We start from the raw sequence: 169745 nt of genomic DNA, 5'->3' as shown, positions 1-169745 counted from the left end.
ACCACGCGATGAACGGCGTACAGCCGCGGTCACGCGCGAGCGCGGAAAGCGCATTGCTCGCATGCGGGGGAATGCGGAGCCTCACGCTGGCTTCGGGGCCCGGGCCGCCCTCCGAGGCGGGGCGAAGAAACGGCAACTGGAGCCGCGGCACGCCCGCAAGTTTGTCCTTCCAGTACGCTCGCGACGCCCCGAAGCCGCCTTCCGTGAGCCCCTCCTGCTCGGCCTGGGCATAATCGGCGAACTGGTACGAAAGCGGCGGCAAACGCGCAGATTCGCCGCGGCTGCACGCCTCGTACAGGCGCGAGAGCTCGGAGAGCAGCACGCCGCTGGACCATTCGTCCGCGATGATGTGGTGCTGCAGGACGAGCACGACATGGTGCTCGGCCGCCATGCTCACCACGAGCACCCGCGTCAGCGGTCCGGATTCGAGGTCGAAACGAACCCCGATCTCGGCCTCCAGGAGCGCGCGCAGGGCGGCTTCTCGCGACGCTTGGGGCAGCGCCGAGACGTCCTCTATACGCACCGGAATCGATACGCTCTCGGCCACCACCCGCCTGGGCACGCCGTCCACCTCGGGAAATGTCGTGCGCAGAATCTCCTGCCGCTCCGCGAGCAACGTCACGCTCTGGCGCAGCGCCGGCTCCGACAGCGCGCCTCGCAGGACGAACATCTGCGGGACCTGGTACGACAGCGCCTCGGGCGAGAGTTTGTCGACCAACCAGAGTCGCCGCTCGGTCCCCGAGAGGTCGGTATATGCGGAATCGGTCGCGCCGCGCGGGGCGGGAGAAAGGACGGCCATCGGCGCCGGTCGCTGCGCCATTCCCTCCAGCGACGCCGCCAGGGACGCCACCGTCGATTGCTGGAACAGGGTGGCCACGGTCAGCTCGAGGCCGAGTCTCGCCTTCACCGCGGACACGACACGTATTGCCAGAAGCGAATGGCCGCCGAGCAGGAAGAAGTCGTCGTGCGCGCCGATGGGCCGCACCTCGAGCAGCTCTTCCCAGATGGCCACGAGCGCGCGCTCCGTCTCGGTCCGCGGCGCCACGTACGAGGCCTCCGCGCCGCGCGTCGCTTCGGGCGACGGCAGCGCCTTTCGGTCCACTTTGCCGCTTGGATTCAGCGGCAGCGCCGTCAGACGCACGAACGCAGAGGGGACCATGTACTCCGGCAGCGTCGCTCCCAGGTGATCCCGCAATGCGCTCGGCGACCACGCCTGCTCGGCAGCCTCGACGTACGCCACCAGCCGCTTGTCGCCCGACACGTCTTCTCGGGCCACCACCACGCAAGCGCGCACCAACGGGTGCGTAGCGAGCGCCGCCTCGATCTCACCGAGCTCGATCCGGAATCCGCGGACCTTCACCTGGTGGTCGATGCGGCCCAAAAACTCCAGCTCGCCGTCCTCCCTCCAGCGCGAAAGGTCGCCCGTGCGATACATTCGCGCGCCCGCTTCGGGCGAATACGGGTCAGGAACGAACCGATCCGCCGTCAGCTCGGGGCGATTGAGGTAGCCGCGAGCGAGCTGTACGCCCGACAGGTACAGCTCCCCCGCGACGCCCACGGGCACCGGGCGCAAATCGTCATCGAGCACGTAGGTGCGCGTGTTGTCGATCGGACGCCCGATCGGCACCGGCCCCTCCTCCTCCGGCCGGCAGGCGTGGCTCGTCACGTCGATGGCGGCCTCGGTGGGGCCATACAGGTTGTGAAGCTCGCCTTGGCTGCCCGCATACCAGGAATCACGCAAATGCGATGGCAGCGCCTCGCCGCTCGTGAAGACCAGCCGCAGCGACGCGCGCTCCCGGGGCTCGGTCGCCGCCAGGAACACGCCGAACATCGACGGCACGAAATGCGTCACCGTGACCCCACGCTCCTCGATGAGCGCGGCGAGATGACGCGGATCCTTGTGCCCCTCGGGGGCCGCAATCACCATGCGGGCGCCCTCCAGAAGGGGCCACCACAGCTCCCAGCCCGACACGTCGAACGACAGAGGTGTCTTCTGCAAGACCGCGTCGCTCGTGTTCAGACCGTAGGCGCGCTGCATCCAGCGCAGGCGGTTATCGACCCCGCGATGCGTGTTGAGCACGCCTTTCGGCCGACCCGTCGACCCCGACGTGTAGATGACGTAAATCGCGTTGTCCGGTCCTACCCCTACGTCGGGGGGCGTGATCGGCTGCTCCTGCCACGGGGCCGCGCCCGCGTCGAGGTGCACCGTGACAAACTCGTGCGCGGGAAGCCTGCCCTCGAGGCGCTCCTGGGTGAGGAGCACCGCGGGACGCGCGTCCTCCAGCATGAAAGCGAGCCGATCCCGCGGATAACCAGGGTCGAGCGGCACGTAGGCACCGCCCGCCTTGAGAATGCCGAGCAGGCCCACCATCATCTCCAGCGACCGCTCCACGCACAGCCCGACCCGCACCTCCGGGCCCACGCCGAGCGCGCGCAGGTGGTGGGCTAGCTGATTCGCGCGCCGGTCGAGCTCACGGTAGGTGAGCTCTTGCTCGGCAAACACCAATGCCACCGCGTCGGGCGTCCGCGCGGCCTGCTCCTCGAAGAGCTTGTGAATGCACTTTTCGGGGGGGGCCGCCGCCGTGGCATTCCAGGCAGCGAGCTGCCCGTGCTCCGCCTCGGTGAGGAGGTCGAGCTCGGATATGGGTTTGTCCGGGTGCGCGACCATGTCGAGGAGCAGGGTGCGCAGGTGCCCCCAGAGCCGCTCGACGTCTCCCTCGCGAAGCGCGGTGGGGTCCCACATCCATTGCAGGTCGAGCGTTTTGCTCACCACCACCGCAATGGCGAGCGGATAACTCGTTTGTTCGTAGCTCCGAAAGCTCACGATCGGCAGGACATCCGCCCGCTGCGCAGCTTCGTCCACCGGGTAGTTCTCGAAGACGAGGAGCGTGTCGAACAGCGCGCGACCGCCGCCCACCGCGCTCGACCGCTGCACCTCGTACAGCGGAGTCGCCTCGTGGGCGCGCAGGTCGGCCTGCTCGGCTTGCAGACGCTCGAGCCATTCGACCACGCCCTCGGCGCCCGACCAGCGGGCCCGGAGCGGCAGCGTGTTGATGAACAGGCCCACCATCCGCTCGATGCCGGGGACGGGTGCGCTGCGACCGGAGGTCGTCATGCCGAAGACGACATCCGTTCGTCCCACATGACGGCCGAGGATCTGCGCGAGCGCCCCCTGCACCACCGTATTCACGGTGAGGCCATGCCGCCGTGCGAACGCCGTGAGCTCCTCGGTCTCGGCGGCCGTCAGCGAGGTGTCGCGTTTCGCGTGCTCCCGCGTTGCCCCGGCGGGCGTCGCCGCAGGCGGCGGGAAAGGCAGCAGCGTCGGCTCCTCGACTCCGGCCAGGTATGCGGAGAAGAATGCAGACGACGCCTGTTCGTCCCGGGTGGCGAGCCAGGCAATATAACGCTCGTACGGCGCCGGTTCCGGGAGTACGAGCTTGCCCCCGCCTCGGAGCGCGGCATAGGCGGCCTGCAGCTCTCCGAGCACGACCGGCATCGACCAGCCGTCGGACAGGATGTGATGCGTGGTCTTCAGCATCCACGTCCGACCCCCGGGCCCCCGCACGAGCGCGACCCGCGCCAGCGGAGCGCGTGTGAAATCGAAGCCCGCGGCGCGCTCCTCGCGCTGCAGGGCTTCCCAGCGCGCCTCCGCCTCGGCCGCGTCCAGCGAGGACCAGTCGTACGTCGGCATCGAGAAAGAGACGCGTCGACGCACGACCTGGAGCGGCTCCGGAACCTCCTGCCACAGGAATGACGTCCGATACACGGAATGGCGTGCGAACACGGTCTTCCACGCGCTCTCGAGGGCTGCGGCGTCCACCTCGCCGCCCAGCTCGAGCGCGAGCTGGACGGTATAGGTCGGTGATTCCGGCTCACGAAGGGCGTGGAACAGGAGCCCCGCCTGGAGCGGCGAGAGCGGGTAGACGCTCTCCACGTCGCGTACGCGCCCGAAGAGCTGGTCCAAAGTCCCTTGCTCGAGTCGCGCGAGCGAGAAGTCCGACGGCGTGTATCCAAACACCTCGCCCGAGGTGCAGTGCGCGATGAGCTGCCGCAGCGAAGCGACGAACCGCGCCGCGAGCCGCTCCACCGTGGACGCGTCGTGCGCTGCGGGGCTGTACGTCCATTCGAAACGCAGGCGTCCCTGCCAAACCCCGCCGTTCACCGCCAGCGTATGCCACAGCCTCATCCGCGGGCTCGTGGACCTGCCCGTCGACTCGTCCGCCGGCCCCAAGAGCCCTCGGCCCTGCGACGCCATGTCGAGCTGCCCGAGGTAATTGAACACCACGGGCGAATCAATCGACAGCGAGGCGCGCACCCCCTCGTCCGGGTGCGCATACCGCAGCCAGCCGTACCCCACGCCTCTGCTCGGCACCGACCGGAGTTGCTCCTTGATCCCCTTCAGGAGCGCCGCCGGATCGTCGCTTCCCGGCACCGTCAGCCACACCGGGAACATGGCCGTGAACCACCCGACGGTGCGGGACACGTCGACGTCGTTGATGAGCGCTTCGCGCCCGTGCCCCTCCAGAATGACGCAGATTGTATTCGTTTTGCAGAAAGCGCTCAGCGCCGACGCGAGCGCCGAAAGCAGGACGTCGTTGATCTCGGTGCGGTAGGCCGCGCTCACGTCGTGCAGGAGCGCTCGGGTCTCCTCCGCCGACAGCTCCACGTCCACCGTGATGCTCTCGCCCACCGTGCCCGGCGCCGCCTCGCGGTCGAGCGGGAGCGGCGCCACGCCACGCGCACATTGCGCTTGCCAGTAGCCGATCTCCTCCGACAAACCGCCGCCCGCGACGAACGCGGCAAGGCGCTCCGACCACTGCCGAAACGAGGTCGTCTTGGCCACGAGCGTCGGCGGTTGTCTGGCCAGCCGGGCCTCGCAGGCGCGCTCGAGGTCCTCGTGCAGAATGCGCCACGATACGCCGTCCACCACGAGGTGGTGCACGACGAGCAGGAGCCGCGTCCCTTCCTCGCCGAGATCCAGCCACGCCGCGCGGGCTACCGGGCCCGTGAACAGCGACAATCCGCCCTGCAAGGTGTCCGCCACGTCCTGCACGGCGGCCTTACGTGCCGAGGAAGGCACCGCCGAGAGGTCCACCCGCTCGAGCGGCAGCGCCACCTCCTCCGCGTGGCTCTGCACCCACCCGGGCTCCGCGCGGTGATACCGCAATCGCAGCGCGTCGTGCTGCTGCAACACGACATGCAATGCCTCGGCCAGGATCTCGGGCGACAGCGTGGACGATGGCATCCACATCATCGCCTGATTGAAGTGGTGTATCTCTTCGGGGTCCTTGCTCAGGAACCATTGCTGGCTCGGCGTCAATGAAGCCCTGCCGGTCACCGCGCCCTGCTCCGCCAAAGCTGCGCTCGAGCTACGCACCGCCTGCGCCAGCCCCGCGACCGTCTGGTGGATGAACATGTCCCGCACCGTGGAGTGCAGGCCGGCGCGCTTGGCTCGACCCACCACCTGGATCGCGAGGATCGAATCGCCTCCGAGCGCGAAGAAGTTGTCGTGGATTCCCACGGGTGCGGCACGAAGCACCTCTGACCAGATCTCCGCGAGCACTCGCTCCACTTCCGTGCGCGGTGCGGCGTAGGCTGCCTCCATGGCCTGTTGCGTTTCTTCCGGCGCAGGCAGCCGCTTGCGGTCCACCTTGCCGTTCGGCGAGAGTGGCAACGCGTCGAGGGAGACGAAGGCCGACGGGATCATGTAATCGGGGAGCCTGCTTCGCAGGTGCTCGCGCAGCGCGCCCGCCGCCGGCGCGCCGTCCTTCGCAACCACGTAGGCGACGAGGCGCTTGTCCCCCGGCGCGTCTTCGCGGGCCACGACGACACACGACGTCACCGCGGCGTGCGCAGAGAGCGTCGCCTCGATTTCGCCGGTCTCGACACGGAAGCCTCGGATCTTCACCTGGTGGTCGACGCGACCCACGAACTCCAGCTCGCCGTCCTCGTTCCAGCGCGCGAGATCCCCGGTGCAATACATCCGGGCGCCCGGCTCCTTCGAGAAGGGATCCGGAATGAATCGCTCCGCCGTCATGCCTGGACGATTCAAATAACCACGTGCCAGGCCCACCCCCGCGAGGTGGAGCTCGCCTGCCATTCCGATGGGCACCGGCCGCTTGGCCCCATCGAGCACGTGGATGCGCACGCCGTGAACCGGCCGGCCGATCGAAAACCTCTCCGGCCGCTCCGGATCGAAATAGGCTTGCGCCCCGAAGATACTGAACTCGGTTGGGCCGTAGGAATTCAGCACCCTCCGGCCCTTCGCCCACGGCGCCACGAGCGCGGGGGAGATCGTGTCACCCGCCAGGGTGATGTGGCGCAAATGGGGCGCGCGGCAGCTCAGCACCCGCAGCACCGCGGGCGGGATGAACGACACCGTGATCCCACGGTTGTCGAGGCACTCCGCGAGGCCCTCGACCGGGCCGTAGGCATTGCCAGGCAATACACACGTGGCGCCGTTGCACAGCGATATCATCCAGTCGATGATCGCCCCGTCGAAGGCCACGGCCGCGCTCTGCAGCACGCGGTCGCTCGGATGGATCACGAACTCTTCGCGCTGGAGGACCACACGCGCGGCCAGGCCCCGGTGCTCGTTGACCACGGGCTTGGGTTTGCCCGTCGAGCCCGAGGTGAACACCACGTAATTCGCATGCTCGGGCCCGACGCCGCTCTCGGGCGGCGTGGCCGGCTGTGACGCCCATTGCGGCGCGTCCGCGTCGAGCCGCACCACCGTCACGCCGGGCGCCGTGAAACGATCCTCGAGGCTTTCGTGCGTCAGCAGCACCGGCGCATGCGCTTCGGACAGCAGGAGGGAGAGCCTGTCTGCCGGATACGCCGGATCCAGCGGCACGAACGCTCCGCCCGCTTTCAGGATCCCGACCAGGCCCACGACCATGTCGAATGACCGCTCCACGCAGAGCGCCACGCGCACCTCGGGCCCGACGCCGAGGGAGCGAAGGTGGTGCGCCAGGCGGTTTGCCTGCGCCTCGAATTCGCCATAGGTGAGCTGTTGGCCATCCTGCTCGAGCGCCACCGCCCCCGGCGCCTTCGCCGCCTGCTCCGCGATGAGCTCATGAATGCACGTTGCCGCGGGATCCACCTCGGGCGTGTCGTTCCACGCGGCGAGCTTCTCGGTCTCCTCTTTGGTCAGGAGCTCCAGATCCGACAAACGTTTGTCGGGATGCGCCGCGGCATCCGTCACGAGCGTCCTCAAATGCCCGCACAACCGCTCCGCTGCCGTGCGCGAGACACGCCTCGTGTCGTAAAGGACCTCCACGACCGTCCCCTCGGCGCCGTGCCGTAGGGTCACGGCGAGCGCGTTTTTGGCCGTCGTCACGCCTTCGGGCACCGCGCCGAGGAGCGGATACCAGCCGGCCGCGGCTCCGGTGGTCGGCGGCGACACCTCGAAGAAGGTCACATCGAACAGCGGGTTTTCTCCGGCCTGCCGCGAGAGCCCCTGATCCTGCACCACGACGTCGAACGGCAATGCCTGATGCTCGTACGCGTCCAGCGAGGTCCGTCGCGCGCGCGAGATCAACTCGGCAAACGTCGGGTCTCCCGAGAGATCGGTCCGCAGTACGACCGTATTCGTGAAGAACCCGAGCATGGCCTCGGTCCCAGCGACCTGACGATTCGCGAGGACCGCACCGAGGCCAAAGTCCGTCTGCCGGCTGTACCGAGCCAGCACAGCCGAAAGGGCCGCATACCAGGCCATGAAGGGGGTAGCGCCGCTCTCGTGCGAGAGCGCCTGCATCCGGCGGCTCGTCTCCGCCGACAAATGGAGAGTGACGCACCCTTCCGGCCCCGCGCCTGCGCCGGAGGGAGGAGAGACAATCGGCAGGTCGAGCCGCGGTACGCCGGAGAGAGCGTGCCTCCAGTAAACGCGCGACGCCGCGAGGCCGTCGCCGGCGAGCGCCAACCGCTCTGCGCGCGCGTAATCCGAGTAATGGTAGGGGAGGGGGAGCAGAGCCGCCGTCTCCCCGCGGCGCGACGCCTCGTAAAGTGACGTGAGCTCCGCGAGCAATAGCCCCCATGACCACTCATCCGTGATGATGTGATGCTGGTGCACGACGACGACGTGCCTGTCCGCAGCCGTCTTGACGGCGAGGACCCGGGTCAGCGGCCCGCGCTCCAGGTCGAAGCGGGTCTCGACCTCCGCGGCGAGCAGGGCCCGCAGTGCGGCATCGCGCTCCGCCTCGGGCAGGGATGAGACGTCCTCCACACGGATCGGAATGGCCACCTCGTCCGACACCCGCCGCCTTGGCGTGCCGTCCACCTCCGGATACGTCGTGCGAAGGATCTCGTGGCGCAATGCCAGCGCACGCACGCTTTCGTGGAGCGCCGCAGCCGAGAGCGCGGACGCTACCTGGAATACGTGCGGGATCTGGTACGACCTCGCCTCGGGCGACAATTTTTCCAGAAACCAGGTGCGCCGCTCCGTGCCCGACAGGCCCTCATGAGGAGCCTCGCCTTCCGCGCGCAGCGAGAGGCGGATCGGGGGCGCCAATGCCGGTGGCTCCGCCCTCGTGTCCCAGAGCGCCGAGAGCGCCTCGATCGTCGGGTGGCGGAACACCGTCGCCACGCTCAGCGCGCCCCCCAGCCGCGCCTCGACGGCGGACACGAGGCGAAAAGTCAGGAGCGAATGGCCGCCGAGCTGGAAGAAATTATCTCGAACCCCGATGGGCTGCACCTGGAGCAGCTCTTCCCAGATGGCCACGAGCGCGCGCTCCGTCTCGGTCCGCGGCGCCAGGTACGGGGTCTCTGCCGTGCTGCGCGTCATCTCCGGCGCAGGCAGCGCCTTGCGGTCCACCTTGCCGCTGGGATTCAGCGGCAACGCCGTGAGACGCACGAATACAGAGGGGACCATGTACTCCGGCAGCGTCGCCCCCAGGTGCTCCCGCAATACCCTCGGCGCCCACGCCTCCTCGGCCGCAGCCACGTACGCCACCAGCCGTTTGTCGCCCGATGCGTCTTCCCGGGCCACGACCACGCAGTCGCGCACCGACGGATGCATTGCGAGCGCCGCTTCGATCTCCCCGAGCTCGATCCGGAACCCGCGGACCTTCACCTGGTGGTCGATGCGGCCCAGGAATTCCAGCTCGCCGTCCTCCCTCCAGCGCGAAAGGTCGCCCGTGCGATACATCCGCGCCCCCGCCTCGGGCGAGAACGGATCAGGGACGAATCGCTCCGCGGTCAGCTCCGGTCGATTCAGATAGCCGCGAGCGAGCTGCACGCCCGACAGATACAGCTCCCCCTCGACGCCGACGGGCACCGGGCGCAGATCGTCATCGAGCACGTACGTGCGCGTATTGTCGATCGGACGCCCGATCGGCACCGGCCCCTCCTCCTCCGGGCGGCAGGCGTGACTCGTCACATCGATCGCGGCCTCGGTGGGGCCATACAGATTGTGGAGCTCGCCCTTGCTCCCCGCATACCAGGACGCACGCAGGTGCGCCGCCAGCGCCTCGCCGCTCGCGAAGACCAGCCGCAGCGGCGCCCGCTCTCGGGGCTCCGTCGCGGCCAGAAACACGCCGAACATCGACGGCACGAAGTGCGCCACCGTGACCCCACGCTCCTCGATGAGCGCCGCGAGATAACGCGGATCCTTGTGTCCCTCGGGGGCCGCGATCACCATGCGGGCGCCCTCCAAGAGCGGCCACCATAACTCCCAGCCCGACACATCGAACGATAGGGGCGTCTTCTGCAAGACCGCGTCGCTCGCGCGGAGACCGTAGGCGCGCTGCATCCAGCGCAGGCGGTTCTCGAGCCCGCGATGCGTGTTGAGCACACCCTTCGGCCGACCCGTCGAGCCCGAGGTGTAAATCACGTATATCGCATTGTCCGGCCCTACCGGTACGTCGGGGGGCGTGAGCGGCTGCTCCTGCCAAGGGGGCGCGCCCGCATCGAGATGTACCGTGACAACCTCGTGCGCGGGAAGCCTGCCCTCGAGGCGCTCCTGGATCAGCAGCACCGCGGGACGCGCGTCCTCCAGCATGAAAGCGAGCCGATCCCGCGGATAACCAGGGTCGAGCGGCACGTAGGCACCGCCCGCCTTGAGAATGCCGAGCAGGCCCACCATCATCTCCAGCGACCGCTCCACGCACAGCCCGACCCGCACCTCCGGGCCCACGCCGAGCGCGCGCAGGTGGTGGGCTAGCTGATTCGAGCGCTGGTCGAGCTCCCGGTACGTGAGCTCTTGCTCGGCGAACACCAATGCCACGGCGTCGGGCGTCCGCGCAGCCTGCTCCTGGAAGAGCTCGTGAATGGGTAAGGGCAAGCGCCGGCGTGGGCGCACCGGCTCTGCCTTGTCGTTCCGCCGCGTCACGAAGTCGCCCTGGCTGCCTGCGTCCTGCCTCCGGACGCCCCTGCTCTCGTCGTGCATGCTCATCGTGGATTGATTCTCGTGGGATCCATCCGACCCCGAGGATCGACAGGCGGGACTACGGCTCCTGCTGCATCGTGGCGAATGAGCCCGAGAGCCGTGCCGACCTCACGCCTGATGCTTGACCGCGGCCGCAGCCGCGTCCATCTGCTTGCGCAGGCTGAGCGGTCGCATGTCGGTCCAAACCGCCTCGATGTATTGGAGGCAATCCCCGCGTTTCCCGCGCTTCCCTGCCAGGCGCCAGCCCGCAGGCACCTCCCGGCCGGCAGGCCAGATGGAGTACTGCTCCTCGTGATTCACGACCACCTCGAAGGTCGTATCTGCGTCGTCGAAGACACTCATCGTGGATCCTCTCGCTCCCAGGGCGATTCGCGCTGCCGTTGACCAAAACGTATGTCCTGCCGCACAGTTCTGGATGGCCGTTCCGCCCGCGACGTAGCAAGCGAGGTGCCAGGCCATGATACGTGGGTTTTTTGCGGCGAACCGCGCAGCGATTCCGGAGCGCAAGTTGGTGCGTCCGGCCGGGTGCGGCCTCCGGTGAACCGCGCCAACCGAGCCCAGGCGCCCCATCGTTCTCTCGAAAACCAGCCATTCCGCCCCGTCCGCTGTACCTGTACCCGTCACACGGTCCTGTTACAGGTACAGGTACAGGTACAGGTACGCTTTCCACCCCGCGCCGCGACGGCGGCGCTCGGCCGGTTGTCGCCTGCAAACGAGCCGTCGCGTGCGACGCACGTGGCCTGCTCGTTGCAAGGCGCGCGCTCGCAGCAGCCACGACGGATTCTCGGCGTGCTCCGACCCATTGGAAGACTTCATGACGTCCTCGAATAAGCCCTCGTCCGACAAGAATCGTTCACATGTCGCGCTCACGCTCGATCGGCGTGGCTTCTTGATGCTGGGCGCCACGATCGGCGCCGGCGTTTTGCTACCCGATACCGTCGGTTGCAGCTCCGATGACAACCCCCCGGCGCCGAAGCCGGTCCCGAGCAGAGAGCTCTCGAACCCTGCCACGGTCCGATCCAAGGACGGCCTTCTCAATATCGAGATGACCATCACCGAGACCGAGGTGACGGTCGGCCAGTACACGTTCATGACCCGCGCGTACACGGGCCTCAAAGTCAATGCAGGCACGGCGAGCTTCGAGGGAACGTACACGGGCACCATTCCAGGCCCGAGCATCGAGCTTCGCCCGGGGGATCGGTTCGAGCTCGAGCTCATCAACGGCCTGCCGGACGACGGGAGCGCCGTGGACCCCGATTGCGGCACGACGACCAGCGGCGGGCATGGCGGGCACGGCCCCGGCATGCAGAACAACACGACCAATTTCCACACGCACGGGCTGCACGTCGACCCCGGGCCGCCCGGAGACGACGTCTTTCTGGAGATTGGTCCTGGCCAGAGTTACAATTTCGTCATCGACGTCCCCAAAGACCTCGTCATGCCGGACGGGACGATGGCCGATCATCCGGCCGGGACCTACTGGTATCACCCGCACTTCCACGGAGCGACGGCGATCCAGGTGGCAGGCGGCATGGTCGGGGCACTCCTCATCCGCGACGAAACGAAGGACGATCTCGACAAGATGTTTTCACCCGATCCCGGGCCGGGGCAGGGCAAGGAGCAGCTCCTCGTCGTCGGCGAGCTGATGATCCAGACGAAGGATGCTTGCATCGGGAAGGCTCGCCTCGCGACCTACAAGGAGATGGCCGCGGCCGGCCCCTTCCCTCCGGGTGTCGTCGATTTCTTCCACGTCAACGGCCAGATCAATCCGATCCTTCACATGCGCCCGAGCGAGGTGCAGCGCCTTCGGGTTCTTCACACGGGCTTCCGTGCTCCGCTGGATATCGCCTTCCTACGCGTGCCCGACGATCAGGTCGACGCCGCGACGTCATTGCCGAAGCCCGGCTACGATCCTTTTGGTTATTCTTGCGCGAGCAACGGGGGGCCACCCATGCTCGACCGGGACGCGTTGCGGGCGAAGTCGGTCACGTATTACCAGGTCGCGACGGACGGGATCACCTACGCGGCGCCCCTGAAGATGCCGATGACCGACGCCGTCTCGGAGGTCGAATACGTCATCCCGCCGGGGGGCCGCGCGGACCTGCTCACCCGGTTCGAGGCGGGCACCTACCAGATGGTGGCGCTCGGATACCTGGACTTCGTCTGCTGGGCGCCGCAGGTCCTCGCCACCGTGATCGTCGCGGGGGCGTCCGATACGAGCATCGAGGTCCCGCAGACGCTCACGCCGCCCGCGCTTTACCCGTCGTTCGAGGACATGGCGAAGCCTGGCAACCAGGTCGACAACAACCGCCAGCTCGACTTCGCCCTGGCTCCGGGTGATCAGGGATCCGTACACTTCACCATCGACGGCAGGACGTTCTGCGAGACCCGTATCGACCAGTGCATGGCCCTGGGCGCCGTGGAGGAATGGACGATCAACAACAAGTGGGGCGAGGTGTTGGGTGAGACGGTCCATCCCTTCCACATCCACGTCAACTCGTTCCTCGTGACGTCCATCAACGGGAAGAAGCCGGCGCAGCCCATCTGGCGCGATACGGTTCTCATCCCCACGGGCGGCATGAAGGGAGTCGACGGCACCCTCACGTTCCTGTCGCGCTTCCTGCATTACGAGGGCAAGTACGTGCTGCATTGCCACATCCTGGAGCACGAGGATGAAGGCATGATGCAGCTCCTCGAGGTGAAGAAGGACGCGGCCTGCGAGCCGTCGATGCCCGACACGTGCCCGATGCCGTGAGTCGGTCACGATCTCGCGCGATACGCATCGATGTTGATCGAGAACCTCTGCACCCAGCGGTGGATCTGGATCCGTGACTTGCCCATGTCGCGCGCCACCCCGCTCACGCTGCCCCTGTGCTTCTCGAGGAGCGCCACGATACGCCCGCGCAGCTTGCCCCCCTCCTCCTCGGACTCGGGCGGCGCGACGGAGTCGTGGCGCACCTCGAGGAGGTGCGTGCTCTCGAGGTGCGCGCTCTCGATGAGCGGCCCGTCCGCGAGCGCGGCTGCGACCCCGAGGGTCTGCGACAGCTCGCGGATGTTGAGCGGCCACCGCTGCTGCACGAGCAACTTGCCGGCCTCCACGGTGAAGCCGAGCTCAGGCGCGCCCGGCACCTTGGAGCGCCGCAAGAGCTCGCGGACCAGAATGCCCATGTCCTCGATCCGATCCCGGAGCGGCGCGAGCATGTGCCGGTGCCCGGAGAGCCGCGCCTGCAAATCGACCCGGAACTCGCCCCGAATGGCCATCCTGTCGAGCGGTTTGTGTGTCGCCGCGACGACGCGCAGATCCACCTTGATGGGGCTCGTGCCGCCGACCGGCACGACCTCGCTCACCTCGAGCACGCGCAGGAGCGCGGCTTGCGCGGGCATCGGGAGATCGCCCACCTCGTCGAGAAAAAGCGTGCCGCCGTTCGCCCGGCGCACATAGCCCGGCTCGTCCCGGATGGCCCCCGTGAACGCGCCTTTGACGTGCCCGAAGAGCTGGCTCTCGAGCAGCGACGCCGTGAGCGCCCCGCAATTGACGGCGACGAGCGGCCCTGTCCGCCCCGAGAGCGCGTGGACGCCTGCCGCGAGCACCTCCTTGCCCGTGCCCGATTCGCCGAGGAGGAGCACCGGGATGGGCGCTCGCGCGATACGCGTCAGCACGTCGAGATCGTCTGCGAGCGGCGGGACGAGCGTGGAGAGCGCGCCGACCTCCGGGCTCTGGAGGTCCAGATCCGCAGCGGACGCAGGCGACGAGGGCAAGCCCGCGCGGTAGCGCAGAATGACGTTGCCGAGCTCGATGAAATCACCGTCCTCGAGCGCGACCTTCCGGACGCGACTGTCATTGACGAAAGAACCGTTCCTCGAGCCTGCGTCCTCGAAGGCCCAGCCATCGCCGCTCCGGACGAGGCGCGCATGGGCCTTCGAGATGGCCACATCGGGCAAACGCAATTCGAGCCGCCGAGCGCCCCCCTCGCGGACGCGCGACGCGACGCGCTCGGGCCCGCGGCCGATGTGGACGACGTCGATCTGCGAGAGGCAATACCGCGCGCCGCCGAGCGCCGGCTGATCACAATGGAGCACGACGAACAGGAACGGACGCGCGAGGGGCTGCGCCCGCCGCGCTTCGCGCGCGGGATCTTGGGTCGTACCGAGCGAGATCGGCTTCTGCGTCATGGCCGCATCACCCTATCACGAGCCGGCGAATGGTCCGGCTTTCACTCGGCGGCGCGCGCCTCCGCGACGCGGCGCTCGCACGCTCGCTGGTCCCTCTCGGCCTCGGTTTCGGTGACCTGGAGCAGTTCTCTCCGGATCGGCACGGGAATACAATATGAGGTCGCCCTCCAGAGTCGGGCGTCGCCGGGGCCGGTGAAGGGCTCCACGGCGGGCCATACCCGGATGACCTTCTCGTCGGAGAGTTGCGCAATGTACTTGCCGTCGGGGCTCCAGTCGGCGCGCAGGACGGCGAGGGGCGAGCCCCCGAGCACGAAGGGCTGCCCGGACCCGTCGGCATGAAAGACGCGCACGGTCGTGTCCTCCGACGCGGTGACGATGCGTGTCCCGTCGGGGCTCATGCTCGCCCACGAGACCGTACCCCCATGCCCCTGGAGGACCCATGGCTGCCCGGAGCCATCGGCGCTCCACACACGCGCGGTCCGGTCGCTGGACGTCGTGACGATCCGCGCGCCCTCAGGCGACCATGAAGCGGAGGTGACATTCGATTCGTGCCCCCGAAGCAGGAGCGGGGGGGCCGCGGCGTCGCGCACGTTCCAGATGCGCGCGGCGCTGTCCACGAACGACGTGACGATACGCGAGCCGTCCGGGCTCCATAACGCGTCCGGGCTCCAATGCGAGGGGTCGAACCTCGCACCCTGCTGGCCCAGCACGACGAGCTCCCCCTCCTCGTCGACGTGCCAGAGGTAGACGTTCCCGGTCCCGTCCGTCACGACGATCCGCGTGCCCCCGGGATCGAACGACGCCTGGACGACGCTCTTGGGTTTGGACGGGGTCCTGGTCACCGCCAGGAGCGCAGAGCCGTCGCTCGCCCACAAGCGCAGCGTTCCATCGAGGGAAGCGGTGACGATACGGTCGCCCGAAGCGCTCCAATCGACGTTCCAGACCTTATCCGGATGGAAGTCGAGGACGACGGGCGAAGAAGGGTCGTCGAGGCGCCATACCCGCGCGGTCCCGTCCCGCGCCGCCGTGACGAATCGCGTGCCGTCGGGGCTCCACCTCGCGCTCTGGACGTCCTCGGCATGATCACGCAAGACGACCGGGCTCCCCTCCCCATTCGCGCGCCACACCCGCGCGGTCTTGTCCCGCGAGACCGTGAGGATCCGCGCGCCATCGGGGCTCCACGCCATCGCGTTGACGACGTCCGTGTGGCCCTCGAGCACCCTCGGCGCGACGACCTCGTCGAGATCCCAGTACCGAAGCGTCCTGTCGAGCGACGCCGTGAGGAGGTAGCGGCCATCTGGGCTGAAATCCGCCGAGTAGATCCAGTGCTTGTGGCCACGCAAGACGATCGGCTGCCCCACGCCGTCGGCATCCCAGATGCGCGCGGTCTTGTCCTTCGACGCCGAGGCGATACGCTTGCCGTCGCGGCTCCACGCGACGCTCATGACCTTGTCCTCGTGGCCGCGCAGCGTGAGGCGCTCGGCGCCGCCTGCGGCATCCCAGATGCGCAGCGTGGCGTCCTTGCCCGCGGTGGCGATGCGCGCTCCGTCCGGGCTCCAGGCGACCGCGACGACCGCGTCCGTGTGCCCGCGGAGCAGCAGCGGCGCGCCCCCGCCGTCCGCGCTCCACACGCGCACGAGTCCATCGACAGAGGTCGTCGCGATGCGCTCGCCATCCGGGCTGAACCGGGCGTTCGTGACGCTCGCTTCGTGCTCGAGCTGGGCCAATTGCCTCCCGTCCGCCGCGCGGAATACCCTCGCGGTCCCGTCGTCCGAAGCCGTCACGACGCGCTGTCCATCCGGGCTCATCAGCGCCGACTGGACCTCGCCCTCGTGGCCCCGCAGCACGAGCGGCTCCCCGGAGCCATCCGCGTTCCAGATCCGGGCTGTCTTGTCCGCGGACGCCGTGACGACACGCGTGCCATCCGAGCTCCAAGCAGCGAACGAGAGGTACGCGTCGTGGCCGCGCAGCGTGACGAGCGTTCGGTAATCGCCGACCGTCAAAATCTGCGCCGCCTTGTCCCCGTACGCCGCGATGATACGCGCGCCATCCGGGCTGATGGTCGCCCAGTAGATCGGATCGCCGTTGTGGAGGCCCGAGACCTCGTCCCGCGCGACGCCGGAGGAGAGCGCATCACTCACGATTTCGGCCCACTCCTTGGGGATGTCCTCGGGCTCGACCTCCCGCGCGAACGCGAGCGCCAGCGTGGGATCGTCCTTTCGCCTGCGCGCCGCGAGCATCCGCGTGGCGTTGCGGCCACGCAGCGCCTCGCGCGCGAGCTCGGCGTTCTGCTCCTCGACACGCGCAGCCTGGGCCTGGGCGCGTATGGCCAGGAGAAACACGAGGACCGACACGGTCCCGAGAACCACGAACGCCCCGGCAATCGATCGTTGTCGCCTCCGCCGCGCGCGCTGCTGGAGGTCGATCACGGCGAGCAGGTACCGCTCTTCCGCGCGTCCGAGCGGCACACCGCGCGGTGCCTCCGGGCTCGCGTGCCTTCGCTCGTACCACGTCCGCGCCTCTTCGGCGGCGCGGTCCCGCCACAACAAGCCGGACGCCTCTCCGCCCGCCTGCCATTGCGAGGCGGAGGCGCGCAGCCGGGCCACGAACTGGGCGTCCGCCGTGTTCTCGTCGAGCCACCGCGCGAGCCTCGGCCAGCGATCGATGAGCGACTCGTGAACGAGCTCCACCGTGATCGCGCCCGGATCGCCGCTGGCCTCGAGGAGCAGGAGCCTCGCGCCGCAGAGGTGCTGGACGAGCGCCTCCACCGCGACGGGATCGTCGACGAGCGTCGCGAGCTCGGACAGGCTCACGATCGCGCGCGTGCGCTCCGGCGTGACCAGGCGCAAAAAGACGGCCTGACAGAGGTGCTGGTCAGGCAATGCGAGCGCCGCGAAGATCGCGTCGGCGTGCGTCGCGAGCGACCCGACCACCCCGCCGAGCCGCTCGTAGCTCGCTCGCGTCAAGGTCTTCGCTTCCCGATCCCGGGCCTCCCAGAGCGCGGCGGCCGAGAATTGCAGGAGCGGAAGCGGGGTCTTGGCACGCGAGAGCTCGTCCAGGATCTCGGTGATGATCGCCTCGTCCTCGAAGTGATGCCCGGCCACCTCCACGGGGCGCCGCAAGGCCTCTCGTAATGCCTCACGCCCCATCGGCGGCAGGAGGAAGAGCCCCTGCGTGACCTCCGCCAGGAAATGGGGATCCTCGGCGACGCGATCGAGGAAATCCGAACGAATGGTCACGATGGCCCGCAGCGGCGAGGAGGCGTCGTCTGCCACGCCGAGGAGGCATTGCAGGAATGCGGTTCGCTCGTCCGGATCAGAGACCAGCGTATAAAGCTCCTCGAATTGATCGACGAAGACGAGCGCGCGGCTCCCAGGCCCGCGCGCCCGGCAAAACGCCCGCAGGCGGGCGCCGAGCAAGCCCGGCTCGGCGCGGAGATCGTTCGGCCTGCCTTCGGCGAGCACCTCCGCGAGCGCCGCGCCGAGCGCCGACACGGGAGCGCGGCCCGGGCGCAGGACGAGCACGTCCCAGTCCTCGCCGGATTGTTTCAGGGCTGGGATCACGCCGGCGCGCAGAAACGACGATTTGCCCGCGCCAGAGGGGCCCACCACCGTCACGAGCCGCTGACGGCGGAGCCGCCCCACGAGGACCGCGATGTCCCGCTCGCGGCCGAAGAAGCGGCTCGCGTCCCCCTCCTGGAACGCCGATAGCCCCGCGAACGGCTGCTCGCCCTCGGCGAGCGCGAGGGGTCTTCCCCCGTCGCGCAGGGGCGTGAGCGCGGCGAGCAGCTCGTCCGCCGACCCGAAGCGCTCCTCCTTTCGCTTGCGCAAGCAGCGGTCGACGACGTCCGAGAGGGCTGAGAGCTCGGGCAGCACGTCACCGAGCCTCGGCATGGGCGTGTCCAGGTCGGCGACACGCTCGAGAGCCTCCCGCGTGAGCGGCGCGAGCGGATGCTCCCCCGCGAGCAGCTCGTACAGGAGGACGCCGACCGCCCAGAGATCGGCGCGCGCGTCGACGTCCTCGCCGAGCCATTGCTCGGGCGCCATGTACGCGAGTGTGCCTCCGTGACTCTGCTCCAAGTCATCGCCGCGCCTCGCCAGCCCGAAATCCAGCACTTTGACGCCCCCGGCGTCGAGGATCATGACGTTCTCGGGCTTGAGGTCGCGGTGGACGACGTCGCCCTCGTGCGCGGCGACGAGCGCGCGGAGGACCGATATCACGATGTCGAGCGCGAGGCCCTTCGGGAGCACGCGGCTCGATCCCCGGGCGGCGGAGGACAGGACCTCCCGCAACGTGCGGCCCTCGAGATACTCGAGGACCATGTACGGATGCCCCTCGGTCTCGTCGACGTCGTGGATGACGACGATGTTTTCGTGCTTGCAGAGCGCCGTCGCCCGGGCCTCGGCGAGCAAACGCGAGGTCGCCTGTCCGCGGTCGTGGAGGAGCTTGATGGCGACGGGGCGCCAGAGCTTGGTATCCCGCGCGAGCAGCACGACCCCCGTGCCACCTTCGCCGAGCTTGCGGATGATCTCGTAGTGCTTGAGGAAGCCGTCGATCGGAAGGGAAGGAACGCCGCGGGGCCCGCTGTGGGACGGCGCAGCAACCCGCCGCGGGGCCCCGTTCCTCTCGACGCGAACGAAGTCTGCGGTGACACTCACCGCCGTCGAGGTACGGGAGTCGCTTTCGACCTCGACAGGGCTCACGGGACGCATTCGATCTAGATGTAACGCATGAACCCCGGGCAAGTCCTTCCTTCCAAGAGCTCCGGCGGGAGCACGAACTCCAGGTCCGCGTGGCGCCGTCGGGAGAGGAGTTCACCGCGTCGATCGCGCTGCCTACGGAGGCGTTCGCCAAGGGGAACGCAGGGGCTGCCGAGCAGAAGGTGCTGAAGAGTCCAGATGTGGGGGGCGGTCCGCGCGTTTGGCGAAGGTTAACGATGCGTCGGCGACATTCCGCGCCACGCTTTGCACGGCCCACCGCAATTGCCGAGCCAGGTCCCTGTCCTTCCGTTCGATTCGCTCCGCGATCCTCCCTGCGTCCCCCGCCATCACCAGAACGACCTCATCAATCGTCAGCATAACGACTCCTCCGCCGGACGACCCTCTCGCCGGGACCCTCGTCCCGCACCGTCACGCGCAGCGCGCAGCGCGAGCATGGCGAGCACGGCTTGGCCTTGAAGAGGCCGAGCACGACGGTAAGCTCCCCGTCCCCCGAGCGGGATCCCCACCCGCGTCCCATTGCGTCCCCGTTTCCCCGTTTCCCCCGTTTCCCCCGTTTCCATTTCTTATTTTCCTACATGTCCCTCCTCGCCACCTCCCTCACCGTCCGCCTCTCCGGCCGCACCCTCCTTCACCGCGTCACCTTCGAAGCGCGTCCCGGCGAAGTCCTCGCCGTCTTTGGCCCCAGCGGTGCTGGCAAGACCACCCTCTTCCGTGTCCTCGTCGGCGAGCTCGCCCCCATCGAAGGAATCGTCCTCCTCTCCGGCGACGACATCACGCGCCTCCCCCTCTTCGAACGTGCTCGCCGCGGCCTCGGCTACGTCCCGCAGACTCCGAGCGTCCTCCCCGACCTCTCCGTTCGCGATAACCTCGCCGTCTTCGAGCGCCTCACCCGCCGCGCGCGCCCTCCCGGCTCGCCCGACGCTCTCTCCATCGCGCGTGACCTTGGCCTCGAACCCCTCCTCGACACCCAGGCTGCGCGCCTCTCCGGCGGCGAGCGCCGTCGCCTCGAGATCACGCGCGCCCTCTCCGCCGCGCCTCGTGTCCTCGTTTGTGACGAACCGTTCGCGGCGGTGGATCCCCTCGGCGCTCTCCATGTCGCGGATCGACTCCGGGCCCTCGCGGATGCCGGCGCCACCGTCCTCGTCTCCGATCATCACGTCGACGCGGCCTTGCGCCTCTGCGACCGCGCCCTCCTCCTTCTAGATGGAGAGGTCGCCCTCGAGGCCTCCCCCGAGGACTTTCGGGCGCACCCTCTTGTCCGGTCGCGTTACGCCGCTACCTCCCCTTAGCGGGATTGTCCGGGCGGTATCGACGGTTCTCACCAGGACATGCGCAAGCGCTCCGGCGGTTCGGTGGGTTTGACGCGTGGCCCAGGAAACGAGACGGTCATGCGAGCGACCACGGCGCGGGAGGAAACGGCAACGTTGCGACGCTTCCCCCTGATCGTTCCGCGCGCTTTGGCTCGGCCTGCGGTGGTACGATCCCACGTGGTGCGCGCATGAGAGCGCGCCGGGTGCTTCGCCCTCGAGGAAAGGAAGGCAGCCTTCGATGAACATCGCAATCACGTTCCGACACATGGTCGCCACGGAAGCGGTGAAGCAGTACGCGCACGACAAGATCGCCAAGCTGCAAAGGTTCCTTCGTCAAGCCATGGCCGCGCAGGTCACCTTGTCCGTCGAAGGCCTCGAGCACATCGCCGATGTGAAGATCTCCTCGGGCAGCCAGCAGTTCCACGCCACGGTCCGCAGCCAGGACATGTACGCCTCGATCGACAAGGTCATCGACAAGCTCGACCGCCAGATCGAAGCGGACAAGACGGCGAACATGGCGAAGAAACGCGGCGCGCCGAGCGCGGGCGAGTTCGCGACCGAAGTCAGTGAGGCCGCCGAGGGTCGCGCCCGCGACTGAGGCGTTTTCCACGCTGTACGCCCTCGCCAGCCGGCCCTTTCCGTAGTAGGGCTCGCCCGTGCTTCTGCCGAGGCACGGGGGGGACACACGACGGATGAGAACGGCGCCGGCCAGCGCCGCACGGGCGCCCCTCCGGCGGTCCCGTCGCGCGACGGCCGGCGCCTCTTCGCAAAAACCCCCGGGCACGATCATGGGTGTTCTCGAGATCCTGAGCGCGGACCACGTCTCGGTGGCGAACGAGGCCGAGGGCGTCGTCCGCTCCAAGTCCGATGCGCTGCGCCGCCTCGCCGAGCTGCTCGCCCGCGGGATGGCCCCCCCGACGCCCGCGTCGGAGATCGAGCGGGTGCTCGTCGAGCGCGAGAACCTCCAGTCGACCGGCGTCGGCGGCGGCGTCGCCATCCCGCATGGCGCGCTCGAAGGCCTCGATCGGCACGTGGGCGCCGTCCTGCTCTGCCCTCACCCGATCGACTTCGACGCGATCGATCGCGCGCCCGTCGGCATCCTCTTCGCCGTCGTTGGCCCGAAGCGCGCCGCCGGTGAGCACCTGAAGACGCTGGCGCGTGTCTCGCGGCTGCTCCGCGACGACGAGTTCCGCAAGCGCCTGCTCCTCGCGCCGAGCGGCGGCGACGCGTTCGCGATCATCGCCGCCGAGGAGGGCAGGGGTCCGTGAACGAAGAGGCCCCGCGCAGCGTCCCCGTCCCGCGCGCATCGATGACCGTGCGCGCCTTGCTCGGCGATCCCGGGCTCGGCGTGGGGCTCGAGCTCGTCGCCGGCGAGGCGGGCCTCGATCGGATCATCGAGTCGACGCGTATCCAGAAGTCGGGCCTCGCGCTCGTGGGGCACTTCCACGGCATCACCTCCTCGCGGATCCAGATCTTCGGCCAGACCGAGCTCTCGTTCTTGCACACGCTCGACGCAGAGGACCGCGCGAGGAAGCTCCACGACCTCTTCGCGCGTGAGCTCTGCTGCGTGATCGTCACGCGGGACGCGCGCGGCGAAGGCGAGTCGTCGCCCGAGGCCGGCTACCGCGCCGTGCCCGAGCTCGTGGCCGCGGCCGAGGCCTCGGGCACGCCGCTCGTCCGATCGGCGTCGCGATCGAGCGTCACCATCACCGCGCTGCACGCGCTGCTCGACGACAGGCTCGCGCCGCGCGTGCGGCTGCACGGCGTGCTCGTCGACGTCTTCGGCGTGGGCGTGCTCCTCGCGGGCCCGAGCGCGATCGGCAAGAGCGAGTGCGCGCTCGACCTCGTGATGCGAGGTCATCGCTTCGTCGCCGACGACGTCGTCGAGTGCGACTACCGCCCGCCCGGGATGATCTTCGGCACGTCGGCGCTCCTGCTCCGTCACCACCTCGAGGTGCGCGGGCTCGGCATCCTCAACGTGAAGGACCTCTTCGGCGTGACGGCGATCCGCGAGCGCAAGCGCATCGACGTGGTGATCAAGCTCGTCGAGTGGTCGAAGGACGTCGAGTACGACAGGCTCGGCCTCGAGGATCGTCACCGCACGATCCTCGGCGTGAAGGTGCGCGAGCTCGTGATCCCGGTGCGGCCGGGGCGCGACATGTCGACGATCATCGAGGTCGCCGCGCGGAACGAATTGCTCAAGAACGCAGGGCACCACGCCGCGAAGGAGTTCTTCGGCAACCTCGAAGGCGCGTTGCTCGGCGGAGGGAGGCGAGAGCGATGAGCGACAAGAGCCGCGTCGTCGTGGTCACCGGGCTCTCGGGGGCCGGCAAGTCCACCGCGCTCCACGCGCTGGAGGACCTCGGCTACTTCTGCGTCGACAACCTGCCGACGTCCCTCGTGCCGCAGACGATCGAGGTCTGCGAGGCCGGAGGCATCCGCCGCGTCGGCCTCGGCATCGACGTGCGCGCCTTCGCCTTCCTCGACGGCGCCGGGCCCACGCTCTCGCGTATCGCCGAGGGGCGCGACATGGCCGTCGTCTTCCTCGACGCGACCGACGAGGCGCTGCTGCGCCGCTTCAACGAGACGCGCAGGCCGCACCCGCTCTCGGCCGCGGCCTCACGCGCGCCCGGCAGCTCCGGCGGGCTCGCCGTGCTCGACGGCGTGCACCTCGAGCGCGAGCGCCTCGCGCCGCTGCGCGCGCTCGCCACCATCGACCTCGACACGACGCGCCTCAGCGTGCACGAGCTGCGCCGCCAGATCATCGCGCACCTCGGGCCGGGCAAGGCGGAGGCGCCGCGCATGTCCACGCGCTTCGTCTCCTTCGGCTTCAAGTTCGGCGTCCCGGTCGATGCCGATCTGATCTTCGACGTCCGCTTCCTCGACAACCCGCATTTCGTCCCGGAGCTCCGGCGTCTGCCCGGGAGCCACCCCGCGGTGCGCGATTTCGTCCTGCAGAGCCCCGAGGCGTCCGAGCTGCTCGAGAAGATCGGCGCGCTGCTCGAGTTCTCGCTCCCGCGTTACGAGCGTGAGGGGAAGAGCTACCTGACCATCGGGATCGGCTGCACCGGGGGGCGACATCGATCGGTGGCGCTCGCCGAGGTTTTGGCCGACAATCTACGCAGGAAGGTGACGCTACCCATCTCGGTCGTGCATCGTGACGTCGGCAGGGCGGAGCACACCGCGGCGCCCGAGCACGATGCCGATCCACTCTCGCGTGGCGCCGACGAGGGGGCGGAGGGGGCGCCGCGGCCCCCCGACGGTGGCAGGGGGAAGACGTGAGCGGCGGCAGCGCGACGGGTCGGTTCACGATCGTCAACGCGCGCGGCCTGCACGCGCGCGCGGCCACGAAGCTCGTGCAGCTCGCGGGCAAGTATCCGTGCGAGGTCACGGTCGCGGGGCCCGACGGGCAGGAGGCGAACGCGAAGAGCGTGATGGGCGTGCTCCTGCTCTGCGGCGGCGTCGGCACGGTGCTCGAGGTGAAGGCGCGCGGCGAGAGCTCGTCCGAGGCCGTGCGAGCGATCGGGGAGCTCATCGCCGCTCGCTTCGGAGAGCACGAATGAGCGCGGAGCCTCCTTCGAAGACGGCCGAGGTGCTCCGCGGCATCGCGGGCTCGCCAGGCGTCGCCATCGGCAAGGTCGTCGTCTTCGGGTTGAGCCGCGCGCCCTGCCCGAGGCGCACGATCGGCGAGGCGGACGTCGACGCGGAGATCACGCGCTTCGAAGAGGCCGTCGCGCGCGCGCAGCGCGACCTGCGCGAGATGTCGCAGCGCCTCACCGAGCGCAGCGCCGAGGCCTCCATCCTCGAGGCCTACGTGCTCATGACCGGCGACCCCGTGCTCGCCGAGGCCGTGCGCCACCAGATCCGCAAGGAGAAACGCGGCGCGGAGTGGGCCGTCGCCGAGGCCTCCGACGCGATCGCCAAGCGGCTCGCGGCGCTCGATGATCCGTACCTGAGCGAGCGCAGCCACGACGTGATGTTCATCGGCGATCGGATCCTGCGCGCCTTCGGCACGAGCGCGCCCGAGCAGCCGCACCTGCGCCTCGATGGTCCCTCGATCATCGTCGCGCACGACCTCTCGCCTGCGGACACGGCGGCGATGATCAACCAGCCCGTCGTCGGCTTCGTGACCGAGGTCGGCACGCGGACGAGCCACACGGCGATCATGGCGCGCGCGCTGGAGATCCCCGCCGTCGTCGGCGTGACCGACGCGCTCGCGCGGATCCGGAGCGGCGATCTCGTGGTCGTCGACGGCCTGCGTGGCAGCGTGCTCGTGCGCCCGCAGGCGCGCGAGCTCGACGAGGCGCGCGCCCGCGGCGAGCGTCACACCGCGCTCTCGCGTGAGCTCTCGGTCTCGCGTGATCGGGAGGCGACGACCCAGGACGGCTTGCGCGTCACGCTGCGCGCGAACGTCGAGCTCCCGGCCGAGGCCATCCTCGCGCGTGATCACGGCGCCGAGGGCATCGGCCTCTACCGCACCGAGTTCCTCTACATCGATCGCTCCGAGCCGCCGACCGAGGAGCAGCAGTTCGAGATCTTCCGCGCCGTCGTGGAGACGATGCGCCCGATGCCCGTCACGCTGCGGACCTTCGACATCGGCGGCGACAAGTTCATCTCGAGCCTCAAGCTCCCGCCCGAGATGAACCCGATGCTCGGCTTGCGCGCCGTGCGCCTCGCGCTCTCGCAGCCCGAGGTCTTCCTCGAGCACCTGCGCGCGATGGTCCGGGCGAGCGCGTACGGCGAGGTGAAGATCATGATCCCCATGATCGCGAGCCTCTCGGAGCTCCGGCAGGTGCGCGTGTTGCTCGACCAGGCGATCGCGCAGGTGAAGGCGCGAGGCCTTCCGTGCGCGGAGGAGATCCCGCTCGGGGTCATGATCGAGGTGCCTGCGGCCGCGGTGCTCGTGGATCTCTTCGCCCAGGAGGCGAGCTTCATGAGCCTCGGGACGAACGACCTCGTGCAGTACACGCTCGCCGTCGATCGCACGAGCCGCTCGCTCGCCTACCTCGCTTCGTCCTTCGACCCCTCGATCTTGCGGCTCATCCGCAGCGTGGTGCGCGCCGGCGAGGGGTGGAGCTGTCCTGTCTCGATCTGCGGCGCGATGGCGAGTGATCCTCTCGCCGCGGTCCTGCTCGTGGGCCTCGGCATGCGTGACTTCTCCATGGAGGCGGCGGCGATCCCCGAGATCAAGGAAGCGCTGCGTCGCGTCACGCTCGTCGAGGCCGAGGCCGTGGCGCGGGAGGCCTTACGGTTCGGCACCTCCGACGAGGTCGAGCACTGCGTGGCCGAGGCGTTCGCGCCGCGCCTCTACGATCTTCTCACCGGCGAGCGTTGAAGGCATTCTCCTCCTCCGGTCCGAAAAACCCCGAGGAGCTCATGACCGCCATCACCTCGACCCAGATCCAGACGTCTCGCCTTCGCATGCACGTGCTCGTCCGCGGCCCCAAGGACGGCGTGCCGGTGCTCTTCATCCACGGCAACTGCTCCTCCGCTCGTTTCTACGAGGAGACGATGGCCGCGCTCCCCGAGGGCTTCCGCGCCATCGCGGCCGATCTGCGCGGCTACGGCGACACCGAGCCCGCGCCCATCGACGCGACCCGCGGCCTGCGTGATTTTTCGGACGACCTCGCGGCGCTCTTGCGTCACCCCGAGCTCGGCGTCGCGGGCAAGGTGCACGTCGTGGGCTGGTCGGTCGGCGGCGGCGTCGCGATGCAGCTCGCGATCGACCACCCCGAGCTCGTCGGCAAGATCGTCCTCGAGGCGCCGATGTCGCCGTACGGCTTCGGCGGCACGCGCGGCGCGAGCGGCGAGCCTTGCTTCGCGGACTTCGCGGGCTCGGGCGGCGGCACGGCGAACCCCGAGTTCGCGCGGCGGTTGAAGGAGGGCGACGCCTCGGAGGAGAGCGCGTTCTCGCCGCGCAAGGTGATGAACGACTTCTACTTCAAGCCGCCGTTCCGCGTGGAGAAGGCGCGCGAGGAGGTCTTCGTCGCGGAGATCCTGAAGATGCGCACGGGTGACGATCACTACCCCGGCGACACGACCACGTCGACGAACTGGCCCGGCGTCGCGCCCGGCGCGCGCGGCGTGAACAACGCGCTCTCGCCGAAGTACGTGGACCTCTCCGGCTTCGGCAAGCTCGCGCCTGCGCACGACGTCCTTTGGATTCGGGGCGACGCCGATCAGATCGTGAGCGACACGTCGCTCTTCGATTTTGGCTTCCTCGGCAAGCTCGGTGCGATCCCTGGCTGGCCCGGCGAGGACGTCTGCCCGGCGCAGCCGATGGTCGCGCAGACACGCGCCGTGCTCGAGGCCTACAAGGCGAACGGGGGCAGCTACCGCGAGGAAATCCTGCCGAACGTCGGGCACTCGCCGCACATCGAGGCGCGCGACGTGTTCGTCAAAGAGCTCGTTCGTTTCTTCGGCTGAGCGAGCGGCGGGCCCCGGGGGGGGCGGTTCGATCGGCGTCTCCGGATCGTCTGTTAAAAAGAGGTTAGGGCCTGAAAAACCGGTCGACGGACGAACCTCGCTGGCTCGGCTCCCGTTTTTCGATCGCGCGTGCACGTGGCCCCGCAGAACGTGTTAGGTTTGTCGGCGTCAGGATGAAGCGCACGTCGAGCCAAACGCAGGCGCAGGGATCGAAGACGCGGGGGACGGCCGCCCGCGAGCGCGTGGACATCACGAGCGGGCCGCCGGAGCCGTACGCTGGGAAGCTCGGGGCGCGGATGCGTGATCTGCGGCTCGAGCGAGGTCTGTCGCTCGCGAGCTTGCGCGAGGCGGGGGGCCTGACGCCGAGCCAGATGTCGAGCGCGGAGCGGGGCCGGGTGCGGGTGACGATGGGCACGGTGGTCGCGGTGGCGCGAGCGCTCGACGTGCCGCCGTTCGTGCTGATGGCCTTCCCCGACGAGGATCCGCTCTCGGCGGTGCTGGAGGAGATCCGGCAGGCGTACGGCGGCGATATGCGGCGCGTGAGCGCGGTGATCGAGGAGCGCGCGAGCGCGCGGCTCGCGAAGAAGCGCGCGGGGCGCGGCGGCGCGACGAAGCGCTCGGGTCACGAGTAGAGCGGAAAGTCAAGGACATCGTGTCGGGGCCGTACCGAGGCCCCCCTGCTGACGGCGGCGGGGGTGGTGTCGTGTGTGACCGGCCCTTGACGGCATCTGTTGGCGGGACAAACGAGCCGGCGCGCGAGGGGCCCGGGGCGCGGGTTTGTCCCGTGAGCGTGCGGCTTCGAGGTGCGTCGGCCCCACCCTCGTGTGTTGACGCCCGGTTTCATTCGCGAAAAAAGAATGCCCCGTGTCGTTTTTCGCCCTTCGAAAATGCGTTCGAAATGCGTTCGATGATTGGGTGGCGACGGCCGGTCGTGGTAAGAGGGGTTGTCGAGAATGATCATTTCGAACGCCGACCGACGCTCGTGCCCTACGACGAGCGGTCGACGGTATTTATTTGTTTGGCAGGACAATCTTTTTTCTGAGGTGCAACCCGTGCCCACGCGTCGTGTCCCGGATCCGTTTGCCGCTCACATCGGCGCTCGAATAAGAGCGCGCCGGCGGGAGCAGAACATGTCACTCGCTCAATTCGCCAAGGCGAGCGGGCTCTCCAAGGGCCACGCCTCCACGCTGGAGAATGGGCTCGCGGTCATGAGCGTGAACACCGTCTACGCCGCGGCCCGGGCCCTCGGCGTGCCGCCGTTCCTCCTGTGCATGCGCGAGGAGGACGAAGGCGTCGCCTGGGCCCTCGAGCAGATCCTCGGCGAGGAGGACGGCGACGTGTTTCGCGCGGCCGTGACGCTGAGGGCGCTCGTCCTCGGGCCGCGAGGCAAGCGAACGAAGAGACGAACCCGAGCCCCGGGACGACCGAAGCGACGAGCGCGGGTTCGCCCCGGAACCATTCCCTCGGCCTCCCATCTCCCACCCGGGCGAGGCGAGGGGCGCGGGCAGGGGTTGTCGGGACATGCGCGTCCTACGGGGACGTTGTGCCGGGCGAGGACGACATGGTAGAGTTCGTCCCACGCGAACACGGTCACGACGAACCGCCGCGTTTTGTCCTGATCTTCTCCTCGTCTCCGGCGCGCCGGGGACGCACGCTCGAGGTGGAAAAACCATGCCCCGTCGCCCGACTCCCGAGCCCGTCGCCGCCAAGGTGGGGGCCCGAATCCGTGATCTGCGCCAGGAGCGCGGCATGTCGCTCGCGGCCCTCGCCGACGAGAGTGGTCTGTCCAAGGGGCACATGTCGAGCGTGGAGCGCGGCCTCGTCCTGATCACGGTCGGCACCGTGGTCTCCGCGGCAAAGGCGCTCGGCGTCCCGCCGTTCGTGCTCCTCATGTTCCCCGAGGAAGAGCCGCTCGCCGCCGTGGTCGAGCACATGCGCTCGAGCGAAGGCGGCGATACGGACAAAGCCGCCGCCGCCCTGCGCAAGCTGGTCTTCGGGCCCAACGGCCGCGCCCCGAAAACGGCCACGCCCGCGAAAAACGCCGCAACAAAGGCCGCGCCCGCGAAGGCCTCGACGAAGGCCGCCGCCGCGCCCGCCGCGCCCGCCCCGGCGCCGGCCGCGAAAACCCGCCGCAAGCGCTGAGGGGTTCTTCCCGTAACACCCGTTTCGGAGAGGCGCCGCGAAGGCGTCAACTACGCGGCGTCGGAATCGGCGTCTTCCGCGAGGGAGGCGGCACCGTCGTCGGCGTGCGCGACGCGCCCGTCGCCGCGTCCACGATCCGAACGTCGAGCCCGAGCGCGTCCTTCAACATCCCGCACTTCGCGCCGACGGTCCACTCCTCGAGGGACCGATCCTCCGTGCCCGAGAGCTCGAGCACCAGCGTGTCGCCCTCGATGCGCCCGCTGACCCCCGCGACCTTGGCCCGATGCTCCCGATCGAGCGCGTCCGCGACCCGGAGGATCGCCGCCATCGCCTTCACCTTGGCCCGATCCTCGCGCGAGAGCGTGCGGAAATTCTCGTGGTCGAGCTGCGGCGGGCTCTTGCGGTGGTAACGCGCCACGTTCGCCACGATCTCGCGCTCCGAAGGCGAAAGGCCCATCAGGTCGCCGTGCACGATGAGGTAGTAGCTGTGCTTGTGGTGGCCCTCGTACCGCACGAAGTCGCCGACGTCGTGCAGGAGCGCCGCCGCGTGGAGGAGGATGCGGTCGCGCGGGCTCATCCGGTGGCGCGTCGCGAGCTCGTCGAAGAGGCGCGTCGCGAAGCGCGCCACGAGCATGCCGTGCGCCTCGTCGAAGTGGTACCTGCGCCCGAGCCGGAGGCACGCCTCACTCACGGCCGTCGCCTCGATGCCGAAATCACGCGGCACGAAGTGCTGGCGCGCGAGGTCGACGAGCACGCCCTCCTTCAGCCCGACGCCCGGCGCCGTGATCGACGCCCGCCCGAAGGCCTCGGCTACACGGCAGAGCACGGTCGCCGCGGGTACGATCGTGTCCGCTCGATCGGGCCGCAAGCCATACGCGAACACGCGCTCGTCCACGCTCTTCGCGGAGAGGTCGTCGAGCAACTTGCGCATCGCGCGCACCTCGATCGCGCGCCCCTCGGGGAAGGCGATGGGCATCGGGCAGAGGTCGGCGAGGGTCTCGATGTTGCCGCCCGTGCCGATGACGACGTCGACGGGCCCGTCGGAGGCCTCCTCGATCTCGCGGAACGCGTCGGCGCAGACGCGGTCGACGTACTCTTCGAGCAGCTTGCGGTGGCTCGCGTCGATCGGCCCGCGCCCCTCGAGGAAGGCCTCGAGCAGCCGGACGGTCCCGACGGGCAAGGAGCGCGAGAAGACGGGGACCCGGCCTTCGAGCAGCGTGAGCTCGGTCGAGCCGCCGCCGATGTCCACGAGCAAGGAGCGCCGCGGCCCCATGGGGATACGCTCGACGACGGCGAGCTGCACGAGGCGCGCCTCCTCGACGCCCTCGATGATCTCCACGTGCACGCGGCTCTCGCGCTCGGCGCGCTCGACGAAGAGGTCACCGTTCTGCGCCTCGCGCGCGGCGCTCGTGGCGACGGCCCGGTAGCGCTCGACCTTCGCCGCGTCCATCGCCGCGCGGAACCGCTTCAGCGCCTCACACGCCGCGCCGATGACGCCGTTCTCGAGGCGTCCTTTGGTGAAGACGTCGTGCCCGAGCCGCACCGGCGCGCGGTCGACGAGCACGTCTCGGAAGGGGTAAAATCGTGGGCCCTCTTCCGTGAGGAGCGGCGGGTCCACGTCAACCACGCGCAGCCGGATGGCGTTGGAGCCGATGTCGATCGCCGCGAGGCGAGCCATGGCGGGAGAAGTAGCGGAGCGCGGACGGGTTGGCTACTCTCATGGCGCTCATGGCTACCGTCTTGCGAACCATCTTGCCGCTCGTCGCGACCGCCGCCCTCGGCGCCGTCGCCCTCGGATGCGCACCCGAGCCGGTCCGCGCGCCGAACCCCACGAGGAGCCTCGACGAGCGCCGCGCGCTCGAGGTCATCCGCCGCGCCGTCGCCCAGGAAGGCGAGAAGCCCGCGCCTGCCCGCGAGGTCGAGATGCGCAACGGCAAGGCCTTGCGCGTCGACGTGAGCGTCGACGGCCACGAGTTCGGCATCGCGTACATCTCCGACGACGACGCGGACAAGCTCGGCGACGCGATCAAGCCGCCGAACGGGCCCGACGAGAAGCTCCGCCTCGAGCGCGTCGGCCCCGACGGCGAGGTCCGCATCGTGCTGCTCTACCAGACGAACTACCGTTACGACGACCTCGCCGGCGAGTCGCACGAGCTGACGACGATCACCGCCGAGCGCACGCTGACCCGCGACGTGCGCGACTTCATCACGTACGCGAAGACGAAGAAGTTCAAGTGAGCCTCGGCGACAAGATCTCCACCCTGGTGACGGACGAATCCGCGCGCGCCGCCGGTCCTCGCCGCGCGCTCCTCGTGGCGAGCACGGCGCTGCTCGTGGGTCTCGGCCTCGTGGGCCTGCGCCCGAGCGCCCCGAACGATACGAGCCTCATCGACCTGGGCATGGTCCTGACGCTCCTCGCGCTCTTGCTGCTCATCGGCGGCATTCACACCTACGGCCGTCTCGGTCCGGACGATGGGGGCTACGCTCGGACAAGCCGAGCTGCGCCCCCAAACCCCCCGCCGGACGAGGGCGAGAAGGGCAGCCGGGGCGGCTGATCGCGGGCCCCCTCTCGACGGACTTGCGAAGACCGCGCGCTTGGACCAGCATCGCGGCCATGCACCGTCCCAGCCGCCAGCACCAGCACCTGATCGAGAAGATCGCCAGCAAAGAGTCCCGCGCCAAGGCCCACAACCGCAAGCCCGGTAAGCGCCTGAAGCAGTGGAGGAAGTGGGCAGAGGCGTACAAGGGCCTCGCCACGCAGGCCTGATCGAGCGCTCTTCCCGCAAGTATTACGCTCCCTTCTCGTCTTCATCCCCACCACATCGTCGCGAGGCCGTTGCAACGAGGAAGCTCGTCGTTGCACCCTCGCGATCGATGCGCGCCTTGCTTCACGGAGGCCTCCTCGCCCTCGGGCTCACCCTCGCCGGGTGCGCCGCAGGAGAGCAGGTCCCGCGCGCTTCGTCGGGCCTCTCTCCCACCTTCTCCGCGCTCGTCGCGAGCCCGAGCGACTTCGACGTCGAGCCGCGTGAGGTCTCCGCGGCGCTCGCCGAGGAGGATCTCGACTTCGTGCTGCGCGTCTTCGCAGACGCGTACGCCGCGCCCGAAGGCCACGCGCCCCTGCCGCCCGTCGCGCAGATCGACGAGGCGCGCCGTGTGATCCGTAGCCGCGCGCGCCTCTCGCCCCGCGAGCTCGCGACGCTCTTGCGCGACCTGCTCCGCGCCGACGACGGGCACCTCGCCTTTGGTCACGGCGGCGCGCGTCCGCTGCGCCTCGAAGCGCTCCCGGCGCCGCCTTCGTCGCCGAGGAGCGACGCGCCGCCGGTCGAGCTCGTCGAAGGAGACGTCCCCGTCCTCGTCGTCCGCACCTTCGAGACGGCGGCGGCCGCGGCGCTCGCCACCTTGCCTCGCCTCGCCGAACGTCTCCGCGAGGCGCGCGCCTTCGTCGTGGATCTGCGCGGCAACCGCGGCGGCAACTACACCTTCGCCGAGCGTTTCCTGCTCGCGCTCGCGCACGGGCCGATCCGCGCGCTCGAGACGCGGGAGGTCCAGTCCGTGACCGCGGCCCTCGGGCGCGTGAACGCCGCGAGGAAGCGCCTCGCGCGTGGCGACGTTCCGCCCGCCGCGCGGCGGATGTTCCTCGAGCACATCACGCTCCTCGAGCGCCTCGCCGAGGATGTTCTCGCGCGCGGCCCGTCGCGCGTGGAGATCGTCCGCGAGGGCGAGATCCTTCGTGGCGCGGCGCCGAGGCCGCTCGCGGGCCGGGGCGTGGTCCTCGTCGATCGCGGCTGCGCTTCGGCGTGCGAGATGTTCGTCGCGCTGGCGCGGCAAGTGCCGGGGCTGCTCGTCGCCGGCGAGCGCACGCGTGGCAGCATGGCGGTCGGCGAGGTCGCGTCGTTCCTGCTCCCGCGCTCGCGCCTCACCGTCACGCTCGGCACGCGCGCCGTCGTCGATCCGCTCGGCGACTTCGACGAGACGCGTGGCTTCGTCCCCGATCTCGAGCTCGATGTCACGAGGCCCGACGCGCTCGTCGCGGCGGCGCGTGTCGCCTCGTCCGCGCCTGCGTCCGCGTGGGCGGCGGCCCGCGCGCGTGGCCCGTCCCTGAAAAAGCCGCGTTGACCTCCGGGGTACCTCACGTATTCTCCGTTTTTGCGCGTCGGGCAGGACCACGCGCGACAGCGGAGGCACCTCATGCGGAGAGCAACGGACACAACGAAGGGGGCTCCTCGTGCGCTCGCGGCGGCGCTCTTCGTCGCTGTAGGCGTCGTTTCGCAGCTCGCGGCGGCGCAGGCGCCCGCGCCTCCGCCGCCCGCTTCTCCGGACACACAGGCGCCTCCGCCTCCTCCTCCGCCGCCGCCGGGGTACGAGCCTGCGCCTCCGCAGGTCGCGCCGCTGCCTCCGCCCGGGTATCCGCAGGGATATCCGCAAGGGTATCCGCCGCCGGGGTATCCGCCGCCCGGGTACGCCCCGCCGCCCGGATATCCGCAAGGGTATCCGCCGCCGGGGTACCCGCCGCCTGGGTATGGGCCGAATAGCTACGGATATGGCCCGCCCGGCGCCGAGCTCCCCGCGACGCTCCCGTACGAGGAGGGAGATCCCATCCGGCCTGGGTACCGCCTCGAGAGCCGCATCCGCAAGGGCCTCGTCATCGGCGGCGCCGTGACCTTCGGGGTCCCCTGGTTCTTCTCGGCCATGATCGCCTCGATCGGCAGCAGCGTCGACAGGAACGCGGGGACCTGGCCGCTCTACATCCCGGCCCTCGGGCCCTTCATCGCGATGGGCACCCTCGACTCCGAGGGCGCGGGGACCTTCTGGCTCGCGCTCGACGGCCTGGCCCAATCCGGCGGCATCGCGATGCTCATCGCCGGCCTCGTCGCCCAGGAGAAGCGCCTCGTCCGTACGAACGAGTTCGGCTCCGTGACCGTGATGCCGCTCCGATTCGGGCCGCATGGCGGCGGCCTGGGCCTCGTGGGGACGATGTGACGACGCGACGAACGATCCTCTTTTCGAGCGTGACGCTCGTGATCCTTGGTGCTGCAAATATCTCCCTCGCGCAAGGCGCGCCTCCGCCGCCGGGCGCGATGCAGCCGCCGCCGGGTTATCCGCCGCCGGGCGCCTATCCGCCGCCGCCGATCTTCGGGCCCTCGCGTTTGCCGTACAAGGAAGGGGATCCGGTCCCGTTCGGTTACACCATCGAGACCCGCCCCCGTTACAAGATGGCGACCGCGGGTATCGCGACGTTCGCGCCGCTCTACGGGATGTCGGTCCTCTTCGCGGGCAGCTTCGTGGGGGCCGAGGGCGCGAGGGGTGGCTGGTACACGCCGCTCTTCATCCCCGTCATCGGCCCCTTCGTGGCGATCGGCACCTCCGACGCCGAGGAAGCCGGCGCCTTCATGCTCGCGCTCGATGGCCTCGGCCAGCTCACGGGCGCCGCGCTCTTCGTGGCGGGCATGCTCGCCGACGAGAAGTTCGTCACGCGCACCCCGTCGCTCGCCTTCGATCCGCGCCCCGAGGTCCTGGTCGGCCCGCGGACCGCGGCGCTCCGGTGGCAGTTCTGAGCCGTGGATCGACGATGAAAGGGACTCCGCCGATGGACAACCGCAAGCGCACGTCGATCCCGGCCTCCGCGAGGCGCCTCCTGCCGCTCGTCGCGCTCTCGCTCGGCCTCGCCACCACGCTCCCCGCGAGCGCCCAGCCTGCGCCCGCTGCGCCTCCCGCGCCGCCGCCGCCTCCCGCGGCGACGGACGCGACGCCGCCGCCGCCTCCTCCGTCCACGGACGCGTTGCCCCTGCCGCCGCCTCCACCACCGACGACCACGACCGAGGAGCAGCCGAAGCCCCCGAAGCGCAAGCCGAAGCTCAGTGGCGAGACCTGGGGCAGCGACCCGATGTCCCCGCCCCTCTGGGCCCCGGCCGACGACAAGGGCCTGCCCGTCTTGCCTCGCCGTATCGATTACGAAGAAGGCGACATCCTCCTGCCGGGCTACGAGCTCAAGACGCGGCCTTCGCGCAGCCTCCTCATCGGCGGCATCGTCACCTTCGCCGTGCCCTACGGCCTCTCCGCGCTCGTCGGCGGCGCCTTCGCCTTCGACGACAACGACCGCGACTCCGAGACGTTCGGCCCGCTGCTCGTCCCCGTCTTCGGCCCCTTCATCACGCTCGGCGTCGACAACGCGCGCACCCAGGAATTCCCGAACCCGCGCAGCTCCGATGAGGACCTCTTCTCGTTCTTCATGCTCCTCAACGGCTTCACGCAGATGACCGGCGCCGCGATGATCGCCGCGGCCCTCCTCGTGCCCGAGAAGTACCTCGAGCGCGCGCAGGCGCTGCCCGGCAGGCCGGAGCTGCTCGTGGGCGGCAGCTCCGCCGCCGTGCGCCTCCACTTCTGATTCAGGTCGCTCGGGCCATCATCCAGGTCCAGTCGAGCGGCGATCCCGCCTCGTCCCCCTGGTTGCGCACGCGCAGCACGGCGCGACGCGGGTTCGCCGACAGATGCCGCAGGATCCAGAACACCGTCTCCGGATCGTCGTTGCCCGCGGCCTCCGCGACCTCCGCGAGCGACAGCGCCGTACCGGCCTTCGCGCGGAGCGCGCCGAGCACGCGATGCTCGAGCTCGATCACCGCTTGCGCCGCCTTCTTCCCCGCCTCCACGCCCGGCTGGTGGTAGGCGTTGATGTCCACGAGCTCCGCGTAGATCCCCACGGCCCGCTCGTAGAGCGCGATGAGCGCGCCGAGCGACGCCGCGTCGAGCGCCTCCAGCGTGATCGTGATCGACGCGCGCCCTCGCTCGTCGAGCGCGCGCCGCGTGCCTTGCAGGAACCCCGAGAGGTAATCACCCGACGTCGTGTCCGGCTCGACCATCACGTCGCCGCGCCGCGGGGCGCGATCGAGCAGCACCTCGATGAACGTCACGAAGAAGTTGTCGACCCCGTCGCGTAGCTGCTGCACGTACGCGTGTTGATCCGTCGAGCCCTTGTTGCCGTAGACGCTGATCCCCTGCCAGACCTCGCGCCCGCGTCGATCGAGCCGCTTGCCGAGCGACTCCATCACGAGCTGCTGCGCGTAACGGCTGAAGAGCTCGAGCCTGTCCTTGTACGGCAGGAGCACCATGTCCTTCTTGCCCGCGCCTCCCGTCGCCGCGAGCCACGCCGCCGCGAGCAGGGCCGCGGGGTTCTTCTTCGTCACGCGTGATCGCGTCACCTCATCCATCACGCGCGCGCCGCGCAACATGTCCTCCACGTCGAGCCCTTGCAGCGCCGCGGGCAAGAGCCCCACCGCGCTGAGCTCGCTCGTCCGACCGCCGACCCAGTCCCACATCGGGAAACGATCGAGGAAGCCGCGCGTGATGGCGTGCGCGTCGAGCGCGCTGCCCTCGCCCGTCACCACCACCGCGTGTTTCGCGAAATCGAGCCCGAGCCGCGTGTACGCCGCCTCGGCTTCGAGCATCCCGTTGCGCGTCTCCTTCGTGCCGCCCGACTTCGAGATGACGACCACGAGCGTGCTCGGGAGTGCGTCGCCGATCGCGGCGAGGGTGCGATCGAATCCGTCGGGATCGGTGTTGTCGAAGAACCAGACGCGCATGCGATCCGCGGGCGAACCGAGCGCCGCGGACACGAGCTGAGGCCCGAGCGCCGAGCCCCCGATGCCGATCAGGAGCACATCACGAAAGCGGCTCGCTCGCTCGGGGCGGATCCGCGCGGCGTGCACGTCCTCGACGAACGTGAGCGCGCGCCCGAGCGTGCTCGTGATCGCGTCGCGGATCGCGGGATCCGGCGCGAGCTCCGGCGCGCGCAGCCAGTAGTGCCCCACCATGCGGTTCTCGTCGGCGTTCGCGACGGCGCCGCGCTCGAGCGCGGCCATCGCCTCGTACGCCGCCTGGAGGCGCGGCTCGAGCGCGTCGAGGAAACCTTCGGGCCAGAGGATCCGGCTCGTGTCCAGCCAGAAGCCGAGGCCCTCGTCGTGAAACAGGTGCGCGCGAAACCGATCGAGCCCGTCGTTCATCGTCTCGTCCCATCCCCGTCCGTGGCGCCTGGCCGGGCTCTTTCCCGGCCGTCCCCACTTGGTCTTCGCGTGGTTGTAGCAAAGACGTGGGCCCGGGCGCCCGCTCGGCGTCTGGTCTCTCGGCTTTCCATGGCGCCGAGAACCGAAAAAACTGCGCTGGCGGCGGCACCGATCCCGCGTTATTTCCCTGCCGCCCCAATGCCACCCATGCAGCTTGATTTCGGCATCAACGCAGGGTTCGTCGAAGAGCTCTACGCCCAGTACCAGGAGAACCCGGAGAAGGTCGACCCGAGCTGGCGGGCCTTCTTCGACAAACAACGCGGCCCTTCGCAGGCGACCGCGGCGGTGTATCGAGCGCCCGCGCTGGCCGCTCCGCCCGTGACGGCGCCGCTGGCCGAGCCGCCGCGCTTCACGAACGGCGGCCCTGCGCCCGCGCAGGCGAGCCTGTTCACGCAGGAGCCCACGCGCAAGCGCCGCTCGTCGCCGCCGCCGCCGCCGCCGCGCGTGCCGGGCTTCGATTTCATCTCCTCCGAGCAGCAGATGATGTCGACCGCGGCGACCCGCGCGCGTGTCTACCAGCTCGTCAACGCGTACCGCGTGCGTGGCCATCAGTTCGCGCACATCGATCCGCTCGGCCTGCCGCCGCCCGCGCCGCCGGAGCTCGAGCTCGACAACTTCGACCTCAGCGAGGCGGACCTCGACCAGCCCTTCCCCACGGTCGATCTCGCCGGCCTGCCGGCGATCTCCACGTTGCGCGAGGTCTGCAACCGCCTCGAGGAGACCTACTGCCGATCGATCGGCGTCGAGTTCACGCACATCGAGGATCCGGTCCAGCGCATCTGGCTGCAGCGGCGCATGGAGGCGACGAAGAACCGCCTCGAGCTCAGCCGCGACAAGCAGCTCCGCATCCTCACGAAGCTCTCCGACGCCGAGATCTTCGAGCAGTTCATCCATCGCAGCTACGAGGCTGGCACGAAGCGCTTCTCGCTCGAAGGCGGCGAGGCGCTCATCCCGCTGCTCGACCTGCTCATCGAGCGCGCCGGCGCCGAGGGCGTCGAAGAGATCGTCCTCGGCATGGCCCATCGCGGCCGCCTCAACGTGCTCGCCAACATCCTCGAGAAGAGCACGCGCGAGATCTTCGCGCACTTCGAGGACAACGACCCCCAGCGGTACGTCGGCGGGGGCGACGTGAAGTACCACCTCGGTTACTCCAACGATCGCATCACGGAGTCGGGCCACAAGGTCCACCTCACGCTCACGTTCAACCCGAGCCACCTCGAGTTCGTGAACCCCGTGGTCGAGGGCCGCACGCGCGCCAAGCAGGATCGCCTCAGCGTCCGCCTCCCCGACGAAGCGGCGCGCAAGGTCATGCCCTTGCTCATCCACGGCGACGCCGCGTTCATCGGCCAGGGCATCGTCTCCGAGACGCTCAACATGACGGGCCTCGAGGGCTACAAGACCGGCGGCACGATCCACGTGATCGTGAACAACCAGGTCGGCTTCACGACGAACCCGAGCGAGTCGCGCTCCACGCGTTACGCGTCCGACATCACGCGCATGCTCAAGGTCCCCGTCTTCCACGTGAACGGCGAGGATCCCGAGGCCGTCGCGCAGGTCGCGTTGCTCGCGATCGAGTGGCGCCAGCGCTTCGGCATGGATGTCGTGATCGACATGTACTGCTACCGCCGCTACGGCCACAACGAGGGCGACGAGCCGCGCTACACGCAGCCGCGGATGTACGCCGTCATCGACAAGAAGCCGACGGTCCGGCAGATGTACGTCAAGCGCCTGGTCGAGATGGGCCAGGTCAGCGAGGAGAAGGCCGAGGAGATCCTCCTGAAGCGCCGCGAGGCGCTCAACATGGAGCTCCAGGAGGTCAAGCAGAAGGGCTTCGCGCCGGTCACCTATGCGATGGCCGGCGTGTGGAAGAGCTACCGCGGCGGCCGCGACGCCGACACGCCCGAGGTGCCGACGGGCGTCCCCGCCGAGAAGCTCATCGACCTCTCGCGCCGCCTGCTCGAGCTGCCGGGTGATTTCAAGGTGCACCCGAAGGTCATGCCGATCTTGAAGGCGCGCCACGATCGCCTCGTGAAGGGCGAGCCCTTCGACTGGGGCACGGGCGAGATGCTCGCGTACGCCACGCTCCTCTCCGAGAAGACGCCCGTGCGCATCTCGGGCCAGGACGTGCGCCGCGGGACGTTCAGCCATCGCCACGCGGTCGTCGTCGACATCGAGACGGGCGCGAGCTTCGCCCCGCTCTCGCGTGTCGCCGAGCCGCCGGCGCGCCTCGACATCCACAACAGCCCCCTCAGCGAGGCGGGCGTGCTCGGCTTCGAGTTCGGCTACGCGCTCGACTACCCCGACGCGCTCGTCATCTGGGAGGCGCAGTTCGGCGACTTCCTCAACGGCGCGCAGGTCATCGTCGACCAGTTCATCACGTCGAGCGAGGACAAGTGGCACAGGCTCTCGGGCCTCGTCCTCTTCCTGCCGCACGGCTACGAGGGGCAGGGCCCGGAGCACTCGAGCGCGCGTATGGAGCGCTTCCTCCAGAACAGCGCCGAGGACAACATCCAGGTCTGCAACCTGACGACGCCCGCGCAGCTCTTCCACGCGCTGCGCCGCCAGGTCCTTCGCCCGTGGCGCAAGCCGCTCATCATCGCCACGCCGAAGAGCCTCCTGCGTGTCGCCACCACGGCCAAGGGCCCGCGCCCCGTCTCGACGATCGACGACCTCGCGAACGGCAGGTTCCATCGCGTGATCGGCGACGACGTGGTCGATCCGTCGAAGGTCAAAAAGATCCTGCTCTGCTCGGGCAAGATCTACTACGACCTCGCCGTGACCCGGGAGCAGCGCGGGCTCGACGACGTGGCCATCGTGCGCCTCGAGCAGCTCTTCCCGCTGAACCACGAGCTCACCGACGCGCTCGCGAACTACAAGGAAGGCACGAAGCTCGTGTGGGTCCAGGAAGAGCCCGTCAACTACGGCTCCTGGTACTACATCAACGCCGTCCTTCCCCAGTTCTTCGGCGGACGTTTCCCGCTCTCCGTCGTGGGCCGCCAGCCGAGCGCGAGCCCCGCGACCGGCTCGAAGGCGAGCCACAACCTGGAGCAGAAGCGCCTCATGGACGAAGCCTTCGCCTGACGGCTTCGCTCCACGACCCATGGTAACCTCCGTGTGCACCCCACGTGTGCATGGAGGTTGTTCATGGTTCGTGTCCTCTCTGGAATTTCTGCGCTCCTCGTCGTTTCCCTCCTCGGATGCTCGTCGCAGGTGAGCGGAGGAGGATCGCCGTCCGACGGCGCCACCGGCACGAGCACGAGCACGGGCGCGGGCAGCAGCGGCGGTGTCGCCCTCGAGATCACGACGTGCGCCGAGCTCGACGCGGAGCTCGCGAAGGAGCGGCAAGCCATCATGAGCTGCACCTCCGACGCCGAGTGTGGCCAGGACCTGAAGGGCACGAGCTGCGGCTGCACGCGCAACCTCGTCGCGCGCCTCGACGCGGACACCACGCGCTTCTACGAGCTGCTCCAGCGAGGCCAGGATCTCGAATGCGACCCGGGCCTCGTGAGCACCTGCGATTGTCCGAACGCGAATGGGTTTGTCTGCAAGAGCGGCACGTGCGGGTGGAACTACGTCCCCTGACGGCCCGCTGCCTGCGTCAGGCGTCCGCCTTCCCCTCGGCGAACCGCACCGCATACACCGGCGGCAGGTGATTCGAGATCACCTGCCATGAATCCCCGCCGTCCTCGCTGATCCAGAGCGATCCCGTCGTCGTCCCGAACGCCAGCACGTCGCCCGTCCCGTCCACGTCGAGCCCGTGGCGGTACGTCAGATCAAACGCGTTCGCCTGGGGCAAACCTCTCTCGAGCACCGTGAAGCTCTCCCCGCCGTCGCGCGTCCGCGCCACCACCACCTTCCCGTCGACCGGGATCCGCTGCTCGTCCTTCTTCGCCGGCACCACCCACGCCGTCTTCGGATCCTTCGGGTGGACCGCCATCGCGAAGCCGAACTTGCTCGGCTTCACCGACGTCACCTCCTGCCACGTCTTGCCCCTGTCCGTGGAGCGGAAGAGCCCGTTGTGGTGCTGTACCCAGAGCGCGTCCGGCTGCGCCGCGCAGCTCACGAGGCGGTGCGGGTCCTGGATCGACGGATCGTCCCGGCGCTCGGGTGGCATGTATTCGGCGTACATGCCCTTCGTGCGTGTCTCCCACGTCGCGCCCTCGTCCGTCGAGCGCCACACGCCCCCGCTGGAGATGGCCACCATCACCCCGGCCTCATCCACCACGATCGAGTGAATCCCTGGCCAGTCGTAGCCGCCGCCGAACCAGCCCTTGCGGCTCGGGTGATCCCAGAGCCCACGATTGAGCTCCCACGATTGCCCTCCGTCCGTCGACTTGAACAAGCCGCCCGGGATCGTCCCGCACCACAGGTGCCCCGGCTGATCGTCGCGGCCCGCCTCCAGGCTCCACAGGACCTCCACGCGCTGCGGCCATTCCCGACCGTCGGGCGTCTTCTCCGGCTCTGCCCCTTCCGGCAGCGGAGGGTAGGCCGGCGCCGGCATCTCCTCCCATGTCCCGCCGGCGTCCGTCGAGCGCCGGAGCTTCACCCCGAAATGCCCCAGCGCGAGCGCTGCGTAGAGCGCCCCGTCGCGTCGATCCGGCAGCACCATCGAGACGTGGTCGCCGAGGAACGAGACCTCGCCGATCGTCCAGCCTGCTTGCCTTCGATCGAGACGGAACAGCCCTTTTCGCGTCGCCACGTACAACCTGCTCGACATGGTCCCTCTAACCCCCGGAAAGGGCCTGCATCACGTAAATCACCGATCCTGCGCCGACCTCGTCCCCGAGGCCCGTTCGATCGGTCGTCTGATGGCCGTCGACGAAGATCACCACATGCTTTCGGACGACGCCCTGCTCGTCGAGGACATACGCCCGCACGGCGGGCTCCGCGGCGAAGTACACGTCGAGCGCCTCGCGGACGGTGCGCCCTTCGACGTCGCGCGCGGGGCAGGGGACGTGCCTCGCGATATGCTGGGTGAACGTGACGCGCGGCATGCGTGCACCCGAGCCTCGCGGACGAGGAGCGGGTTTGTCAAGGCGAGGTTGCGCCTCTCCAGGGAAAATTCTGCCACCCCGCTCGGGGCACCCCCGACTTGCGGCCCGCAGGTGGCCGCCCGTGTCGTCTACCGAGACCATTCCGTCCCTTGAGATACTACTTACGTGTGATTGCTTTTTGACGCCGAGCCGTTGGAACATCGCAGCATGGGAAACCCCCCGCGAGACCCCGCCGGCGATCGGGAGAGGCGCGAGCCAGGCAAACACGACTCGGGGTTGTACCCGGCCGAACGCGGGGATTGCTCGTGGGGGGAGAGCGGCGAGGCGGTGGCCGTCCTCCGCGAGAGCGAGGAGCGCTTCCGCCTGGCCACCGAGGCCATCCGCGGCGTCGTCTACGACTGGGATTTCGCCACGAACCAGGTCTGGCGCTCGGGCGGCCTCTGCGACGTGCTCGGCTTCTGGCCCGAGGAGATCCCCAGCACCGAGGCCTGGTGGCGCAGCCGCATCCACCCCGAGGACCTCGCCCGCTTCTCCGGCCGCACGACGCTCCGCAACGTGAACCGGCCCGTGCTCGACGCGGAGTACCGCATCCGCCACCGCGACGGCCGCTGGCTCTGGGTCTGGGACCACGCCCGCATGGTCCTCGACGACAGCGGCACGCCCGTCCGCCTCATCGGCTGCGTCATCAGCATCGACGCTCGCAAGCGCGCCGAGCAGGCCCTCTGCGAGAGCGAAGAGCGCTTCCGCGTCATGGCCGACACCGTGCCCGAGATCCTCTTCACGGCGCTGCCCGACGGCCGCGGCGAGTACATGAACCGGCGCATGTACGAGTACACGGGCATGCGCCCCGGCGCGGACGACGCCGCCTGGATGTCGTGGGTCCACCCCGACGACATCCCCGCGGTCAAGGCCCAGTGGGCCGAGGCCGACGGCCCCGAGGGCGAGCCCGTCGCCGTCGAGTACCGCCTGCGCGGCAAGGACGGCGCCTACCGCTGGTTCTGCGGGCGGGCCCGGCCGATCCGCGACGCGCGGGGCGCCATCCTCAAGTGGTTCGGCGCCGCCGCCGACGTGCACGACTTCAAGGCCGCGCAACAAGCCCTGCGCGAGAGCGAAGAGCACCTCCGCCTCGCCACCGAGGCCGGCGGCGTCGGCACCTTCTCCTTCGACCTGCAAGAGCGCCAGGCCTGCTGCTCGCCCACGACCCGCGAGCTGCTCGGCCTGCCGGCCGACGCCGTCTTCCAGCGCCGCCTGCTCCTCTCGTGCGTGCACCCCGACGATCGCCCCGAGGTCAACCGCGTGACGCGCTGCGCCTTCGAATGCGAGGACACCTGCCGCTCGCAGTTCCGCATCCTTCGTGGCGGCACGGAGGTGCGCTGGATCGAGCTCATGGCGCGCGTGCGCCGCGACGGCGACGGCAAACCAGCGGCGCTCTACGGCGCGCTGATCGACGTCACCGAGCGCAAGCGCCTCGAAGAGGAGCGTGACGCCTTGCTCGACGGCGAGCGGGCCGCGCGGCGTGACGCCGAGCGAGCGAACCGCCTCAAGGACGACTTCCTCGCCATCGTCTCGCACGAGCTGCGCGCGCCGCTCAACGCGATCCTCGGCTGGTCCGAGCTCCTGCGCCGCGGCGAGCTCTCGCCCGAGCGCGCGGACAAGGCGCTCGACGTCATCCAGCGCAACGCTGGCCTGCTCGGCCGCCTCATGGGCGACATGCTCGACATGGAGCGCATCCGCGTCGGCAAGATGAAGCTCGACGCGAGCCCCTGCGACCTCTCCCGCCTCGTCGACGTGGCCCTCGAGACCATGCGCCCGCAAGCGGACGAGGGGCACGTGCGCCTCGCGCGCGCGGACGACCTCGACGCGGTGAACGTGCGCGGCGACCCGGCGCGCTTGCAGCAGATCGTGTGCAACCTCCTCAGCAACGCCATCAAGTTCAGCGCCCCCGGCGGCCTCGTCGAAATCTCGCTCGCGCGCGGGCGCGACGGCGGCTGCGTCACGCTCACCGTGCGCGACGGCGGCCTCGGCATCCGCCCCGACATGTTGCCGCACGTCTTCGAGCGGTTCCGCCAGGCCGACACGTCCTCTCCGCGGCGGCAAGGCGGGCTCGGCCTCGGCCTCTCGATCGTCAAGGACCTCGTCGTCCTCCACGGCGGCTCGGTGCGGGCCGAGAGCGAGGGCATCGGCTGCGGCGCGACGTTCACGGTGGAGCTGCCGCTCACCGAGGAGAGCGCGGCGCCGCCCGACGAGCGTGCCGCGCCTCCGTTGCTCGCGGGGCAACACGTGCTCGTGGTCGACGACGAGGCGGACGCGTCCGAGGTCCTCTCGCGCCTGCTCGTCGAGGAGGGCGCCGAGACACGCGTGGCCTCGAGCGCCGCCGAGGCGCTCTGCGTGATCCGGTCCGGCTGGCCGACGATGGTGCTGAGCGAGCTCGGTTTGCCTGGTGAGGACGGGTTTCACCTGGTCCGCGCCCTGCGCGGCGACCCGCGCGCCGCGTCGCTCCCGGTCGTCGCCGTCACGGCCTTCACGCGGGACGCCGACCGAGCGCGTGCGTTACGCGCGGGCTTTGATGGTCACGTCAGCAAGCCTGTCGAGCCGCATCGCCTCTTCGACGAGCTCACGCGGATCCTCCGCACGGTCGCGGCTACCACCGGTGATACGCCGGGTGCCCCTCTTTCACCGCGACGAACGTGCCGCGACACGTCGCCGTGATCTTCCCTTCGGCCTCGAGCGTCGCCTCGATCACGCATCGATCCTCGGCCACGTCGGCCACGCGCGCCACGAGGCGCACGGGCTTTCCGAGCGGCGTCGGGCGCTTCAGCCGCACGTGGAAATCGGCCGTCACCGTGCACGGGGGTCTGTCGAGGCCGCCGCGCTCCATCAGGTGATGCGCCGCGGTCCAGTTCGAATGGCAATCGAGTAGCGCGCCGATGATCCCGCCGTTGAGCATGCCGGGGAAGGCCTGGTGGTGCGGCGCGGGGACGAACGTGGCCACGACCGCGTCTCCTTCGACGTGGCTCTTGATCCGCAGCCCCTTCTCGTTCGCCGGCCCGCAGCCGAAGCATTCGCTGTGCGGCGCGTAGCGGTCCTGCAAGCTCAGCTCGTTCATCGTCTCCTCCTCACGCGATGGTCATGCCGCCATCCACCACGATCGTCTGCCCCGTCAGGAACGACGCCGCGTCGGAGGCCAGGTACAGCGCCGCGCCGGCGATCTCGTCCGGCTGCCCGTAGCGGCCGAGCGGCGTCCGCCCCACGACCCGGTCCACGAGGTCCTTGTTCTGCACGATCGCCGACGCGAACCGCGTGTCCACGAGCCCCGGCGCGATCGCGTTCACGCGGATCCCGCTCCCGCCGAGCTCGACCGCCATCGTCTGCGTCATCGACACGACCGCCGCCTTCGTCATCCCGTAGACGCCTTGCAGCGGCGCCCCCGTGATCCCCGCGACGCTCGTCACGTTCACGATCGCGCCCGGCGCGCCCCGGTCCACGAGGTGCCGGACGAGCTCACGCGACGTGTAGAAATACCCCTTCAGGTTGACCTCGATCGTCTTGTCGAACGCCGCGTCGTCCGCCGTCACGAGTGGCCCGAAATGTGGGTTCGTCGCCGCGTTGTTGACGAGCACGTCCACCTTCCCGAACGCCGCGATCGTCTGCTGGAACAGCCTCGCCACGTCGTCCGGCTTGCCCGTGTGGCAGGGGAACCCCTCCGCGGTCACGCCCTCCTTGCGCAGCCGCAAGGCGGCCGCGTCGAGCCCCTCCTTCTTCCTCGACGCGATCACCACCTTCGCCCCGCTCTGCCCGAGCGCTTTTGCGATCGACTCGCCGATCCCTCGGCTGCCTCCGGTCACGATGGCGACCTTGCCCTCGACATTGATCCAGCTCGTCATCTCGTTGCGCGGCATCCTCGCGAAATGCCGGCGGCTTGCCAAGCGACGTTTTGCCGGGCGGCCTCGACGCGTGTGCACTCGGCGCCTGCTCGCCCGTGACGCGCGGCGGGCCTCGCTCGTTTCGCCGGGAACATGCTGCCCGCAAACGCCTGGCACGTGTGCTGCTCCACCCCTCGCGCGGGCGGCGCTCGATTCCAGCGCCCAAAGCCAGGGGGAATGAATCCATGACACGAACGATGGGAATCGCGGTCGCGACGTTTGCGCTCGCCGCGGCGAGCGCCGGCACGGCCTCGGCGCAAACGGTGGTTCGCGAGGCCGAGATGGAGCCGGAGGGGATCGGCGCACCGCAGAAGGCCTTCGAGATCCAGGTCGACACGGGTTACAACCAGGGCTTCGGCCCGGCCGTGCCCGCGACCGAGGGCACCGACCCGACGCGCCTCGGCCCCGCCGGCCTCGGGGCGGGCCTCGGCCTCCACTACCGCGCCAATCCGTACTCCTCGGTCGGCATCAGCGGCAGTTACAACATGCAAAACCTCACCGGCGGCGCCGAGATCCGCGGCGCGACGGCCGGCATCGACGGCGTCTTCCACACGAACCCTTACGGGCGCCTCGACCCGTGGGTCTCGGTCGGCGCCGGTTACCGCATGATGTGGGACATGCCCTCCGGCCAGGCGAACGACATGTTCATCCACGGCTTCCAGCTCGCCAAGGCCAAGGTCGGCATCGACATCCGCGTGAGCGAGAGTGTCGCGCTCGCGCCGACGATCGGCGGCGACCTCAGCATGTTCCTCTGGCGCAACCCCGAGGGCCGCGTCTCGACGCAGACCGTCGACGCGCCGCGCCTCAACGCCTTCGTCTTCGCGGGCGTCGCGGGGCGCTTCGACGTGGGCGGCGAGCGCGCCCGCCCGGTGGCGATCATCGCCAAGCGGTAAAGCCAGCACGCGTGACCACGCGTGTGAGGGGGCGGGCCGGGCGCCTGCCCCCTCGTTTTCATTCGTGGCTGGCCAGGCGCCTCGCGTGGGGTTATGTGCCCGGCTGCTGATGAAGCTCTTCGTGCTGCTCGTGATCCTGGAGGACTGCCCCCGCGACATCCTCGACAGCCCGGACGCGTTACGCGCCGCGCTCGACGCTGCTGTCGCCGCGGGCCCCTTCACGGGCCTCGGCACGCTCGTCGTGCCCTTCTCGCCGCAGGGCGTCACCGCGTGTGCCGTCGTCGGCGAGAGCCACATCGCGCTGCACACCTGGCCCGAGGAGGGCCGCCTCTTCCTCGACGTCGCCTCGTGCAGCACGCAGGAGAGCGTGCATCGCGCCTTCGACGCGATCCGGAGGCACGTCCCTGGCCGCGTGGTCTTGCTCGACGAACGGCTGCTCGACGCGGGCGTGAATCGCAGCATCGCGCGGTGACGCGGCTCTTGCGGTCGCCTTTCAGGCCGCGTAAAACCGCGCCCCGATGTCGACCAACGTCGTAGAGAAGCCCGCGGAGCCGGGGTTTCAGGGGCCCAAGTCGAAAAAGGAGATCCTCGGCCATCCGGCCGGCCTCTTCGTGCTCTTCACCACGGAGATGTGGGAGCGGTTCTCCTACTACGGCATGCGCGGCCTCTTGAAGCTGTACATGGTGAACTTCCTGTTCGTCACCATCCGGCAGCGTTACCAGGGCCAGGCGTACGACGCGACGGGCAACCCGGGAGACGTGCTTGGCTGGAGCTTCATCCGTGGCCTCTTGCCGCAGGTCGATCCCGCGACGCTCGGCCAGTGCGTGAACGACAAGGTCACGGCCCTCGTCCAGGGGGATCCGACGAAAAACATCGCGCCGATGGCGGCGGACGTGGCGCGCTCCGTCGCCGAGCAGACGTGCGCGATGCAGCCCGTCGCCTCGACGATCTACGGCTGGTACACGGGCCTCGTGTACCTGACGCCGCTCTTCGGCGGCTTCATGGCGGACCGTTACCTCGGGCAGAAGCGCTCGGTCTACCTCGGCGGCACGCTCATGGCGCTCGGGCAGTTCACGCTCTTCGCCAACGAGAACCTCTTCTTCGTCGGCCTGCTGCTGCTCATCATCGGCAACGGCTTCTTCAAGCCGAACATCTCGACCCAGGTCGGCAACCTCTATCCCCCGGGCGACAAGCGCCGCGACGGCGCGTTCACGATCTTCTACATGGGCATCAACCTGGGCGCGTTCCTGACGAACCTCGTCTGCGGCACGCTCGCCCAGAACAACGGCTGGCGGTACGGCTACCTCGCGGCGGGCATCGGCATGTGCCTCGGCCTGCTCATCCAGTTCTTCTTTGGTACGAGCACGCTCGCGCCGGACACGCTGAAGAAGCGTGAGGAGAAGGGCGAGGCCCAGGCCGTGGTGAAGGAAGACAACGAGGGGCAACGGATCGGCGCCCTCGTCTTGCTCTGCGCGCTGAACATCGTCTTCTGGGCGGTCTACGAGCAGCAGGGCAACACGATGCAGACGTGGGCCGACGAGAAGACGGTCTGGCCGGTGATCTTCGGCTTCCAGGTCCCCTCGACCTGGTTCCAGTCGTTCAACCCGTTCTTCATCTTCCTCTTCGCGCCCTTCCTCGACCGCATCTGGGCGAAGCAGGCGGAGCGTGGGACGGAGATGTCCTCGGTCACGAAGATGGCCGTTGGCTGCATCATCCTCGGCCTCTCGTTCATCGTGATGGTGGCGGGCGCGAACGTGATCGGCGTGGGCAAGGGCAGCCTCTTCTGGCCGCTCGTCTGCACGATGCTGCTGACGATCGGCGAGCTCTACCTCTCGCCGATTGGCCTCTCGCTCGTGACGAAGGTCTCGCCGGTGCGCTTCGTGTCCATGATGATGGGCATGTGGTTCCTCTCGAGCTTCTTCGGCAACATCCTGAGCGGCTACATCGGCATCCTCTACACGAAGTGGTCGCCGACGAGCTTCTTCCTCCTGCTCATGGGCCTCGGCGTCGCCGCGGGCCTGGCGATCGCGGCGTTCAACAAGCCGCTGCGCAAGGCGATGGGCAACCACTGAACGAGGCTCTTTCTCCCCCTCTCCACGAAGTGGAGAGGGGGTAGGGGGGTGAGGCCATGTCCCGCCGACACATCCCGCTCCCGCCGCCCCCGCGCTCTGTCCCGCTCGGCGTCACGATCACGCAGCTCTTCGGCGTCAGCACGCAGCTCGGTTTGCTCTTCCTGGGCATCGGGCTGATCTTCTTCTGGGCGTTCGCGTGGAGCTCGGAGGCCGTGACGGCGTTCGAGTTCCTGGGGCCGACCACGGTCACGACGGGCCACGTGACGGCCGTCGAGGCCACGTACTCGAGCGAGAACAAGCGCCGCATCCATCGCGTGCGTTTCATGTACGAGGTCGACGGCGCGACGTTCGACGGCGCGTCGTACACGACGGGCCCGACGATTGGGCCTGGCTCCTCGGTCCCCGTCGAATACGTCACGGAGCGCCCGGAGAGCGCGCGCGTGCAGGGCCTGCGGGCCCGGCCCTTCAGCGCCGCGGCCGCGATCACCACGATATTCCCCCTGGGCGGGCTCCTGGCGGCCCTCTTCGGCCTGCTCTCGGGCGCCCGCAATACGCGCCTCTTGCGCGTGGGGGCCGTGGGATACGCGCGGCTCGTGCGCAAGACGCCGACCAACGCCACGGTGAACAAGCAGCGCGAATACAAGCTCGAATACGAGCTGACGATCGAGCCCGAGATGCCGCTCGGCAGCTACCGTCAGGGCTGGGCGAGCTGGGCGCAGAAGCACCCCTTCACGTACAAGACCCACGAGACACGCGCCGTGACCGACGAGCACGAGGAGCCCGTGCTTTACGACCCGAGCCGCCCCGGCGACGCGCTCTTGATCGACGCGGTGAAGGGCGTCGTGATCGACCCCGCGACCCAGACCTTGCGCCCGACGCGCCCGGCGGTGCTGCACCTGGTGTTGCCGACGCTCGTGCTGCTGGGCAATGCGGTTTATCTGGGGGTGCTCCTGGTCGGGCCGTGACGGGGCGGGGCGTTGTTCGAGGCACTCCGCGTCACGTGGTGGCGTTGTTCTGGGCGCGACGTGACGTGTAGCGCTGGAGGCGCGCCGCGACGCGTGCCCTGTGCCTCGTCACGCGTCGCGACGGGCACGTCAGCGGCGCGGGCGCTCGCGAGGGGCGGGCCCAGCGTTGTGGAGGGGAACAAGGGGTCGGCTCTGCCTTGCGGGGCCTTCGAGCGGAGCGCGCTCGCGTGTGGGGGCGCGCGACGCTCGGCTCAGCCTTCCTTGGGAGGTTCGACGGTGGGGGGCTGCGTGGTCGTGCCGGACGACGGCGCGGGGTATCGCTTCGCGAGCGCGAACAAGGATTCGAGCAGGGCTTGGGTCCGCGGGAGATCGTCGGCGGTGCCGTATTTTTGCGTCCACGCGAGCGCGTCTGCCACGGTGGTGAAGGTCGACGCGCATGCGGCGACCGCGGCGCGCCGCCGCTCGCTCGGCCTGCGCCCCGTGCCCTCGCCGTGCCCGATGGCGTCGGCGAGCGCGTCGGTCGATTGCTGAATTTCGCCGAAGACGCCTTCGAGGTCGAGGAGGGTGATATCGGCGGTGTGCTGCGGCTCCTTGGTGAGCTCGAGCTGCGTGCGACCGAAATCGACCTCCTGCTGATACCGGAGCTTCGTCTGACCGGTGCCCGTTCCGCGCAAGAAAGCCTTCTGCAATCGCGCGGCGGCGGCGCGTTTCTCGGCATTGGGATCATGTGACGCGGCGAGGAGGAGGGCGCCGAGCCGCTTTTGCGTGCCATCCCAGGAGGTATCGGCCTCCTTGGCGACATCCGCGCCCCCACGCGCGGCGCCGAGCTCGGCGAGGGCCCGGGCAATACGCAGCTTCGAGATGACCAGCGCGGGCGCGTCGCAGAGGGATTTGGCCGCCGATTGCCCGGCACCGTCGTAGGACGTCGTATCGATGGTCGCCCAGGGGCCCTCGGAGAGGAGCGGGGCGAAGGCGAGGAAACCTTCCTCGGGGACATGGGCGAAGCTGTGCGCCGGCATGGGATTTCTCCTTGGGCGGGGACGGTACGGGAGGCGGGGGCGGGTTGTAAAGGGGGTTGTGGGGGTGGGCGGGGCGGAAGGTGGGGGCGCTCGGGGCGGAGACGGCAAGCGCGAACTGTTTGTGTACCGTTTTCGGAGCCGGCACGACGCCCGTCACCGGCACGACAGCGGCGCGCGGATTGTGCTCACAACGGGAACGGGGAAGAATGTCGGTGGCGACAGTGGCCACGGCCAGGAGGCGCACGTTGGACGAGCAAACATGGGAGCTCGTGAACAAGGCACGTCGGATCGGAGAGTCGGCGTTCGATCCGGGGTTCGGCTCGGTCGTCGCCTGCGGGGAGCACCTCGTAGCTTGTGACGGCGAACGGCTACGGCGCCTCGACCCCGGGAAGACGCACGGGGTGACGTTGCAAGCCCTGGACGTGCGGTTCGCCCAGCTCGCGGCGGACGGTGCGCATGCCGTGATCGTTGCGTTGAGTCATGAAGAGGTGTGGCGGGTGCCCATCGAGGGCGGAGATGCCGAGGTCGTGGCGCGTGGGCAGGATGAACCGAGGTCGCCCGCGGTGCTGGACGCGCGCGCTGCATGGCTCGACTGCCCGTCGCCCCCTCGATGGAAGGACGGGCATCCAGTCCGGGTACGGCTGGAAGGAAGGGAGGAACCCATTCACGAGCACCACGGCGTAGGGGATTTGATCGCCTGCAGTGGGGCGCTGTTCTGGAGTCAGCGTGAAAGGAGAGGCGCGAAGAGTTTCCGGCCGGACCTCCACCGTTGGGATCCCGCCATGGGGCGCGCCGAGGTCATCGCCGTGCTGGAGGAAGGGGACTCTGCCGAGGCTCCTGGGTTGGTCACCGACGGCAAAGTGATTGCGTGGATCTCCGGGCAACGAATCAGCGTGCTCGACCCGGTGACGGGCGCGCGGCGCTCGGTGGAGGTCGGGGCCGAGAGCGTGTGCGCCCTCCCCGTGGGCGACGATCTCCTGGTTGTCATCGGCAGAGAGGACGTCTGGGAGCTCATTCGCCTGGGCCCGGATGGAGGGCAGCGCAAGCTGGCACGGTGGTACAATCGTTCAAGGCTGTGGACGAGGCTCGTGCTCCGGGGCGACGAGGTCGTTTGGGCCGCGGGAGAGCGTCTTTTGGCGGTCACGTTATCCCCAGGCGCCGGGGCATGAGCGGGTGCGGGTGCGTTGACTCGTGACGGTGTTTCGTGGCTGCTAGGCAGAGTCATGGCTGAAGAGCAACCGGTGGGCGGGGTCGCGCGGGTCGGCGCGGTGGTCGACCGTATGCGACCGGTGGTGCTCCTCCTCGGGCTCCTGGTCCTCGGCGCGGCATTCGGGCTCGCGGCCTGGGCGATCCAGAAGGACTACTTGCTGCGCGTGGCCGGGCTCTGGAATGGCGTGAAGGGCTCGCCGCACGGGTTGGCCGCGCATGCCTCGAACAAGGCGATGGCCGAACTCGCGGTCCTGGGCATGCAAGGCTCGACCGGAGCCGTCGCGCTGGCCCTGCTGATCCCGCGCCGAGAGGAAAGCGCGTTCTTCCGCTGGACGGCATGGCTGGGGCTCCTGCTCGCCGTGGTGTTTTTGGCGGCCACGGCGCTCGGTCTGTTCGGGCTCGCGTTCCACGGAGCCGCGGTCGCGTTCGATCCGACCTGCACCATCGACGGCCCCTGCGACCACGCGCCCAAGGCCATACCGCCCCTCGATTGGCGTCTGCACTATCTCGGGGGATTGGCGGTGGCGGCGACATTCATTGCCGCGATCTTCGCGGCTTGTTTCGGGGTGCGGTGGGTGTCCTGGGGGGTCGCGAGGCTTCTGCGCGGGGGGCGGGCGAAGGGCTGAGGGCGCGAGGTACGTGGCCTGCTCCCGTTTTCGCTGCGGAGGCGGGAGTGGGTGCGGGCGCGGGAGCGGGAGCGGAAGCCGACGCGGGACGCCGACCTGGTATCGCTTCACGGTTCGGTTTTCACCTTCATCAACGGCTGCCACCCACCCCCGAGGGCCCGGTAAAGCCAAATGCCGGCCATACGCTGCTCGAGCAGCGCGTCGATCAACTCGAGCTCGGCCGAGAGCGTGTTTTGCTGCGCGAGGAGCACGTCGAGATAGGTCGCCTTGCCAGCGCGGAAGAGGGCGTCGGCCGTGTCCACCGTCCCGGAGACGGCCGCCTTTTGCCGCTTCTTCTGCGCCACGACCTCCGCCGTGCGCTCCACCGCCAGAAGCGCGTTTTGCACCTCGACGAAGGCCCGAAGGATGACGCCCTGGTAGTTGTACATCGCCTGGACCTGTATCGCCCGCGAGACGTCGAGCTCCGCTTCGAGCCGGCTCCGGTTCAAGAGTGGCGCGGTGAGCCCACCCAGCGCCGAATAGATGAGCGACTCGGGCGTCACGAACAGATACCTCGGCTCGATCGCCTGGAAGCCGACCCCGGCGGAGAGCGTGAGGCTCGGGTAAAACGCCTTGCGCGCGGCCTCGACGTCGAATTTGCTCGCCTGGACCTGCAGCTCGGCCTCGCGAATGTCGGGGCGGTTCCGGAGCAGGTCGGAGGGAATGCCCAGGGAGAGCCCGGTCGCGGCGTCGCGGAGCAGGAGGTCCTTCGCGCGGACGATCGGCCGGGGGAGGCGCCCGAGGAGCAGGTTGATGTGGTTCTCCGTCTCCTTTTGCTGCCGGCGCGTCGCCGCCACCAGCGCCTCGGTGCTCGCGAGCTGGCCCTCGAGCTGCTGGATCGAGAGCTCGTTCGCGCGGCCCGCCTCTTTCTGGAGGCGCATGACCTCGAGCGAGCGCGCCTGGCGCGCCACGGTCTGCGCCAGGATCTCCTGCCGGTGATCGAGCGCGAGCAGCTCGAAGTATGCAATGGCGACGTCCGACACCAGGATCGTGATGACGAGGTTCGTGCCCTCGAGGGTCGCGAGGTACTGGGCCCGCGCCGCGCCGCGTATGCTCCGCAGCCTCCCCCAGACGTCGATCTCCCAGCTCGACTGGAGGCCGAGGAAGAAGTCGCCGTAATGCACGGGGACACGCCGACCGGGGGTGATGTCCGTCTCCGCGTTTCCGGCGCCATCCATCGTGTACAGGCCGAACTTGCGGATCCCCGCGCTGACGCCGAGGGAGACCTGCGGCAACATGGCGCCCGTCGACTGCCGGATGCCCGCGCGCGCAATCTCGATGCGCTGCAATGCAATACGAAGGTCGTAGTTGCTCTCGAGCGCGGTCGCGATCAGCGCGTTGAGGTTCTCGTCGGCGAAGTAGTCCTGCCATTTCATGGCGGCGGCGGACGAGCCCGCGCTCTTCGTGTCGAACGACGCGGGCAGCTCCACCTCCGGCACTTTGGGCTCCGTGTAGGCGCACCCGAGGGGCGCCGTCATCACGAGGGCCAGAAGGACGCTTTTGCACACGCTGTTCATGACCCCACCCCCGCCGCCTGGGCATCTTCGGCACCTTGGGCCTCCGGTCGCGACAGCCTCGCGGCGAGCCCCTTGAACACCAAATAGAGCCCCGGCACGAGCACGACGCCCCATAATGTGCCCATCACCATGCCGCCGACCGTCGCGGTGCCGATCGTGCGGTTCGCGATCGCGCCCGCGCCGGTCGCCGTGGCGAGCGGGAGGAGGCCGACGATGAACGCGAGCGACGTCATCAAAATGGGCCGGAGCCGCTGCCGCGCGGCGTCGACCACCGCGTCGAACGGGGCGAGGCCCTCACGACACCGGAGCTCGGCGAACTCGACGATCAGAATGGCGTTTTTCCCGAGCAGGCCGATGAGCACGACGAGCGCGATGTGCGTGTAGATGTTGTTTTCGAGGCCCGTCAGCTTCAAGAGCGCGAACGCCCCGAAGACCCCCGGCGGCAAGGACAGGACGACCGACGCGGGCAGGAGGAAGCTCTCGTATTGCGCCGCGAGGACGAGGTACACGAAGATGAGCGCGATGAGGCCAACCCAGAGCCCCTGGTTGCCCGCATTCACCTCGTCGCGCGAGATGCCCGCCCAGTCGATGCCGTAGCCGCGCGGCAGCTTGTCGCGCGCCGTCTCCTGGATGGCCTTGATGACCTCGCCGCTGCTCACGCCGGGCTTGCCATCACCATTGAGCTCGGCCGAGGGATACATGTTGTAACGCGTCGTCTGGTCGACGCCGTACGACTTCTCCATCGTCATGAACGCCGAGAGCGGGACGAGCTCGCCGCGGTCGCTCCGCACCTGGAGCCGCAGCAGTTGCTCGGGGGCCGCGCGGTACTCGGGCCGCGCCTGGACCATGACCTTGTACATCTGCCCGAACCGGATGAAGTTCGTCGCGTATTCGCTGCCGAGCAAGGTCTGGAGCGTGCCGAGCGCATCGTCGATCGAGACGCCCTTTTGCGCCGCGCGATCGATGTCGACGTGGAGCGTGTATTGCGGGTAGTTCGCGTTGAAGATCGTGAACGCGCTCGCGATCTCGGGCCGGCTCTTCAGGTCGACGATGAACTGGTCGACCACGCCTTGCATCTCGCGGAAGTCGCCCCGCCCGGTCTTGTCGAGCAGGCGCAGCTCGAAGCCACTCGCGTTGCCATAACCGGGGACGGACGGCGGCGGGAAGAACTCGAGATCCGCGGCATGAATGTGCGAGACGTGCTGCTCGAGGGCCGCGATGATCTCGTGGACCGATCGCGTCCGTTGTTTCCACGGCGCGAGGTTCACGAGGCAGGTTCCATAACCGGCCCCGGTCCCGTCGGAGAGCACGTTCGTCCCCGCCAGCGTCGAGATACTCTCCACGCCTTCGAGGTCACGCGCCGCCGTCGCGATGGCATTGACGACCTCCTTCGTCTGCTCGAGCGTGGCGCCCGGCGGCGACGTGACGCTGACGTAAAAGACGCCCTGGTCTTCCTCGGGGATGAACCCCCGCGGCACCGTCCTCGCGACGAGCCCCGTGCTCATTGCGAAGCCGCCGAGCAACACGAAGGTGACGGCGCGCCGCGCGGCCGTGCGGCGCACGAGCCCCGCATACCCACCCTCGAGCTTCGTGTAGCCCCCATTGAACCACCCGAAGAACCGAGCGAGCGCCGAGCGCGGCCGCGCCTCGTGCGGCCGGAGGAACGACGCGCAGAGGGCGGGCGTCAGCGTCAGCGCGATCAGACCCGAGAGGGCGATGGCGATGGCCATCGTCAGCGCGAACTGTCGATAAAAGATCCCGGCCGGCCCGTCGATGAACCCGAGCGGGACGAAGACGGAGCCCATGACGAGCGTGATGGCGAGGATCGCCGGGCCAATCTCGCCGAGCGACTGTTCGGTCGCCTCGCGAGCGGAGAGGCCGCTGTGCGTCATCTTGTGGTGGACGGCCTCGACGACCACGATCGCGTCGTCGACGACGATGCCAATCGCCAGCACGAGGGCGAACAGGGTGATCAGGTTCAGCGAGAAGCCGAGGAGCTGAATGAAGACGAAGGTGCCGACGAGCGAGACCGGCACGGCGATGACCGGGATGAGCGTCGAGCGGAGGTCCTGGAGGAACAAGAACACCACGAGCGCGACGAGCACGAAGGCCTCGAGGAGCGTCTTCCGGACCTCGTGCACCGACGCGTCGAGGAAGCGGCTCACGTCGAAGCTGAACGCGTAGTCCATGCCGGGGAGGAAGGTCTCTTTTTTGATCACGGCGAGGCGCTGCTTGACGGCCTCGATGACCTCGCTCGCGTTCGAGCCGGGGAGCTGCTTCAGCAGGATGGATGCGGCGGGCCTGCCGTTGAACTTCGCCTCGACGTCGAAATAGGTCGTCCCGAACTCGACGTCGGCGACGTCCTTGATCTTGAGGATTCGACCGTCGGCCATCGCGCGGATGGGGATCGCCTCGTACGCCTCGACCGTGTTGAACTTGCCGGTGTACCTGAGCGTGTACTGGAGGGGCGTCGTCCCCTTGTCGCTGTTTTCGCCAATCTTGCCGGGCGCGGCCTCGACGTTGCTCTCCTCGAGGGCGTCGAGCACGTCGTCGCTCGACACGCCATACGTCGCCATCTTGTCGGGCTTGAGCCATACCCGCATCGCGTACTCCTTGGCGCCGAGGATGTCGGCGTACCCGACGCCATGGATGCGCTTGAGCTCTGCGAGGACGTTGATGTCGGCGAAGTTGTAGAGGAATTTCTCGTCGTGGTCGGGGTTCGTGCTGTGGATGCTCAGGTACATGAGCATCGCGTTTTCTTCCTTGGCGATTTTCACGCCGTTGCGGATGACCTCCGCGGGCAGCTCGCCCATCACGGCGTTCACGCGGTTTTGCACGTTGATCGCCGCGACGTCCGGATCGGTGCCCGTCTCGAAGAGGATCTGCACGACGCCGACGCCGTCGTTGCCGGCGTCGCTGCTCATGTACTTCATCCCGGGCACGCCATTGATCGCGCGCTCGAGCGGGACGATCGCGGCCTTCGTGACGGTCTCGGCGTTCGCGCCCGTGTATTCGACGGTGACGTTGACCTCCGGCGGCGCGACGCTCGGGAACAGCGCCATCGGCATACGCCGGAGCGAGAGCAACCCGAGGAGGACGAGGAGGATCGAGATGACCGCCGACAGGACGGGGCGGCGGACGAATGTCGTCAGCATGTGTGGATCACCGTGCGGCCGAGGCGTCGGCGGGGCGCACGTGGATGCGGGCCCCGTCCTTGACCTTCTGGACCCCTTCGAGGACGAACCGGTCGTCCTTCTGGAGGCCGGATTCGACGACGAACGTGTCGGAGAGCCGCGCCCCGGGGACGAGCCTCCGGGCCCTCGCCGTGTTGTCCGCGTCGAGCGCGTACACGAAGACCTCCCCTTGCATTTCGAAGGTCGACTTTTGTGGCACGAGGAGGGCGCCGCGCAGGTCCGTCGCGAGGACGACCTTGCCGCTGCTGCCGTGCTTGAGCGTGCCGGCCGCATTCGAGAATTTCGCGCGGAACGCGATGGTCCCCGTCTCCCTGTCGAACTCGCTCTCGATGGTGTCGATGACGCCCTTGACCGGGAACGTGCTGCCGTCGGCGAGCTTCAGCGTGACCTCCTTCGGGCGCTCGGCCGACGCGGCCGAATATTCGAGGTACTCCCGCTCCGAGACGCGGAAGTAGGCGTACACGTCGCTCGTGTCGGTGATCGTCGTGAGCAGCTCGTCCTCGGCGACGGCGCTGCCGACCTTGCGCGGGATGCGGTTCACGAAGCCGTCGAAGGGCGCCTTGACCGTCGCGTAGCCGAGCTCGACCGCGGCCCGCCCGGCGCCCGCCCGCGCCTCCTCGACCTTCGCCTTGAGCGTCTGGATCTTCGCGTCGACGAGCGTGATCTCGGCCTTCGAGACGACGTCCTTGTCGATCAGGAGCTGCATGTTCTCCCGCTCGAGCTGGCCGCTCCGGAGCTCGGCCTCCGCGGTCGCGGCGGCCGCCCTCGCCGCGAGGACCTCTTTCTTCAACGCGCGCGCGTCGATCGAGAAGAGCGTGTCGCCCGCCTTCACCGCCTGGCCCTCGTCGACGGCGACGGCTTCGATGACGCCCTTGATGCGTGATCGAATCTCCGCATGACGAGCCGCCCGGATCTCGGCGACGTACTCGCGCTCGATGGATCGATCGGCGACGACGGGTGAAGCGACGGGCAAAGCCAGCCCGGGCTCCGCCGTCGCGCTCGGCTCCGGCTTCACGCCCGGCTTGCAGGCCAGGATGTGAAGGAGCAAGGCGACGAATATCGACAGGGTGCGCAATACCCGGACGCGCGGGGACACCCGGTAGGCATGTGAGGACAACCCTGCGAAGGGCGGCGCTGCGCGGCGGGGGAGATCGGTCGGCACGGGCCCGACCGTAGCCACCGGGGGCCGGCGGGTCGTTACAAGCCAGATTAAAATCTCGTAATGTTTCCCGCTCGGCACGTTCTGCTAGTCCTTCGGGCGGGATGAAGGTGCTGATCGTCGAGGACGACGCGCGGGTCGCGAAGTTCGTCGCCCGGGTCCTCACCGAGGAGGGCTACGTCGCCGACATCTGCGCGAACGGCGCCGACGCCACGTCGCAGGCCCAGACGGGGATGTACGACCTCATCGTCCTCGACTGGATGCTGCCGGACGTCGACGGCCTCTCCGTCTGCCGGACGCTCCGCCGCGCCGGCCTCGTCACGCCGATCCTGATGCTCACCGCCCGCGGCGAGCTGCGCGAGCGCGTGCTCGGGCTCGAGACGGGCGCGGACGACTACGTCGTGAAGCCGTTCGAGGTCGAGGAGCTGCTCGCGCGCATCCGGGCGCTCCTGCGCCGCTCGTCGGCGTTCTCGCGGCTCCTCTGCGGGGATCTGGAGATCGACCGGATGAACCGCCGCGTGCTGCTCCGCGGCGCCGCGCTGGACCTCACGGGCCGCGAGTACACGCTCCTCCTGCACCTCGCGCACCGGGTCGAGCGCGTGGTGCCGAAGTCGGAGCTGCTCGCGCACGTCTGGGAGATCAAGTTCGACCCCGGGACGAACCTCGTCGAGGTCCACGTGAGCCGCCTGCGCGACAAGCTCGGTGATCACGCCTGGATGATCGAGACGGTGCGCGGCGTCGGTTACCGGCTGCGCGTGGAGCGGGCGACATGAGCTTCCGGAGGCGCTTCGTCGGGGCCGTCTCGGTGATGACGGTGGCGACGCTCGGCGGCGCGCTCATGTCGATCTCCATCGCCGTCAACGTGTCGCAAGAGCGCCAGCTCGACGAAGCGTTACGCGCGGAAGCCGCAGAGGAGGCGCGTGAGGCCTCGGCGCTCGGCGGCGACGAGCTCGCCATCAGCGACCGCCCCGGGCCCGCGGCGAACGACGTCGGACCCCTGACGAAGTACGGCGCGATCTTCGGCGCGGACGGCGGCGTGCTCGCCGCGACGCCGACGTTCCAGGGCACGCCTCCGCCGATCGAGACGCTCGGACCCGGCTCGACCGAGTGCTTCGACCTGTGGTTCCGCGGCGAGCACCTGCGCGGCGTGCTCGTGCCCATCCCGGCCCACGCGGGCGCGCGCCTGCTGCTCGCGGCGCCACGCACCGATCTGGATGGGGACGCGTCGTTCCTCGCGCGCGCGATGCTCACGGTGTTTTTTGTCGCCGTGGGGTGGTCCGTGCTCCTGGCGACGTGGATCGTCCGTCGACTGACGCGCGAGCACGAGGCGATCACGCTCGTCGCGCGGCGCGTGGCCGCCGGGGATCTGTCCGCGCGCGTCGCGACGCCCACGGGCGACGCGGAGATCGCGCAGCTCGGCAAGGACATCAACGAGATGATCGAGCGCCTCGACGTGCTCGTCGCCTCGCAGCAGCGCTTCATCGCGCAGGCGGCCCACGAGATGCGCTCGCCGCTGACGACGCTCTACGGCGAGCTCTCGCACGCCCTGCGCAAGCCGCGCGAGGCGGATGCCTACCGGCAGGCGATCGAGGAGGCGCTGGAGGCCGCGCGCCGGATCAAGCTCATGACCGAGGACCTCCTGGCCCTCGCGCGCCTCGGCGCGGACGTGGGCGAGCCCTCGGAGCCGGTCGACGTCCTCGAACGGGCGCGAGCCGCTGCCGAGGCGGTCGCGTGGGAGGCACGCGAGCGCGATACACGCATCGAGATCGGCGGGAAGACTGCGTACGTCCTCGGGCATCCCCGCAATCTGGAGCGGCTCGTACGGAACCTCGTCGAGAATGCGGTGCGACATTCGCCCAGAGGGGGCCGCGTGGAGGTCGTCGTCGAGCGACGCGGCGACGTGATCGAGGCCGCGGTGAGCGACGAGGGGCCGGGGATCCCGGAGGCGGAGCGCGAGCGCGTGTTCGAGCCTTTTTATCGGGGCGTGCGCGAGCGGGCCGATGACATGCCGGGCGCCGGATTGGGCCTCCCGATCGCACGTCAGATTGCGCGCGCACACGGCGGCGATGTCGTCTTCGACGCCACACGAATGGCAGGGAGCCGGTTCGTGGCGCGGTTCCCGGCCGCTCGTGCAGGAGATGTCCGCGCCGATCCGCGTCCGGGGGAGCGGGCGTCGTGAGCCCGGTCCGGCCGCGTCCGTGTCCATTCGCAGATTTGCAAATCCGATTGGCGGAAACGCGGCTCGCGTATGATCGGGGCCTGGTACGGTGTGCGCCCTTCACGGATCCCCACCGAAGGGCACATCCACATGAAATTGCTTGTACGGCTTCTCCCCCTGCTTCTTCTCCTCCCCCTCACCACCGGCTGCGGCTCGACCGAGCCCGAGCCGGATTGTAACGGCGAAGGCGCCGACAAGGCCAACTGCGGCGTCTGCTCCGGCGACGCGGCAAACGCGCCTCCTTGCATCAGCGTCACCGCCGCGCTCGAGGCGGCCGGCTTCCTCGTCAAACCCGCCGGCAAGAGCGACGACGGCGCCGAGCTCTACGACCTCACGCTCCTGCAGCAGAACGACCACCAGGACCCGAGCGCGGGCACCCACGAGCAATACCTCACGCTCATCCACCGCGGCTTCGACCGGCCGATGAACCTGATCTCCACGGGATACAGCAATTATCTCGGGTTCGATCAGGACGAGCTGACGACGCTCCTCGCGGGAAATCAGCTCGTCCTCGACAAGCGCTTCCACAACGGCAACGGCGACGACTTCTCCCTCTTCACGCGCAAGCAGGTCGCCGACGACGCCCACGACGTCGTGGTGCGCCTGCGCGAGCTGTACAAGAGCGCGTGGATCGGCTCGGGCTTCTCCAACGGCGGCGTCGACATGGTGAGCTTCCGCCGCCATTACCCCGACGACGTCGACGCCGCCGTCGCCTTCGGCTCCCCCTTCATGACGGCCGAGGACACGCGTTTCCTCGCGTTCTTCGACACCGTCGACGCCACCTGCCAGGACCGCCTCGAGGCCATCCAGCGCGCCGTGCTCGGGCCGCAACGCACGGCCGTCGAGCCCGCGGTGCAGGCGATGGCCGCCGACGAGCTCGAGGACACCTTCACCCGCGTCGAGCCCGCGCGCGCCTTCGAGGCCGCCGCGCTCTCCTACCCGTGGCTGTTCTGGCAATACTTCGGCACGCCCGACGATTGCACGGGTCTGCCCGATCCCGCGATGGCGACGGCCGAGGAGCTGACGACGGCGTTCTTCGACGTCACCAGCATCTTCGGCACCTACCCGATGTCCGACGGGTACCTCACGTTCTTCGGCGCCTACTTCTACGAGGTGCAGCAGAGCGGCGGCTGGCCCGCCCTGCCGCGCGCCGAGCTCGTCGCGGAGGGCCTCCTGCCCGAAGGCCTCGTCGACATGGAGCGCGGCCTCGTGCCCGAGGGCGTGACGCCGCCGATGTTCGACACCGAGGAGAACAACGCGCTCGCAGAGTTCGCCCGCCTCGGGGACGGCGTCGCCTTCGTCTACTCCGACCAGGACCCGTGGTCGGCCGGCGCCATCACCCCGGCGGCAGGCAGCGGCAACCTCCGCTTCGACGTCACGAACGGGAACCACCTCGCGACGTTCTCGTCGCTCGCGGAGCCCGATCAGGCCGCGCTCTCCGCGTTCATCGAGGAGAAGCTCGGTATCGACCTCCCCTGAGAGCGACCGATCGACCAACGACAAAACGAAGAGGCCCCCTCGGACGAACCGAGGGGGCCTTTTCATTTCGAGCGACGGATCGCTCTCTCGATCAGCCGAACAGCGGCAGCTCTTCCTTCTCCTTGATCGGGAAGCGCGCCGCGATCTCGTTCTGATCGATCCCCGCGAGCCTGCGGAGCGCGCGGTGCACGTGGCCGGGCTTCAGGCGGACGCCGCCGCCCTCGACAGGCTCGAGCGTCTTCGGGTCGAGGTTCATCGGGTTGTGACGCTCGGTCGTCTTGCCGATGACCGTGTTGCCCGGGATGCCCGCGCCCATCAGCAGCATGCTCGTGATCGACCAGTGGTCCTTGCCGTTACCGGAGTTGTACCCCGGCGTGCGGCCGAAGTCGGACCCGACGACGATCACCATCTTCTCCCAGACGCCCGTCGCCTTCGCCTCGGTGACGAGGTAGTCGATGCCGTCCCAGAGCTGGGCGAGCTGGTTGAACTGCTGCTGGTCGTTGTTGCCGTGCGTGTCGAACCCGCCGATGCCGAGGTTCGCGCTGACGCAGATGCCCGCGCGGTACGCCGCGAGGGCGATCTGCGCCTGGCGCCGCAGGTTGCCTTGCTCGAGCTGCGCGGGAAGGAACTCCGTCAGCTTCTTGAGCTCGTTTTGCCCCGAGCGCGCCGTGAACAACATGCCCATCGACTGCTGGATGCGCGGCAGGTTCTGCTTCTCGGCGTACGCCATGTGGCGCGCCGTGCGCGTCTCGGCGAGGCGCGCCGCGGTCTCGTCCGTGAAGTAGCCGGCCTGGTTCTGGTTGCCCGGGTCGATCACGTTCGGGAAGGCGATGCGACGGATCGCATCGACGTTGCCCACGCGCGTGACCGCCACCGTGCCCGCCGTCGTGTCGTAGCCGCCGTACGAGATGTACGCCATCGGCAGCGCTCCGCCGGACGCCGCCGCGACGAGCGCGCCGAACGAGGCCTTGTTCTCGGCCAGCGTGCCCGCCCAGGTCACGCGCGTGCCGACGTCGTGGCTGTTCGTCGACGTGTCGACGGCGTTCAGCACCATGAGGTCGTTCACGTACTTGTCGAAGAACGCCTTGTTCGCGCCGTTCGGATCGGGGGCGTACTGCATCGGCAGCTTGCTCGTGCTGCCGACGGCCGTCCCGATGTCCGTCGCGAGGTAGTTGTTCATCGGATCGGGATCACTCTCGCCCTTCGATCCCTTGGGATCGCAGAAGCTCGTGACGTCCCAGCCGCCGCCGGCGTGGATCAGGATGTAGAACTTGCCCTCGTACGCCGCGGCCTCGGCGTCGTTCGAGAACGGGATGCTGCTGGCGGCAATGCCGAGCCCTGCCGCGGAGGTGATCTTGAGGAAATCTCTTCGGTCCATGGGGGCTCGCCTCATTCGTAAAGGAAGTGGTAGTCGGACAGCATGTACGTCACGACCGTCATCCACGAGCGGATGACGTAGTTCGGATCCTGTTGCAGGCGATCCTCTTCGGGCAGCGGCGTACGCGTCCAGTAGTCGTTCTCCACGCGGCACGGGCCCGGCAGCCACGTCGAGTACTTGCCCTCGGGCTGCGACATGTCGCTCATGCCCTTCACGCCTTCGCGGTACGTCTCGAGGAAGAGCTTGTACGTGCGCTCGATCTCGGGATGACCCTCGGGCAGCGACTCGCCGAGGATGTGCTTGTGGAGGTACTGGATGTTCTTCTTGATGGCCTCGACGGCGGGCTCGACCGGGAAGCCGTTCTTGTCCTCCGGCTCGAAGCTCGTCTCGACGTACGGGAAGAGCGTGCGCTCCTCCGTCGCCTTCCACAGGTCGCGCGGGACCGAGACGCAGGACATCTCGTTCGCCATGCGCTCGCCGATGTTCGCCATGATGCCGTTCGGGCTGGTCACGCGCTTGACCACGTCGGCCGAGTCGATGCCGCCGTAGAGCATGCGGTAGGCGTCGCCGCGGAGCAGGTAGTCGTAGGTGCCGCCGTTGTCCTCGTACGCGCGGGGACGCCACGGATAACCGAGGACCGCCTGGACCTTGCGGTGGAGCTGCTCGGGCGTGATGAGGCGGCCCATGCCGACCTCGCCGAGCCGCGCCTTGCCGGCCGCGTCGAGCGCGCCGCTGTTCTTCGCGCGGAAGTACGGCGAGTGGATGATCTGCTTCACGACGACCTTGAGGTCGTAGTTCGAGGCCTGGAACTCGCGCGCGATCTTGCTGAACTCCGTGTACTCGGCGAGGTACGCGTCGAACTCGGCGGAGAAGTCGGGCGCCTTCGGGTCCTGCGGCGCGACGAGCGGCTTCTGCCCCGTGAGGCCTTCGAAGACGATGTACACGGCCGAGAGGCCGAAGCGCGGGTCGGCGGCGACACGCGGCGCGAGCCACTGCAGGCCTTGCGGGAGCTGCTCGTACGGCGTCTTTTCGCCCTTGAAGCCCGGCGGACGCATGTCGTCGAGCGGAGGCGTCATCGGGTCGAACTCGCCGCGCTGATCCCAGTGGCGGAACTGGGCCGCGACGGGGTCCATCTCCGCGTGGCACTGGATACACGCGGCGGCGTTGAGGGTCGGGTTGACCTCGGTGATGAGCGTCTGATCGAGCGGCTGCTGGCCGGTCTTCAGGATGTCGGTGCCGAGGAAGAACTGGTAGACCATACGCGCGCGGGCGCGGTTGCGGTTCGTCTCCGTCGTCGGGAAGCGGTTCAGGAACATCGGCGACGTGAGCACGCCGGCGTGGGGCAGGCTCGGGATCTGCGCCTCGATGAACTCTGCCGGGTCGGCGTCGTTCTTGAACGGCAGGTCGCTCAGCATGAACGACTTGGCCGAGAACGGGTTCACCATGATGTAGTTGGCCGTCAGGATCTCGCTGAAGGGCCGGTTCTCGCGCACGACGTGGGCCACGAGCTCGAGCGGCTCGCGCGCCACGCCGCGGTTCGTCCAGGTGCGCAGCTTGTTGTAGAGGTCGTCGGCGTTGTACGCGCCGAACTTCCCGATGGCGTCTTCCATCGCCTTCGGGTCGGCGTTCGCGCCCTCGAAGAACTGGTCGTACCAGTAGGGGTTGTAATAGCTGATGTCGTTGAGGAGCTGCACCGCGTCCTCGTTCCCCAGGTACCGATCCGTGAGGAACTGGTCGTTGTAGATCTCCTTCAGGCGCGTGTAGAACGCCTCCTCGGTCATCATCTTGTCGAGGATCGGATCGAGCGCGCGGATGCCGCCCGCCTCGATGGCGTCTTCCTCGGCGTCGGTGGGCAGTCGACCGACCAGGGAGAGCGACGCCTTGCGCAGCGTCTCGGCGGGCGTCGCGAGCTGCACGCCCGTGAACGTGGCCGAGAGGTTCGTCTCGCACGACGAGGGCTCGTTGAAGCGGTTCACGAGCTCCTCGAGGGCCTTGAACTCCTCGCTGCCCGGCTGGATGACCACGCCGCCCGGGTGCTTGCGGGAGGAGGTGCCGCCCGTGGGCATGGCGAGGAGCTGCGAGACGCCGTCCTGCTGGAGCGAGGCGGCGTTCTTCATGATCTCGTAGTTCGTGTCGAGGAAGCCAGCTTCGCTGCTCCCCCGGAGCACGAGGCTCGAGTCCTTCGCGGCGCCGTTCGAGGTATGGCAAGCGATGCAGTTGTTGGAAAGGATCGGAGCCCAGACCTGCTCGGCGAAGAACATCTGGTCCGAAACACACGGACCATCGTCCTCCCCAGCGATGCAGCCGGTGAATCCGAGCGCGCCGATCGCGGCCAGAGACACCAGACCAATCGAGCCAAGATGTTTTCCGAGTCGTCTTCGCGTTCGCGGCATGAGCGGCCTCGTTGGTGGTTCCAGCGCCGTGTCGGAAACGACGCTGGAAAGTCAAACGTAACGGAAGCTCGCTTGTACCAGAGGACCGCGGCCGCTGGAATGGTGGGAATTGGGTCCCCACTTCCCTACCTCGGGGCCATTTCGGAAAAGGAATGGACTTTTCCCCTCGCAACATAACGCGAGCGCGAACGAGCGAGGCTTCACACGTCACGCAAGGCTGCGTGCGTATTCTGTTTTTTTGAAGATCAGCCGCCGCCCGCGCCGCCCGCGCCGCCGGCCCCGCCCGCGCCACCCGCGCCGCCCGCGCCGCCTGCGCCGCCTGCGCCGCCTGCGCCGCCTGCGCCGCCTGCGCCGCCTGCGCCCGTGGAGGCTGCGGTGCTCGACGCCGCGGTGGAGCTCGACGAGCTCGAGCTCGTGCTGCCGCTGCCGCCGCACTTCTCGAGCGACTTGCAGTCGTTGCAGGAGCAACCTTCGAGGTACTGGACGCACGAGCCGTTGTCGGTGCAGTTCATCGTGCACCGGTCGGTATTCGTGCAATCGCCGCAGGTGCAGTCCTCGTTGATGAGGCACTCGCCGTCGTCGTCACAGCCGACGTTGGCGGGGGGGCAGCTCGCGACCTTGAAGTAACAGTCGCTGCACGTGCAATCTTCGGTGCCCATCTCCCCGTTGTCGCAGGCCATGTTGTCCTGACAGGTGCCGAGGCACGCGGCCTGATCGGCGCAGTCGGGGCAGGCGCAGGTCTCGGGGTTCTGGCCGAAGTAGTTGCAGAAGCCGTCCGGCTGGTTGTTGTTGCAGCCGGTGCTCTGGGCGCCGCCGCCGGCGCCCGTGAAGTCGCCCGTCGACGAACTATTGTTATTCGCGCCGCCGCCCGAGCAGCCGACGAAGGGGACCACGACGAGGAGAAACGAGGAAGCAAGGATCGCAGTCAGGATGCGCATGGTCCGGTGAGGATCGCCGCGCGCGCGGGACTGCGTCAACAAGAGAAAGGTGCTAGAGGGCTCGCCATGCCTCGCCTGACGAACTCTTTATCTGCGCTGACGTTGCTCGTTTCCACCCTCGGCCTCGGCTGCGGCGCCGAGCCGCCGCCGTCGCCCGATACCGCCGCCGATTCGGCGAAGCCCGCGTCGACCGCGGCGAACGAGGGCGAGGCGACGGCGAAGGGCCCGGAGCGGAAGCCCTTCGAGAACCCCGGCGGCATGTGGGTGCCCTCGCAGCTCGCCGAGCACGGCGATACGCTGAAGGGCGCCGGCCTCGAGCTCGATCCGAAGGCGCTCACCGATCCGATGCAGCCCCCGCTCGCGGCCGTCGTGAGCCTCGGCGGCTGCTCGGCCTCGTTCGTGTCGCCCGATGGCCTCATCGTCACGAACCACCACTGCGTCACCGGCATCCTGCAGTTCAACGCGACGCCGCAGCAGAACGTGGTGAACGACGGCTACCTCGCCAAGACGCGGGCCGACGAGAAGTGGGCCGGGCCCACGAACCGCGTCTTCGTGACCCGCTCGTTCAAGGACGTGACGAAGGAGGTGCGCGAGGGCCTCGACAAGCTGCCGAACGACCGGGCGCGCAACGACCAGATCGAGGCGCGCGAGAAGTCGCTCGTCGCGGCCTGCGAGAAGGATCGCCCCGAGGTGCGTTGCTCGCTGAAGGCCTACTTCGCCGGCGCGCAGTACCTGCTCATCGAGCAGCTCGAGATCCGCGACGTGCGCCTCGTCTACGCCCCGCCCGAGGGCGTCGGCAACTTCGGCGGCGAGATCGACAACTGGCGCTGGCCCCGCCACGGCGGCGACTTCGCCTTCCTGCGCGCGTACGTGGGCAAGGACCAGAAGCCCGCGGATCACGCGGCGACGAACGTGCCCTACAAGCCCGCGCACTACCTGCGCCTCGCGCAGAAGCCCCTCGCCCCGAACGACTTCGTGATGGTCGCGGGGTACCCGGGCGTGACGAACCGCCTGCGCACGTCGTTCGAGATCAAGGAGCTGCTCGACTGGGGGTATCCGCGTCGCATCGCGGCCTTCGAGGAGGGCGCGAAGGTGCTGGAGTCCGTGAGCAAGCAGAGCGATGCGATCGCGATCAAGGCGACCCCGTTCCTCCGCGGCATCTCCAACGCGCTCACGAAGATCAAGGGTCTGGCCGAGGGCCTCGGCAAGGGCGGCGTGGCCGCGGAGCGCGCCAAGAAGGACGCCGAGCTCGCGGCCTGGATCGGCGGCGACGACGGGCGCAAGGCGGCCTACGGCGACGTGATGGGGAAGATCGAGGCGCTCATCGCGGAGCACAAGAAGACGCGTGAGGGGGACGCGGCGCTCGGCGAGGTGATGATGAGCGCGAACCTGTTCGCGGCGGCCTCGTCGATCGTGCGGATGGCCGAGGAGCGCCCGAAGCCCGACGCCGAGCGCGAGCCGGACTTCCAGGAGCGCAACTGGAAGCGCCTCGAGCAGAGGATGGCGCGCCTGTCGGTCTCGTACGATCGGGCGATCGATCAGGCGATGCTGAAGCTCCTCCTCGAGCGGATGGCGAAGATCCCCGAGAAGGAGCGGCCGGCGTTCGTCGCGACGATCGCGGGCAAGAAGCTCGACGCGGCGTCGATCGAGAAGGCCGTGAAGGGCCTCTACGAGGGGACGAAGCTCGAGGACGAGAAGGCGCGGCTCGAGCTGCTCAAGACGGCGAAGCTCGACGATCTGAAGAAGAGCAAGGACCCGCTCATCAAGCTCGCCGTGGCCCTGCGGCCCGCGTACAAGGCCCGCGAGGAGCGGGAGAAGTCGTTCGACGGGGCGATGGCGCTGCTGCGGCCGAAGTATTTCGAGGCGATGCAGAAGATGCTCGGCAAGCAGATCGCGCCCGACGCGAACGGGACGTTGCGCGTGACGTACGGCAGCGTGCGCGGGTATCGCCCGAAGAAGGAGGCGCCGATCTACACGCCGTTCACGCGTGTCTCGGAGATGGTCGCGAAGCACACGGGCAAGGAGCCGTTCGAGGCGCCGTCGAAGCTGCTGGCCGCGGCGAAGGCGAAGAAGTTCGGGGCCTACGCGGACGCCTCGCTCGGCGAGGTGCCGGTGGATTTCCTGAGCGACCTCGACATCACGGGCGGCAACTCGGGCTCGCCGACGCTGAACGGCAAGGGCGAGCTCGTGGGCCTCGCGTTCGACGGCAACTACGAGGCGATGGCCTCGGACGTGATCTTCCTGCCGGAGATCACGCGGACGATCCACGTGGATCTGCGGTACGTGCTCTGGGTGATGGACGTCGAGGGCGCGGACAACGTCCTGCAAGAGCTCGGCGTGAAGCCTTCGATCGACTGAGTTCTCCCCTCCCATGTAGGATGGAGGCCTTCGGGCCTCCATGCGTTCGCCCTCGTCCTTCCTCGGCCTCGTTTTCCTCCTCGCGACCTCGGGCGCGCGCGCCGAAGACGCGCCCGACCCGCGCCCCACGCCCAAGGCCGAGGCGTTCGTGCACATCGAGGCCGACGCGCCGCTCACCCTGAAGCGGCACGTCGGTCGTTTCGGCGAAGACGTCTGCGCCGCGCCTTGCGACCGGGTGATCCGCTTCGATCCGCCGGACCGCTTCTCCGTCGAGGGCGCGTTCCCCGCGGCGCGCCCGTTCTCGCTCGGGGACGCGGGCCCGCGGGTCGGCTTGCGCGTCGACACGGGCAGCCGCGCGGGGATGGCCGCGGGGGTCGTGTCGGCGGCGCTCGGCGGCGGCGCGGCGGTCCTGTCCAGCCTCGTCTTCATGCTCGCGACGGTCGGCGACGCGCTCGGGAGCGGGGACGGGGTGGAAGACAGCGTGAAATACGGCTGCCTCGGCGCGGCGATTGGCGGCGGCGTCGCGATGGCGGTCGGCATTCCGCTGATCGTCGTGTCGAACACGACGGTCGAGGTCCTCCCCGATCCGCAGCGCGGCGCGGCGCGCGGCATGGTCACGTTCCGGTTCTGAGGCGCGACATGTCCTTTGGTCTGGGAGGAAAAACGATTTCGCTGGGCATGACGCTCCTGGTCGGCCTCTGCGCCTGCGCGCCTTCGCGCCCGCCGCTCCCTGCGGCCCCGATGCCCGCGGCCTCTCCGCCCGAGCAGCGCGTGTTCGTCCGGATCGACGCGGACCACCCCACGGCGAAGCTCGTCGAGGCGCGCGAGGAAAACGACGTCCCTGTCTGCGACGCGCCCTGCAATCGCGTGATCCCGGTGCGCAAGGGGGCGCGGTACCACGTGGAGGCCTTCGCGGCCCGCCCGACGCGGAGCTTCGAGCTCTACTCGCCGCACGATCCCGTGGTCTGGCTCGACGTGAAGACGACCGCGCAATCGAAGTACGACACGATCCACCGGATCTTCATCGCCACCGTCATCACGAGCAGCGCCCTCGTGCTGACGGGCGCGATCGGCACGCCGCTCGCCGAGGCGAAGAGCACGCAGGCGGCGTTCTCGGCGACGGGGTTCGCCGGGCTCGTGTTGCTCCTGCCCGTCTCGGCCGTGCTCGGCGGGATCTCGCTCGCCCATTCGACGAGCAACCTGACGTTCAAGGATCCGCGGACACGGCCTGATTTGCGGGGACGAATTCGTTAGGCCTGGGCGCGGCGCCGCCGGACGAGGCGGGCTCCCGCGGTGAGGAAGAGCGAGAGCAAGGCGAGGGGCGCGGAGAGGCCACCCGCAGGGGACGCGCCGACCACGCGGCAGCCGCAGGACTCGTCGGTGACGGGATCGATGGGGTCGGGGCGGCCGCTGCCGCCGATGCCGCCAGCGCCGCCGCTGCCACCAGCGCCGCCGCTGCCGCCAGAACCGGCGTCGCCGCCGATACCACCAGCGCCGCCGCTACCGCCACCACCGCCAATGCCGCCAGAACCGGCGTCGCCGCCGTTGCCGCCCATCCCGCCGACGCCGCCCATACCGCCGTTGCCGCCCATACCGCCGGCGCCGCCCATACCGCCGCCGCCACCCGCGCCGCCGGTGCCGTCCGTGCATTCGCCGTCGGCGCAAACGCCGTCGTTACACGTCGTCCCGTCGGGGAACACCATGTCGGACGGGCACGTGGTCGCCACGCCCGTGCATTTCTCCGGCACGTCACACACGTCCACGGCAGGCCTGCACGTGACCGTCGTGTCGGCGATCACGTCCGCCGTGCAGCCCTTGCCGACCCCGTCGCATTTCTCGGGCACGTCACACGGCCCAGCCGCCGGGCGGCAGACCGTCATGACGTCGGCCACGGCGTCCACGGCGCAGGCGACATTCACGCCGTCACACCACTCCGCGACGTCACAAGGGCCGGCCGCGGCGCGGCACACGACCATGGGACCCTGGACGACGTCGGTCGGGCACGCGCCGCTCGCGCCCGTGCACGCCTCGGCGATGTCGCAGACCCCCGCCGCCGAGCGGCAAACCGTACCCGCAGGCACGAGGACGTCGCCCGGGCATGCGGCCATATTGCCAGGGCAAACCTCGGCCACGTCGCACGCGCCCACCGCCCCGCGGCAGGTCGTCCCGGCGGCGAGGAACCCGTCGCCAGGGCAAGCGGCTGCATTGCCGGGGCAAACCTCGGCCACGTCGCACGCGCCCGCCGAGGCGCGGCAGGTGGTGCCCGCCGGGAGGTACGTATTGGCAGGGCAGGTGACGCTGCTGCCCGTGCAGCTCTCGGCCACGTCGCAGGCGCCCGCCGCGTCGCGGCAGGTCGTGCCGGCCGGCTCGAGCGCGTCCGCAGGGCAAGCGGCTGCATTGCCGGGGCAAACCTCGGCGACGTCGCAGACGCCCGCCTGCGCGCGGCAGGTCGTGCCGGTCGGCTTGAAGACGTCGTCGGGGCAAGCGACGCCGCTCCCCGTGCAGAACTCGGCCTCGTCACAGGCGCCCTCGGGCGGGCGGCACGACGTGCCCGCCGGGGCGATCCCGTCGGCGGGGCAAGCGGCGCCGTTCCCGGAGCACGTCTCGGTCACGTCACACGGGCCCGCCGCGCCGCGGCAGACCGTGCCGGAGGCCAGGTACTTGTTGCTCGGGCAGGTCGTCGACGAGCCATTACACGTCTCCGCGACGTCGCAGGCGCCCGCCGCCCCGCGGCACACGGTGCCGCTCACGGCAGGGCCACACGCGCCGTTCACCGCCGCGCCCTTGGCGACGCTGCACGCCTGGCAATCGGTCGAGACGCCGGAGCCGCAGGCGCTGTTGCAGCACACGCCGTCGACGCAGAAGCCGCTCGTGCACTCCTGGGCGACATTGCAGGCCGCGCCGTTCGGGAGCTGGTCGAAGATCTCGTACACGTACGCCGCGCCCGCGTCCCCCTTCCCGTCGTAGGACTCCGTGACCGCGCCGACGAGGAAGTGATTGCCGCTCATCGAGACGCGGTAGCCGAAGAGCCCGAGGCCGGTCGGCCCGTCGATCTGCGTGAGCTGCGACCAGGTCGCGCCGCTGCGCTCGAACACGTACGCGGCGCCGACGGCCGAGTTGAGCAGCGGCTGAGAGCGGTAGCCGCCGATGACGGCCCGGTCGCCCAGGATCGCGACGTCGTTGCCGAAGTTCATCCCCGCCGCGCCGGGGCTCGCCAGGAGCTTGGCTTGCTGGGTCCACGTATTCACGTTGCGCGTGAACACGTACGCCGATCCGGAGTCGCCCCCGGCCACCGTATTGTCGTAGGGGCTGCCGACGATCGCCGAGTCGCCGCTCAAGGCGACCGCGCTGCCGAACCGGTCGTCCGACCCGCCGTCCGACGGGCCAATCGAGGCTTGTTGGGTCCACGTGGCGCCGCTCCGGACAAAGACGAAGACCCGGCCCGCCGCGGTCCCGTGTGGCGAGCCGACGAGGACCGTGTCGGCCTCGACCGCGACGGACCGGCCGAACACCCCGGCCGCGACGCCGCTGCTCGGCAGGAGCTTCGCCTGCTCCGTCCACGTGCCGCCACTCCGGACGAAGACGTAGGCCGACCCGGCGTCCACGCCGGCCGCGGTGTCGTCGAGATCGGCGCCCACCACGGCCGTGTCGCCGTCGAGCGCGACCGAGACGCCGAGCCCGTCACCCGCCGCCGCGTCGGACGGGGCGAGCTGCGCCTGGAGCGACCACGACGTGCCATTCCGCACGAAGACGTAGGCCGCGCCCGCGTCCGCGCCCGCCGCGGTGTCGTCGCCACGGGCCCCGACGAGCGCCGTGTCGCCGTGGAGCGCGACGGCCGAGCCGATGAAGTCGTTCGTGGCCGCGCCCGGCACGACGAGCTTGGCCTGCTGGGTCCACGTCAGGCCATTGCGGATGAACACGTACGCCGAGCCGGCGTCGGTGCCGCCCGCATAACTGTCCCCGTCGGCGCCGATGAGCGCGGTGTCGCCGTCGATCGACACGCCGCTGCCGAAGAAGTCCGACGCCTGCGCGTCCGAGGCGACGAGCCGGGTGCGCGGGATCGCCACGAGCGGATCGACGTGCAGCGGATACACGGCGCCCGCGTCGTCGACGTGGATCGTGATATGCCCGTCGCGCACGCCGAGCGAGGCCGGCACGGGTTTGCCCGTGGCGTCGGCGACGTGGAGCTCGCCGTACCGGAGCCGCGCCTGCCCCGCGGCGTCGACGAGCTGGATCACGTCGCCCCTCGGCGCGACCTCCGGCGCGAGCCCGCCCGACACCGCCATTTCGAGGGCGAGCCCGCGTTCGCAGCCCGGCGACGTTCCGACGTCGAAGCCCTGCTCGATCCCGAGCGGACCGTTCACGTACCACTCGGTCACCTCGCCGCGCGCGTATTCCGTGCGATTGCCCGAGGCCACGGGCTCGGCCGGGGCCGGCGCGTGGAGCGCGCCCTCGCAGCCGAAGCCCGTGAACGCCATCGAGACGTGAAAGGCCTCGCCGGCGCTCGCGGCGCTCTCGATCCGGAGGGCCGCGGGGGCCATTTCCGCGACGAACCCTTGCGCCGGGTTCTCCGCGCGGAGCGGCCGCCCCGGCGCCTGTCGGGTGACCCGATACGCCTCGCCCGCCTCCGCTTGCACCGCCGCGATCGCCGCTGCGCGCAGCCCGGCCGGCATCTCGGCCGGCGCGGGGCTCGGCCGCGCCGCCGTGTCGCGCGGGCCTTGCTCGGGTGTGTTGTTCCGCTCCCCGCACGCCGTCGCGCCGAAGAGAAACAAGAGCCCGATGGATGACAAAGAGGCCGCTCGCATGCGCGACGCCTACTCAAACTACGGCTCGAAGTCGAGCGTCTTTTTGTCTCAATTTCGCGAGAGGTGGTCGCGATCTTGCGAGGGCCGCTGGCTCAAAGAGCGGGGAAAAACGCGGACGCGTCGACCTGATAAGCGCTGCAGAGCTGCGCCATCGCGTCGCGGAGGTCCCTGAGCTGCCGCTCGCCGCAGACCTGGGGCTTGATGAAATACCCGTCGAAGTAGGTCGTCTCCACGAAGTGAGGGATCGGGTCCGGGATCCCGGCGAGGTCGAGGTACGAGATCTCCAGGGCGTAACGCGTGAGCTGCGCGAGCGGGCCGAGGTCCTCGTTCATGTGGTGGCGCACGTTCGCATGGAGGTACGCCCGGGCCTCCGCGGGCCGCAGGTATCGCAGGAAAAACAGGTTCGCCGCGAAATCGGGGATCCGCGTCAGCATGACGCGGGTGAGCGCCTCCCAGGGGCGCGCGGGATCGGCCCCGAGCGCGTCGAGCTCCTCTTTCACGTCCTCGGCGAGGCGCGCGGGCATCTGCGCGAGGATCACCTCCCATGTCGAGTGGACCGACGAGAGGGCCGCGTCGTACTGGCGCCTGTTCTCCTCGGGCACGCGGACGAGCCCCGCCTCGTGCACGAGGTGGCCCCATTCGTGGACGACACGCGCGGCGAGCAGCTCGCGGTGGTAGGGCGGCGCCTCCTCGCGCAGCGGGTCGAAGCCGGGCTGGCGGAGCTCGTAGACGATGCGGCGCAGATCCGCCCGCATGTACACGCCGCCGTCGGCGTCGACCTCCGCGCTCGTCCGCGGGAGCACGTCCGGATCCCGCAGCGAGCCGAGCACGGCGCGGCTCTTGTCGCTGACGGTGCGCAGGTCCGCGACCAGGCTCTCGGCGACCCGCGTCGAGACGAGGGGCGCGAGCGCCACGCGGGCGTCGTCGAGTTTGTCGGCGTCCTCCGGCCGATACACGGTGTTCCCCGCCGTATCGACGAGCACGACGTCCGGCCGCTCCTCGGCGAGGAAACGACAAACCAGATCGACCGGCGCAGGGCCCTCGGCAGGGGCTGCGGCTTGTGCCACGAAAAACGCCGCCTCCATCTCCCGCGCGGCCGCGTCGAACGCGCCGAAGAGGGCGAGCAGGTCGGGGCGCGCTTCCCTGGGGATCAAGAGATCCGCGCCGTCGACGTGGCCGAGCCCCTCGGTGCGCTCGGGCGGCGGCTCCCGGAGCGGCAGGTGATAGAGCGTCCGGATCCAGGGCAAGGCGCGGGCGAGCGCCAGAAAGGCCGGCGCGTCGGGCCGCGTGGCGCGCGAGGCGGCCCGGGAGAAATCGTGCAGCTCGTCCTCGGTGCGATCGAGGAAATAACTCAGGTTGAAGCAGACGGCCGCGCGCAGCGCCTTCAGGAAGGCGAGGCGCTCGACGTGGAAGAGCTGATGACAGACGTACTCCTCGTGCGAGCGCGAAGGGTCGAGGTCCGAGGCGTAGAGGAACCACGTCGTGCCGAGGAAGGGCTGGCTGTAGGGGCGCACGCGCGCCGGATCGGTGACGAGCAGCAGATGCGCCTTGCGCGGCGGCAGCCACGAGCCGGGCGCGCGGGCGTGGAGCGAGGCCGCGCGCTCGCGGTAGAGCCGATACCCCCGGTTGAAGAGGGCAATGTGCTCCTCCGACAAACCAACGCGTCCCGTGAGCAGCTCCCGCTCCTCCCGCGCGAGGCCCCCGATGCCCTCCTCGTCGAGGTGCTCGGCCGGGACCAGAAAAGCGCCCGGGTGGGCCATGTAGAATCGTTCGAGGTTCAAGGGCGCCCCTCTCTCACCGCTTCTTCGCCAGGACCGCCGCGAGCCCGGCGCATTTTTTTCCGTCCTTCATCCCGAACGAGCGGGCGAAGTCGCAGAGCTTCTGGCCGAGCTCGAGGTCCTCGGGTTTGCCGCTGAGGATCGCCCTCCCCGCGGCGGGCTCGGCGCGCCGCGCGAGCTCGTCCCGGAAAGGTTTGTCGGTGAGGTCCTTGCCCTTCAGCGCCTCCCGCAGCTCGTCGGAGACCCGCGGCGCCTCGGCCCAGACCTTCGTCGACTCCGCGGCCGCGAGGGCGTACGTCCGGAAAAACCGGTCCTTCGCGGGGCTGTCCTGGCAGGGCATGTCCTTCGGCGCCACCAGCAGATCCTCGGCCCCGAGCTCCCGCTTCGTCGCGCGTTCGAAGCGCGGCGCGGCCTGCCCGGCGAGCGCGAGGTCGTCCGCCGTGAGCTTGCCGGACGCGAAGTCCTTCGCGAGCGCCTCGCAGGCCGCCACGTACCGGGCGCGGGCGCGCCCCGCCGCGCAGGCCTCGAGCCGCGCCTTCTCGCCCGCCACCTGCTCCGGCGTCGCGAGCGCGACGTCCGCGGGCGCGAGCGCCTCGACCACGCACGGATCCTCGGCCCGGAGCGCCGCCTCGACCCGCGCCCGCGCCCCCTCGACCTGCCTCTTCGTGTAGATCGAGCGCCCCACGACCGCGACGGATCCCACGAGCACGACGCCGAGCGACACGCGGACGAGCCACCTCCGGCGCGTGTACCTCGCGGGCAGCGGGCTCGACTCGAGCCTGTCGCCGCACTGCGAGACGAGCGTCTCCCACGTGGAGATCTCGGCCGCGAGCGCCTCGATCGGCCCGCAGAGCTTCGTGTCGCCGGCGAACTGCCTCGCGACCTTCAGCAGCGCCTCGGCCCCCGTCCGTTTTCGCCCGTCGGGGGCCGAGGGCATCCCCGCAGAGCCCGACACCGGCCCGAAGAGGCCACTCGCGTGCTTTTGCACGGCGCGAAGCGCCTCGATCTGCGTGGCCTCGACGCGATCGAGCGCGGGCAGGAGCGCGTCCCAGGGCAGGAGCGCCTCGACCTCCGGCCCGCGCAGACGAAAGACCGCCGCGGCCTTCTCGATGCCCAGCTTCACTCCGCCGAGCAGCTCGGCCTTGGAGAGCGCGGCGATCCCCTCGCCGAGCGCCCCGTCGCGCAGCCGCTCGTTCGCGGCCTGGATCGGCGCGAGCGCGGCCTTCACGAGGGCGTCCCCGAAGTCCTTGCGTTCCGGCATCACGCGAATCCTACCCCTCCCTCCCGCCCGCTTTCCAGTATGATGCCGCGGCGCCGCGGCGTTCGTTGCGGCGAACGAAGGAGGGTATGATGGCGCTCGACGCGCTCGTGGTGGGGGCGGGCCCGGTAGGCCTGGTGATGGCTTCGGAGCTCGCGCGGCACGGCCTCTCGTGCCGGATCATCGACCAGGGCGAAGGCCCTTCGATCTGGTCGAAGGCGCAGATCATCCACGCCCGCACCCTCGAATGTTTTCACGACATGGGCGTCATCGACCCCATCCTCGCGCGCGGCCGGCAGGTCGCCGGGGCGCGTATCATGACGCCCGCGCTCGAGCGGATCGCGCGGGTCGAGATCGGCGGCATCGACTCGCCGTACCCCTTCCTCCTGAGCCTCTCGCAGCGCGAGACCGAGATCGTGCTCGCCGAGCACCTCGGGCGCGCGCACGGCGTCGAGGTCGAGCGCAAGGTGAAGCTCTCGGGTTTTTCGCAGGACGAGGGCGGCGTGACGGCCACGCTCGCCTCCGACGACGGCTGGACCGAGGAGGTGCGCGTGCCGTATCTGCTCGGCTGCGACGGCGCGCACAGCACCGTCCGCAAGACGCTCGACTTGCCGTTCGAGGGCTCGACGTACGACGCGCGTATCATGCAGGCCGACGTGCGCGTGAGCTTCCCGGTGGCGATTCACGATGACGAGATCGCCATCTTCCTCGGCCCGAACGGCATGCTCGCGTTGTTCCCGCTGCCGGGGGAGAGCCGCTACCGGCTGCTCACGTTCCTCGAGCCCGGCGACGACCGCCCCGTCACGCTCGAGAGCTTCGAAGCGATCCTCGAAGAGCGGGGGCCGAAGGGCGCCTCCCTCGGTGATCCGGCGTGGATGGTCGATTTCCGCATTCATTGCCGCATCGTCCCGCAGTATCGTGTCGGCCGCGTGTTTCTGGCCGGCGACGCGGCGCATATCCACAGCCCGGCGGGCGGGCAGGGGATGAACATGGGCATCCAGGACGCGTACAACCTCGCCTGGAAGCTCGCGCTCGTGGCGCGCGGGGCGGCGAGGGACGCGCTGCTCGACTCGTACGAGGCCGAGCGGCGGCCCGTGGCCGAGGAGACGTTGCGCTTCACGGACGTGAGCACGCGCGGCTTCCAGACGGCGATCTCCTTGAAGAGCCCGCTCACGATGGGGATCCGCAACAACCTCATGAGCTTCGTGACGAGCCTCGGCTTCGTGAAGGAGCGCGCGGGGCGGCGCGTCTCGCAGATCGAGATCGCTTATCCAAAGAGCCCGATCGTGGCCCAGGATCAGGCGTCCTTGTGGAGCATCCGCCTCACCGGCTCGGACGAGCGGCCGGGTTTGTCGGACTGGATGCATTTTGGCGACGGACCGGCGCCCGGGGCGCGCGTGCCGGACATGCCGGTCGGCGAGGGCACGCTGCACGAGCTGCTCCGCGGCACGTCGCATACGATGCTCTGCTTCGACGGCGCGGCGGCGACGAGCGAGGGGTACGAGCGGCTCGGGCGCGTCGTGAACGCGGCGCGTGCGCGGCTCGGCGATCGCGTCCGGGCCTACGTGATCGTCCCTGGAAACGAGGTCCCTCGGGCCTTGCCCGCGGACGTGCCCGTCCTGCTCGACCCGGATGGCGAATTGCATCGGCGCTTCGGGGCGCGGTCGGAGTGCGTGTACGTCGCGCGGCCCGACGGGTACGTGGGGTATCGGGCCCAGCCGGCGAACGAGGAGAAACTCGGCGCCTGGCTCGACAGCCTCTTCGTTTGACGCCCGGGGAGGTGGTCAGGGCGTGTAGCGGACGTTGTTGTAGAAGACGAACTCGCCGCGCGGCACGCCCTCGGCGAGCGTCTCGGTGACGTCCTCCTCCCAGCGCGGATCGGTCCACGTCGGGAAGCACCGCCCGTCCTTGGCGAAGTAGTTGGCTCCGCAGCCGCCGGAGGCCTTCGGCAATGCGTCGGGGCTCACCCAGTGGGTCGAGCCGTTCGTGGGGTCGTTTGCCTTCGGATCCTTGTCGCGTAGCCTGCGGCACGCCGCCTCGATCGAGTCCGTCAGGTTCCTCGCGAAGAGCCCGGCGGTGCCGTCGTTCAGGCTCTCGGCGCGTGTGCCGAGCGATTTGTAATGCGAGATCTCGGCGCTGTTCTTGGGCGGACGGGGGGTGCCGCCCGTGCGGTTCATGTACGCGTAGGCCACGGCCGTCTTCGCGTTCATGCTGTGCGAGTTCGCCTCGTTGTACACGACGTTCGCCAGGTTCATGAGGCCGTCGCCGTGGCAGGCGCACTCGTTGATCTTGTCGTTCAGCTCCTGCTTGCGCTTCTTCAGCTCCTCGCCGTGCCTCTTCAGGTTCTCGAGGTTCGGGTCGTTCTCCGTCGACCAGCCCTTCTTCTCGTAGGTGGCGATCTTCGAATCGAGGTTCCTCTGGTTGTTCTCGATCGCCGTATCGAGCTTCTGGTTGACCGCCGCGATGGCCGCCTGCATCTCGGGGCTCATCGTCTTGCTCGGATCGCAGGGGCAAGGCTTGACCGCGCTGCCCTCGTCCGGCGACGAGACCTGCTTGTTGTCTGCGCTCCCGCTCCCCGAGGAGGGGTCTTCCGGTGTACCGGCGCACGGGAATCCCATCGCGCTCACTCCTTGTGCATGAAGCGGAGGACCCGCTCGCAATAAAGGCCCGCCTCGCCCACGAGCGCCCGCATGTCGCCCTCGCGGAGCTTCGTATCTGCCCAGGGAAAGAGCGGATCCTCCGCGAATCCGTGTCCGAGCAGGCACGCGAGCAGGCCGTAGGCCACCACGCTGCCGCCGGACAAACCATGGGCCTCCGCGTGTCTCGCCCACGCGTCGATTGCCCGCTCCTCGCCCTCGGGCCCGAGCCAGGCGAGCCGCTCGGGAGCGAGCGCGCGCGCCTCCCTCGTCAACACCTCGCGGATGCTCTCGCGCGGCAGGTCCATGTCGAGGGCGCGCGTAGCGATCGGTTCGAACCGACGCATTGCGGCGAGCGTATGCTCCTGGCCCGTCCCGGCCGCGGCGCGGAGGTACTCCATCATCACCTCGTACAGGCGAGAGGCCCTCTCGGCCTGCGTCGGGCGCGCCTCGGCGAGCGCGGCCTCGGCCCAGGGGAAAAGCGGGTCGTCGTCGAAGGCCCAGCCGAGCAGGATCATCGTCTCCACGTAGAGCCGCACCGGCCCGAGGCGCGTGAGCCCGCGGCGCGCCGCGCGTGCGACGCCGAGTCGCACCACCGCGGCGATCCCGCGCTCCGGCACGATGGCGAAGCAGCCGGGTGAGCGCTCGCCGAGCCTGCGGATCACGTCCCGCTGGAGCTCCGCGATGCCGACGTCGCGCTCCAGAACCTCGAATTGATCTTGCCGGATCCAGAAAGCCATCGCCTGCGAGCACGTCGACGTTACAGGGATGTCGGTGCGTTGCCAAGGCGGCTCGGGTAGAATCGGCGCTGCCACGATGAGCAACATCGCAAGCCCGACCTCGGCCCCCGCACCCGTCGAGCTCTCCCTCGACGACGCGCGTGTCCTCCTGGAGCAACACGTCCGCGCGACGACGTGGGGGCGGCGCGGGCTCGCGGCGCGGCTCGACGTGACCTCGTTCGAGCGGAGCGGCGCATTCGACGTGGTCTTTCAATCCTTCACGGAGACACGCGGCACCGAGCTGACGCACGAGCCCTACCTCGATGGGCCCGTCGACGGCCCCGAGAACGGGCCCGCGCCGGAGCCCTGGGCGATCCCCATGCAGATGCCGCCGCGCTTCACGCCCGACGAGCGCGTCGCCGTGCGCGTGCCGCACACCGACGAGGTGCGCACCTGCTTCGGCTGCGGCGGCGACGGTCGGGTCACGTGCGACACGTGCGGCGGAGGTGGGCGGGTCTCGTGCTCGTCGTGCGGCGGCGACGGCCGGATCACGGAGACGCGTACGGTCACCGAGACGGACGCGCAGGGCAACACCACGACGCGGACGGAGACGCACACGTCGACCTGCACGTGGTGCTCGGGCAGTGGGCGCGTGACGTGCTCGAAGTGCGGCGGCGGCGGCCAGGTCACGTGCGACACGTGCGTCGGGCAGCGGAGGCTTTGCCATTTCCGGCGCATGCACGTGCGCTGGTCGACGCGGACGAATTCGAAGCAGCTCGAGAAGACGGGTCTGCCCGACGAGCTCGTGGGGCTCGCGGGCGGGGAGGTGATCCTCGCCGAGGAGGACGCGCGTATCGAGCAGGGCCGCGGGATCGAGGGGCCCGGGCCGTACCGCGGGGTCTCCGTCCGGGTGAACGCGGACGTAGAGGCTGCGGCGAACGGGTTGATCACGTCGCACGTGTTCCCGGCCGACGAGAAGCTCCATTGCCAGCGGCTCGTCGTGCGCGCGGTGCCCGTGTACGAGGCGCGTTATCGCTGGGGAAAGGACACGCGGAGCTTCTGGATCTTCGGGACGGACCGGCGGGTGCACGCGCCTCGTTATCCGATTTCACCGTGGCGCGTGGGCGGCGCCGTGCTCGGGGTCGTGGCCGTGCCGGGGGTGATCGTCGGCGCGAACGTCGTGGGCACGAGTTATCCTCCCGCACCGTTTCCCTCGATCGGGGACGCGCCCGCGTATCGCCTCGATGGCTCGGCATGGAGGATGGAGCCGGCCCAGACCCCGTCCATCCCGATCCCGCCGCCCCCGCGCGAGTTCGAAAAGGCGACGGCGCCGAGGCCGAGCGCCGCGCCTGGAAAAGCGGTCGTCGAATTGCGGACGGATCCGCCGGGGATGGACGTCTTCGTCGAGGGCGAGCGTCGCGGCGCCTCGCCGCTCTGGATCACGATTCCGTCGAGGAGCGCGGGTCCGTGCAAGCAGGGAAAATGTGCAATCGGCGGCCGCTGCACGGTGGGGGCTTGCGAGCCGGTCACCAGGGTGGAGCTCCGCGGCGCGGAGGGCGCCCGTATCGTCGAGGTCGCTCCCTCGGATGGCGAGGTCGTCGAGGTGCGGAATGGCCGCGTCACGATCACACCTTTTGACCCCTTCCAATAATTCGACTTCGAAGCGAGGTGCATCTCCAGGCGCGCGAGCTACACATACCTCGCGCGAGAGCGGCCGAGGTCACGCGTGGCGACCTCGCGCCGGGATCACGGGGCGCGGAGCGGGGGGCGATGGAGCTCTTGTTCTGGCTGGCGTTTGCGTTCGTGGCATACACGTTCGTCGGGTATCCCGTCGGGATCTGGGCGCTCTCCCGGCTCCGTCGCGAGGAGCCTGCGGAACCGGCCGCCCTCGCCGAATGGCCCGCCGTCACCGTGGTGATCGCGGTACACGACGAAGCGGCGCGGATCCCGGCCAAGATCGAGAACCTCCGCGGGCTCGATTATCCGCCGGGCCGCCTGCATTTCCTCTTCGTCTCGGATGGCTCGACGGACGCGAGCGAGGCCCTGCTCGCGCGCGAGCCGGACGTGACGCTCGTCCGTTATGCGGAGCGGCGCGGCAAGGCCCACGCGCTCAACCAGGCCCTTCCGTGCGTGACGACCCCGATCGTCGTGTTCGCGGACGTCCGCCAGCAAATCGAGCGGCAGGCCTTGCGTCACCTCGTGGCGCGCTTGATGCAACCCGGCGTCGGGGCGGTGAGCGGCGAGCTCGTGCACGTCGACCCGCGGACCCGGAGCGCGGCGCATATCGGGCTTTACTGGCGTTACGAGAAATGGATCCGCCGATCGGAGAGCCGGTTCGCCTCGACGGTCGGCGTCACGGGCGCGCTGTATGCGATGCGGCGCGAGGACTACACGCCGCTCGCGCCGGACACCCTGCTCGACGATTTCGAGCAGCCGATGCTGCTCGCGCGGAAGGGCCGCCGCGTCGTCTTCGAGCCACGCGCCGTGATGTACGACGAGCTGCAGGAGGACGTGGCCGGCGAGCGCAAGCGCAAGATCCGCACGCTCACCGGCAATTTCCAGTCCTTCGCCCGGCACCGGTGGTTGTTCTCGCCGCGCTCGAACCCGCTCTTCGTCCAGTTCGTCTCGCACAAGTGGTTCCGCCTGCTCGTGCCTTACGCGTTGATGGTGATGTGGACGGCGTCCTTGCTGACCACGGGCCCGCTTTATCGATTGGCCGCCGCGGGGCAGGCCGCGTTTTATGCCCTGGCCGTCCTGGGCGCGTCCATTCCGCGCCTCCGTCGGAGCCGGCTCGTGAGCTTCGCGGAGGTCTTCGTCGAGCTCAACCGTGCTTCGGTGCTCGCGCTGCGTAACTATCTGGGGGGCCGCGTCGAGGCCCGGTGGGAGAAGACATGAGCCGGCTCGTCGTGCTGATGTATCACGCGCTCTACGAAGGCGAAGACGAGCTCCGCTCGATCGACGCGGCCGATCGCCCGTATGCCGTCTCGGTCGCGGCCTTCGAGGAGCAACTCGACATCCTGGACCGGCGGGGCCTCACGGTGGCCGATCCGGCCGCGCTCCCCGGGGGCCTCGAGCGGGACGATCGTATCGTCTTGACGTTCGACGACGGCCACGCGAGCCATCACCGGCACGCCTTGCCGCGCCTGCTCGAGCGAGGCTTGCGCGCGGCGTTTTTCGTGACGAGCGACTTCATCGGAAATCGTCCGGGCTTCTGCAACTGGTCCGAGGTCCGCGAGATGGCCGAGCAGGGAATGGTGATCGGTTCACACGGGCGGACGCACCGTTTCCTCGACGACCTGACCGAGGAGGAGGCGCGCGCCGAGCTCCGCGACACGAAGGCGACGATCGAGGACCACGTGGGCCGGGCCGTGGAGCAGCTCTCGTTCCCGGGCGGGCGATTCCGGCCCTCGGACGTCGAGGCGGGCTTCGACCTCGGATACCGCGTCTTCCATTCCTCGCGTGTCGGTGTGCACAGGCCGCGGCGTTTGCCCGAGGGCGCCGTGCTTTGCCGCATCGCCGTTCGTCAGAGCACGACGCCGCGCCAGTTCCGGGTGATCGCGAGCGCATCCCCGACGTGGTTCTTGCGGGCTCGCGCGATCGGCGGGGCGAAGACGGTGGCGCGGCGGGCGCTGGGCAATGGGCTGTATCACGCGCTGTACGAGCGCGTCTCCGGCGGGGCGCGCGCTTCGGGGTAGGATCCGCCGCGTTAACCGTGCTCGCACGTGCAATCGACGCAGCCATCCTCCGCGCACGTGCCACACGACGCCGCGACCTGCTTCCGCAGCGCCTCCCGCGCCCGGAACACGCGTACCGCCGCGTTCGACGGCGAGATCCCTTGCTCCGCCGCGAAATCCTTCACCGCGACCCCTGCCACCTCGATCCGCTCGAGCGCGTCGCGGTATTCTGGCTTCAGCGTCTTCGCCAGGCGCGTCACGCATTGGCAGATCGCGCCGCGCACCTCCTGCTCCGGCTCGGCGTGCCCCTCGATTTCGGTGGCGAACGACTCGAGCGCGCGCTCGGCGGCGCCGCGGCGGCGGCGGTGGTCGACGATCGCGTTGCGCAGGATGCGGTAAAACCAGGCGACCGCCGACTCGTCTTGCCGCAACGTATCGAGCCGATCGAGCCCACGCGCGAACGCCTCCTGCAGGATGTCCTCGGAGAGGGCGCGGTCGCCGAGGCGCCGCTCGAGGAACGCCAGAAACTCCTGGTGGTTCTCCGTGAGGACCCGCGCCACGTCGCCCTCCACCGGCAGCGCCCCCGTGGCCTCCGGAGCAGGCGCCCCGCCATGACAACATCCCATACCCATGGTTTTCGCCTCCCCTTGCGTCCTTGTCAACCCGGCGCGTGGGCTCACGCCTTCTCCCCATAACCACGCAGGCGCAGCGAGCTCAGCAGCACCGACACGCTCGACAGGCTCATGGCCGCGCTGGCGAGGACGGGTGAGAGCAACCATCCCGTCAGCGGGTAAAGCGCGCCCGCCGCGATCGGGATGCCGACGACGTTGTAGATGAACGCCCAGAAGAGGTTTTGCCGGATGGTGCCGAGCGTCGCCCGCGAGAGGCCGAGCGCCGTGGGCAAGGTGGCGATCCCGCCGCGGAGCAGCGCGATGTCGGCCGCGGCGACCGCGACGTCCGTGCCATTCGCGACCGCGATCCCCACGTGCGCGCCCGCGAGCGCCGGGGCGTCGTTCATGCCGTCGCCGACCATGGCCACGACATGCCCCTTCGCGCGCTCCTCGGCGACGATACGCGCCTTGTCCTCGGGTCGGACCTCCGCGAAGACCTCGTCGATGCCAATCTCCCGCGCCACCGCGCGCGCCGCCGCCGCGCGATCCCCCGTCGCCATGACCACCCGCACGCCGAGCCGGTGCAATGCCGCGACGGTGTCCTTGGCTTCGGCGGTCGGCAGATCCGCGACCGCGACGAGGCCGGCGAGCGCGCCGTCCACCGCGACGAACGAAGGGGTATTGCCCTTTTCGGCGAGCGCCTCGGCGGCGCCTTCGAGCGGCGCGGAGTCGACGCCGTGCTCCGCGAGGTACCGGGCCGTCCCGATACGCACCTCGCGCCCCAGGATCTGCGCGACCGCGCCCCGCCCCGCGTCCGCGTGGAATCGCGTCGGCGCCGTGAGCGAGAGGCCTCGCGCGCGTGCGCCCTCGACGAGCGCCTTCGCCACGGGGTGCTCGCTCCCGAGCTCGGCCGAGCCGACGAGCTGCAAGAACGTCTCCTCCTCGAACGCCGCCGTGGGCTTCACCGCGGAGAGCGTGGGTTTGCCCGCGGTCACCGTGCCCGTCTTGTCGACGATGACCGTATCGACGCGGCTCGTGGCCTCGAGCGCCGAGCCGCCCTTCACGAGCACGCCGAGCTCGGCGCCGCGGCCCGTGCCGACGGCGACCGCCGCCGGCGTCGCGAGCCCGAGCGCGCAAGGGCACGCAATCACCAGGACCGCGACGAACCTCTCCACCGCGGCGGCGAGCCCGGTCGCCGTCGGATCGGCCACGAGCCACGCGGCGAACGCGAGCGTCGCGATGCCGAGCACCACCGGGACGAACACCCCGCTCACGGTATCGGCGAGCCGCGCGATCGGCGCCTTCGAACCTTGCGCCTCCTCGACGGCCGCGGCGATCCGGGCGAGCGCCGTCCCGGCGCCGGTCCTCGTGATACGCACGGTGAGCTGTCCGCTCTGGTTCAGCGTGCCGCCGAAGACCTGCGCGCCCGCATTTTTGTCGACGGGCAGGCTCTCGCCCGTCAGCATCGACTCGTCGACCGCCGAAGCCCCGGAGACGACCTCGCCGTCGCTCGGCAATCGTTCGCCGGGCAGCACCCGCACGACGTCGCCGGGGGTGAGGTCCGCGGCCGGGATCTCCTCCTCCGCCTCCCCGCGCAGGCGCCGCGCGGTCTTTGGTTGTAATGCGACGAGCCCGCGCACGGCGTCCGTGAGCCGCTTGCGGGCGCGCGTCTCGAGCAGCTTGCCCAGCAAGACGAAGCTCACGATGGCCCCGACCGCCTCGAAATACACGTGTGGCCGCATTCCGTGCGCGGCGTGCGGGAAGAGGCCGGGCGCGATCACGGCGATCGCCGAATACACCCACGCGGCGCCCGTCCCGAGGCTGACCAGCGTATTCATGTCCGCCGCGTGGTGCCGCAGGGCCGATGACGCGAGCCGGAAGAACCTGCGCCCGGGCCCGACGATCACCGCCGTCGCGAGGGCGAGCTGCACGAGACGCCCATACGTGCCGTCCGCGCCCGGGATCCGGCCGTGCGACATGCCGAGGACGAGCAGCGGGACCGAGAGGACGAGCGCGAGCACGAAATCCCGCCGCAGGACACGCCGCTCGCCGTCGAGGCTCTCCTCGGCCGCGCGGCTGCGATCGGCCGGCGAGAGGGGCGCTGCGTCCTCGGCGACGTGGGCCCGAGGGACGCTGTAGCCGGCGCGCTCGACGGCGGCGACGAGGGCGGAGGCGGGCGCCGTGGCCGGCGCGAACGTGACCTTCGCGCTCCGGGTCACGAGGTTCACCTTCGCCTCGTGCACGCCCGCCGTCGCGAGCAAAGCGCGCTCGATGCGGCGCACGCAGGCGGCGCAGGTCATCCCCTCGACGGGCAGGTCGATGTGGCGGACGTCCCCGGCGGCGGCGGAGGGCGTGAGGGCGGGGGCGGTTGTGGTCGACATGTTCACCTCGCTGTCGACCGCGCAGACGCAAGCAGGGCCCGAGGATTACACGCGGCCACGATCCGCAGGCACGCCCTGTGAAAGCGAGGCGTCATGACCGCATGGTTTCGCAGAGCAGGCGGGTCGCTCCTGCTCCTCGCGTGTGTCCTCCTCGCGCCGTCCGCGGGCGGGCAGGCGCGGCCACCGGCCGAGACGACCTGCCCGCCGAACGAGGGCGCCGCGTGCGCCCCGCCTTCGAGCGCGCCCCCCGCCCCCGCGGCCTCCGCGGAGCCGCAGCGCCCCGCGGCCCCACGCCTGCTCTTTTTCTGGGGTGTCGGTTGTCCCCATTGTGAAGACGCCAAGCCCTTCGTCGCCGAGCTCGAAGCGCGTGAGCCCGGGATCGTCGTCGAGCGGATCGAGGTGCGCAGGAGCGACGAGGGGCGGCGTCGATTCGTGGAGACCGTGGAGCGGCTCGGCGTCGAGGGCGCGGGGATCCCCATGTTCGTTGTCGACGATCGGGCATTTGTTGGTTTTCATCGCGGCGTGACCGAGGGCGACGTGCTCGCCGCCCTCGACCGTGCGCCTGGCGGGCATGCGCCCGGGACCGTGACGTTGCCGCTCGTGGGTTCGCTCGATCCTCGCGCCGTCCCGCTGCCCGTCTTGACCCTGCTCATCGGCCTCGTCGACGGCATCAACCCCTGCGCGATGTACGTGCTCATCGTCCTTCTGGGCATCCTGACGCAGACCCGCTCGCGCGCGCGTATCCTGCTCTTCGGGGCCACGTTCGTGTTGATGTCGGGGCTCGTTTATTTCCTCTTCATGACGGCGTGGCTCAATGCCTTCCTGTTCGCCGGCGTCTCCCGCTGGGTGACGCTCGCCCTCGGCGTGTTGCTCGTCGGAATGGGGCTCGTCAACCTGAAGGAGCTCGTCTGGTTCCACAAGGGCGTCTCGCTCATGATCCCGGCCAAAGCGAAGCCCGGGCTCTTCCGGCGCATGCGCGCCGTCGCGGCGGCGGCGAGCCTGCCCGCGGCCTTTCTGGGGATCCTCGCCCTCTCCTTCCTCGTGAACCTGGTCGAGCTCGGGTGCACGCTCGGCCTGCCGGCCGTCTACACGCGGATCCTCTCCCTGCACGACGGTCTCGGCGCCGCGGCGCGGTATGGATACCTGGCCCTCTACAACGTGGCGTATATCGTCCCGCTCGCGTTGATCGTGATCCTGTACGCGAAGACGATGCGTCGCTTCTTCATGAGCGAGCAGAGGGCCAAGGTCCTCAAGGCCGTCAGCGGGGCGCTCCTCCTGCTCTTCGGGATCCTCTTCCTCGTGGCGCCCGACATGCTCTCGCGTTAACGCCTGCGCGCAGCCTCCAGCAACAGGCGGCGCTCGGCCGCAGCGATCCCCCGCCGCGCGGCCGGCACGGCGTCCGGGTTCACCGAGATGGACGTGATCCCGAACCGCACGAGGTGCTCGGCGAACTCGGGCCGGTTCGACGGGGCCTGGCCGCAGAGCGACGAGGTGATCCCGGCCGCCCGGCAGGCGCGGACGATCCGCTCGATCGCGTCGAGCACCGCCGGGTCGGATTCGTCGAAGAGCTCGGCGCACGACGCCGAATCGCGATCCACCCCGAGCACGAGCTGCGTCAAATCATTCGAGCCGATGGAGACGCCGTCGATCCCCATCCGCGCATAAAAGGGGATCCAGTACGCGACCGACGGCACCTCCGCCATGACCCACCGCAAGAGGCCCCGCTGCCGGCCGAGCGTGCTCCTCTCGACCCGCTCGAGGCAGGCCTCGAGCTCCCAGCGCGTCCGCACGAACGGGATCATCACGTGCAGGTTCGGCGTCTCCTCCCGCACGCGGGCGAGCACCTCGAGCTCCAGGTCGAACAGCTCGGGATCTCGCACGTACCGGTAGCAGCCGCGATACCCGATCATCGGGTTCTCCTCGACGGCCTCGAAGCGCTCGCCCCCCTTCAGCCCGCGGAACTCATTCGTGCGGAAATCGTAGGTCCGGTACACGACCGGTCGGGGTAAAAAGGCGCGGCTGATGCGGAGCAACGTCGCCGACATGCGCCGGACGAACTCGTCGCGCCCGCCCTGGGCGACGAACTCCTTCGGGTGCACGCCGCCGAGCGCGTCGAGCAGCATGAACTCGGCCCGCAAGAGCCCCACGCCGTCCACGGGCAGCGCGGCGACCTCCTCGGCGCGGTCCGCGATCGCGAGGTTCACGTAAAGGCGCGTGCCGAGCGTGACCTCCGGCGCGGCGCTCGGCGGCGCGGCGGGCGCTTTGGGCATCTCGGCCCGCGGCGCCTCCCCCGCTTTGACCTGCCCGCGCGCGCCGTCGACGGTCACGAGCTCGCCGTCCCGGAGCTTCTGCGTGGCGTTCCGCGCGCCGACCACACACGGGATGCGCAACTCGCGGCTGACGATCGCGGCGTGGCAGGTCATCCCGCCGCTGTCGGTCACGAGCGCGGCCGCGCGGCGAATGGCGGGCACCCAATCGGGCGACGTCATGGGCGCGACGAGCACCTCGCCGGCCTTCAGCGTGGGCCCCTCGTCGGGCGAGCGCAGCACGCGCACCTTTCCCGAGGCCATGCCCGGCGACGCGCCGAGCCCGGTGACGAGCACGCTCCCCGTCTCGCTCGGCGCGGCGAGCGTCGTGATTGGCCTGCTCTGCACCAGATAAAAGACGCCGCCCTCCTCGGCCCATTCCATGTCCTGGGGCGCGCCGTAATGGGCCTCGACCTCGAGCGCGAGGCGCGCGAGCGTGAGGATCTCCTCGTCGCGGAGCACGCGCGCTCCCGCCTCCTCGGCCGAGAGATCCACGCGCACCGTCGCCCCTCCCTCGGGGGCGCGGACGAGCTTGAACGCCTTGTGCCCCACGCGCGCCGCGACGAGCCTCGGGCCTCGTTTCGACACCGTGTACGTGTCCGGCTCGACCTGCCCGCCGACCACGACCTCGCCGAGGCCAAAGGCCGCCTCGAGGACGATATGGGATTCGTCCCCGGTGGCGGGGTCCACGCTGAAGATCACGCCCGAGCGGGCGGAGTCCACCATTTTTTGCACGACGACCGCGATGGCGGGCTCCTCCACGATCCCCTGCGCCTTCCGATAAGAGACCACACGCTCGCCATACGCGGAGGCCCAGCAGTCGCGCAGGCGATCGAGCAGCGCCTCTCGCCCGACGACGTGCGTGTACGTCTCGTGCATGCCGGCGAACGAGGTCGTGGCCGTATCCTCCGCGGTGGCGGACGACCGCACCGCGACCGCCGTGGCGCCGAGCTCCTCGTGCGCCGCGACGATCTCCGCCTCGATATCACCGGGGACCGCCGCCGCGCGCACGATACGTTGCATCTCGGCGCTCGCGGCGCGGAGCCCGGCCGGGTCGTCCGGCGAGGCTTTGGCGAAGAGCTCGGCGAGCTGCTCCCTCACGCCGGCGGCTTCCATGGCCGCGCGAAAAGCGTCTGCGGTGACGACGAAGCCGGGGGGCACGGTCAGGCCCGCGTGGACGAGCTCGCCGAGGTTGGCCCCTTTTCCACCGGCGGACGGGATGTCCGCGCGGGACAAGTCCTCGAACCAGACGACGTGCGCGACCATGAGCGCCTCCTGCCTGCCCGCGGCAAGATCCGGACCCCGGCCCTGGGCTCCCGCGCGAGCGCATGCTCGATTTCGCTTGCTTTGCGTCGTCGGGGTTCTCTACCGTACGCGCTCGTACGAACCGGAGGCACCATGCTCGCAGGACCGACTGTACCGCTCCCCGTGATGTGCCGGGCCGTCGCCCGCACCTGCAATACGCTCACGGTCGCGTCGATCGTGGATATCGATCGTTCCGCCGAGGACCGCGAGTTCTTCGCGGCGGAGGCGGCGAAGCTCTTGCCGTTGCGGCACGCGCTCCTGGCGAAGCTGCGTGAGATCGAGGATCACGAGCTTGGCCCTGGGGACCAGAACCAATCGGCCGTGGTGCTCGGTGATCAGGTCCTCGACCGCGGCGTACGCGCTGGCAATACGCGGACGAAGCTCGGGCTGAAGGGCAAGAGTGGCCTCGGCGCGGAGCACGCGTTCGGCAATCGCGTCGACGACCTGACGGACGCGCCGCACCGCAACGAGCCCGCCCTCGTGCGCGAGGCCATCACGAAGATCGGCGACCTGCCCGATTACGACGACAAGGCGAAGGTGCAGAACGACCTGCTCGCCCGGGTGGAGCTGCAAGAGGGGCTCCTGAAGGCGCGGGACCAGGGGGACGCGGCGCTGTCGAAGCTCGAGAGCGAAGCCGTGAAGCTCGTGGTGGAGGCGGCCGACAAGCTGGTGCAGGCGAAGGCGGCGCTCGACGGTCGATTCCCGCGGCAGCGGGGGTACGTGGCGTCCTTTTTCCTGGACGTGTCGCGCAAGCGGCGGAGCCGGCGCGATGACGACGACGGCGAAGGGAGCGGAGGCGGGTCGGAGGGCTGACGGCGCAAACGCGCAGGGCGCAAGGTGGCGCCGGGGGGGCGGCGGCGCAGGTGTGCCGGGCGCAAGGTGGCGCCGGTCGTCAGGCGGCGGGTCGCGCTCGGGCGCGAGGTGGCGCCGGGAGGGCGGCGGCGCAGGTGTGCAGGGAGCGAGGGGGCGCCGGGAGGCCGGCGGCGGGTTGCGCTCGGGTGCGAGGGGGCGCCGGGCGGGCGGCGGCGGGTTGCGACGGGGTACGAGGGGGCGCCGGGCGGGCGGGGGCGGGTTGCGCTCGTGTCTCCGGCGCCTTTCTTGGACCTGCGCTGCGCGGCGCCATGATAGAACCCGCGCCAGCCGCGCAGGGTTTCTCATGTTCAAGCGCCTTTACATCCACAACTTTCGATGTTTGCAGAACCTCGAGGTGCCCATCGGCGACAAGCCCTCGGTCCTCCTCATCGGGAAGAATGGAACGGGCAAATCGACGATCAGCCACGCCCTCGCGCTGCTGGCCGACCTGGCTCGGGGGACCAACCGCGTCGGGCAGCTCGTCAAGCCGGGGGATTTTGCGCATGGGAGGACGGACGAGCTCATGCGCTTCGAGGTGGATGTCGAGCTCTCCGGCCGCATTCACCAGTATCGACTGACCCTGGAGTTACCGCCCGGGTTCAAGGAGCTCCGGGTGCAGTCCGAAGAGCTGCTCGTGGCCGGGCAGCCCATCTTCACCCGGGAGCACGCCCAGGTCACCCTGCACAAGGCCTCACGCGCGGCGGCGTTCCTGGTCGACTGGCACCTGATCGCATTGCCCATCATCCAGGAGCAGTCCGAGAGCGATCCGCTCTTCCTCTTCAAGCGATGGCTCGCGCATTCGGTGATCGTGGCGCCGATCCCGAGCCTGATCACGGAAGAGTCCTCGGGGGAGGCGCTCTGGCCGGAGCGCGACGCCCGGAACCTCGGGGCGTGGTTCGCCGGGCTCATCAGCCATTCCCCCCGCGTCTACACGACCATCGATGGTTATCTCAAGGCTCTGTGGGCCGATTTCTGGGACATCCAGAACCCCCTCCTCGGGGCGGAGACGCGGAGCTTGAAGGTCCAGTTCCGCGACGGGCAGCGGAGCCTGTCTCTGCCGTTCGGGGCGCTGTCGGACGGCGAGAAGTGCTTCTTCCTGTGCGCGCTCGTCCTGGCGGCGAACGAGGCCTACGGCCCGATCTTTTGCTTCTGGGACGAGCCGGACAGCCACCTCGCGATCGACGAGGTGGGGCACTTCGTCATGGCGCTTCGGCGCTCCTTCGAGTCCGGCGGGCAGGTGCTGATGACCTCCCACAACCCGGAGACCATCCGCCGCTTCTCGGATGAAAACACGCTCCTCTTGTCGCGGCGAAATCACCTGGAGCCGACGCGCATCAGGTCGCTCGAAGAGATCGGCGTGGAGGGGGATCTCATCGAGGCGCTCCTGCGGGGTGACGTCGAGGCATGAGCGTCAACAAGCACAAGCCGCACTGGCTGATCCTCCCCGAGGACGACGCCAATCGGCAGCTCGCCACCGGCTTCGAGCTTTCGTTCCCGAACAAGAACATCCAGGTCCTTCCGCCCGCGAGAGGATGGGGCCACGCGCGGGACAGCTTCGAGCGGGAGCACAACCGCGAAATGCAGAAGTACCCCGAGCGCTTGATGGTCTTGCTCGTGGACTTCGACAACCAGGCGGATCGGCGGGCAGCGGTCACGTCGGAGGTGCTGGATTCCCTTCGCGACCGGGTCTTCGTCCTCGGCTCCTATGTCCATCCGGAGGAGCTGAAAAGAGCGCTCGGGATGAGCTACGAGAAGATCGGCAAGGCCCTGGCCCGGGAGTGCGTGGAGGAAAAAGGCGAGACCTGGGAGCACCCGCTGCTCCGGCACAACCTCCGGGACCTCCTGCGCATCCGCAAGCGCATTTCGGCTGGCTGAGGCTACCTCGTCTTCGATGTTGGCTTCCGCCGCGGCTGCGGCCCTGTCCCCGTCCCCCGCGCTCGCTCCACGTTTGGCAGAATATAACTCGTGTGCGAACATCGCCGCCATGGTCTCCATGCGCCACGAGTGCCTCGTGGATCTCTTCAAGAATCGCCCTTCGCTCGCGGCGGAGATGCTCGCCGAAGTGCTCCGCGTCGCGCTCCCGTCGTACAGCGAGGCCCGTGTGGTCTCGGTTGATCTGACGGAGACACAACCCGCCGAGTACCGAGCGGACATCGTCGTTCTCCTCCTCGACCATGCGAAGCCGGTTCGCGTGATCATCGTCGAGGTCCAGCTCCAGAAGGACGAGGACAAACGTTACACGTGGCCCGCCTACCTGACGGTCTCGCGTGACCAGCACCGCTGCCCAGCGGATCTGCTCGTCGTCGCCCCCGACCCCGTCGTGGCGTCGTGGTGCGCGGCGCCGATCGAGCTCGGCGTGCCCGGCTTCGTCTTGCGCCCGCCCGTCCTGCGCCGCGACGCGATCCCTGTCGTGACGGATCCGGCCGAAGCGGCCCGCCGGCCCGAGCTCGCGGTGCTCTCCGCGATGGCGTACGGGGCAACCGAGGATGGGGCGACCATCGCCGGCGCGGTGCTGCCCGCGATCCAGGCGCTCGATGACGAACGGGCCAGACTTTATTATGATCTCGTGTACAATTCCCTCAACGAGGCGGCCCGCCGGGCGCTGGAGGCGATGATGAAGGGCTACGAGTACCAGAGCGATTTCGCGAAGAAGTACTACGGCCAGGGGCGCGTGGACGAGGCGGCGCGCGCCGTGCTGACCGCGCTCCGCGTGCGCGGCATCGTCGTGCCGGACGCCACGCGCGAGCGCATCCTCGCCGAGAAGTCGCCGGAGTGCCTGGAGCGCTGGCATGAGCGAGCCATCGTCGCCGCGTCGCTCGCCGAGGTGCTCGGCGAACCGAGCTGATACCCCGGCCCCCGCCTACCTCGTCTTCGACGTCCGCTTCCTCCGCGGCTGCGGAACCGGCCCTGTCCCCCGCGCCCTCCGCTCGCTGCCCGGCGGCACCACGAACCCCGCCGCTTCCAGCTCCCGCAACGTCAAAGCCCGCGCGTCCGCCGGCGCCAAGAGCGCCGCGCGGAGCAGGATCCCCTCGAGCTCGGCGTCATTGCCCGGGAAATCGTGGTCCACCAGCGCGGCCAGCGCGCGCGGCTCGATCCCCAGCGGCGCTTGCCGCAGCCGTTTTCCAATACGCGTCAGCGCCTCCAGCACGAGGAGCGAGAGATCCTCCCCGCGCGACGCGAGCGCCGGCAGCGCCACCGAGCGATCGCCGAGCCGGTCCGCCAGGGCCTCCGTGAGCTTGCCGCTCGCCGCCAGCGAGTCCACCGTGCCCGGAAGCGCCACCACGAGCCCCACGTCCGATGGCAGGCCCGACGCGATCCGCATCTGCACGAGCTCCGGCAAGACGTGCGCGTCGAGCAAGACGAGCGTCCCACCCGCCGCCTGCACCAGCGGCGACGCCGCGCGGTCTTGCCACTTCGCCACGTCGTGCTCCGCCGGGTCCACCCCGTCCACGATCACCATCACCCCCCGCCGCCGCGACGACGCGAGGTGCACGAGCGCCGCCCACGCCACCACGTCGATGCCCGGCGAGGTCGAGAGCGTGACCGGCACGTCCAGCGCCGCGAGCTGCTCCAGCCGCTGCACCGCCGCCTGCGCCGCAGGGCTGTAGATCGCCACCCGCGCCTTGCGCTCGAGCCCCCGCGCGATCGCCTCGAACTGCCCCTCCACCCGGCCGAGCTCCGTCGACACCCGCGCGCGCTCCTCCTCGACGCGGTCCCGCTCCCCACGCGCCACGAGCTCACGCTCCCGCGAGCGCGAGAGCATCGACGAGACCCCGAGCACCGCCGCAAGACGATCCGAGAGCTGCCGCAGCGCCCGCACGTCCGCGAGCGTCGACGGCGCCACGCGCGCCCCCGCAGGCACCGTCAGCGCCCCGATCGGGCCGTCTGCGTCGCGCACCACGCTCACCGCCGAGAGGTGGTTGTCCTCCATCCACGCGATGAGCGGTCGCACCTCGGGCTTGCGCACCGAGACCGCGTGCATGACCTCGATGCGCAAGATCCGCTCGGGCTCCGCGTCCGCGAGCGCCACGAGCCGCGGCGGCATCTCGGCCTTCTTCGTGTGCATGAAGCCCGCGCGATCCACGCTCACCTGCTCGGCCGGGAAGAAGCGGTAAAGAAGCGGCGGCTCGCCGCCCTGGCCAAGCGCGCCGCGTAACTCGAAGAGCGCCGCGCGGAGCGCCTCCTCCGGGTCGGGCGTCATCGCCGCGCGGGTCGCCGCCTCGAGCGCCGGCAAGAGACGCCCGCTGCCCGGACCCATGCGGTGCGCGATCCGCCGCGCCACGAGCGCCGCGATCGCGCTCGCCACCGCCGCCCCGAACGCCACCGGGCCCGCCAGGCCCGGCCGCACGTGCGCCACGTAGACCACGCCGAGCGCGATCGGCGCGACGAGCGCCGTCGTGGCCAGCGTGAGCCGGAGGGCCGAGAGCACCGTTTCGGGCTCGCGGCTCGCCGCCGCGAACGTCGCCCCGAGCGACGCCAGCACCACCACGATCGGCAAGATCCGCTCGGGCGGGAGCACCCGCGCCGCCGCCGCCAGGAGCCCCACGGCGAGCGCGATCGAGCCGAGCCAGAGCGCCGCCTGCGCCCGCTCCGCCACGCCGATCTCCGCCCGCCGCGCCGCCGCGAGCCGCGCGGCCGCGAAGAGCTGCACGCCGATCGAGCCGATCGACGCCGCGACGGTCGCGTAATCGAGGAGCAGCGGATCGAGCCCCTCGGTGCGCTCGGGGAAAAGCGCGGCGGCGCCGGGCAAGGTCGCCGCGACCACCCAGAAGAGCGCGGCAAACGCGGCGGCGTCGAGCCTACGCGCCGAGGGGCTCGGCTCGGCCAGGCCCCCGAGCGGCTTGATCCGCGCGAGGGCCCAGAGCGAGCCGAGCGCCGCGAGCGCCGCGCCGAGGTTCTCGCCCGCCACGAAGCCCGGCGTGCCCGCCCCGCACCACGAGGCGGCGAAGAGGGAAGCGCCGGCGATGGTGAGCCGCGTGGCCGAACGCGCGCCCGGGTCGAGGGTGTCGTCGCCGCGCCGGTCCTCCGCGGTGAGCCTCCAGCCGACCACACACGCGAGCGGCAGGAGCAGCGCGACCCAGGCGCCGCCGTGCCCGCCCGTCGCCCAGAGCCCCGCGACCGCGGCATACGCCACGGCGAGGGCCGCGATCCAGAACGAGCGGGTGTGCCAGGGCATCCGCCGGCAGCGTAGCGGAAGGGGCGCGGGTGGGCCAAAGGCCGGCGAGGCGACGGGCGCGGCCGTTCACTTCAGGTTGAGCCGTATCGAGAAGGGCCCCGCGGGGCTGTCTGCGTTGGTGTCGACGACGAGGATGGTGGGCGTCACCCCGCCGGGGACGAAGAGGACCTCGTTGCCCTTGTCCGGCGCGTCGACGCACCCGTCCTGCGCGAGCTGGGTCAGCTTGTTTTCGCAGGTGGTGCGCGCGTAGAGCACGGCGTCGAAGGTGGCCTGGAGCCGCACCTCGACCTCCTTGGCGAGCGGCGCCTTGATCGAATAGATGGTCTGTCGCCCGAGCCCGGCGCATTCACTCGTGGTGCACTTCCCGCACATCGCGTGGTTGTCCATCCCGGGCTCGTTCGCGCCGAGCAAGGTGGCGAAGCTGCCGACCCCCGTGCCGAGCACGATGGGCACGGGGCCCGCGCAGCTCGCGCCCGGGGAGAAGCTCACGGTCAGGTGGTACGCGCCCCGATCCTCGGGCGCGACGCCGTCCACGAAGAGGTAGATGCGCTCGCCCGCCGTCACCGGGAAGGAGATGAGCTCGCCGCCGAGGGTGCCAGGGACCTGGTCGTGGCAGAGCACGATGCCATCCGGGTTCGAGCAGCTCGTCCGGCGCGCGTAGAGCACGCTGTCGAAGCTCGTCGCCGCGGCCGGCAGGCTCGCCGTGAGAAAGCCGGGCCCCGGGGCGTCGAAGACGTAGACGTGCTCCGGGCCGCTCGACGTGGTGCAGCCCGTGAACGGGCCGCCCTCGATCGTGCCGCTCTCGGGGGTCTCGGCGTCGAACTCCAGCGCGCCGAACCCCGCAAAGACGAGCGGGATGGCGTCGTCGCAGCCGAGCCCCCGCGGAGGCGGAACGTCGGGGCCCGCGTCCACGTCGCCGCCGCTGCCTCCGCCGCTACCTCCGTCGCCCGCGTCTCCGCCGCCGCCGCCCGCGCCGGTCGTGACGTCGATGTCCTGGATGCCGACCACGAGCCCACAAGCGGAGAGGCTCGCGCTCGTGGCCACGAGCGCCCCGAGCGCCCCGACGACACGGAGACAGCCTGGCCATGCCGTGCTTCTCATCAGAACGCTCCCCGCACGAGGCCGCCGACGCCCGAAGGCCCCGCGACCGGCAGGATCTCGATCCGCCCGACCGCGGGCCGCTCGTCCCAGGCGCTCGTGAACCACACGAACGCCCCCGCGGCGAGCGCGGCGCCTCCCAGGACGAACCCCGCCGTCGACGCCGCGGCGAACCGCGACGCCTCGGCCCCCTTGTCCGCGACGGCCTGCGTGCAGCCCGAAAAACCCGAGGGCGAACGGCACTGCGTGGGCGCCATGGCCTCGGCCTCGGCCCAGGTCCGGAAGGCCATCGCGCCACACGCGCCGCCGACCACGAGCCCCGCGAGGGCCACGCCCCCGAGCGCCAGGGACAGGGCAGGCGGAGGGCCGAGGGTGGATCGTCCGTCGCGCCCACGTACCACGTCGCGCGGCGCGGGCGCCCACGCCGAGGACGCAGGGATGGCCACGGTGACCGTCTCGCGGGCCTTCGACACGTGCACCGTGCCCTCCCACGCCCGGTGGTCCGACGTGCTCGCGCGGATCGTGTGCGCGCCGAGGTCCACGGGCATCGGCGTACCCCAGAGCGCCTCGCCGACCGGCACGCCGTCACGCGTGATCAGGAGGTCCTCCCGGTCCGAGGCCGACGCGGGCGCCACCACGACGAGCCTCGGCAACTCGGCTTCGAGGGCCCTCGCGCGGGCCCGCGCCTCGGTCTGGCGGGCCCGGTTCTGCCCGCTCGCCTCGTCGGCCTGCGCGACCGCCACGTAGAGGGCCCACGCGCTCGCGGGGCGCCCCGTGTCCTCGTAACACCTGGCGAGCTCGAGCTTCGTCCCGTTTGCAGGATCCAGCCGATTGCTCTCCTCGTACAACCGGCAAGCCCGCGCGGTTTCGCCCTTTTGGGCGAGCAGGTAGGCGTCCTGATAGAGCTTCTCCGCGGTCGCGCGGACGTCGGGCGGCCGCTCGGCCCTCGCGTCGCCCGCGAGCGAGGCGGCGAGCGCGGCGCCGAGCAGGAGGGGAGGCGCGCGGAGCACGAGCCCGCGCCGCCCGCCGAGAGGGCGCCCTACATCGAGGATCACGCGGGTCGATAGGACCATTGAGGAGGGTCAATAACGCGGAGGAGGTTTTGGTGTCGCAGAAACCCTTGGCGAAAGCACCCGCGTCGTGGCCGCGGGGCGCGTCGATGGTGTTGATCGGGGAGCGACCTCGGCGGACGCGGACGCGGTCGCGAGTTTGGGCGGCTCTTTCGGGGGTTCGTCCGGGGCAGGCACGCCCGCGACGTTCCCGGCCGGGGGAGGGGGCGTCCAGGGCGACGCGGTGGGGACGGGCGACGCCGCTGCATTGGCTCCGGGCGCGAGCCTGTAAAGGATCCCCCCGAGCGGCATGCAGAGCGCGAGCAGGAGCGCGCCCGCGGCGAAATTGCGCGCCGCATTGCGCCGGGGAATGGCCGTGGTTGTCTCGGTCGCGTCGCGCGGGGGCGGCGGGGGCATCGCGCTCCCGGTCCGCAACGTCGTCTCGATCCCCGCGCGGGTCCACGGCGGGGGCGTGACGGCGAGGTCGAGATCGAGATCGGCCCCCTGCATACGAGCCTCCGCCTCGGTGCGCGCGAAGGCTTGCCCCGGATCGGTCGTGGCCCCGGGGTCGACGCCGAGCGAGGTGGCGGTCGACATCGCGGCCGTTCGCGCGGCCGTCGCTTGAATGCGCTCGATCCGAGCGACCGTCTCCGCCACCGCTCCGGGCGCGGAGACCGCGAGCGGCGCGAGGTCCCGCGCGAGCGCGACCACGTCCTGGTACCGCTCGTCGCGGTCTTTTTGCAGGCAACGCAGGATCACCGCGTCGAGGGCGGGCGGCAGGTCTCTTCGCAGCGCCGAGGGTGGGGTCGGGTTCTTGTTGGCGAGCTGCGCCAGGATTTGCAGCACGTTGTTGCCCCGGAAAGGGCACTCCCCCGTGACGAGCTGGAAGAGGATGATCCCCATCGCCCAGATGTCGGAGCGCGCGTCGACGTCGCGCGCGGCGTTGACCTGCTCGGGCGACATGTAGAGGGGCGAGCCCACGATCGCGCCGGTGCTCGTCCTCGTGGGGCCCTCCTCGTGGAGGAGCTTGGACACCCCGAAATCGAGCACCTTCACGCAGGGAGAGCCGTCGCTCGCCTCCGTCAGGAAGAGGTTCTCGGGCTTGAGGTCGCGGTGCACGATGCCGCGCGCGTGCGCCTCGGCGAGCGCCTCGCACGCGTGCAGCGCATGGGTCGCCGCCTCCTCGACGGGCAGCGGGCCGTACCGGGAGAGCCGCGCCATGAGGGTATGCCCCTCGAGGTATTCCATGACCATGAAGGGCGCGTCGTTCGGCAGGCGCCCGACGTCGTAGACGCGCGCGACGTGCGCGCTGCGGAGCTCGGAGAGGGTCCGCGCCTCGCGCAGGAAGCGCTCGACGCAGAGGGGCGAGGCGACCACGTGGGACAACATCACCTTGATCGCGCGGCGCGTGCGCAGCTCGAGGTGCGTGGCCGCCACGACGACGCCCATTCCGCCGGAGCCGAGGAGGCGATCGACGCGGTATTTGTCCGCGATCACGTCCCCGATTGCGATCGGCATGCTCATGGCGCGCCCCCTCGCGTCGACCCACCGCCCTGGGCCGATTTCGCCCCGTCCGGCCCCTCCGTCGACGCAAAACCCGAGGGCCAGTATGGCACGAACTCCACGATATTCAAAAACGTGCTTCCCCGGATCCGCCCGGCTTTCGCGCCGGACGGGCGCGCCAGGGCGACCGGGACGTTTTTCCTTCGAATCGTGCCGTCGTGGACGCGAAAATGCCCCGGGCGCGGGCCTCAGCGCCGGGGCGAGCCGCGCCCGGCGGCCACGAGCGCGTCCCGGAGCGAGCGCATCATCGCGACGCCCGCGATCTCCGCGCCGCTCCGTACGAGCTCGGTCGCCATCGCCGGCCGCACGCCCGTCACCGTCGCCCGCGCGCCGAGGAGCCGCACCGCGCTGATCAAGCGCAGGAGCTGCGAGAGCCCGGCGCCGTCCGCGGCGGTCGCGCCCGTCAAATCGAACACCACCACCCGCGCGCCCCGCGCCGCCACTCCGGCGAGCAGCCTCCGCTCGAGCTCCGCGCAACGCGCCTCGGTCAAGGCCGCGACGATCGGCACCGCGACCACCCCGTCGGCCACGTCGAGCAGCGGCGCCGACAGCTCCAGGATCTCGCGCCGCTGCGCCTCGATCAGCGCCTCGCGCTCCCGCCGCTCCGTCACGTCGACCTGGTGCACGACGACCGCGTGTTTCCCGGTCGCCGGATCACTCGTCCGCCGCGCCTCCACGGCGTGCCACCGCGGCCCCTCGCTCGTCCGCGCCGCGAGCTCCTCGTCGAAGACCTCGTTCGTCTCCGCCACCTCGAGGATCCGCGCCGCCGCGCTCGTGTCGTCGAACCAGTCCGCGGGCGCGCTCGACTCGCCGAACGCGCGCAGCGCCGCCGGGTTCATCACGAGCACCGCGCCTGCCGTGTCGAGGAGCGCGACCATCGCCGAGACGTGCCGCATGGCCTCGTGGCTTCGTAACATCCGCGGGTCCTGCGGCTCGGTCCGCACGTGGCCCTCGATGAGCAGGGCCAGCCGGCCGTCGTCGAGGTCCATGCCCGACATGACGCAGGTGAGGTGCAGGGGCTCTCCTCGTGGATAAAACGTGAAGCCGTGCTCGACGTGCGCGCTCCGGTCCTCGCCGAGGGCGCGGAGGAACCCCTCGTTGCGGGTGCGGGTCGCCGGGGACATGTCCGAGTAGTCGCGCGAGAGGAACTCCTCGAGGCTCGGCGACCGCCAGAGCTCGAGCGCCGCGCGGTTGCCCCAGGCCATGCGGCCCCGCTCCACGTCGAAGACCCACACCGGGAAGCTGAGCCGCTCCACGCCACGCAGGCGATCCGTGAGGGATGTCGAGGACATAGATCCTGGTCGTATACCTCTGATCGGCCGCCCGGCCTACGGGGTCTGCGCCGAGATCCAGTCCCGCACACAGGCGAGCTCCTCGGCCGTCAGCGTCGGCTTTCCGATCGGCATCGGCGATCCGCAGCTCGGCAAGGGCAAGAGCTTCTCGTAGAGCAAGCTCGACTCCGGCACCACCGGGTCGACGAGGATGCCCGGACAGTCGCGCCCCATCTTGTCGACGAGCCGCTCGACGACGCCCTCCGCGACCAGATCGAGCCCCGCCGCCGGCTCCGCGCCTTCGTGACAGATCGAGCCGCCGCAGCGCTGCGGGAAGAGCTCCGTCACGACGTCCGGGCAGGTGAACCCGCCGCCGTCGAGGAAGCGGTCCGGGTCTTCCAGCCGGCCGGGGCAGCCGGAGGCGAGGAGCGTGATCACGAGCAGCACGAGCGCGGAGCCGAGCGCGCGCCTTCGGGCACGGACGTCACGGGGCATAGTCGATCCCAAGCTTCACGCTGACGAATTGATCGAGCGCCCCGCCGGCCACGTAGGCGTCGCCGGGCACAGGCACGAACGTCGAGAAGAAGCGCGTGTAGGCGACCGAGAGCGAGACCTCCGCCCCCTTCGTGACGGCGAGCGCGAGGCCGAGGCTCGTGTCGATCCCCCCGATCGTCGCGTCGCGGAACCGCTCGTAGAGCGCGCCGCCGGAGACGGGCTCCAGGTACTCGAACGCGCCCAGGAGCGTCACCGGCCCCTTCAGCCGCAGGCGCCCGTCGACGCCCACGCGCAGCATCCGGTAGCCCACGGTCGGGATCTCCGCCGCGAGGGGCCCGGTCTCCTGGAACGAAAAGTCGAGCCAGCCGTACCCGACGACCGGCGCGACCACCGCCGCGTGCTCGCCGCGCCCGAGCCGGATCGGCACCCGCAGCCCGACGCTCCCACGATCCCAGCTCGTCCGGATGTCGGCGCCCGCCGTCACGGAGGACGAGAGGTACGGCGCGAACGTGTACTCGCCCGTGATCCCCACGTCTTCGAGCACGGACACGCGCGTCCACTGCAGGGGCCTGAGCTCGCCGCCGAGGCGGAGCAGCGGCACGCCGGCGACGTCGTAGGGCCTGAGGTTCGTGGCGACCTTCAGCGGGTCGGAGTAGGCGAAGGAGCGCCCCGCGACCTCGACCCCGAAGCGCAACGTGCCCCCGACCGGCGAGGCGGGATCGGCGGCGGCTGCGGAGGCGCTGGCCGCGGCGACCGCGGCTGCGGTCGCGAGCGCCACGGCGACGCGGTGTTTTCCCCGGGAGGGCACGGGCCGCAGGGTAGCGATCTCTCCTTCTTCGTCGAGGCGAAGCACGCGATCGGCATCAGGAAAATATCGACGCGAAGCCCACCTTCTTCTACTCTCCGGAGGCCGCGGCCAAGCCCCCGCGGATCCTTCGCCCATGACCTACGCTGCGCGCTTGCCATGGCTCCTCGGTGGCGCCCTCGCCCTCGGCGGGGCGGCGTCGCTCGCGGCCTGCTCGGGCCACATCGGCGACCCGCCGGGCGAGCACACCGCGGAGGCGCCCGCCTTCCAGTGCATCGGCACGATCCCGGGCAAATCGCCCATCCGGCGCATGACCCGGTTCGAGTACAACAACACCGTCCGCGACCTCGTCGGCGACGACACCCAGCCCGCTTCGAGCTTCGTGCCCGAAGAGGAGGCCATGGGCTTCGACAACCAGGCCACGGCCCTCGGCGTCACGCAGATCCTCGCCGAGCAGTACATGGTCGCGGCCGAACAGATCGCCGCCCGCGCCGTGCAAGACCTCGGCGCCCTGGTGCCCTGTGACCCCGGGACGATGGGGGACCAGGCGTGCGCCACCACGTTCATCCAGACCTTCGGCCGCCGCGCCTACCGCAGGCCCCTCACCGACGACGAGGTCACGCGCCTTCAGGGCGTGTTCTCGTGGGGGCTCGGCGAGGGCGGGTTCGTGAAGGGGATCGAGCTCGTCCTCCAGGTGTTGCTCCAGTCGCCGCACTTCCTCTACCGCGTCGAGTTCGGAATGCCCGACCCTGTCGAGGCCGACGTCGTGCCCCTCACGCACCACGAGGTCGCCTCGCGCCTCTCGTACATGCTCTGGGGCACGATGCCGGACGAGGCCCTCTTCGCCGCCGCGGACGAGGGGCGCCTCGGCACGAAGGAGGAGGTCGAGGCGGAGGCGCGCCGCATGCTTGACGATCCGCGGGCGCGCGAGGCCGTGGCGAATTTCAATGCCCAGTGGCTCGGCCTCAATCACATCGACAACATCAAGAAGGACGCCTCCGCGTACCCCAAGTACTACGAGGGCCTGCGCCCGCTCTGGCGGGCCGAGACCTTGGCCTTCCTCGAGGACGTCATCTTCGAGGGCGAGGGCGACATCGGCAGCGTCTTCACCGCCAGCTACTCGATGCTGAACGCGGAGCTCGCCTCGTTTTACGGCGTCGAGGATGCCCCGGCGACGCAGAGCTTCGAGCGCGTGGAGCTCGATCCCACGAGGGCCTCGGGCATCCTCACGCACGCGAGCGTGCTCGCCGCCACGGGCAAGCCGAACCAGACCTCGCCCGTGCACCGCGGCAAGTTCGTCCGCGAGCGCCTGCTCTGCCAGATCCTGCCGCCGCCGCCGAACAACGCCGCCTTCAACGCGCCCGAGGTCCGGCCCGACGCCACGACGCGCGAGCGCTTCGCCGAGCACTCGGAGAACGACGCCTGCGCGGGTTGCCACGTCAAGATGGACCCCGTCGGCTTCGGCTTCGAGCACTACGACGGCATCGGCCTCTACCGCGACACCGACCAGGGCTTGCCCGTCGACGACTCGGGCGAGCTCGTCGACACCCGCAACATCGACGGGCCCTTCCACGGGGTCGTCGAGCTCGGGCAGCGCCTCGCGCAGAGCGAGGAGGCCCGCCAGTGTGTCGCCACCCAGTGGTTCCGCTTCGCCTACGGCCGCGTCGAAGGCGAGGACGATCGTTGCTCGATGAACGAGCTCCAGAAGGCCTTCGAGGCGAGCGGCTTCAACGTGAAGGAGCTGCTCGTCGCCCTCACCCAGACCGACGCGTTCCGGTACCGCCGGGCCGTCGTGACGCAGGCGCCATGAAAAAGCTCACCCTGAGCCGTCGCACGCTCCTCCGCGGCCTCGGCGGCGTGGCCGTCGGCCTGCCGTTCCTCGGGGCCATGGCCGATTCGGCCCGCGGGGCCGCCTTCCCGAAGCGTTTTGTCGTGTTTTTTACGGGCCTCGGCACGGTCAAACCCGCGTGGACCCCCACGGGCAGCGGGACCGACTTCAGCTTCGGCCCCATCCTCGCGCCGCTCGAGCCCTTCAAGAAGAAGGCGATCCTGCTCGAAGGCGTCGACTACGAGTCGGCCTACCACGGCCCCGGCGACCCGCACCAGCAGGGCATCGGCCACGCGCTGACGGGCACCGAGCTCCAGGAGGGCTCGCTCTTTCCGTACGCCTGCAACCCGGGCAAGATGGTCGGCTGGGGCGGGGGCATCTCGCTCGATCAGTTCCTCGCGGACCAGATCGGCCAGACCACACGTTTCCCCTCGCTCGAGTTCGGCGTGCAGGTCCAGTACGCCAACGTCTCGGCCCGCATCTCCTACCGCGGCCCCGGGCAACCCGTGCCGCCCGAGGACGACCCGTACGAGGCCTACAAGCGTATCTTCTCGGACCTCGGCACCGATCCCGAGGCCCTCGCCAAGCTCCGGGCGCAGAGGAGGACCGTGCTCGACGCCGTGACCGGCGACTACCAGCGCCTCTCGACGCGGCTCGGCGCGAGCGACCGCATGAAGGTCGACGCGCACCTCGAGGCCGTTCGCGAGATCGAGAAGCGCCTCGACGCGCCCGGGGTCATCGGCGGCGCCTGCAACCCGCCCGTCCTCGGCGCCCCCGTCGAGCCCCTGGAGAACGACAACTACCCGGCCATCGCCAAGGTCCAGCTCGACCTGCTCGCGATGTCGCTCATCTGCGACCTCACGCGCGTGGCGAGCATCCAGTGGACCACGGTGCAGACGGGCAAGGTCTTCACGTGGCTCGGCCAGGACGAGCCGCACCACACGCTCTCGCATTCGAGCGACGGGGACACGAAGCGCCAGCAGATGCTCATCGACATCGGCCACTGGCATGCCCAGCAGCTCGCGTACCTCTGCGCGAAGCTCGACAGCGTGCCCGAGGGCGACGGCACGGTCCTCGACAACACCGTCATCCTCTGGTGCACCGACATCGCCCAGGGCAACACCCACGCGCGCCGCGACGTCCCGCTCCTGCTCGTCGGCGGCGCGGGCGGCGCGCTGAACACAGGCCGATGGCGCAAGTTCGAAGGCGCCTACCACAACGATCTCTTGATCACCCTCGCCCACGCGATGGGCGTGCCCGTCGCGACGTTCGGCAACCCTGCCTATTGTAATGGCCCATTACCGGGTCTGCTCGTCTGAAGGATGCGCTGTTATTCCCTCTTCACCATGGCCGGCCTCGCCTGCCTCGCGGCCCTCGGCTGCAAGCGCCCCGGCGCGGCTGGCTCGACCGACGGCGGCGTCGCTGACGACGCGGCCGTCACGCCGCAGGCCACGCAAGGCCAGAACTCGGTCCCGGAGCCGCCGGCGCCCCCGGACAAGCCGCTGCTCGGCATCACCGCGTTCGTCACGACCGTCTACGCCGAGCCGCGCGACACCTCGAAGAAGCTCGGCTACCTGCGCGTCGGCGCCAAGGTCGCCCGCTCGGAGGAGCCCGTCGGCAAGGCCGGTTGTCCCGGCGGCTGGTACGAGATTCACCCGAAGGGCTTCGTGTGCGCCGGGGAAGACGCCACGACCGACCTCGAGAGCCCGATCCTGAAGGCCGCCGCGAGGCGCCCGGACCTCAAGGCGGCCCTGCCGTATCGTTATGGGTTCGTCCGGGCCGTGCTCCCGCTCTACCTCCGTGTCCCCACGGCGGAGCAGCAGTTCAAGTCCGAGTTCAAGCTCAAGGAGCACCTCGAGTGGTACCAGCAGAACGAGGCCACGATCAACAAGGTCGTCCTCGGCGCGCCGGACATCCCGATCGACGAGCGGGGCGTACCCATTCCGGGGAAACGTATCGGCGAGATGGGGCTCGGCAAGAACTCGCAGGAGCTCGCCCTCGGCCAGCTCCTCGGCGGCGAGACGGACGCGGATCCCATTCCGTTCTGGCTCGAGGGCGGCAAGCGCCTCATCCCCAACATCAGCGATTTCAAGGTCCCGGAATTCGCGATCTTCGCCGACCGGGCGCGCCGCTTCACGGGCCTCTCGCTCATCGGCTCGTTCCCCACGGGCGAGGAGGGCCTGAATCGGCGCTTCGTGATCACCACGGATCTGCGCCTCGCGCCCCACACCAAGGTCAAGCCCGACCTCGGCTCGCCCTGGCACGGGGTCGAGCTCACGGACGAGTTCTCGCTCCCGCTCGCGTTCATCCGCACGCAGGGCGCCAAGACGTACCGCATTTCCAAGGGCAAGGCCATTGCCGCGGACGACGTCGAATGGCGCAGCATCCACCCGCTCGTCGGCACGATGAAGATCGTCGAGGGCGTCAAGTATTACCGGACGAAGGACAAACGCTGGCTCAGCCAGCTCGACGTCGGCCTCGCCGTCCCGCCCGCCTCGTTCCCCGACGACGCCGAGAAGGGCAAGAAATGGATCGAGATCTCCATCACGAACCAGACCTTCGTGATGTGGGAGGGCAAGCGCCCCATTTATGCGACGCTCGTCTCCACGGGCAAGGCCGGGCTCGACGATCCGAAGAAGACCACGGCCACGGTGCGCGGCATGTTCAAGATCCGCAACAAGCACATCACGGCCACCATGGATTCCAATGAGGGATCGAGCGTCGGCGGCGCCAAGGTCTCGACCGTCGCGGCGTCGCATTCGCCCGCCGGCGGCGGCAAGTCCACGACGCCGAAGGCCGGCGGCAAAGGGAAAGGCGGCAAGGCCGATCCCAAGGCCCCGAAGGGCGGAAAACCCGCGGCGAAGTCGGCGGCCCCGAAGGGCAAGCCCGCGGCCGGGGGCGACGAGAAGATCCCGCGCAAGGGCGACGGCGAATACGGCGTCACGCGGCGCCGCGGCGAGGGTACGTTCCAGCTCCGGGACGTCCCGTACATCCAGTATTTCGAGAGCGGGTACGCATTACACGCGGCGTACTGGCACGACGTCTTCGGCACGCCGCGCAGCCACGGCTGCATCAACCTCTCCCCCGTGGACGCGCACCGCGTGTTCCTCTGGACCGACCCGCCCGTCCCCGAGGGGTGGCACGCGGTGAACGCGGGCGAGGATTTCGGGGAGGGGACGACGGTGATCATCCATGAATGAGCCAGCCGAATCCGCGCCCTACATCTTTTACGGCGACCTCAATTGCCCTTTTTGCCACGCGCAGAACGAGCGCCTGATCGAGCTCGGCGCGGAGCGCAGGGTCGAATGGCGCGGCGTCCGGCACATGCCGAACCTGCCCGTCCCCGCGAAGAACACGACCCCCGAGCGCGAGGAGCTGCAACGCGAGGTCCAATCCGTGCGGCAACGCGAGCCGGTCATGAGCATCAGCACCCCGCCGGCCCGGCCCAACACCGAGCGGGCGACGCTGCTCATCGCGGCGGCGCGCAGGCACGACCCGGCGCGCGCGGAGGGGCTGAAGACGCTCCTTTATCGCGCCCTGTGGGTGCACGCCCGTGACATCTCCGAAAAAGACGTGCTCGACGAGCTGTGCCGCGTCGCGGGTTTGCCCGAGCTCGTCGTGGGGGAGGCCGACAAACGGACCCTGGAGAGCTGGCAAAAAGAATGGGAGCAGGGGGCCTTCGACCGGCGAATCCCGGTCATCGTCTCCCCGCGCGGGGCTCGTCTGCTCGGTATGGGCGAGCGGGGCCGCCTGGAAGTGTTCTTGCGTGCTGGTATTCTGAACGCAGACGGCGCCGGACACTGCGATTGAGCCTCCCTCGCCGGGCGTCCTGAGCGCGCTTTACAGGAGCGCGGCTTTCTGGCATGGATAGGACGCCCCCCCACGTCCCTCCCGATGCTGACAGCCATGCCCACCGCCGAAGCGGCCGCGCGCGAGAAGGTGCGCGACCGCGTCCTGTTCGTCGTCATCGTGACCGTGTTCCTCGACCTCGTCGGGTTCGGGATCACGATTCCGCTGCTCCCGTTTTACGTGAAGCCGCTGGTGTCCGAGGCCTGGTCGGGCACCGTCACGGGATTGCTCATAAGCAGTTATTCATTCGCGCAGGCGCTCGCGACGCCCCACCTCGGGCGTTTGTCCGATCGGTTCGGCCGCCGGCGGGTGATCGTGCTGAGCCTCTTCGGCAATGCCCTGAGCATGGTGCTCTTCGCGGCGGCGGTGCACTTCCAGGTGCTCTGGCTCCTCTTCGTGTCGCGGCTGCTCGCGGGGGCGACGGCGGGCAACCTCGCCGCGTGTCAGGCGGCCATCGCGGACGTGACCGAAAAACACGAGCGGGCGGCGGCCATGGGGCGGCTCGGGGCGGGGATCGGGCTCGGGATGATCATGGGCCCGGTGATCGGCGGCATGACGGAGAAGATCGCGCTCTGGGCGCCGCCGATCGCGGCGGCGTTGATGGCCTTCGTCGACCTCCTCCTCGCCGCCGCGCTCATGCCGGAGACGCGGCCCGTCCGTGAGCCCGAGCGCGCGGGGGGCGCCGCCTATCGCGGCCCCACGCGGGACGAGCCGCGAAAGGAGGCGACCTTCTCGGAGATCGTCGCCGACAAACGGATCGCGGCGGTCCTCCAGATGTATTTCTACACGTTCATGGCGATGACGGTCCTGAACGTCGCGTTCCCGCTGCTCTCGCACGATCGATTCGGATGGACGGGGGTGGAGGTCGGGTACATGTTCGCGATCTTCGGCGTGTCCGCGGTCGTGATTCAGGGTTTTCTGATCAAGCGCCTCTCGGCCCGCTTCAGCGAGCTCACGCTGATCGAGGCCGCCGGCGCGCTCATGCTCGCCGGGATGCTCTGCGCTGCGTTCTCGATGCAGCCGTGGATGATGGTCCTCGCGAACGTCCTCATCGGGGTGGGGGTGGCGATCAACAACCCCTCCATTTCGTCCCTGGCGTCGCTGTATGCGCGTGAGGATCAGCGGGGCACGGTGCTCGGTTATGCGCAATCGACCGGGAGCTGGGCGCGGACGGTGTGGCCTGCCACGTGGGGCTTCATGTACAACCGCGTGGGGCCGGTCTCCCCGTTCCTCGGCGCGGCCGCCGGGGCGGCGATGTTGCTCGGCGTCGCGCTCCTGTTGCAAAGGCAGGCGGCGCCGGCTTCGGAGCGGGGGTAGGGGAGGCGGGGCATCAAAACCCGTTCAGCTCGTCCACCACCTGGAAGAGCGAACCCAGATCGTAAAAGTCCACCGCGACGAAATTCGGGATCTGCCCGCCCTCCATCTGGCATTTTTTCGCGCGCGTCGACAGCACCTCGTACGCATTCGCCGCCTCGCCTCGCTCGGGCGTCGGGATCGGGCCGATCCAGTGGTTCAGGAGGAACAGATCGTTCCCTTGGGTCCCCCGGTTCGGCGCGCAGCTCATGTCCTCCACGCTCTCGAACGAATACGGCGTGTCCCAGGCGAGGTCCCAGAAGTGGTGATACCACGCGGGCGGCGGGCCCTCGGATTCGGCGCCCACGACGAGCTGTTTTCCGTCGAGCAAGAGCTCCCGCAGCGTCGGCCACGGCGCGGCCTCCTCGTGCGTGTAGACGCGCCCCGAGAGGCCGCTCGCCTCGAACACGCCGGCCGTCTCCTCGGGCGTGATCCCGTCCTGGATGATGAGCGTCACGACCTCGTGCGGGTGCTCGTCGAGGAAGGCGCGCATTTCGGCGAGGGCGGTCGCGAGCGGGGTACTCCCGAGCTGGCAGATCGAGTGGCAGAGGTAGAGATCGTCGTTCCAGCGGTGGGTATCGATCAGCATCGCGCGGATGCCGTCCTCGAGCTGCCGTTTCATGCCGAAGTTCTGGTTCGGCGCGGCCCAGCCGAGCTCGAACGACGACATGGCGTTGTGCGTCGCGGGGAACGACACCGTGTCGAAGGGCCGGTCGCAGAGCTCTCTGCGGCCATTACATTCGGAGGGCGGCGGGGGCTCGCCGGGCCCCGGGTCCGGGTTCGCCGGATCCGCGGGACCGCAGGCCAAGAGCCCGAAGGAAGTGGTGAAAAGCAAAGCTCGAAGCAAAAAGCGCGTCCCGTGCACGCCTTCGAGCGTACACGGGATCGTCACCTTGTTTCAACGCCTGGGGGCGCTCGCTCAGCGCGCCTTCTTGAGGCCGAGATCCACCTGGAGCTGCCGGCGGATCTTTTTCACCTCGGCGTTCGAGAGGTCGCGGAGCAGCTCCGTCGCGTGGGCGCGCTCGTCCTCGGCCGCGAAGGTCAGGATGTAGAGCGGCGGCAGATCGAAGCCGATCGCGAGTCGCTCGATCGTCTGGATCGTGATGGCGGCGAGCCCGTGCTCCACGCTCGAGAGGTGGCCTTTCGACAGCCCGCTCGCGTCGGCGAGCGCGGCGAGGGACAGGTTTCGCTCGAGGCGCAGCTCACGGATACGGGCGCCCACCTGCATCGCGAACGGATCGGGAACGGATCGTCGGGGCATGGTCCTCGTCTTTCTCGGGCCAAAAAAAGGCGGCCCGACCGGCGAAATGGGCCGGTAAGTCGTAAGGTTCGTCGTAATCGTCGCCCGTGTCTCTCGACCGGATCACACGGGCCAGCTACTATGCACGTCCTCGGACGCACGGAGAACTGAAAAAGGCTCCTCGATCGGACGTAATTCGTCCTAGCCTGCCCGGCGCGCCGTGACGCGCCGTGGCAGGACGCGCCGGGCAAGATAGGACGATTTCGGTCCTACCCGCGCTTGACGCGGGCGCCGGTCTCCTCCTGGATCCGGCGGCGGATCTTGCGCACCTCGGCGTTCGACATCCCGCGGAGCAGCTCCGCCGTCTTGGCGCGCTCGTCGTCCGCGGCGAACGTGAGCAGGTAGAGCGGGGGCACGCCGAAGCCGAAGGCGAGGCGCTCGATCGTCTGGATCGTGATGGCGGCGAGCCCGTGCTCGACGCTCGAGAGGTGCCCCTTCGACAGATAACAGGCGTCGGCGAGCTTTCCGAGCGACAATCCGCGCTCCTTGCGCAGCTCGCGGATACGGGTGCCCACCTTGAGTGCAAACGGCTCGGGAACGGTTCGTCGCGGCATGATGATGTGGTTCTCGGGCGATCCGGACAAAGGATCCCCGACCGGCCCTCCTGTGCCGGGATCTCTCAGGGTTCGGGCGCCCGGCGACGCTCCCCGTCGCGCCGCGCCCAACCAACGAGTCCATCTTGCATCCATTGGACGAACTCGTCACGCGCGAATTGCAGGTGGTAGGACATTGTTCGTCATGGGTTCGCGCCTCCTTCCATGACCACGCGCGAGCGTGTATCCTCGTTCCACGTGTCGACCATGGATGCCGGCTTCGCGAGGATGGGGGCGCACTGGGCCAAGCGCGAGGGGTCGATCCTCGTCGTGCGCTGGAGCGGCGACGTCTCGCTCGACGACATGAAGGCGCTCTACGATCGCATCGACGAGATGGGGCGCGAGGTGCCCGGGGTCTATTGCCTCTTCGACAGCGCGCACTCCGTCTCCGTCGCCCGCGACGCGCGCGTCTGGGCCGTCCGCGAGGCCCAGGGCGCCAGGGCGATCCGCGGCATCGCCGTCGTCGGCGCCTCGTTCGCGGTGCGTGTCCTCGGCACGATGCTGAACCGCGCCACGGACGCGCTCCTGCGGCACGGCATTCCGCTTCGTTTCTTCGACACGCCAGAGGAAGGGCGCGACTACCTGGAATCCGAGCGGGCGAGGCACGAAGCCCCCCGCTGAATTCATGTTCTCCGCGCCCCGCGCGCGCGGCTCTGCCCGCTCCGCCGCCCCATTGACGACCGGGGGGGCTCGACCGGAGGTTTCCCGTGAGGGCGCCGTAGCGGCCTGGAGAGCATGGCTCCTCCAGGCCTCGCGTCGCGCCCCGGGAGGCCATCGTGGGGGAGCCGAGCGGCGCGCCGCCGCGCGGAGGGGATACGTCCGCGCCGAGGCCGGAGAGCACCATTCGAATCGAGTCGATCCGCGTCGACTCCGATCACGGCGCGCTGCGCGGCTGCGACGAGCCGAGCGGCTGGCGGTGGTCCGACAGGCCCTGCGCCGAGCCCGAGTGGACCCCCGAGGCCCGCGTCCCCGTGAGCCATACCCTCGGCGAAAAGGTTCGCCTCGAGGTGACCCTCGACGCCGGCGCGGCGCCGCCGGGCCCCTTCACGCTCGAAGGCGAGGGCCCGGGCGAGATCCTGTTTCGACAAACCATGCCCGTCTCTCCCGGGAGGTCCTCGGTCTCCCTCGTCTCCGAGCGTCCGCTCGCGCGCAGGATCGAGGATCTCTCGTTCGACGTGCGCTGGTCCGCGCCTCCCGCGATGGCCGTCGCGCCCGCCGTCACCTCCATTCCCATGCTCGTCACGATGGGGCCGCCGAGGTCCGAGCCCACGGCGCCCTACAAGGAGGACGGAGCCACCCCGCGGCGCGTGGCGAAGGCCGTGGAATGGGCGAAGAGAGCGAACAGCCTGGATCCACACGCCATCGTCGAGGGCTTCCTGCGCCGATTCCCGCATTACGCCCTCCTCCCGAACCCCGACGTGCCGGCGGAGTACGACCACCCGCGGTATTTCAACGACGTCGGCGGCGCCTGGCCGATGGTCGACCACGTCGCGGCCTCCGGCGAATGCCAGGCCATCGTGCGCCTCGTGCGGGGCATGCTGGCGCAGATCGGCGCGCCGGGCGAGGCGCGTATCCTCGTCGTCTGGGCCGATCCGGACGAGGGCGGCGGCGCCAAACCCCTCGTCGCCGACTGGGAGAAGAACCCCCGCGCGGGTTTGTCAAAGACGATCCATGTCGGCGGCAAGCGCCTCAGCGCCGCGCTCGTGGACGGGCCGGTCGTGGAAGGAAAAACCTATCCGCCCTCCCATACCCGCCTGCCTGACGGGCGGTCGAGCCCCGGCCTCAATCGGTACGAGGCGTGCCTCGAGTTCTCCCACGGCGGCTTGACCCGCTATTATTGTGGCGGCGTCGGCGTGCTCTCCTCCAGGCACGACATCCTCAAGGTCTTCTGGGGCCTCGTCTGGGTCGAATTCCTCCCGGACGAGGGGTTTCGGGTCGAGAAGATCGTGCAGCGCTACCGGGGCGGCGAGCCTCCCCGGAGGCAGGAGCCCGGGCGCGATCGTGTCCGCTCATTTTTCCGTCGTTTCGCGAGGCGATTTCAATGAAATGGCTCGACGACATCGAACAGGCGAAATCCGAGGGGTTCGACGATCTCGAAGGGCGGGCCGACGTGCCCGGCCAGGCCCTCGCCGAGTCGAGGCACTGGGCCCGCACCCTGTTTGCCCAGGGAATGAGCCCCTACGACGCCGGCCGCCCCGTCCGGCGCGCCGTCCACCGCGCCACGAAGGCCGCGCCGGACCTCTTGCGTCACGAATACGACGTGGACGATCTGCACCTCTCGATCGTCGAGGGCCGCTCGTTCGCGCTCGTCGTCGTGGCGCGCGCGAGCCTCGACGTCCTCGCGCTCCCCGAAGAGGAGCGCGCCCCCGCCATCGCGCGCATCGCAAAGGCGCTCTTCCACCCCGTCTGCGTCTCGGGCGGCGCGTGTTTCCGTTTCCCGGAGCGAATCGAGGAGGGGACGTTTTTCTCCACGAACCCCGAGCTCGATCCGCGGCTCCTCGGCGCCTGGCAGGATCGCCTCGACGCGGGCATCCGCGGCGGCGAGCTCGTCTTCCTCGCCTACAAGCGTTTGCCCTGGATGGCCGGCTTCGCCGATCCCTCCTCGTGGCTCCGCGAGGGAGAACGGATCGATCAAAAACCGCGATTTCGTTTTCCCTTCCGGAGCTCACGCTCGAGGCGGAAGAAACGCTGAATCGATGGGACGCGGGTCGCCGAGCGGAGGTGGCGCCCGCAAGATCTCCTCCAGGGTCGCGTCCGCCTCGCGCGCCACGCCGTCGAGCGCCTGCCCGAGCCGCGCGTGATCGGGCGCGTCGAGCGGGGGCAGCCCGAGCCGCGCCCGCACCCCGGAGACGCGGAGCGCGATCCCCTCGCCCCATTGATAACCCTCGATCCACGGGCCCCGCTCGAGCTCCGCGCGGATCCTCTTCATGCGCGCCTCGAAGGCGGCGCGCTCCTCCGGCGTCCGCTCGATCGCGCCCCAATGGTGGATCGACGCCGCGCGCTCGAGCTCGCCTTCGATCGCCGAGAACCCTTCGGCGAGGGCCGCGCGTGTCACCTCGAAGCCCGCCTTGCGCAGGAGCGCGCCGTCGAGGCACATCTCCCAGGTGACGTGCGCGAGGAGCCCCATTCGTTTCGCCTCGAGCTCGGCCTCGCGCATTCGCGCCGCGACGAGCTTCTCTCCTTCGAGGAAGACCCGGTGGTGATGGAACCAATGGTCGACCGCGACGTGGTGGCGGATCCCCGCGAGCACCTCCGGGAGCCGCCCTTCGAGCGAGGCTCCGACCTCGACGGAATCACGCGGCCGGACGCGCCTGTCCGCCATTCGCCACAGGTCCGGCAGCATCGCGCCCGCGCCGGCCGCGCGGGATCCCGTATGCGCCTCCGCGAGGTGCCTGTGCAGGAGAAAGTTCACCTCTGGAGCTTAGCACGCCCGGGTTCTTGCTCCGCCTTTCCATCTCGCCTCGCGCGTGCTAGCCCGATACGACCGCGCGCCTGCTCCGAAGGACGAGGCGCCCGGGCAGGAGACGAACCATGAACCGAATCGTGACTTCCTTGTTTGCGCTGGCCCTCGTCGGGGCTGCTTCTCTCGTCGGTTGCGGCGACGACACGAACAATACGACTGGCGGCAATAACACGCCCCCCGTCGCCCTCGACGACCTCGGCACCAGGACGGCCGAGGCATTCTGCGAGCAGGTCTACTCCTGCTGCACCATGGCCGAGATGGATACCGTGTTCGCGAACCTCATGCCCAAGCCCACGAACGAGGCCGAGTGCGTGCAGAGCTTCAAGGCCTTCTACGACATGAGCGTGCTCGCGGACCTCAAGGCGGCCGTGGCGGCTGGCCGGCTCGAATACGACGGGGCGCTGGCGGCGTCCTGCTTCGCCAAGGTGGATTGTGGCACGCTCGGCGCCGCGCCCGACCCCGAATGCGAGAACGTCTTCGCGGGCAAGGTGGCCGACGGCGGCGATTGCGCCAATGACACCGAGTGTGCGGGCGCGACCTCCGTGTGCCTGGGCGATTCCAGCATGCAGGACGGTAAATGCGGGGCGCCCGGCGCTGTCGGCGCGGCGTGCTCGTTCGACGACGAATGCGCCACGGGTTACTGCAGCTTCTCGTCCAACATGTGCGAGGAGAAGAAGGCCCTCGGCGAGGCGTGCAGCGGGGGCGGCTGCAAGGACTCGTATTGCGACTTCATGGCCAGCGTCTGCACGGCCCGCAAGGCCGACGGCGAGGCCTGCACGTTCTTCGACGAGTGCCAGAGCGGCAACTGCGACGCGATGGCGAAGACCTGCGCCCCCGAGCCCGCCCCGATCTGCGACGGGATGTGACGTCGCAACGGCGCTCCGTGTCCTTCTCCGTCGAAGACACCTCCCGGGCGAGCTGCTAGAGTAGCGCCGCCCGGGAGGGACCTGGGGAACCGGAGGAGGACATGGAAGCGGCTCGAGCGAAGATCGGCCTCGTCGGCCTCGGGGTGATGGGAGAGAACCTCGCCCTCAACATCGAGCGGCATGGTTTTCCCATCGCCGTCTACAACCGCGAACCCGAAAAGGTCGACCACCTGCTCGCCACGCGCGCGAAGGGGCTGCGTTTCTTCGGGGCGCACAGCCCCGCCGAGCTCGCGCGGCTCCTCGAACGTCCGCGCAAGATCATCCTGCTCGTGAAAGCAGGCCAGCCCGTCGATTGGACGATCGAGCAGATCCGCCCGCACCTCGAGCCCGGCGATATCATCGTCGACGGCGGCAATTCCTGGTACGAGGACACCGAGCGCCGCCAGAAGGAGCTCGCCGCGTCTGGCATTCGATTCGTCGGCTCCGGCGTCTCGGGCGGCGAGGAGGGCGCGCTCTGGGGCCCCTCGCTCATGCCCGGCGGCGAGCGTGACGCGTACGAGGAGATCCGCCCCGTCTGGGAGGCCATTGCCGCGAAGGTCGACGACGGCCCCTGCGTCACGTACATCGGCCCCGGCGGGTCGGGCCATTTCGTGAAAATGGTCCATAACGGCATCGAGTACGGCGACATGCAGCTCATCGCCGAGGCCTACGACATCCTCCACCGCGGCCTCGGCTTCTCCGCCGATCGCCTCGCCGAGGTCTTCGCGCGCTGGAACGAGGGCGTCCTCTCCTCGTTCCTCATCGAGATCACGGCCAAGATCTTCCGCGCGAAGGACGCCGAGACGGGCGCGCCGCTCGTCGATCTCATCCTCGACAAGGCGGGTCAGAAGGGCACGGGCCTCTGGACGTCGAAGGTCGCGCTCGACCTCGGCGTCGCCATTCCCACGATCGACGCCGCCATCATGGCGCGCCTCCTCTCGGGCCGGAAAAACGAGCGTATCGAGGCCGCGCGGGTCCTCGAAGGGCCGAAGGCGGGGGGCTTTCAGGGCGACGAGGCCGAGATCGTCGCGGCCGTGCACGACGCCCTGTATGCCGCCAAGATCTGCTCCTACACCCAGGGCATGGCCCTCCTCCGCGCCGCCTCGGACACGTTCCGCTGGGATCTGCCGCTCGGCGAGATCGCGGGCATCTGGAGGGGCGGGTGCATCATCCGCGCCGAGCTCCTCGGCGGCATCCGGGAGGCGTATTCGAAGCGCGCCGATCTCCCGAGCCTGCTCCTCGACGATCGTTTTCGCGAGGCGATGGCCCGATCGCAGCCCGGCTTCCGCAAGGCCGTCGCGTTCGCGCAGGGACTCGGCATTCCGTGCCTCGCGTTCTCGTCGAGCCTCGCCTATTACGACAGCCATCGCTCGGCGCGCCTGCCGCAGAACCTGACCCAGGCCCAGCGCGATTACTTCGGCGCCCACACCTACGAGCGCGTGGACAAACCGGAGCTCGGCGCCGTGCACACCGACTGGCCCTCGCTCGTCGGCTGAGTGCATTAGGGCTTTTCCCTCGGGGGCTCCGTTCGCCCCACCCGCCCGCATCTCCGCTCATCTCCGCTCGCCTGCTTTCCGGCTCCCTGGCGGCCGGCTGTTTGCCCGGGCCAGCAACGCTGCCACGCGGCTTGCATCGAATGCTGCTGGATGGGCCCGCGGCGCACACGCCGTGCGGACGTCCGAGAAGGCACGAGATGGCGGCACTCTTTCGTCCCTGGACCAATACGGCCTTCCGGATCGCGCTCCTCGGCCTCGTCGGCGGCGTGGGCGCGCTCGTCGCCGCGCCCATGATCTGGGTGCGCACGCCGAACTGGAGGCGGCAGCTCGATCAGATCGATCAGCCCGTCGAGTTCGACCACCGGCACCACGTACAGGACGACGGTATCGATTGCCTCTACTGCCATAAAGAGGCGACCGTATCCGCCACGGCCGGCATCCCCTCGACCGACCTCTGCATGGGTTGTCACAACCAGGTCTGGAACCAGAGCCCCATGCTCGAGCCCGTCCGGCGGAGCTACTTCTCCGGCATGCCCATCCCGTGGAACCGTGTCCACGACGTCCCCGACTACGTCTATTTCAATCACGCGATCCACGTGAACAAGGGCGTCGGGTGCGTCACTTGCCATGGCCGCGTCGACGAGATGGGCCGCGTCTACCAGGTCGCCGATCTGAGCATGCAGTGGTGCCTCGAATGCCACAGGCAGCCGGAGAGGTTCGTCCGGCCGCTCGACCGCATCACCGACATGACCTGGGTGTCCGCCGATCAATCTGCCCTCGGGCCGTACCTGGTACGCGAATACGGCGTTCGAAGCATCACCACCTGCACCGCCTGCCATCGATAGGAGAGCACCTTTGGGCAACGACGTACGCGCGCTCTGGGAGAAGATCCTCGCAGGCAAGACGGGCCGCGATTACTGGCGCAGCCTCGCCGAGCTCGTCTCCGAGGGGGCGCCTCCCGAGGACAGGCAAAGGGAGTTTCCCGAGGGGGTGGACGAGCGTCCGGACGAACCCTCGCGCCGCAGCTTCCTGAAGCTCCTCGGCGCGAGCATGGCGCTCGCGGGCGTCACGGGCTGCGTCAAGGACCCCGTCGAGAAGATCCTCCCGTACACCTACCGTACGCCCGAGGTCACGCCGGGTCTGTCCCGGTATTACGCGACGAGCATGACGCTCGACGGGCTCGCGACGGGCCTGCTCGTCGAGAGCCGCGAGGGGCGGCCCATCAAGATCGAGGGCAACCCCGAGCATCCGGCCAGCCTCGGCGCGGCGGGCGCGCTCGAGCAGGCGTCCATCCTCGGCCTCTACGACCCGCACCGTGCGCGGGCCATCACGCAAAATGGCGCGCTGCGCCCGTGGGAAGCGCTCGCGGCGGAGCTCGCGCGCCCGCGCGCCGATCGTGGCGCCGGGCTGCGTATCCTGATCGAGCCCACGGCCTCGCCGCTCCTCACGAGCCTGCTCGATCGGCTGCTCACGGCTTATCCGGCCGCGCGCGTCACCGTGCATTCGTCCCTGGACACGAGCGAGCCGAGCCGGGGAGGCCTGCTCGCTTTCGGTCGGCCGCTCACGCCCCAGCTCGATCTCCGGAATGCCTCCGTCATCGTCTCGCTCGATTCCGACTTCCTCGACGGGCAGGGCATGCATTTGCGGTACTCGCGCCATTTCGCGGAGCGCCGCCGCCCGGGCTGGCCGGACCCCACGATGAACCGGCTCTACGTCGTCGAGAGCTTGCCGAGCTGCACGGGCACCGTCGCGGATCACAAGCTCCGCCGGCGTTCGAGCGAGATCGGGACGTTCGCCGCGGCCCTCGCGGCCGAGATCCTCCTCGGAGGAAAGCCGCCCTCGGCCGTATCGCCCGAAATCGTCACGGCGCTACGCCCCTTCCTTGGCCGCGAGGAGCGGGCCCTCGTCGGCGCCATTGCGCGAGACCTCGTCCGCGCGGGCAGGGGCGGCCTCGTCGTCGTCGGCGACAGACAACCTTCGCACGTGCACGCCCTCGGCGCTCTCTTGAACTCCGTCCTCGGCGCCATGGGCTCCACGGTCACCATGACCGATCCCATTCTCTGGGATCCCGGGACGGCCGGGCAGGGCCTCGCCGCGCTCGTCACGGAAATGCACGCCGGCGCGGTCGACACGCTCGTCATCCTGGGTGGCAACCCCGTGTACGCCGCGCCGGGCGATCTCGATTTCAAAGCGGCGCTCGGCAAGGTCCGCCAGAGCGTCTACCTCGGCCTCTACATGGACGAGACCGGCGCGCGGACCACATGGTTCGTCCCGGGCACACATTACCTAGAATCCTGGGCCGACGGCCGCGCGGGGGACGGCACCGCGTCCGTCGTGCAGCCCCTCATTCGCCCGCTCTTCGGCGGGCGGACCGAGTCCGAGCTCCTCGCCGTGATGCTCGGCGATACGTACGCGAATGCGCACGGGCTCGTGCGGGAGCGCTGGCGGGCGCTGCTCGGCGAGGCCAATTTCGAGGCCAAGTGGGAGGCGACCTTGCAACGCGGCTTCTTGCCGGGCTCCGAGGCGCCGCCCGCCCGGGCCGATCTATCCCCGCAAGGGATCACCGCCGCCCTCGCGGCCCTCGCCGCCGCGCCGCCGCCGCTCCCCGATCGGTACGAGCTCGGGTTTTACCGGGATTACCGCGTCCACGACGGCCAGTTCGCGAACAACCCGTGGCTCCAGGAGCTCCCCGATCCCACGACGAAGATCACCTGGGACAATGCGGCGCTCATGAGCGTCCGCACGGCGAGCGAGCTCGGCGTCGCGAATGAAGACCTCGTGGAGATCACGCTGCCCTTCGTCGATCCGACGCAGGCGGTGATCACGACGAACCCGCCGCCGCACGCGACCGTCGTGTTGCCGGTCTTCGTCATGGCGGGCCACGCCGACCGGGCCATTTCCTTGCGCCTCGGGTATGGCCGGTCGGGCCTGCCCGTCGCCGAGGGTGTCGGGAAAAACGTCCAGCCGCTCCGCCGGTACGGCCGAACCTTCGTCCACGGCGCGACCGTGCGGCCCACGGGCGAGAGATACCCTCTCGCGCAGACCCAGAAACACTGGGATTTGCACGACCGGCCGATCGCCCTCTCCGCGACGCTCGACGCGTACCGCGCGCATCCGCATTTCGCCCACGAGCACAAGGGCCCCGTGCTCTCGATTTTGCCCACGGTCCATCATGAGGGCGATCAGTGGGCGATGAGCATCGACACGTCGATCTGCACGGGCTGCAGCGCGTGCGTCGTCGCTTGCCAGGCCGAGAACAACATCCCCGTCGTGGGCAAGGAGGGCGTCCTCCGCAGCCGCGAGATGCACTGGCTCCGCATCGACACGTATCACACGGGCGAGGTCGACGCGCCGGAGGTCGTCCATCAGCCCATGTTGTGCCAGCACTGCGAAAAGGCGCCCTGCGAGTACGTCTGTCCGGTGAACGCCACCGTCCACAGCCCCGACGGGCTCAACGAGATGGTGTACAACCGCTGCATCGGCACGCGGTTCTGCTCGAACAACTGCCCCTACAAGGTGCGGCGGTTCAACTGGTTCGACTGGATCGAGGAGAAGCCGGAGTACAATAGCGAGATTCGTACGCTCCAGAAAAACCCCGACGTCACCGTCCGCGAGCGCGGCGTGATGGAGAAGTGCACGTTCTGCGTGCAGCGCATCCGGCGCGCCGAGATCGACGCCAGCATCGAGCGCAGGAGCATCCGACCGGGCGAGGTCAAGACGGCCTGCGAGGAGGCCTGCCCGACGCGCGCCATTCGTTTCGGCTCGCTCGCGCACGGGGAGACCGACATGGTCCGCTGGCGCGAGGAGCCGCGCAGCTTTGGCGTCCTGCACGAGCTCGGCACCCAGCCGCGTATTCGGTACCTCGCCATGATCAAGAACCCGAACCCGGAGGTGGGTTGAAATGGCCACGGAGCCGGTCCTCATCGGGCGCCCCACGGACGCCGAGCTCTCCGACCAGCTCCTCTCGACCGCCTGGCGGCCGTGGAGAAAGCTCGGGAAAATCGGCTTCCTCGTCGCCATCCTCGGCACGTTGTCGTTGTTCGCCGGGATCACGCTCACCGTGATGTACGGCATCGGGATGTGGGGGAACAACATCCCGGTCGGCTGGGGGTTCGGCATCATCAATTTCGTCTGGTGGGTCGGTATCGGCCACGCGGGCACCTTCATCTCGGCCGTGCTCCTGCTCTTCGAGCAGAAATGGCGCACCAGCATCAACCGGTTCGCCGAGGCGATGACGCTCTTCGCCGTCCTCCAGGCCGCCCTGTTCCCGGTCCTGCACCTCGGGCGGCCCTGGCTCGCCTACTGGATTTTCCCGTATCCCTCCACGATGGACGTGTGGCCGCAATTCAAGAGCGCGCTCCCCTGGGACGCTGCGGCCATCTCGACCTATTTCACGGTCTCGCTCGTCTTCTGGTACACGGGCCTCATCCCCGACCTCGCGGCCATGCGGGATCGCGCTCCGACCCGGGCGAAGCGGATGATCTATGGCATCTTCGCGCTCGGCTTCACCGGCGCGTCGAGCTCCTACCGCCATTACCGTGTGGTTTATGGCCTGCTCGCGGGTTTATCGACGCCGCTCGTGCTCTCCGTGCACTCGATCGTGAGCTCGGACTTCGCGATCACGCTCGTGCCCGGCTGGCACTCCACCATTTTCCCGCCGTTCTTCGTCGCGGGCGCGATCTTCTCCGGGTTCGCCATGGTGCTCACCCTGGTGATCCCCGTCAGGAGCCTGTTCCGCCTGGAGAACGTCATCACGAAGAGGCACCTCGACAACCTCGCCAAGATGGTCCTCGTGACGAGCTGGGTCGTCACGTACTCGTACATCCTCGAGTTCTTCATGGCGTGGTACAGCGGCGACGAATACGAGATCTACCAGTTCTTCGAGGCGCGCCCCTTCGGGCCCTGGGCCTGGATCTTCTGGACGATGATGATCTGCAATTCGGTCATCCCGCAGGTCTTCTGGTCCAGCAAGGCGCGGAGCAGCCTCGCCGTCCTCTGGTTCGTCTCGCTCCTCGTCAACGTCGGCATGTGGGCCGAGCGCTTCGTGATCATCGTCATGGGCCTGCAGCGCGATTACCTGCCCTCGGCCTGGGACGTGTTCGTCCCGAGCCCGGTCGACTGGGCCATTTTCCTCGGCACCATGGGGTTCTTCCTGCTGCTCTTCCTGCTCTTCTTGCGGTTCGTCCCCTTCATTCCGCTCGCCGAGGTGAAGGAGCTCAAGCACGAGCTCTCGCACGAGGAGGGACATTGAAATGAGGAGGACGCTACAGGGCGGGATCGTGGGCGCGTTCGACACGCCCGAAGAGGTCATCCGGGCGGCCCACGAGCTCCGCAAGGCGGGGTACCGCAGGCTCGAAGGGTATACGCCGTACCCGCTGCTCGAGCTCGAGAGGGCGATCGGACAGGGCCGCTCCCGCATCGCATTCGTGGTCTTCCCCTTCGCCATCGCGGGGGCGGCGGCGGCCTACCTCGTGCAATGGTGGACGAACGCCGTCGATTACCCCCTGAATTCGGGCGGCAGGCCTGCGCACGCGGCGCCCGCGTTCGTCCCCGCGACCTTCGAGATGGCCGTGCTCCTCTCGGCGCTCTCGGCGTGCGTCATCCTCGCCGTCTGGTCGGGCCTGCCGGCCCTCTGGCAGCCCATCTTCGAGGTGCACGGCTTCGAGCGCGCCAGCATCGACAAGTTTTTCCTGGCCATATCGGACCTCGATCCCGCCTTCGACCGCGAGGCGACCGCGCGCAAGCTCACGGAGCTCGGCGCGAGCCACGTCGACGCATTCGGGGCGCGTCCGGCGACCGAGGCCGAGATGTACGGGCGAGAGCATCGCATGGAGGGAGAGGAGCCGTGAAATCCATTCCCGTCCTCGCTCCCTTGTCCGTCCTCGCGGCGTTGCCGGCCCTCGCGAGCTGCAACAACTCGGGCACCGAGCGCGATTTCGAGCGCATGGTGAACCAGGCGCATTACGAGTACTACGAGGAGGCTCCGTTCTTCGAGGATCGACGCGTCATGCGTGAGCCTCCCCCGGGGACCGTCCCGCGCGAGCGCGTGCTCGGCCCGCCCGAGCTCAGGACCGGAATGGTGGACGGCAAGTATGTCGAGGCCATCCCCGTCCCGCTTTCGAAGCCCATGCTGGAGGTCGGCCGAAAGCGCTTCGAGGTCTTCTGCGCGCCCTGCCACGGCGTGGGCGGGGACGGCGTGAGCGTCGTCGCGCACAACATGGAGCTCCGCAAGCCGCCGAGCCTGGTCGCGGCGCCCGTCCTCGATTTCCCCGTGGGTCGAATCTACCAGGCGATCGCCCAGGGCTATGGGCTCATGCCCACCTATTCGCAGGAGCTCGGGGTCGAGGACCGCTGGTCCGTCGTCGCCTACGTGCGCGCGCTCCAACTCCAGGCGAACGGCGTCGCCGTCGACACCTTGCCCGAGCCCGTCCGCGCGCGGATGCAAAAGGAGCTTCGATGAATTCCGAACCCAGCGTGTTCACCGGCGGAGGTCGGCTCATCGTGGGGGGCGCCATCGCCTTCGCCGTGGGCGCCATTGCGCTGCTCGTGGGCGGCGCCGCCCATGGGCGGGACGCATTCTACGCGTACCTCTCGGCCTATGCGTGGCTCGTCTCCCTCGTGATCGGCGCGCTTATCTTCCTGATGATCGTCCACGCGATGGACGCGAAATGGCCCGTCGCCCTCCGCCGCGTCATCGAGGGCATCACTGGCGTCCTGCCGCTCGCCGTCATCGGGTTCATCCCCATCGCCGTCGGCGTCGGCGCGATTTACCCCTGGACGTCCCCCGACACCCTCGCCGAGCACGAGGCCCAGAGGCTCGTCCAGCACAAGCTGCCCTACCTCAATACGCCGTCGTTTTTCGTACGCGCGTTCGTGTATTTCGGCATCTGGCTGGGCGTCTCGTATTTCCTCCGGCGCTGGTCGCTGCGCGGGGACGTGGCCCCCGCGGCCACGGACAAGACCCGGTTCCGCGCCCTCTCGGCGCTCGGGCTCCCGCCGGTCGCGCTCGCGTTCACGTTCGCGAGCTTCGACTGGCTCATGTCCCTGACCCCCACCTGGTATTCGACCATGTTCGGGGTGTACTGGTTCGCCGGCGGCTTCGTGGGGGCGATCTCGCTCGTCGTGCTCCTCACGTATGGACTGCAGCGCTCGGGCATGCTCACCCGGATCGGCAGCTCGCATTATTACGCGCTCGGGCGGCTCATGCTCGCGTTCACCATCTTCTGGGCCTACATCGCGTTCTTCCAGTTCTTTTTGATCTGGATCACGGACAAGCCCCACGAGGCGAGCTTCTATGCGCCGCGCATGGCGGGCGAGTTCGCCCCCATGAGCATCTTCCTCGCGGCCGGCCGCTTCGTGATCCCGTTCTTCGCGCTCTTGCCCTATCGCTTGAAGCAGCAGCCGAGCACCCTCGCGCCGATCGCGGCGTGGATCCTGATCACGCACTGGGTCGACATGGAATGGCTCGTCATGCCCTCCGTGCGCGCCGAGGGGCCCGTCGTGCATTGGCTCGACGTGGCTGCGCTCGTCTGCGTCGGCGGGGCGGCGCTCGCCTTCGGCACGTTCCGCCTGCGCGGCCGATCGATCGTCCCGAAAAACGACCCGTCCCTCGATGCGGCATTCCGGTACGGGAGCATTTGACATGAGCCACCCCGACAAGACCGAGCGCCATGGATCCGTCAAGCAGGAGGAGGACGTCCTCCCGCCGCGCCTGATCATGTTCGCCCTCGTCGGCTCCATCGTGTTCTCCCTCGTGCTCTCGGGGGTCTCCTATGGCATTCAGCGCTCGCGCGAGGCCGCCCTCCGGCCGTCCGGGGTTTATCCCGAGAAAAACCTCGGTCCCATCCAGGAGCGCTCGAACGTGCACGAGGAGCTCTTCACGAACCTCGGCCGTGGGCAGATCGTCCACCTCGAGAAACGTCAATCCATGGAGCAGTTTGGATGGGTGGGCGAGGACCGCGCGAAGGTGCGGGTCCCGATCGACGTGGCCATGGATCTCGTCGTGAATGGCGCGGCAGGGGGTGGCCGGTGAGGCGATTGGCCTGGGCCCTCGCCCTCTCCATGACGCTCTCGCTCGCGCCGGCTGTCGCCGCGGAGGAGACGCGCGCTCTCCCCATGGCCGCGCGCGAGGCGGACGTCGACGAGCGCCTCGGAGGCTTCGTCCCGCGTGATATCGTCCTGCGCGGCGAGCGCGGGGAATCGGTGACGACGGGCGAGCTCCTCGCGGGGGACGTGCCCGTGATCCTCGTGCTCGCGTATTACCGTTGCCCGATGTTGTGCCCGCTCCTGCTCACGGGCGTGGCGAAGGGCCTCGAGGAGGCGGGGTATACGCCCGGGCAGGATTATCGGCTCGTCACGGTCAGCATCGACCCCGAGGACACCGAGACCGACGCCGCGAAGCGCAGGGACGCGCTCGCCCATAAGCTCGGCGCGAGCCCGGGGAGCCTCCGGTTCCTCGTCGGGACGGCCGAAGCGACGCGCGCCGTGGCGGACGCCGTGGGCTTCCGTTATGGGTACGATTCTTCGACCGACCAGTATGCGCATCCGGCGGTTGTCACGGTGCTCGCGCCGGACGGGCGCATTTCGCGGTACCTCTACGGGCTCGAGCCCTCCTCGAGGGATCTCCGGCTCGCCATCGTCGAGGCCGCGGCGGGCAAGGTCGGCACGATCGTCGATCGCGTGCTCGTCACCTGTTATCGCTACGACCCGGCCACCCGTCGGTACGGGCCGTACATCAGCGGGTTTCTCCGCATTGGATCGCTCCTGATTCTCTGCACGGTCGGAACGACCCTGGGCATGTTGTGGCGCCGCGATCGGCGCCGGGGACGAGGGGGTGGGCCCCGATGAACGAGCTGCTCCGTACCATCCTGTTCTTGCCGCGGCAGGCCTCCACCATCGCCGACGACATCGACAAGCTCCACTATTTCGTCATCATCGCGACGATGGGGGGCGCCTTGCTGGTGACCCTCGTCGGCGGGTTTTTCCTGTTCCGCTATCGTCGCACGGCCGTCCAGAAGGATCCCTCGCGGCGTGTCCTCGGGGCGACGCACGCGATATGGCTCGAGGCCGTGGTCGTGGTCGCCCTCTTCGGCATGTTCATCAGCTGGTGGGTGATCGGCTTCTGGCAATTCATGGCCATCCGCGTCCCGCCGGAGAACGCGCTCGAGATCTACGTCACGGGCAAACAATGGATGTGGAAATTCGCCTATCCGCAGGGCGCGAGCACCATCTCGACGCTCTACGTTCCCGCGGGGCGGCCCGTGAAGCTGATCCTGACCTCGCGTGACGTCATTCACAGCTTCTACGTCCCGGATTTCCGGCTGAAGCAGGACGCCCTCCCGGGACGCCTGAGCACGCTCTGGTTCGAGGTCAAGGAGCCGGGCCGGTACGACATCCTGTGCACGGAGTATTGCGGCGTCAGCCATTCGACCATGTGGGGCGAGGTCATCGCGCTGCCCCCGGAGGAGTACGAGCGGTGGCTGCAAGGCGAGGCGCCGGGGCCGGACGTGGCGGGCCCCGTCGACCTGCGCCCGTCCGCCGTCCTCGACTACGCGCCCGCGGAGCCTGTGAGTATGGTTCGTCAGGGCGAACTCGCCGCGGCGCAGCACGGCTGCCTGCGGTGCCATACCCTCGACGGCACGCCGCACCTCGGGCCCACCTGGGCGGGCCTCTATGGCACCACGATCCCGCTCGAGGGCGGGGGCAACACGAGGGTCGACGAGGCGTACATCACCGAGTCGATGATGGATCCGCTCGCCCGGATTCACGCGGGGTATCAGCGCATCATGCCGAGTTACCTCGGCCAGATTCGACCGGCCGAGACGAGCGCCATCATCGAGCTCATGAAGAGCCTGCGTGACGTGCGCCCGAAGCCCGGCGCCGAGGCGCCCTGGGGCACGGTCGACGTTCCGGAGACGCGGGAGGGAAGGCAATGAGCCAAGCGACCATCGACGCCGATGCCAGGCCGGATCCGCTCGGCGTCGGCGCGGAGCATCCGGATTATCTGCGCGCCGACAGCGGCCTGCGCTCGTGGCTCCTCACGAAGGACCACAAGCGCATCGCCCTGATGTACTACGTGAGCGTGGTCCTCTTCCTGGGGCTCGGCGGCATCTTCGCCCTCGTGCTCCGCACGGAGCTGCTCACGCCCGAGCAGACGTTCATCGACGCGAATACGTACAACCAGATGTTCACGCTCCATGGCGTCACCATGGTCTGGTTGTTCCTGATCCCGAGCATCCCGACCATATTCGGCAATTTCGTGTTGCCGATCATGCTCGGGGCCAAGGACCTCGCGTTCCCACGCATCAACCTCGCGAGTTATTACGTCTTCCTCCTCAGCGCGATCATCCTGCTCGGGGCCATGCTCGCGGGCGGGGCGGACACCGGCTGGACGTTTTACGTGCCGTACAGCACGACGTCCCCGACGGCCGTCACCTGGATGGGGATCGGCATCTTCGTCAATGGCATCTCGTCGATCATGACGGCGGTGAACTTCATCGTCTCGACGCACACGCTCCGGGCGAAGGGCCTGAACTGGCACCGCATGCCGCTCTTCGTGTGGGCGCTCTACGGGACGAGCATCATCATCCTCTTCGCCACGCCCGTGCTCGGGATGTCGCTCATCCTCGTCGCGCTCGATCATTCGTTCGGGCTCGGGCTCTTCGATCCGCGGTACGGCGGCGACCCGGTGCTCTACCAGCACCTCTTCTGGTTCTACTCGCACCCGGCCGTGTACATCATGGTCCTCCCCACGTTCGGGGTGATCAGCGAGATCGTCTGCTCATTCTCGCACAACCCGCCGGCGAGTTATCGCGCCATTGCGTACTCGTCGCTCGGGATCGCGTTCGTCGGGTTCTTCACCTGGGGCCACCACATGTTCGTGGCCGGCCTCAGCGAGTTCGACGCGGGCGTCTTCGGCGCGCTCTCGATGTTCGTCGCGATCTTCTCGGCGATCAAGGTCTTCACCTGGGTCGCGACGCTCCGCGGCGGCTCGATCAGCTTCGCCACGCCGATGCTGTATTTCCTGTGGTTCCTCTTCCTGTTCGTCTTCGGCGGAATGACGGGCGTGGCCGTGGCGACGCAATCGCTCGACGTGCACTGGCACGACACGTATTTCGTCGTCGCCCACTTCCACTTCATCATGGTCGGAGGGACGCTGACCGGGTTTCTCGCAGCCGCACATTACTGGTTTCCCAAGATGTTCGGCAGGCTCTACGACGAGCGCGTCGGGCTCTTGACCTCGGTCGCCGTGTTCATCGGCTTCGTGTTCACGTTCCTGCCCCAGTTCCTCCTGGGGAATGCGGGCATGCCGAGGCGTTATTTCACGTATCCGGAGCGTTACCAGTGGCTCAACGTGCTCTCGACCGGCGGGGCCTGGCTGCTCGGGGTGGGCCTCCTCCTCGCGCTCCTGAACCTCATCGTCGCGCTGAAATGGGGCAAGCGCGCCGGGCCGAACCCCTGGGGCTCGCGGAGCTTCGAGTGGATCACCGCGTCCCCGCCGTCGAAGCACAACTTCGAGGAGACGCCCGACATCGCGCGGTCTGCCTACGAATACTCGCTCTCCGAGGAGGTCGCCCATGAGCGCGCAAAGGCTCGCTGAGCAATTCGAGACCCTCGAGAAGCAGGACCACGCCGCGCGGCTCGGGATGTGGATGTTCCTGGGCAGCGAGACGCTGCTCTTCGGGGCCCTCTTCGCGGCGTACGCGTATTACCGCGGGATCTACCCGGAGGAGTTTGTCCAGGCGCTCCACCACAACAGCGTGGCGCTCGGGACGACGAACACGGTCGTGCTCATCACCTCGAGCTTCACGGTGGCCCTCGCGGTCCATTTCGTCCGCGAAGGCAAATCCCGCCTCGCCGCCGGGCTGCTCGCCGTGTCGACCCTGTTCGGCGCCGTCTTCCTCGTGGTCAAGGGGATCGAGTACACCCATCACATCCACGAGAACGCGCTCCCCGCCGGGGCATATTCGTTCCTCGATCAGCCGCCGGGCGGCGTGGTCATGGGTTACACGCTCTACTGGTTCATGACCGGCTTGCACGGCCTGCACGTGATCGCCGGCATGATCATGCTCGCCGCGGTGGGCGTGCTCTGCTGGAAGGGCAGATACGGCGCCCATCGCAACGTCGCCGTCGAGAATGTCGGCCTTTACTGGCACCTCGTCGACGTCGTCTGGATTTTCCTCTGGCCCCTCTTTTACCTCACGGATTGAGGCGACATGATCCGCGCGCACGTCACCACACCCAAGCTCGTCGTCTCGTGGGTCGCCCTGCTCGTGCTCACGTTCCTGTCCTTCGGGATCTCGCGCGTGGGCCTCGGCGAAGCCGAGCTCGTCATCGCGCTCGGGATCTCGGTCGTGAAGACGTTCGTCGTGCTGTTCATCTTCATGCACCTCGTCGAGCAGCGCTTCGCGAACAGGCTCATCGTCATTCTGACGTTCCTGTTCATCGTCCTGCTCGTCACGCTCACGGTGGCCGATCCCATGACGCGCAAGACGTTCCCGATGCGGCCCGATCCCGCCGCGCGCCCCTATCCCTGATCGTCCACCCGGACCCAGCGCGGCGGCTCTCCATCCTCGGGCAATCGGGGCAGGATCTCCTGCGGATGGAAGGTCGACTTGTAACGCAAGGACGGGCAAGCCGCGACGCGATACCCGAGGTAGACGTACGGTTTGCCCTGCGCGCGGGCGATGTCCACGACCGTGAGCACGTTGCCCACGCCGGGCGAGCGCCAGGCATACGCGGGATCGTAAAAACAATACACCGCGCTCCAGGCGCGCGGCGTCTCGTCGCAGATGCCGATCGCCACGAGCCTCCCGCCCGCCTCGTCGTCGTAATACGCGACCTCGCGCGCGGACGGGTGCGGGAAGGCGAATTGATAGAAATAGTCGCGCGAGTTCAGCTTGCCCGGCGTCCATTCCCGCGCGCGCTCCCGATCGCCGTGCCAGGCGTGATAAAGCGCGAGCCTGTCCTCGTCCACGCGCGGCGGCCCCACGACGACGCGCAGCTCGGCGCCGCGGTTGCGGGCGCGGCGCTGGCTGCGGCTCGGCTTGAACTCGCTCGTGAGGATACGCGTGGGCACGCACGCCGTGCAGGACGGGCAGACGGGTCGGAAGTAATCGGGGCCGAAGCGGCGGAAGCCACGCTCGAGCAGCGCCTCGAGCTCGTCGGCGTCGACGTCGAGCAGGATGTGGTGTTCGAGCGATGCGCGCTCCGGCGGGATGTACGAGCAAGCGCGCGGCGGTTCGACGATGTGCTGGATGAGGCGAGCCATGGACGCAGTCGGGTTCCGCGGCAGTCTCGCACGGATGGCGAGCGCTTCACCAGAGGCGCGGCACACGAGCCCGCCCGCCCAGCGATCTCGCCTCGGCGGGGCTCCACCGCACCACGAGCCTCGTCGACCCCGCTCCGCCCGGCCGCGGCGACGACCTCGACGAGCTTTCCCGGCGCGTGTTCGAGGCTTTTGCCCGGGGAGAAAAAGTGCGATAGTCGCGAAGAGCATGAGCCAGACGAAAACGGACGCACTCCCTCTCGGCGCGGCTGTCGTGCTGCTCCTCCTGCCGCAGCGCCCGCCGCTCCTCCTCGTGGATCGGATCGAAGCGTATTCGCGCGCACCGCGCCCGACCCTCCACGCGGCGCGCGCGGTGAGCGTGAACGAGCCGTTTTTCTCGGCAGAGCTGCCGACGCCGCCCGTCCTTCCGCGGGCGCTCGTGCTCGAAGGCATCGTGCAAGCGGCGAACCTCCTGCAGATCTTCGTGGCCGTGCAGCGCGATCTCGAGGCAATCGGTCGAAACCCGGCCGATCTCGTGACGGCGCTGCGCAACGCCGACGTGGGATACCGCCTCGAACCGGGCTTTGCGGCGGGCCTCGGCGAGGACATCCTGGCCGCGATCACGATGGCCGGTCACACGCGCGCGGGCGCGCTCGGCGCGAGCCAGCTCCGCTTCCTGCGCCACGTTTTCCCGGGGGACGTGCTCAGCTATGAGGTGCGGCTCATCCGCGAGGGCGCGGACGTGCAGCATTTCGAGGCAGAGGTCGAGGTGCGCGGGCAGACGGTGGCGCAGGGGATGCTCTCGTTATCGAAGGTGGAGGGGATCCTGCGCTGAAACGGCCCGAACGGCGCGACGCCCTTCAGGCCACGCGGCTCCGCTCCGCCCCGGCCCTTCCCGCGTCCGCGCGCGCGAGCGGCTTCGGCCGGCTCTCCGCGCAATCGACGATCTCCCAGTCGATCGTCCCGCCAAACGCGCGGCCCATCCGCTCCTCCACGACGCGCTTCGACTCGGGGCTCCGATCGATCCCCAGGAAGCGGCGCCCGAGCCGCGCGGCCACGCTGAGCGTCGTGCCCGAGCCGCAGAAGGGGTCGAGCACGACGTCACCCTCGTTGCTCGCGGAGAGGATGACCCGCTCGAGCAGCGCCTCGGGCTTCTGCGTCGGATAACCGAGCCGCTCCTTGCCCTTCGCCGCGATCACGCCGATCTCCCAGACGTCGGAGAGCGGCGGTCCCTTCGTCTCCTCGTCCGAGATGCCCGGCCTCCGGTGTCCCGCGGAGAAGTCCGCCCGCTGCTTTTTCGTGCCAAACGTCTTTTTCGTGGACGCGGCGAGCTCCTCGTAGCCGTAGAGCGCGTGGAAGGTGTGCTCGTTTCCCGGCTCGCGGGTGTAGAAGAGGAGCACGTCGTGCATGCGCTGGAAGCGCCGCGCGCGGGCGGGCCAGCGGCGGTAACGCCAGACGATCTCGTTGCGGAAGCAGTCCGGCCCGAAGACCGCGTCCATCAGGATCTTGAGGTAATGGCTCGCCGTGGGGTCGCAATGCAAAAAGACGCTGCCCGTGCGGCGGAGGACGCGCCGGATCTCGACGAGGCGCGGCGCCATCATGGCGAGGTAGGCCATCGTGTCGCAGGGGCCGAGGAAGCCGGAGAGGCCCGCGAGCGCGCGCCCGACGGGCTCGCCCCGCGCGACCAGGGCCGCGAGCGAGCCGGCAGCGGCCTCGCCCCAGGCCCAGGTGTCGTCGAACGCGACCGCGCCGGGTTCGTCCGCCGTGACGCCCGTGTGGAGGTGGTACGTCCTTCCGCTCTGAAACGGGGGATCGAGGTAGACCAGATCGATCGAGCCGTCCGGGACACGGTCCCGCAACACGTCGAGGTTGTCGCCGACGAGATAGGCGCCGCGGCGCGAGGGCGGGAGGGCTGAAGAATGGCTCGACATGAAGGGGCGTCCCGGCTCCTAGCAGGGAGCCGGGGCGCGGGCCAAGATGTCGGCAGGGACGTTCAGAAGTCGACGCGCGCGCCCGCCTGCAGCCAGCGCGGAGCGCCGGGGCGGGCGCCATAAGGACGGCGCGAGGCGATGTAGGCGTTATCGAGCAGGTTTCGCCCGAGCGCGTAGATCGTCAGCCATTTCAGCGGACGGACGTTCACGGAGGCGTCGAGGAGGAAATAGTCGTCCGTCGCCGTCCCGGGCGCGGGTTCGCCTTGCGAGGCGAGCTCGCGCATGCGGCTCGTGTACGTGCAGCCCACGTTCACGCCCCACCGCGGCGTCTCGACGCCGATCGACGCCGCGACCTGATGTCGCGGGACGTACGGCAGCTCGTCGCCCTCCTCCACGTCGCCGAAGATCGGATCGGACGATTGAAACGTGTTCGTGAAGCGCGCGTCCGTGTACGTCCAGCTCAATCGCCCGGGGAGCGCGAGGTCGTCCCGTAGCTTGATCTCGCTCTCGGCGTACGCCTCGAAGCCGAGCACGCGCGCCCTGCCGCCGTCCGTCTGCTGGTCGAGGTTCTCCTCCACGCAACCCGAGGAGAACGTGCACAGATTCGTGAGGTTCTTGTAATCGCTGTAGAAGCCGATGATCTCGGCCCGCATTCGCTTCGGTGCCCAGCGCACGCCGGCCTCGTAGTTCCAGCTCTTCTCGGGGCGCACGAGGTCGTTTTGCCCCGGCGGGATGGGGGAGAAGCCCTGGTGCACGCCGGCGAGCAGGCCGAAGTCGCGCGGCAATGCGAGGAAGACGCCCGCGCCCGGGAGGACGACCTGCTGGATCGTGAGGTTGTACTCGCCCGAGAGGTGGTTCTCGAGCTCGCTGCGGATCGACTCGAGGCGCGCGCCCGCCGTGACCGTGACCGGGCCCCACGTCGCGGCGTCGGTCGCATACATCGAGAGCGCCGTGGTCCACGCGTCGTTGTCGGCCGTCGTCTCCGTGGCGCGGCCCTCCGGCGTGAGGTTGTCTTCCTCGACCAGGAAGCCGTCCTGGGTGTGCAGGCGGCGGATCGAGTCGTAATGGAGCCGGAAGCCATACTCGATCCGGTGCGAGATCGGGCCCGTTTTCGGGCGGAACGAGACCGTCGACTGGAGGCCCTGCGAGACGAAGGACCGGTCGTTCGGGCCGATCATGAGCGTCTCGCCGGCCGAGCTCGGGGCGATGGCCCCGGTGAGGACGCCGTAATAGAGGGCATTACGCGGATCTTCGGGGTTCGCCAGCACGTCGGCGACGGACGTGCCGCGGAACGCGTTCACCTTGCGCCAGGCCCTGCGCATGTCGTGGCGATAGGCGATGGTCGTGAGCTCCAGGTTCGGGCGGAAACGCACGCGGTGCGTGAGCTGGAACTGCGTGCGGTTCCAGTCCATCCGGTCGAGGCGGCTCGCTCCGTAACGACGATAAGGCGTCGCCCGGAAATCCGCGTCGCTGAGGCCGAGGTACGTCTCGTTGGAGCCCTCGTTCTGATACCCCACCTTGAGCTCGAGCTCGTTGATCACCGAGTCGACCGGGTCGAAGGTGTATCGTCCCTTCATCATGACGTCGGTCCGGGCAAACCCGGTGTCGCCGCCGCCGTCGAGCTCCTTGAACCCGTCGTTGGCGACGTGCACGGCCTCGAGGAGGACGCCGTATTTGTCGTCGGCGAGCCCTTGCCGGGCGTGCACCTTGCGGAACATGTACTGGCCGAACGAGACGTCGAGCATGCCGCGGCGCTCGGAGGGGATGGCGGCCGTGGTCATATCGATGGCGCCGCCGATGGTATGGGGGCCATAACTGATCGCCGCGGGGCCCTTCACCACGCGCACCGCATCCATGCGGCCGATGAGCGGGAAATAATACGCGGCGGGCGCCGAGTAGGGCGCCGGCCCGAGGAGGACGCCGTCCTCCATCAGCGTGACCTTCTTGCTGCGATCGGAGACGGCGCCACGAATGCCGATGTTCGGGCGCAAGCCGAAGCCGTCCTCCTCGCGAATGTAGACGCCGGGCACGCCGAGCAGCACCTTGTGGGGGTCGTCGTACTTGAAGCGCGCGAGCTGCTTCGTGCTCACGACGTGCGCCGATCCGCTCGTCTGCTGGAGCCGCGTGCCGACGACCGAGATTTCAATGGGCGGCGGCGGCTCCGCGGGTTTCGCGTTCGGATCCTCGGCGCTCGTCGCCTCCGCGGCGGGCGGCGGCGCGTCGCTCGCGGGCGCGGCGGATTCCTCCGGCGGCGGGGCAGGCTCGGCGCCCTGGGCGAGCGCCGCCGCGGGCGAAAATGAGAACACGAGGAGCGCGGGGAGCGCCGAGCGTCGAATCAAGGGCGATGCCATGCGAGGGACTCGAGGTGAATGGGAGGGGTCTCGGGGACGGGCCGGATCCAGGTGGCCTTCGCGAGCCCGTCGGACATGGAGGCGAGATCGACCGTCGGATCGATGAGGAGCTCGGCCGGGCGGCCATTGAGCGACACGGGCGCGTGCGCGCGCACGACCGGGCGCACGTCCTCGCGGGCCTCGAAATCGCGAGCGATCTCGTGCGCGAGCCGCAGGATGAGGTCGGGCTGCGTGGAGAAATCGCGCTCCTGGCGGCCATTCAGGTATTTGCGCGGGGTGACCTCCTGCTTGCGCCCCGTCCGGGGGTTCGTCACGAGATACGTGACGCTCCCGTTCTTTTCACGGAGCATGACGCGCCAGGAAAAACGCATTCCCTGCTCGTGCCAGAGGACGTTTCCCCCGTAGAGGTGCGTCCGGAGGGGCCAGAGGAGGTGGAACGCGCAATAACACGCGGCGATCACGACGCGCGCGCCGAAGAGCGCGGGGAGGGGCGCGTCGGCGGGCCGGGGCAGGGCAGGCGCGGCGGGCGCAGGGGCGCGCCGGCGGAAGAATGCGACGAGGTTCCGGGGCCAGCTCGGCGAGAAAAAGACGAGCGCGGCGACGACCATGATCGCCGGGAACATGCCGATCGGGAAGAGGAGCTTCGTGACCGCGTGGAAGAAGAGGACGACGGCGTACGCGGCGACGCGCGTGCGCGGCATCAAGAGGAAGGCCACGATCGTGAGGTCGAAGAGGCACCCCGCCCAGCTCATGGCGTAGGCGACCCAGCGCTCGCCGAGCAGCGGGCCGACGACGGGCAGGTAGGATCGCGACGAGAGCCAGATGTTGAGCGGCTGGGCGTGGAGGAGCCAATCGCTGTTCACCTTCGCGAGGCCCGCGAAGAAATACACGGCGCCGACCTGGAAGCGGAGCAGATGGGTGCACCACGCGGGCAAGGTCGCGCTCCGGAGCCTCGGGAAGAGCCACGCGTCCACCGAATACGCGCGGTGGAGGGGCATGAGCGAGAGGAGGAGCGCGATCAGGCTGACGAGGTAGTAATGGTTGAGGTAGTTCGTGACGTCGATGAGCTGGACGTAAGTGAAGCCGAGGAAAAAGAGGACGATCGCGGCGCGATAGAGGAATCCCACCGCGACACACGCGCTCACGACGGCGAGCGCCACGAAGAGCGCGTGCATCCCGCGGGCGGAGAGGGGCGTGAGCCAGTCGAAGCCCCAATACGACAGGAAAAACCGGGGCGTGACGAAGAACTCGTCCACCCAGCCATAAGCGAGGAACCGGATCGCGCTGACGCACCCGAGGAGCCCGAAGCAGAATCGGAAGGCGGCGAGCGCCGCGGCGTCCTCCTCCCGAAGGAGCAAGGAGGCGAGCCGCGCGAGGCGGCCCGACGGGACCGCTCCGGCGCGTTCAGTCATTGTCGCCTTCCAAAAGCTTCGGGAGCTCGAGATCGAGCACCGTGACGAACTCGGTCTTGAGGCTGTCGGTGATTCGTTTCACCGCGGCGTGGAGCTGCTCGACGCTCTCCGGGTTCTGCGCGATGGCCTGAGCGAGATCCTCGACCGGTATCGCGTCCGCCGCGGTGATGGCCCCGTTCACGTCGGCGCTCATCTTCTCGGCGAGCGCCGTGGCGCCGAGCGAGACGAGCACGTCGTCGAAGCCCACGCCTTCGCCGTCGTTGCACCCGCTCATCAGCATGCGGAAGCCGACGAGGTTGTTGCGCACGTGTGTCCTCGACCGGCCGGCGAAGCGTGATTCGACGGCCTCGGGGCAGGTCGCGGCCTCGCAATTCATGATGCCGAGCGGGCGCGCGAGCTTCTGGTCCTTCACGTGGACCTCCATGTGGAACATCGCGTCGCTCACCGCATTGAGGGCCATCTGCTCGGTCGTGTACGCCGAGCCGCTCTTGCCCGGGTTCCTGAATTGCGCGTCGAAATTCCCCTCGTCCGGGCGCCAGGCGGCGAGGAGCTTTCCGGCCATCGCCGCGACGCCGGTCGAGACGGACGAGGCATACGCGGCCTTCCGTGCGGCGAGCTCGTCCGCGCTCAGGGCGGCCCACGAGCCGGAGCTATTGATGGCGCTGGCGGGGCTGCAGGCGTTGTCGGTGCCCGTGTAGAAGAGGAGGTATTCGGCGGCGGCGAGGCCGCGCATGTTGATGAGCGCGGTCGTGCCGAACGTGGGGGCCTCGTAGGCCTTCGAGACGATGTTTTGCTCGACGAGGCAGCGGCTCACGAGCGGCCAGGAGTAAATGGTGTCGCGCAGCCCCTGGCTGCCGGGCGTGTTCGTGGGGCCGGCGGGGCCGAACGCGAAGGGCTCGGCGCGTTGCCAGATATCGATGGCCTTCGTCCAGGCGGCCTGGGCCTTCGGGCGGGCGGCGGGGTCCTGCTTGGCCTCGGCCGCGGCGGCGTCGAGCTCCTGGGCCGCCTTCTGAAATTCGTCGAGGAGGTCGAGGTTACACGTGGCAATCGCGTCGAGCAGCATCGCCCGGGTCACGGCCGTCGCCCCGCTGTCCTGATCGCCGGTGCTGCCGCCGGTCGTGGTCGAGGAGGAGCTCGCGTTCGAGTCCGGCGCTTTCTGGCTCGTCGAATAAAACGCGATTCGCTCGCAGCCCGCGACGAGGCCGATGGCGAAGAGTCCCCCGAGGAGCGTCCGCGCGACGCTCCCGCCTCGCAGCCACCTCCTGGGCGGCCGAGCGCTCACCTGCGAATGGTTCTGCATGGACATGCTCTCTTCTCGAAGGTTGGTCCCGAGCAGGGACGCGGATGCTAGCACGCTTGTCGAAGATGAAAACTACTTTCAAGTAGGTTCATGGTTCGTAGTTTACTTCGGACGGAGCCGGCGCCCGCGCTGTGAATGATGTGTGACAATTCACTTCGCGCCGGGTTGCTTCTGTGCTGTGGATCTCGTTATGGGGGAGGTAACGGTGATCCAGGAGCGGATCCTGGTTGACACCATCATGGAGATGGAGTATGGAGCGCTCGCTGTTGAAAATGTCTTTCATTTTCCTTTTCATTTCGGGCGCGGCTCGCTGCGCCACAGCCGGACTCGATCGAACGTAACGTAAGGAGGATCCTAGAATGAACGCGAATACTGGTGCCAATCGACGCGCTCTCGCGCGCCGCACGTTCCTCGCCCCCCTCTCGGGCTGCCTTTTGCTCGGCGCGCTCGTGGTCGGGTGCGGCGACGACGCGCCGACGAACCCGACCGGCTCGGGGACGGGCGGTCAGGGCGCGACCGGCGGGACCGGCGGCACCGGCGGCACGGGAGGCACCGGCGGCGCGGGCGGAATGGGCGGCGCGGGCGGCGCGGGCGGAATGGGCGGCGCGGGCGGAATGGGCGGCGCCGGCGGCGGCGGCGGGGCCGAAGCCAAGCCCATGACCGTGCCCCTCTCGGAGATGGGTCACGATCGCCTGTACGGCGTGGCGTTCGATTCGAATGGCAACATCTACGTGACGGGGAACTCGGCGCCGAGCACGGTCGCGGACGCCGATTTCGCGACGGTCGTCGCGAAATACCTCCCGACGGGCGAGCTCGATACGACGTTCGGGCAAAACGGCATCGCGACCCACAACGTGGGCGTGGGGACGAACGGCGAGGTCACGCGCGGCATCGTCGTGCAATCGACGGGCAAGATCGTCGTCGCCGGCACGGTGGAGCACGCGGGCGCGGCGGACCCGCGGGACCGTGATATCGCGGTGACGCGGTTCAACGCCGACGGTTCGCTCGATACGACCTTCGGGACGAACGGCGTCGCGCTGCTCGACCTGAGCGAGGGCGAGCTCGTGGGCAATACGTTCGTCGCGGATACGCAGTGGGGCCTCAACCTTTACAGCGACGGTCGCCTGCTCGTGAGCGGCGCGCAGAAGGCGCCCGGCCGCACGGACACCGATTTCGCGGCCGTGCGCCTGAGCGCGGACGGGGTGATCGACGACGCGTTCGGCATGAACGGCGTCGCGCTTCTCGACATCGCGCAGCAGAACGCGACCCCGAAAGGGGGCCGGATCCTGGCCAACGGGAGCGTCATCCTCTCCGGGTACAACCGGGATGGCGACAACATCGTGAGCCCGGTCGTTTACAAGCTCGACAGCGCCGGCCAGCTCGATCCGAGCTTCGGCACGAACGGCGTCTTCAATCAGGTCGTGCTCGCCTCGGTTGCCGAGGCCTACGACATCGTGCCGCAAGGAGAGAACTTCGTCACCGCGGGTTACGGGTCGAACGGCGGCGGCGACAACATCGACTGGCTCTCGCTCCGGATCACGGCGGCGGGTCAGCTCGACACGACGTACGGCCAGAATGGGTACGTTCGCGTCGACATGTTCGGCAACAACGACAACAGCCGCGCCCTCGTGGCGCTCGCCGACAACCGCTTGCTCCTCGTGGGCGGCGGCCGGCCCGCGACCGACAACATCGACGCGATGGTCGCCGTGCTGCAGGAGAATGGCGCGGTCGACGAGGCGTTTGCGCCGAAGGGCACGAAGCAATACGATCTCGGCGGCGCCGCCGACATGTTCTGGGGCGTCGCGCTCTCGCCCGATCAGAAGACCGCCGCGATCGTCGGGACGAAGGCCGTGGGCATGGGCCCCGGGGACGACGACGGCGTGCTCCTGATCCTGCCCGTCGGGAACTGAGCGTTCACGTCCGCAAGACGGCCCCACCTCCGACCGCGTCCACCACCCGCACGCCACCCGGCGGAAAACCGATCGCAACGAGCCGCGGCGCGCCCTTGGGCTGCGTATGATATCGCTTCCACACGGGCGCGACGCCGCCGCCGTGCCGCCGAAACACCTCGCGTTCGGTGACGAGCCAAGGCGCGCCCTCGTCGTCGAGGCCCATGGCCACGGGGATTCCCTCGGCGCCTTCGGAGGGCTCGACCGCGGAGCCCCCACGATCGAAGCGCATCACGATTCCCACGCCCGCCGCCCACGCCTCGCCCTCGGCGCCGGCCACGCAGAGGAGCAAGGCGGGTTTGTCGTTCAAGCTCGCCGCCGAGGAGCGGACCTCCTGATCGTATCCAATCCACAAGGCGCGCGCTTTTTTGCCGCGAAGGCTGCCCGCGACGAAGAAGCCGAGCGGGCCCGAGGTGATCGACGAGACCTCCCCGCCGAGCGGCAAGAGCAATGGCTCGGCCCAGCGCACGCCGTCATTCGATAACCAGAGTTCCGGCCCACCCTCGCCCGCGTCGGCCGTCACCACCCCGAACGCGCGGCCATCCCCGAGCGCGGCCACGATTTCACCGACCGGAGCCTCGTCCACGCGCCGGGGCAACACACCTTGCACGAACGATTCGCCCCGCTGCAAGAGGACGTGGGCCGGGCCGACGAGGGCAATGCCGCCGCCGGGGCCTCGCACGAGCCACCGCGACGCGGCGATCTGCGCGCGATAAGGCCGGGGGACGTCGATCGAGAAGGTGCGGGGCTCCTTTTTGGACAAACCATGGAGCTCGCTGCCCGAGCGCGCGAACCCCCAGGGCCCCGGGAGGAAGACCACCCCGCCCGGCTCCAGGAGGAGCGGCTTTTCATGGACCGTGCGAGGCGGAGCGAGCGCGTCCATCGCGGCGAAGACCTCGTCCTCGGACGGCAAAATGCGGGTCTTGCGGAACGAGGTCATCGGCTGGTGCTCGCGCGCCGCGATCTCGATCCACCGCGCCGCGGCCGCCTCGAGGGGCGGCAGGAGGGCCTCGGCGAAGGCAGAGGCCGAGGCAAACCGGGGCGGCGAGCCCTCGAACATCGAGGCGCCGAGGAGCTTTCGCGCGTGTGGCTCGTAAAACTCGGCGCCCTCGAGGTCCCAGGTCCCCTCGGGCAAGACGGGCGACGCGCCCTGCCGGAGCGCGAGATCGATGGCCCCGAGGAGCTCCTCCGCGGCCAGGAAGCCGCGGTGCATTTTCCTGGCCGTGCGCAGGCTGCGCCGCTCGCCCACGTACCAGGAGGGCATCGAGCGGCACCACTCCTCGCCCGTGAGCATGAACCATATCGTCGAGGCGAGCGCGTGCACGTCGGTCCAGGGTCCGACGAGCGGGTTGCGCCGCGAGGGCGCGACGGACGAGAGCGCCTGCTCGGGTCCACCATAACCGAGCGTGATCCCTTGCACCGTGGCGAGCGGGAGGCCGTCGACCCGCGCGATGCCGCAATCGGCGATCTTCGGCGTTTCGTCGTCGAGGGGGCCGGAGACGAATACGTTGTCGGGCTTGAGGTCGCGGTGGAGGATGCCGAGGTGGTGGAGGACCCGGACGCCCTCGATCATGCCGCGCACGAGCCTGTGCGCGCGGACCGGATCGACGCCGGTCTCCCGCGCCTTGCCGACGCGGTCGGTGAGCGTCGCGCCCTCGCTCGAGGCCTCGATCCATTCGAGCGCGATCCAGGGCAATACGAGGGGCGATTCACCCTCGAGGGCGACGAGGGCGCTGCCGTGCCCGTAATAACCGATCACGAATTCGCTGGGCGGGACGAGGTTCTTCACCCGTTCGAGCGCCTCGATCTCGCGACGCGCGAGGTCCCGGCTCGTCATGCCCATCTGCGCGAGGCCCTGCTCGGTCCCGGGCTTGACGAGCTTCACGGCGAGGCGCGAGGGGGCGAGCTCCGAGAGCCCGGGCGCCGCCGTCTCCGCCGCACGCTCGGCGAGGAATACGGCGGACATCCCGCCCGAGCCGAGCCACTGCACGAGCGAGAGGCCCGAGGGCTCGCCCGTCTCGGGATCGACGAGCGCGGGTTTGTCGTCGGCGAGGTCGGTGAGCTCGAGGTCGGTGCACCGGAGAGCGGGAATCATGGGCGCAGCACGATACCTTGACGCGCGGCGGCAGGGAAGCCGGTTCAGAAGCGCATCCGGCCCTCGATCACGAGCACCGCGCCGCCCGCGAGGAGGACACGATCGCCGGCGAGCGTGCAGTCGAGCTCGCCCCCGCGCGCGCTCACCTGGCGCGCCCGGAGCCGCGCGCGGCCGAGCCGCGAGGCCCAGAGGGGCACGAGCGTCGAATGCAGCGAGCCCGTCACGGGATCCTCGGGGACGCCCTTCGCCGGGGCGAAGAATCGCGATACGAAATCGAAGTCCGCGTCGATCCCCGTGCCCCTCGCCGTGACGCCCACCGCGAAGGTATCGAGCGCCGCGACCCTGGCCATGTCGGGCCGGAGCGCGCGCACGTCCTCGGCGCTCTCGTACAGGGCCACGAGGTCCCGCGCGGCAAAAGCCGCGATCGGCCGCTTGCCGAGCGCCTCGGCGAGCGCGTCCGTGACCTCGCGCGGCGCAGGCGGGCGCGCGGGCAGGTCGATCGAGAGCAGGCCGCCCTCGGCGCGCCGCACGACGAGCTCGCCGCTCCGGGTGTGGAACGAGACGGAGCCGAGGTGCGGCGCGAGCCGCTCGAGGACCACGAATCCAGCGGCGAGCGTGGCGTGGCCGCAGAGATCGACCTCGACCGCGGGCGTGAACCAGCGCAGCTCGTACCGATCGCCCTGCGCCACGAAAAACGCGGTCTCCGAGAGGTTGTTCTCGGCGGCGATCGCCTGGAGCGTCTCGTCCGGGAGCCACGCGTCGAGGGGGCAAACGGCGGCGGGGTTGCCGGCGAAGGCGCGGCGCGTGAAGGCGTCGATCTGGTAGAGCGGGATTTCGGGCACGGTCTCCTCCGCGACGAGCTTTACCACGGCCCATCGCGCGAGACACCGGATCAGCGATTCGCGACGAAGCCGAAGCTCGTGGCCTGGCCTGGCGCGAGGACGGCGTTGTGCTCCGCGCCCACGAAATGGGTCGTGCCGTCCGTGACCGTGTAGGAGGCATTCCAGATGTTCGCGATCGTGCCGTCGACGTTCATCGGGATGGACCAGGTGAGCGGCTCTTTGCCGATGTTCGTCACCTGCACGGTGAGCTGATATCCGCCGCCCCAATCGCTGTCGACGGTGGTGGCCACGGCGTAAGGGAGCGTGGGGCCGGGATCGCCGCCGCCCGCGCCCGCGCCGCCCGATCCGGTGGGGTCTCCGCCCGCGCCGCCCGCGCCCGCGCCGGGATCGACGCCGGGCTCGGGGGGATCGGCGACGCGCTCGGTGAAATGGGACGTGCGGGTGAGCGCGACGAGGAGGTCGAGGACGCGGAGGTTGCCATTCTGGAAGTCGTCCGCGACCTGGCTCGAGAGGCAAGCGAGGCGCCCCTCGTCGAGCTGGCCGTACGCATACCGGAGCCACGAGCGCGCATAACAACCCTGGACGTCGGCGCTCCCTGCGAGCACGGAGGCGAGCGCGGGGGCACCCTCGAACGTGCCCGTGGTGGACGGGGCCGAGAGGATCTCGCCGGAGGCGTCGATCGGCAAACCTCCCTCGTCGGCGCGATACCGGCCGATGCCGTCGAAATGCTCGAAGGCGAAGCCGATGGGGTCGACGAGGTCGTGGCAGCTCTTGCAGAGCGGGACGGTGGTGTGCGCCGCATATCGCTCGCGCGTGCTCTTCGTGGGATCGATCGGGGGCGGCTCGGCGACGACGCCGGGGGGCGGCGGCGGCAAGGGCTGGCAGAGCAGGCGCTCGCGCACGAGCTTGCCGCGGTGCACGGGCGAGGAGCCGGCGGGTTTACCGTGTGTGGCGAGCACGCTGCCGTGCGTGAGGATGCCGGCGCGGCCGGAGCCGGCGAGATCGACGAGGCCAAAATCGTTCTCGTCCTGCGCATCCGCGGGCGCGGGCAGACCATAATAGGCCGCGAGCTTGGGGCTCGTGAAGGTGTAGGGCGCGTCGAGGAGCTCGGCGATCGTGCCCTCGCCATTGCGGATCACGTGCCGCACGAAGAGGCGGGTCTCCTCGATCATGGAGGCGCGGAGCTCGGCGTTCCATTGCGGGTATGTCGCCGCGTCCTTCGGCGCGGCCTCGATCCGGTCGAGCTCGAGCCAGGCGACGGCGAAACGCTCGAGGATCTCGTCGCTCCTGGGATCCTGGAGCAGGCGCTTGGCCTGGGCCTCGATCTGCTCCGGCGTCGCGAGCGTATTCGCGTCGGCGGCGGCGAAGAGCTCGGCGTCGGGCATCGTGCCCCAGAGCATGTAGGAGAGCTCGGTGGCGATCTCGTGCGGGGTCAAACGGACGCGCCCGTCTTCGGCCGCGAGGGACGCGTCGCCGAGCTCGGTGCGATAGAGGAAATGCGGCGATTGCAGCATGGCCGCGATCACGGCCTCGATCCCCTCGGAGAAACCCTCCTTGGTGGCGATGGTCTGGTAGAGGGCGAGGTAACGCGTGGTGTCGTCCGCGCCGAGCGGGCGGCGGAAGGCGCGCTTGCCGAAGGTCTCGATGAACGTCTCCGCGCAGGCCTCGGGGCCGTCGGCGACCGGGTCGCAGGGCAGCACGCTCGACGGGTTTGTCAGGGCGAGCGTCGCGATCTCCTCGGCCGCGCGGCGGACCTGGTCGGCGAAGAGGGGGCTCACGCGGAGCGCGTCCTCGTTGTTGTCGAAGCCGCCGATGACGATGTCGGGCACGAAGGAGGCGCCCCATTCGGAGGGGATGCCGACGAGGTCGCGGATCGTGGCGTCGTATTCGCTCCGGGTGAGGCGGCGCAGGACGCGGGGGCCTGGCTGCACGGTGGTGCAGGCGGCGGAGGGCGCGGCGCAGCCCTCGCCGCGGGTGGTTCGCGTGACGAAGAGCGAGAGGGTCGCGTATTCGGGGGTGCCCGGCTCGAAGATCGTGCCGCCGGGGTGGCCATTCGGGTGCTGGCCCGAGGGGCGCGAGAGCAGGGCGGAGAGGCCGCCCTTTTGATCGACGGCGAGGGCGCGCGCGACCTCGAGGTTCTTTTCGAGGGCGCCGGGCTCGCCGCGCGGCGCGAGGACGAGCCGGCTCCCGCCGGCCATGCCCGTCTCGCTGTGGCAGACGAAGCACTTTTTCTCGAGCAGGGGCTCGTAGACGTTGTTCTGGAAGAAGGCGAGGTCGTCTGGACAACCGACGACGCCGGGGACGCCTCCCTTCCCGTCTTCCTCGCCCAGGCAGCCGGCGAAGGCGGCCGTGAGGGCGAGGGCGCCCGTGATCCGGAGCGAATTCGAGCGAAATACTTTGCGCAGCATGGCCATGGCTCCCACGTTCTTGGATTGGGGTTTCACGCGAAGAGCTCCGGCAGGACGCCCTTGCCTTTTTGCGGGTCGCCGAAGGTCTGGTTGTCGAGGCCGAGGGCGTGGCAGACGGAGACGAGGAGGCGGTTGTGCGGCGCGCCGCCGAATTTCAGGTACTGGCCCGTGGCGAGGCCGCCGCCGCCCGCGAGGACGAACGGCACGGATTTGCAATCGTGGAGGCGGCTGTCGCCGAGCTCCTTGCACCAGAGGACGACGGTGGAGTCGAGGAGCATGCCGCCCTGCGGATCGGGCGTCTCGGCGAGGCGCCCGAGGAGGTAGGCGAACTGCTCGGCGTACCAGCGCTCGGTGGCGACGAACTCGGCGACGCCTTTGGCATTGCCGTCGTCGCTGTGGGAGAGGCCGTGGTGGCCCTCGGCGACGCCGAGCCAGCTCATGACGACGGGGCCGACGGTGTGGTTCCATTGCACGGAGGCGACGCGGGTCATGTCGCAGGCGAGCGCGAGGACGAGCAGATCCATCTGGGATTTGCCGATCGTGGGGAACGCGTCGTTGTCGTAGGTGCCGACCTGGGGCGGGGCCGCGGGCGGCGCGCAGAGCGGGCCCTGGAGGCCGGATTCGAGCTTCTTCAACGATTCGAGGTGCTCGTCGAGCTTCTCGCGCTCGTGGGAGCCGACCTGGCCGCGCAGGGCGCCGATCTCGCCGCGGAGGAGGTCGAGGATGCCCTTCTTGCGGGCGAGGGCCGCGTCGAGCTCGGCCGGGCCGCCGACGGCGTCGCCGAACATGCGGGTGAAGACGCTCTTGGGGCTGTCGTCGGGCGGGACGTATTGCCCGGGGCCGGCATACGAGATGCGGGTCTGGATGCCGCCGCCCCAGGCGCTCGTCTGCACGCCCAGCTCGAGGGAGGGGAATCGATCGTCCTTTCCGATGCGGCTCGCGACGTATTGATCGAGGCTCTTTCCGGCCGTCTCCGTGCCGAGCGTGCCGCCGCCCGTGAGCATGGCGGCCATGCCCGCCTCGTGGTTGTCGACGCCGTGGAAATCGAGGCCGTCGCACACGATGAGGCGGCTCTTGTGTGGCGTGAGGGGCTCGAGGATGCTGCCCGCGGGGAACGAGAAATTCGTCCCGCTGCCGCTCGGGCGCCAGTGTTTGTGGATGGTGCCATTGGGCGAAAAAAACACGACGAGGCGGCGGGCCGGCGTCGCGTTTTCGGCGCGGAGGTCACGCGCGAGGAGGCCGAGGACGGGGGCGGCGACGAGGGCCGCGCCGAGGCCCGAGAGGAAGCGGCGTCGGGGGAGGTGCTTCATGGCCCGGCCTCATCGCAACGAGCGTGCCGGCGCCGGCAATCACGAAAATGCCTTCAAACGAAGGGTTGTGGCGGGGGGTGATCCGCGTGGGATGATCGGATCGTTCATGGGGGTGATCGCGCAGATCACCCCCGGCCGGGTCGATCACGGCAGCGGGCCGCCGAAAAACGCGGCGGCGCCGCCGGGCAGGGGCGCGACGGCGAAGGCGGTCGTCCGGGGTTTGGCGCGTGGATCGGCCGGCCGATCGAACCACAAAAACGTGGCCACGCCGAGGGAGACGACGGACACGCCGAGCGAGACGTTGGCGAGGATCAGCTTGGTGCGGACGGGCTCGATGACGTCGGAGGTGCAGCGCGGCGCGCAGGTCGCGTCGAGGTCGTCGTAATCGGCTTTTGCGCTCGCGGCGAGGCCCGCGAACGCCGCGCCCCCCGCGAGGGCCACGCCGCCGAGGACGAGGGGCGCGAGGGGCAGGGGGCGAGGCGGAGGGGCGAGAGGCGCGGGAATTTCGGGCGCGGGAGGCGCGGGGGCGGCGAAGCGCACGGTGAGGCGCCTGCGTCGCTCGCCCTCGCGGAGGACGACGTGCTCCTCGATCGCGGGGGCGCCGCTCCATTCGTAGCGGAGGTGGTGCTCGCCGGGATCGAGCGCGATCGCCTTGCCGTCGAGGGAGGCGGCGAGCACGCGCCCGCCCTCGAGGACGCGGACGTCGGTGAGGTCCTTGCCCGCGGGATCACGGGCATCGAGGACGATCGAGGGGGTGCGCTCGTCGAGGTCGTCGAGCCAACCGGCGCAGTCCTTGCGGACGATGGGCGGGCAGGCCTCGGCGGCGCAAGCGAGGAAGCGCTCTCGTGCGGCGAGCAGCTTGCCCTGATCGCGCAGCTCCTGGCCTTGCTCGGAGGCGTCGGCGCAGGCCTGTTTTTGCGCGGCGAGGTCCTCCGGAGGCGCGGCCGCCGCGGCGCCGGGCGAGGCCACGAAGGCAAATGCAAGGAGGCAAAGGGGCGCTTGGAGAAGACGCATGGCGCGGGCGTTTCGACCTCGGGAGTCTCCTCTCCTACCGCTCGCGCCGCGCGGCGTCGAGGGCTCCCGGTCGGCGGGGCCGGTCGCGCACGAAACTGCGGCCGCAAAAGCTTGCAGGCGGCGCGCCTCCGGCACATGGAGAGCGACCAGCTCGACGAGACGAGGAGGCGTGATGGCGATCGAAGGCGAAGAGGCGAAAGAACCGGCGGCGCCCCCGGACGCAAGCGTTTTTCAGCATGCCTACGCGGAGGGCGTCCACGCGCCCTGGGACATCGGCCGGCCCCAGGCGGACATCGTGGCGCTGGCGGAGGCAGGCGGGTTCCGGGGCGATATTCTCGACGTGGGCTGCGGGCCCGGCGACAACGCGATTTTCCTCGCGGCGCGGGGGCACGTGGTGACGGCGCTCGACATGGTGGAGAACGCGCTCGTGAAGGCCCGGGCGCGCGCCGCGGAAAAGGCCGTATCGGTGCAATTCGTGCAGGGAAACGCGCTCGAGCTCGTCATGCTCGGGCGGACGTTCGACACGGTGCTCGATTCGGGGCTGCTCCACGTGTTCGGCAGCGAGATGCGGGCGCGATACGTGGAGAGCCTGGCGCACGTGGTTCGTCCGGGCAGCATGTATCACGCGCTCGTCTGGAGTGATCGCGAGCCCGGGAACGAAGGGCCGCGGCGGCTCGCGGAGGCGGACCTCCGAAAGGCCTTCGCGGCCGGCTGGAAGGTGCACGAGCTCCGGCCGGCGCGGTACGAGCACATGCTCGGCGGCAAGGGATACGCGGAGGCGTGGCTCGTGTCGATCGAGCGGACGGGGTGATCGGATGAACCCTTTCACCCAGGTATCGAGCAATCGCTCTTTCGGCGGCCACCAGAAGGTGCTGCGGCACGCGTCGCGCGCGCTCGGCTGCGACATGAACGTGGGCGTGTACCTGCCCCCGCAGGCCGAGTCCGGGCGCTGCCCGGTCCTCTACTGGCTCTCGGGTCTCACGTGCACGGAGCAGAACTTCGTGACGAAGGCGGGCGCGCAGGAGCACGCGGCGCGGCACGGGATCATCGTGGTCGCGCCGGACACGAGCCCGCGCGGCGAGGGGGTGGCGGACGATCCGGCCTACGACCTCGGGCAAGGGGCCGGGTTTTACGTGGACGCGACGACGGAGCCGTGGGCGCGGCATTACCGCATGCACGAATACGTGGCGCTGGAGCTGCCCGCGCTCGTGGAGGCGCACCTGCCGGCCTCGCCGGATCGGCGCGGGATCTTCGGGCATTCGATGGGCGGTCACGGGGCGCTCACGCTCGCGCTCCGGCACCCGGGTCGATATCGCTCGGTGTCGGCATTTTCGCCGATCGTGGCGCCGAGCCGGGTGCCCTGGGGCGAAAAAGCGTTCTCCGCGTACCTCGGGTCGAATCGAGAGGCGTGGAAGGCGTGGGACGCGACGGAGCTCGTGCGGGAGGCGAAGGAGCGGCTGCCGATCTTGATCGATCAGGGCGACGCGGATCAATTCCTCACGCGTGAATTGCAGCCGGAGCTCCTCCGCGCGGCGTGTGAGGCCGCGGGGCACCCGCTGACGCTCCGGATGCAGCCGGGGTACGACCACAGCTATTATTTCATCGCGACGTTCATGCGCGACCACGTGGAGCACCACGCGGCCGCATTACGTTAGCGCCTCGGATCGACGCTCTTCCCCTTCGCGCGACGCAGCACCTCTTCCGCCACGAACGCGGCGACCGTCGACGGCTTCGTGCCCGGGCCGAATCCGCCTTCATACCCGAGCTCCAGCGCGAGCTTGTTGTCGATACGCGGGCCGCCGAGCAGGAGCAAGAATTTGTCCCGCACGCCCTCCTTCTGCAGGAGATCGATGAGCGCCGCCGCGTTCTCCTTGTGGCAATTGCGCTGCGTGATCACCTGCGAGACGAGGATCGCGTCCGCCCCGAGCGCCTTGGCGCGCTCGGCGAGCTCGACGTTCTCGACCTGCGCGCCGAGGTTGTGCGCGTCGAAGCACTTGTAACTCTCGAGCCCCTTCTCCCCGGCGAAGCCCTTGTAGTTGAGGATCGCGTCGATCCCGACCGTGTGCGCGTCCGAGCCCGTGCAGGCGCCGACGACCACGATCTTGCGGCCGAGCTCCTTGCCCATGGCCTCGATCTGCTCGCGCGCGAGTGGCTTCGCGGCGAGCTCGGCGACGTCGATCGAATCGACGTCGACCTGGTGCGCCGAATGCCCGTACACCACGAAATACGTGTGCGCCTGGGAGCATTGCTCCATCGTGGTGACGAGCGGCTCCTTCAGGCCGTGGGCCTCGGCGAAGCGCTTCGCCCCTTCCCGCGCGCGGTCCCCGGGCAGGATCGCGAGCGTGAAGGTCATCTGCACCATCCCGTCGCCTTCACGGTCGCCGTAAGCGCGTAGCCATTTCGCCATGGTCAGCGGCCTCCTTCGAGCTCGTCGAGGATCGGGTTCAGATACTCGGGGTCACGCGCCACCACGCCGGCGTGCCCCTTGCCGCCCGTGCGCTTGCGCTTCACGTCGCCGAACGCGCCCCAGCCGATCGCGTCCCAGATGCTGTCGCCCTTCACCTGCACCAAAAGCTCGTGCGCCTTCAGCAGCACCTCCTTGGCGCGCTGCTCCACGACGCCGCCGGGCTTCCACTGGATCTCGTCGCCGAGGTGCCGCGCCGTGCCGAAGACGTATTTCGCGCTCTTCAGCGAGAGGTAGCGGTCCATCAAGAGCGGCGTGTGGATCGCCTCGCTGAACATGCCGAGCAGCGCGATCGATTGGTGCGTCATGACGCCCGCGAGGTTGAACATGGCGTCGTGCACGTGGCTGTGGAAGACGTCGCCCGTCTTGAATTTCGTGGGCGGCATCCATTTGATGGGGTGCTTGTCGAAGATCTGCCGGATGAGCTGCGCCTGCGCGAGCTCGAAGAGGAACGAGTCCTCGAGCCAGGGGTCGATCTCGAAGGCGTGGCCGAGGCCCATCTGCTCGTCCGAGAGCCCCGCGCGCCGCGCGAACGCCTCGTTGATGAACTGCGAGGCGAGCACGGTGTGCGCCTTCTCCACCGCGTCGGCCGTCGTGAGGTAGTTGTCCTCGCCCGTGTTGATGACGAGCCCGCTGCGCGCCACGATGCGGCGCGAGAAGTATTGATCGACGAACGTCCGCTCCATGTTGATGTCGCGGAAGAGGATGCCGTACATCGCGTCGTTGAGCAGCATGTCGAGCCGCTCGACCGCCCCCATCCACGCGATCTCGCTCATGCACAGGCCCGACGAATAGTTCGTCTGGGCGAGGTACCTTCCGGTCTCTTCACTCGCCTCGTCGGCGGCCTTGCGGATGATGCGGAAGTTCTCCTGCGTGGCGTACGTCCCGCCATACCCCTCGGTCGTCGGGCCCTCGGGCACGTAATCGAGCAGCGATTGCGCCGTCGCGCGGATGACGGCGACGATGTCCGCCCCCGCGAAGCGCGCCGCCTTGGCCTGCACCGCGTCGTCGTAGATGTTGCCCGTCGCGACGATCACGTATTTGAGCGGCATCTCGGCGGCGGGGAAGCGCGCCTTGAACCGCTCGCGCGCGCCACGCGCCTCGTCGATGCGGGTGATGGCCTTGCGGGTCTCCGCTTCGAGCGCGCCGCGGCATTCGTTCGTCGTCGGGCCTCCCTCCACCTCGAGCGAGGCGCCGCCGTAGGCGATCTGCTCGGCGGCCTCCTGCGCGGAGCTCGCCCCGTCGAGCAGCGCGCGGCCGAGGAAGTAGGCGACGCCGCGGCCCGCGAGGCCCGCCTTGTGGATGCGGTCGACGAGCGCGTTCGCGAGCGGCGTGCCCTCGGGATCCGCGCCCGTGACGCCGTAGGCGCGCGCGACGGTGCGCTCGATGCCCACGGTCGTGTGGCGATCGATGAAGCGCTGGACGTCGTCGGCGATCGCAGCCGCCGCGGCGCGGCACGCGTCGACCGTGGCGTGATCGAGGGGGACCTTGGCCATGGGGCTCGGAATGCCGCGGATGGGCCCGATTGTCAATGTGCCGCGCCCCGCGCCGGAGGCGCGTGATCCGAGGCTCTTCGAGCGAGCGGCGCGATGGTAAGCTCGGCGCGTGCACGTCTCCGCGACCTCCCCGCTCGTCGTGGCGAAGCTCGTCTGGCAGCCACGCCCCGATGCCTTCGTGATGACGGTCGTCTGCAAGGCGACCTACGCGCTGCGGAACGGCCCGTGCGAGCTCGTGGGCACGCCGGACGCACCCCAGGCGGCGGACATGTACTGGCAAGACGGCGCGCCGCGCAGCGTCCGCTTGCCGACGGACCTCGCGCCCTTCAAGCGGCGCGTGGACGTGATGGTCGTGGGGCACGCGTGGGCGCCGCACGGGCAAGCCGTGGCGTCGCTCGTCGCGCGCCTCGTGGTGGGGCCACTCGACAAGGCGATCGCCGTACACGGCGACCGGTTCTGGATGCCCGACGGCAGGCTCTCGGAGCCGGCGCCGTTCACGCGGATGCCGCTGCGCTGGATGCGCGCGGCCGGGGGCCCGCGGTCGTGGAACCCGGTGGGGATCGCGCCGAGCGTGGACGTGACGACGCCGGCGCCTCCGCCGAACTTCGAGCCGCTCGGCTTCGTGCTGCGGAGCCCGACGCAGGAGATCCCGCCCGTCGGGTTCGGCCCGATCGCGCCGCGCTGGCCCTCGCGCGTGGAGCACCTGCTCGCGCATCGGAGCGCGTGGTCGCACGAGGCGTGGCACGAGCAGCCGCTGCCCGCGGGCGTGGACGCGTCGTACTTCAACGCGGCCCCGACGGACCAGCAGATCACCGAGCTCCCGGCCCAGGCGCAGCTCCTCCTCGAGCACCTGCACCCCGAGCTGCCGCGGATGATCGCGGTGATCGAGGACGTGCGGCCCCGCGCGATGGTGACGAGGAGCGGGGGCAACCCGCAGGAGGTCTGGCTGCGCGCCGATACGTTGCTCGTCGACGCGGATCGAGGGGTCTGCAGCGTGACGTGGCGCGCGGCCGTGCCGCTCCGGCACCCGAAGGAGGAGGGGATCGTGGTCGTCGCGCCGACACGGGGGATCCCGGCGCCGATGCCCGAACGGCCCCCGCCCGCACGCACGGTGCCGATCCCGCCGTCGATCGAGGCGTCGACCCCAAAGCCCGCCGCCGCGCTCCCGTTCGCGCCGACGCCGTTTCAGCGCACGCCGACGCGTCAGATCCCGGTGAGCAGCCTGCAACCGGCGGCCGCGCCGGTGCTGCCCTTCGTCGCGGCGGGCGCGATCGCTCCGGACGATGACGGGACGGAGACGCTCGTCCCGCGGGCAGAAGCCAGAGCGCCGTCGGTGTTGCCTTTCCGTCCGCCGTCGGCGTTGCCCTTCCGGGCGCCGGAGCCGGTCGTCGAGGAGGAGCCGGAGCCGGAGACGGAACGGAAGCCGGTGATCCAGCCCGACGCGGCCCTGCCGTTCGCGAAGCCGAGCGCCGCGGCGTCGCCGCTGTTCGTGCTGTCGGCGCCGGGAAGCGTGGTGCCCTCGACGGGAGCCGTGGTGCCGTTGGCGGGAGCCGTGGTGCCGTTGGCGGGAGCCGTGGTGCCGTTGGCGGGAGACGTCGTGCCCTCGGAGGGAGCCGTGGTGCCGTTGGCGGGAGCCATGGTGCCCTCGGCGGGAGCCGTGGTGCCGTTGTCGGGAGACGTGGTGCCGTTGGCGGGAGCCATGGTGCCCTCGGCGGGAGCCATGGTGCCCTCGGCGGGAGCCATGGTGCCGTTGGCGGGAGACACGGTGCCGTTGGCGGGAGACACGGTGCCGTTGGCGGGAGACGTCGTGCCCTCGCCCGGCGAGCTCTCGATCGAGCGATACGCGCGCATCAAGGTCGATCTCTGGGGCGCACGCGCCGCGCTGCACGAGGTGCTCGCGAGGTACGGGGTCGACGAGGTCGCCTGGCGCGTGCACGAGCGGCAGCAAGCGGAGGCGCTCGCGGGGGAGGCGCGCGAGGGGCGGTGTGATCTCGCCCTCGCGCTCTGCGCCGCGTTCGAGGCCGCGAAGGCCCCGGGCGTCGCGCCGCCGCCCCTCGGCGGGCTCGCTTGAACCCGTGAACTCGAGGAAGGGCTCCGATCGCCCCGCCCGTTCGTATAGAATCCGCAATCTCTGGAGGAGCCATGAAGCGTGCCACCATCGTGCGTGGGATCGAAGCAGCGGCGGAGAAACGTAGGGTGCGGCTCCAGCCCGTGCCGAAGCCGGCCCCGCGGCCCGCGCTGTTCACGGCCGAGATCCACGAGATCCACGACGACGGCGTGACGCTCGGGATCGGCCTCACGCTCGAGCGGGCGAAGTTGCATCCGTCGGTTCACAAGGCCGTCGTGGAAGGCGCCCGCGCGAGGCACGAACGCGTGCTCGTCGAGGAAGGCGAGGGCGGCGCGCTGGTCGTCCTCGGCGCGCTGCGCACGCAGCCCACGCCCGGCGTGGACGCGGCCGAGACGTACACCATCCAGGCCAAGCGCATCACGCTCGAGGCCGGCGAGGAGCTCTCGCTCTCGGCGCAGACGGCCGCCGTGGTGCTGCGTGCGATCGGCGAGGTCGAGACGTACGCCGAGCGGATCCTGTCGCGCGCGGAGGGCGTGCACAAGATCGTCGGGCGGATGTTGCGGCTGAACTGATCAGGTCTGTCGGGGCAAGAGCTCACGCGCCGCGGCGAGCGCGCGCTCCTGCACGGCGACCCAGCCCGCGACGTCGAGGTGAACGGCCCGGCGCGTCACGAGCGCGAGCTCACGCGCGAGCATCGGCCGCTCGCCCTGCCGCGTGGTCCGCGCCGAGAGCTCGCTGAGGATCTGGCCCGGCGAGAAGACCTGGCCGAAGCGCAGACGAGGGTTGCCCGTGGGCCTGCGCTCCTCGAACACGCGTAACCACGCCGCGAGCCGCTGCTCGAAGTCGCCGCCCTCCATCGCGCCCGGTCGCGGCGCCGTGCCGCCGCCGATCCGCTCGAGGGCCCGCGCGATCCGATCGGCCTCTTCGAACATGCCGTCCGCCGCCGCGCGGCGGATGCCCTCGATCAGCACGGGCACGTGATCGGGGTGCCCGTGCCAGCCGAGCAGGGGCAAACCCCCACGATCGAGGCTCGCCTCCGTGCCGACGAGGTTCCGATCGAAGGGGCTGCCGAGCAGGCAGAGCGCCTCGAGGGCGACGCGGCGCGCGCGCAGGGAGGCGGCGTCGTCCACGCGGGGCCGCTGGAGCACGGCGCGCAGGTGCTTCGGGCCGCTCGCGTCGCCGAGCGTCGTGAGGGCCGCGGCGGCGCTCGCGGCGGCGTCGGGGTCGGCGCCGGAGACGAGGCGCGAGAGCAGCGGCGTGGCTGCCTGCGCGGGAAGGCGCGCCGCGAGGTCGATCGCCTTCTCGAGGACCGCAGGCGAAGAGGGCCGCATGAGCAGGAGCACCGCGCTCGCCATGTCCACGCGGCCGCGCCGGGCCATCGCCTCGAGCGCGACCTCGACGAGCGCCGGATCGTCCTCGCGGCAGAGCTCGACGAGCGTGCGATCGATCGCCTCGTTCGAGCCGAGCGCGAACGCGTCGACGAAGGCCGGATACGTCCGCGGATGCGAGCGGCGCAGCGCCAGGACGACCCAGCGCATCGCCGTCTCCGCGTCGAGGCAGCAGAGCGTGAAGGCGAGCGCGAAGGTCCGCCCGAAATCGGGCACGACCCACTCGATCGCGTACGCGAAGAGTGACTCGACGAGCCCGAGCGAGGGCGCGGCCGGGTCGAGCGGCCGTTCGAGCGCGACGAGCGCGTCGAGGCTGTCGAGCAGGCGCTGCTCGAAGGGGCCGGCGTCGACCCAGGGCTCGTGATCGTAGAGCCTGCGCAGGCTGCCGAGGCTCGCGATGTCCTCGAAACAATCACGGGCGATGGCGCGGATCTGCGCGAGATCCCCCGCGGCGCTGCGCGACGATTCGAGCAGGGCCCGGCCGCGCGCGCCCTCCGCGTTCATCGCCTCTTCCCGCGTGAGCACCCGCGGTGGCGGCACGAAGACCACATGCGCGCGTGGCACGCCGATACTCGCGACGAGCTCGTCCGTCTTCGCGTCCGCGGCCGCCCCCAGGGCCCTGACGGGCAAACGCCCACGCAGGCGCTCGCTCGCGTCCGAGAGCCAGCGCGCCGCGCCCTCGACGCGTTTTCGGACCACCTCGTCGTTCGTGAGCTTGTCGCAAGCCGCCTGGAGCGCGGCCGAGGTGCGCGAGAGGGCTTCGAGGGCGTCGCCGTCCTGCGCGTCGGCCTCGACGAGGCGGCTCAGGAGGGCGATGCCCTCGCGGAGGGTGCCTGCGACCTCGACCGTATCGGCCCGATCGGCGATCGCGAGCAGGCTCTCTTCCAGCGCGGAGCGGACGCCTTCGAGCAGCGGCCGCGTCGACGTCGTGAGAGACGCGCTCGAGAGCATCATGCGGCCCCCAGGGCAAACGCGCCGCGCGCGGGGCCTTCCGAGGCGAGCGTGACGAGCACCTCCGGCGCGGGGGCGAACCCGAGCCGGAAGGCCAAACAGGCGTACGCGGCGTGCACCGCGCCGCTCGCCGCGCCCACGTCGCCGAGCTCGTCGTAGAGGCGCGTCTCGACGGTCCTGGCCTCGTCGAAGGCCTCCCGGTTCCGGATACGCACGAAGCTCCACTCCTTCACGCGGTGCCGCTCCCCGTTCACGTCCGGCAAGACCCAGGGCACGGGCGCGCGCATCACCCCCGCCACGTTTCGCGCGACCTCCGTCGCGGCCTCGCCGATCTCGGTCCCGTCCTCGCGCTCCATCCCCGTCGCGACCGCGAGCAGCCGCGCGAGCGGCGGCGCCGCGCCCTGCCGCGCGAGCACCACGAACGCCGCCGCCTCCGACGGGATGAACCCGTTCCACGCCCCCTCGGCGTGCAAGCGCCGCTCCTCGTCCAGCGCCGCGAGCACCGCCGGATCGTGATGGCTGTCCACGCCGCCCACGACCACGCACGGGCCCGCCCCGGGCGCGGCGAGCGCCGCGAGGCCCTTCGCGAGCGCCGCCGCGAACCCCGCGTGCCCCAGCACCACGGCCTCCGACGCCGCGAGCGCGACGTCGACGCCCGCGCGTTTGCCGAGCACGTCGAGGAAATCCGGGCCGAGTGGCTCTTCCGCCTCCGCGCGCCGCGGCGGCAGCGACACGAAGAGCGGGATCGGACCCTTCGCCGCGCCGAGCCCGCGCACGGCCTCCGCGAGCGCCGGCCTGGCCAGCTCGATCAGCCGCTCGCGGCCCGTGAGCGCGTCGTCGAGGCGCAGCGAGCGCACGTCCCCCGCGAAGCCGCCGCGCCGATCCTTGTGCCCGGTCCTGCCCGGCGACATCTTTCGCGCGCGCAAGACGAGCGCCGATTGCCGCGCGTCGAGCCCGAGCGGCGACGACATCCCCACGCCCGCGACGAACCCCATCGTCATCCGCGGCCCTCCTCGCTCGTCTCGCCGCCCTTCGGCCCTTCGTACCGCGTCTCTTCGCCTTCCACGAGGCGCGCGAGCTCCGCGGCGAACGCCTTGTCCTCGGCAGCCTTCTCCCGGAACCGCCGCTCGATTCGCCCGAACGCCGCGATCCCGAGCCCCGCCTTCGCGAGCACCTTCGTCGGATCCTCGCGCCTCATCTTCGCCGCGATCTCCACGAACTCCTCCGGCGTGATCTCGGCCTCCCGCGGCGTCGCGAGCTCCTGCGAGGCGCGCTGGAAGGCCCGGACGTACTCCGCGCTCGGCCCGCCGTCGGGCTCCTCGCGCACGCTCGCGAGCCTCTGCGCCCACGCGCGCTCCTCGATCCCCCACGTGTACTCGTCGATCCCGTGGCGCGCGAGCACCTCGGCGCGTGTCCACCGGCCCTCGGAGAGCTCCGCCGCGACCTGGGCCGCCTCGTGCGGCGGCATCTCCGGCTCGGCTGCGTTCGGGTGTCCCCACGTCTCGTACCGCGCCATCAAGAGCTCTTCTTCCCGCAGCGCGGGCGGGTCCTCGCCCTTGCGCGCGTCCTCGCGCGTGACCGCGTAACGAAACCTCCCGCGCGGCAGCTCGCGCAGGTTGTCGTCCCACGCGCCTTGTGGATCCTCGGTCCAGCGCGCGGGCGGCGCCCAGCCGAGGACGATCCGATCCACGTCGAGGTGTGGTTTGTCCGTGGTCTCCACGAGCCCGCGCCAGGTCACGTCGACCGTAGACTGGTCGAGGTCGATCGCGACGCCGTCGAGGAAGAGCCGCACGTCCCCGCGGCGCACGCGGGGCTGCATGTAATCGACGAGCGCGCGCGGCGCGTATGCCGGCAAGGCGATCTCCATCGCGCCGGCCGGATCCGGCCCGAGCCCCGCGATGTAAATCGATTTCACCTCGTCGGGCTCGTAGGCGATCTCGAACGTCCCCGCCTGGTAGGCCCGGAGATCGAAGTCCTCCGGGTGCTGGAAATGGTGCCTCGATCCGTCGTGGCACGGCGCGGGGCCGAGGTCGATCGCGCGGCCGTGCAGCGCCCGCGTGTACGGCGGCCGGAGCGGGATTCGACCGGGTTCGTCCGCCTGCACCTCGAACCGGAGCCGCCGATCCCCGAGGCCCACCTCGGCGTGCCGCGCCGGCAGGCGAGGCCCGAGCGTCCCCGAGGGCATGGGGAGGATCTCCACGTGCCCGGTCAGCGTGAGATCGACGGCCAGGCGCATGGGGACGAAATCGTCGAAACGCGCGGGCTCGCCGGGCTCGCTCGGGCCCGCGTGGAGGCGCCGCGGCGGCGCGGGCTCGAGCGGGATCGGCGAGAGCGAGGAGCTCGGGTCGAAGCGAAACGTCGCGAGGACGCAGATCGTGAGCCAGTTCCGATCGACGACCCAGGGCAGGAGGCCGACCTGGCAAGGTAAAGGTTTGGCGTGACGCTCGCCGGGCGGGCGCACGGGCGACTCCGCGACGAGGATGCGGCGGAAGGGTATTTTTTCCGGATACATCAATTCGAGATGAGGGTGCAGAGATCGGTCTCCTGAACCTCGGTTTTCCAGATCTCCCACGAGCCCGTCTGTTCGTACGAATAGAACCAGACGTCGACACGTATCAGGCCGTTGAGGCTGACCTTGATGTCGAACTTCGCGGATTTGAGCATGAGGCCCGCGTCACCGGGGGAGATTTCCGCCGCGGGGTTGGCCTCGACCTGGGCGCGGCCCTCGCAGTGCAGCGAGTCGCGCACCTGGACGCGGAGGAAGAAGTAGAACTTGAACTCGATCGGGAGCCGGATCCCCGCCGAGTCCCAGTGCCAGCCCTTGGCCTTCGTCCATTTGAACGACACGAACGCCTGCGCGGAGAGCTTCACCTCGACGGTGAAGCCGACGCTCGCCTCGATGCCCATGCGCTGGATGAGCCAGCCGATGGCCTCGGCCAGGAGGCGGCCGCCCCAGGGGATGATCGAGAGGAAATTCGTGAGCGGGCAGCTCACCTCGAACTTCCATTCGAGCAGCGTCCCGGTGAGCGTGAGCTCCGCCTCCCGGATCGCGCGGTAAATCTCCTCCTCTTCGCCGATCTTCCAGGCGAACTTGACGGAGATCTTCACGTCCGAGCCAGGGGCCACGAGGCTGTTCTCGACCTGGACGTTCGCGAGCTGGCCGACCTGCCGCACGACCGTGAGCGCGCGGCTGAGCCATTGCACCGCGTTGACGAGGCCGTCGAGCGGGAGATCGAAGCTGTACTCCCCCTCGGGATAACAATGCACCTCGTAGCTGACCGAGCCGCTGCACGCGCGGCCGGTGATCAGGATCCGCAGGGGATCCTGATAGGCGCGCCACGCCCACAAGAACTCGGCGAACGTGCGCAGCGTGTTCGCGATGCGCGCGATCTGCTTCGCGTCGTCCCGATCCTGGTTGACCTGCTGATACGCCTGGCGCCCGTCCTGATTCTCGACCCGCGACGAGCCACGCGCCGCCGCGTTCTCTTGCGCGTAGGTGTTCTTTTGCTGGATGGCCGACCGCTTGGCCACGTCGGATTCGTTGGCCTTGAACTCGCCCGAGAAATCGATCGGCCCGCCATAAGGCACGTTCCAGCCATCGTCGAGGGTGATCGTGTCGCCCGAGAGCTCCTCCGACCGCTCCGGGACCGCGGCGCCGAGCTTCGTCAGGCCGCCCGATCGGCTCACCAGCCATTTCATGTGCGTCGGCTGGACACACTCCGGCGGCGCGTTCTGCACCTTCGCGTTCTTGCGCGTCGCCTCGATCGTGATCGTCTCGCCGCGCTTCGTGTCGATCTGCGGCATGTTGTCGACGAACGGGGCCTTGTCGTCGCCGGCCTTGATCTTCGACGTGTCGTAGGAGCAGCGCTTGAAGAACTCCTCGGGGTTGTCGTCGAGCAGCCCCGGCGGCACGACCTGGAAGATCTTGCCCGTCGTATTCGAATGGTTCTGCGTCGTGGGGTCGTCGGTCCGCGCGGGCGGCTTGCCCTCGACGCGGACGTTCGGCGAGCCGCTCGTCGCCCGCGCCTCCTCGCGGTACGTGCCGCTCACCACGCCGCCGCCCGTGTCCGCGTGCGCCGGGTCGCTCGGCGTGATCGCCTCGCCGACGCGCACGACGTTGCCATTCTGAAAGAGCGTCTTGCCGCTCGTATGCTCGACCGCCTTGTCCGTCGTGACGTGATTCGGGTGCGGGACGGGCACTTGCTTCGGCGGGTCGTAGCAGACGTCCGTCGGCCCCACGGTCGCCGCCGTGTGGTCGCTGGTCTTCGTGGTGATCCCGAGGTCCTCGTTCGTTACGGTCGCGCCCATCGCTCGTCCCTCCGTCGCCTCACCGCGGGTTCTTCACACGAAAATGCGCCAGCGCCCGTCGAGCCGGGTCATGTAGAAATCGGAGCCCCAGCCGAAATACGGTTGGTCCCGATGAACCGCGCGCACGGCGGGTTTGCCGGACTCGCGGCGCACGTAGGCCACGCGGCCGTCCGCGTGGCGGTCGAAGCGCAGGTCGTGCGCGTCGAAGGGCTCCATCACCCAGGGCTGGTTGATCTTCTGCAAGGCCTCGACGCGCGAGAGCGGCTGCGGCCCGTAATATCGCTCGAACGTCGTGACCTTGAGCTCCATCGCGGCCTCGAAGCGCGCCGCGTCGCGCGTGGCGAACGCGTCGTAGAGCTCGCGCACGGCGTCGATCTGCTCGCGCGTGCCCTCCACCGGAAAATCCTCGCGCGAGCCGCGCCGATAGACGGGCTCGGGCAACTCGCCCGGGATGTGGAGCGCGCCGCCGCCCACGAGCGGCAGCTCGATCGGCAGGCCGAGGCTCGCGACGCTCGTGGGGTATTCCCACGAGAAGAGGGGCGTGTCCTGGTCCTCCGCGTCGAGCACGAAGATCGCGAAATGCGGCCCGAGGTAGGGTGTGAGCGGCGAGGGCGGGGCCGGGAAGAGCTCGACCGTGATCGTGTTCTCGCCCGAGACGAGCCAGTGCGTCAGCGGTCCGACCGGCGTGACGTTCGCCGTCGGCGTGCGCTGGTAGATCGGAATGCCGTTCACGAGGGCGCGGGCGCGCGACGCTGGCCGGTGGAGGATTCGATAGATGTAGTTCGCGTGGGCCATCGTCCTGCCTCAGTTCTGCGACGACGTCGACGATCCGAGGTTGTTCGCCTGCTGCGTGTCGACCGTGATCTCGCTCGGCGCCTTCATGTCGATCGTGCCGCCCTTCAGGTGGATCTCGGTCTCGCCGACCTTCAGCGTGATCTCGGGGGCCGAGAGGGCCGTGTCGGTCGACTCGATCCGGAGCTCGTCGAGCCCCGCGAGCAGCAGCTCCTTCAGCGAGGAGACCACGTAGCTGCCCGCGACGGTCGTCGTGCGTGACTCCTCGGCGCGCGACGCGTGTCTCTCGTCGGCCATCTGGAAGACGAGGCCGCTCACGGTCTCGGTGCGGTTCTTCTCCGTGGTCTCGCTCTTGTTGCGCTTGGCGACCTCCACGATCGAGCCGCCCACGACGAGCACCGAGGAGTTGCCGCCCGTGACCGCGTTCGTCTGGCCGGACTGCTCGAAGACGTGGCCCGCGATGAGCTCCGTCATGTTCTGCTCGACCGCGACGTTGTCGTCGGTGTGCATGTCGCGCAGGTGCGAGCCGCCGATCCCGATCCTGTGATCCTTCTCGACCGAGTCGGTCTGGTGGCCCGTGATCTTCGCCGTGCGATTCCCGCCGATCGTCACGCGCTGGTTGCTGTCCACCTTCGACGAGCTGTCGACGGTCACGTCGATGGTCTCGTTCGCGCCGACGCGGATCTGCTCGTGCCCCTTGACGAGCTTCGCCTCGGCGGCGCCGACCTTCTCGTCCTGGTCGTTCGCGACGACGATGTTCTGGTCCTTCTGGGCGTGGAGGTGGATCTCCTGCGCGCCCGCGAGGTCGTCGAAGCGGATCATGTTGTAGCCCGAAGGTCCGTCCTTCCGGCGGGGCGAGGTCAGCGACTGGAGCGAGGTGCGCATCTTGCGGATCGGCAGCTCCTCCATGAAGGGATCGGCCGCGTTGAAGACACGACCGAGCACGACGGGCCTGTCCGGATCCCCCTCGAGGAACTGGCAGAGCACCTCCCAGCCGATACGCGGCATCGCCGACGAGCGGCCCGTGTTGTCCTGCAGGATCGGGATCCAGTGCGAGCAGGTGTCGTCCTTCGGCTGCAGCCGATCCCAGGGGAAATGCACCTTCACGCGGCCCCACGGGTCCGTGTGGATGTCGGCGCCCTCGGGCCCCGTCACGAAGCCCGTGAGCGGGTTCGGCAGGGTCGGGACGTAGGTCTCGACCGGCGGCCGGTACACCGTGCTCCCGGGCAGCGCCTCGAAGCCGAGCGAAAACGCGCTCGTGGCGCGATCCCAGGCGTGCACGATCTTCGTCACGACGTACTCGCCGTCCTCCACGCCCGGCGGCGCGTCGACGAGCGTGAAGAGCCCGCCCGTGATCGTGCGCGGCGCCGTGGTCCGTCCGGCCAGACGTTTTTTCGCGCAGGCGAGCGCCTGGGCGCGCAGGTTCGCCTTGGCCTGGCCCTGCGCGGGCAGCTCGTATTCGCCCGGATAGTCGTACCACTCGGGCCCCCACGCCGTCGGGCCCTTCGCGGAGACGTCCATGTCGAGGCGCGGGCGCTCGGGGTTGAAATCACGCAGCGAGACCTTGCCCGCCGTCGCGCGCCCGGCCCAGCCGACCTCGTAGACGGCGTCGCGTTGCCCGTGCAAACCCGAGTCGTGGTGGAAGGCGAGCGCGCCCGGGCCGTCGACGTAGGCGCTCGTGAAGTCGCCGAGCACCATGCGGCCCTCGTCGTCGACGACGTAGAAGATCCCCTCGTCCTCGCAGAGGCGCGCCGCGAAATCGAGGTCCGACTCGCGCATCTGCACGCAGTAGGGGCGCTTGACGTACGAGCCGACGAGGCGCTGTTCGACCGCGACGCCGTGCGCCCCGATCACCTCGGCCACGATCTCGGGGGCCGATTTGTCGCGGAAGATGCGGATGTCCATGCGGTGCCGGGCCGTCGCGAGGCGCGGCTCGAGGACGAGCGTGACTTGGCCCGTGCCCGCGTTGCCCTTGCGCGTGGCGGCGCGCTTGATCCGGGTCACGACGCCCTGGATGCGCCGGAGCGTGCCCTCGCGCGCGAGCTCGAGCGTCGCGTCGGAGAAGACGAGCGCGTCGGGGTCGAGCGGATCGGTGGGCTCGACGTGCAGCGTGATCTCGAAGCGGTACGTCCGCGAGAGCGCCTCTTCGCCCGAGACCGTCGTCACCCGGTAGGTCGTGCCGCCGAGCTCGATGAAATAAAGGACCGGATCCTCGGTTGCCACGGCGTCCTCCTCAGTTGTGCTCGACAAGCTCGCTGTCGGCGTCGAGCGTCGCGCCGGACAGATCGAGGTTCTGGGTCGTGATCGTGATCGCCTCCGGCGTCAGCGTGAGCACGCTGCTCCCGCAGGTGAGCCGGATCGAGTCGATCGCCTCGATGTGCACGACGGGCGCGCTGCCGAGGACCGAGTCGGCGACGATCCACGTCGCGGTGGTGTCGGCGTTGTCGAGGTACTTCTCGTTCGACACGCAGACGATGGAGCTCGCCACCTCCTCGGTCCACTCGGTGTCCACGTCGAGCGCCCGATCCTTCTTCGCGACCTCGATCTTCGAGCCCGAGATCACCTGCGTCGAGTCCTTGCGCGCCGCCTCCGAGACGTCCTCGCCCGCGATCTTCACGACGCTGCCGCCCACGACCGTCACCACGTCGCGCGCCGTCTGGTTGATGCTGTTCGGCGTGATCTCGATCATCGATCCGCCCACCGAGAGCGTGCGATCTCCCCGCACGGAGGTGCGGTGCGCGTCGCCGATGCGGATGTTCCGCGAGCCGCCCACCGTCTCCGTCTCGTTGCCCGACACGGTCTTGATGCGCTGGCCGGAGACGGTGAGGGTCTCGTTCCCGCCGATCGAGATCGTCTGATCGCCGATCACGCGCTCGTCGAGCGAGGCGTGGATCGTGAGGTCGTGGTTCACGCCGACGGTGCGCCACGAGTCGTTGTGCACGTTCTCGTATTTCGCGTCGAGGATGATGTAGTTCATGTCGCGCGAGGCGTTGATGAACATCTCCTCGGCGTTCTCTCTGTCCTCGAAGTAGATCTCGTTCGCCGTGCCGTCCGCCGGGACCGTCGCCGTCTTCCACACGACGCGGGTCATGTTCATCGGCAGCTTGTACTCGGGCAGGCGCTCGCCGTCGTGGATGCGCCAGATCACGCTCGGCGCGTCGACGCCGCCCTCCTCGTTGAAGGTCGCGACGTTCCAGCCCATGCGCGGAAACAGCATCGATCCGGGCGCCGCGCGCTGGGCCACGCGCATCCACGTGCCGCCCTTCTCGCTCCGCGGCCCGAGCCGATCCCAGTGCAAGATCGTCCGCACCCGCGCGAGCTCGTCCGGATGAACCTCCTGCCCGTCGGGCCCGACGATCTGGCCGAGCTGCAGGCCCGCCTGCTTCGCCTCGGGCGTCTTCTGCAGCGGCCGGAACGGGACCTCCGCGCGGATCGCCTGGAAGCGCGTCGAGCACGGCTCGTGTTCGTCGCCGCGGACCTCGACGCGGGTCACGAGGTAACGCGTGTTCATCTTGCCGACCGGGTGCCCGTCGATCTCGAGCACGACGCCCGGGAAGGGGCGGACGCTCGTCGAGAGCCCAGCCACGCCCGCGCGTGACGCCACGTTCGCGTCCCGCTGATCGCTCACCCGCGCCTCGAGGATGGTCTCCATCCCCGTGCCGCCGCCCGGCGCGTCGTAAAACTCGTGCTTGCCCGCGCCCGCCTTCGCCTGGATCGGCACGGTCGGCCGTTTGAGGTCGAACGACTTCATCGCGAACCGGCCCGTCGACGCGGCGCTGGTCGAGCCGAGCTCCGTCACGGCGTCCTGCTTCGGCTGGAGCGCGCTCTCGCGCACCCAGGGCAAGAGCGCGCCGCCGGGCATGTCGGGCGCGACGGTCGAGTCGTCCGCGAACACGGTCATCGACCCGGCCTCGTGATCGAACCAGTAGTGGATGCCCTCCTCCTCGAGGACGCGGCTCACGTAGGTCCAGTCGTCCTCGCGATACTGCACGCGGTAGGGATACTCGGGGTAGCCGCGCGTGAGGGCCCAGCGGTACTTGCCCGTGTAGTCGGCGAGCACGTCGTCGACGATCTTCTGCACGTCGACGTCCTGCAGGGCGTAGCAGTCGCGGCCGAGCGACTGCCGCCACATCATCGGCCGCAGGACGATCGTGACGCGGCCGCGCTCGTTGTCGAAGGCCCGCGCGCTCGCCTCGGCGACCACGCCCGTGACGACGCGCTCCTTGTAGGCCTGATCCCGCATCGTGAGGACCGCCTCGGCGCCGATCACCACGTCGACGTCGGGCAAGGGCAGCTCGATCTCGGCCTCGACGTCGTACCGGAAGAGCGTCGAGAGCGCCTCCTCCCCGCGCATCGAGAGCACGCGGCGCACCTCGATCCCCTGAACAGACAGCTCGGCGAATGCAAGCTCCATCGCGCGTTCTCCTTCAGGGCGTCAGCTTCTCGGGGTTGCCGCGGTAGGTGATCTTCGTGCCGCTCTCCTGCTTGAGCGGCCCGGTGATGCTCACGCCCGAGGGCGTCATCTCGATCGTGAGCCCCTCGCCGCGCAGGGCGATCGAGGCCGACGCGACGAGCTCGATCGCCTTGCTGCGGAGCTCCATGCGCTCGGCCGAGCGGAAGATCGCGGAGGCGCCCACGTTCACGGTGGTCTTCTTCGCGGACACGCTCATGTCGCCCTTCGACTTGCGCAGGACGTACCCGCTCACGAACGTGCCGTGTTTGTCGGCGACCGCCTGCTTGATGCTCTCGTCGATCGCGACCGTGACCTTCGACCCGGAGGCGATCTCGACGAGCACCTTGCCGCCCTCGTGCGCCACCGAGCCGCCCGCCATCGAGATCTGCGAGCCGCCCACGATCCGCGTCAGCGTCTTCTGGATGTTGCGATCGATCGAGCCGGCCTCGTCGTTGCCCGCCCGCGTGTACCGCGTGCCGCCCACGGTCTCGACCTCGCTGCCGGTCACGGCCGTGTCGGCCCCGACCTCGACGTGGATCGACTCGTCGCCGCCGATCGCGTGGGTGCGATCGAGCTCGACCTTGTTGATGACGCTGCCGCCCACGGTCCGCGTCTGGTCGGCGCCGATGGTGTACTGCTGGGTCTTCTCGACCACGCGCGTGGAGTTCGACTCCACGAGCACCGTGAGGTTGTTCCCGATCGTCTCGGTGCGGTCGTGCTCGATCAGGTTCTTCCAGTCCTTCTGCGCGTGCCAGTCCATGTGCATGGAGCCGGCCGAGTCCTCCAAACGAAGCTCGTTGAACCCCGCCTTGCCGGGGTACGTCTCCGTGCGGATCGTCATCCGGTTCCGGAACGCGGGCTGGTTGTACATGGGGACCATCTGCCCGTTGATCTGCCGCGCCAGGCCCATCGGCCGCGTCGGGTCGCCGTCGATGTAACCGACGCTGATCTCCCAGCCGACACGCGAGAGCGCGATCGAGGTCGAGATCTCCTGCAGCATGCGGATCCAGCGCGAGTCCTCGTCGCTGCCCTTCGCCTCGCGATCCCAGTGGAACTGCACCTTCGCGCGGCCATAAGCGTCCGTGTGGATCTCCTCGCCCGCGGGGCCACGCACCATCGCCGTGTGGTTGCCCTGGATCTCGGGGCGCTCCGTCTTCAGCGCCGGCCGGTACGGCACGTCCGCGGGGATCGCCCGGAAGCGGTTCTCGTAGTGCGCGACGCCGCCCTCCTCGCGGTAGTCGTGCTCGACGTGAACGAGCAGGTAACGACCGCTGAAGCTCGTGGCCTCCTCGTGCGTGAACGAAAAGATGCGCGCCGGCGCGAAGGAAAACACCGTGCTCGTGCCCTCGACGAACCGCTTCTCCGCGCAGAGCGCCTCGACCCGGAGCCTCGCGAGGACCTCACCCTGGGCCGGGCTCCTGTACCCGACGGGGTAATCGTAGATCTCGAGGTGCGTGTCCTTCGCCCCCGTGGCCGACGCGAGCAACGAGAGCGCCGGCGTCTTCCAGTTGTAGTCGTTGACCGTGGCCTTTCCCGATCCCACGGCCGCGCCGCGCTCGAACGAGGTCACGCCGAAATCGCCGTGCGCGAGCGCCCCCGCGGCGTCGATGAGCTCGAACTCCGCGCCGCCCTCGACCTCGGGCGAGGCGGAGGACGTGTCGCCGAGGATCATCGTGCCGTCGGGGTCGAAGGTATAATAAAACCCCTCGAACTCCAGCATCCGCGACACGAAGGCGAGGTTCGTCTCACGATACTGCATGCAATAAGGCTGCAGGTCCGATTGCCGCGTCGTGCGCCACGCGTGCGCGACCGAGCCCTCGCCGAGGACCTTCGAGACGATCGGCTCGGCGCGCTGATCACGCCATTTGCGGGTGTTCTTGTCGAGGCCGAGGAACCACAACGTGGGCCGGAGCTCGAGCTCGTAGTGCAGGTGGCCGTCCTCCTCGTCGAGGAAGCGGCCCCGCGCGAGCTGCATCGTGAAGCGGCGCTTCTCCTGCCCGTCCCAGAGAATGACGAGCGTGGCCGTCTCTTCGAGCATCGCCTCGACGTCGAGGTCCGTGCCCACGGCGACCTCGACCCAGGCCCCGCCGAGCTCGCTGATCCCCTCCTCGACGCGCGCCCGCAGCGCCGGCCACGAGGCGTCGCCGATGCTCAAGAATACCTCGATGCGCAACGCTTGTTTGCTCATGGCCTACACACTCCTCGCGCGCGCCGGCTCCGCGGCCCTCGCCGTCCCTACGCGCTGGCCCGGGTCGCGGATCACGTCCTCGGGCAACGCGCCCACGCCGACCACATAGATCCGCTCGAGCCGCTCCCATTTTCGCGGCAAGACGATCGACGCCCGCCACGTGAGCTCCACGACGCGGGTCTCGGTGTCGATGAGGAGACCGTCGAGGTGCGCCTCGATCGCCTCTCGTTTGCCGTCGATCAGGCTGCCGAACGTGATCGTGTACCGGGGCAAACGGAAGCGCCAGGCGCCCTCCGGCAAGATACCGCCCACCTCGATCTGCTCGTCGCCGACGAGCGGCGCCTCGCTGTGCAGGCCCGGGACGCTCCAGGCGTGGTGCATCGGATCAAAATCACGCGGGCGCACGGGCGCGCGGCCCTTCGCCCAGGCGGCGTCGTGCGTGCCGATCCGCGAGCGCCGCGGCTCCCAGTGCGCAGGGATCGGGGCGAAGCAGCCGTGTGAGGGGTGCGACGGCGCGCCGCCCTCCTCGATCGAAGCGGGTTCGAGCTGCGGGCAAGGCTCGCCGAGCAGCCGCGTGGGCTGGCTGGAAAAACCCACGCCGATCGGGTTCGAAGGCTCGAACGCGCCCGAGATCGGGTCGAGGCCGCCCTGGCATTTGTCGTAGCGGAGCGGCACGGGCTCGACGAGCGGCGCAGGATCCGAGGGCGCGACGCCGCCGCGCCAGCTCTTCACGTAGACGCGTGGCCCGTGCACCACGACGACCTTGCGAATCGATCCCACCTGGAGCCACGCATACACGCGCCCCTTGTTCCCGGCCGAACGAGGCGGCGGATACGCGACGCCGACGAGGCCGACGTCGGTGCCGGGTTTCTCGTCGGCCACGAGGTCCGCGGGAAAACGCACGCCCGCGGCGCCGTCGCCCTCGTCCACGCGGCGCACCGGCGCGAGCGCGAGCCGCGGCGCGCCCTCGCGGCTCACCTTGTAGGCCATCTTGGCGACGACGACGGCGACGTCACGGCCGTGGCGGTCCATCATCACGTCGGCGCCGACGCTCGCCCAGCTGATGTTCTCGACGAGCGCCTCGAAATTCATTACGCGGGGATGGTACGCGCACTCGCCACCCGGCTACAAGCCTCCCTCACCCACCCCAACCCTCCCTCTCCACGCGGTGGAGAGGGAGGGAGGCCGAACGTGTGCGAATCACCCCCTCTCCGCGGCGCGGAGAGGGGGTTGGGGGGTGAGGCAACGCATCTTCAGGCGTCGAGCGTGAGATCCGTCCGCGTCTCCCGCTCGCGCGGCGCGATCCTCGCCGCGGCCTTGCGCGCACGCAGGTGATCCCCGAGATCCACGAAGAGGTGCGCCAGGCTCGTGTAGATCTGCGCCGCCTTCCGCGACCCCGGCTCGAACCCACGATCGGCCTCCTCCAGCGCGCGACACGCATTCATGTACGCCGCGTCGCGATCACTCTTGCCCACGGCGAGCCGCGCGAGGCTGTAATGAATTCGCGCCATTCGACGGTGCGGGGTCGCGCCGGTCGAGGTCATTGCCATTTCATTGTAAAAATTCAATGCGCGCTCGAGGCGCTCCTGCGAGCGCTGCGTG

The 169745-nt window shown here is 69.6% G+C and carries 129 protein-coding genes (1 of these 129 running past the window's edge); 71 read left to right on the top strand and 58 right to left on the bottom strand.

What is annotated here, in order from left to right; genetic code table 11:
* Together GF068_RS10110 and GF068_RS10105 are read right to left on the bottom strand one after the other, a co-directional pair.
* The coding region (locus GF068_RS10110) for a non-ribosomal peptide synthetase (protein WP_153819098.1) at positions 1-10390 on the bottom strand (10390 nt) is incomplete at its 3' end.
* Between the two features lie 102 nt (positions 10391-10492).
* Positions 10493-10726, bottom strand: coding sequence for an MbtH family protein (locus tag GF068_RS10105; RefSeq protein WP_153819097.1), 234 nt, complete (start codon positions 10724-10726; stop codon positions 10493-10495).
* 472 nt (positions 10727-11198) lie between these two features.
* Between GF068_RS10105 and GF068_RS10100 the strand changes: the two genes are divergently transcribed.
* Complete coding sequence (locus GF068_RS10100) at positions 11199-13139, top strand: multicopper oxidase family protein (protein WP_153819096.1); 1941 nt, start codon at positions 11199-11201, stop codon at positions 13137-13139.
* A gap of 5 nt (positions 13140-13144) precedes the next feature.
* Here GF068_RS10100 and GF068_RS10095 read toward each other — a convergent pair whose 3' ends face one another.
* Positions 13145-14557 (bottom strand): sigma 54-interacting transcriptional regulator, encoded by a 1413-nt coding sequence (locus tag GF068_RS10095; RefSeq protein ID WP_153819095.1) that lies wholly within the window; start codon positions 14555-14557, stop codon positions 13145-13147.
* Positions 14558-14598: 41 nt separating this feature from the next.
* Positions 14599-19215 (bottom strand): nSTAND1 domain-containing NTPase, encoded by a 4617-nt coding sequence (locus GF068_RS10090; protein ID WP_170319388.1) that lies wholly within the window; start codon positions 19213-19215, stop codon positions 14599-14601.
* 638 nt (positions 19216-19853) lie between these two features.
* On the opposite strand from GF068_RS10090, the gene GF068_RS47330 reads away from it, so the two are divergent.
* From GF068_RS47330 to GF068_RS10035, 11 genes are all read left to right on the top strand, one after another.
* On the top strand, positions 19854-20567 hold the full coding sequence (locus GF068_RS47330; RefSeq protein WP_153819093.1) for an ATP-binding cassette domain-containing protein: 714 nt from the start codon (positions 19854-19856) through the stop codon (positions 20565-20567).
* Positions 20568-20826: 259 nt separating this feature from the next.
* Complete coding sequence (gene hpf / locus GF068_RS10080; RefSeq protein WP_153819092.1) at positions 20827-21186, top strand: ribosome hibernation-promoting factor, HPF/YfiA family; 360 nt, start codon at positions 20827-20829, stop codon at positions 21184-21186.
* 190 nt (positions 21187-21376) lie between these two features.
* Complete coding sequence (locus GF068_RS10075) at positions 21377-21856, top strand: PTS sugar transporter subunit IIA (RefSeq protein WP_153819091.1); 480 nt, start codon at positions 21377-21379, stop codon at positions 21854-21856.
* Positions 21853-22872, top strand: coding sequence for an HPr(Ser) kinase/phosphatase (hprK, locus tag GF068_RS10070; protein WP_338046313.1), 1020 nt, complete (start codon positions 21853-21855; stop codon positions 22870-22872). Before GF068_RS10075 ends, hprK begins: the two co-directional genes overlap by 4 nt.
* Positions 22869-23870, top strand: coding sequence for an RNase adapter RapZ (rapZ, locus tag GF068_RS10065; protein ID WP_153819090.1), 1002 nt, complete (start codon positions 22869-22871; stop codon positions 23868-23870). The genes hprK and rapZ overlap by 4 nt, the downstream gene beginning before the upstream one ends.
* Entirely contained in the window at positions 23867-24151 is a 285-nt protein-coding gene (locus GF068_RS10060; RefSeq protein ID WP_338046312.1) for an HPr family phosphocarrier protein, read from the top strand. The genes rapZ and GF068_RS10060 overlap by 4 nt, the downstream gene beginning before the upstream one ends.
* Positions 24148-25923 (top strand): phosphoenolpyruvate--protein phosphotransferase, encoded by a 1776-nt coding sequence (gene ptsP / locus GF068_RS10055; protein WP_153819089.1) that lies wholly within the window; start codon positions 24148-24150, stop codon positions 25921-25923. The genes GF068_RS10060 and ptsP overlap by 4 nt, the downstream gene beginning before the upstream one ends.
* A 41-nt stretch (positions 25924-25964) precedes the next feature.
* Entirely contained in the window at positions 25965-27014 is a 1050-nt protein-coding gene (locus GF068_RS10050) for an alpha/beta fold hydrolase (RefSeq protein ID WP_153819088.1), read from the top strand.
* A gap of 173 nt (positions 27015-27187) precedes the next feature.
* Complete coding sequence (locus GF068_RS10045) at positions 27188-27646, top strand: helix-turn-helix domain-containing protein (protein WP_153819087.1); 459 nt, start codon at positions 27188-27190, stop codon at positions 27644-27646.
* Between the two features lie 321 nt (positions 27647-27967).
* The gene (locus tag GF068_RS10040) at positions 27968-28582 is read left to right on the top strand and encodes a helix-turn-helix domain-containing protein (protein WP_153819086.1); all 615 of its coding nucleotides are present in this window, start codon (positions 27968-27970) and stop codon (positions 28580-28582) included.
* Between the two features lie 103 nt (positions 28583-28685).
* Entirely contained in the window at positions 28686-29156 is a 471-nt protein-coding gene (locus GF068_RS10035) for a helix-turn-helix domain-containing protein (RefSeq protein WP_170319386.1), read from the top strand.
* A 46-nt stretch (positions 29157-29202) separates the two neighbouring features.
* Here GF068_RS10035 and GF068_RS10030 read toward each other — a convergent pair whose 3' ends face one another.
* Positions 29203-30834, bottom strand: a complete 1632-nt coding sequence (locus tag GF068_RS10030; RefSeq protein ID WP_153819084.1) for a Ppx/GppA phosphatase family protein — start codon at positions 30832-30834, stop codon at positions 29203-29205.
* A 50-nt stretch (positions 30835-30884) separates the two neighbouring features.
* Between GF068_RS10030 and GF068_RS10025 the strand changes: the two genes are divergently transcribed.
* The 7 genes from GF068_RS10025 to GF068_RS10000 all read left to right on the top strand — a co-directional run bounded on the left by GF068_RS10025 (position 30885) and on the right by GF068_RS10000 (position 35541).
* Positions 30885-31394, top strand: a complete 510-nt coding sequence (locus GF068_RS10025; RefSeq protein WP_153819083.1) for a hypothetical protein — start codon at positions 30885-30887, stop codon at positions 31392-31394.
* Positions 31391-31711, top strand: a complete 321-nt coding sequence (locus tag GF068_RS10020; protein ID WP_206079430.1) for a hypothetical protein — start codon at positions 31391-31393, stop codon at positions 31709-31711. Before GF068_RS10025 ends, GF068_RS10020 begins: the two co-directional genes overlap by 4 nt.
* Positions 31712-31770: 59 nt before the next feature.
* A complete protein-coding gene (locus GF068_RS43440; RefSeq protein WP_170319385.1) occupies positions 31771-31923 on the top strand; it encodes a hypothetical protein in 153 nt (50 codons plus the stop codon).
* Between the two features lie 107 nt (positions 31924-32030).
* The gene (locus GF068_RS10015; protein WP_153819082.1) at positions 32031-33272 is read left to right on the top strand and encodes a S41 family peptidase; all 1242 of its coding nucleotides are present in this window, start codon (positions 32031-32033) and stop codon (positions 33270-33272) included.
* 72 nt (positions 33273-33344) lie between these two features.
* Positions 33345-34136: a hypothetical protein gene (locus GF068_RS10010; protein WP_153819081.1), complete on the top strand. Its 792-nt coding sequence runs from the start codon at positions 33345-33347 to the stop codon at positions 34134-34136.
* Positions 34133-34711, top strand: a complete 579-nt coding sequence (locus GF068_RS44195; protein ID WP_206079429.1) for a hypothetical protein — start codon at positions 34133-34135, stop codon at positions 34709-34711. Before GF068_RS10010 ends, GF068_RS44195 begins: the two co-directional genes overlap by 4 nt.
* A 32-nt stretch (positions 34712-34743) precedes the next feature.
* On the top strand, positions 34744-35541 hold the full coding sequence (locus tag GF068_RS10000; RefSeq protein ID WP_153819080.1) for a hypothetical protein: 798 nt from the start codon (positions 34744-34746) through the stop codon (positions 35539-35541).
* Position 35542: 1 nt separating this feature from the next.
* Here the strand turns inward: GF068_RS10000 and GF068_RS09995 are convergent, their stop codons facing one another.
* Positions 35543-37153, bottom strand: coding sequence for a glucose-6-phosphate isomerase (locus GF068_RS09995; protein ID WP_153819079.1), 1611 nt, complete (start codon positions 37151-37153; stop codon positions 35543-35545).
* A 207-nt stretch (positions 37154-37360) separates the two neighbouring features.
* Between GF068_RS09995 and GF068_RS09990 the strand changes: the two genes are divergently transcribed.
* On the top strand, positions 37361-40294 hold the full coding sequence (locus tag GF068_RS09990) for a 2-oxoglutarate dehydrogenase E1 component (protein ID WP_153819078.1): 2934 nt from the start codon (positions 37361-37363) through the stop codon (positions 40292-40294).
* Between the two features lie 63 nt (positions 40295-40357).
* A complete protein-coding gene (locus GF068_RS09985) occupies positions 40358-40795 on the top strand; it encodes a hypothetical protein (RefSeq protein ID WP_153819077.1) in 438 nt (145 codons plus the stop codon).
* A gap of 16 nt (positions 40796-40811) precedes the next feature.
* On the opposite strand, the gene GF068_RS46965 is transcribed toward GF068_RS09985, so the two are convergent.
* Together GF068_RS46965 and GF068_RS09975 are read right to left on the bottom strand one after the other, a co-directional pair.
* Positions 40812-41930: a WD40/YVTN/BNR-like repeat-containing protein gene (locus GF068_RS46965; RefSeq protein ID WP_153819076.1), complete on the bottom strand. Its 1119-nt coding sequence runs from the start codon at positions 41928-41930 to the stop codon at positions 40812-40814.
* Between the two features lie 7 nt (positions 41931-41937).
* Entirely contained in the window at positions 41938-42207 is a 270-nt protein-coding gene (locus tag GF068_RS09975) for a MoaD/ThiS family protein (protein ID WP_153819075.1), read from the bottom strand.
* 207 nt (positions 42208-42414) lie between these two features.
* On the opposite strand from GF068_RS09975, the gene GF068_RS09970 reads away from it, so the two are divergent.
* The gene (locus GF068_RS09970) at positions 42415-44916 is read left to right on the top strand and encodes a hybrid sensor histidine kinase/response regulator (RefSeq protein ID WP_153819074.1); all 2502 of its coding nucleotides are present in this window, start codon (positions 42415-42417) and stop codon (positions 44914-44916) included.
* On the opposite strand, the gene GF068_RS09965 is transcribed toward GF068_RS09970, so the two are convergent.
* Positions 44849-45313 carry a PaaI family thioesterase gene (locus GF068_RS09965; RefSeq protein WP_153819073.1) on the bottom strand — a complete coding sequence of 155 codons (465 nt, stop codon included), beginning with the start codon at positions 45311-45313 and terminating at the stop codon, positions 44849-44851. The two genes, GF068_RS09970 and GF068_RS09965, sit on opposite strands and share 68 nt — an antisense overlap.
* A gap of 10 nt (positions 45314-45323) precedes the next feature.
* Positions 45324-46091: a glucose 1-dehydrogenase gene (locus GF068_RS09960; RefSeq protein WP_153819072.1), complete on the bottom strand. Its 768-nt coding sequence runs from the start codon at positions 46089-46091 to the stop codon at positions 45324-45326.
* A gap of 224 nt (positions 46092-46315) precedes the next feature.
* On the opposite strand from GF068_RS09960, the gene GF068_RS09955 reads away from it, so the two are divergent.
* From GF068_RS09955 to GF068_RS09940, 4 genes are all read left to right on the top strand, one after another.
* The gene (locus tag GF068_RS09955; protein ID WP_153819071.1) at positions 46316-47023 is read left to right on the top strand and encodes a hypothetical protein; all 708 of its coding nucleotides are present in this window, start codon (positions 46316-46318) and stop codon (positions 47021-47023) included.
* 109 nt (positions 47024-47132) lie between these two features.
* Positions 47133-47495, top strand: coding sequence for an S-adenosylmethionine decarboxylase (gene speD, locus GF068_RS09950; RefSeq protein WP_153819070.1), 363 nt, complete (start codon positions 47133-47135; stop codon positions 47493-47495).
* 46 nt (positions 47496-47541) lie between these two features.
* Positions 47542-49095 (top strand): peptide MFS transporter, encoded by a 1554-nt coding sequence (locus GF068_RS09945; protein WP_153819069.1) that lies wholly within the window; start codon positions 47542-47544, stop codon positions 49093-49095.
* A gap of 56 nt (positions 49096-49151) precedes the next feature.
* A complete protein-coding gene (locus tag GF068_RS09940; RefSeq protein WP_153819068.1) occupies positions 49152-50060 on the top strand; it encodes a DUF3592 domain-containing protein in 909 nt (302 codons plus the stop codon).
* 251 nt (positions 50061-50311) lie between these two features.
* On the opposite strand, the gene GF068_RS09935 is transcribed toward GF068_RS09940, so the two are convergent.
* Complete coding sequence (locus GF068_RS09935; protein WP_153819067.1) at positions 50312-51079, bottom strand: hypothetical protein; 768 nt, start codon at positions 51077-51079, stop codon at positions 50312-50314.
* A 245-nt stretch (positions 51080-51324) separates the two neighbouring features.
* Between GF068_RS09935 and GF068_RS09930 the strand changes: the two genes are divergently transcribed.
* Both GF068_RS09930 and GF068_RS09925 read left to right on the top strand, forming a co-directional pair.
* The gene (locus GF068_RS09930) at positions 51325-52248 is read left to right on the top strand and encodes a hypothetical protein (protein WP_170319384.1); all 924 of its coding nucleotides are present in this window, start codon (positions 51325-51327) and stop codon (positions 52246-52248) included.
* A gap of 54 nt (positions 52249-52302) precedes the next feature.
* Positions 52303-52914, top strand: coding sequence for a hypothetical protein (locus GF068_RS09925; protein ID WP_153819065.1), 612 nt, complete (start codon positions 52303-52305; stop codon positions 52912-52914).
* A gap of 107 nt (positions 52915-53021) precedes the next feature.
* Here GF068_RS09925 and GF068_RS09920 read toward each other — a convergent pair whose 3' ends face one another.
* The 3 genes from GF068_RS09920 to GF068_RS09910 are packed head-to-tail and all read right to left on the bottom strand — an operon-like array spanning position 53022 to position 58826.
* Complete coding sequence (locus GF068_RS09920) at positions 53022-54470, bottom strand: TolC family protein (RefSeq protein WP_206079427.1); 1449 nt, start codon at positions 54468-54470, stop codon at positions 53022-53024.
* Entirely contained in the window at positions 54467-57625 is a 3159-nt protein-coding gene (locus tag GF068_RS09915; protein WP_153819064.1) for an efflux RND transporter permease subunit, read from the bottom strand. Before GF068_RS09915 ends, GF068_RS09920 begins: the two co-directional genes overlap by 4 nt.
* A gap of 7 nt (positions 57626-57632) precedes the next feature.
* Positions 57633-58826, bottom strand: a complete 1194-nt coding sequence (locus GF068_RS09910; RefSeq protein ID WP_153819063.1) for an efflux RND transporter periplasmic adaptor subunit — start codon at positions 58824-58826, stop codon at positions 57633-57635.
* Between the two features lie 101 nt (positions 58827-58927).
* Between GF068_RS09910 and GF068_RS09905 the strand changes: the two genes are divergently transcribed.
* The 3 genes from GF068_RS09905 to GF068_RS09895 all read left to right on the top strand — a co-directional run bounded on the left by GF068_RS09905 (position 58928) and on the right by GF068_RS09895 (position 62520).
* Entirely contained in the window at positions 58928-59596 is a 669-nt protein-coding gene (locus tag GF068_RS09905) for a response regulator transcription factor (protein ID WP_153819062.1), read from the top strand.
* Positions 59593-61002, top strand: a complete 1410-nt coding sequence (locus tag GF068_RS09900) for a sensor histidine kinase (protein ID WP_153819061.1) — start codon at positions 59593-59595, stop codon at positions 61000-61002. The genes GF068_RS09905 and GF068_RS09900 overlap by 4 nt, the downstream gene beginning before the upstream one ends.
* Before the next feature lie 129 nt (positions 61003-61131).
* Positions 61132-62520: an alpha/beta hydrolase family protein gene (locus GF068_RS09895; protein WP_170319383.1), complete on the top strand. Its 1389-nt coding sequence runs from the start codon at positions 61132-61134 to the stop codon at positions 62518-62520.
* Positions 62521-62611: 91 nt separating this feature from the next.
* On the opposite strand, the gene GF068_RS09890 is transcribed toward GF068_RS09895, so the two are convergent.
* The 3 genes from GF068_RS09890 to GF068_RS09880 all read right to left on the bottom strand — a co-directional run bounded on the left by GF068_RS09890 (position 62612) and on the right by GF068_RS09880 (position 67229).
* Complete coding sequence (locus tag GF068_RS09890) at positions 62612-63898, bottom strand: DUF1501 domain-containing protein (RefSeq protein ID WP_153819059.1); 1287 nt, start codon at positions 63896-63898, stop codon at positions 62612-62614.
* Positions 63899-63909: 11 nt separating this feature from the next.
* Entirely contained in the window at positions 63910-66240 is a 2331-nt protein-coding gene (locus GF068_RS09885) for a DUF1588 domain-containing protein (RefSeq protein ID WP_170319382.1), read from the bottom strand.
* A 296-nt stretch (positions 66241-66536) separates the two neighbouring features.
* Positions 66537-67229 (bottom strand): hypothetical protein, encoded by a 693-nt coding sequence (locus GF068_RS09880; RefSeq protein WP_153819057.1) that lies wholly within the window; start codon positions 67227-67229, stop codon positions 66537-66539.
* Between the two features lie 66 nt (positions 67230-67295).
* Here GF068_RS09880 and GF068_RS09875 point away from each other — a divergent pair, with 66 nt between their 5' ends.
* Genes GF068_RS09875 through GF068_RS09865 form a run of 3 tightly spaced genes read left to right on the top strand, consistent with a single transcriptional unit; the run spans position 67296 to position 70841 of the window.
* Positions 67296-69587 carry a S46 family peptidase gene (locus tag GF068_RS09875; protein WP_153819056.1) on the top strand — a complete coding sequence of 764 codons (2292 nt, stop codon included), beginning with the start codon at positions 67296-67298 and terminating at the stop codon, positions 69585-69587.
* Positions 69588-69627: 40 nt separating this feature from the next.
* Complete coding sequence (locus GF068_RS09870; RefSeq protein WP_153819055.1) at positions 69628-70218, top strand: hypothetical protein; 591 nt, start codon at positions 69628-69630, stop codon at positions 70216-70218.
* 47 nt (positions 70219-70265) lie between these two features.
* Complete coding sequence (locus tag GF068_RS09865; RefSeq protein WP_153819054.1) at positions 70266-70841, top strand: hypothetical protein; 576 nt, start codon at positions 70266-70268, stop codon at positions 70839-70841.
* On the opposite strand, the gene GF068_RS09860 is transcribed toward GF068_RS09865, so the two are convergent.
* The 3 genes from GF068_RS09860 to GF068_RS09850 all read right to left on the bottom strand — a co-directional run bounded on the left by GF068_RS09860 (position 70838) and on the right by GF068_RS09850 (position 77431).
* A complete protein-coding gene (locus GF068_RS09860; protein ID WP_420814114.1) occupies positions 70838-73873 on the bottom strand; it encodes a hypothetical protein in 3036 nt (1011 codons plus the stop codon). The genes GF068_RS09865 and GF068_RS09860 overlap by 4 nt on opposite strands.
* A gap of 611 nt (positions 73874-74484) precedes the next feature.
* The gene (locus GF068_RS09855; protein ID WP_153819052.1) at positions 74485-76173 is read right to left on the bottom strand and encodes a hypothetical protein; all 1689 of its coding nucleotides are present in this window, start codon (positions 76171-76173) and stop codon (positions 74485-74487) included.
* A 13-nt stretch (positions 76174-76186) separates the two neighbouring features.
* Positions 76187-77431 (bottom strand): hypothetical protein, encoded by a 1245-nt coding sequence (locus GF068_RS09850; protein ID WP_153819051.1) that lies wholly within the window; start codon positions 77429-77431, stop codon positions 76187-76189.
* Positions 77432-77517: 86 nt separating this feature from the next.
* Between GF068_RS09850 and GF068_RS09845 the strand changes: the two genes are divergently transcribed.
* Positions 77518-79197: an FAD-dependent monooxygenase gene (locus tag GF068_RS09845; protein WP_153819050.1), complete on the top strand. Its 1680-nt coding sequence runs from the start codon at positions 77518-77520 to the stop codon at positions 79195-79197.
* A 15-nt stretch (positions 79198-79212) separates the two neighbouring features.
* Here GF068_RS09845 and GF068_RS09840 read toward each other — a convergent pair whose 3' ends face one another.
* Both GF068_RS09840 and GF068_RS09835 read right to left on the bottom strand, forming a co-directional pair.
* Positions 79213-80046, bottom strand: coding sequence for a hypothetical protein (locus GF068_RS09840; protein WP_153819049.1), 834 nt, complete (start codon positions 80044-80046; stop codon positions 79213-79215).
* Between the two features lie 5 nt (positions 80047-80051).
* Complete coding sequence (locus tag GF068_RS09835) at positions 80052-80804, bottom strand: hypothetical protein (protein WP_153819048.1); 753 nt, start codon at positions 80802-80804, stop codon at positions 80052-80054.
* A gap of 76 nt (positions 80805-80880) precedes the next feature.
* Between GF068_RS09835 and GF068_RS09830 the strand changes: the two genes are divergently transcribed.
* The 3 genes from GF068_RS09830 (at position 80881) to GF068_RS09820 (ending at position 84478) form a co-directional block, all read left to right on the top strand.
* Positions 80881-82434, top strand: a complete 1554-nt coding sequence (locus GF068_RS09830; RefSeq protein ID WP_153819047.1) for a hypothetical protein — start codon at positions 80881-80883, stop codon at positions 82432-82434.
* Positions 82435-82553: 119 nt separating this feature from the next.
* Positions 82554-83678, top strand: coding sequence for a glycosyltransferase family 2 protein (locus GF068_RS09825; protein ID WP_153819046.1), 1125 nt, complete (start codon positions 82554-82556; stop codon positions 83676-83678).
* The gene (locus GF068_RS09820) at positions 83675-84478 is read left to right on the top strand and encodes a polysaccharide deacetylase family protein (protein WP_153819045.1); all 804 of its coding nucleotides are present in this window, start codon (positions 83675-83677) and stop codon (positions 84476-84478) included. Before GF068_RS09825 ends, GF068_RS09820 begins: the two co-directional genes overlap by 4 nt.
* 11 nt (positions 84479-84489) lie before the next feature.
* Here the strand turns inward: GF068_RS09820 and GF068_RS09815 are convergent, their stop codons facing one another.
* Entirely contained in the window at positions 84490-85089 is a 600-nt protein-coding gene (locus tag GF068_RS09815; protein WP_240806753.1) for an RNA polymerase sigma factor, read from the bottom strand.
* Positions 85090-85133: 44 nt separating this feature from the next.
* A complete protein-coding gene (locus tag GF068_RS09810; protein ID WP_153819044.1) occupies positions 85134-87449 on the bottom strand; it encodes a heavy metal translocating P-type ATPase in 2316 nt (771 codons plus the stop codon).
* Positions 87450-87542: 93 nt separating this feature from the next.
* On the opposite strand from GF068_RS09810, the gene GF068_RS09805 reads away from it, so the two are divergent.
* Entirely contained in the window at positions 87543-88775 is a 1233-nt protein-coding gene (locus GF068_RS09805) for a hypothetical protein (RefSeq protein WP_153819043.1), read from the top strand.
* Here GF068_RS09805 and ppsA read toward each other — a convergent pair.
* A complete protein-coding gene (gene ppsA / locus GF068_RS09800; protein WP_153819042.1) occupies positions 88772-91021 on the bottom strand; it encodes a phosphoenolpyruvate synthase in 2250 nt (749 codons plus the stop codon). The two genes, GF068_RS09805 and ppsA, sit on opposite strands and share 4 nt — an antisense overlap.
* A 132-nt stretch (positions 91022-91153) precedes the next feature.
* On the opposite strand from ppsA, the gene GF068_RS09795 reads away from it, so the two are divergent.
* The 4 genes from GF068_RS09795 (at position 91154) to GF068_RS09780 (ending at position 94757) form a co-directional block, all read left to right on the top strand.
* Entirely contained in the window at positions 91154-91873 is a 720-nt protein-coding gene (locus GF068_RS09795) for a hypothetical protein (RefSeq protein ID WP_153819041.1), read from the top strand.
* A 343-nt stretch (positions 91874-92216) separates the two neighbouring features.
* Positions 92217-93320 (top strand): AAA family ATPase, encoded by a 1104-nt coding sequence (locus tag GF068_RS09790; protein ID WP_153819040.1) that lies wholly within the window; start codon positions 92217-92219, stop codon positions 93318-93320.
* Positions 93317-93787, top strand: a complete 471-nt coding sequence (locus tag GF068_RS09785) for a hypothetical protein (RefSeq protein WP_153819039.1) — start codon at positions 93317-93319, stop codon at positions 93785-93787. The genes GF068_RS09790 and GF068_RS09785 overlap by 4 nt, the downstream gene beginning before the upstream one ends.
* 109 nt (positions 93788-93896) lie before the next feature.
* Positions 93897-94757: an RpnC/YadD family protein gene (locus tag GF068_RS09780; protein WP_153819038.1), complete on the top strand. Its 861-nt coding sequence runs from the start codon at positions 93897-93899 to the stop codon at positions 94755-94757.
* Positions 94758-94772: 15 nt separating this feature from the next.
* On the opposite strand, the gene GF068_RS09775 is transcribed toward GF068_RS09780, so the two are convergent.
* From GF068_RS09775 to GF068_RS09745, 7 genes are all read right to left on the bottom strand, one after another.
* Positions 94773-97088 carry an AAA-type ATPase lid domain-containing protein gene (locus GF068_RS09775; protein WP_153819037.1) on the bottom strand — a complete coding sequence of 772 codons (2316 nt, stop codon included), beginning with the start codon at positions 97086-97088 and terminating at the stop codon, positions 94773-94775.
* A gap of 66 nt (positions 97089-97154) precedes the next feature.
* Complete coding sequence (locus GF068_RS09770) at positions 97155-98189, bottom strand: hypothetical protein (RefSeq protein WP_153819036.1); 1035 nt, start codon at positions 98187-98189, stop codon at positions 97155-97157.
* Positions 98189-99259 (bottom strand): tetratricopeptide repeat protein, encoded by a 1071-nt coding sequence (locus GF068_RS09765; protein ID WP_153819035.1) that lies wholly within the window; start codon positions 99257-99259, stop codon positions 98189-98191. The genes GF068_RS09770 and GF068_RS09765 overlap by 1 nt, the downstream gene beginning before the upstream one ends.
* Positions 99260-99268: 9 nt before the next feature.
* The gene (locus GF068_RS09760) at positions 99269-100759 is read right to left on the bottom strand and encodes a serine/threonine-protein kinase (RefSeq protein ID WP_153819034.1); all 1491 of its coding nucleotides are present in this window, start codon (positions 100757-100759) and stop codon (positions 99269-99271) included.
* 227 nt (positions 100760-100986) lie between these two features.
* Positions 100987-102090 (bottom strand): STAS domain-containing protein, encoded by a 1104-nt coding sequence (locus GF068_RS09755; RefSeq protein WP_153819033.1) that lies wholly within the window; start codon positions 102088-102090, stop codon positions 100987-100989.
* Between the two features lie 36 nt (positions 102091-102126).
* Positions 102127-102564, bottom strand: a complete 438-nt coding sequence (locus GF068_RS09750) for a hypothetical protein (RefSeq protein ID WP_153819032.1) — start codon at positions 102562-102564, stop codon at positions 102127-102129.
* Positions 102554-103372, bottom strand: coding sequence for a hypothetical protein (locus GF068_RS09745; RefSeq protein WP_153819031.1), 819 nt, complete (start codon positions 103370-103372; stop codon positions 102554-102556). Before GF068_RS09745 ends, GF068_RS09750 begins: the two co-directional genes overlap by 11 nt.
* Before the next feature lie 133 nt (positions 103373-103505).
* Between GF068_RS09745 and GF068_RS09740 the strand changes: the two genes are divergently transcribed.
* The 5 genes from GF068_RS09740 to GF068_RS09720 all read left to right on the top strand — a co-directional run bounded on the left by GF068_RS09740 (position 103506) and on the right by GF068_RS09720 (position 110363).
* A complete protein-coding gene (locus GF068_RS09740) occupies positions 103506-105179 on the top strand; it encodes a DUF1592 domain-containing protein (RefSeq protein ID WP_153819030.1) in 1674 nt (557 codons plus the stop codon).
* A complete protein-coding gene (locus tag GF068_RS09735; protein WP_153819029.1) occupies positions 105176-106516 on the top strand; it encodes a DUF1552 domain-containing protein in 1341 nt (446 codons plus the stop codon). The genes GF068_RS09740 and GF068_RS09735 overlap by 4 nt, the downstream gene beginning before the upstream one ends.
* A 27-nt stretch (positions 106517-106543) precedes the next feature.
* A complete protein-coding gene (locus GF068_RS09730; RefSeq protein ID WP_153819028.1) occupies positions 106544-108397 on the top strand; it encodes a L,D-transpeptidase in 1854 nt (617 codons plus the stop codon).
* Positions 108390-109007 carry a DsbA family oxidoreductase gene (locus GF068_RS09725; RefSeq protein ID WP_153819027.1) on the top strand — a complete coding sequence of 206 codons (618 nt, stop codon included), beginning with the start codon at positions 108390-108392 and terminating at the stop codon, positions 109005-109007. The genes GF068_RS09730 and GF068_RS09725 overlap by 8 nt, the downstream gene beginning before the upstream one ends.
* A 96-nt stretch (positions 109008-109103) precedes the next feature.
* On the top strand, positions 109104-110363 hold the full coding sequence (locus GF068_RS09720) for an MFS transporter (RefSeq protein WP_153819026.1): 1260 nt from the start codon (positions 109104-109106) through the stop codon (positions 110361-110363).
* Positions 110364-110376: 13 nt separating this feature from the next.
* On the opposite strand, the gene GF068_RS09715 is transcribed toward GF068_RS09720, so the two are convergent.
* The 3 genes from GF068_RS09715 to GF068_RS09705 form a co-directional block, all read right to left on the bottom strand.
* Positions 110377-111207: a phosphoinositide-specific phospholipase C-related protein gene (locus GF068_RS09715; RefSeq protein WP_153819025.1), complete on the bottom strand. Its 831-nt coding sequence runs from the start codon at positions 111205-111207 to the stop codon at positions 110377-110379.
* 111 nt (positions 111208-111318) lie between these two features.
* Positions 111319-111660, bottom strand: coding sequence for a helix-turn-helix domain-containing protein (locus GF068_RS09710; protein ID WP_153819024.1), 342 nt, complete (start codon positions 111658-111660; stop codon positions 111319-111321).
* A 248-nt stretch (positions 111661-111908) separates the two neighbouring features.
* Complete coding sequence (locus GF068_RS09705; protein WP_170319381.1) at positions 111909-112253, bottom strand: helix-turn-helix domain-containing protein; 345 nt, start codon at positions 112251-112253, stop codon at positions 111909-111911.
* A gap of 246 nt (positions 112254-112499) precedes the next feature.
* On the opposite strand from GF068_RS09705, the gene GF068_RS09700 reads away from it, so the two are divergent.
* The 3 genes from GF068_RS09700 (at position 112500) to GF068_RS09690 (ending at position 114984) form a co-directional block, all read left to right on the top strand.
* Positions 112500-112913 (top strand): SpoIIAA family protein, encoded by a 414-nt coding sequence (locus GF068_RS09700; protein WP_240806821.1) that lies wholly within the window; start codon positions 112500-112502, stop codon positions 112911-112913.
* Positions 112914-113068: 155 nt separating this feature from the next.
* Positions 113069-114337, top strand: coding sequence for a hypothetical protein (locus tag GF068_RS09695; protein ID WP_206079426.1), 1269 nt, complete (start codon positions 113069-113071; stop codon positions 114335-114337).
* Positions 114334-114984, top strand: coding sequence for a hypothetical protein (locus GF068_RS09690; RefSeq protein ID WP_153819021.1), 651 nt, complete (start codon positions 114334-114336; stop codon positions 114982-114984). The genes GF068_RS09695 and GF068_RS09690 overlap by 4 nt, the downstream gene beginning before the upstream one ends.
* On the opposite strand, the gene GF068_RS09685 is transcribed toward GF068_RS09690, so the two are convergent.
* Positions 114958-115704, bottom strand: coding sequence for a hypothetical protein (locus GF068_RS09685; protein WP_338046308.1), 747 nt, complete (start codon positions 115702-115704; stop codon positions 114958-114960). The genes GF068_RS09690 and GF068_RS09685 overlap by 27 nt on opposite strands.
* 131 nt (positions 115705-115835) lie before the next feature.
* Here GF068_RS09685 and GF068_RS09680 point away from each other — a divergent pair, with 131 nt between their 5' ends.
* The 14 genes from GF068_RS09680 (at position 115836) to GF068_RS09615 (ending at position 130692) form a co-directional block, all read left to right on the top strand.
* Entirely contained in the window at positions 115836-116621 is a 786-nt protein-coding gene (locus GF068_RS09680; RefSeq protein WP_153819020.1) for a hypothetical protein, read from the top strand.
* A 101-nt stretch (positions 116622-116722) separates the two neighbouring features.
* On the top strand, positions 116723-118156 hold the full coding sequence (gene gndA, locus GF068_RS09675) for an NADP-dependent phosphogluconate dehydrogenase (RefSeq protein WP_153819019.1): 1434 nt from the start codon (positions 116723-116725) through the stop codon (positions 118154-118156).
* Between the two features lie 197 nt (positions 118157-118353).
* Positions 118354-119001, top strand: a complete 648-nt coding sequence (locus GF068_RS09670; RefSeq protein ID WP_153819018.1) for a cytochrome c3 family protein — start codon at positions 118354-118356, stop codon at positions 118999-119001.
* Positions 119002-119011: 10 nt separating this feature from the next.
* Entirely contained in the window at positions 119012-122056 is a 3045-nt protein-coding gene (locus GF068_RS09665; protein ID WP_153819017.1) for a TAT-variant-translocated molybdopterin oxidoreductase, read from the top strand.
* 1 nt (position 122057) lies between these two features.
* Positions 122058-123407, top strand: a complete 1350-nt coding sequence (nrfD, locus tag GF068_RS09660) for an NrfD/PsrC family molybdoenzyme membrane anchor subunit (protein ID WP_153819016.1) — start codon at positions 122058-122060, stop codon at positions 123405-123407.
* A 1-nt stretch (position 123408) separates the two neighbouring features.
* The gene (locus GF068_RS09655; protein WP_153819015.1) at positions 123409-124005 is read left to right on the top strand and encodes a DUF3341 domain-containing protein; all 597 of its coding nucleotides are present in this window, start codon (positions 123409-123411) and stop codon (positions 124003-124005) included.
* The gene (locus tag GF068_RS46960) at positions 124002-124616 is read left to right on the top strand and encodes a c-type cytochrome (RefSeq protein WP_338046307.1); all 615 of its coding nucleotides are present in this window, start codon (positions 124002-124004) and stop codon (positions 124614-124616) included. Before GF068_RS09655 ends, GF068_RS46960 begins: the two co-directional genes overlap by 4 nt.
* Entirely contained in the window at positions 124613-125797 is a 1185-nt protein-coding gene (locus GF068_RS09645) for a hypothetical protein (RefSeq protein WP_153819014.1), read from the top strand. The genes GF068_RS46960 and GF068_RS09645 overlap by 4 nt, the downstream gene beginning before the upstream one ends.
* Position 125798: 1 nt before the next feature.
* Positions 125799-126188: a hypothetical protein gene (locus GF068_RS09640; protein ID WP_153819013.1), complete on the top strand. Its 390-nt coding sequence runs from the start codon at positions 125799-125801 to the stop codon at positions 126186-126188.
* Positions 126185-127003 carry an SCO family protein gene (locus GF068_RS09635; RefSeq protein ID WP_153819012.1) on the top strand — a complete coding sequence of 273 codons (819 nt, stop codon included), beginning with the start codon at positions 126185-126187 and terminating at the stop codon, positions 127001-127003. Before GF068_RS09640 ends, GF068_RS09635 begins: the two co-directional genes overlap by 4 nt.
* A complete protein-coding gene (gene coxB, locus GF068_RS09630; protein ID WP_153819011.1) occupies positions 127000-128091 on the top strand; it encodes a cytochrome c oxidase subunit II in 1092 nt (363 codons plus the stop codon). Before GF068_RS09635 ends, coxB begins: the two co-directional genes overlap by 4 nt.
* Entirely contained in the window at positions 128088-129755 is a 1668-nt protein-coding gene (locus GF068_RS09625; protein WP_153819010.1) for a cytochrome c oxidase subunit I, read from the top strand. The genes coxB and GF068_RS09625 overlap by 4 nt, the downstream gene beginning before the upstream one ends.
* Entirely contained in the window at positions 129733-130365 is a 633-nt protein-coding gene (locus tag GF068_RS09620) for a cytochrome c oxidase subunit 3 family protein (protein WP_153819009.1), read from the top strand. Before GF068_RS09625 ends, GF068_RS09620 begins: the two co-directional genes overlap by 23 nt.
* A gap of 6 nt (positions 130366-130371) precedes the next feature.
* Positions 130372-130692 carry a cytochrome C oxidase subunit IV family protein gene (locus GF068_RS09615; protein WP_153819008.1) on the top strand — a complete coding sequence of 107 codons (321 nt, stop codon included), beginning with the start codon at positions 130372-130374 and terminating at the stop codon, positions 130690-130692.
* On the opposite strand, the gene GF068_RS09610 is transcribed toward GF068_RS09615, so the two are convergent.
* Complete coding sequence (locus GF068_RS09610; RefSeq protein ID WP_153819007.1) at positions 130683-131426, bottom strand: arginyltransferase; 744 nt, start codon at positions 131424-131426, stop codon at positions 130683-130685. The two genes, GF068_RS09615 and GF068_RS09610, sit on opposite strands and share 10 nt — an antisense overlap.
* Before the next feature lie 226 nt (positions 131427-131652).
* On the opposite strand from GF068_RS09610, the gene GF068_RS09605 reads away from it, so the two are divergent.
* Complete coding sequence (locus GF068_RS09605) at positions 131653-132258, top strand: 3-hydroxyacyl-ACP dehydratase FabZ family protein (protein ID WP_170319379.1); 606 nt, start codon at positions 131653-131655, stop codon at positions 132256-132258.
* Positions 132259-132283: 25 nt separating this feature from the next.
* Here GF068_RS09605 and GF068_RS09600 read toward each other — a convergent pair whose 3' ends face one another.
* From GF068_RS09600 to GF068_RS09585, 4 genes are all read right to left on the bottom strand, one after another.
* The gene (locus GF068_RS09600) at positions 132284-133354 is read right to left on the bottom strand and encodes a DNA-methyltransferase (protein WP_153819005.1); all 1071 of its coding nucleotides are present in this window, start codon (positions 133352-133354) and stop codon (positions 132284-132286) included.
* Between the two features lie 62 nt (positions 133355-133416).
* A complete protein-coding gene (locus GF068_RS09595) occupies positions 133417-135705 on the bottom strand; it encodes a TonB-dependent receptor family protein (RefSeq protein ID WP_153819004.1) in 2289 nt (762 codons plus the stop codon).
* Positions 135690-137117 carry an HTTM domain-containing protein gene (locus tag GF068_RS09590; protein WP_153819003.1) on the bottom strand — a complete coding sequence of 476 codons (1428 nt, stop codon included), beginning with the start codon at positions 137115-137117 and terminating at the stop codon, positions 135690-135692. The genes GF068_RS09595 and GF068_RS09590 overlap by 16 nt, the downstream gene beginning before the upstream one ends.
* The gene (locus GF068_RS09585) at positions 137110-138417 is read right to left on the bottom strand and encodes an imelysin family protein (protein ID WP_170319378.1); all 1308 of its coding nucleotides are present in this window, start codon (positions 138415-138417) and stop codon (positions 137110-137112) included. The genes GF068_RS09590 and GF068_RS09585 overlap by 8 nt, the downstream gene beginning before the upstream one ends.
* A gap of 359 nt (positions 138418-138776) precedes the next feature.
* Here GF068_RS09585 and GF068_RS09580 point away from each other — a divergent pair, with 359 nt between their 5' ends.
* Positions 138777-140327 carry an SBBP repeat-containing protein gene (locus tag GF068_RS09580; RefSeq protein ID WP_170319377.1) on the top strand — a complete coding sequence of 517 codons (1551 nt, stop codon included), beginning with the start codon at positions 138777-138779 and terminating at the stop codon, positions 140325-140327.
* A 4-nt stretch (positions 140328-140331) separates the two neighbouring features.
* Here GF068_RS09580 and GF068_RS09575 read toward each other — a convergent pair whose 3' ends face one another.
* The 5 genes from GF068_RS09575 to GF068_RS09555 all read right to left on the bottom strand — a co-directional run bounded on the left by GF068_RS09575 (position 140332) and on the right by GF068_RS09555 (position 148035).
* A complete protein-coding gene (locus GF068_RS09575; protein ID WP_153819000.1) occupies positions 140332-142461 on the bottom strand; it encodes a serine/threonine-protein kinase in 2130 nt (709 codons plus the stop codon).
* A gap of 44 nt (positions 142462-142505) precedes the next feature.
* A complete protein-coding gene (locus tag GF068_RS09570; RefSeq protein ID WP_338046306.1) occupies positions 142506-143330 on the bottom strand; it encodes a PhzF family phenazine biosynthesis protein in 825 nt (274 codons plus the stop codon).
* A 23-nt stretch (positions 143331-143353) separates the two neighbouring features.
* Positions 143354-145747, bottom strand: a complete 2394-nt coding sequence (locus GF068_RS09565; protein ID WP_153818999.1) for a DUF1592 domain-containing protein — start codon at positions 145745-145747, stop codon at positions 143354-143356.
* A complete protein-coding gene (locus GF068_RS09560; protein ID WP_153818998.1) occupies positions 145744-147021 on the bottom strand; it encodes a DUF1552 domain-containing protein in 1278 nt (425 codons plus the stop codon). The genes GF068_RS09565 and GF068_RS09560 overlap by 4 nt, the downstream gene beginning before the upstream one ends.
* A 144-nt stretch (positions 147022-147165) precedes the next feature.
* A complete protein-coding gene (locus GF068_RS09555; RefSeq protein WP_153818997.1) occupies positions 147166-148035 on the bottom strand; it encodes a hypothetical protein in 870 nt (289 codons plus the stop codon).
* Between the two features lie 172 nt (positions 148036-148207).
* Between GF068_RS09555 and GF068_RS09550 the strand changes: the two genes are divergently transcribed.
* Both GF068_RS09550 and fghA read left to right on the top strand, forming a co-directional pair.
* Entirely contained in the window at positions 148208-148846 is a 639-nt protein-coding gene (locus GF068_RS09550) for a class I SAM-dependent methyltransferase (protein ID WP_153818996.1), read from the top strand.
* 4 nt (positions 148847-148850) lie between these two features.
* Positions 148851-149690 (top strand): S-formylglutathione hydrolase, encoded by an 840-nt coding sequence (fghA, locus tag GF068_RS09545; protein ID WP_153818995.1) that lies wholly within the window; start codon positions 148851-148853, stop codon positions 149688-149690.
* Here fghA and kamE read toward each other — a convergent pair.
* Both kamE and kamD read right to left on the bottom strand, forming a co-directional pair.
* Positions 149687-150442: a lysine 5,6-aminomutase subunit beta gene (gene kamE / locus GF068_RS09540; RefSeq protein WP_153818994.1), complete on the bottom strand. Its 756-nt coding sequence runs from the start codon at positions 150440-150442 to the stop codon at positions 149687-149689. The two genes, fghA and kamE, sit on opposite strands and share 4 nt — an antisense overlap.
* A gap of 2 nt (positions 150443-150444) precedes the next feature.
* Positions 150445-151995: a lysine 5,6-aminomutase subunit alpha gene (kamD, locus tag GF068_RS09535; protein ID WP_153818993.1), complete on the bottom strand. Its 1551-nt coding sequence runs from the start codon at positions 151993-151995 to the stop codon at positions 150445-150447.
* Between the two features lie 109 nt (positions 151996-152104).
* On the opposite strand from kamD, the gene GF068_RS09530 reads away from it, so the two are divergent.
* The gene (locus GF068_RS09530) at positions 152105-154066 is read left to right on the top strand and encodes a DUF2169 domain-containing protein (protein ID WP_153818992.1); all 1962 of its coding nucleotides are present in this window, start codon (positions 152105-152107) and stop codon (positions 154064-154066) included.
* A 71-nt stretch (positions 154067-154137) separates the two neighbouring features.
* Positions 154138-154635 (top strand): hypothetical protein, encoded by a 498-nt coding sequence (locus tag GF068_RS09525; protein ID WP_153818991.1) that lies wholly within the window; start codon positions 154138-154140, stop codon positions 154633-154635.
* Here the strand turns inward: GF068_RS09525 and GF068_RS09520 are convergent, their stop codons facing one another.
* The 10 genes from GF068_RS09520 to GF068_RS09475 all read right to left on the bottom strand — a co-directional run.
* Positions 154636-156405 carry a hypothetical protein gene (locus GF068_RS09520; RefSeq protein WP_153818990.1) on the bottom strand — a complete coding sequence of 590 codons (1770 nt, stop codon included), beginning with the start codon at positions 156403-156405 and terminating at the stop codon, positions 154636-154638.
* A complete protein-coding gene (locus GF068_RS09515; RefSeq protein WP_153818989.1) occupies positions 156402-157403 on the bottom strand; it encodes a hypothetical protein in 1002 nt (333 codons plus the stop codon). Before GF068_RS09515 ends, GF068_RS09520 begins: the two co-directional genes overlap by 4 nt.
* On the bottom strand, positions 157400-158917 hold the full coding sequence (locus tag GF068_RS09510) for a hypothetical protein (RefSeq protein ID WP_153818988.1): 1518 nt from the start codon (positions 158915-158917) through the stop codon (positions 157400-157402). The genes GF068_RS09515 and GF068_RS09510 overlap by 4 nt, the downstream gene beginning before the upstream one ends.
* The gene (locus GF068_RS09505; protein ID WP_153818987.1) at positions 158914-160710 is read right to left on the bottom strand and encodes a PAAR-like domain-containing protein; all 1797 of its coding nucleotides are present in this window, start codon (positions 160708-160710) and stop codon (positions 158914-158916) included. Before GF068_RS09505 ends, GF068_RS09510 begins: the two co-directional genes overlap by 4 nt.
* Before the next feature lie 33 nt (positions 160711-160743).
* Positions 160744-161505, bottom strand: coding sequence for a hypothetical protein (locus tag GF068_RS09500; RefSeq protein ID WP_153818986.1), 762 nt, complete (start codon positions 161503-161505; stop codon positions 160744-160746).
* Positions 161506-161514: 9 nt separating this feature from the next.
* Positions 161515-163725, bottom strand: coding sequence for a type VI secretion system tip protein TssI/VgrG (locus GF068_RS09495; protein WP_170319376.1), 2211 nt, complete (start codon positions 163723-163725; stop codon positions 161515-161517).
* A 10-nt stretch (positions 163726-163735) separates the two neighbouring features.
* Positions 163736-165916, bottom strand: coding sequence for a type VI secretion system Vgr family protein (locus tag GF068_RS09490; RefSeq protein WP_153818984.1), 2181 nt, complete (start codon positions 165914-165916; stop codon positions 163736-163738).
* 13 nt (positions 165917-165929) lie between these two features.
* Positions 165930-168143 carry a type VI secretion system Vgr family protein gene (locus GF068_RS09485; protein WP_153818983.1) on the bottom strand — a complete coding sequence of 738 codons (2214 nt, stop codon included), beginning with the start codon at positions 168141-168143 and terminating at the stop codon, positions 165930-165932.
* Positions 168144-168146: 3 nt separating this feature from the next.
* Positions 168147-169235: a DUF2169 family type VI secretion system accessory protein gene (locus GF068_RS09480; RefSeq protein ID WP_153818982.1), complete on the bottom strand. Its 1089-nt coding sequence runs from the start codon at positions 169233-169235 to the stop codon at positions 168147-168149.
* 161 nt (positions 169236-169396) lie between these two features.
* Positions 169397-169745: the 3' end of a hypothetical protein gene (locus GF068_RS09475; RefSeq protein WP_153818981.1), read on the bottom strand. The gene runs 2273 nt beyond the window's last position; the window shows 349 of its 2622 coding nt (coding positions 2274-2622); the start codon falls outside the window, past its right edge — the gene reads right to left on this strand; it ends in the stop codon at positions 169397-169399.

The sequence above is a fragment of the Polyangium spumosum genome, assembly GCF_009649845.1.
Taxonomy (GTDB): Bacteria; Myxococcota_A; Polyangia; order Polyangiales; family Polyangiaceae; genus Polyangium; species Polyangium spumosum.
This window is presented reverse-complemented; position numbering and strand designations above follow the sequence as displayed.

Excerpts from the sequence above, each read along its gene's own strand:
- GF068_RS10105 (WP_153819097.1), bottom strand. The coding sequence starts at position 10,726 with ATGAGTGTCTTCGACGACGCAGATACGACCTTCGAGGTGGTCGTGAAT.
- GF068_RS10100 (WP_153819096.1), top strand. The coding sequence starts at position 11,199 with ATGACGTCCTCGAATAAGCCCTCGTCCGACAAGAATCGTTCACATGTC.
- GF068_RS10095 (WP_153819095.1), bottom strand. The coding sequence starts at position 14,557 with ATGACGCAGAAGCCGATCTCGCTCGGTACGACCCAAGATCCCGCGCGC.
- GF068_RS47330 (WP_153819093.1), top strand. The coding sequence starts at position 19,854 with ATGTCCCTCCTCGCCACCTCCCTCACCGTCCGCCTCTCCGGCCGCACC.
- hpf (WP_153819092.1), top strand. The coding sequence starts at position 20,827 with ATGAACATCGCAATCACGTTCCGACACATGGTCGCCACGGAAGCGGTG.
- GF068_RS10075 (WP_153819091.1), top strand. The coding sequence starts at position 21,377 with ATGGGTGTTCTCGAGATCCTGAGCGCGGACCACGTCTCGGTGGCGAAC.
- rapZ (WP_153819090.1), top strand. The coding sequence starts at position 22,869 with ATGAGCGACAAGAGCCGCGTCGTCGTGGTCACCGGGCTCTCGGGGGCC.
- ptsP (WP_153819089.1), top strand. The coding sequence starts at position 24,148 with ATGAGCGCGGAGCCTCCTTCGAAGACGGCCGAGGTGCTCCGCGGCATC.
- GF068_RS10050 (WP_153819088.1), top strand. The coding sequence starts at position 25,965 with ATGACCGCCATCACCTCGACCCAGATCCAGACGTCTCGCCTTCGCATG.
- GF068_RS10045 (WP_153819087.1), top strand. The coding sequence starts at position 27,188 with ATGAAGCGCACGTCGAGCCAAACGCAGGCGCAGGGATCGAAGACGCGG.
- GF068_RS10040 (WP_153819086.1), top strand. The coding sequence starts at position 27,968 with ATGATCATTTCGAACGCCGACCGACGCTCGTGCCCTACGACGAGCGGT.
- GF068_RS10035 (WP_170319386.1), top strand. The coding sequence starts at position 28,686 with ATGCCCCGTCGCCCGACTCCCGAGCCCGTCGCCGCCAAGGTGGGGGCC.
- GF068_RS10030 (WP_153819084.1), bottom strand. The coding sequence starts at position 30,834 with ATGGCTCGCCTCGCGGCGATCGACATCGGCTCCAACGCCATCCGGCTG.
- GF068_RS10025 (WP_153819083.1), top strand. The coding sequence starts at position 30,885 with ATGGCTACCGTCTTGCGAACCATCTTGCCGCTCGTCGCGACCGCCGCC.
- GF068_RS43440 (WP_170319385.1), top strand. The coding sequence starts at position 31,771 with ATGCACCGTCCCAGCCGCCAGCACCAGCACCTGATCGAGAAGATCGCC.
- GF068_RS10015 (WP_153819082.1), top strand. The coding sequence starts at position 32,031 with ATGCGCGCCTTGCTTCACGGAGGCCTCCTCGCCCTCGGGCTCACCCTC.
- GF068_RS10010 (WP_153819081.1), top strand. The coding sequence starts at position 33,345 with ATGCGGAGAGCAACGGACACAACGAAGGGGGCTCCTCGTGCGCTCGCG.
- GF068_RS10000 (WP_153819080.1), top strand. The coding sequence starts at position 34,744 with ATGGACAACCGCAAGCGCACGTCGATCCCGGCCTCCGCGAGGCGCCTC.
- GF068_RS09995 (WP_153819079.1), bottom strand. The coding sequence starts at position 37,153 with ATGAACGACGGGCTCGATCGGTTTCGCGCGCACCTGTTTCACGACGAG.
- GF068_RS09990 (WP_153819078.1), top strand. The coding sequence starts at position 37,361 with ATGCAGCTTGATTTCGGCATCAACGCAGGGTTCGTCGAAGAGCTCTAC.
- GF068_RS09985 (WP_153819077.1), top strand. The coding sequence starts at position 40,358 with ATGGTTCGTGTCCTCTCTGGAATTTCTGCGCTCCTCGTCGTTTCCCTC.
- GF068_RS46965 (WP_153819076.1), bottom strand. The coding sequence starts at position 41,930 with ATGTCGAGCAGGTTGTACGTGGCGACGCGAAAAGGGCTGTTCCGTCTC.
- GF068_RS09975 (WP_153819075.1), bottom strand. The coding sequence starts at position 42,207 with ATGCCGCGCGTCACGTTCACCCAGCATATCGCGAGGCACGTCCCCTGC.
- GF068_RS09970 (WP_153819074.1), top strand. The coding sequence starts at position 42,415 with ATGGGAAACCCCCCGCGAGACCCCGCCGGCGATCGGGAGAGGCGCGAG.
- GF068_RS09965 (WP_153819073.1), bottom strand. The coding sequence starts at position 45,313 with ATGAACGAGCTGAGCTTGCAGGACCGCTACGCGCCGCACAGCGAATGC.
- GF068_RS09960 (WP_153819072.1), bottom strand. The coding sequence starts at position 46,091 with ATGACGAGCTGGATCAATGTCGAGGGCAAGGTCGCCATCGTGACCGGA.
- GF068_RS09955 (WP_153819071.1), top strand. The coding sequence starts at position 46,316 with ATGACACGAACGATGGGAATCGCGGTCGCGACGTTTGCGCTCGCCGCG.
- speD (WP_153819070.1), top strand. The coding sequence starts at position 47,133 with ATGAAGCTCTTCGTGCTGCTCGTGATCCTGGAGGACTGCCCCCGCGAC.
- GF068_RS09945 (WP_153819069.1), top strand. The coding sequence starts at position 47,542 with ATGTCGACCAACGTCGTAGAGAAGCCCGCGGAGCCGGGGTTTCAGGGG.
- GF068_RS09940 (WP_153819068.1), top strand. The coding sequence starts at position 49,152 with ATGTCCCGCCGACACATCCCGCTCCCGCCGCCCCCGCGCTCTGTCCCG.
- GF068_RS09935 (WP_153819067.1), bottom strand. The coding sequence starts at position 51,079 with ATGCCGGCGCACAGCTTCGCCCATGTCCCCGAGGAAGGTTTCCTCGCC.
- GF068_RS09925 (WP_153819065.1), top strand. The coding sequence starts at position 52,303 with ATGGCTGAAGAGCAACCGGTGGGCGGGGTCGCGCGGGTCGGCGCGGTG.
- GF068_RS09920 (WP_206079427.1), bottom strand. The coding sequence starts at position 54,470 with ATGAACAGCGTGTGCAAAAGCGTCCTTCTGGCCCTCGTGATGACGGCG.
- GF068_RS09915 (WP_153819064.1), bottom strand. The coding sequence starts at position 57,625 with ATGCTGACGACATTCGTCCGCCGCCCCGTCCTGTCGGCGGTCATCTCG.
- GF068_RS09905 (WP_153819062.1), top strand. The coding sequence starts at position 58,928 with ATGAAGGTGCTGATCGTCGAGGACGACGCGCGGGTCGCGAAGTTCGTC.
- GF068_RS09900 (WP_153819061.1), top strand. The coding sequence starts at position 59,593 with ATGAGCTTCCGGAGGCGCTTCGTCGGGGCCGTCTCGGTGATGACGGTG.
- GF068_RS09895 (WP_170319383.1), top strand. The coding sequence starts at position 61,132 with ATGAAATTGCTTGTACGGCTTCTCCCCCTGCTTCTTCTCCTCCCCCTC.
- GF068_RS09890 (WP_153819059.1), bottom strand. The coding sequence starts at position 63,898 with ATGGACCGAAGAGATTTCCTCAAGATCACCTCCGCGGCAGGGCTCGGC.
- GF068_RS09880 (WP_153819057.1), bottom strand. The coding sequence starts at position 67,229 with ATGCGCATCCTGACTGCGATCCTTGCTTCCTCGTTTCTCCTCGTCGTG.
- GF068_RS09875 (WP_153819056.1), top strand. The coding sequence starts at position 67,296 with ATGCCTCGCCTGACGAACTCTTTATCTGCGCTGACGTTGCTCGTTTCC.
- GF068_RS09870 (WP_153819055.1), top strand. The coding sequence starts at position 69,628 with ATGCGTTCGCCCTCGTCCTTCCTCGGCCTCGTTTTCCTCCTCGCGACC.
- GF068_RS09865 (WP_153819054.1), top strand. The coding sequence starts at position 70,266 with ATGACGCTCCTGGTCGGCCTCTGCGCCTGCGCGCCTTCGCGCCCGCCG.
- GF068_RS09860 (WP_420814114.1), bottom strand. The coding sequence starts at position 73,873 with ATGGCGGTGTCGGGCGGGCTCGCGCCGGAGGTCGCGCCGAGGGGCGAC.
- GF068_RS09850 (WP_153819051.1), bottom strand. The coding sequence starts at position 77,431 with ATGCCGGAACGCAAGGACTTCGGGGACGCCCTCGTGAAGGCCGCGCTC.
- GF068_RS09845 (WP_153819050.1), top strand. The coding sequence starts at position 77,518 with ATGATGGCGCTCGACGCGCTCGTGGTGGGGGCGGGCCCGGTAGGCCTG.
- GF068_RS09840 (WP_153819049.1), bottom strand. The coding sequence starts at position 80,046 with ATGGGATTCCCGTGCGCCGGTACACCGGAAGACCCCTCCTCGGGGAGC.
- GF068_RS09835 (WP_153819048.1), bottom strand. The coding sequence starts at position 80,804 with ATGGCTTTCTGGATCCGGCAAGATCAATTCGAGGTTCTGGAGCGCGAC.
- GF068_RS09830 (WP_153819047.1), top strand. The coding sequence starts at position 80,881 with ATGAGCAACATCGCAAGCCCGACCTCGGCCCCCGCACCCGTCGAGCTC.
- GF068_RS09825 (WP_153819046.1), top strand. The coding sequence starts at position 82,554 with ATGGAGCTCTTGTTCTGGCTGGCGTTTGCGTTCGTGGCATACACGTTC.
- GF068_RS09820 (WP_153819045.1), top strand. The coding sequence starts at position 83,675 with ATGAGCCGGCTCGTCGTGCTGATGTATCACGCGCTCTACGAAGGCGAA.
- GF068_RS09815 (WP_240806753.1), bottom strand. The coding sequence starts at position 85,089 with ATGGGTATGGGATGTTGTCATGGCGGGGCGCCTGCTCCGGAGGCCACG.
- GF068_RS09810 (WP_153819044.1), bottom strand. The coding sequence starts at position 87,449 with ATGTCGACCACAACCGCCCCCGCCCTCACGCCCTCCGCCGCCGCCGGG.
- GF068_RS09805 (WP_153819043.1), top strand. The coding sequence starts at position 87,543 with ATGACCGCATGGTTTCGCAGAGCAGGCGGGTCGCTCCTGCTCCTCGCG.
- ppsA (WP_153819042.1), bottom strand. The coding sequence starts at position 91,021 with ATGGTCGCGCACGTCGTCTGGTTCGAGGACTTGTCCCGCGCGGACATC.
- GF068_RS09795 (WP_153819041.1), top strand. The coding sequence starts at position 91,154 with ATGCTCGCAGGACCGACTGTACCGCTCCCCGTGATGTGCCGGGCCGTC.
- GF068_RS09790 (WP_153819040.1), top strand. The coding sequence starts at position 92,217 with ATGTTCAAGCGCCTTTACATCCACAACTTTCGATGTTTGCAGAACCTC.
- GF068_RS09785 (WP_153819039.1), top strand. The coding sequence starts at position 93,317 with ATGAGCGTCAACAAGCACAAGCCGCACTGGCTGATCCTCCCCGAGGAC.
- GF068_RS09780 (WP_153819038.1), top strand. The coding sequence starts at position 93,897 with ATGGTCTCCATGCGCCACGAGTGCCTCGTGGATCTCTTCAAGAATCGC.
- GF068_RS09775 (WP_153819037.1), bottom strand. The coding sequence starts at position 97,088 with ATGCCCTGGCACACCCGCTCGTTCTGGATCGCGGCCCTCGCCGTGGCG.
- GF068_RS09770 (WP_153819036.1), bottom strand. The coding sequence starts at position 98,189 with ATGAGAAGCACGGCATGGCCAGGCTGTCTCCGTGTCGTCGGGGCGCTC.
- GF068_RS09765 (WP_153819035.1), bottom strand. The coding sequence starts at position 99,259 with ATGGTCCTATCGACCCGCGTGATCCTCGATGTAGGGCGCCCTCTCGGC.
- GF068_RS09760 (WP_153819034.1), bottom strand. The coding sequence starts at position 100,759 with ATGAGCATGCCGATCGCAATCGGGGACGTGATCGCGGACAAATACCGC.
- GF068_RS09755 (WP_153819033.1), bottom strand. The coding sequence starts at position 102,090 with ATGTCCTCGACATCCCTCACGGATCGCCTGCGTGGCGTGGAGCGGCTC.
- GF068_RS09750 (WP_153819032.1), bottom strand. The coding sequence starts at position 102,564 with ATGCCCCGTGACGTCCGTGCCCGAAGGCGCGCGCTCGGCTCCGCGCTC.
- GF068_RS09740 (WP_153819030.1), top strand. The coding sequence starts at position 103,506 with ATGACCTACGCTGCGCGCTTGCCATGGCTCCTCGGTGGCGCCCTCGCC.
- GF068_RS09735 (WP_153819029.1), top strand. The coding sequence starts at position 105,176 with ATGAAAAAGCTCACCCTGAGCCGTCGCACGCTCCTCCGCGGCCTCGGC.
- GF068_RS09730 (WP_153819028.1), top strand. The coding sequence starts at position 106,544 with ATGGCCGGCCTCGCCTGCCTCGCGGCCCTCGGCTGCAAGCGCCCCGGC.
- GF068_RS09725 (WP_153819027.1), top strand. The coding sequence starts at position 108,390 with ATGAATGAGCCAGCCGAATCCGCGCCCTACATCTTTTACGGCGACCTC.
- GF068_RS09720 (WP_153819026.1), top strand. The coding sequence starts at position 109,104 with ATGCCCACCGCCGAAGCGGCCGCGCGCGAGAAGGTGCGCGACCGCGTC.
- GF068_RS09710 (WP_153819024.1), bottom strand. The coding sequence starts at position 111,660 with ATGCCCCGACGATCCGTTCCCGATCCGTTCGCGATGCAGGTGGGCGCC.
- GF068_RS09705 (WP_170319381.1), bottom strand. The coding sequence starts at position 112,253 with ATGCCGCGACGAACCGTTCCCGAGCCGTTTGCACTCAAGGTGGGCACC.
- GF068_RS09700 (WP_240806821.1), top strand. The coding sequence starts at position 112,500 with ATGGATGCCGGCTTCGCGAGGATGGGGGCGCACTGGGCCAAGCGCGAG.
- GF068_RS09690 (WP_153819021.1), top strand. The coding sequence starts at position 114,334 with ATGAAATGGCTCGACGACATCGAACAGGCGAAATCCGAGGGGTTCGAC.
- gndA (WP_153819019.1), top strand. The coding sequence starts at position 116,723 with ATGGAAGCGGCTCGAGCGAAGATCGGCCTCGTCGGCCTCGGGGTGATG.
- GF068_RS09670 (WP_153819018.1), top strand. The coding sequence starts at position 118,354 with ATGGCGGCACTCTTTCGTCCCTGGACCAATACGGCCTTCCGGATCGCG.
- nrfD (WP_153819016.1), top strand. The coding sequence starts at position 122,058 with ATGGCCACGGAGCCGGTCCTCATCGGGCGCCCCACGGACGCCGAGCTC.
- GF068_RS09655 (WP_153819015.1), top strand. The coding sequence starts at position 123,409 with ATGAGGAGGACGCTACAGGGCGGGATCGTGGGCGCGTTCGACACGCCC.
- GF068_RS09645 (WP_153819014.1), top strand. The coding sequence starts at position 124,613 with ATGAATTCCGAACCCAGCGTGTTCACCGGCGGAGGTCGGCTCATCGTG.
- GF068_RS09640 (WP_153819013.1), top strand. The coding sequence starts at position 125,799 with ATGAGCCACCCCGACAAGACCGAGCGCCATGGATCCGTCAAGCAGGAG.
- coxB (WP_153819011.1), top strand. The coding sequence starts at position 127,000 with ATGAACGAGCTGCTCCGTACCATCCTGTTCTTGCCGCGGCAGGCCTCC.
- GF068_RS09625 (WP_153819010.1), top strand. The coding sequence starts at position 128,088 with ATGAGCCAAGCGACCATCGACGCCGATGCCAGGCCGGATCCGCTCGGC.
- GF068_RS09620 (WP_153819009.1), top strand. The coding sequence starts at position 129,733 with ATGAGCGCGCAAAGGCTCGCTGAGCAATTCGAGACCCTCGAGAAGCAG.
- GF068_RS09615 (WP_153819008.1), top strand. The coding sequence starts at position 130,372 with ATGATCCGCGCGCACGTCACCACACCCAAGCTCGTCGTCTCGTGGGTC.
- GF068_RS09610 (WP_153819007.1), bottom strand. The coding sequence starts at position 131,426 with ATGGCTCGCCTCATCCAGCACATCGTCGAACCGCCGCGCGCTTGCTCG.
- GF068_RS09605 (WP_170319379.1), top strand. The coding sequence starts at position 131,653 with ATGAGCCAGACGAAAACGGACGCACTCCCTCTCGGCGCGGCTGTCGTG.
- GF068_RS09600 (WP_153819005.1), bottom strand. The coding sequence starts at position 133,354 with ATGTCGAGCCATTCTTCAGCCCTCCCGCCCTCGCGCCGCGGCGCCTAT.
- GF068_RS09595 (WP_153819004.1), bottom strand. The coding sequence starts at position 135,705 with ATGGCATCGCCCTTGATTCGACGCTCGGCGCTCCCCGCGCTCCTCGTG.
- GF068_RS09590 (WP_153819003.1), bottom strand. The coding sequence starts at position 137,117 with ATGACTGAACGCGCCGGAGCGGTCCCGTCGGGCCGCCTCGCGCGGCTC.
- GF068_RS09585 (WP_170319378.1), bottom strand. The coding sequence starts at position 138,417 with ATGCAGAACCATTCGCAGGTGAGCGCTCGGCCGCCCAGGAGGTGGCTG.
- GF068_RS09580 (WP_170319377.1), top strand. The coding sequence starts at position 138,777 with ATGAACGCGAATACTGGTGCCAATCGACGCGCTCTCGCGCGCCGCACG.
- GF068_RS09575 (WP_153819000.1), bottom strand. The coding sequence starts at position 142,461 with ATGATTCCCGCTCTCCGGTGCACCGACCTCGAGCTCACCGACCTCGCC.
- GF068_RS09560 (WP_153818998.1), bottom strand. The coding sequence starts at position 147,021 with ATGAAGCACCTCCCCCGACGCCGCTTCCTCTCGGGCCTCGGCGCGGCC.
- GF068_RS09555 (WP_153818997.1), bottom strand. The coding sequence starts at position 148,035 with ATGCGTCTTCTCCAAGCGCCCCTTTGCCTCCTTGCATTTGCCTTCGTG.
- GF068_RS09550 (WP_153818996.1), top strand. The coding sequence starts at position 148,208 with ATGGCGATCGAAGGCGAAGAGGCGAAAGAACCGGCGGCGCCCCCGGAC.
- fghA (WP_153818995.1), top strand. The coding sequence starts at position 148,851 with ATGAACCCTTTCACCCAGGTATCGAGCAATCGCTCTTTCGGCGGCCAC.
- kamE (WP_153818994.1), bottom strand. The coding sequence starts at position 150,442 with ATGGCGAAATGGCTACGCGCTTACGGCGACCGTGAAGGCGACGGGATG.
- kamD (WP_153818993.1), bottom strand. The coding sequence starts at position 151,995 with ATGGCCAAGGTCCCCCTCGATCACGCCACGGTCGACGCGTGCCGCGCC.
- GF068_RS09525 (WP_153818991.1), top strand. The coding sequence starts at position 154,138 with ATGAAGCGTGCCACCATCGTGCGTGGGATCGAAGCAGCGGCGGAGAAA.
- GF068_RS09520 (WP_153818990.1), bottom strand. The coding sequence starts at position 156,405 with ATGATGCTCTCGAGCGCGTCTCTCACGACGTCGACGCGGCCGCTGCTC.
- GF068_RS09515 (WP_153818989.1), bottom strand. The coding sequence starts at position 157,403 with ATGACGATGGGGTTCGTCGCGGGCGTGGGGATGTCGTCGCCGCTCGGG.
- GF068_RS09505 (WP_153818987.1), bottom strand. The coding sequence starts at position 160,710 with ATGGGCGCGACCGTAACGAACGAGGACCTCGGGATCACCACGAAGACC.
- GF068_RS09500 (WP_153818986.1), bottom strand. The coding sequence starts at position 161,505 with ATGGCCCACGCGAACTACATCTATCGAATCCTCCACCGGCCAGCGTCG.
- GF068_RS09490 (WP_153818984.1), bottom strand. The coding sequence starts at position 165,916 with ATGGAGCTTGCATTCGCCGAGCTGTCTGTTCAGGGGATCGAGGTGCGC.
- GF068_RS09485 (WP_153818983.1), bottom strand. The coding sequence starts at position 168,143 with ATGAGCAAACAAGCGTTGCGCATCGAGGTATTCTTGAGCATCGGCGAC.
- GF068_RS09480 (WP_153818982.1), bottom strand. The coding sequence starts at position 169,235 with ATGAATTTCGAGGCGCTCGTCGAGAACATCAGCTGGGCGAGCGTCGGC.